Source organism: Silvimonas terrae (genome assembly GCF_014202765.1).
In the GTDB taxonomy this organism is placed as follows: domain Bacteria; phylum Pseudomonadota; class Gammaproteobacteria; order Burkholderiales; family Chitinibacteraceae; genus Silvimonas; species Silvimonas terrae.
The window spans coordinates 260,146-490,831 of the sequence record NZ_JACHHN010000001.1 but is presented as its reverse complement, the minus strand read 5'-3'; the positions used below and the strand labels follow the sequence as shown (position 1 = coordinate 490,831).

Below are 230,686 nucleotides of genomic sequence, written 5' to 3'. Positions count from 1 at the left end.
TACGGCCAGACGCTTTGAAGATGCGGCCCCAGGTGTCTTCGGTATCACCCAGCACTTTGGCCACAAAGACCTTGCCCGGATCGTTCGGATTGACCGGGCGCGCGGGCACCTGCTGCTGTTGCACTTGCGGCGCTCCGCCGCCAGACAGTTGCGAGATCAATCCCAGCATTTCCAGCGGGCTTTTACCAAACAACATGCCCACCACCACTACGGCCACAATCCCGCCTACACCCAGCCGCAATCCGCCGCCGCCAAAACCACCACCCCCGCCGCCGCTACTGCTCTCGCGGTCTTCCACGTTGTTGCTTTCGCGCATGTCATTCCAGCGCATGATGGGTCACTCCTGTGCGATTGTTGAATGTTCTGTTGGCTGGAGCATAGTCGCCGCCAGACGCCCTGGCGATAGCGCTGCGGCGGAAAACAGGCGGACGGCCACCATGCTCGAAAGCCTTGATAGCGGCACGTGCAGGCAAACTGCTAGCATGCCGGCTCGTTCAAGAGGTGTTCTCATGCTTTCCGGCCGCGGTGTCGTTCTTTCTGCCAGTGCTTCCATCATTTTTGCCGCGCTGGGTTGGTATTCCACGCTGCTGCGTCCGCTGGACGGCATGGCCATTGTGGCCTGGCGCATTATCTGGACCGTACCGGCCATGGTGATGGCGCTGATATTGCTGGGGCAGACAGGCCGCTTCAAAGCGCTGGTGGGCCGCGTCAAGCGTGAACCGCGCCTGTGGTGGGTCGTGCCGCTGGCCGCGTTCCTGATGTTTATCCAGCAATGGATATTCATGTGGGCGCCCCAGGTAGGCCGCTTGATGGAAGTCTCGCTGGGATATTTTCTGTTGCCGCTGGTGATGGTACTGATCGGCTTTGTGTTCTATCACGAACGCCCCAGCCGGCTGCAATGGCTGGCCGTGGCTTTTGCCATTGTCGGCGTACTGCATGAACTGTGGCTGACCCGCGCTTTCTCCTGGGTCACGCTGGTGACCGCCGTCGGCTACCCGCCGTACCTGATGCTGCGCCGCTGGATCAAGCTGGACCCGGTCGCCGGTTTTTTGCTGGAAGTGCTGTGCATTGTGCCGTTTGTAGCGTGGTATCTGCTGACGCACACCGACGCCACCCAGGCGCTGGTCACCAAACCGGCATTGTGGGGCATGTTGCCGTTGCTGGGCATCATGACCGCCAGCGCGTTTGCCTTTTACCTGGCCGCCAGCAAGCTGCTACCGATGGGCGTGCTGGGGATTCTGGGTTATGTGGAACCAGTGCTGCTGTTCTTTATTTCCATCCTGTTTCTGGGTGAGCCCTTCACCATGGCCGGTCTGGGCACGTATGTGCCGATCTGGATCGCGGTGTTGCTGACGTGCGGGCATAGTGCGTTAACGCTGGGACGGCAGCGGAACGCCGTTTGAGGTGGGAAAGTCGTAGGGTGGATTCGGAGCGGTAGCGACAATCCACCATTGCGATGTTTGGGGGTTAGCGCCTTGCGACGCGAGTAGCCTTTGCTGGCCAGTGCCACTTCGTAGCCCGGATGAAGGCCCCAGGCCGGGAATCCGGGGTGGCGGACCTGGTTCATATTGTTGTGGGTGATAGCGCCTGACGGCACGGGGTTGAAAGGCATTTCATACCCGGGGAGCCGGGCCCACGTTACTTTCTTTGCTTCGCCACCTCGGCGGACCCCTCCGTCAGTCGGAGCCTAAGGTCTCCCTCCGCTCCTTCGGCGCTTGGCTTTAATGGGGGAGGAGAACCAAAAGCAACCCCAACAGCAACAACCCCCATACCACTGACTCGTCATTCCGGCCTTGAGCCGGAATCCAGCTGCAATATCCGCAAGGATGCAGCCGTCAACTCGCCCCCTCCACTTCCTCATTCCCGACCTCGGCGGCCCCTCTTGGCCGGAATCTAGCAGCACCCTTGGCACTCCACCACTACAAAACCACCACCCCGCCGCCCACCCCGTAATCCCGTCACATCCGTGATGGCATGAACAAACCATCGTGCCAAACTACCGGCATTGCCCCCCGGACTCTCCCTCATGCGCCCGCTCCTGCTTTGTCTCTCCCTGGTCTGTGCCGCCGTCGCCCACGCCGATCAGCGTTACAGTTGGGATTGCCGCGACAGCCAGCACAAGCCGCCACCAGGCAAGACCATTGCCGCGCTGCTGGCACCTGGCCAGCGCCATTTCATCCTCGGTGAAGACGGCCCAACCCGGCAGTTGATTGGCGTTAAACAGGCCGGTGTATGCAGTACCGCCACACTGATTGTGGGCGGCACGCGTTACGACTGTGTTCCGGCCCGGCCAGTGGATGGTCAGGGGCGTCCGGGCGCGCTGGTCAAACGTGCGGATTGCGATGCTGCGGGCCAATAAGCACAGGCAGTCTTTGGTACACTGACCCCCATTCCCGCCCCATACCAGAGCCTGCCCGACCCTCTCATGACCGAACAGATCACCCCTGGTTTGCTGGTGCTGCATGGCAACCGGCTGGAAGACCTGCGTACCACCGTCTTTAGCTGGCTCACCGCCCACCCGCTGGCGCCGCTGGAAGAAGAAATCCTGCTGGTGCAGAGCAATAGCATTGCAGAGTGGCTCAAGCTGTGTCTGGCGCAAGAGACGGGGATCAGTGCGGCGGCATCGGTGCAATTGCCGTCGCAATTTCTGTGGCGTACTTACCGGCAGATGTTGGGCCCCATCGCCGTACCGCAGGTCTCGCCGCTGGATAAATCCCCGCTGGCGTGGCGCTTGATGCGTATTTTGCCCACGCATCTCTCCGCCCCGCATTTCGCACCGCTACAACAGTTTTTGCAGGACAACGATGCCGGACGCCTGTGGCAACTGGCGCAAAAGCTGGCGGACTTGTACGACCAGTATCAGGTCTATCGGGCAGACTGGCTGACCGACTGGGCCGCCGGGCATGATCAATTACGCCGGGCCGATGGCAGCATGGCGCCACTGCAGGAAGACCAGCGCTGGCAAAGCGCCCTGTGGCGTGCGCTGTTGGCTGATGTGCCGGAAAACCTGCGCCACACCAGCCGGGACGCGATTCATACCCGTTTTTTGCAAGCGGTGGCGCAGCGCGCGGCGCCCAACGCGGCCTTGCCGCGCCGCGTGGTGTTGTTTGGCGTGTCCGCCCTGCCCATGCAGACCCTGCAAGCACTGGCCGCGCTGGCAGAGCGCTGCCAGGTGATTCTGGCCGTGCCCAATCCGTGCCAGTACCACTGGGCCGATATCATTGATGGCCGCGAGTTGCTGCGCGCCGCGCGCCGTCGGCATGCCCTGCGGGGCGGCGTGGATTTGTCGCGCTATCAACTGTCTGAAATGCATGTGCAAAGCAACCCGCTGCTGGCAGCCTGGGGCCGGCAAGGGCGGGATTTTGTCCGCATGCTTGATGAATTTGACGATGCCCTGGCCGCACAGCAGCGTTTCCCCGATACACGCATCGACTTGTTCGATGATAGCGAAGGGCAAACCCTGCTGGCCCAGGTGCAAGCGCGTATCCGTGATCTGCAAGCACCGGATGGCGCACAAACGCCAGTGGCCCAAACTGATCGATCCATCGTCTTTCACGTTGCGCACAGCGCGCAGCGGGAAGTGGAAATCCTGCACGACCAGCTGCTGGACCTGTTTAACGAGCCCGCCAGCACCCCGCCGCTGACCCCGCGCGATATCGTGGTGATGGTGCCGGATATCGAAACCTTTGCCCCGGCGATTGAGGCCGTGTTCGGGCAATACGAACGCAGTGATGCGCGCTTTATTCCCTGGCTGATTGCCGACCAGAAAAACCGCGGTATCAACCCGCTGATGAAAGCGCTGGAATGGCTGTTGCGGCTGCCCGAACAACGCTGCCGGCTGTCCGAAGTACGTGACCTGTTTGATGTCCCCGCGCTGGCCCGCCGGTTTGGCGTGGCAGAGGCTGATCTGGAACGTCTGGCGCAATGGAGTGTGGGTGCGGGCGTGCGCTGGGGCTTATCAGGCGAGCAGCGCGCGCAACTGGGTCTGTCGGCCGTGGGTGAGCAGAACTCCTGGCTGTTTGGTTTGCGCCGCATGTTGCTGGGCTTTGCCAGCGGTGACGACGCCCCGTTTGCCGGGATCGAACCCTACCCGGAGGTCGGTGGGCTGGATGCAGCCATTGCCGGCTCGCTGGCCGCGCTGGTAGAGCAACTGATCCACTGGAGCGCCACCTTGCTGCAACCGCGCACGCCGGCCGAGTGGAGCGAAGCCGGCCGCGCCTTGCTGGCGGCGTTTTTTGAATCTGCCAATGACAGCGAGCGGCTGACGCTGATCGCTATCGACACCGCCTTGCAGCGCTGGCTGCATGCTTGCGAACTGGCCGGTTATACCGATCCTGTCGCCCTGCCGGTGTTGCGCGAAGCCTGGTTGTCCCAGGTCGACGAACCCACCCTGGACAAACGTTTTCTGGCCGGTGGCGTCACCTTTTGTACACTGCTGCCCATGCGCGCCATTCCTTTCCAGGTGGTGTGCCTGCTGGGTATGAATGATGGCGATTATCCACGCCAGAACCAGCGCGCCGACTTTGACCTGCTGGCCCTGCCCGGCCAGTACCGGCCGGGGGATCGCTCCCGCCGCGATGACGACCGCTACCTGATGCTGGAAGCCTTGCTGGCCACACGCCGTACCCTCTATATCAGTTGGGCCGGCCACAGCCCGCGCGACAACAGCGAGCAACCGGCCTCCGTGCTGGTGTCCCAGTTCCGGGACTATCTGGCCGCCAACTGGCAGGCCGGGGTGCTGGACCGCCTGACCACGCACCACCCGCTACAACCCTTTAGCCGGCGCTATTTTGAAGGCGGCAACTTGCACACCTGGGTACGGGAATGGCGCGACGCCCATCAGCAATCTGTTGCAACAGCCCCGCCACCGGCCGTCGTAGCAGCAGAAGCACCCGGCCACGTCACGCTTTCTTTGCTGCGCCAGTTTCTGGCCAACCCGGTCAAAGTGTTCTTCCAGGAACAACTGAAAGTACGCTTTGCCGATCTGGCGCTGGTTGAAGACAACGAAGAACCCTTTGTGCTTGATGGTCTGCAAACCTGGCAAATGGTGGCGCAGTGGCTGGATCAGGCGCACGCGCAGCCCGACCCGGCAGCACTGGTCCATGCCGCCGTGCGCGCCAGCCGCAGCGGCGAATTGCCCATTGGCCCCATGGGGGAACGCACCCAGGCGGCCCTGCTGGCGCAGGTTGAACCCATGTGGCAACGCTGGTTAAGCCTGATGGCGCACTGGCCGGATGATGCGCCCAGGGTACGCCTTGCAGCCAGCCACGCCGGGGCCCTGCTGGAAGACTGGCTGGATGGCTTGCATCAGCGGGCCGGGGACACCGCCTGGCTGATGCTCAACCCGGGTAATCTGACCAGCAAAGGCAAGGTGCGCGCCGATAAACTGCTGCTGCCGTGGTTGCGCCAACTGGTCACGGCGGCCAGCGATATCCGCATGACGGGCATTATTGTTGCGCGCGATGCCGTGCTCACGCTGGCACAGCCCGATGCCGCCACAGCCCGCGAGACACTTGAAACCCTGCTGGCGGCCTGGGCCGAAGGCATGCGCCGGCCGCTGCCCTTTGCCGTGGCCACCGCGCTGGCGGCGCTGGCCGACAACGGCAAGCCGGCGGATGTGTATGAAGGCACCGGCCCGCTGGGCCTCACGCCAGAATCAGCCGAGCCGTGCCTTGCCCGCACCTGGCCGGACTTTGCTGTGCTGAGCGCGGATGGCGAGTTCCAGCATTACGCCGAAACCCTGTTTGCGCCTCTGGCTCACTGGGCCAACGAACACATCAAGGTCGAGCCCTGGGGTAGCGCTGACGAGGAGGCCGAACATGCCTGATGCCAATCGCCTGCAGGCTATTTCTTTCCCGCTGTATGGCAGCCGTTTGATTGAGGCCAGTGCAGGTACGGGCAAAACCTGGACCATCGCCGCGCTGTATATCCGGCTGATTCTGGGACACGGCGGCGACAATGCCTTTGCCCACGCGCTCTTGCCGGCGCAGATCCTGGTCATGACCTTTACCCGGGCCGCAACGCGTGAACTGTCTGACCGCATCCGCGCCCGGCTGCTGCATGCGGCGCATTGTTTCCGCGGTGAGGCACAACCGGCCGCTAGCGACACATTTTTGTGCGATGTGTTGGCCAGTTATGAAGATGAGCCGACCCGGAACGAAGCAGCGCACCGCCTGGCCATGGCGGCAGATGCCATGGATGACGCTGCCGTTTTCACCATCGACGCCTGGTGCCAGCGCATGCTGCGCGAGCATGCGTTTGACAGCGGCAACCTGTTCAACGAAACCCTGCTGCAAAATGAAGATGAACTGCGGCTGGATGCCACGCGCGATTACTGGCGCAAACATGTTTACCAACTGGATGCCGCCTGCGTCGACGCCATTCTGGACCTCGCCCCTACGCCAGACCGACTGGCGCGGCGGCTGAGCGATCTGCTGCGGCTGGATGAACGCCCGGCAGCCCAGCCCCGGTTCTTTGAAGCGCTGGCCAGCCAACTGGCCCGGCTGGCTGAACTGGAAAACGCCGCCCGCGCCGCCTGGCTGGCCGACGATGCGCACCTTGCCCAGGTGTGGGAAGACGCGTTCAACAGTGACTGGCTGCAAAAACCCAAATACAACCACGCCAGTAGCCCCTTCGCGCAGCGCCTGCAAGCCATCCGCAACTGGGCTGGCGGGGGTGCGGCCACCAGCAAGATGCTGGAAACGTGGTTGCCCAACATGGTGCCCACGCCAGAACACTTCAAGAAAACCACGACCGCAGAACAGCGCGCCCGGCTGGATCACCCCTGGCAAGACCACCTGCTGCGCTGGCTAGAGGCGCGCAATGCGCTACCCGCTTTGCGCTCCGGCCTGTTGCTCCATGCGGCGGACTGGGTGGCACGCCGCATGAGCCAGCTGAAAAAACAGGCGGGCGTGTACAGCTTTGCTGACATGCTGCAGCGGCTGGATACAGCCCTGGCCGGCCCCAACGGTGACACGCTGCGCGAACGCATCCTGGCGCAATACCCGGTCGCCTTGATTGATGAATTCCAGGACACTTCGCCGCGCCAGTACCGCATTTTCGACCGGCTTTACCGCGCCGCCGATAACAACCCGGCCCAGGCGCTGCTGCTGATTGGCGATCCCAAGCAATCCATTTACGGCTTTCGCGGCGCGGATATCCACAGCTATTTAGCGGCTCGGCGCGCTACGGCCGGACGGCATTATGTGCTCGATACCAATTACCGCTCCACCAAAGGCCTGGTGCGGGGCGTGAACCGCCTGTTTGAGTACGCAGAACACAGTTTTGAACAAGGTGCGTTCCGCTTCCGGGTGGGGGCGGATAACCCGCTGCCGTTTGAATCCGTCCAGGCTGCCGGCCGGTCGGAACAACTGCAACGCAGCACCGGCCCCGTACCACCGGTCACGCTGTGGCACGGCAATAGCAAACTGACGGGCAAGGAATATCAGCAGCACTTTGCCGCCCTGTGCGCTGAAGAAATCGTCACCCTGCTGAACGATGCCCACGCCGGATTTGTTGCGCCAGAACGCACACGCCGGCTGGAACCGGCCGACATCGCCGTGCTGGTCCGCTCCGGTAAAGAAGCCGCCGTGGTACGGCGTGCCTTGCAGCAGCGTGGCGTTGCCAGCGTTTATCTGTCTGATTCTGATTCCGTATTTGATAGCGCCGAAGCCGCCGACCTGCAGCGCTGGCTGATGGCCGTGGCGGACCCGCTGGATAGCCATCTGGCCCGCGCCGCATGGGCAACTGCACTGGCAGACCTGGACCTGGCTACGCTCACGCAGCTCGCCACCGCCGATGTCGCGTGGGAACTGCGGCTGGAAACCCTGAAAAACCTGCGCCAGCGCTGGCGTCGTTACGGCGTGCTGGCCATGGTGCGCGAACTGCTGCACACACTCTCACTCCCGGCGCGTTTGCTGGTAGCCCCGGGGGGGGAGCGCCGGCTGACCAATCTGTTGCATCTGGCAGAACTGCTGCAACACGCCAGCCAGCAACTGGAAGGTGAACAGGCGTTGATCCGCTGGCTGGCCGAACAAATCACTGGCACGCGTGAGGCCGGTGATGAAAAGATCGTGCGGCTGGAAAGTGATGCGGACCTCGTCAAGGTGGTCACTGTCCATAAATCCAAAGGGCTGGAATATGCCCTCGTCTTCATGCCCTTTGCCTGCACCTGGTTTGAAGGTAAAGACCAGACCGTGATCCGCTATCTGGATCAGACCGGTCAGACCCAACTGGATTTCGACCAAGGGACACAAGCCGTCAGCGCCGCTGGCATCGCCCGCTTGCAGGAAGACTTGCGCCTGTTTTACGTGGCAGCTACCCGCGCCCGCCATGCCCTCTGGCTGGGAGTCAGTGAATTCACCATTCAACGCAGCAGCAAGCTGCAAAAAAGCGCCATTGGCTATTTGCTCAGTGCAGGAGAAGGCTTGACCGAGGCGACGCTGCTGGACGCGCTGACCCGGCTCAAGGGCGAAAGTGCGGATATCGAGTTGCAGGCCATTAGCCTGGAACACTGCCCCATCACGCCCATGACAACGCGTGACCTTGCTGTGCCGCTGGTTGAAATGCCCCCCTACCGGGGCGAGATTGACACCCGCTGGCAGATTGCCAGTTTCTCTGGCCTGATCCGCGACATGCAGCACGCCGCGCTGCCGGCCCCGGAAACCGCGCGTGATGAAACCCTGCAAGAATCGGCAGAGCCCGCCACCAGCACCAGCACAGCGGTCGCCGCCGACAAGGCACCGTGGCACCAGTTTCCGCGCGGGGCACTGCCCGGCACGCTATTGCATGACCAACTGGAATGGCTGGCGCGCGAAGGCTTTGCGCTCGTCATCCAGCGCCCGGACGATTTTGCCGACCGGCTGGGCCGCCGCTGCGAGCGTCTGGGCTGGGCCAACCGTAAAACGGAAGTCATTCACTGGTTGAGTGAACTGGCGCAAACCCCGTTGCAACCGATCGCGACACCGCTCACGGCGCTGCACCATATCCTGCCGGAAATGGAGTTCTGGTTCCCTAACGAGCAGATTTCCAGCGCCACCATCGACGCGCTTTGCAGCCAGCATCTACTGGGCGGCCAACCGCGCCCACACCTGGCCGAGCGCGAATTGCGCGGCATGATCAAGGGCTATTGTGATCTGGTGTTTGAACACGACGGGCGCTACTGGATTCTGGATTACAAATCCAACGCGCTGGGTGCCGGCGACGCCGATTACACCCTGGACGCGCTGGAACGCGCCATGGCCGCGCATCGTTACGACGTGCAAGCCGCGCTCTACCTGCTGGCTCTGCACCGGCTGCTCCGTCAACGCCTGGGCGCGCGCTACAACCCGGCCACGCAACTGGGCGGCGCCATTTACCTGTTCATGCGCGGCCTCAAAGGGCCCCAGCAAGGCTGCTACGTGGTGCCCGCCAATCTGACCCTGCTGCAACAACTGGATGACACCATGCGGGAGCCGCAAACATGATACGGCGCGTCGATACCCACAGCGGTGATCTGTTTGCAGACGCTCCCCTACTGGATCGCGCCAGCCTGTTTGCACTGCTGGCGCAATGGACCGAGGCCGGCTGGCTGCGCCAGCTTGATGGGGCCTTTGCGCGCTTTCTGGCCGATCTGGACCCGCAAGCCAGCCCGGCCACCCTGATCGCGGCCACCCTGCTGGCGCATATGGAAGGCCGCGGCCATAGCTGTCTGCTGCTCGACGAACTGGCAAGCGATCCCGCCACGCTGCTGGCCTGGCCCGTCGCCGCACTCAACGCCTGGCAAGCCCTCGCCCCGGCCCTGCCGCACACCGCCAAAGACTGGCAGGCAGAACTGGCCCGCAGCCCGGTGGTGACACAGGATGCCACTCATGACACCGCGCCACTGATCCTGGCGGGCCATCGCCTCTATCTGCGCCGTTATTTCCGCTACGAGCACAATGTGGCAAACGCCGTCCAGTTACGCACCACCCCTGCCGCCGCGACAGAAGCCCCCGTGCGCGCCTGGCTGGACCGGCTGTTTGTCGCGACCGCAGACAGCGAGCCCGACTGGCAAAAAGCCGCCTGCGCCATTGGTACACGCGGCCAGCTTGCCATTGTGACGGGCGGCCCTGGCACCGGTAAAACCTACACCGTAGCGCGCTTGCTGGCCTTGTTGCTGGCCACCGCAGACAACCCGGACACCTTGCGGGTGGCCCTGGCCGCCCCCACCGGCAAGGCTGCCGCACGCCTCAAACAATCCATCGACGGCGCCTTGCAAGAGCTGCAACAAAAAGTGGGGGACGACCTGCCACTGACGGCCTTTGCCGAACGTGTGGGTGCCGCGCGCACGCTGCATAGCCTGTTGGGCGCCCGCCCGGACACACGCAAGTTTCGTTATCACGCTGGCAACCCGCTGGAAGTGGATGTGCTGATTGTGGATGAAGCGTCGATGATCCATCTGGAAATGATGGCCGCCTTGCTCGACGCCCTGCCCGCCAGCGCACGGCTGATTTTGCTGGGCGACAAAGATCAGTTGGCTTCGGTCGAAGCCGGCGCGGTGCTGGGCGATCTATGCCGTGATGCAGAAACCGGCCGCTATACCGCCGATACGGCCGGTTTTGTCGCCCGCACCACCGGCCAGCAGTTGCCAGAACGGTATCTGGGCGACGGCAACGCGCTGGCGCAACAGACGGTCATGCTGCGCGTAAGCCGGCGCTTTGGCGGCCCCATCGGCCAGTTGGCGCTGGCCGTGAACCGGGGCGACACCCAGAGCGCATTCACGGTGCTGACCGCCACTGACGCCGCCGTGCAATGGCGTAACCACGCCAGCCCGCAAGAAGTGGTGAGCCTGGCCTTGGGGGGCCGCGCTGGTGCAGCGGGTGGCTATAGCAGCTATCTGGAGATCATCAAAAGCCGCCCGCGTGACCCGGATGGCTATGAGGATTGGGTGCGCACCGTGCTCACCGCCTTTGAGCGTTTCCGCATTCTGTGCGCCGTGCGCGATGGGGACTGGGGTGTCACGGGCCTGAACAAGGCTATTGAAACGGCATTGGCCGCGCAGGACTGGCTGCCGCGCAACCGGGGCGAGTGGTATGTAGGCCGCCCGGTGATGATCACCCGCAATGATCCAGGCATGCAGGTGTACAACGGCGATATCGGCATCACCCTGCCCGATCCGCAAACCCAGGCGTTGCGTGTGTATTTTCTGGATGGGCAAGAGATACGCAAAGTGCTGGCCAGCCGCCTGGCGGACGTCGAAACGGCCTTCGCCATGACAGTACATAAATCCCAGGGGTCGGAATTCGAACACACCGTACTGGCCCTGCCCGCAGATGCCAGCCAGATCCTGACCCGGGAACTGGTCTACACCGGCATCACCCGCGCCCGCACGCATTTCACGCTGGTCACCGCCAGCCAGCAAGGGTTCGAGCAAGCACTGGCCCGCCGCACACGCCGGGCCAGCGGCTTGTATGAACGGCTCACCGGTATCTGACCAGCCCCCCGGCAGTGGTCTTGGTTGCCGTGACCACCCCGGATTCCCGCTCCGCTTCATCCGGGCTACGTGTGGTGATGCCGAAAAAGCATGACTCGTAGCCCGGATGGAGCCGAAGGCGGGAATCCGGGGTGGCGATGTCCGCAAGAACGGCATTCTGGTGCTGGAATAATGCGTGGGACGGCGGGCATCAATATTGCAAATGGCGCAAACCCGGATTGCCGCTACCCCGCTGCAACGGCCATCCGTCGCGTTCGGTCACTTGATGGGCCCCCCCCAAGGGGCGCGGCTTCATCCGGGCTTCTGTCAGTTTCTGGTCTGCCGCATCATCGGCTCCAGCGACTGTTCCAGGTCGCACACCGAGCGGCGGCAAGCCACGAAGCGGATATTGTTTTGCGTGGCCAGTTGCCGGTAATTGCGCATGACGTTGTGGCCCATGAAATCGGTAAACAGAATGATCAAATCCGCCCCGCGCGCGCTGGTCGGTTTGCGTTGATGCGAGGCATCCCGCCCGGTCAGATGCGCGGTGATGCGGATGCCGTAGCGATCCAGCAATTGCGGTATGTTGCCGAGGCGATCTGCCCCGATCAGATAAGCATTCATGTGCTCCCCTTGCCCGCCCGATGGGTGTAGGCGTGTGGTCAAGGTAGCACTGGCCATTAAATAACAACAAAGAATATTAAATTAGGTTTTTATAACCAATTTTTATTCGTAGAGTGTGAGTGCCGGTATGCCGGTTGCAACCTCTTTTTTTTGCATACCACCACATCGTCATTCCGGCCCTGAGCCGGAATCCAGGTGTAAACGTTTGTGCCGAAGGCACTGCAAATGGTTTTTCGTGGTTTGCCAAGGTAAGCCCACCTACGGCGGGCGGGCTGGATTCCGGCTCAAGGCCGGAATGACGAAGTAATGGGATGCAGAACGCTCATTCTTGCAAACCGACGGTATGCGTGGCTGGGTTGCTTTTGACTTGCCTTCCCTTCGGCAGCATCCGTAGCCCGGATGAAGCGAAGCGGGAATCCGGGGTGGCGATATGGGCAAGAATGGTTTTTTGTTGCTGGCGTGGAAAACAAAAAGCAGGACATCAATCAATATTGCATTCGGCGCAACCGCAGATTCCCGCCTGCCCCGCTGCTGCTGCCATTCGCAACGTGTAACGGCTTTGCGGGGGCACCCGCCAAGGGGCGTGCTCCATCCGGGCTACGGCGTGGTTTCAGTTACCGGATTCCCTCCCCACAAAAACCATCACCCCAACAACCCCGCCGCCACATTAATCGACAATCCCAACACACTCATATTGAACAAAAAGGCCAGCACCGACTGCGCCAGCACGGTCTTGCGGGTGCGGCTGTCGCCCACCGCCACATCGGCCGTCTGGCAGGCTACGGCAATGGTGAAAGAGAAATACAGAAAATCCCAATACGTCGGCTCTGGCGGCTTGTCCGGGAACAACAGCGGTTTACAGGGGCCGTCTTCAGCGGTGTAAAACAGGTGCGCGTAATGAATGGCGAACGAGGTCGGCAACATCAGCCAGGCCCCCGCCAGCGTGATCCCGGTGAACCCGATGTGGGCCAGTTGATGAATACCGGATGTCCCCTTGGCCGAAGCCAGTTCCACCAGAATGGTCGCCAGGCTGACCACACACCCGACACACACCAGCGCCAGGACAATTTCCGCATTTTCATCCTGCGCCAAAGCAATCCGCCGGATCTGCGCGGGCTGGGCCCGGATCATCAGCCACCACACCATCAAGAGGTAGGCCCATACGGCCAGGTTCCAGCAGGCCAGCCCCCGGCCTGCCAGCGAGCCGTGCAGCGGCAGGACAAAAAAGCTGACCAGGCCCAGGGCCAAGGCCAGCGCCAGCCGTGGGCGGGCGGTCATGAAAGTGGGTAACGCGCGCATGGCCTCGTCTTTGGGTTCAATGAACCGGATAGAACAAAGGCCGGAAAGACCGGCCCTGAAGTGGTTGATCAGTCGTCTTCGCTGACGTCGTAAAACACACCTTCATGCTTGTCGAACGCCGCGCCGACCGGGGCATCCAGAAACTCGACGATGCTGGGGTCGCAATTGGCGACCAGGTTGATGTCGACCAGATTGAAGTGTTTGGGATTATCCAGGTAGCGGTCATCTTCTGCGCCACTGAAAAAGCGCCAGCCGCTGTCTTCGGCGTCTTCTGGCTCTTCGCGCACCATGTAGCCGACGGGTTGGCCGTCCACCACGATCAGATCAGTCACCATGCACAGGCCTTTTTCAGTCGCCAGTGCTTGCAGTTTGTGGGTATCGATTGCGTATTGTTTTTGCATGATGGTGCTCACGGGTAAAGCATGAGCATACCCGGTTCCCGCCCGCATCGTCAGCCACGGCTGGAGGGCAGTTTCTGCAGGTAGTCCAGATGGGCCTTGAGCACGGGCAAAGTCTGCCTGGCCAGCGCCACCACCTGAGGATCGCTGCCGTTGGCGACTTCTTGCGACCACGCCACCACGGCATCCTGACTGGCTTTGGTCTGGATCTTGATCCATTCAGCCTCGAATTTGTCACCCTGCAAACCGTAGAGGTGTTCCATATCCTGCTGCTGGGCAGCATCCGGGGCGGAGGCGTCCTGGCGTTGTTTTTGTTGCGCCAGGGTTTTGAGTTTCAGGCTGATCACACCATGATCTTCAAACAGTTTGCTTGCCAGTGTTTTGATCGCGGGCGCCAGGGCTTGCTGCATGGCCATGCGTGCCAGGTCTTGCCCGGTGATGGCGGTGCGCTGTGCTTCTGCCAGAAAAGAAGCATCCTGCTGCGAGAGCTTGGCCTGTGGAGCTGCAGCGGCCGGCGCATTATTGGTCGATTGTGGCGCGGCGCCAGGCTGACTTTGCGCCGCATCGGCCAGCATGGTGGCGGCCATCAACGACAGTGCCAGTGCCGGCGTCAGCAGAAATTCACTGGCGTAAGCGTGCACGTCATGGCGCAAGCGCTGCGCATTATTCAGCAAGTTGAGTTGCGGTCTGGCATTGGGCATGCGGCTAGCTCCCCAACTGCACGCGGATACGCCCACCAAAGTACGGCGTATCACGCTGGGGTTCATCGGGGGCGCGCGGCGGTTCCTTGATCGGGCCAGGATTGTCATCTGGCGGGAACGGGTCATGCACCGGTTGCGGTGCAAACGGACGATCTGGCGGCACCGGCAATGGTGGAATCTGCTCTGGCGGCTTGGGCTGCGGGAAATCCGGATCGCCCGGCTCCGGCTCAGGGTATGGCGGCTGGCCAGGTACGGCCGGCGGCATGGCCTGGGGCGTGATCAGCCAGCGGCTCGCCGGCGCGGCGGTGGGTTGCACTGACAACATGATGATCTCCGGCGGTTAAGCATGATTTCATCATGGCCGTAAAAGCGGGATATCACTGTCAGCCAGCACCCGATAGCGACGTGAGACTAGCCCGCGTTACCCGCCAGCGCGGCATCGACCGCGTGCGGCGCAAATACGGCATCAGCCACCAGATGCACGCAGCCGGTCAGCGCGGCTTCATCGGCCAGCTGGCTGCCCAGGATCTGCAGATTGCGGGTCGCCAACGGCAGAGAGCGGCGGTAAACCATCTCCCGCACGCCTGCCAGCAAGTGATCTTGCGAATCCGCCAGGGCACCACCCAGCACCACCAGCGACGGGTTCAACAGGCTGACGGCCTGCGCCAGCGCCTCGCCCAGCAAGCGGCCAGATTGCAGCAACAAGGCCACCACTTCTGCGTCCCCCTGCCGGGCCAGCGCAGCGACATCCTGCGCCAGGTGGACGGGATAACCACGGGACTCCAGTTGCCGGGTAAGCGACCAGCCGGCGGCATAGGCTTCCAGGCAACCTGCATTACCGCAACGGCATAGCGGCAATTGGCCACCGCCGGCTGAACCGGCGTGGCCCATGAACAGATGCCCCAGATCGCCCGCGCCGCCTTGCGCGCCACGTTGCGGCCGGCCATCCATGATCAGGCCCGCGCCAATGCCGGTGCCGATCGTCACATACATCATGTGTGCTACATCCGGCCACACCACCCGGTGTTCACCCAGTGCCATCAGGTTGACGTCTTTATCCACGCGCACCGGGCAGTTGAAATACGGCGCAAAAAAATCCGGCACCACCACGCCATCCCAGCCGGTCATGATTGGCGGACGCACCACGCGACCCTGGGCAAACTCCACCGGGCCGGGCACCCCAATGCCGATGCCTTTGACCTCGCTGCGCGTGCGATCGGCTGCGGCCAGCAAGCCGTCGAACTGTTGCAATACCAGGTCCAGCGTGACCACGGGGCCGGCGGCAATGTCGTTCTGCGCACTGCTGCTGGCCAGAGTATTGCCATGCATATCCGCCAGCGCCAGGCGCATTTTCTCTGCGCCTATGTCGGCCAGCAGCATTACCCCAAACGCCGGGTTGATACGCAATGAGGCTTGCGGGCGCCCCCCGGTTGAGGCCGCACTGCCGCCCTGCTCCAGATACCCCGCAGCAATCAGCGTGTCCAGCCGCTGGCCCACGGTAGAGCGCGACAACCCCGTCACCTGCATGATGCGCGCCCGCGTGGTGGCCACGCCGCTGCGGATCAGCGCAAGAATGGCGCCGCTGCTATCAGCGGCTGGCAAGACAGGAGTGGTTGCGTCGTTCATGGAAAGCCTGTTGGTGATTGTGCGCATTTAACGCCGGATCAGGCGTTGGCGACAAGTTTCCCACATCCTCAAATTACTTTTGTATTTTTTTTACGCAAAAGTTGTTTTTTCAAAATCAAAAGGTGTAGCATGCGCTCCATGCACTACCAACCAACAACCCATGAACCCGCTGACGAGCTAGCGCTGCAGCTCGTCAACGGGTTCTGAACAGGAGCAACACCATGAATCCCCTTGGCATCCACGCACTGGTCTGGGCGGGCGACGTATCGCCGGAATCGGTCAACAAAATCATCAGCAGCAGTAAACAAGCTGGTTTTGATCTGATCGAATTCTCTTTGCACGAACCCAAGCCGCTGGATTTTGGCTACACGCGTGAGTTGTTGAAGGAACATGCCATCAAACCGGCGTTCTCTCGTGGCCTGGCCTTCAATGCCGACGTCTCCAGCGATGATCCAGCCGTGGTGGCGCGTGGTGTCGCGCTGTTGACCGAAGCCATCAACATCACCCAACAACTGGGCGGCGATTACTTTGGTGGCGTGCCCTACAGCGCACTGGGCAAGTACAACCACCCGATCACCGCCCAAGGCCGCAAGCACGTGGTGGAAACCCTGCGTCGTATCTCGGGCGAGGCTGCCGACAAGGGTGTGAAGATTGGGCTGGAAGTGGTCAACCGTTATGAAAGCAACGTCATCAACACCGCCCGCCAGGCGCTGGAATTGATTGACGAAGTGGGCACCGGCAACCTGTGTGTCCACCTGGACACTTACCACATGAACATCGAAGAAGTGGACTTTGTCCGCCCGGTGCTCGAATGTGGCGACAAGCTGGGTTATGTGCATATTGGCGAAAGCCACCGTGGCTACCTGGGTTCCGGCACGGTTGATTTCACCGCGTTTTTCCACGCGCTGGCGCAGATTGGCTACACCGGCCCGATCACGTTCGAGAGCTTCTCTTCCACCGTGGTGGCAGAAGGTCTTTCCAATGATCTGGCGGTCTGGCGCAATTTGTGGAATAACGGCATGGACCTGGCTACCCACGCTCACGCCTTTATCAGCGCGCAAGCCAAGGGCGCAGGTCTGGGCGTTACGGATCGCCCGTACTGATCACCACCCCGGCGGGGTTGGCGCGTCGTTGCCTCGGTCAGGCTACGCGCGCTGCCACCCCGGTCGGGTCTGTTTTACCGTGCCAACTGGACTCAGGAACAAACCTCGCTATGGTTCCCGATATTTATCTGCAACGCGCGCAGGCCTTGCTGCAAAGCGGTCAGCGCAAAATCCTGGGCATTGCCGGGCCACCGGGCTCGGGCAAATCAACCGTCGCTGAGGCCCTGGCCAAAGCACTGGGTCCGCGTGCCATGGTGGTGCCTATGGATGGCTATCATCTGGCGAACGTTGAACTGGCCCGCCTCGGGCGCGCCAGCCGCAAAGGCGCACCCGATACGTTTGACGTATGGGGTTATGTGTCTTTGCTGGCGCGGATCAAGCACGCCAGGCCGGGCGAAACCGTCTACGCCCCGGTGTTCCGGCGCGAGATTGAAGAACCGATTGCCGGCGCCATCCCCGTTAGCCCGGATATCCCGCTGATCATCACTGAAGGCAATTATCTGTTGCTGGAAGACGCCGGCTGGAACAACGTGCGCCCCTTGCTGGATGAAGCCTGGTACGTCGGTGTGGATGACGACTTGCGCCGCCAGCGTCTGGTGGCACGCCACATGTTCTTTGGGCGTACGGAACAAGCCGCCAAAGACTGGGTGATGAATACGGATGAACCCAACGCCGTGCGCATTGCCGCCAGCCAGGCGCGCGCCGATCTGGTGGTCAACTGGCCTGAGATCACCGGCTGATCCGTAGCGCCTGCCAAGCTTGAACCCCGACCCCGGATGACCCCATCCGGGGCGGGCCCGCTGGCCCGCGCGTGCGCCATTGCAACATCCTGCGCGCAATATTCCCCTCACTTCTCCTGCCAACGTAATATCCGGAAAAAACAACAACCGCATAATCCAGCGTTTTGCTGCTTGATGACCTTTTGTGTTGACCGGGGATGATATGCGTTTCGCTTTGCCTTTGTTGTGTGCCAGTTTGCTGGGATTTTCCGCCGTGGTTGCCGCCGCCGATACCCTGCACGGCATTACCGAAGATGGTCGCAAGGTATTACTTGCACCCAATGGCACCTGGACGTTTGATAACAGCACCGCCAGCGCTGCGTCGGTTGCGCCGGGCGGCTCACCCTATATCCCGATGGTGAAAAAATTCAGCGTCAACTATGACGTGAATAGCTGGAACCAGAGCCCGCCCAAAGATGGCGAATCGGCAACCAAACGCATGTTCATGCACAAGACGCTGCCGTTGTATGCCGTGGTGATTTCCGATCAGATTCCGGCCAATAACGCCAGCATGCGTGAGGTCATCCTGCATAACGTGCAGAGTGCAGGTGCCACGCCCACCATCATTCTGGAAAAGAAACCCGTAATCAACGGCAAAGAGGCCGGCATGATCCGCTTTGTGGCCAGCCTGAAGGGGCTGGATTTTGTCTTTAACACCAATTACTACGGCGATGACAGCGGCAACATTCAGGTGACTTGCTATACCGGCCAGTCGTTGTTTTACAAGTACGAAGCCGAATGCCAGAAGTTTATTGACGGGCTGACTATCAAATAACCGGCCACCCCGTAGCCCGGATGAAGGCCGGTAGGCCGGGGTGGCGGTGTTGGCAAGGATGGTATTGCGCGGTGGGTGCGGGTTTTCAGCCGGGGGGAGCGATATGGCAAGCGTTGCAACCCCGGATTCCCGGCCTGGAGGGCCTTCATCCGGGCTACACGGACCTGCGGCGGCCTCTGGATTCCGGCGCAGGGCCGGACTGAGGAGTCAGCAGCGTAGACCGGGGCAATGAACTCCTGGCATTCGCGGCAACACCATCTACCATGACCGTGTCCCGTATTGCCTGCATCTGGAGCACGTCATGCCACATATCACCGGTAAATTCAGCGTCCACATTACCCGCCTGGAACCCGCAGAGCCCGTCGCCAGCGCCGCGCTGGGCCGCATGGGGCTGGAAAAACAGTTTGCAGGCGCGCTCACCGCGACAAGCCAGGGGCAGATGCTCAGTGCGGCAACGACCACGCCAGGCTCGGCCGGTTATGTCGCTATGGAGAAAGTCACCGGCACGCTAGAGGGCAAGCAAGGCAGCTTCATGTTGCAGCATGCGGGCACCATGAATCGCGGTACGCCCACCCTCACGGTGACCGTGGTGCCAGACTCGGGCTCGGGCGAACTGACCGGCCTGGTGGGGCGCATGGGCATCCGTATTGAAGAGGGTGTGCATTTCTATGACTTCAGCTACACCCTGCCGGGCGAAGAATGAGGTCAGCGGCTTTGCAACAAGTCCTGAATACCGCGCGGGGAGAGCACTTTATCCACGCCCAGCGCGATACCGCCCACCAGCCCGGCATCCCGACCCAGTTGCGAGTTCTCGATCGACAGCCGCCGGGTGGCCAGCGGTAAGGCACGGCGATACACCACGGCGCGGATGCCGGCCAGCAAATCGTCACTCATCAATGCCATTTTGCCGCCCAGAATGATCGAGGCCGGGTTGTACATATGCACCAGCATGGCGACGATCTCGCCAATCTCGGCCGCTGCCGTACGCACCAGGCGCACGGCATGCGGGTCGCCACTGGTAATCAGCGCGGCCAGTTCGGCCGTGGTCTGCACCACCGTGCCTTTCTGATCCTGCAATTGCCGCATGATGGCACTGGCCGAGGCAATGGCCTCAATACAGCCAATATTGCCGCAGCGGCAAATCACATCGTCATGCAAAGGCACACGGATATGCCCGATATCCCCCGCCGCCCCGTCCGCCCCCCGATGCAGTTCACCGTCTTTGGTGACAATGCCGCAGCCGATCCCGCTGGCCACCTTGATAAACAGCAGAGGAGACTGGGACCCCGGGCGGGACCGGGCCTCGCCCAGCGCCATCAGATTGACGTCGTTATCCACCATGACCGGCACACCCATACGGCGGCGCACCCAATCGGCCACGGCAAAGCCATCCCAGCCGGGCATGATGGGCGGGCGCACCGGCATGCCGCGTTCAAAATCCACCGGGCTGGGAATGCCGATCACCACACAGCGGATGGGCCGATCCCGCGCGGTGGAGCTTTGCAGCAGCTTTTCAAAGCGTTCCACGATCTCGCTCAGGAGTAACTCCGGGCCGATCGTCAGATCCGGCATAAAGGCTTCTTCCGCCAGCCGGTGCGCGCCCAGGTCCGCCACCACCAGACGGCCATGGGTGACGCCGATATCCGCCACCAGGATCACGCCGGCCTTCATGTTCAGCGACAAACCGGTAGAAGGACGGCCACGGCCGGTGTAGTTGCCCCGCTGCTCACTAACAAGATTGCAGTCCAGCAAGGGCTGTAAATACTCCGCCACGGTGGAGCGCGCCATGCCGGTCATGCGGGCCATGTCGGCACGGCTGATGCCGTTATCCACAGCAATCAAGCGGGCCATCTGACTCTGGATTTCGTACTGCCCCAAACGGAACGGAACATCGTCCGAGGCCCGGGAAACGGCGTTGTGCATGCTGATCTCATACATAAAAGTACTTACGTCGGAATGTGGTTTAAATCGAGCATAAGAGTGATTTTGTATGCTTTCAAGCGCAATTACATACCGATAGTGAAAATCATTGTGTCGAAAATCGACATAAATAATACAAAATTTGCGCTGTAGTAGTGCAGATGAATACTACATCGCACCAAAGAGAGCACCAGACGGAGAGTGTCGTGAATAAAGCATTGGGCATTGCGATTATCGGTACGGGCATGATTGGTGCAGTACACCGTCGTGCAGCAGCATTAAGTGGTGGCGTATTACGTGGCGTCGTCGCCTCCAGCCCGGAACGCACCCGCGCTGTAGCCCATGAATGGCAATGCGAAGCCTATGCTGATGCAGATGCCGTGTTTGCCGACAAGGCCATTGATGTCGTGCATATCTGTACCCCCAATGCCACGCACCACGATCTGGCACGCCGCGCCCTCCTGGCCGGCAAACACGTGATTTGCGAAAAGCCGCTGGCCACCTCGCTGGCGAATGCCACGGAACTGGCCACCCTGGCGCGCGATACCGGTCTGGTGACGGCCGTCCCGTTTGTCTATCGCTATCACCCCATGGTGCGTGAAGCCCGCGCCCGTATTGCCGCAGGTGAACTGGGCGCGTTGAATCTGATTCACGGCAATTATCTGCAAGACTGGCTGTTGGGCGCCAACGACACCAACTGGCGGGTCGACGCGGTAAAAGGCGGGGCCTCCCGCGCGTTTGCCGATATCGGCTCGCACTGGTGCGATCTGATGGAATGGGTCACGGGTGAGCGCTTTGTCGAAACGGTCAGTTCGCTGCGCACCGTGCTGGCCGAGCGCCCCGCCGCCACCCGCGCCACGTTCTCGGGTTCGGCTGACGCCAATGAGGCAAAAATGACCGTTACCACCGAGGACATCGCCGGCGCCTTGTTGCGGACCAACCAGGGCACGCTGGCCACGCTGACCATCAGTCAGGTCTCTGCCGGGCGCAAAAATCATCTGTGGTTTGAAATCGACGGTATGAAAGAAAGCCTGACGTTTAACCAGGAAGAACCGGAACGCCTGTGGGTAGGCCAGCGCGATGCCATGCAGTTGTTCGTGAAAGACCCGTCGCAAGGCTCGGCCGAACAACGCCGCCTTGCCACCCTGCCCGCCGGCCACGCCCAGGGTTATGCCGATTGTTTTGAGGCCTTTGTGGCCGACACCTATTCGCAAATTCGTGGGGAGCCCCGTGAAGGTCTGCCAACCTTCGCTGACGGTGCGCGCTCTGCGCAGATTGTCGAGGCCATTCTGGCTTCGGCAAAACAACGGGCCTGGACGTCCATCCCGGCTTGATGCAGTGCGGCGGCTGCAGCCTTCCTGTCCGGCTTGTAGAACGCTTTGAACGATGACTTGTGCAGTGAAATACCACTTTCAACATCACCTATTCCGTTTATGAAATGCGAATGCCGCGAAGACAAGGCGAAGACAGTGCGGGTAGCTCGGCAAGCCACAGTCGACAAAGGCAGTCGCGTTTCAGAAATGGAATCATAAAAAGACGCTTGATCGCGTCGAGGAGTCTTCCATGAACATCAAGCAACTGACCCTGGCTATCGCTGGCGCCGCCGCATTCACTCTGGGCCCGGTGCAGTCCGCCTTTGCCGCCGATTACGCCGTGGTACTGAAAACCCTGGCCAGCCCCTACTGGGTCGCCATGCGCGACGGCGTGCTGGCCGAAGCCAAAAAACAAGGCGTGCAAGTGGATATCTTTGCCGCCAACTCTGAAGACGACATCACCGGTCAACAGCGTCTGCTGGAAGACGTGGTGAACAAGAACTACAAGGCGATTGGCGTCGCGCCGATCTCGCCGGTGAACGTGGTGCAAGCCATCTCCGCGGCCAACAAAAAAGGCATCTATGTTGTGAACATGGATGAAAAGGTCGACATGAGCCAGCTCAAGGCCGCTGGCGGCAGCGTGGTGGCGTTTCTGGCCACCGACAACCTGGCGCTGGGCGAGAAAGCCGGCAAGTACATTGTCAGCAAACTGGGTAGCGCCGGCGGCAAGGTCGCCATTATTGAAGGCAAGGCCGGCAATTCGTCCGGTGATGCCCGCCGCGATGGCGTGAAAAAGGCATTCGCCACCGCCCCGAACGTGAAAGTTGTGGCCAGCCTGCCGGCCGACTGGGATCGCTCCCGCGCGCTGGATGTGGCGACCAACATTCTGCAACGCAATCCGGATCTGAAGGCCATCTACGCCGCCAATGACACCATGGCGCTGGGCGCTGTCCAGGCGGTGAAGAACGCCGGCAAGCTGGGCAAGGTGCTGGTGATGGGGACGGACGGCGTGCCGGAAGCCATTGACTCGGTCAAACGCGGCGAATTGACCGCCACCGCCGCGCAAGACACCGCCACCCTGGGGGCCAAGTCGCTGGATATCCTGGTGCAAAGCGTGAAGAACAAACCCGCCATCAAGCCGGATAACACCCCGCAGTTTGTCGCGATCGATTCGAAGATTGTAACCAAGGAGTGAGGTGTAAGGCGTGAGGTGTGAGGAGGAAAAGCAGGTGCCCCAGGCGCGATGCTTTCCTCCCCGGTTTTACACCTCACCCCTCACTCCTCACCCCTCACAGGAAACACCCATGAGTACGCTTGTCGCAGTACGTAACGTGGTCAAACGCTTCCCCGGCACGGTGGCCCTGCAAGACGTCAGTTTTGATATCAACGCTGGCGAAGTGCATGCCCTGTTGGGGGAAAACGGCGCCGGCAAGTCCACGCTGATGAAAATTCTCAGCGGGATTTACGAGCCCACCTCCGGCACCATCGAACTGGCCGACGCCAGTTACGAGCGCTTGACCCCGGCGATTTCCAAGGCCTTTGGCATCCGGTTGATCTATCAGGAACTCTCGGTGATTGATCACCTGAGCATTGAAGAGAACCTGTTTGTCGGCAGCCTGCCCACCCGCCGCAAGTTTGGCGTGTCCGTGGTCGATAGCGCCCGCATCCGGCAGACCGCGTTGTCTGTGCTGGCGCGCGTGGGCCTCAAACGCCATCCGGCCACGCTGGTCAGCGATTTGTCGATCTCGGAAAAGCAGCAGGTGGAAATCGCCAAAGCACTGGCCAGCGATGCCCGCATCATCATCATGGATGAGCCGACCTCTTCGCTCACGGATGAAGAAGTGCATCATCTGTTTGCCGTGATCCGCGAACTCAAGAGTCAGGGCATCGGCATTGTGTATATCTCGCACAAGCTCAAAGAGATTCCCATCATTGCCGACCGGGTTTCGGTCCTGAAAGACGGCCGTTATGTCGGCACGTTTGATGCCAAAACCACGCCGCCGCAAAAGCTGGTGGCCTCTATGGTCGGCCGGGAAATCGAACACGCCCGCCCGGATGGCGCGCGCGTCGATCAAGACCAGGTGGTGTTTGCCGTCGAGCACCTTTCCTCCCGCGATGGCCGCGTGAAGGATGTGAGCTTTGAATTGCACAAGGGCGAGATTCTGGGCTTTGCCGGGCTGATTGGCTCTGGCCGCAGCGAGTTGATGGAAGTGATCTTTGGCGCACGGGCGCGCTCGGCAGGCCAGATTGAACTCAATGGCAAAGTGGTCTCCATCCCCTCCCCGTATCACGCCGTGAAAGCCGGGCTGGCGTTTGTGACAGAAGACCGCCGCAACACCGGGTTTTTCCACAATTTCTCGATTGCCGAGAACATTTCCATCCTGCCGTTTGTGAAAAACACGCGTCATCAAGTGTCGCTGGAACGGCTGGATTTTGCCGAGGAAAAAGCCTTCGGCGCGCAATACAAAGACAAGCTGCGCATTCGTTGTTCATCGCCGCAGCAGAACATCACCGAGTTGTCTGGTGGTAACCAGCAAAAGGCCATCATCGCCAAATGGCTGGCGGCCGAGAGTGATCTCTTTATTTTTGACGAACCCACCCGCGGGATCGATATCGGCGCCAAGACCGAGATTTACCAGATCATGCGGCAACTGGCCGACGCCGGTAAGGGCATCTTGATGGTGTCTTCCGAGCTACCGGAACTGTTGTCCGTGTGCGACCGCATTGCCGTCTACAAGGAAGGCAGCATTGCCGCCGTCTTGCCCAATAGCGAGGCGACGGAGGAAAACATCATGCATATCGCAACGGCTTGATTCCGGATCAGAAACAGAATCGCATTCGTTAAGAGATCTCAAGCAGCAAGCCCATCCACAGGGGCAGTATGAATATGGAGAAAGACGATATGACAACGCAAGCCAATGCCGCCACGCTGACTGCGGGCACTGAGCAAAAGGCAAAGCTGGGCCTTGGAACAATCTGGCAAAAGTACGGCACGCTGGGCATTCTGATCGTGCTGGTACTCATTTCCAGCGCACTGAGTCCGCAGTACTTTCTGACGCGTGACAACCTGGTCCAGGTGCTGTTGCAAAGCTCGGTGATGACTCTGCTGGCTTGCGGCGTGTTCTTTACCATCCTGATTGCCGGGATCGACCTCTCTGTGGGCTCCATGCTGGCGCTGACCGGCATGGTCTCGGCCCAGTTGATGGTGGCCGGCATGCCATTCTGGCTGGCGATCTTGCTGGGCGGCGTATTACTGGGTGCCATGCTGGGCGCGATCAACGGCCTGTTGGTGAACGTGACGCAACTGCACCCCTTCATCATCACTCTGGGCACCATGGCCATTTATCGCGGCCTGACGTTGATCATCTCTGATGCGCGTTCGGTATTCGGCTTTGACCCACGCTTCTCTGACATTGTGGCGGGCCACATTCTGGGCGTGCCGGTGCCGGTGCTGATCGCCGTGGTGGTCTCTGGTTTTCTGTATTTCCTGGCACGCTTTACCAAGCTGGGCCGCAATATCTACGCCCTGGGCGGCAACGCGCAAGCGGCATGGTTCTCTGGCATCAACATCAAACTGCATACGCTGATGGTGTTCATCATCTCTGGCGTCTGTGCCGGCGTGGCTGGTGTGGTCACCGTGGCGCGCACCGGCGCGGCGGAGCCCAATGCCGGTACCGGGTTTGAAACCTTTGCCATTGCCTCGGCCATTATCGGTGGCACCAGTTTCTTTGGCGGCCGTGGCGCGGTCACCGGCGTGGTCGTTGGCGGTCTGATCATTGGGGTGATCAACAACATCCTCAACATCATGAATGTGCAGTCTTACTACCAGCAGATTGTGATGGGTGCGCTGATCATTGGTGCCGTCACCGCAGACAAGCTGTTCGGTCGCAAGAAGTAAGCCGCTTTCCTCCTCAGGCTGTTGTCTTACCGGGCTGGCGGTGCCGCCAGCCCGCTTTTTTTGTGGAACTCATCATGGCAATCAAAGCCGTTGTTTTCGATCTGGGTGGCGTGCTGTTCGATTGGGATGCCGAATACGTCTACCGCGAACTGATCCCGGACGAGACCGAGCGCAAACACTTTCTGGGTCATGTCTGCAATGGCGCCTGGCGCTTGCGGCAAGACGCCGGCCAAAGCCTGCAAGACGGTACGGAAGAACTGGCGGCCAGCCACCCACAGTACGAGTTATTGATCCGCCTGTTTTATCAGCGCTGGCCAGACATGCTCAAAGGCACCCTGGCCGATGGTATGGCTATTTTTGACGGTCTGCGCGCCGCGGGGATTCCGGTCTACGCCCTGACCAACTGGGCCGCCGAAACCTGGCCGTATGCGCTCACGCACTACCCGTTTTTGCAAGGCTTCCGCCGCATTGTGGTATCCGGCCAGGAAGGCATGGCCAAACCGGCTTTGCCGCTGTACCAGCTCACCCATGAGCGCATTGCCATGGATCTGCGTGATATCACGCCGCAAGAAATCGCCTTCATCGACGATACCCGGATCAACGCCGAAGCCGCCACACGCTTTGGCTGGCAAGGCATCCATCACACTGCGGCAGCGCAAACCGCCCAGCACCTGCGCACCCTGGGCCTGCCCCTGTAACCCGCTCATCCAGTACAACAAACGAATACAACAAACGTCCGGCCACCGGATCAAGGAGTTCGATATGTCTGACAAAACCATCCTGCTTGTCCCCTCCCCACGCCAGGTGGCGGATATTTTTGACGCGGACGATCTGGCCCGCCTGAAAGCGCTGGGCAATCTGGTGATCCAGAACGATGCCGCCGCGCTCACCGATGCCCAGTTCAACGACCTGGCGCCCAATGTTGAGATCATCATCGGCCAGATCGACCTGCCGCGTGCCCGGCTGGAACGCGCACCGCACCTGCGCGCCATCATCAATGTCGAAGGCAACTTCTTGCCCAATATCGATTACGACTACGCCATGAGCCGGGGCATTCGTGTGCTGAACGTCAGCCCGGTGTTTGCCGAACCCGTGGCGGAAGCCGCGCTGGGCATGGCCATTGATCTGGCGCGTGGCATCAGCCGTTCTGACCGGTATTTCCGCAATAACACGGAAAAATACGGTCTGGACGCCAACCGCGATGCGTACTCGCTGCATCGGCAGAACATCGGCTTTATCGGCTTTGGTGATCTGGGCCGCGCCATCGTGCCGCTGCTGGCCCCGTTCAACCCCACCATCCGCGCGTTCGACCCGTGGTTGCCGGCGGATTACATTGCCAGTTTTGGCTGCCAGGCTGCGTCGCTGGACGAAGTATTGCAACAGTCGCAAATCACCTTTGTAGTGGCCGGTGTGACCTCGCAAAACCAGGGCTTCCTGGGGGCGGATGCCTTTGCCAGCATGCCCAAGGGTGCATCGCTGATCCTGGTCAGCCGCGCCGGTGTGGTGGACTTTGAAGCCATGCTGGACGCCGCCGAAAGCGGCCATATCCGCGTGGCGACCGACGTCTTCCCGCAAGAACCGGTGCCAGCCGATCACCGCGCCCGTCGTGGTGACAATGTGCTGTTATCGCCGCATCAAGCCGGGGCAATGGACGAAGCGTTGCGCCAGATTGGCAAACGCACGGTAGCCGATGCCGAGTTGATTGCGCGCGGCCTGCCGCCGATCATGTGCAAGGTGGCACAGCCGGAGACGGTGGCGATGTTTCGGAGCAAGCCGGTGAGCAAGAGTTGATGTCGGAATGCACCGTCATTCCGGCCTTGAGCCGGAATCCAGTCTGGAGCCGGGACGGCTCCGTTCTCTGGCGAGAACCATAACGGTTATTAGCGCCTTCGGCGCGGGGTTGAAAAGCATTTTGATACCCGCGGTGGCCGGCATCCAGAACAACCGCGCCATCAGGCGCAAAAAAAACATCGCCAAAACAGGACACTCCAGTGATCAACAGCCACCGACAACTGATCCAGACCCCCTTCCACGGCTGGCAAGCCTGGCTCCTGGAGCAAGGCCCGCTCAAGCTACATGTCGTGCCGCAAATCGGCGGCCGCCTGATGGGCATCAGCGTCAAGGATGTCCAACTGGCGTATATCAACCCCGCCCTGACCGGCCAGTTGCCGGACTTCAGTCCAGCAGGCTGGGCCGCGCTGTGTGTGGATTGGGATTTCCCGCTCTGGGGCGGCGGCAAAACGTGGATTGCGCCAGAAACACAGTGGCCGCAAGGCAAACCGCATCGGGAGCTCGATAGCGGCAACTGGCAAGTGACGAAAACCTGGCTGGACGACGCCAGCATGGGCATCGAAATGCAAAGCCCTATCGACAGCATCAGCGGTCTGCAACTGACCCGGCGCATCACCCTGCCGGCTGGCGGCAGTACGTGGCGCATCGATCATGCCATGGTCAATATGGGCGAACAGACCCTGCATTGCGGGCTATGGGATGTGCTGATGATGCTGCGCCCCGCCACGGTCTCCGTTCCGCGCTCGGCCAGTGCTAACCATGAGCGCGGTGGCGTACACCTGATGCCGGACAAAGGTCCGGTAGCCGATTTGTGGCGACATGGCGTCTTGCTGCCGGCGGATCATCGCACCGAGGTCGTCTGCGATGAAGCCTTGCAATTCAAAGTGGGCTTTGACAGCGACAATGGCGAAATCTGGGCCGATATCAGCCTGCCACAAGGCAACTTCTGTTATCAGCGCAATTCTGTCATTCCGGCGCACGCCAGTTGGGCGCATGGTCACCCGCTGGAAGTCTTCAACGCCGCACACGCGCCATACCTGGAAATTGAAACGCACGCCCCGCTGGCACACCTGAACCCCGGCGAGCGCGCGGACTACACCATTGAGGAAGCTGCATGGGCAATCTGAACAACTGGACCATCGACTGGGCCTGGGGCGAAGCCACAGTCCAGGCACTGGGTGGCATGCTGGCCCCGGTGACGTTTGAACTGGATAACGGCCAGCGCATTCAGCCCATGCAAATCGCGCCCTGGGGCGAGACCCCCGACCCGCAATGGCCCGGTGTCTTGCGCCAGTTACGCGGCGAATGGCCCTGTGTGCCGTTCGGCATGTCTCACGCGCCCCAACACACGGACCCCACCTGGCCCAAAGCCGACGACGCCAACCCGCACGATCACGGCTATGGTGCCAATCATGAATGGCAACTGGTACAACAGACCTCGGACGCCCTCACCGTCGCCATCAACTACCCGGCCGGCGACCCCGTTGCCCGGCTGGAGCGCGAAATCCGCCCCGACCCGGACAGCCCAGCGCTGACGGTAACGTTGACCATCCACGTGCGCCAGCCCATCCGCCTGCCTGTGGCCTTGCACCCCACTTTTGCTGTGCCGCACAGTGGCCTGGAAGTGATCGCCTGCCCGGTGGAAAGCGTACACACCTATCCGCAACCGACCGAAGCCGGCGTGTCCCGCCTGCTGCCGGATCACAGCGCCAGCAGCATCACCGCCCTGCCCGCCACGACTGGCAAGCTGGACATCACGCATCTACCGCTTCCGTTTGCCACGGAAGAACTACTGCAACTGCGTGGCTGCAAACCCCCGTTTGTATTGCGTTATCCTGGCTGGAAAGCACAAGTGGAACTCGATTGGGATACCAGCCAGTTACCCGATGCCCTCTTGTGGATCAGCAACGGCGGCCGCGCTTTTGCGCCGTGGTCCGGCCGGCATTACGCCCTGGGTGTGGAACCGCTGAACAGTTTCTTTGACCTGGCACGCGTGCTGACGCCGCCGTCCTCGCATCCGCTGGCGGATCGGGCTGGTTTGCTGATTCACCCGGGGCAACCGGCGATGATCCGGTATACGTTGCGGGCTTCGGGTTTGTGATGGGGTTTTAGCGCCAAGGCTCCAAATCCACCCTGCACCGCGAGCATCCACAACAATATTAACCAAGCCCGCCACCCCGGATTCCCAGCCCGATGGGCCTCCATCCGGGCTACACAGTGGCAACGACCAGCAAAGCCCACCCGCGCCCCACAAAATAAAACGGACACCTCCCGGTGCCCGTTTCTTTTGTAGTTACCCCGTCGCCGCACAGGCGACACAGCAATCACTTCTGCGCCGTCAGCGCCTCAATCTCATCCATCGCCTTGTTCATCCGGCGAATCACCGCGCGGTAAGGCTCCGGCGAAGCCAGATCAACCCCTGCCCGTTTCACGATCTGGTACGGATCAGCTGACCCGCCAGACTTGAGCATGGTGAAGTAGCGATCCCGCAAGGCCAGATCACCCTTCTCGATGCCCTCCGCAAAATACGCGGCCGCGCTGATGGACGTGGCGTACTGGTACACATAGAAATCGTTGTAGAAGTGAGAAACAAACTCCCACTCCGAACCATACAGATCGTCAATGTGCATCACGCCGTCAGCATCACCCTGGTAGCGCTTCAGCAGGTCCAGATAAATCTTGCTGAAGTCGGAACCCGCCAGCGCCTTGTCTTGTTCCAGCGCTTCATGAGACTTGAATTCAAACTCGGCAAACATGGCCTGACGGAAGAAAGTGGCGCGCAATAGTTCCAGTTCCTGGTTCAGCGCAAAGACTTTCTCTGCCTTGGTGGTGGCGTGGGTGGCCACGTAATCGGCCAGCAGCATCTCGTTGGTGGTCGACGGAATCTCCGCCACGAAGATGGAGTAATCCGCCGTCGGGAACGGTTGTGCCTTGTTCGCCAGCACCGAGTGCATGGCATGACCCCACTCATGCGCTACGGTGGACATGCTTTCGTAGTCGCCGTTGAAGGTCATCAGCACAAACGGGTGCACGTCATACGCCACGCCGTTCATGTACGCACCAGACTGCTTGCCGCGTTGCGGTTGGGCGTGCATCCAGCTCTGACCAAACGAGGTCGCCAGCGTGTTCACGTAATCCTGCCCCAGCGGTGCCACGGCCTTGAGCGTGGTGGCTTCGGCCTGTGCCAGGGTGTAACGCGGTGACTTGGTGGTCAACGGCACATACACATCCGGGTAACCGGCTTGCTTGAGCCCCAACAGGCGCGTGCGCAGCTTGAGGTAACGATGCAGCGTCGGCAGGCCGGCGTTGGTCTCGGCGATCAGCGTTTTGTAGACGGTATCCGGCGTGTTCTCATTGGCCAGCTTCATATCCAGCACGCTGGGGTAATGACGGGCGTTGGCTTTGAAGATTTCCCCGCGGATGTGCGCGGCGTAGCTGGCCCCCAGCGTGCGTTCATACGCCTTGAACACGGTCCAGAATGCCTTGAATACCTGCTGGCGTACCTTGGGGTCGGTATCGGCCCGCAGCAAAACATAGGTTTCTTGATCCAGCGTGTACGTCTTGCCGCGCACGGTGATCTTGGGGAACGGCAGATCGGCATTGGTCAGCAGGTCGAACACATTGCGCGTACCCTCCAGCGGCCGCTGGGCAGCGGCCAGCAGCGCTTCTGACTGGGCATCGAGCGTATGCGGAGTCAGGCGCAGAGCCGTCTGGATAAAATAGGAGAACTGCCCCAGCGCCGGCTCTTGCTTGAGCCAGGCCGTGATCTTGTCCGCACCCATGGCGGCAATCTCCGGATTGATGAACGAGGCGGCCTCATCAAGCTGGGCATCGACCGAATACGCCTGTTGCGCGCGCGATTGGGCAGCGTCATCCTGGGTATTGGCATCGGCTTGCAGGCTGGCGTAGACCTCCATGCGCCACATGCGACGGCGCAGGTCGAACATCTCTTGCAGGGCAGCGGCCAGGCTTTGCGGGTCTTTGCCCAGCGTGCCCTGGCGGGCCTTAAGCTTGGGGAATTCGGCCAAAATGGCCAGGCGTTCCGCATCCCATGCGGCGGTTGTCGGGTACAGCCCGGTCAAATCCCACACAGCGGGTGGGTTGGTTGGGGCGGCGACAGCGGAGGTAGTGGTTTGTGCAGTGGTCGTGGCAGCGGACAACAACGCCACAGCCAGCGTGGCGGCAAGAACGGTCAATTTCATGAGCGGACTCTTGATAAGGGTCAGGGACTTGCAGCAACACCGGGTGACGGTGCCGTGCGGCAAAAAAACCCGTCGATTCTGCCAGAGCCCGCACCGCTACACGCATCCGCCCTTCATGTGTGTGTCATATATGCTGCCAGCCGGTGGAATAAAACCGCCCCTTGCCCCGTTGCATGGTCACGCCCTGGCAAAGCCTGGCCTCATCTGCCAGGCTGCTTGAGCAGACAATAACAGAGCCGTCCGCTGCGCAAACCCGCTGGTGTGCCTATCCGGTAGCGCCAGTCTTGCCACCTTGATTTGAGGACACGGGCCATGACCCCGACAACATCTCGTTTTCCCCGCCCGCTAACGATTGCGCTGTTATCCGGCGTGCTAGCCATGCTGGCCGGCTGCGCCTCGGTAACCGGAACCAGTACCCAGTACGTCGGCGCACCGCGCCCTGCCGCTACTGCGCCGGACAGTGTGCAGATTTTGCGCGCTGAACCCACACGGCCGTTTGATCGCCTGGGCGAGATCAATATCGAAGCATCGACAGAACCCGCCCCGCCAGTCGAGGAGATTGAAGCCAGGGTGCGTTCTGAAGGTGCAAAACTGGGCGCAGATGCCGTGGTGGTGGTGCTGGACCGGATCGAGCCTACAGGGGTCTGGGTTTCCGGCCCGTGGTGGGGGCGTAGCGTGGACACCATTACCGGCCGCAAGCTGATCGGGGTGGCGATCAAGTACAAATGAGCTGTGCCAGGTGGTGGGCGTTTTTAAAAACCACACCGTGCAACAGCCGCTTGTTTGTGCGCAGGCCCCCGTAGCCCGGATGAAGGGCCGCCGGGCCGGGAATCCGGGGTGGCATTGATGACAGGTTCTGCCCAACATAGCCCCTGGATTCCCGCTTTGCTTCATCCGGCCCACGACACTTTCCTGACCACGCTCTGCCCGTGTACCACGCCGCGCTGGCACGCCCCTGCCGCCGCACGTAAAATCACCCCCACCCCGCCCCTTTCCCCACAAGGCCCTCGCCGCGCATGCGGATACTGCACACCTCAGACTGGCATCTTGGTCAGCATTTCATGGGCAAGACGCGCCAGGCAGAACACCACGCCCTGATCAACTGGTTGCTGGCGCAGGTCACTGAGCACCAGATCGACGCTGTGCTGATTGCCGGCGATATCTTCGATACCGGCGCACCGCCCAGCTATGCCCGCGAGTTGTACAGCAGCCTGATTGTGCGTCTGCATGATCTGGGTGCGCATCTGGTGATCCTGGCGGGCAACCATGATTCCGTCGCCACCCTGGCCGAAAGCAAAACCCTGCTGGCACGCCTCGGCACCAGCGTTATTCCCGGCGTGGCGGAGGATCTGGATGAACAAGTCATCCTGCTGCATCAGCGCAATGGGCAACCGGGTGCGCTGTTGTGCGCCATTCCGTACATTCGCCCGCGTGAAGTGCTGCAAAGCCAGCCGGGCCAGAGTGCGGATGAAAAGCAGCAAAATCTGCAAGAGGCCATCCACACGCTTTACCAGACCACCTGGCAACGGGCTCAAGCCCAATGCCAGGCACTTGGCGGCCATTTGCCGATCGTGGCCACCGGGCATCTGGCCGTGGTGGGCGCCAGCGCCAGTGAATCGGTACGGGAAATCTATGTCGGCAGCCTGAAGGCTTACCCGGCCGATGCCTTCCCACCGGCCGATTACATTGCGCTGGGCCATATTCACCGGCCGCAGGATTGCGGTCAGCCGCACATTCGCTACTGCGGCTCCCCCATTGCCTTGAGCTTTGACGAGGCCAACCAGGCCAAACAAATGCTGCTGGTCGAACTGGATGACACCGGTCTGCACCAGATCACGCCATTGGCCATTCCCTGTTTTCAGCCTCTGGCCAGCGTGCGCGGCAATCTGGCCGACCTGCCTGGCGCCATTGCCAAAGCCGCAGTGGCCGGCAGCGTAGCCACCCCGGTGTGGCTGGAAGTCGTTATCAGCGCTGACGATTACCTGAGCGACCTGCAAATCCGGGTTGACGAAATCTGTGCCGGGTTACCCGTCGAAGTCTTGCGCTTGCGCCGGGAACGCAAGGAGGCCAGCGCCGCCTTGCACAGCGAGGCCAAAGAAACGCTGGACGAACTCAGCCCGGATGACGTGTTTGCCCAACGCATGGCAGCAGAAACGCTGGCCGATGATTTGCAAGACAAACTCAAGGCCCGTTACCGCCAGGTGGTGGCAGAACTGACGGAGCCTGGCGTATGAAAATCCTCACGCTACGGCTCAAGAACCTCAATTCGCTCAAAGGCGAGTTCAAGATCGACTTCACAGCAGCGCCGTTTCACCATAACGGCCTGTTTGCCATTACCGGCCCGACCGGTGCCGGCAAGACCACGCTGCTGGATGCCCTGTGCCTGGCGCTGTATCACCAGACGCCACGAATGGAAGTCATCTCCGCCAAGACCAATGAGGTGATGACCCGCCACACTGCAGATTGTCTGGCGGAAGTGGAATTTGAAGTCAAAGGCAAACGCTACCGCGCGTTCTGGAGCCAGCGCCGCTCCCGCGACAAGGTTGATGGTGCCCTGCAAGCGCCCGTGGTGGAACTGGCCGATGGCGAGGGCAACATCCTGGCGACCCGCATCAACGACAAACTGCGGCTGACCGAGTCCATCACCGGGCTGGATTTTGGCCGCTTTACCAAATCCATGTTGCTGGCCCAGGGCGGGTTTGCCGCCTTTTTACAGGCCGATGCCAACGAGCGGGCTGCGTTGCTGGAGCAACTGACCGGAACCGAGGTCTACGGCTTGATCTCGCAGCGGGTGTTTGAGCACACGCGAGACGCCAGAAGCGCGCTGGAACAACTCAAGGCGCGCGCAGAGGGCGTGGAACTGTTCAGCGACGCCGACCGCGCGCAATTGACCGAACAGACCGCCTATCTCGCCAACCAGGAACAGGCGCTCAACCAGCAACGGGACCAGATTCACAATCAGCGCCAATGGCTGGATCAGGTACATCAAGCCAGCCAGCAACAAAGCAGCGCCCACCAGGCACAGCAGGATGCCGAAACCGCCCTGTACGATGCCCGCACGGATCTGGCCCGCCTGGCCGCCGCCGAACCCGCGCTCAAACTGCGGCCAATACACCTTGCCTTGCTGGCCGCCGGCCAGACCCTGGCGCAAACCCGCCAGGCGCTGCAGGCCGCGCAGGCCGCGCACGCAGACGCAGAAGCGGAGCAGCATGGCTGGTGCTGGCACGCTCTGCAGTGCGCCAACCAGCTGGTTCACGCGCATGAGGCGGCCCTCCTGGCGGTCGAACACCAGCAGGCCACGCTCACCGCAGCGCAGGCGGCACACTCCAATCACGCCCAACTGGCAGCCCATCTGGCCGGCTGGCGGGCGCAATTTGGCAGCGTGGATAGCCTGCAGCAGGAACTCGCGGCACTGAACCAGCGCCAGGCACGCTACGTCGGCACCCTGAACGCTCTGCAACAGGAACTGCAACAACGTCATACCGAATTGCAAAACGGGCAGACCGAACAGGCCAGCCAGACGAGCGCCTTGCAACAAACCCAGGCGCAAATCACCGACTTGCTGGCCGGGCAGACGGAACCCTTGCTGCGCCAGCAATGGCAGCAACTGGAAACACAACGCACGCAGCTGGACAACCTGGAGCAACTGGGTAAGCGCCGTGCCACGCTGATGGTGGAATCCGGCCGGCTGCAAACGGCGCAAACCCAGCGTGATACGCAAACCGCCAGTCTGAGCGCGCAACGCGACGCCTTGCGGGTGCGCTTCTCTGAAGTGAAACAACAGGTTGCCGACAAGCAAAAACTGCTGGAACAAGAACAACGCATTCAAGACCTGACCGCCTTGCGCGCGCAATTGCAAGCGGGCGAGGCTTGCCCGCTGTGCGGCGCCACGGAACACCCGGCCATTGCCCACTACAACGCGCTGGATGCCTCCGTCACGCGTCAGGCACTGGCCGCCAAACAGGCAGAACAAGAACAGATTGAAGAACAAGGTCGCAAACTCTCCACCGAACTGGCCACGCAGGCAGAACGCAGCAACCAGACCCTGGCGCGTCTGACCGCCATTGGCGAAGAAACCCGCCAGATCGACATGGACTGGCAACGCAGCGCCGCCCGGTTTGATCCCGCCCCTACCGACCCAACCGCCCTGCCCACGCTCAAGATTGAACTAACCCGCCAGCTGGAGCAGATGGGAACCCGCCTGGGCCAGCTTGATACACTGAACGTGCGTTTGGCCCGGCAGCGCGAGGCCCTCGCCCGCCAGGCAGAAAGCACGCAGACGCTGGCACAACACATTGCAGCCCTGGAGCAGCGTGTACTGAACGGCCAGACCCAGGTGGCGGATACCCAGGCTAGCCTCGATACCTTGCTGGTGCGCCTCGGCAACGCCCAGAACACCCTGGCCGAACAACTGGCCACGTTGGACTACACCGTCCCGGCACCGACTGATACCCCCCACTGGCTGGCCGCCCGGGAAGCTGAATCCCGCCAATGGCAAGAAACCAGCACCCGTCTGCAAACGCTGGAACGGGAACAACTGGCCGCACACAACCAGCTGCAAGCCGCAACGCAAGAAGCGGCGCAATGGCAGCAACGCTGGAACGCCAGTCAGCAACCCACCCCAGCCACACTGGCCGATGCCGCAGACCCACAAGCCCAACTGGCCCAAGCCAGCAGCCAACTGGCAATAGCCCGCCAGCGTGCCGATACACTGACCGGACAGATCAGCACGTTGGCCGCCCAGCAAACAGCGCAGACCCAGTCAGAGATACAAGCCGGGCAGGATTGGCAGAACGCGCTGGCGACCAGCCCGTTTGCCGATGAGCCCGCCTGGCAAAACGCGTTACTGGATGAAGCCACCCACCAGCGTCTGCACGCACTCAAACTGCAACTGGACAAAAACCTGACCGAAGCAGCGGCGCTCTACACCAACGCCGCCCGCCACCTGGCCCAACTGACCGCTACCCCGCAAACCACGCTGAACCAGGAAGAACTGGAAAACCAGTGGCAAGCCACGCTGGCCCAGATCAAAACCCTGGCGCAGCAGCAAGGTGAAATCCAGGCCCGGTTGCAGGGAGACAGCCAGCGTCGCCAGAACCAGCAAGCGTTGTTTGAACAGATCAGCGCACAACAAACGGACTATGACCTCTGGCAGCATCTGAACAGCCTGATTGGCTCTGCCGATGGCGCACGCTATCGGCGCTTTGCCCAGGGTCTGACGCTGGATCACTTGATCCATCTGGCGAACCGGCAACTGACGCGCCTGCATGGGCGTTATCAATTAGTGCGCAAAACCGGGGGCGAACTGGAAATGGCCATTATCGACAGCTGGCAAGCCGACGTGGTGCGCGATACCCGCACGCTGTCTGGCGGCGAGAGCTTTCTGGTCAGTCTGGCCCTGGCGCTAGCGCTCTCTGACCTGGTGAGCCACAAGACCTCCATCGACTCGCTCTTTCTGGATGAAGGCTTTGGCACGCTGGATGGCGAAACCCTGGATATGGCGCTGGATGCACTCGATAGTCTGAACGCCACCGGCAAGATGATCGGGGTGATCAGCCACGTGGAAGCGCTCAAGGAGCGTATTCCGGTGCAGATTCGCATTGGCAAGGGCCACGGCTTTGGTTATTCCGGGATTGAGACCGGTTCATACCGGCGCTGAGGCCATCGAAACAAGTCAAAGCGCGGTTATATAATCGTCATATCGCTCTTGGCCTGAGGCGCAACATGCCGCACACCAACCCAGCTGCGCCCAATAAACAATTGTCGCCACACATTTTGCCGACAGCCTGCACCATGATCGGCGTGTGCACTACGCTGATTGGTCTCGTCAAAGTGGCGGAGGGGCATATCGGCCCCAGCCAGGTGGATGAATACACCTCGCTGGACATGTTGCTGTTTCTCGCCAGCGCCCTGCTGTCGTACTGCTCCATCCGCCGTGCGGAAACATCACGGTTGGGCGCCCGGCTGGAACGCTGGGCAGATCACTGTTTTATCGCCGGCCTGGTCGGCTTGTCCCTGATCGCCCTGTTTTTTGCCTACGAACTCATCTGACATCCCTCAGGACGCCCGCGCCCGGTACGGGGCCTGCTGCGCGACAACCCGCTTTTTCACCCCTTTGATCTCATCAAGCATGGTGGTCAGTTGACTGATCGCGTCCTGCTCATCAGGCGTGAGTTTTGTGGGGTCCAGGTGATGAATCAGCACCTGTAATACGTCTCCCATGCGCCCCAGTTGTTTGCCGTAACTGGCGACGTCCTCCAGTACCGTCGCTTCAACTTCGGGGTTGGATGAATTACCCAGATTGATATTCACTAGCCCAAACTGGCTGCCCATCACGTGAAAATAGGCCGTCCACGGGTTGATCGCCTGCGTTACCGCGCCCGAGAGTGGCAAATTAAAAGTGGCCATGCGGATCTCCTGGTTTCTTGTAAAACACCCAAACTGATCCAACATAGCCAGTTACCTTGCTGGCTGTACCCATTTACCACTGGCGACAAGCCAGGCGGCAGTGCCATGTATCTCCGGTCAACTTCACGCGGGCCGGTTCGTTATTTTGCATTGCCTCACCTTTCTACAAAGCGATCGCCATGAAGTCTGTTCTAGCCTGTCTGCCCATGCTGTTGCTCAGCGTTCTTTGTCACGCCGCCGACAGCGACGCGCCAGTGATCCGGGCCGGAGACAGCTGGCGCTATCAGGATGTCGCAGAGAGTACCGCAGGCACAACGCAGGGTATCCGGCAGATCACCGTCACCCGCGTGGCAGATGGCCATATTGAATACACCTTGCAGCAAGGCGGCACACCGCAATCGCGAACCGTGCAAACCGACTGGAGCCGGGTTCATACCTTCAATGGCCAGGACCGGGTTATTGACCGGCCTTTTCTGTTTCCGCTGGAAAACGGCAAAACCTGGGAACTCCATTCTGCCGGGCCGGTTTCGGACAGTGGCAAAGTGACCGAAGTGCGGGACGAGCAATATGCGGTGAATGGCGTAGAAATGGTCAATGTCGCCGCCGGCCGCTTCAAAACCATCCGGGTAGAAGCCCAGGCCCAATGGACGACTGAACCAGGACACATCCGCAGTCACAGCACTCGCACCCTGTGGTATGCACCAGATGCCAAGCGCTGGGTCAAGGCGGAAGAAACCGTCTACGACGCCAATGGCATGCAGCGCCAGCATGTGACAGAAGAACTGCAATCGCTGCAACTGGCACCGTAAAACCGCAATACGCCCCAACAAAAAGCCGCCCATAAGGGCGGCTTTTTCATGACCACTTTACGCCGGCTCAGGCCTCTTCCAGCGCCAGCACCGGTTGCGCAGTGTGTTCATCCCAGCGCAGGGATAGCGGAAAAGAATAACCCGTAGCCCGGATGGAGCCGAAGACGGGAATCCGGGGTTGTGTCGTTTGCACTATCGATGCCCCGTCATTCTGCGCATCACACCCATACCGGCAAACCGTTCTTGCCGGCGTCGCCACCCCGGATTCTCGCTACGCTTCATCCGGGCTACATGTTTGGCGATAGCGGAAAAGAATAACCCGTAGCCCGGATGGAGCCGAAGGCGGGGATCCGGGGTTGTGTCGTTTGCAATATCGATGCCCCGTCATTCTGCGCATCACACCCATACCGGAAAACCGTTCTTGCCGGCATCGCCACCCCGGATTCTCGCTACGCTTCATCCGGGCTACGTGTTTGGCGATAGCGGAAAAGAATAACCCGTAGCCCGGATGGAGCCAAAGACGGGAATCCGGGGTTGTGCCGTTTGCAATATCGACGTCCCGCCATTCTGCGCATCACACTCACGCCGGAAAACCGTTCTTGCCGGCGTCGCCACCCCGGATTCTCGCTACGCTTCATCCGGGCTACATGTTTGGCGATAGCGGAAAAGAATAACCCGTAGCCCGGATGGAGCCGAAGGCGGGAATCCGGGGTTGCGCCATTTGCAATATCGACGTCCCGCCATTTTGCGCATCACACCCATACCGGAAAACCGTTCTTACCAGCATCGCCACCCCGGATTCTCGCTACGCTTCATCCGGGCTACGGTATTTCGGCTCTTCATTGACTTGATCCATCACGCGTGTTCTTTTGCCCGATTATGCTCGGTGAATGGTCAAATATCGACGCATTCAATTAGCAGGCGGGACGTATTTCTTTACCGCGACATTGCATGACAGGCGTGCGAATACCCTGACCGCCCATATTGATGCGTTAAGAAACGCATTGCGGCAAACACAAGAACACCGGCCATTTGACATTGATGCTGTGGTTGTCCTTCCGGACCATATACACACTATCTGGACATTGCCTGAAGCAGATGCGGATTACAGCGGCCGCTGGCGTATGTTCAAGTCACTATTCGTACGTAATCTCACCAGGAATCCAGTTGGATCTGAATCACCGACTCAGGTCTGGCAGGCCCGGTTTTGGGAGCATTTAATCCGGGACAATCTGGACTTTCAAAACCATATTGATTATGTCCATTTCAACCCGGTCAAACATGGCCATGTAAAGCGGGTTTGTGATTGGCCCTGGTCGTCGTTTCATAGATATGTGAAACAGGGCATATTGCCGATCGATTGGGCGGGAAGCGGCGTTTCAGATCATTGCGTGCGATATGGCGAGTGATCAAGGATGACTCGTAGCCCGGATGGAGCCGAAGGCGGGAATCCGGGGTTGCGCCGTTTGCAATATCGATGCCCCGCCATTTCAAACATCACACTCGCACCGGAATAGCGTTCTTGTTCATATCCCCACCCCGGATTCTCACTACGCTTCATCCGGGCTACGACACCGGAAAAGAATAACCCGTAGCCCGGATGGAGCCGAAGGCGGGAATCCGGGATTGCGCCGTTTGCAATATCGATGCCCCGCCATTCCAAGCATCACACTCGCACCGGAATAGCGTTCTTGTTCATATCCCCACCCCGGATTCTCGCTGCGCTTCATCCGGGCTACTGGACTGCTGTGCTGAAAAAGAAAAAGCCGCATAAAGCGGCTTTTTCTGTCAAACACCAACCATCAATCCCAGCTCAACGCCCCACCCGTTTGATATTCGGTCACGCGGGTTTCGAAGAAGTTCTTTTCCTTCTTCAGGTCGATCATTTCGCTCATCCACGGGAACGGGTTGTTCACGCCGGGGAACATGGCTTCCAGGCCAATTTGTTGCAGGCGGCGGTTGGCGATAAAGCGCAGGTATTCCTTGAACTGGGCGGCGTTCAGGCCCAGTACGCCGCGCGGCATGGTGTCTTCGGCGTAGGCGTATTCCAGTTCAACGGCTTTCTTGAAGAGTTCGTAGATTTCGTTCTTGAATTCTTCGGTCCACAGTTGCGGGTTTTCTTGCTTGATGGTGTTGATCAGGTCAATGCCGAAATTGCAGTGCATGGACTCGTCACGCAGGATGTACTGGTACTGTTCTGCGGCACCGGTCATTTTGTTCTGGCGGCCCAGCGCCAGGATTTGCACAAAGCCGACATAGAAGAACAGGCCTTCCATGATGCAGGCAAAGACAATGATGGAGCGCAGCAGTTGCTGGTCGGTCAGTTGCGTGCCGGTTTTGAATTCCGGGTCGGTCAGTACGTTGATGAACGGGATCAGGAATTCATCTTTGTCGCGGATGGATTTCACTTCCTGGTAGGCGTTGAAGACTTCGCCTTCGTCCAGGCCCAGGCTTTCCACAATGTATTGGTAGGCGTGGGTGTGAATGGCTTCGTCAAACGCCTGGCGCAGCAGGAACTGGCGGCATTCCGGGCTGGTGATCTGGCGATAGGTGCCCAGCACGATGTTGTTGGCAGCCAGCGAGTCGGCGGTGACAAAGAAACCCAGGTTGCGCTTGACCAGACGGCGCTCGTCTTCGGTCAGGCCGTTGGGGCTCTTCCACAGTTCGATGTCGCGCTGCATGTTCACTTCTTGCGGCATCCAGTGGTTGGCACACTGGGCCAGATATTTTTCCCATGCCCACTTGTGCTTGAACGGCACCAGTTGGTTGACATCGGTGGTGCCATTGATTACGCGCTTGTCTGCGGCATTAACACGGTTGCTGGTGGCAGCAGCCGGGGCGGCAGTTGCAGCGGAGGCCGCCGGTTGGGCGCTCTTGGGGGCAATGATGTCATCGTCAAAACTCAGCATGGGTCTGCTTTCCTCTATACCAATCTTCAAAAATATTGCAAAAGGCAGCCGGCAAGCCGGTTGCGCGTCTGGGGCCTGATCAGGTCAGGCCCGTAAAGCGCGCGCCGTTACTGCGCGGGCTGCGCTGTCTGGGTTGCTGCAGCGGGCTGCGGCAATCGAATCTGGATATTGCTGGTATCCGGTACGCCCCACATTGTCTTGATGTGGTTGAAGTCCCGGTTATGTGCATCTTTCAGCGTGGCGGTGGGCTGAAAATTCACGTCTACGTGTACTTCGCCCAGGTAAACCACGTCTCCGGCTTTGACATCAAACCCCTGGTTGAGCGGCAAGCGACCAATGCGCCGGCTCATATCCATGCCTGGATTGCCCCAACGGGTCCAGGTGTCGGTCATGGTGTAATGGCCTGGCACCAGGGTGAGCAGATGTAACTGGCCGGTGGTGTCCGGTATGTCACCCGCATCGCGGATGTAGTTGTTGTTATTGGCAAAAAATTCCTGGCGGCCCCACGGGCCTTCGACCACCACACTGGTGACGGTGGTGTCGTGATCCAGGCTGTTGAAGGTGACGGCCAGAATGCCGTAGGCCTGCCCTGCCGGCGGCACCATCACGCCGTTGGTCGCCAGTTGCGGCCGGGCCGCACAGGCACTCAACAGCCCGAGACAACACAGCAATAGCAAGCGCTTGAACATGGCCGGGCCTCTGGACATACCTGCAACAGGTATTGGACTCTTGTTATGGTGGTTTGTTGCGGCCAACAGCCCGGCCAGACGGCCGGGCTGTTGGGGTCATGCCATTACTGGCAGGCCTCGCACTCTTCAAAGCCAGGATCACCCGGGCGCAGGTAGCATGCGGCGCCTTCGGCTTCCGGCATGGCGGCCACCGGGGCGGCTGCGGTCGGTGCACTTGCAGGAGCTACGCTACCGGCAGCGCTGGCGGCAGAGAGGCCACCATCGACCGGTACGGCGTTCAGTTCGCCGCCACGACCGGTGGATTTTTCTGCGCTGGTTGCAGCCAGGGTACGCAGGTAGTAGGTGGTCTTCAGGCCACGCAGCCAGGCGTGCTTGTACAGTTCATCCAGCTTCTTGCCCGATGCGCCGGCCATGTAAATGTTCAGGCTTTGGGCCTGGTCAATCCACTTCTGGCGGCGGCTGGCGGCTTCGACCAGCCATTTCGGGTCTGTTTCGAACGCGGTGGCGTACTGTTCACGCAGGTCAGCCGGAATACGGTCGATGCGGGAAACCGAACCGTCGAAGTACTTGAGGTCGGAGATCATGACTTCATCCCACAGACCGCGTTCTTTCAGGTCGTGCACCAAGTGTTCGTTGATGACGGTGAACTCGCCAGACAGGTTCGATTTCACGAACAGGTTCTGGTAGGTCGGTTCAATCGAAGCATCTACGCCCACGATGTTGGAGATGGTCGCCGTCGGGGCAATGGCCAGGCAGTTGCTGTTACGCATGCCATAGGTGGCAATGCGCTCACGCAGCGGGGCCCAGTCCAGCTTGTAGCTGCTGTCCACTTCCAGATAACCACCGCGCTCTTCGGCCAGCAAGGCGTTGGAGTCTTGCGGCAGGATGCCACGATCCCACAGGCTGCCCTTGTAGCTTGGATAGGTGCCACGTTCTTGCGCCAGCTCGGTGGAGGCCCAGTAGGCGTGATACGCAATCACTTCCATCGATTCATCAGCAAACTGCACCGCCGCGTCAGATGCGTACGGAATACGCAGCATATGCAGCGCGTCCTGGAACGCCATCAGGCCCATGCCCACCGGGCGGTGCTTGAGGTTGGAGGTACGGGCCTTGCGCACGGCGTAGTAGTTGATGTCGATCACGTTATCGAGCATGCGCATGGCGGTCTTGACCGTGCGACCAATCTTGTCGGCGTCCAGCTTGCCGTCTTTGATGTGGTTGGCCAGGTTCACAGAGCCCAGGTTACATACGGCGATTTCGTTGTCGTTGGTGTTCAGCGTGATTTCTGTGCACAGGTTGGAACTGTGGACAACGCCAACGTGGTTCTGCGGGCTGCGGATGTTGCTCGGGTCCTTGAACGTCACCCATGGGTGGCCGGTTTCGAACAGCATGGTCAGCATCTTGCGCCACAGGGTCAGCGCCGGCAGCTTCTTGGCCACGCGCATTTCGCCACGGGCGGCTTTTTCTTCGTAACGAACGTAGGCTTCTTCAAACTTCTTGCCGTACAGGTCGTGCAGATCCGGCGCTTCCGACGGGCTAAAGAGGGTCCAGTCAGAACCTTCCATGACACGCTTCATGAACAGGTCAGGAATCCAGTTGGCGGTGTTCATGTCGTGGGTACGACGGCGATCATCACCCGTGTTCTTGCGCAGTTCCAGGAATTCTTCAATGTCGGCGTGCCAGGTTTCCAGGTACGCGCAAACCGCGCCCTTGCGCTTGCCACCCTGGTTCACGGCCACGGCGGTATCGTTCACCACCTTGAGGAACGGCACCACGCCTTGCGATTTGCCGTTGGTGCCCTTGATATGGCTGCCCAGCGAGCGCACCGGGGTCCAGTCGTTGCCCAGACCGCCAGCAAACTTGGACAACAGCGCGTTTTCTTTCAGCGCTTCGTAAATGCCATCCAGATCATCGGCCACGGTAGTCAGGTAGCAGCTGGAGAGCTGGCTGCGACGGGTGCCAGAGTTGAACAGTGTCGGGGTGCTGGACATGAAGTCAAACGTCGACAGCACGTTATAGAACTCAATGGCGCGGGCTTCGCGATCTACTTCGTTCAGCGACAAGCCCATGGCGACGCGCATGAAGAACACCTGCGGCAGTTCAATGCGGGTGCCATGCACGTGCAGGAAATAACGGTCGTACAGGGTTTGCAGACCCAGGTAACCAAACTGGTAATCACGCTCGTGCTTGAGCGCAGCGCCCAGGCGGGCCAGGTCGAACTGGGCGAGCTTTTCGTCCAGCAGTTCGTTCTCGATGCCCTTCTTGATCAGTTGCGGGAAGGCTTCGGCATAGCGGGTAGCCATTTCTTCATGGCTGGCTTCTTCGCCCAGCACTTCACGACGCGCCACATCCAGCAACAGACGTGCGGTGACAAAGCTGTAGGCCGGGTCGATTTCAATGCGGCCACGCGCCGCCAGAATGGCGGACTTGTGGACTTCGGCCACCGGCACGCCGTCATACAGGTTCTTCAGCGTTTCAGACAGGATGGTTTCCTGGCTGGTTTCTTTCTCGAAACCCTGGCAGGAAGAAGCGATCAGCGCTTTCAGGCGGGCGACATCCAGCACACGGCGGCTGCCGTCTTCCAGCGTCACATTGACCACAGCGTGTTGTTCAGCGGTGACTTCGTGACTGTCAGTATGAGAAGCACGTTCGGTTTTGCGCTGTTCTCGGTAGAGCACGTAGGCGCGGGCGATGTCATGTTCGCCAGAACGCATCAGGGCCAGTTCAACCTGGTCCTGGATGTCTTCAATATGGATAGCGCCACCTTCGGGCTTGCGACGCATCAGGGCGCTGACCACTTGCTCGGTCAGGGCTTCTACGCGTTCGCGCACAGCAGCACTGGCCGCAGCCTGATTCCCGTGAACAGCGATATACGCCTTGGTCACGGCAACCGTGATCTTGGACGGCGCGAACGGCACCACGCCACCATTGCGGCGGATGGTCTTGTACTGTTCGTAGCGGCTCTGTTCGTTGTTGATCGGGGTATCTACAGCTTCGGTCATGCGGCTTCCTGTGGTGCTATCCAGTGTGGCGTACATTTGGGTGTGTTCCCTCTGGCCTGGTGTTAACGCCACTAACAAAACCCTGCTGGCTGCGTTGCGCTCACTTGCCGTACTCAACGTACTGCCTGCGTTCGCGCGCCTTGCCAGCATTGTTGCACTGGATTTTGTTAGCGGCTCTAAATCTGGCCGCATTTCTTCACAAATCAAGGACTTGGAAAGACAGGCGGCCGAATGTGGATAAATCTGTGTATAAATTGTGAAGAACCACTACATCTTGTGGTCCTTGGGTAGGTTCGGCACAAATACTAGGGGAAGGTGGGCCGCTAGCGCAACCGGAAATAGATGTGATAAAGGCGATGAACGGATCATAAAAATGTCATGTTTCCCGCCAAGCCTTTATTCATGCGGCATAGCGCCTGAGTGAGATTCGTTGCAATTTGAGGACAGGCTGACGAAAGTCACCACATGATGTTGCAAACGGGCATCAGAACCCCTCAAAACCACAATATGTAGTGTTACAGCATGGTGCGGTGCGCCAAAATTTGCACCATTCTCATGCAACCTCCCCAACAGTGGTGTTTCTCCACATTCCACCTGTCCGTCATTGATCCCGCACAAGTTCGCCCTGCCTCGCCCCGCTCACGATGAACTTTGGCCAAAACCCGCAACATTCGTTAATTATCAAATAGTTATCGAACATATTTGCAATAACAGTCAGTTCATCACGCCCCTGGCCAAGGCAAAAGGAGCGTAGCAGTGAAATCCAGAATGTCTTCTCCGCAGCGTTTCCCGGTCGATACGCCCGCTTCGCCCGATCGTCGCCGTTTCATGCAGTGGACCGGCGGCACATTGGGCCTTGGGTTATTGGGCGGTTTGAGTGCTTGCAACAATGGCAATGGTTTTGACTTTGCCGGGTCAGGCGATGAAATCTGGGGCAAGTATGGCGCCGCCGCCCGCATTGTGGCCTCGCTACAAGGGGTCTCACAGACCTCTTTTCCGCAGCGGGACTACGTTGTGGTTGCTTATGGCGCGCAGCCTTGCGGGGTGATCCCGGCCGCCAATCCATACGCCGATCAAAACAAATCGCCCACCAGCAGCGGCGCGGACCAAACCCATGCCGCCAACGCCTTTGATTGCCGTCCGGCGTTTCTGGCCGCCATCAAGGCCTGTAACGCCGCCGGGGGTGGCCGCGTTGTGGTGCCAGCAGGCAACTGGTATTGCGCTGGCCCGATTGAATTGCTGAGCCATGTCAATTTCCACCTGAGTGCCAATACCACGCTCTATTTCAGCCCCAACCCGGCGGATTACGCCAAAGACGGCCCGGTGGATTGTGGCCCCAATGGCAAACTGTATTACAGCCGCTGGCAAGCCAATGATTGCCTGAACTTTGGTGCACCCGTTTATGCCCGCAACCAGACGCATATTGCGCTCACTGGCGAAGGCGCAACCTCAGTCCTGAATGGTCAGGCCATGACGCCCTTTGCCGGTAGCGGCAACAGCAGCACCTGCTGGTGGACATGGAAAGGCAATAACGGTGTCTATGGCTGTACCGGCAGCAGCACGCCCTCTCACGCCTGCGCCAACCCCAATAACGTCGATTTGCGCGTGATTGCGCCGGGCATCAGCGATGCCTTGTACGCGCAACTGACCAATCCGGTGACGCCGTGGCAGCAAGACCAGAATTATCTGCCGGCCTTGTCGGAAGCCGGCGTGCCGGTGGAACAACGTGTTTTCGGGCTGGGCCATTATTTGCGCCCCTGCATGGTGGAGTTCATCCACTGCAGCAATGTGCTGATGGAAAACTATCACCTGAACAACACGCCGTTCTGGCAGCACCACCCCACCTATTGCCAGAACGTGGTGATCCGCGGCGTGCTGATTGACAGTATTGGCCCCAATAACGACGGGTTTGATCCGGATGCCTGCGTCAACGTGCTGTGCGAGAACGTCATATTCAATACCGGGGATGATTGCATTGCCATCAAATCCGGCAAGGATCTGGATACGCAATACGGCGCCGCGCGAGACCATGTGATCCGTAACTGTGTCATGAACAGTGGTCATGGCGGTATTACGCTGGGCAGTGAAATGGGCGGCGGGATCGAACGCATTTACGCCAGCAACCTGCAAATGCTCAATACCTGGTGGGCAACCAATTCGCTCAACATCGCCATCCGCATCAAAACCAACATGAACCGTGGCGGCTATGTGCGGGACTTCTACGTTGATAACGTCACCGTGCCCAATGGCGTGAGCCTGTCAGGCAGCGGCTACGGCAGCGCCATGCTGGCCGGCAGCCCCATTAACAACAGCGTGCCGCTGGGTGTTGCCTCGGCCAGCGGCAGCAATCCGGCAGCATCCCAGGGCGGCATCATCACCTTTGATTGCGATTACCAGCCCTCCAAAGATGCCATCCGCAGCCGCCCTGCCGTGGTGGAGAACGTGCAGATTTCCAACGTGATGGTGAGTAACGTGAGCCTGGATGGCGTCACTGGATCGTGCTTTCAGGCCGTGGTGGCCCAAGGGCCGGTGGCCTACGACTATAACGGCCCGACACCCGCCCCGGCCGTGGCGCCCATCCGCAATGTGGTCATCCGCGATTGCAACTTTGGCACGCCGCTTGCCGCCGGCCCGGCCTCGGACACTACGCCAGGCCCGGTCTACGCATGGCATATGCAAGGGCTGACCTTCAATAACGTGCAGATTGGCGACACGCTCTGGAACACCACGCTCAACGATATCCGCACCGCGTAGCGTGCAGGCAATAAAAAAGGCGGGCATCTGCCCGCCTTTTTTCATACTGAGCAGCAAGTCTCAGTGATGATGGCCATGTTCGCCGTGTACGTGGCCGTGAGCGATTTCTTCATCGCTGGCTTCACGCACATCTGTGACCTTGCCGACAAAGCGGATGGTCACGCCAGCAAACGGGTGGTTGGCATCCACAGTCACTTCGTTGCCGTTGATTTCGGTAACGCGAAACAGCATGACGTCGCCAGTGGCAGGATCGTCAGCTTCGAACATCATGCCGGCTTCCACTTCCATCGGGAACACGTCCTTGGCTTCCTTGCGGACCAGTTCCGGCTCGTATTCGCCAAAGGCGTCGTCCGGGGACATGGTGACGTCAATGGAATCACCCGTGGTCTTGCCGTGCAGGGCTTCTTCCACCAGCGGCAGGATGTTGTCGTAGCCGCCATGCAGGTAAACAATGGGGTGTTCGGTTTTATCGAGCAGCTTGCCCTCGGTATCGAACATCTCATAGTTCAGCGTTACGACCGTGTCTTTGGCGATTTGCATCGGGGTTATCCTAACTGTTTAACGAGTGAAAGTATTTCCGCCGCATGTCCTTTAGGCAGCACGTGGTAGAACGCGTGGCGGATTACGCCCTGCCGGTCAATGACGAAGGTAGAGCGTTCAATGGCGTATTTTACCATGCCGACAGCCGCTGTTTCTCTTAAAACATGGTAAAGCCGGCTGACCTCGCCCTCTGCATCTGACAATAGACCGAATTCAATCCCGTGTTCATCCTGAAATGCCTCATGCGACAGGCAATCATCCAGGCTGACGCCCAGCACCACGGTACCCAGCGATTTGAATGTTTCTGCCCGGTCCGAAAACTCGACCGCTTCTGTAATACCGCCAGGTGAGTGATCTCTGCTAAAGAAATAGAGCACCACATGATGTTGCCCCTGGTAGTCAGATAACCGGATCAGTTGCATCCGGGCATCGTGCAAAGCAAAGTCTGGCGCAATTTCCCCGTTTTTGAGCATGCCGGCTCCTTTGCATGGTGGGATAATGAAGGCCTTGTTTTTCTACTGTTATAGCCAAGTCAATGAACAAACAACTCCTTGGTGGACTGACCGCCGAGCAATTTCTGACCGAATACTGGCAAAAACAGCCATTGCTGATCCGCAATGCCTGGCAGGATTTTCCGGAACTGGTCGATTTGCCGCGGTTGATGAGCCTGGCGCAACAAGATGACGTAGAGTCGCGGCTGATTGAATACCGTGACCAGCGCTGGTCCATGGAACACGGCCCGTTCCGCGCCAGCCGCTTTGAGCGCCTGCCACAAACAGACTGGACGGTGCTGGTACAGAACGTCAATCACCATGTGCCCCACATTGCCGACCTGTTGTACGAGTTCAACTTTCTGCCCTACACGCGCCTGGATGATCTGATGATCTCTTATGCGCCACCTGGCGGCACGGTTGGCCCGCATTACGACTCTTACGATGTGTTTTTGTTGCAAGTGGGCGGCAAAAAACGCTGGCAAATTTCCAGCGACGACGCCGGCAACTTTGTCGAGGATGCGCCTATCCGCGTTTTACGTGACTTCAATCCGGAACAAGAATGGATTCTGGATCACGGCGACATGCTCTACCTGCCCCCCAAATACGCGCACTACGGCGTGGCGCTGGAACCGGGCATGACCTACTCGATCGGATTCAGGGCGCCCACACAACAAGAGATCGTCGGCAAGTTCCTGGAATACCTGCAGGACGAACTGCGCCTGACCGGCATTTACGGTGACCCGGAGCGCACGCCAACGGATCGCCCGGGTGAAATTGACCTCGCGTTTGTCCGCAAGATTGAACACATGCTCACCCAACTGACCTGGACCGAAGGAGACGTGCGCAAGTTTATTGGCCGTTACTTCACCGAGCCCAAAGCGCATGTGTTCTACAATCAGCCGGAAGAGCCGCAAGACTTTGACGAATTTGCGGAACAAGTAGCGCAGCACGGCGTCTACCTCGACCTGAAATCGCAAATGCTGTACGAGGGTGAGCAAGTGTTCATCAATGGCGAAGAGCTGGAGGTCAGCCCTGCGGCCTTGCCAGCCCTGCGCAAACTGGCAGATGCCCGCCGCTTGCCGGCAGCCAGCTATGATGATGACATTCTGGAAGCCCTCTATACCTGCTACGACTACGGGTACCTGCATGCCGGCAAAATTTGATACGTACAAAGACTATCGGGAACAAACCCTCTCGCTGCTGCAAAGCGCCCGCGAGAGCCTGATTTTGTTTGAACACGACTTCAGCGCCTGCGGCCTGAACGAGCGCGCCACCACGCAAGCCATGGCCGATTTGCTGGCCCGCAACCCGGCCGCGCAGATCCGCTTGCTGGCGCGATCGGGCGATTTCATCGCCAGTCAATGCCCTTTGCTGTTGCAATTGGCCAATTTACAAAACCAGAAATTGACCATGCATTTGGCAAATCCGGATATGCCAACGGTGTTGATGCCATTTATTCTGGCCGATATGCAACGATTTGTAAGACGTTGTCACTTTGATTGGGCCAAAGGCGAGACAGACGATGACCCGCAAGAAGCGGCACGTTTGCGTCAAGCCTTTGATCTTGCTTGGGAATGTTCTATACCGTCATCAGATTGGCGCAGGCTTGATTTATAAGGATTTGACGATTGTTGTAAAAATCTCTACGTGTCGCAGTTTGGTGCGCCAGGGACGCTACCCTTTTATTCAAATCGTGCTAGAATTCCGCCCGTCGGTCGTCAGTGATGTAACTGGTTTCCAAATAGCCATCGATCAACGGTCGATAGCCAAACAACTGCTGTATTGAAATTTACTTGTCCAACCCATTCTGCTAAAGGTAAGAAGAATGAAACAGTCTCTGCTCGTTGCTGCCCTGCTGGCCCTGGCCCTCACCGCTTGCGGCAAGAAAGATGAAGCCCCTGCTGCTGACGCTTCCGCTCCGGCTGCTGAAGCTTCCGCTCCGGCCGCTTCCGACGCTGCTGCTGCTCCGGCTTCCGACGCTGCTGCCGCTTCTGACGCTGCTGCTGCTCCGGCTGCTTCCGATGCTGCTGCTTCGGACGCTTCCGCTGCCAAGTAATTCTTGGTGCGCAAGCAAAAAAGCCGACCGCAAGGTCGGCTTTTTGTTTTTCTGACGCCCCAAAGCGTCGCCTCCAGCCTGACGTGACTACGCCGTCATTCACCTGGTCGCCGCGGCCAAAAGCCGGCAGCCGGGATATTGTTTCTGCCAGATATAGCATGAACACACACATCCTCATTCCCCGCTGGATCATCCCGATCGAGCCGCAAGCCACGGTACTGACAGAGCACGCACTGGTGCTTGAAGGCCAGAAGATCAAAGCCCTGCTACCCGTCTCCCAGGCCTTGCAGCAATACCCGGATGCAGAACGCCGCCATTTGCCACAGCACGCCTTGTTACCTGGTCTGATCAACCTGCACGCGCACTCCGCCATGACGCTACTGCGCGGTTATGCGGATGACCTGGCGCTGATGACCTGGCTCAATGACCATATCTGGCCCGCCGAGGGCAAGTTTGTCTCCGACGAATTTGTGTTCGACGGCACACAACTGGCCATCGCTGAAATGATTGCCGGCGGCACCACCTGTGCCAACGACATGTATTTTCATCACGGCGCAGTGGCGCGCGCCGCGTTGGGTAGCGAGTTCCGCATGATGGTGGGTTGTTCCATCCTGGAGTTCCCCACCCCGTACGCCAGCAACGCCGATGAGTACACCCGCAAGGCCATCGCCTGCATGGATGAATACAAGGGCGAGTCTCTGGTGGGATTTACCCTCGCCCCGCACGCGCCGTATACGGTGAGCGACGCCACATTCAGCAACATCGTCATGCTGGCTGACCAGCTCAATGTGGGCATCCATTGCCATATTCATGAAACGCAGGACGAAATCGCCACCAGCCTCAAGGATTACGGAGTGCGCCCGCTGGAACGGCTGGCCCGGCTGGGCTTGCTCAGCAACCAGTTGATTGCCGCACATATGGTGCACACCACCACCGAAGAGATCGGCCTGCTGGCGAAGTACGGCGTCAATATTTCCCACAACCCGGCCTCCAATCTGAAGCTGGCGTCCGGCCTGGCACGGATTGCCGAGCAAGTGGCCGGTGGCATCAACGTGGGTATTGGTACGGACGGCGCCGCCAGCAACAACAAACTGGATATGTTTGCAGAGATGCGCCTGGCTGCCTTGCTGGCCAAAGGCCAGAGCGGCAATCCAGAAGCGCTACCTGCGTGGCAAGCGCTGGAAATGGCAACCCTCAATGGCGCCAGGGCGCTGGGCTGGCAGGACCGCATTGGTAGCCTGGTAGCTGGCAAAGAAGCCGACATGATTGCGGTTGACCTCTCTCAGGTGGGCACGCAGCCGTGCTACGATCCGGTATCCCATCTGGTTTACGCCGCAGATCGCAATCAGGTCAGTCATGTCTGGATTGCCGGTCGAGAAGTCTATACCCAAGGCCATCACGCCAGTCTTGATCATCAGGAAGTGCTCACCCGCGCCCGCCGCTGGCAAGCACGCATGCAAGGATAAACAGCATGACCGAACACCAGGCCCAGCCAGAAAACACGACTGAGAACACCGAACACGTGCTCAATGCCGACGCCACGGAAATCGCCAAGTTTGCCGCCCTGGCCCATAAGTGGTGGGACAAAACCAGCGAATTCAAACCGCTGCATGACATCAACCCGCTGCGACTGGGCTTCATTGATGAATATGCCGGGCTGACCGGCAAGAAAGTGCTGGATGTCGGTTGCGGCGGCGGCATTCTGGCCGAAGGCATGGCCGCCAGCGGCGCACAGGTCACCGGCATTGATCTGGCCGACAAATCGCTCAAGATCGCCAAACTGCATTTGCATGAATCCGGCTTGTCTGTGGAATACCGCAAGGTCCCGGTAGAAGACCTTGCCGCAGAAGCGCCGGCCTCGTTTGACGTCGTCACCTGCATGGAAATGCTGGAACACGTGCCCTCGCCCGCCAGCGTGATTGAAGCCTGCGCGCGCCTGTGCAAACCTGGCGGCTGGGTGTTCTTTTCCACGCTCAATCGCAATGCCAAGAGCTACGCCCTGGCTGTGCTGGGTGCGGAATACATCATGGGCATGCTGCCGCGTGGCACGCACGATTACGCCCGTTTCATCAAACCGTCTGAACTGGGCCGTATGACACGCACCAGCGGGCTGGATACGGTGACACTGACCGGCATGACCTACAACCCGCTCAGCAAGGTCTACAAGCTGGGTGCGGATACCGACGTGAATTACATGGTGGCTTGCCGCAAGCCGTTGTAACCCTCCCCCACATCACTACTCAACGCACAGCCATGACCGAACCCATCCGCGCCGTTTTGTTTGACCTGGACGGCACTCTGGCCGACACCGCATTAGACCTGGGCGCGGCACTCAACCTGCTGCTGGCCGAAGAAGGCCTGCCGCCCCAGCCCTGGCAGGCCATCCGCCCCCTGGCATCCCACGGCGCGCGCGGTTTGATTGGCCTGGGCTTTGGCGTAACGCCGCAACAACAAGACCAGTTCATTGGGCTGCGTGACCGCTTTCTGGCGCACTATGCCCAGCATCTGGCCGATAGCACCGTGCTGTTTGACGGCGTCTCCCCGCTGATTGAGGCCATTGTCAGCCGTGGCTGGCGCTGGGGTATTGTCACCAACAAACCAGCGCGCTTTACCGACCCGCTGGTTGCCCGCCTGCCGCTACCCTTTGCGCCCGGCGTGGTGGTTTCTGGCGATACCGTGGGCGTGCCCAAGCCAGACCCCAAGCCCATGTACCATGCCGCACAGATGCTGGGGGTCGATCCGGCCAACTGTATTTATGTGGGCGATGCCGAGCGTGATATCGAAGCCGGCCGCCGCGTGGGTATGACCACCGTACTGGCTAGCTATGGTTACATCGCGGAATCCGACACGCCCGACGCTTGGGGGGCCGATATCACGATTAATCACCCGCTGGATTTGCTGGCGCATTTGCCCGCGTAATCATGCCAACCTTAAAAAGCCCGGCCGTTGCTCCGGGCTTTTTGTTTTAGCGCACAACCACCCCGTAGCCCGGATGAAGCACGCCCCTCGGTGGGTGCCCCACAAAACCGCTGAATGCTGCGGATGGCAGTTGCAGCGGGGCAGCGAGAATCCGGGGAGGCAACGCGGGCAAGGATGATGTTCCGCCGTTGCCATGCTGCTCAAGATGGCAAGCAACCCCCATTGCATGCGGCGCAACCCCGGATTTCCGGCCGGCGGCTTCCATCCGGGCTACGGGTGCCACAACAAAAAACCCAGGCTTGGCCCTGGGTTTTTTGTTTCAACACTGCACTAGAGCACCTCAGCCATTCACATCCACCACGTACCGCCCCTGATGCTTGCCCGCAAGAATCGTCGCGGCGGCATCAACGCAATCCGCCAGCCCAATCCGGGTGGTCACGGTAGCGAGCGTGGCCGCATCCAGATCCGCAGCCAGGCGCGTCCATGCGGCCAGACGCCTGGCCTTGGGCGCCATCACACTATCAATGCCGCACAAGGTCACGCCGCGCAGAATAAATGGTGCGACAGACGCCGGAAAATCCATCCCCTGCGCCAGACCGCATGCCGCCACCACGCCACCGTAACGGACCTGCGCACACGCATTAGCCAGCGTGTGGCTACCGGCAGAATCCACCACCGCGGCCCAGGTTTCCTTTTGCAGCGGCTTGCCAGCCGCGGCGAAAGCCTGACGATCCAGCACGGCCGTTGCCCCCAGTTGCTTAAGGTAATCGGCCGACGCGGGCTTGCCGGTCAATGCAGTCACTTGATAACCCGCTCTGGCCAGTAAAGACACCGCAAACGAGCCCACGCCGCCGCTCGCCCCGGTGACCAGCACCGGGCCATCTGCCGGCGCCACACCATGCTGCTCCAGCGCTTGCACACACAAAGCTGCGGTATAACCTGCCGTACCCATCGCCATGGCCTGCTCTGGCGTAAACGCAGCAGGCAACGGAATCAGCCAGTCGCCACTGAGCCGAGCCTTCTGGGAAAGACAACCCCAGTGTTTCTCGCCCACGCCCCACCCGTTGAGCACCACCTGGTCACCCGGCTTGAAATCCGGGTGGGACGACGCCGTGACGACACCCGCGCCATCCACGCCGGGCACCATGGGCCACTGCCGCACAATCGGACTAGTGTTGGCAATGGCCAGCGCATCTTTGTAATTGAGCGTGGAAAACGCCACGTCGATATCGACATCGCCCGGCGGCAAGGCGGATGGCTCCAGCCCGCTCACCTTTGCAGAAAAAACGTCGGCGTCCTTGCTCAACAGTAGCGCTTTAAACATGCATCCTCCGGTTTTGCCGTATTGGCCCATGCGCGTGCCTGCACCACAGTAAGTACCCACCGCCACGCGCAGCACGGCAAAGAGTTTGCGCGCCGGCCCTGATTAGCTCAATGTCATTTATGCGCCTGTACAACCCAACCTGACCCGACACCATGAACCTTTATTTGCGTCTGCTCTGGCTGATGCTGTTTGGCCGCCGCCGCAGCGCCTGCCCCACCCTTGGCCCTTGTCGCACACCCTACCAGGTCTACCCCAACGACCTGGACATCTTCCGGCACGTGAACAACGGCCGTTATTTCACCATGCTGGACCTGGCCCGCGTCGATCTGATGCAGCGCTCTGGCCTTGCCGCCAAAGTGGCTGAAGCCGGCTGGTTTCCCGTCGTCGCCATGGAAACCATGCACTTCAGAAAAGCACTCAAACTATGGCAGCGCTTTGAAGTACAAACCGTGGTGGTCGGCTGGGACGACAAATCCATCTACCTGGAACACCGGGTGGAGCGCAAGGGCGAAACCATCGGCATCGCCTATATTCGTGCCCGCTTTCTACGCAAAACCGGGGGTTCTGTGGGTACGCAAGAACTCATGGTGCTGGGCGGCATTACCCACCCCAGCCCGCCGTTGCCAGACTGGCTGGCCAACTGGGGCAACGCCTTGTCAGAAGTGGAATAACGACAAGAACTGACCAGAACGCCCGTTCCAGGTTATACTAATAGTTCTTCATCCGGGGCCGCCATGGTTTCGACGGGGGTTACAAAGCGGACGAGGGCATGCCGGGATCTCAGTCGCCCGTAAAACACTGAACCAAGTTAGTTGCAAACGACGAAACTTACGCCCTAGCTGCTTAACCAGTTAGGCTCTGCGCTACTTCTCCCTTCGGGTAGACCGGGCAACCGGTAGCAGAGTCATATAGAAGGGATCGCACTGCATCGGGTCACTTGATGTAGTGTCAAACCAAGGTGACTCGCCCAAAACAAGCCTGCCGGTCGGCTCGTCAAGGGTTAAATCCAGTTGGCCAGGCTAAGCATGTAGAACTCTTCGTAGAGGACTTTCGGACGTGGGTTCGACTCCCACCGGCTCCACCAAACATTAGTTTCACAGAGTGTCGTGAAACTCCAAGAACCCCAGTAAAGCTTAGCTTTCTGGGGTTTTTTCATGTCATAAGGCACCGCAACGTGCATTGACATCCCACGTCTTTAGGGGCCTAAATAGGGGCCTAACAGTCGCTTCTGGGGCCCCTTTCGTGGAAGGCCCCTAAAACTGAGGCCCCTATGCCGCGCAATACCAAGCCCCTGACCGATACCGAATGCAAGCAAGCCAAAGCCACAGACAAGGAACGTAAATTGTTTGATGGTGGGGGCCTATTCCTGTTGGTTACACCAACGGGCTCAAAGCTCTGGCGCATGAAGTACGCCCGTCCAAATGGCAAAGAAGGGAAATTGTCCTTCGGCGCATACCCAGAGGTTTCTTTGGGCGCAGCTCGCGCGCAACGAGATGCTGCACGATCCTTGCTCGCACAAGGCATTGACCCCGGCATGCAGCGCCAGCAAGAAAAAGAAGCCGCAGCATTTGCAGCGGAAAACTCATTCGAAGCGGTTGCTCGCGCATGGTTTACCAAGTTTATGACTGGTCGTTCCGAGAGCCATCGTGAACGAACCATTAACAGACTGGAATCAGATGTATTCCCGTGGCTTGGCAAACGCCCTGTTTCCGAAATCCGCCCGCAAGAGTTGCTAGCTTGTCTGCGTCGCATTGAGGAGCGAGGTGCAATTGAGACCGCCCATCGCGTTCGTTGGTCCTGCTCCAAGGTTTTCCGTTTTGCCATTGCCTCGGGCCTTGCCGAAAGCGACCCAGCCGATCTGCTCAAAGAGGCATTAACCAGACCAGATCCGAAAACCTTTGCGACAATTACTGATCCGGTGAAGGTTGGCGCCCTGCTCCGCGCCCTGGATGATCTAGAGGCCTCGCCCGTCGTTCGCAGTGCGGCCCGATTGGCACCACTTGTATTCGTGCGCCCGGGCGAGCTTCGTCAGGCTGAATGGGCGGAGATAGATCTAGAAAAAGCTGAGTGGCGCATCCCGGCTAGCAAGATGAAAAGCTGAGCAGTTCACATCGTGCCCCTATCCCGGCAAGCGCTAGACATCTTGCGCGATCTGGAGCCCCTGACCGGTCGCTTCAACTACGTGTTTCCCGGTGAACGTACGCGGGAGCGGCCAATGAGTGAGAACACTGTGAATGCCGCGCTTCGCCGGCTGGGGTATGCCAAAGACGAATTTACCGGTCATGGCTTTCGCAAAACGGCTTCCACATTGCTTAACGAGTCGCACCTTTGGCACCGGGATGCAATCGAACGCCAGCTTGCGCACGGTGAGCGTGATGAAGTACGAGCCGCATACAACTACGCCGAGCATTTGCCCGAGCGAGTAGAAATGATGCAGTGGTGGGCGGACTATCTCGATCAACTAAAGGCAGGTGCACAAGTGATTTCATTTCCACCCCGTGCCGCATAGTTGACTCAGCCAGTCTAACTGCTCCCCTTCGTCAAGGCGGAGGGGACTCAAACAATTGTTCTCCATAGCTATTACCAGCTCATTCTTCCCGCAATAATCCTGAAGTTCTTCACAAACAACTCAAGGAAGCTGCGGCTGTTTTTTGCAACGCCGGCCGCTAAAAGCTCTAAGGCGAATGCCTCCTGTTGAAGCTCCTGCATTAGCATGTGGCCGCCATCACTGCGCCAACCTGCGCGCCCCATCGGCATCCAGGCTAACGGGAGACCAGATCCTGGCATATTCGATCTTGCTGCCTCTTCAAGCGCCGCTTCACTGTTCATCTCAAAGTGTGCCAATGAGCCCATCATTTCAAAGCGCTCAAACAGCAACTCAAAGTTTCCATCTATTCCGACAAAACTCTTCTTCCATTCGGTCATAACGTCCAACAAGTGGTCGCTAAGGGGCGTCTTCCGCCGATCAAACCCCTCCAGGTTTTGCCAGAGCTGTGGATCACTTCCAGACCAGCTCCCGAGGAATAACGTCGACGCAATTGGCTGGGGCTCACGCTGATCCCGCGCCATTGTCATCGAAAATAGCTGATGCAACGCCTTCCAGCGCCCAGCCTTGGTGAGGCCGATTCCATATGCGGTCAAGACAAGAACCACGGGGTATGAGCGAAGGTTGAGAAATACCGTTAACCCGCTCCCAATCTTTCCCGCATGCAAGTACAGCGCCTTCAGAATGTCTGTAACAAGGCGAGTTTCCGAACCATCGCCCCACCTTCCGAGAACACCCGTCATACGAGCAAGGGGCTCGGTCACAGACTCATACGACTGCACCCTAGATCGAAACTCGTCTTGGCTCCAAACACCATTTGGAGTAAACGCCCCCCCATCAAGTTGAGATAGCAGTCGCTCCGTCTCTTGAGCAAACAGTTCATCCAATTGAATCCGATGCTCTGTCTTGGCGAGGTAGCGTTTGGCACTGTTAACCAATAACTCGACGCTCAATGGATTTTGACGCTGACTGTTTTCCAGTGTTTCAACCCGTTGTTGTAACAGTGGGAAAAAGTCATCAGCACTCCTGATTGAGATGAGCTTAGCCTGCCGATGGGCTGCAAGTTCACCTGCGCCAGTACCAAGGGAGCCTCGAGCCGCCCAGTACACTGAATAACGTCGATTAGGTGCCCGCAGGAAAGCAGCGCGCAGTGCGTGGTCCCATTCACCCGACCAACCGCAAATGATCAACCCATGTTCATCGAAAATGCGATCCAACAGCTTGTTGTATGAATCGGAGTAGGCACTCAGTTCCTCGTCAGTGTTCAAAATGCGGGAGTCTTTGTAATCGCCATGCAGCTTTAGTACATAGCATCGGCTATGCGTCAAAGGCTCCGCGCCACTAAGCGAATCAACGGATGATATGACCGTGGGTTCAATACCTTGCTCACGCAAAGCATTTTCCATAAGCCGGTCAAAGTTAGTTGTGATGATGACTCGGATATGCCCCGAACGAACCAATTGTGCAATTGCATGATGCGCCTTGGTGGGGACCTTGCGCCCCTCTTGGCGATCAGTTACATCCGGCTCTATATAGCGATGAAGAATGGCCCGCCTTTCATCTGGCGAATTGGTTAGTTCCTCCAACAGGGTCGAGTAGTTAGGTTCCTGTCCGATTGTTCCCCTGTACCAATCCGCCCAATCCGGTTGCTCTTCGACACCTTGGGCGACAGCGACCCGGCGGACCAGGTCCAAGGTGATCTCCCAACCTGTTGGAATCTCTGCTGCGCGCGATAGCCCTGAACCAAGAAGAACCGCAAAAACACCAGCGTTTTCGTAAACGGAGAAAGCCAGCTGGGTGATTGGATCACCCTTTAAAAGCGTCATTGGTCGTCTACCTTAATCGACATTTCAAGTGTGGTCCGGCCTTGTGCCAGAGGGTCCACCAGTTGCTAGCAGTAAATCGGACATTTCAGCCATTCGGCCCTACCCACGCAGACGGCCGGTATAGGGCGAGAGGCAGACTTTAGGGAGCAAAAATGATGGGTGCAACCCATAGCGCTTAACTCGCTGTTTATCGACACGGGGCCCGACCAGTCTTGCCATATAAGCACCTTTAATCGTCACTGTTACATACAATCTCCATAACAACGATTCCATATAAACAAAATTGGACAGTCATGACTTTCTTCGAACTTGAATCAGCAGATATTAAGTCTCTCAACGACGGCGACCTACGGGAGCTTGTTGCGCGCTTGGTAGAAGCCGAACTGGTTCAACACGGCATCCCGACATCTTGCGTGACCTGGGGCGGAGCTCAAGAAGCTGCGGATGGTGGGCTTGATGTTAGTGTTAAAAGCGCAAACGGCGTTTCCAGTACGAGTTTTGTCCCTCGTGAACGTACCGGTTATCAAGTGAAGAAACACCTGATGGGCAAGACGGCGTGCTTCAAAGAAATGCGAGGGGAAGATACCCCCAAAGCCATCATTGCCGAACTAGCCTCCCAAAGTGGGGCCTATATCATTGTCAGTGGCTATGACGATTGCTCGGATAAAATGCTCTCTGAGCGCTTGGAGGGCATGAAAAATGCCGTATTCCCTCTAACAAACAAAGAGCAGCTGCATCTCGACTTTTACGGCCGTGACCGGCTATGTACATGGCTTAGGCGTCATCCTAGTGTTGCCCTTTGGACTCGTTCCCGTCTCGGCAAACCCTTGACGGGCTGGAGACCATATGAACGGTGGGCAGCAACACCGCCAGATCAAAATGACGATTTTTTGATTGATGACCATCCATGTGTGATCGATACCAGCGATAGTTCCAAAGAACCCCAGCCCATTTTGGCTGGCATTCAACTGGTCAGGACCAGACTGGAAACACCAGGTAGTATCGTGCGTATCACCGGACTTTCCGGTGTCGGCAAAACACGATTTGCCCAGGCCCTTTTTGAGACCAAAATTGGGGATGCCGCGCTTCCACACAGTGAAGCCATCTACGCGGATCTCGGTGAGAACCTAACCCCCACCGCCTCAGAATTAGTCACTTATCTAATCGCCAACGATATCGCTGCTTATCTGGTTCTGGATAACTGCCCACCGGATGTACACCGAACACTTCAGCAACAAGTGGCCGCCAATCAAGCGAAACTACGCCTTCTCACTCTTGAATATGATATTTCTGATGATAAGCCTGAAGAAACAAGGGTGATTCATCTCGAGCCTTCAAGTGAGGCAACGGTTTCCGTACTGCTCCAGAGACGTTTCCCATCCTTAGGACGCGTTAACGCGGATCGAGTCGCCGAATTCGCTGGAGGCAATGCACGAATAAGCCAAGGTTCAACCAGTTTGAGGCGTTTGGCGAGTTCTTCAGGGCCGTGCGCATGCAGCACGTCGTTGATATCTTCGCCTTCCTCCCAGGCTTGCATGTCGACCAACTGGTTGCTGATACCCAGGGCAGTGAGTAGTTCAGACAAACGCCACGCCCCAGCCAAACCCGGTCGCTGGCTGGTCTTGGCGTTGACCGGATCGGTATGGTCTAGCGCGATGACGACCCGTTTCCCCTTGAGGAACGACCAATCAATGCTGCTCACGTTGCCGGCGCCGCGAAGTGCGTATGCACAGGTTCCTGCCGGCAAGCCAGCGGCCTCAATAGACAGTGCGTTGATTGGGCTTTCAACGAGATAAACCGTATGTGCCCGTTTCAGCAGCCGGGCGTCGCTCACCCAGCCCGCGCCGGCACGGTCGCCACAACACTGGGTTTTCACGTTGCCGTTGCGGGCTGGCTCTTCATAGCGTGTATCCGGGGGCCCACGTGGGGGCTTGAGAGACAACGTTGGGATCACTGAAGTTGCTGGCCCCTCCCCAGGTTACCCTCACCGGCCCATGATCCATGGCGGGATGACGTTATGCGCCCTTCCCCAACACTTTTTACACTCTTCAACGACTACAAACAGACTTGGAGCGGTAGAGAGACAAGGCCCACCGGGCCGGCCGGCGTAACCCGCAATGAAAGTTACAGCCCGCTCAAAGCTGCAGTGGCGTAACCGCAAACGAAAACCCCAGCATGCGGTGCATGGCCTGCGTTGACCGTGGGCTGGGGGCGGTGCTCATAAACTGGTATGAGGCGATGCCCGAGGTATTCTGAATGTGTTCAGTCAGCGATGAGACCCGGCGGGCTACCGCTGTGGCAGGGTCAAGCAGTTCGACCTGCGGCCCTGCCAGGTGCTGAATCAAGGGGGACAAAAACGGGTAGTGCGTACACCCCAGCACAATCTGATCTACGCCCGCGTTCAAGAATGGCGTGATTGCCGTGGCGACCAACATTCTGGTCATGTCGCTTTCCAGTTCACCAGCCTCTATTTGTTCGACCAGGCCCACGCCCGGTTGAAGAATGACTTCAACGTCTGCGGCATGGCGTTCAATCAACGCTTTCAGGCGGGCGCTTTCCAGTGTGACCTTGGTGGCCAGCAGACCCACTTTTCTGGTTTTGCTGGCCACCGCAGCGGGTTTGACGGCGGGTTCTACACCCACGACGGGGATGGCCAGGTCTGCGCGCAGGTGGTTCACCGCGACGGCCGTTGCGGTATTGCAGGCCACCACCAGCAGTTCTGCCCCGCTGGCTTGCAGGTGGCGACCAATTCGCAGTGAGCGGTCCACAATCTGATCGTGGTCGCGGCCACCGTAGGGGGCTAGTGCCTGGTCGGCAATATAAGAAATCGATAACTCCGGGCGCAACGCCGACACGGCCCGCCACACCGACAGGCCACCTAGCCCGGAATCAAACATGCCAATCATTCTGAACCTGCACCGACCATGTAAAACCACTGCGCGTTGCTCGCGCCCCTATGCCATCTAATGGCTCGCATTTTGCCACGGTCCTGCAAAGACCATGAACGTAAAAAGAGAGACCGCTGAAATATCCTGGCGACCGACCAGCCATTCAGGGTGTATGCATCCTCATTCTTGAATGGCGCGGTCAACAGGGTGGGCCCGAGCAATAAAAACGACGGCTCCCCTGATACAGCGGAGCCATCGGTTCATGCAAGTGGTGGCGGTTTACCGGACACAACGCTTAAAACAAGGCGGCAATGCCCCGGCAGGCATGGTCCAGATCATCATGGCAAGGCGTCAGCAGGGCGACCACACCACGGGAGGGCAGCGTGATATTCCCCAACTCTTCCAGCAACATCAGCAGCAGGTTTAACGCAGCCTGCGTGGCAAATAGTTGGCCAAGATGGTCTTGAATGACCTCTTCTACGGTTTTATCCAGTTCTTGCAGCAGTTGAAGATTTTGCGAAAGACGTAACCGGCTGGCTTCATCCAGGGTGAGTTGCTGGCTGAGCGCCACGGTTTGTTGCAAGAGCGAACTGCGGCGCAGCAGGGTGAGTTCTGATGAGAAACTGGCGATCATGATTCGCCTCCGCTGTAGTACAGCAAGATGAAGGCGGTGACGGTGAAAATGGTGGAGATGAGTGGATCGAGCGAGATTTGGGCAACGGTCTGGCGCGCGGGTGGCGCGGGCGTGCCTTGAGGTGCATACATGGCTGAACTCCCAAGCGTGGTCTTAGCCTCCGCCAACCCGCTGCTAAACGGGGTGGCGGAACCGGATAGGGTTAGCAGACCGGGCTTGGAAACCGGCAGACCCGAAGGTCTCCCCACCCGGCCCGCCATAAAACATGGGCGTACCAAGTGTGCCGATGGACGCATGATCACACCGAGTGTGATTGCGGCCATCAACCCAAGCTCTGGGCTGCTAAACCCAAGCCGCGCTGTTAAACGCGGCGGAGCCATATTGCCTGGCAGTCGGGATGCTCCACATCGGGTTGATCCGATTCTGGGGCCAGCCTTACACAATCACGCGCATATTTGGCCACAGACAAAAATCGCTGCCTAAGTAAATATGCCGTCGGGCTGGCAGTGCCAAAGAGGCGGACCCCTCGTAGCCCGGATGAAGGCCAAGGGCCAGGAATCCGGGGTGACAATGCGCACCAATCTGCTATTGCCCGCATGGTAACCCCGGATTCTCGCTGCGCTTCATCCGGGCTACGGGCCCTGTAGGGTGGATTCGCGCAGCAATCCACCGTCGGCAAGGTGGATTGTCGCTGCCGCTCCGAATCCACCCTACGCGCTGCCTAAGTAAATATGCCGTCGGGGTGGCAGTGCCAAAGAGGCGGACCCCTCGTAGCCCGGATGAAGGCCAGGGGCCGGGAATCCGGGGTGGCAATGCGCACCAATCTGCTATTGCCCGCATGGCAACCCCGGATTCTCGCTGCGCTTCATCCGGGCTACGGGCCCTGTAGGGTGGATTCGCGCAGCAATCCACCGTGGGCAGGTGGATTGTCGCTGCCGCTCCGAATCCACCCTACGCGCTGCCTAAGTAAATATGCCGTCGGGCTGGCAGTGCCAAAGAGGCGGACCCCTCGTAGCCCGGATGAAGGCCAGGGGCCGGGAATCCGGGGTGGTAATACGCGCAGATGTGCCATTGCCTGGCATGGCAACCCCGGATTCTCGCTACGCTTCATCCGGGCTACGGGCCCTGTAGGGTGGATTCGCGCCGCAATCCACCGGTTACCCCAGCGCTAGTCCGGGTTACCGCCGGGCCGCGTTGAACACCGCCCAGAACGCGCCTTTGGGTTGGCCTTGGGCATCGAACAGCAGCGGCTGGTCATGGTGATCGGCCGGGGCATCCTGATTGAGCCAGGTGCTGGCATCCGTGACGCCCCACCACGTTACGGCGGTGACGTCCGGGTGGTTGTGGATCATGCGCATGATGTCGCCATAGCGGCGGGCTTGCAGGGCCAGCAGGTTCTCGCGGGTGTCGTACAGGCGGTTGTCTTTCCACTTGTACAAGCTCATGTCGATTTCCGTGATCTGGTTTTCCAGGCCCAGCCGGGCAAAGGCGGTCAGGGTTTGGTCGATCTCTTCTACGCGCGGATAAAACACAGAGATGTGCATCTGGTGGCCGATGCCGTTAATGGGTACGCCGCGTGCTTGCAGGCCTTGTACTACGCGGATCAGGCAGCGTTGCTTGGCCGGTTCCGTGGTGGAGTATTCGTTGATGAACAGGCGCGCTGCGGGGTCGGCGGCGTGGGCGTAGCGGAAGGCCTCATCCACGTAATCCGGGCCGACCACCTGGTGCCACTTGTCGTTACGCAGGCAGTCTGCTTGTTTCTCATCAATGATCTCGTTGACGACGTCCCAGACGTATACCTGCCCTTTGTAGTGCCCTACTTCGGTTTCAATATGCCGTTTCAGGCGCGCCAGTACCAGGTTGCGATCTGCGGGCTGGCCGTTCCGGCCTTGCCACATCCAGTCTGGCGTGTGCAGGTGCCAGAGCAGCGTGTGACCGCGAATGGCCATATCGTGGCTTTGGGCAAAACGGACAATGGCGTCGGCCGCTTCAAAATGAAATTCGCCTTCACGCGGTTCGGTCGCCATGGGTTTCATGGCGTTTTCCGCCACGACGCTGCTGAACTGGTTGGCAATCAGCTCACCCTGGCTTTTGATGTTCTTTTCATCCACCGCCGCACCAATCAGCAACTGGCCTTGCCAGGCTTTGGCCAGCGAGGGCGTGGGGATGGCACTGGCAGCCACAGGCGGGGAGACGGCGGGGCCGCTACATGCGGCCAGAATGCAGATGGTGATCGTCAGACCAACGCCGTACAGGCGGCTATGCATGGATTCATCCCTTTGTGTGGCTACTTGGCCAGTTGCGTAAATCTTGCGCGACGGTGGCCAGCGGGCTGGCCCAGTCCCCGGCCGTGGTTTGCTGGATCAGGCGCAATGTGGGGTACCAGGGTGAATCTGTACGCCCGGTCAGCCAGCGCCAGTCCGGGCGGTAATCGGGCAACAGGACCCAGCACGGCTTGCCCATGGCCCCGGCCAGATGGGCGACGGCAGAGTCTACGGTGATGATCAGATCCAGGTTGGCGATCAGCGCGGCGGTATCGTCAAAGTTGTGTAATTGCGGGCCGGCCACGAACAGGGATTGAGGCATCCGGACATGATGTTGTGCCGCCTCGGCCGGACCCTTTTGCAGACTGACAAAGTGAATGCCGGGTGTGCCCAGCAGGGGGGCCAATACATCCAGCGCGGGGATAGAACGATCCCGGTCATTCTCAAACGCCGGGTTGCCTTGCCATACCAGCCCTACTCGCGGGCCCGGGTGGTTTTCCAGACGATCTTGCCATTGGGCGGCTTTGAGTGCGTCGGCAAACAGGTAAGGCACCTGCGCGGGAATGCTATCGAGCCGGGTGCCAAAGTGCAGCGGCAGGCTCATGGGGGGGCACCAGTAATCCCAGCCGGATTGCGGCACGGCTTCGTCGTAGCCGTAGACGTCATCCACGGTAGGCATTCGCGCCAGCAGGGTTTTGAGCGGGGGGTGGCATAACAGGCTGACCCGCTGTGCACCATGGGCTTTGAGCAGCGTGGCGTAGCGGACAAACTGGATCATGTCGCCAAAGCCCGCTTCAAAGCCAATGATGATGGATTTGCCGGCAAGGTCCTCGCCCCGCCAGCGTGCAAAGGTAAAGTAGCGGCCCAGCGGGTCGTCTGAACGCGCTTCACGCGTCTGCCAGCCTTCTTCAAACCGGCCTTGCCGCATGAGGATGTAACTGAGGTTGAACTGCGCGCGGGCGTAATGCGGATCAATCGCCAATGCCCGGCGATAGCAAGCCTCGGCTTCGTCTTCCCGCTTCCGGCACGCCCACAGCACACCCAGGCTGGACCAGGTCGGCGCCGAATGCGCAGAGAGTTCCAGCGCTTGTTTGAAAGCCAGCTCGGCGTCATCAAAGCGTTTGTGATTGAGCAGCAAGACGCCCAGATTCAGGTAAATCTGCGTGTTGGTGGGTTGCAGCGCCAGCGCGCGGCTGTAGCTGCCAATGGCGTCTGCGGTCTCGCCCTTGCGTTCTTGCAACAGCGCCAGGTTGGCCCAGACTTCGGCCAGTTCTGGCGCAATGGCCAGGGCCAGTTTGTAATGCGCCTGCGCGCCGGCCAGGTCGCCCTGCTGTAGCAGGCGGTTGCCTTCTTCAAACTGATGTTGTGCCTCAGGGGGGCAATCAATGGGCATGGCGGTAAGCCGGAAATCCGCGTGATGGTGATGGAGTGTAATGCCAATGCAAGCGGCCCGCGTCATGCAGAATCTGACAGGGTTACAGTGCCAATGCAGAGCTTATATTAAGCACGTGCGCAAGCAATCCCCCCAGCGCATTCTGGAGCATTTGACAGGCCCCGGTGTCCTCCCTGCACCGGGGTATTTTTTTCCCCAATGCAGTCCTGCCGCTTAACGCCGGGTCGGTGTGTCTTCCGGGACTTCCACCGCCATCAGGCCGGCCAGCCAGAAACAGAATGCCGCCACCAGCAAGGCAATCACGCACAGGGTGATGCCCAGTTGCTTACCGTGCCACAAATGCCCCAGCCAGGTGTTGAACCGGGAGACCAGCACGCCAGAGGTGCCGGCAATGCGTTCCAGCTGTGCGGTATATTGACGGCCCTGCATGGCGGCCGTGGCATCGACCGGATCGTCTGCCAGCCAGTAAATCAGCCCGCCACCGAGCACCCCGGAGATCAGGATCAACACGCCAGCCAGACGCATCCTGGCATGGGCGGTCCAGTCTTTACGGGCGGGTTGCGGGACTGGTGGAGGGAAGTCGGGCATGGACATGGCGGTTGGCGGGGTCTGATATCAGTTGTAATCATCAGCATAACGCGTCAGGGGCAAAACCGGGGGACGAAGCGGTGCACGCTTGCCGGTGATTCACCAAACCTGTTGTCACGGATTGCCGGCATCGCTACCCCGGATTCTCGCTTCCCCGCTACTACGGCCATCCCTGTCATTCAGCGGTGGGGGCACCCGCCAAGGGGCGCGCTTCATCCGGGCTACGGCACTGGGCTCCCGCTTCGCAGGAATGCCCCATCCGTAACCGGGATCTGCATCCCAATAAAAAACGGCAGCCAACGCTGCCGTTTTTTCACATCATCAAACCCAACCTCAGCGATTCACCGCTGCCGCCAGACGGCGTGCCCCTTCTGCCGGGGTCATATTGTCGTTGGTCCAGAACTCGGCCACCGCTTCGATCAACGCCTTTTTCTGGTCATCCTGTACCGCCATGTTATGCGCCCAGGATGGCACCAGCGTGTTGCGGCTGGCGGCATTGCTAAAGTCGCGGGAGGATGCGCGGCCGTAGGCGTCCAGCTTGTTGGTATCGACGTCGGTACGGGCCGGGATGCTGCCTTTGTGTTTGTTGTAGGCCAACTGACCTTCGTGGCTGACCAGCAGGCGTACAAAGTCCAGCTGGGCTTTGCGGCGCACCGGGTCATCCTGGCGGAAAAAGGTCAGCGTATCGGCCGCAAAACTGTATTCGCCACCGACCGATGGTGCGGCCCAGAACAGATAGTCTTCACCCGGTTTGCGATTGGCTTCGTCCAGTTCACCTTTGACCCAGTCGCCCATCAATTGCATGGCGGCGCGGCCGTTAATGACGTCGGCCGTGGCCAGGTTCCATTCGCGGCCCACTGAATCGGGCGTGCAATACTTTTTGAGGCGGCGGAAGGTTTCCAGCGCGCGGGCCATTTGCGGGCCGTTTAGCGCACTCGCTTCCAGTTTGCTAAAGGCAGACAGATAGAACTGCGCACCGCACAGACCCAGCACCACAGATTCAAACAGGGTAGCCACTTGCCATTTGACCTCGCTATGCGCCAGCGGGGTAATGCCGGCAGACACCAGCTTGTCGCACACGACAAAGAATTCATCCCAGCTGGTGGGGGCTTGTGTCACGCCCACGCGCTTGACCAGGCTGGCGTTGACCCACAGCACGTTCACCCGCGCCACACCCAGCGGTGCGGCCACGTACTTGCCGTCGGCCTGCATCATTTTGTCCAGCACGGCCGGCAAGATGCGGTTCCAGCCTTGTTCATTGGCCACTTCACCCAGATCGGCCAGGACCCCTTTGCCGGCCCAGTTCTGGATCTTCACCCCGCCAAATGCCGCCGCCGTCGGCAGCTTGCCCTTCTCCACGGCGGCCTTGAGCATGCCGGGCACGTCTTTGCCGCTATGCATGTCGGCCCAGTGGTGGCCCATCTGGTTCAGGCGCAGCTTGATTTCTGCCACGGCGCGGGCGCCGCTGGAGGCAAACCAGCCGTGCAACACTTCGATGTCTTCCAGGCGGAACCGCCCTACCACGCCCATCAAATCACGTGCGCGTTTGTCCAGGCCCTCCAGCGCGCGACGGGCTTGTTGCAGCGCCGAGTCAGATGCCTGGCTCATCACGTTGATCTGTTCGGACGATTGCGCCATGGTGGTGGCGGCAGAAGTCTGTTCTTGCGTGGCGTCGGCAATACCCTGGATGACGTCGGCCATCTGATCCATACGTGCGCCGATCTGCAGCATATGTTCGCGCGCGACATCGGCTTTTTCTACGCTGGCAGACACCTGGCTGGTCGTGCCCGCCATGCTGTCCACGGCCTTGCGGGTTTCTTTGTTGACCGAGTCGATCAGGCTGGCAATTTCCACCGTGGCGTTGGCGGTACGTTCAGCCAGCTTGCGCACTTCATCGGCCACCACGGCAAAACCGCGGCCTTGTTCACCAGCGCGGGCCGCTTCAATGGCGGCATTCAGCGCCAGCAAATTGGTTTGCTCGGCAATGTCTTTGATCACCACCACAATGCTGCCGATCTTCTGGGAGTTCTTGCCCAGATCGGTCATGGTGCTGCCCAGTTGCTGCATGGATTGCGCCATGCTGGAGACTTCGTCCGATACGCGCAACACGGCCTCTGCGCTCTGGCGCGAGAGTTGCGTGGTTTCCTTGACGTTGCCGTCAACATCAGAGGCGTTATCGGCAATGTGGGTGATGCTGACCGTGATTTCTTCCACAGCAGCAGCAGACGCCGCCGCAAAGTCGCTCTGCACGTGGGCGTCTTTCACCAGTTGCGCGGTCACGCCGGTGAGTTCTTTCAGGCCCAGCGAAAGGCTTTCCATATCCCGCTGCACTTCACGGAAGGTGACTTGCAGATCAGACACAAAATGATTGAAGGCGTTGGCAATATCCGCCAGTTCCGGCGCGCCGGAAGCGTCTACGCGGGTATTGAGATCACCCCCTTTTTCCACGAGCGTGGTCAGCGTGGTGCGCAGACGGTGCAGTGGTTTGAGGGTCAGCCCCACAGCAGCCCAGATGCCGCCCAGCACGGCCAGCAAGACCACCACAGTGATACCGGCAATGGCACCGGTACTGGTCAGGCCCAGACCAGCAATCAGGCCCCAGGCGATAAGAAAGCCGGCAACAACAAGGCCGCCGACCCATAGAAGAATGCGGTTCTGGATAGACATATCGGGTTCCAGGTCTCTCTGTTTCCAATCATGACAAGTACATAACTGATGTTTCTTTTTTTATGTACAAACCATATCCGGAACTATCACAAAACACCAACTGATTTTTGATATAAGCAACATAAACTTACTAAATAGTGGGTTTTTTTACCGGTTTTGTTCATCTCTGAAAAATTTGCTTTCAACAATAGAAATTTATTTGCCAGCCGCACAAAAAAACCAGCCAACATTTGTGAGATGAATCCGACTTGCGCCAGGATGCCGCGATACCGATGAGCTCAAGAGCAGAACGAGCTTGATGCAGATCAAGACCCCTCTCCGGCCATGTAATCAGCATATCGAATTGTCATAAGAGAGACACAAGATGCAAACGCTGGTGCAGTGGGACGACAGCCTGTCGGTGGGTATTCAGGAAATCGACGAACAACACAAAGTGCTGGTGAACTTGCTCAACGAGTTATACGAGGCCATCCACCGCCATCAAGGCCGGGTGGCCTCGGTAGACATTCTGGGCCGACTGGCGGACTACACGCGCATCCATTTCACCGTGGAAGAAAGCCTGATGCGCATTCTGGGTTACCCGGATTACGAAGAGCACAAACAGCACCATGAGATCCTGATTTCGGATCTGCATGCGTTCCAGAAACGGGTAGAGGCCGGCGACGCCGTGACGTTTGAATTGCTGCATTTTCTGCGCAACTGGCTCACGCATCACATTCAGGAAGGCGATACCCGCTACGCGTCATTTTTCCTGGAGCGCGGCGCGCAAGCCAGGTGGCAGAAAAAAGGCTGGCTGGACCGTTTCTGGTCTGGCATCACCGGTTAACCGCAGCTGGCTTTTTTGATGACGCCCGCGTCATCGACTTCCAGATTCAACCGGGTCACGTTGTAATCCATGGTGACTGCGTCACCCGGCTTGATCACGCGCAGCACTCTGGCATCTGCTTGCTGGCGAATGGCGTCCAGTTGATCCGGATCAGCCCGCTGCCCGACGCGGGCCTGCACCGCATCTGCATTACAGTGTGCCTGTGGTTCTGGTCCAGCCGGCGCCGCAGCCGGCCCCTTGTTGCTGGTGCAGCCAGACACCACCAGCAACGCCAGGCTGACGATGTAAAACTTGTACATGATCCGCCCCTGCTGACTATCGAATTTCAACATAGCAGAGCAGTCGACAACGCGGGCCCAGCCCACACCCGACATACCGCCCGTCCTGCGCATAGATGGTTTACGGGGTTGGTGTTGGTGTTGAAGTGGCCGTTGCCGTTGCCGTTGCCGTTGCCGTTGCCGTTGCCGTTGCCGTTGCCGTTGCCGTTGCCGTTGAAGTTGAAGTTGAAGTTGAAGTTGAAGTTGAAGTTGTTTTTGACTTTCCTCCCATCAAAGCCAAGCGCCGAAAGAGTGGAGGGAGACCTTGGGCTCCCGACCGACTGAGGGCAGCCCGGAGGGCCGCCACCCCGCTGCAACTGCCATCTGGTACTCCGGTGCCTTTGTGGGGGTACCCACCAAGGGGCAGGCTGGGGTCGCCTTTCTTTTGGTTACTTTTCTTGGGGCCGCCGAGGCTGGCGACGCAAAGAAAAGTAACGTGCTCCGGCCACCGCCGGTATGTAACGCCTTTCAACCCCGCGCCGTCAGGCGCGAACACGCAAACGGTGCAAAGGTGGATTGTCGCTACCGCTCCGAATCCACCCTACCCCTCAACGCCATGTAATCAGGTCCGCCCCCCGGATTCCCGCCTTCGGCTCCATCCGGGCTACAAAGTGGCATCTGCCAGCAAAGGCCGTACTGAAGTCCGGCATCCGCCGAAATGACAAGTCCACCTCCCTCTTCAGACAGATCCAGCTTTCTGCATGTACTTTCAACTGCAATGACCACGTACTACATTAAGAGCCGTGCGCCCAAAGTAGCCATGCCAGTGCCAGGCAGGGGTGCCAACCACAACATAGCGCGCAGGTTCAAGCCTGGCGGGAGACATCACATGAACAAGATCGGGATTAACGGGTTTGGCCGGATTGGTCGGCTGGTATTGCGCCGTATGCTGGAAGTGAAATCGGGGCTGGAAGTCGTGGCGATTAATGATCTGACTTCGCCCAAGGTACTGGCCTACCTGCTGCGCCATGACTCCAACTACGGCGCATTTGGGTGGAGCGTGGATTACACCGAAGACGCGCTGATCGTGAACGGCCAGAAAATTGCCGTGTACGCCGAGAAAGACGCGGCCAATATCCCGTGGGGGAAACTGGACGTGAATGTGGTGGTGGAATGCACAGGTTTTTATACCTCGGAAGAAAAAGCCCAGGCGCACCTGACTGCCGGCGCGCGCAAAGTGCTGGTCTCCGCGCCAGCCGGCAATATGAAAACCATTGTTTACGCCGTGAACGATGACGTCATGACGGCGACGGACAAGTTTATTTCGGTCGCCTCTTGCACCACCAATTGCCTGGCGCCGATGGCCAAAGTGCTGGAAGACAACTTTGGCATCAAGGTCGGCACCATGACCACTGTCCATGCCTACACCGGCACTCAGGCGCTGGTGGACGGCCCGCGCGGCAAAGACTTGCGCGCCAGCCGCGCTGCCGCAGAAAACGTGATCCCGCATACCACCGGTGCGGCCAAGGCAATTGGCCTGGTGATTCCGTCGCTGACTGGCAAACTCAAAGGTCACGCCCAGCGGGTGCCGGTCAAGACCGGTTCGGTCACCGAACTGGTCACCATTCTGGGCAAAAAGGTCAGTGCAGAAGAAATCAACGCGGCCATGAAAGCCGCTGCCAGCGAGTCCTATGGCTATACGGAAGAAGAAATTGTCTCGTCTGACGTGATCGGCAGTACGTTTGGCTCGGTCTTTGATGCGACCCAGACCGAAATCAGCGAAAGCGGCGATCTACAACTGGTGAAAACCGTGGCCTGGTATGACAACGAGCACGGTTTTGTCACGCAGTTGATCCGCACGCTGGAGAAGTTTGTAAAACTGGGTTGAGTCGACGCCCATCCATGACAAAGCCCCGGTATTCACTGGGGCTTTGTCATGGATGGGCGCGCGGCCAAGCCATCAGGCCTCGAACACGGCAAGGATAAGATGCCCCGCGCGGCCATCGTCGACGCAAGCAAAAATGCGCGGTAACGGATGTCCGTTCACCTGGTAATGGGCGGTGACGGCCTGGATGACGGTTTCTACCATCGGCATGGCCAGCGGCCGATGCTTCAGATAGTGCAGATACGGCTCAAATACGTCTTCGGTAAACCGGCTAACCCCCGTCAACTGGACCGAGTGCACCATTTGCAGCGCGCTGCCGGTGCTGGCGATCTCTTGCGGTTTTTCTGCTGCGGTCTTGGCGGCAGCAGGTTGCTCTGGCTCAAGCAGCAATCCGGCGCGCTGGTCTTGCGGCAATGGCCAGTACACACCTTGCCTTGGCAAATTGGCGCGCGCGCCCAGCGATAGCGCTGCATACAGCACGGTCAAGGCAATGGCCGGTTCAGCCCGGAATTTTTTGCGAAACATGCGGAGATTCCTGCGTTCAACGGAGTGGGCCGTGACGACGTGGCCGGTTCACTTCCCGAGGGTGGTCTGATGAGATTCTCAGGCAAATCCTAAAACGCCGGTTGCGAACAAGTACCCCGGCAGAGCGTGGGTTTTACCAGGAATCCAGGGGAACGGTCCTGGCTTGCGTGGGTCGGCGCTATGCTCACAATTGGCTGGGGTACTTTCGAGAATCCGGCGCCCCAGCAGAAAATGTGCAGGGTGCCCAGCACACCATGCAAGCGGCCCGATCGGGCTTTTTCTGCGCATCCCCTCCCCTGCCTACCGGCCGCGATTCCCCAATTGGCGGGCTATCCAGACCTCATTGCAAAAATGTGGGTGCTGGCAAAGATTTGTTTCAGTTGAGAGAAATTCTCAAGCATCCGTAGTTCTTATGGTCTAGCGTAATCAGAGAATGTCTGACAGAAAAAAGACCATATGCTTGATCTTGCCGTCAAATTGCTACAAGAAAATCCCAGCATCGCGTTGTTCCTGGCACTGGCGCTAGGGCACGCCATAGGCTCCATCCGTTTCATGTCCATCCAGTTGGGGGGCGTGTGCGGGACGCTATTGGCTGCCTTGTTGATCGGGCAGATCGGCGTACAGCCAGACGCGGGCGTCAAGAACGTGTTCTTTGCCTTGTTCATCTTTGCGCTGGGCTTTGCCGGCGGCCCGCAGTTCTTTGCCAATCTCAACGCCAAAGGCCTGCGCCTGGGTCTGTTCTCTGCCATCGAAATCGTTGTGGTCCTGGCCCTGGTGCTGGGCGCGACCCACCTCCTGAAACTGGATCAAGGCACGGCATCCGGCTTGATGGCCGGGGCGGCGACAGAATCTGCGGTGGTCGGTACGGCGTCGGATGCGGTGGGCAAACTGGCTTTGCCTGCGGCGCAGATCAAGCAGTTACAGGCCAATGTGGTCACCGCTTATTCGGTCACCTACGTATTTGGACTCATCACCATTGTGGTGATGACCAGCCAGATTTTCCCGCTGTTACTGCGCATGAATGTGGAAGCGGAAGCCAGGCGTCTGTGGGAAAGCATGGGCGGTTCGGTGCAGGATGCCCACGGCAACCAGGCCGCGCCAGAAATGGTGGGCCGCGCATTCCAGGTGACCGAGGCCGTGGGCCTGTCTGTTGACGACGTCGAGAACCGTTTCCCAGGCATTGAGGTGGGCCGGGTCATGCGGGCCGGGCAGATCTTGCCGCTGACGCAAGAACTGGTGTTAAGCCGGGACGATCTGGTGCTGCTGACGGGTCGGCGCGCGGCAGTGCTGGAAGCCGCCGTGGCCATCGGCCCGGAACACGCCGATGTCAGTGCGCTGGATTTTGCCATTGAGACCGTTGAGGTGGTGTTCAACCGGCGGGATCTGGAAGGTTACACACTGGCCCAACTGGTCGAGATGGGACGCAAGTCTGGCGTGAGCGAGGGTGTACACCTCATGGCCATCACCCGGGGCGGGCAACCGATCCCGCCGCTGTTTGAGGTCCATCTGCAATATGGCGACGTCCTGCGGCTGTATGGCTCGCACGAGGATCTGAACCGGCTGGCACCGCGCCTGGGGGCAAGGGTAGATCAGTCAGAGCGCACCGACTTTACCTTTGCCGGCCTTGGCATTGTGCTGGGCATTCTGATTGGCATGTTCAGCGTGCGCTTGTCTGGCGTGGCGTTCTCACTTGGCACTGGCGGCGGTGCCTTGCTGACCGGCCTGGTGTTTGGCTGGTATCAGGCGCGTAACCCGCAAATGGGCAACATCCCCGCTTCTGCGGTGGCACTGATGAAAGACCTGGGGCTGGCCGTGTTCATTGCCTGCGTGGGTCTTTCTTCCGGCCCGCAAGCGCTGACCCTCATCCACAAATACGGTGTGGCCTTGCCGCTGACAGGGGTGCTGATCGCCCTCGTCCCCGCCCTGGTTTCCCTGCTGGTCGGCCGTTATGTCCTCAAGCTGGAAGCGCCGGTGTTGCTGGGCGCCATTGCCGGTCAGCAATGCAGTACGCCGGCATTGAGCGCCGTGGTCAACGTCGCCGGCAATACCACCCCGCTCTTGGGCTACACCATCACCTACGCCATTTCCAATGCACTCCTGCCTTTGATGGGACCACTGATCGTGTTCCTGTCTGGCGCGGTGGGTGCGCACTAGTTGTTCCAGGTTGATCTGATTGTTTCAGTCATTGTTTCAGTCAAGGGAGATAGAAGTGGACTGGTTGCACGATATTTTCAAGCATTCGCCGGAGATCGCGCTGTTCTTCTCATTGGCGGTAGGTTATCGGATCGGCCAGATTCACTTTGGCAAGTTCCAGTTGGGCGGCGTTGCCGGGTCGTTGCTGGTGGCAGTGGTCGTCAGTCAGGTTGGCGTGACGGTTGATCCGGGCGTCAAAGCCGTGCTGTTTGCGCTGTTTATCTATGCGGTGGGCTATGAAAGCGGCCCGAGCTTTTTTTCTTCCCTGGGCAAGCAGTCGATCCGGGAAATCATTCTGGCGGCGGTGTTATCCATTACCGGGCTGATTACGGTGGTGGTCTGCGCCAAGATCTTCTCTCTCGATAAAGGGCTGGCCGCCGGTATTGCGGCAGGCGGGCTCACGCAATCGGCCATTATCGGTACGGCAGGTGACGCCATCACCAAACTGGGGCTGGGGGCGGATGAGGTCAAACGCTTGCAGGCCAATGTGGCCATTGGTTACGCAGTGACCTACGTGTTTGGCTCGTTTGGCGCGATTATCGTCTGCGTGAACATGCTGCCCAAGTTGATGGGGCGCAGCATCCGTGAAGACGCCATTGCGGCAGAGGCATCGCAACAGGCCGGCGTGCATGTACTTGGCCCAGGCCAGTTGGCGGCAGCACCAGCACTGGTTGGGCGTTTGTACCGCATTGGCGCAGCGGCCGGCCGCCAGGTGAACGAGATCGAACAAGCGTCGCAGCCTCCCATCACGCTGGAAAAACTCAAGCGCGATGGCAAGGTGATCGACATCGGTGGCGATACGCTGTTGCAACAGGGCGATATCGTGCTGGTGGTCGGCCGCCGCACTGCGGTGCTGGAGCAAGCGCCCACCCTGGGCTCTGAAATCCAGGGTGAAGAAGGCATGGATCTGGTGGTGCAAGCCCGGGAACTGGTCGTCACCAGCCAGAACCTGATTGGCAAAACCATCCGCGAAATTGCCGAACAGACCTCGCCGGTGGTGCGCCATGGCGTGTATCTGACCGGCGTGTCGCGCATGGGCAAACCCCAGGTACTGGGCCCGGACACCCGGATCGAGCGCGGCGATACAGTGCAGATATACGGTGCAGAGCGCGATATCAACCGCGTCGCCGGGCAGATTGGCTACATGGTGATCCCCAGCGACAAAACGGACTTCGTCTACATGGGCGCGGGCCTGGTCGTCGGTCTGTTGATTGGTTTGCTGGTGGTCAAGCTCGGTTCGATTCCACTCACCCTGGGCAGCGGCGGCGGGGCCTTGTTGTCTGGCCTGTTGTTTGGCTGGTATCGCGCCAAAAAACAAAGCTTCGGGCTGATCCCCAACGGGGCGGTACAACTGCTCAAAGACCTGGGGCTGGCTGGTTTTGTGGTGGTGGTGGGTTTGTCGTCCGGCTTGCAAGCGGTCGAAACCGTGCGCGCGCAGGGCATGTCCATCTTTCTGATCGGCGTGGTGGTCACCATGCTGCCGATGATCCTGACCATGTTGTTCGGGCGCTATGTGCTGCGCTACGACAACGTGGCCGTCTTTGCGGGGGCGCTCTCGGGCTCACGCAGTGCCAACCCGGCGTTTGGTGAAATCCTGACCAAGGCAGAGAACTCGGTCCCGACGGTGCCGTTTGCCATCACCTACGCCCTGGCCAACGTATTTCTGACGCTGTTGGGTCCGCTGATTGTGGCCCTGGTTTGATCAACCGGGCCGGGTGTGCCGGCCCGTTCCTTTGTAAACGATGCAACAGGAGCTGTTTCGATGAGTACCCTCAATTTCGAAGAACTGGCTACCTTGAGTCCGTTTGAGCTCAAGGATGTACTGATGAAGTCCGCATCCAGCAATCGTGAACGCGCCATGCTCAATGCCGGGCGCGGCAACCCGAATTTTCTGGCTACGGTCCCGCGTCACGGGTTCTTCCAGTTTGGCCTGTTTGCCATGACCGAAGCCGAGCGCTCGTTCATCTATATGCCTGAGGGCGTGGGTGGTTTCCCCCATCGCGAAGGTATTGAAGCGCGTTTCGAGATTTTTACCAATACACATGTCGGCACCGAAGGCATCGACTTTCTGAAGTCCTCGGTCTCTTATGTGCGGGATCAGCTAGGGCTGGATGCGGGCGACTTCATTTACGAAATGTGTGAAGCCATCCTGGGTTGTAACTACCCGGTGCCTGATCGCATGCTCAAGCTGACCGAAGAAGTGGTGGCGCATTACATCCACCGCGAAATGGTCGGCACCCACCCCTTCGTTGGCCGCTTTGACATGTACGCGGTAGAAGGCGGCACGGCAGCCATGACCTACCTCTTCAACAGCCTGCGTGAAAACGGCCTGTTGAACCCGGGCGATACCATCGCGCTGGGCATGCCGATCTTTACACCGTATATCGAAATCCCGGAACTGAACGACTACAAGCTGCATGTCGTGACCGTGGATGCTCCGCCAGAAAACAACTGGCAATTCACCAAAAAAGAACTGGATAAACTGCTGGACCCCAAGGTCAAGGCGTTCTTCCTGGTCAACCCCAGCAACCCGCCGTCCGTGCGCATCAGCAATGAAACGCTGGAATACATTGCGGCCATCGTCAAAAAACGCCCTGACCTCATTTTGCTGACCGACGATGTGTACGGCACCTTTGCCGATGACTTTGTCTCTTTGTTTGCGCTGTGCCCGTACAACACCATCCTGGTGTATTCGTTCTCCAAATACTTTGGGGCGACAGGCTGGCGCATGGGCGTGGTGGCGACGCATGAAAACAACGTCTTTGACGAGTTGATCGGCAAACTGCCGGCCGCCAAACTCAAAGAACTGGATGAGCGTTATGGCTCCATCACCACTGAACCCCGCAAACTCAAATTCATTGATCGCCTGGTGGCCGACAGCCGCACAGTGGCGCTGAACCACACTGCGGGTCTTTCCACCCCGGTCCAGGCGCAAATGGCATTGTTCTCGCTCTTTGCCCTGATGGATGAGCCGGAAGCCTACAAGAAGGCCATGAAACGCATTGTTCGGCGTCGCAAGATTGCGCTGTACAAGGAAATTGGCCTGCCAGTACCGCACGATCCGGATTCGATTGACTACTACCATCTGCTGGACTGGGAAACCATCGCCGGCCAGTTGTATGGCAAAGAATTTGTTGATGCCATGCTCCTGCAATTCAAACCCAACGAGTTCTTGCTGCGCCTGGCAGAACAAACCGGCGTGGTGCTGTTGCCAGGCCGGGGCTTTGGCACCACCCACCCGTCCGGCCGCGTCTCGCTGGCCAACTTGAACGAAGTGGATTACGCCCGTATTGGTGCCGCGGTACGCAAGCTGGGCACGCACTACTACGATCTGTACATGGCAGGCAAAGGGGCCAAAAAACCGGCTGCCAAAGCGGCGACGAAAGCCGCCGCGCCGGCAGCCAAAAAGGCCAGCCCGGCCAAACGCAAGTAAGTCTGCGCAAGCCGCAACAACAAAAAGCCCTGACGCTGTTCAGGGCTTTTTTCATGCCTGTTTTTTAGGCCACCACGGGGCCGGAGTTGTTGCAGAGGTTGCCGCCGCCACAAGAAAAAAACCGCCCGACATGGTCGGACGGTTTTCTGGATTGCATCTGCGGCACAACGGCCCTGGCGTTACTGCCCAGGCGAACCAATCGAGGCGGGTTTGGCCGGCTCCGCAAAGCCGCCACGGACCCCCACTGCAGCCTCAACATAGTTGGGCGTCGTGGTCGACACGGTATCCCACACGGCAGAGACTTTGGCATTGCCACCGACGAAGACTGCACCCGCATGGTTGCTTGCGGCGACCAAGGTCGGATCTGCACCCGTCGCTGTCGGGATCAATTTGAGCGTCCCATCGCCTTGCGTGGCGCTGATCGGCGTACCGTAGTTCATCGCTGCAGCGACATTACCGTTGGCGTCATACACGATCACGGCATCACCCTTGCCTAGACCGATCGGGTTGGCTGGATCGTTATTGACGTTCAGCATGGCAACCACCGGAACCGTGTTCGCCAGACCCCAGGTGGTACGGAAGGTGGCTGCATCGGTCACCGGCACGCCAGAGACCACCACCAGATGCTCACCCGGAGCCAGGATCGTGCCGGCTACAAATGCCGCGCTGTTATTGGCATCGGTGACGTCGGCGTGGTTATCGCCCCACTTCCACCCGGTCAGATCAATCGCCGCGCTACCGTAGTTATAGATTTCAAAGAAGTCCTGACCGCCATCGGCGTTGGAGTTCACTTCCGAGATCAACACGGTTGGCGCCGGTGCACCGGCCGCCGCAGTAGTAAAGCTCTCTGTCAGACCGGCAAAGGCGTTGCCATACAGGTCGGTAATCACGCCGCTGGCCAGTTGCACGGTGTAATGCGCGCTATCTTGCAGCGGTGTCGTCAAGGTCACCGTCACCCGGCCACCGTTGAACTTGACCTGCGTTGTATCGTTGACGGAGACGTTGCGGGTATCCGAACCGTTGCTGATCACAATGTTGCCCGTGCCCGCCTGCACCACCTTATTGAACGACATGGAGAAATGACTGCCCGTGATCCCGGTCGCGCCGTTGACCGGTGCGGTGCTGGTCAGGGTCGGCGCGGTCTGGTCAACCGTTCCGATGGTGGTAAACGAGAACGTGGACGGATCAGTGACAGCAGCCGTATTGGTCCCCGCGACGGTCTTGATTGCACCCGCCGGCCAGGTGAGGTGGTAGGTCGTGCCGGCCACCATGTAGAACTTCGGATGCACCTTCATCACGCTGCCATTGAAGGTCACTTGCGCGGGATCTGCGACGGCGATGGTACGCGTATCACCCGCACCGTTGCTCAGGACCAGATTGCCCGTCCCGGCCTGCACTGCCTGGTCAAATGTCAGATAGAGGTTACTGCCAATGCCGACATTGGATGTGCTGGTGGTTGGCTTGAAAATGGTCAGCCCTGGCAGGCTGGGCCCGGCGGCCTGTTCACCCACCGCGTAAATGGTCCCATCCGGCCCCATGGTCACGCCCTCATTCTGAGCGGTGGCGCTCATGTACAGGCTAGATATCAGGTTGCCAGCGCGATCCATCTTGACGATGCGGCCATCCGGCGCGCCAATGATGACGACGTTGTCGTAATCCGGGGCCGTGTTCGGCACGATATTGGAGACCGAGAACACATCGTTGAATGCCGAGAGCCCCGTCTTGGCGGCATCAAACATCACCGGCGGATTGTCGGTGGTCGGCAGGATAGGCGTGCCATCCGAAGCCGTTGCCGAACCGTTGGCAAAATTGATCGCGGCCTGGAAAATGCTGGTCGGCTGCGACTGGCGCACCGCGACATAACCGCCGGTTTTGGTATCGAAAGTCACCCCTTCGATCCCCACGTTACCCACGGTTGTGCCCAGTTTGACGGATTGCACGTCTGCGCGATGCAGCGTGCCTCCTGGCACATAAGTAAACAGATCAACCTGCCGCAGCCGTTCTTCGATCAGCACAAACTTGCCACCACCCACATAGGTGATGCCTTCCGTATCCTGGAAGTCACTGGCGTTGAGGGTCATGGAATCGATGACATGACCGTCCGTCCTGGCGACCTGCACGACCGAGGTAGCACCATCGCCAATCACAAACAGCGAATCGGTATCTTTATCGTAAGTCACGCCAGATGCTTCAGCGTTCAACAGGTTAGTACCGGTACCCACTTGCAGGGCAAAACTGCCGGTCTGCGTATAGTTGTTCAGATCCCACGTGCTTTGCGGGTCGGCAAAGGCAAGCGCAGGGATTTTGCTATCGACAGGCACGCTGCCGTTATCAGCAGGCGCGCTGGTGCTGGTGTTACCACCATCGCTACCGCCGCACGCACCAAGGCTGGCGGCCAGGATCGCCGGGATCAGGAAGTTGAGAGTTTTTTTCACGATGCTCTAGGGGAGTGGGTTGTTTATAAGTCGTCACGACATGATCGACCTGGAGCTTGTTATCCTGGCCAAACCGGCGCGGCTGATCTGCATCTTTACCGGATCAAAACAGTTACTTCCTCGTGGGTCAGTAACGCGCCGCGGATTGTGACAGCGGCAAATGTACGTACCGTGACAATCTGGTTACTTTACGAAGCATTTACATTGGGCAAAGCGGCCCATGCATGTTTCGGCACGGCAAGCTGGGCCCCCGTGAACACCGTGGCAGTCCGACCCTTTGCGCCGCACCCCCCTGCCCTTGCCAGCCATCTTTTGGGTCAGGTTGCCGCTGGACTGGACACCTTCGCGGCCAAGCGCATAGCTACGAAAACGTCGAAATATCCGGCAGCACCAATCACGTTGGCGCAGCGCCAGCCCAAGCCGGGTACGACCTTTGCCGGGTTCAGCCGCAAGATCGGCGTTCTGGAAACAACGCTCTACAACAGGAAGAAGCAATACGCCGGACTTGGGGCATCCGAGGCTTTACCAGTATGCGGCCGGTGGCGGATGAATCGGGACGCAGAAAGGGGGGCATATGGACAGGGAACCGGCCATCACGACCAGACGAGGAAGTGCCGGTGCATCTGGAGCCAGGCAGCCAGTGTGGCGGAAATGACGAGCAGGATTGCGAGCGGGAAGTGAAGCCCGGCCAATTCAACTCAAGCCAAACCCTGCCAGACACGCCACGAACGGCTGAAATGAAAAAAGCCCCGAATCAATCAGGGCTTTTTTCGATAATGCGAGAGGGAGATTCGAACCCCGGCGACAGAATTTAGCCGTATGTGTACCGCTTGAAGCCACTGGAAACAGCGGCTTTTTTCTAGCGGCTTAGCGCTATGTCTAGCTTCTGCGTCACGAAATACACCATGACTTCATCTTTTTACAGCCTGAATATCCACAGTGGCTCTCACTATTTGACCAAGACCGTCTCGGTAGAAACAGGTGAACTCTGTCGACCGTAAAGACATAAGCCAAGCGCCGGCAATTGCTTCAGTGGTACGGTGCTAAACCCTTTTTCCCTCACGAGTGACCCAATTGCGGGCGCTGAACTCCCGTTGGGTTGCTCCGCAAGCAGATTACAACCTAAGAACAGGTAGTCCGCCCGGTCGATGTTAACCGGAAAACGATCCAGCCGGACATGATTCACAAGTAAGGCTATACCCCCTTCCTCAGCCAAGACAAAGCTACCAGCTGGCACCATCGCAATAGCTTCTTTCCTGATTTCATAACCCGTAGGTGCACCTTCTATACGGGATCGGAACATCTGGATTGGTTGAACAAGAAAAGACGGCCCTGGCAAATGACCAACCCCAATTTGCCAACGCGAAATCAGAAAAATACCAACAAACACCAATCCGGCGAGAAAGATTTGCCAAATTTTCTCCCGCTTTTCGATCAACCTGGAAAAACCAATACCCGCAAAAAAAACCACTATTGGAAAATAGTAGCTATGATAATGCGTAAGCCATCCAGTTTTTTCTGCACCACCTATATTGCCGAGCAGATTTGGTGCCATAACAATAATCGGCAATATAACCCAACGCCAATTAATGCAGGCCAAGCCTAGAAAGATCGCATTAACAACCAAAAACGTGATGCCATTTTCAACATAGCCAGGATATCCCAGAAGGACTTTAATGCTTTCAAAGCTGTCTGGCAAAAAGTGCTGATAATAAAAATTGTTAATCCATAACTTCCTGACTAACCATGCGTAAGCAAGCAACATCACGCCAAGCCCGATGAAAAGATGCTTCTGCCGTGAATCGAGTCGCGATTCGGTGCTAAATAATGGCATGATCACTAAAACAAAACCGCCAATCAATGCTGCCCGCTCATTCAACAACGCCACAAACACCGAGACGGCCACTACTTTCAAAGAGTGGTGACCGAAATAGACGACCCAGCACAGTATAAAACCTAGCACCAGAAAAAGGCGATCTGGATAAAACTGCCCTAATACCCCCCCTAAAACAACAGGAGAAACCAGCACCGCCGTTCCAAAAATAACTGCTGGAATGGCCCTCTGGGTCTGACGAAATACCAAGAGTCCACTCATCAGGACAAAACCACCGTAAGCAACTGTCTGGACAGTGACAAGTAATAACGAGCTTGAAAAAAAATATAGAAGTGGGGAAATCAGAAACATTAACCAATACGCATGAAAATGCATCATGTCCCGGGGGGAAACTGGAGCAGGAATTAGTTGCTCCTGCAAAAGCCGAGAATAAGAAATGGAAGCATATCCCCGATCAATGAAATTTTGCGTTGCTGCGAAGACAGCAGAATACCCGCCTTTTCCTGCATGAGCACTTTCAATAACCTGCTCAAATATCGCGGCATCCCCCATACGATCAAACTGTATTGCGTCCTTCCCTAACGCAAAAACAACAACCGAAATAAGGAAGAAAACAAAAATCAGGAGCTTGGTAAAAACTATTTTTTTTGACATAACTTTCATCTAAGACAACCACCCTGTTATATGGAGCCGTACCAAGTAAATACACACACGAAAGACTAGAGGATAGCTTTTCTGGTTCTGGCAGACAAAAGAAGAACACTCGGCCCCCTGGCCCAACCGCCCTTGAGGTGGTTTTTAAGTCCATTGTTTTCGCATATCCAGCGCCAGCCTGCCCGGAAAGAGGTGTACGGCATGCGATGCGCAGCGATATGCTCCGCGATCAGTTCGTTCTGGAAGCGCATCACCGCGTCAGGGTCGGTGAAAATGGTTTGCGTGTTGTTCTGTGCCTTGTAGCCGGTGCCGCCGGCCTGACCCTTCAGCACAAAGGTGCCCTCACCGGAATTGCTCCAGTTGGTCGAGCCTTCGCCCGCCACCTTGCCGTCGGCGACAAAGCCCTTGGTATGACTGATCTGGTGTGTAGCGGACTGGCCGATGACAAAGTGGGTATTGAAGCCTACCGGGTCTTTGGCGGCATCCGAGTCCAACAACTTCTTTTCATGCACGCCGCCGGCCTGCGACTTGTCCAGGGTGATCAGGCAAGTGATTTGAGGGTTATGAACGATGTCCATCACCAAGTCGTTCAGCTCGTCATCGTCATAGCCGAACATGTTCAGGTAGAGCGAGACCGACACCCTGGAAAGCACGTGTTTGAGGATCTCGTGGACGTTGTCACGGCCCACGTAGAACAGATGGAAGTCTTTGGATGCGGTGGGGGAGTACTGGCCTTCCTTGGTGTATTTGGCCAGATCGATCAGGTCAAAGGTCTGCAATGATTCTGCCATTTTCACCACCAGCGGATAGCGTGAACAATCATCCAGACGGTCAATCCAGCAGAAACAAGGCGAATCGCAAAAGCTGCGGCACGCAGAAGTTCACTGGAAGATGGCGCACTTACTTCAAGGCCGTTTTGCATAGTCAACCTCATGAAAAAGCGTTTATAATTCAATCAACTTCTCCCTTCTGGTTCTGCAGAGGGTGGAAACAAGAAAGCCCCGACTGCTCGACACAGTTCGGGGCTTTCGCTTTGTTGGGGAGTATTGCTAGGCAGCAGGCATCACGCCGGTTTGCATGGCCTGCACCAGCCGCTGGGCCCGCGCGCCAACCTGCACAAACCAGGCACTAGCCTGCATGCCATTGGCCGCAGCGGTATAGTCACCGCGTTGCACGGCGGCGAGCGTGTTCTTGAACTGGATCAGCCCATCCACGCCGAGGTTGAATGCCATATTGGTAATTACCCGCTGGCGCACTTCGTCGAGCTTGCGCCACCAAGGCAGCCTGGCATCGAGCCCGGAAAAGATGTCCTGCAGGTCAGTGCTCAGCAGCTGGTTTACCTGGGTGTCATTCAGTGGGTAAGTCCACCCGGGCGGCAGCGGCTTGGCCTGCAAGTTGTGGCCGACTCCGGTAGTGGGGATGCCCTTCGTGTCCAGATATCGGGTGTACTTCACTCCTTCATCGCGGCGCAGCTCGGCAATCATCAGGTTCAGAATCATGGTCAGTCCCCGTGCCGGCGTTCAGTAGCGTGGCGGCGGTCCTGCCACATGGATGTGCGAAGGTCTTCTTTCAGTTCGCCAATCAGCTTGTGAATGTCGTCCTTGAAGTCAGCAAACACTTCTCGCAACTCACTCTTGGCCAGGTAATCCCGAGCCACCTCCACGCGCAACGCTTCATGGTCGGAACGCAACCGCTCATGCTTGTTGTAAAGCGTCACCGCCAGCCAGCCGATGATGGTCAGCAATACGCTGAGCAGCCCGGTGACTGCTGACAGCAGCAATTCCGTTTGGGACATCAGGACTCCAGAAATGAAAAAAGCCCCCAGATGGGGGCTTGTTTTGTTGGGCGTGCGCAGCTTATGCGCGGGGCTTGACGGTGATCTTCTGCAAAAACAGGACTGTCGCCATGATCACCAGGAACGGGATGTACATGTGCTGCCAGTCCACGCCGTCTACGATCTTGTTGCCGGTGATGGTGAAGAGGATCACGTTACTGATCAGCAAATAGAGCAGCACGTTCTGGCCGACCAGGTTCAGATATGTTTTCACTGGCGCCGGGCCGCGCTGGGCGATGAAGCGGCCGAGCCAGTAGTAGGCATAGACAACCGGGATTCCCCACAAAATCCAGGGCGGATAAACAGGAAATCTTGAAGGATGGTACCCGTAAACCCACAGGCCAATAAATATGTTGATCAATGCCAGCGATACACCAAACACCCATTCCGGTATTTTTGGCTCATGCCGAGCAAAATAAGCACCAGCAAGGAAATAGCCAAAAAATGGCAACACAACAAAACCATGCCCGGTGGCCCAAATGTGCGCAATCTCCCAGAGATATTCCGGCAGGAAAGATTGACCCGCGTCTCTTGGAAAAAACGACACCGAGATCAGTACTGCTGACGTGATAAGCAATGGGATATATGAGTTTGTGGCTTTAACAATCAGGCGTTTGCACGCTACTGCCGTCACCAGCAAAAAGGCAAAGGTAATCAAAAACTCTGAGTACCCTGGAATTTTCTGCAGCAATACAACTGACCAGACCAAATCCCCGCCAAATGGCTGTTTTGAATAGAGCAGCAGGAAACAAACGCCGGATATTACGAAGGCGAGATAGCACTTGAAAGCGGTCCAGAACACTGCCGTTACTGGGGTCTTTTCTTTGCCAAGGTACGCGCGCCAGGCGGCAAATCCGAAGAAGAAGTAGAACCCGGGGAACGCGCCAACATTGGTCAGGGTGCAGAAATAGAACTGGAAGAGACTATCGCCATGGCCAAGAAACTGAACGACATGGGTAAACACCATCGATATGGTGAGCAGCCCTTTAGCAAGGTCAATTTCTTCTGATCTTGGCTTTTTTTCTGAAACGATATCCAGCGCGGCTTGGGACTTCATTTAACTCTAACCTTGGCCAATTTCTGATCTTTGTTTTGCCGTTTGCAATGCCCCGGCCCATTCAATTGCCGGGGCATTGTAACTTGATTAGCTAGCCATTGGCGCGGGCAGGTTGGCCTGCATTGATGCTGGGAAGCCGTCGTAATAGCTCTTCCAGAGTGGATCAGACGTGTCCGTTTCGCCTTGATTCGGGTATGCCTCGGCGTCTTGCGGTGCAGCGAAATAGGCAGTGATCTTTGCCTTTGTGCTGTCAGCATACTGAACGTAGATGATCATGCCAGTTCCTTCAGAAGGTGTAGCCGGTGATATTGAGCTGGAAAGCTGGTGTACCAGCGCTCACTGTCGCGATGTAATAGACCGTCTTGGCGACGGACACCATCAACCTGATGATCGAATTTGATGCCGCATACCCCGTTGCCGTTGGAATCTGAGACACAACCCCCCCCAGAGCGTTAGACGTGGTAGCGATCTGCCAAACCGCTATTGCGCCTGCGGATGTGCTGGTCGTGTTGGTGTTCAGCGAAACATTCTTTGCATTGGGCGGAATCGGCAGCGACAGCGAGGTAAACGAACTTTGCGGTGTCGCGGTCGAAAGAGCGGTGACCGAACCAATGGTTACGTCTCGGTCTTGCACTACGCACGCCACGATCTGGCTGCTGGCGTTGGTCGGAACCACCGCAATGAGCGCCGATGCGGTATATCCTGCAGGCATGTTTGCGCCGCCATAGATGGTCGGCAGAGCGGAACTCGTCGCGTTCACCGCCAGCAGCGCAGTGCCGGCCGTGCCATAGATCGCATACAGCCCGACGAAGCCGGAAACCGGCGCACTGCCGGTATCCATGCCGCCGGCGCCAGTCGTTGCCAGGTTCACCGACTTATTGAAATTGGCGAGGCAGTACCGCAGGCCGCCAAGCGCCGTTTCTACGATGATTTCATCAGCGGTGACAGTTGCCGTCGCCGCAGCAGCGGTCTGGTTCAGCACCAAGTTCCTGACCTGGCCCGCGACGCCTGACACCTGCCCGAACTGCACGGCCTGGCTGCTCGCGGTGGCCTGTGCGACTTGCTGCGCGCCGCCAGTGCACTCTGCGAGCACCCAGGAGGTGATGTCTGCACGGTAGACGAACAACGCCCGGCCGCTGGCGACCAGCTCACCGCCCTGCAGCGCTGCATGGGCCGCTCCCACAACAGGGGCCGCGGCGATCACGCCAAGGTTCGGAGTAAAGGTCGTGGCGCCGCTGTTGTTGGCCTTGACCTTCACCCACAGCTCCATGTTGTCGGTCAGGCTGGTGATTGGAATCGGGAAAGTGGCCTGCACAACGTTGGCAGAGCCATTGTCGGTACCAAAGGTCAGGTTGCCACTGATTACCGAGGGCAGCAGTGCGGTAGGCAGGATCGGCGCAGCGACGTACTGGCTGATGTTGCCGGCAACGACCGTACTTTGACCGAACGCCACAGTGACAACCCACACCCCTACCCAGCCGCTGTCAGGCGCAGGTGTAGCCTGGCTGCCAGTCGTGGCCGGCGTGCCCGCTTTGACCTGCAGCGCCACAACCCCCTTGCGGAACGTATTGGACGAGCTGCCGGAGTTGTTCGGGCCAGACCACGGCGTCGCCGGATTGGCAGCGTTGTAGAACTGGATCACCACAGGGCTGTTGCCAGTGGTGGGGTCAATGCTGACATCCTGATCCTGATACTGCGCCTCGATCAGATAATTGATTGACTGGCCGGAAGTGCCTGGCGGCGTAAAGGTGGCCGTGGTGACCGTGTTGAGTTGCACCCCCTGCTTCATGATCTGGTGCGTAGTATCAGCGGGCAGCGTGCCGGCTACCGTCGCCTCCAGCTGGGCCAGCTGGTAAATCTCGCCCGGTCCGATGTTGATGGCCATGGTGGCCGGAGACGTGGGCGCAGCCGCCAGGCCATTGACGGTGGTGCTGGTGCCAAACATGGCAGAGGTCAGTTTTGCCAGCGCGGTCATTGCAAACTGCGCTGCAGCGCTGTCTACCCATTCATAGACTTGGGAGCCGACGTATGTAAGCGGACGATCCATGGTGTTCCCATAAAAAAAGCCCGCTCAATGGCGGGCTGTTGGTTCATGCGTGATGGAAATCAGGGGTGATTCAGAATGGCAACACCCACATTGGTGGCGATTGGCCGGGTCAGGTTAATGGCGTCATAAATGGCCTGATCGCTCACTGACGTTGTTTCGTCCGCCAGGGAGCCGTAATAGCCGTGCGACAGCGGCGTAGAAAACGCCGACCATGCTGCGGCATTCATATAGGCAGCGCCGAGGTTTCCGCCTGATGCCTTGGGCCGGTATGCGGTGATCAGGGCTGAGAACGGCGCCGCAAGCGAACCGAAACGGGCCACGCCGTAGAAGCCAGGCGCGCCTGAGCTGTAGCAGCCGGTGTCTGCCGGGTTCATCGGCTCAAAGATGATCGGCGCGAAGCCGGTCAGGTTCGTCAGTACCTTGACCATTGCCGGCCGCGTAGCCCGCTCCTGCAGCAAGTTCAACTGGATCCGGGTGATATATGCCTGATCCGTCTCATTCAGGTTACGCGGCAGTGTGTTACCGAAGAAATCCGCTGCAAACAGGTCGATCCAGCCACCCGACGAGCTTTGAAGCCGGGTCTGTGCCTGGAAGAAAATCACCATGGCGTAGATCGGCGCATAGACTGCCGCGATACCCGTCATCAGCGCAGTGATGATGGGAGAGTTTGAGCCGAACCAGCCGCGCGGTAGATAGCCCATCAATCTCGACAGGATGTCTTGAGTATCACCTGTCGCCATCAGCTCACCACCACAGATCCGGAGTTGGTCGAAATGACCTGTTGAGCCGATGCGGTCAGGTCGGCAGTCCCGCCATTCAGGGTCACGCTGACCACGCTCGCAACGCCCGGGGAGGCATCAAACGCAATCTGGGTCAGGCGCGAGAAATAAAGCGTTTGCCCCAACTGCAGACTGTTGATATACGCCACGATGGCGGCCTGCACCTGAGCGGCGACAGTGGCATGCACATAGCCGGCAGCAGTGGTGATCGTCATGGCAACCGCTGCTGCCACTACCACCGGGCCGTGAACCCCAAAGCTGGAACCCAGCGGCCGCACAGCGTCAACGGCATTGGCTACCGCGTTGAGCACTGTAGATGATGGGTTACCCGTGCCATCGTTCACCACCACCGTGAAATAGCCATATTGCGGCGTGCCGTTATACTGCTTGTTCTCGGTCAGCTTCACCACGCCCCGAGGCGTGCGCCCCAGCGGCTGGGTGAATGGGTAGGTCATTGTGTCAGTACGCCTGCAGTGGTGTTGTTATACGGGGGAATCACCAGGGTATTCACGCCACTCAGTGTCGGATCACGGAGCCCGTTAGCGTTGGCAATGATCGTCCAGGCCGTCGGGTCGCCATATTCCTTCGAAGCGATGTCGTACAGATTGCCGCCGCTGACGGTGACCGTCCGCACGCTGGAGTTGATCTGGCCGAGGTTGGTCGACATGCGCCCCAATAGTCCCTGCAACTGGGTCAGCGAAGTCTGCAAGTTGGCCGAATCAATGCAACTGGTCAGCGTGGCGATATTGGCTGCAGTGGATGCTGATGGCAGCACGCCACCGGGAACGCCATAACTTGCCAGTGTGTTGTCCACAGTGGCGATCATCGAAGCGACTTGGGTTGCTGCTGCATGCACCGGCAGAAGCACGCTGTTGATCGTGCTTTGCGTGGCATTCACGAACGTGTTGACCTGTCCGACTGCGCTGGAAACCGTCGCCATCAAGCCAGACAGCGTGCTATCGCCAATGCTGCTGCTCAGCGTATTTGCACTGTTCAGATCATCAGTGATCAGCTCGTCAGGGCCCGGGGCCGGCTCTGCAAGAAACGAGAAATCAGAGGTGCGATCAAGCAGCACCTCGCAAATAATCTTGTACGGAATGTGCGCCAGGCGGTAATCAGGAACAAAGCTCCTGATCACCACCGTGTAAAACAGGTCATCCCAGATGAGATCAACCGGCAGGCCGGCTGTCGTCATCTGTTGAATCTGGTCAGCGCGTTGCTTGGCGGTAAACCCGGGTAGCGCAAAAAAGGTACCTGACCATTCCAACGGTGCCGGATCCGGGCCCAAGGCGTCGATAACGCGAACACCACCAGGGAGCTTCTTGATCGCCAGCCGCTGCTCAATCCCATACGGAATTGACTCGGGGATCTCCATGTCCTGAAACACGAAATCGCCGAGTTGGAGAGTCGTCTGGCTCATTTTAGGTACCTTGAATAACTACCATCGCGCAACTGCCAATTCTGGCTGAATTCATTTTTACTTGTCATTCCTACAAAATGTGTGCTCCCTAATCAGGAGTTCAAACATGACTAGTAGTAACAACAAGAAATGGTGGGAAAAGACAGTCGAATACGCTTTCATTCTGATGTTGCACCGAGTAGCACCAGAGAACGCACGCTCATTCTTTGCACCGTTGGATGGTGACGAAGAGCGTGCTGGTGATCTGGTTGGCGCATTCGGTAAAAAGTGGTTTCTTGTAGAGTTCAAGAAAGACGAAGACTCTCTCGGTTCAGAAGCCAAGAAATACACAGACTACGCCACAGCCGCAGCTACACTGCGTGGCTCTGACAGCCATCACTTGCTTGTCTATGGCTATATGACCGAAGACAACAATTTTGCTTTGAGCGCGCTCACCTATTTCTCCCGGGCAGTGCCATTCCAGAAGTGGAAAGAGTTCTTTAATCACGGCACAGATAAAGCCGCGTTTGATAACTATCTGGTCAAGCTGACCGCGTTCAAAAATAAGAACCCACCAGACTCAGGTGGTGGGTTCGGCATGAAGCAACTTCAATCAGTGATCGGGCTGGACAATGACAACAACGTCGTTGAGGTGCATACACTCGAAGACTACGAGCATCATCTGGTGCTCACCCGTCAGTTAACACAACAGCACACAATGACAAGGTCCATTGGCCGCAGCCGCGATAAAGGCATGGACTTCGAAATGTAACCGCAACATGAAGATCAATTTGTTCCTGGCATAGGCACCATCAGATTGCCGTCCAGCGCGCCGCCGCTCATTGCCCGGCCCGTCTGGGCGGCAAGATATGGCGACATGACTTGGGCAACCTTCTTGCCGTCGATGTGCACCGGAACTGTAACCTGAAGCGGGTTTGGCGCTGCTTTGGGCTGCACGTAGCCACTTTTGCGTTCTGCCGCCAAAGCTTCTTCAGCGTCCTTGCTGCCGAACAGGGCTAGACCGCGCGCGATGGTGCGGCCAATGGCGTCCTGGTCCTCGGTTTTCATGTTGTTGTAGATGGCTGTGCCTACCGCATAACCGCCCAAGCCAGCGCCGGTCACCATTGCGGCTGCGCCAAGGCCACCACCCATTGCACCGATCTTCATGATCAGGCTGGAGATATTGGTAAGCGAGCCAGCCAGCGTCAGCAAACCGCCAACGCCACCACCATTCAGCACGGAAACTGCCAGCCCAACAGCCTTAAAGCCAGAAGTCAGCATCATCAACGGCCCTGCCACCATCATCGAAGCGGCGAGGCCAGCAAAACCGAACATCACCGCCTTGATCAAGGTCGGATGCTTTTCCAGTGCGGCACCAAATTCCTGCACCAGCGGCACAAGTGTTTCGAGCGCTTTGACCAGGATCGGCAACGCGGCATCACCCAGGGTCTTCTCAAGGTTGAGCAACTTGGCCCGGAGGTCGATTTCCTTGCCAACCACAGAGTTGGCGCTCTGGTCATACAACTGGTTGACGCCCATTGCACCATGGGCCTGCTTGACGTAGTTCGCCAGCGGTGTGCGGTCCATGTACAACTGGCCGAGAAAGTTGGACGCCGTCCGGTTACTGGTCAACTGGTTCAACTTCATCAACACCTGATTCTGGTTGTTGATGTCTACACCCTTGCTGGCCAGCGCCGGCAGGATGACGTTGTTCAGGTAATCCAGCGGGTTCGCCATCAGCATCTCAGTTTGCTTGAGTGCTTCTGGCTTGATTTTCTTGATGTGCCCAGTAGTGCCGTATTCGATGGAGCCTGGATTCAGGAGGCCATATTTCTGCAGTTGCTCGGCAACCTGCTGCGTCGTGCGCCCGGCAATCAGGTTCTGGTAGGTGCTCATCAGCGCGGTACCGGATCGGTTGCCGCCGCTTTCCTGCATCATGTGCCCTAAGGCAAACATGAAATCTTCATTGATGCCTTTCGAGGCAATACCGCCTGTTTTCATCATTGCCAGGAAGTCGCTGGGCTTCACCTGGCCGCCAGATGCGGCATAGTTCTTCACAAACAGATCCGCGAGGGAGTTCAGTTTGTCCTCGTTGAAATTGCGCATCAGCCCGCGCAATTCCATGACCTTCACCACGTCCATAAACTGGCGTTCAGCCTGGGCTCCATGCCCCTCGCCTTTGCCACCGCTGGACATGTACGTTTCCATGCCGAAACGCATCTTGGCGAGCACTGGCGCCAGATCAAGGGTGTGCTCAACGTTGCCGGTGATGGACTGAGCTTCCGTCATCAACTTCAGCGACTCGGTATAGCTCATACCCTTGGTGGTACGGGCAATCTGTGCGGCTCGGTCGGCAAGATGGTTAGTATTTGCACTACCGAGGTTCAACGCCTTGAGTCGGTTGAGTTGCTGCTCATACTTCACCGCCTCGTTGGTGGCGGCCTTCAGCGCCATGGCCATGCCAAAGCCGGCTCCGGTCACAAGCAGCCCGGTCTTGAATGTACGGGCGATGCCATCCAGCTTTTTTTGCAATTCGGTAGCGGAGTGGTTTGCACTGGTCAGGCGATTTACTACCATGCCCATTACGCCGCTAAACTGGTCCACCAGCTTCAGCTTAACTGCGACTTCATAGGCTTCAAACATGTCCACAATTCCTTTGCGGTACCGCTTCCAGGAGTGGCTGGCCGATAAAACCGGCTGGGTGCAGTACCCTCGCCAGATGCATATCCCGCGCCAGCCGATAGAACGGCTCCGATTCAAATATCAAATGCCGCTATTGCAACGGATTGCCATTCTTCAGCTCAGCATACTTGGCCTCTTTATCGGCCTGTTCTTTCTGGGTTGTGGCATCTTTCTGTGCTACGTCATCGTAGCTTCGCTGTTCAGCTAGACATCACCGTCGTACCCAAGCAGTGCATGAACCGGGGAGCCACCAACCAGGCCGCTGACCATGGCCGCGCCAAGAATGCGTTGTATGCGCTTTTTGTTGTGGAATGCAGCGGGCCCGAGAAAGGGCCGCGGCGGAATGCGGTAAGTGCCAAACTCCTGGTACGCCGCGACAGGCGACTTCGAGCCGATCACCGCCTCGGTGTATCCCACTTCATGCTCGATCGAACGCTGCAGGTCACCTGACCGTAAAAGCGGGTCATTCTCGGTGTATCCCTGTCTTGCCCGATCCTCTTTGGTTGAATCAGATAGCTCGGCCCATGCAGGAAACGGTCCTTCCGCTTCCTGATATTCGCCAATGCGCTGTTTTGCGTCCTTTTCAACGACCACAGCGGCTTTCTCAAGCCCGGCCTGCATGGTGACCATCATGCCAAGCGTGTTTTTGGTGAACACTTCGGCCAGTTCACCTAGACTGGATAGCTGTTTCATGGTGCTTTTGGCTCCTTGAACTGCCAGGCATTCCAGTCAAACTCGCGCCCGCTTTCCAGCTCAGAAAACACGATGCACCATGCCTCGCGCTGGGCATCCGGCATGTCAAAAGCCACCTCGGCGGGAATGCCGTTCCGGATCAACCAAAGACATTCCCTGATGGGCCCGGTGGCTAGTCTTTTACCGCATCCTTGTGTTCATCTTCGGACTTCGGCTGCATCTGAGCCATGCCGTCGATAACCGCAGCCAGGCCATGCTCATCGAGACGCTGGATCAGCGCTTCAATTTGCGGCTTGGTGGAGGGCGTGGCCACCGGCAGACCGTCAATCATCTGGACATAGAAGATCGGCAGCACCATCTGCATGTACACGCGGTTTTCAGCTGAAGCACCCATCGCTTCAACTGCACGGTACTGAGCAAGTACACCCGGCTTTTTCAGGACGATCTGGCGCCCTGCACTATCCGTCACCGTGAGCATTTCTGGCGCCATAGCGGCGGCTGCACCCTGGGACTCTGCGCCAATCTGGATTTGCGGCGTGGTCATCAAGCGATCCTCAGTTTCTGACCGGCCTGGAAGCTGACGCGCTGGGTTACCTTGTTCTGATCGTGCTGTACGCAGCAAGATTCATGAAGGGGTCTGGATAGAGGGCGTCCACTACCGGCGCGCTCCGGACAGGCATGTGTTAATCGACTTGGAGGGATATGAAAAATGGGTAGAGGGGCAACGATACAGTTCCCAGGTGTTGTCGCCCGCGAAAGCAGCATAAGGATCTGGTTCATGTGGAAGGGTTCCCGCCAATGGGAAACCCTGAAGATGGACCCGACCCCGGCGAATCTGAAAAACGCCTCAAAGCTGCGCAACGAGATCAAGACGCTGATCGCCATTGGCCAGTTCGACTATGCCGCGTTCTTTCCGGACAGCAAGATTGCCGAGGAACAGCGACAGGCCAAATCTGGGCCAACATTCCGGGAAGTGGCAACGCGCTGGATGCAAGCAAATTCGCATCTGGCATCGTCCACCCTGGATGATTACCGGAAACGCCTTAATCACCATGTTCTACCGGTGATTGGCGATCAGTTGATTCGCGATATCAAGTACAGCGATCTGGCCGCCCTGCTCGGCAACATTGAATGGGGAAGCATGAAGAGCCGGAACAACACCGCCACCGTCATTCGGCAGCCATTTGACCTGGCTTTCATTGACGGGCTCATTGAAGTCAACCCGGCCGCGCGTTTGAGGAACGTGAAGAGCCAGAAGGAACCGCCTGATCCATTCAACCTGGAAGAGGCAAACCTGATCATCGCAAAGTTTCGGGAGGTGTCACCGCAGCATGCCAATCTGTTCGAGTTCGCTTTCTTTACGGGGATGCGGACATCCGAACTGATGGGACTGTGCTGGGAGGATATTGACTGGAACCTGCATCTTGCCCGGGTGAAGCGGGCCAAGGTCGGTCAGGAGGTGAAGGGGACAAAAACCGGGAACATTCGGGATGTAGAACTGAACAGCCGGGCCCTCGCGGCGCTGCAACGCCAAAGAGAGCAATCGTACCTACGCGGCAAAGAGGTTTTTACCAATCCGAACACCGGTGAAGCCTACAGCTTTCCACAGGTCTTATGGAAGGTCTGGACTCAGGTGATGAAGAAAACCGGCATCAGGTACCGCAAGCCCTACCAGACGCGTCACACCTTCGCGACGCTGAACTTGATGGCTGGGGCAAACCCGATGTGGGTGAGTCGGCAGATGGGGCACACCAGCATGAAAATGCTGTTGGAGGTCTACTCAAGATGGATCGACATGGCAGATCGAAGCAGAGAGAAAAACAAGCTTGAATCGATGCTTTCTGTGCCAAATGTGTGCCAAATAAAAACGGCGCAAGCCTGAGGCCGCGCCGTTCTTGAATTCTGCTGGCGGAGAGAGGGTCCGCCTCGGATAGCTCCAAAAAAGTCCCACGTCAGATTAAATATACCTTTAAAACAATAGCCTACTAGTACTTTATATCTTTCTTCCTCTCAGGAAGCACGGTAGAATCCAACCTACAAATGTGGGTAGAAACGTGGGTTGAAGAGAACATGGCACGTACACTTCATAAACTGACCGCGTTAGCGGTTTCACGCAAAGTTGAGCCGGGATATTACGGCGATGGGGGTGGTCTTTGGCTGCAAGTCAGCAAGTCGGGATCAAAAAGCTGGATTTTTCGTTACACACTTCACGGGCATTCCCGTGCAATGGGGCTTGGCGCCACTCATACCGTTTCGCTGGCCAATGCCCGACAGCACGCTTTGTCCAGCCGGCAACTCCTCCTGCAGGGGATTGATCCCATTGATGCGCATCGAGCCAAGATTAGCGCTAGCCGACTTCAAGCAGCCAGATCACTTACCTTCGATGAATGTGCAGGGGCTTACATTCAAGCGCATAAAGCCAGCTGGAAAAATGCCAAGCATGCCCTTCAGTGGCAAAGCACCTTGAATAGTTATGCAAGTCCTGTTTTCGGGTCTTTATCCGTCGCCGATGTTGACACAATGCTCGTAATGAAATGCCTTGAGACGATCTGGCACGAGAAAGCGGAAACAGCAAGTCGTTTGCGGGGCCGCATCGAATCTGTTCTGGCATGGGCAACCGTCCGAGGATATCGCGAAGGAGAAAATCCAGCTCGCTGGCGCGGTCATTTAGACCAACTGCTGCCATCCCGTGCCAAAATCCAGAAGGTCAATCATCACCCTGCTCTGCCGTTCCGGGAAATAGAACCATTCATCAAATTGCTCCGTCAGCAGGAAAGTATGGCCGCCCAAGCGCTAGAGTTTGCAATTCTGACTGCGGCCCGCACCGGAGAAGTATTAGGCGCCAAATGGGATGAAATTGACGTGGCGATGAACATGTGGACGGTGCCAGCGCATCGCATGAAGGCAGGCAAAGTTCATCGTGTTCCGCTTTGCGAACGAGCCAAAGCCATCCTGTTGGAAGCGAAAAAGCTGCATGGCACTTTCGTCTTTCCCGGCCAAAAGGACGATAAGCCGCTTTCCAACATGGCTTTGCTCATGTTGCTTCGGCGACTAGGGCGTCAGGATTTAACTACTCATGGTTTTCGCTCGACGTTTCGCGATTGGGCGGCAGAGATGACCTCTTACCCACGTGAAGTTGCCGAAATGGCGCTGGCACATACGGTTGGAGACGCCGTGGAAGCAGCGTACCGACGTGGTGATCTTTTCGAAAAACGTACTCGCATGATGTCGGATTGGTGTTCTTTCTGTGAACAACCGATGCCTCAGGGCAACTTGACATCGCTTCGTGTCGGTCTGATCAATGACTAACCAATTCGCAACGGAATTCGTAAGTTTCAGCGACCTCGTACAAATATTGGAAAAAAAGGGGATTTGGGACGATGGGCAAACGCAACAGATCAAAAAGGCACTGTCCAATGCCATCTTGCAAAGCCAGCTCCCTGCTTTCTACGAACAGGTAACCCACCGTTCTCAAAGGATGAGTTACTCATACTCAATAAACATTGAAGTTGATCGAAGGCGCACTCCTGTCAGGGAAGCTATCGCAGCAACGACGGCGATGCGTGAAGTATTTAATGATAAAGACTGTAACCCTAACGTTTTACGAATGATCGTTTTAAGCAAAAGTGAACTTGACGCTTGGTTAAGTGAATACCTGGCTACAGACCATCCACTACCAAAACGCCCGCCACCCGTTACACCGCCAGGATACCTCGGCAGAAATGAGATCACAAAACTGGCCATCAAGGCGGCCTGGGAAATCGAATGCCAAACATCTGACCGCGCGTCTCCGCAAGAGGTGATGCGCCTGCTCTATACATGGGCCGAAGACAAAGTGGAATGCCTTAAAAGTGCGAACCGGGCAAAACGATTAGTGATCTGGCAAACCACAAAATTGGATCTGGCTGAATTTACTCTGGAAGCATGTGGGAAAGCGCTGGTCCGATGGCATGAGAGCCGTGAAGGATAAGACAACAGAAGACAAGAGCACGACATCGGCCCCATTGGGCAGACATTAGTCCCAAGAGGAAAACAGGCTCGTGATTTGGCGGTTGAATCTCTCCGGTCATACAACAACCGGGAGATCCCGCAATGAACCTGAACCTCTTGCAACAATTTGACGACCTGCCAGATTCGGCATTGGTCAGTATCAATACCCTTTCAGCCTATCTTGAGCGTGGTGTTTCCACGATCTGGCGCGACATTAAGACCGACCCGGCTTTCCCTCGTCCCATTCGTTTGTCTGCCCGTTGCACGCGCTTTTCAGTAGGCGCAGTCAGGATTTACTTGTCTCAGAAAGCGGAGAGCAGCGCGACGGGGGCAGCGTAACTATGGCTGCTTATCTTGAGGTCGCACGTATTAATGGGGGTGCAAAAGCGTCCCAAACTCCCCTCAACGCGGCCCGCCATAATCTGCGTTGCATCGCCGCAGAATTGCAGGGCCGCCCCGGCGACCGCATTGATCCTGCCCGCATCCACCTGAACCAGGTGTTGTACGGCCCCGCTACGCCTGAGGAAATCATTGCGCTGATGAACCAGTTCATCCTGGATCAGCGTGCAGAAGTCTGGCGCAAGGATCTGATCCAAATGTTTGAAGTGGTCATCGATCCCAAGCAAGCACTGCTGCGGGCGGACGAGGATCGCTTTTTCAAGGCGGCAATGACGTGGCTGGAAAGCTGGCTGGATTGCCCGATGTTGTCCGCAATTGTGCACCGCGATGAAACCTCGCCTCACGCCCATGTGCTGTTTGTGCCGCTGAGGAATGGGCGCCTGCAGGGCAGCATGGTCATTGGCAACAAACACAAGCTGGCCCGGATGCAGAAGCGCTTCTACGACGAAGTATGCAAGCCTTTCGGTCTTTCTAAACCCGCCACATTCTCGCGTGAGGAGAAGGCACCCCTGGCGGACAGTATCGTCAAGCACGTTACGCGTGCCGGAGTGCTGTCCGCCGATGTCTTGCACCAATTGCGCGTGATGGTCCGGAATGCACCCAACCTGGCCGCGCTGGCAAACGCGTGCGGGCTGGCAGGGGTACATGAACCGGCTTTGGTCGAGGTCGCATTCGGTGAGCCGGAATCAGCAACTTCTATCTTTAGTGTAGGAGTTCAGCCAGCGATGCGGGGGAAGGCGATGAGGCATATCACTCCTCCGGTCACGCTGCAGCTGTCGCCGAAGCGTCCTGGCATCCGTTCCACCGGTTTGCATGCCCCGACCCTGCGCCAGGCAGAAATTGCTTCCGGTATTCCTCCGCCTTGAACCAGCTGGCATGTCAGATGGTGCTTTACCGTATTTCCCCATATCCGAATCAACTTTGATCACCGACCGTGCCAGAAATCCCTGGCATCTTAGAAAGGAACCCATCATGGCCAATCGCCGTGAGAATAAAAAAACTGCCGCTTACAAACAGCAAATGTTGTTTATCCCCGCCGCCGCACTGCTGGTTGGAATCAAGCGGGCGATTCTGGCGGCTGAGGCCACCAGCCGTTATTTCAACGCAGATGCGATGAAGAATCGTCGCGAGGCCGAGCTGTATGCGTATGAGTTTACGAACGCAGTAGATTCGGTCCGCGCCTGGGCTGGCTGCGCTGAAGACATGAACCGTAAGGCAGTGAAACTGGATCGCCACATCATGTTGCTGGGCCATTTGCTGCGGAACACCGCACCGCTGATCAACATGCACACCACCGTGGCGCAGCGCTGCGAATTGCTCAACGTTGCGCTTGCCGAGCGCCCGGCGCTGGATGAATCCGACGGTGTGCTGGAAATCAGCATTACCCACGGGCTGGAAGATTCCATGTTGCGGGGCCAGCCCAGCTTTATGGGCGGCCCCTTGTTTCGCGCACTTCAACTCGCAGCTCTGTATCCGCAGGCGTCATTTCCTGTAGAAGGCGTGACCCTGGATGAATGTCTGGACAAGCTGGCCGAGTTGGTTGCCGACGCGGAACGCAAAATCAACTAGCCGACAGGCAGCGCTGGCGAGTGGGAACTTGGGATTGCTTGCTCCCCTCGCCAGCCCTCTCGACCGGGGTAAACCGGGGTCTGAATCGCGGGTGAGCAACGCAGTAAAACTCAAGGTCGTGGCACGAAACAACCGCAATGGTGTAGGCATTGACGGTGCTCGCAACCAAGTCGGCCGCCCATTTTACAGTAGCAACCGAACATGTTCGATCAGTGGGGCGAACATGTTCGGTACATGTGGTGAATACATCCTCGAATACCCCCTTGGATGCATCCCGTATATACATCCTTCACTGCTGCCAGCGATCCAACATCAGCGCTTTCTGGCTTTCCGTGTAGTAAATCCGTTGTCTCTGCTTCATGTGCCACACTACTCCTGCTTGCGTAGGTTCTAGTGTGTTGCATCGACCGGTTGAATCCACAGCCCAAAGCGGTCGTCCGTACTTCCGCGAATCAACGGCTGCAATGCGACGGATACCTGCCCCTGAGGCACCTCACGAGTTATTCGTTATCGTAAACCTACCCCGTTATTGAGCCGACCTCACAGATCGGTCAGTCACACAGGCAATAACCAGTGCGATATAAAAAAGCCGCTGTAGCGGGCTGTATGAAACGGCAGTGTTTTCTACAAGTGAAAAAGGTGTTTGGACCGGATGTTCTGGGGTTTTTCACCAATCTGGTATTCGATGTGATGCAACGCAAACCGATGCATCACTGTTTCAATTGTGTCCCTTATCGGCTGTTCACCGAGCGGGAAATCGACGATCCGACGAAGCGCTAAATCTTCGGGGAATTCATGCTGGATTACCGCCTCCAGTACTAATGAATCCACTTCGGCGGGGGAGACTGCCGCTCCGAAGTCATAGATAAACGTTTCCTCTTTGTCGCGCATTCTGTAAGTGATGCGAATCGGTTCCATGGTGTCACATGCCTCCGTTACCTGAGGTGCGCTAGGGCTGGGTAGATGACAATAATCGGCATAGAAACTATGAAAGCGGAACTCAAGTCCGGATAGGTGTAACTCCCGATTAGCGGTGATCTCAGGAAGTAAGTTTCAGGACACGCAATGGAGGGTCACACCAAGCGCTCGACGACGCTGCAATCTGAAGTTTGATGAAGGGTGCTGTTATGAAACTGCAATGTTCTCATCGTGGCCGTTGTTGTTGCTATTAAGAATGACAGATTCCGGCAAGGGCGGAGTGCCACACATACACTTAAATCATGTCCCGTATAGCACCTGGCACAATGTTCGTGCTTGAGGTGAGAGCGTTTGATGAAAGCGTCCTGGCGTACTAGAAGGGTTATCCGCCCTTCCGGTATGAACCAGAAATCGGTCGCCCGCGCCGAAGTTCAACTCGGAAGCGTCCATTCATTCCGATGTTCGCTTGCCACTGCTGGGTGAAGCTGGCGCCGGTTGCCTGCGTGACATCTGCATAGAGACCAACGGACTTGCCAAGTTGGGCCGCGACACCAGCACCGTACGACCACCAGGCCGATCCGATGCTTTCAGTAACGGGCGTGCCATTCAGGCGAAATGTCATGTCGCCGTTCAGTTCCTTGATGTAGGAGAGCTTGCCGTACATCTGCACTGGCTTGTCGGAATTGTGGATCTCACGCCCTGCTACAAAACCTAACCGGCCTTGCGTAGAGCTGTCCGCCTCGATATCGCCGTTCAGACCGTTCGACGCGGCAAAGTTGCCTCCACCCTGGCGCAGGTAACTGATTTGAGCTTGGAGCTCGACGAACCAGCCTTCACGACTAATGGCGTCCTGATAAATCCGTTTACCCACTTCCAGCGACAACGAAGCCACGGTGGTGTCCAGATTGCCATTGACCGACGTCAAGGCCGTATCGAGCACCCCGTAGTTTCCGTATGTCCAGCCGTACTTGGCCACCAGATCCACATAGTTACCGTTTCTTCCGATATAGGTCGCATATTCGAGATGGACATGCCACCGTCGTGGATGATTTGCACGGCACTATCTTCAAGCGAGGTATCACTGACTGTGCCGAAGACCTCTTGTTTGGCATTCACACGCAGCGCATTGTCATCGGCGACACCGCCCGCGTTGACCATCTGGGTCGATGTGCCGTACAGGTTGGTGTTGACCGCTGAACCACCCGCTTCGATGGTCTGCGCGGAGGCACCGTACATCATGGTCGTATCAGCACTGCCACCAGCCTGGATTGTCTGTGTGGCATTGTCGGAGAGGGACGTGTAGGCCACAGTGCCGGACACGCTTTGGCTGGCATCGTTGTTCAGCGCATTTCCATTGGCGGTAGCACCCGTCAGGACTGTCTGACTCGCGGAACCGAACGGATTGTTATTGCTGGCCGAGCCGTCCGCTTCGATGATCTGGCTGGCACCGCCATATAAAGTGTTGGCGTTGGCAACGTCGTCTCCATGGACAGTCTGGGTGGCACCGTCGGTGAGCGAGGTATTGTCGGCTGTGCCGAAGACCTCCTGCTGGGAACTACCATTCAAACCAGTCGCATCGGCACGACCACCAGCCTCAAGCATCTGGGTGGCGGTTCCGAACAGATTGCTGTTGCTGGCCGAGCCACCGTCCTTAATCGTCTGGGAAGACCCGTCGTACAGCGTATTGGCTTCGGCGATGCCGCCCGATTCGATGGTCTGTGTAGCCGAATTGGATAGGGTATTCGAACTGGCCTTGCCGCCATCATGGATGGTCTGGCTGGTGTTGTCCGCTAGCGCGGTATTGCTAACGCTGCCGGAAACCTCCTGTTTCGCATACTCGTGCAGCGCATTGCCATCGGCGCTACCGTAGGCGAGGTTTTGTAGCGTTCGGTTACTGGCTACTGAAGGCAGGCGGCTTCGATGACAGGAACGGTAGTGATTCGACCACTGACCAGTTCAATCGATTGTTTACCCACCTGTATGCCGTAGCCCCTAGCATGACCTCCAATGTTTAGATCAGAAAGAACGACCGTAGCAGGCACGACTTTGACGATGACATTGGTGGACTCATGCCGAACCATCAGAATGCCTTCATTGCCGTCATCAACAGTGCCTCCGAAGATGACGGGATTTTTCTTGTTGCCCAGCGGGTTCACCTGCATGTCCGTCCGTGCAGCCTCCCAATCCGGGCCTGCAGAGACAGACCATTCATGGCAGTTTTTGGGTTTTCGTGTTCCGGCCGCCAAATCACGCTTGAGAGCGTCATAAGCGGTATCCACATCCGCGACGCAACGTTTGAAGGTATCACCCGCAGGCCAGAATTCTTCTTTGCAGGCATCCGTTGCGTTGTTTTCAATCATCAGGTCCTGCATATCCCCCATCCGGATCGCAACGGCATTTTCCAGCTTGTTCTGGTACACCTTTTCATTATCGGCCTGCTGCTTTGCCTGTTCTGCTGCAGCCTGTGCTTTCGCCCCACAACCAAATAGATCAATAGCGGGGCACTCGGCACGAGCCATACCAGTCAGCACACTCAGTGTAATAACAATAAATTTGTTCATGCATCATTCCATTTGTTTGTAAGGGGAGCGCTCCGCTATACCGTTTCGACCGAAATAAACAAAACGCACCCATCGTCCCTTGGGTTGGTCAAATAAATCAGCGGCTTGTCGCTTAGGTTTCCCAAACGGTTCGAATACCCCAGGCTTGCAATGCCGACTGGCCATCATCCGGCGATACCGTCCAGCCTTTTTCTGCAAGCCAGTGCGCATATTTCTTGTTGGCCATAAACGCGAAGATGAGGCCGAACAGGCCAAAGGTCACACAGTTGGCGAGGGAGACTGCAAAAAACCAGCCCCACATCCCCCGGAACGCCAAGGGGATGGAACCGAAAAAGAAAATCGTCCATGAAAAGCCGATTTTCACTTCGCGGGTAAGACCATTTTTATGAAATTTGAGGTGCATGATGCTGTCATTCCCTAAGCACATAGATTCGTAAATTGTTCGCTGCACTGGACAAATATCGGTCCCAATAAACCGCTAGACAGATATATCATCATTCTGCCACAAGGGAAGATATTATAACAATCTGCCTTTAAGGCCCTGCCTGAGAGACAATGCAAAACAGACAATGTCCAGATGGACATCGGTCTCGCAATCTATAAAATCAGGAAACAGAAAGGGCTTAAGCTGGACTCGGTGGCAACCGCCGCAGAGACAGATACTGGCTATCTATCCCGTATCGAAAAGGGATCCCGCCAGCCTTCTATTCCTATGCTTGGAAAAATAGCCAGTGCACTGGGATGCCGGGTATCCGAAATTTTTGCGGTGGCGGAAGAAGGCCCGATGTTGCCGGCTTCTGAGCTTGATTTGTCAGAGGAAGCAATCAATGTGGCTGAGCTGCGCAAGGCCCTCCGTGATCTGTCTAAGTCGGAATACTCATTGGTGGTAGATTTTGCGCGGATGCTGGCCAAGCGACGGTAGTCTTGAAGCGCGTTCTTACCTTCTTTCAGGTCAGCGTTGCGCCCCCAACAAAAGAAAAAGCCACAGGATGTCCAGTGGCTTTTTTTGCATACGGCCAAATTGCCGTAAATTGAGGAGATACGGACAAAAACCTGAAGCGGCAACAGACTAGACAACAAGCGCTCTGCAGCTCAGTCTGTGCCGCGCCATGCGTAGTGCGTGTGGGCAAACTCCAGGTTGAAATAAAGGGGGCTCATCTGCATGCACGAGCAGACCATGCCCCTTCTATGGTTCAACCAACGGCCCCCGGCCATTGTTCAAGTTCAGCCGCCGCCGCTTCAAAATCAAGTCTATGCACCGCAGTAGCAAGCACATCAAATCGTTCCGGCTCGATTCGCTGCAGTTGCTCTTCCAATTGCTCAAATAACGTCAGCGCATCAGCGTCGTTGGCTTCAAGCAATCGCCGTAAATTCAATCTTTGCGCCTGTAGTTGCGAATCGCCCACGCTGTTATATGATGCGGGTTTGGCTGTGGCTATCACCAGGGTAGTCAGGTTTTGCAACTCTTGGACATGTCGCATCAGCGCATCCAACTCCATACCCACTAACGTCAGGTCATAAGGATGCCTGGCCAGTTGCTCCGCATCGGCTGCACGCTCCTGCAGGGCTTGTGCTCCTAACGTACCTGCCAATCCCTTGATGGTGTGAAGCGTACGGACCAAAGTTTCCATGTCGCCAGATAGAAGTGCCTGGCGTGCGTCGACCATGGTTTCCAAGTTGTCTTCAGCAAAGCGCTTGAGCATCTTCAGGTAAAAGGCCGCATCACCCCCAACCCGGCGCAAACCGCTTGCGACATCAAGGCCCGGTGCGTGGACTAATTCCAAGGGAATACCGGGAATCGAGCTATCCATTATTGTCTTCGCTGCCTGAACAGCACTCCTCTCTTCGGGCAACCATTTCCAAAGAATCTGCCATAACTCATTAGGTTCAAACGGCTTGGCCAAATGGTCATCCATACCTGCATCCAGGCAACGCTGTCTGTCTTGCGCCATGGCATTGGCACTCAACGCGATAATCGGCAATGTCACCCCCGCCTTGCGAAGAGCAATGCTGGCACTAACGCCATCCATGACTGGCATTTGCATATCCATCAGGATCAGATCGTAGTACTTGGTCTCGACCAGGTCGATGGCCAGCTGGCCATTTTCCGCCACATCCACCGCACAACCGCGATCTTGCAATAGCTCTACAGCCACCTGCTGATTCAGTACATTGTCTTCAGCCAGCAAAATACGGCATTCGTTGAATCTACCGACGGTCGAAGATGCTGAAGCCCCCTTCAGAACATCCGAATCCGTCGAGCCATGGACCAGCCGCTCCAATTCGGCGGCAAGTCGTAATGAGGTCAGTGGTTTTTGCATGGTTGCTACGCACAGTCCGGCCCAAATTCCATTCGCCGGTGCCATTTCACCCGCCGAACGCGTCAGCAGTAGTAATCGTGGCGGGTCGAGATCATCTGAAGAACTGTGATGAAATATCTTCCCGAGCGCATCCATCTCATCAGGGTGCTCTGGCAACGCCGCGATCAAGAAGTCGTACCACCTCTGCCCATCAATCGGCTCGGCCAGACGCTGCACTTCCTCCAATGTGGCGGCGCCATCCGTCGCGATGTGCAAGCGCTTGAGAACAGAGCACATCGCAGCACGCGCACTGGCATTTGGCTCGAAGATCAGGGCAGTCCTTCCAGCTAGTTTTATGCTCGTTTGATCAGATTTATCTGCCTGGGATGTGAATGGCAATTCACACCAGAACCGGCTACCTACACCCGGCTCGCTTTCAAAGCCGCAACGCCCTTCCATTAACTCGGAGAGTTTTTTGCAGATGGCCAGGCCCAATCCGGTACCACCATATTTACGCGTTGTGGATACGTCCGCCTGTTGGAACGGATTGAATAAATGCGCTTGTTGATCCAGCGGAATACCAATGCCAGTGTCCCGCACGCTGAAGGCAAGTACGGCCCGATTACCGATCTGCTGTTGCATCACGATTGACAGGCAAACTTCCCCGCCCTCCGTAAACTTGATCGCATTGTTCAAATAGTTGGCCAGAATCTGTTGCAGTCTTACAGGGTCACCGTACAACACTGTTGGCACATCACTCGCCACATCGAAAACCAGCTCAATGCCCTTGCCGCAGGCCCGCTCTATGACCAAGGCCCCCAAATCATCCAGTAACGGTTCAAGCGCAAATTCAATGCATTCGATCTCGACTTTGCCTGATTCGATTTTGGAGAGATCCAGGATGTCATTCAGAATGGTGAGCAGATGCCTTGCCGAGCCGTTGATCTTCTCGATGTAATCGCGTTGTTGCCGATTCAGGCCGGTCTGTGCAGCCAGATGAGACAACCCCATGATCGCATTCATCGGCGTGCGTATTTCATGACTCATGTTGGCAAGAAAATCGCTCTTGGCCTGTGTCGCTACCTCGGCCTGCTCTTTGGCGGTTTGCAACTCTACGGTGCGGCTGACTACCGTTCGTTCAAGCTGTTCCCGATGCTGCTCGAGCGCGCGGCGTGCCTGTTCTGCATCCTCAGCAAGACTGATTGCGGCCAGGCGGTCGGACAATAACAATGTGTGCTTTGCCCTCGCCTGTGCCCGTGCTTGCGCCAACGCATCACCCTGTGCAGACTGAATGATCCGCATTGTCAGCATATGCTGGATACACTTGAGCGCATCCTGACTGGCAGCCTCACCATTGTGAGCCCAGACGAGCACGTCCCATTCCACACCCTTCCAGCACTCATTGTTTGTTTGCGCATCAGTCAGGTCAGGTACGCCCCAACGTGTGGCGAGGACTCCGGCTGGCGCTGTACCCGTCGTGGCAAATAGCAATTTCCCCGCTGACTCAGAAATACGCATCCCTACGCCCAGAGCATTGCAAAGCGCTTCCAGCATCTTCTGCGTGGCGGGATCGGCCAATACGTGGACACCACCCTCTTTCTCTGTGTGCAAATCCATCTCTTCCGCTCCCACGATGACATCTGGGCCACCGACGCTGTGTTCACCCCGACCGCAGTCACGATCCAAAGCATAGGGGGCGTCCTGACCAGCGCGTTGTGACCAAAGATTGACCTCATCCTTGAGTTCAACAATCCGTTTTTCACGCCCCAGCGCCAAGCGATTGAAGCGTTCGATTTCTTCGATTTTCTTGCGATCAGATACGTCGACCAGAATGCCGATCAAGCCACCAGGTGAGCCATCTTCTTTCTGGAATGTCACTAGGTTATAGAGCATGGAATGTGGCTGACCATCGGCCAACACTAGGGAAATTTCTCTCTCCATCGCACCATGGGTCTGCAGTAATTGCTCTTGTTCATCGCGGAAGGATTCACGCGCGTCGGCTTCGATGTGGTGAGCATCAACCAGACTCAAACCGATGAGTTGTTCACGGCGAATGCCTAATGCCTGCTCATAGGCTTGGTTAAACCCGCGGTAGCGCAGATCCGGGCCTTTGTAAAAGACCGGAAACGGGATCACATCAATCAACATCTGCAAAAACTCTGTATGTTCGCGTTCACGCAGTTCTTGCTGGATGCGTTCTGATGCATCCCGGAATATGATCACCCTCCCGGCGACTACCCCGCCACGCAGGATGGGCGATAGACCAAAATCAATGACTATCGAATGCTCCCGCCGGGTGAACAATGTCCCGGTGCTACCGGTCTTTCCACTACCGCCAGTGTCAAACGCAAGCCTGGACGATTCACCACCTGGCAATGACTCGGGCAGTTTCATCAGGGAATCCAGCTTCTCTCCCAGCAAGAGCAGTTCATCAGTCTCCAGCATCCTTGCCGCAGCCGGATTCGCAAACATGATCCGGCCATCCAGATCGACCCCCAGCACCCCAGAACCGGCAGACTCCAGGATCAGATGATTCAACTCCTGTAATTGGGCACGTTCTGCTTCTTCCAGCCGGCGGCTGGTCACATCCCGTACAGAGGCGCAGACATAGCGTCCACCGTCCCTCAGATCAGGCAGTACAGAAAGACAGATATCCACGGGCAGTTCGGATCCATCTTTGCGCCGCCCCCTGATTTCCACGCCGGGCACGTTCATGGGGCGCGCATTGCCGCTTTCAAAAAAGCCTGCCATTCGCAAATCATGAGTAGCGCGGCTCTTCGTTGGAACAAGCATGCCCATCGACTGCCCGACCAATTCGTGTTTTTCATAGCCAAACATTGCCGCGAGCTGGGCATTTACGAGGACGATCCCACCTTGGTGGTCCACAACCAGCATGCCGTCCGGTGCAGACTCGATAATGCCCCGGAACCAGGCTTCCGTTGCTGCCAATGCCGCTTTCTGCTGGGCCAGTTCCGTACCATGCATTTCAAGGTTTGCTGTAATTTCCAGCAACAAGTCTGCCTGCTCGCGCAGGGCGCCTTCCGATTCGGCTAGTGCAGACGCCTGCTGACGGGTTTCAACCAACAACCCCTGGGTATGTAAAGCGCGCCTGAGCGTTTCCAGGCGAGGCAGCAAGATGAGCGACAGGACTTCAAGGATCCGAAAATCCTCTGAAGTAAATTCCGTCAGCGCGGCTATTTCGATGACGCCATGAGAGCCGTCCTCAAAGGTCATGGGGACGAGTGCGATATAGGCCACGCCCCGCGCCCCCAAGCCCGAGCCGACCGTCAGATAATCTTGGGGCACCGCTTTGATGACGAAGGGCGCAGTCGAATTCTTTACCTCAACAAGCAAGGAGCAGTTTGCCTCTGCAGCGACAACCGCCGCAGAACGGGCTATTCCATAAGTGCCCATTGCTTCCAGAGAGCCCCCTGGTGTCGCCTCCAGATGCAGTACCGCTGCCGGGCTATGCAACAACGGCGCAATCACACCAAGCACGCTATTGGCAAACTCCGGAAGGGTCGCACAATATTGCACGGCATTGGCAATGGCAATCAGACCGGAACGAACTCGCTGTTGCTCAGCGACTTCTGTGCTTTTAAGCCGATAATCGTCCAAAGTGCGGGCCAGTTCACCCACCTCATTATTCCAGGAAGAAAACGGCATCGGCTCAGCGCCCTCCCCGGCCAGGAGCAGCCTTGCTTTGGCAATCAGTTGGGTAAGAGGTAAAATCACGCCCCGCTGATAGAAAAGACAAAAAATCAACAATAGCGACAGCGCATTGAATAAGGTCAATCCAGTCGCCACCTCACTGGCCAATCCTGCGCTGCGGGTGTATTGGTCCACCAAAGGAAGATTTGTCTGTTCCAACCGGGTTTGCACTCGATCCAGCGTTTGCATAATTCCATTCTGACGCAGCAGATATTCGTTCCCCCACAGCAATTCGGAGGCAGACTCTCTATCGCCACGCGCTACTTCAGCCAGAATCTGCTTTTCAAGTTCGACCAGGCTTTCTGACTGCGCCTTTGCCGATTCGATCAGCGCAAACGTCTCGGCGTCCAACTGTAATTGCGCCAGGCGCGTCACAGCCAGATCGCGTTGGCGACCCGACAAGAGTTCCTCCAGGTAATCCCTCGCGAAATTTTTGCCGCCCGTCCCTACATTCCCGCGAACTGCATCGGTGAGTTCGCGGCTTCCATCGCGCAATTGGTGAATTTCGGACAGCGCTGTATATAACCTCGCATGAGCCTCATCCCGACGCTCGTAAAGTCTGGAAGCGTAAATTGCCGTCAATACACTTGATGTGGTAAAAAAAAGAATGATCGCTATAGCGAGTCGATTGGCAAAACGGATACGCATGAAAGTACTCGTAATAATCAAAATCTGACCTGACGAGCACATTGTCTTGAAAACGACATACCCCGCAGAGACAGCAAAAATAAAAAAGGCATCTGTTTCCTGCAGTAGCACAGGCAATACAAATCAAGTTCTATGGCACAAGGCCAATACATCTTTAATCAGAGCAAACCCGGTCCAATCTGGATGCCCTCGATTCAGATAATGCTTGGGTAATAACCGCCATCAGATCCTCCATCGTGGCCCCTTTAGAGACAAAATAAAGTCGGGGTATGGGGCCGAGCTCGCTTTTTGCTTCTTCCAACGGCATGGCAGAGAACACGACTACCGGTGCGGTTATTTTCGCAATTCGCAGACAGCGAATCAGCGCGTAGCCATCCATTTCCGGCAATAACAGATCACAAATAATCAGATCTGGATGCGTTCTGAATATCTTGCAAAGCGCTTCTTTACCATCGCTGGCAACACCACAAACCTTAAGCCCGTCCTGGTCCGAAATGACTTGGGTCAGAATGGTCTGCATCAATGGGTGATCGTCAACAACAAATACATACCGAAAGGGCGATGATGATGATTGGATTGGATACCCATTGGGTGAGGTGACGATAACATTCATGTCAGTCTCTTCTTTCTTGATACTTCAGTTAGATTCAATGATTCCCATCACGCGGGCACGCTCTACCGCATGGCGGCGTGATCCGGCCCCTAATTTTGGAAACATGTTTTTAAGATGCCATTTCACCGTAAACTCAGTGCAATTCAGGGCCTTGGCAATCTGTTTATTGGAAAATCCCTGCAGAAGAAATTGCAGTATTTCGCGTTCTTTCGGCGTTAAAAGCGGCGTAGGCACAATCACCTCGGCAACCACCACTTCACGCCGCATGGACACTGGCTCACGGTCATCGTCTGGAATCTGGCCACGATAAATACCTGCGACTGGCATGACGTCGGTCGAAAAACCAAATTCAACGACCATGACCGCAATCCGTTGCGTTAGCTCTTCCGGGTCGTAGCCAGTCTGTACCAGACATTCGGCCAGTACGCACAATGCAACCAGCTCGTCATGCGGGCGGCGTATGCTGCCCGCCAGGGCCAGGGCAGCTGCGGCTGCCACGCGCGCATTTTCCCAGTCCCGCTCTGCCATGCAGGCATGAGCCTGGGCCAGCGCATACTGCACCTGTAAAAGATCTTCCAGAATGCCGACGCCAGCGAGTTTTGATGCTTTCATTTCCTCTTCAAACTGTCTCAACAGTTCTCTTGCCTTTTCCCGTCCACCATACCGCACACTCAGGTAAGTCAATTCGCGAACGGCAAATACCTGGGCACGTGGCCACTTTCGGGTCCGTCCGAGGTCATACAAGCGTCCGGCCAGATATTCGGCACGCGTAATCTGACCTGCCTGCGCCGCGACGCGGATATAAACCAGAAAGGCTTCCACCAGCGTAGGCGGTGGCGCGTAGCTCTCAATCCCGTTGATCCGGTCTGCGAGCAAAATCCCAGCCTGCTCCAGTTTTCCGGTTTGCCATAGCGCAGCAGCCAGCAGTACCGCCAGCGTCGTCGCAGAGGTATCGTGTCGACCGCGCTCCAGTTCTATGGCGGTTTGCAGGTCGCCAAGCATGGTGATGAGCGTTTGGGTTTGCCCCCGCCAGAGCAGTGAATAGGCAAGGACAAACAAGTAAAGGCGGGATTCGTCGGAATCGTGCGGGCACGAAGTGACATAGCGCATCAATTCCTGCGAATCGAACGGGCAGCCGGAATGAATATCCAGGTAAAGCGTGCTGGCTTGATGAACATACCGAGCGCGCCCCGCATAAACGGGAATCATGTCTGCGTCAAGCAGCGCTAGTCGGGTTTGGGCTGCATGCAAGCAGTCGTTGGTTAGTTCCACCGAAGCATCGAAGACCTCGCGTTCATAAGGGTTGGCACCGCGCTCAAGGATGTCCGGATAGTCCTGATGAACCCATTGATGCACCTGCCGGGACTTGGCAGAAAACGCCAGTGTCTGTGCCATCGCAAACAGCACATCCGGACGAATTGTGCGTACCTTCAGGGCAAGCCGGTCTTTCCAGTACAGCAGAGAACGGATATCGCCTCGCTTGGAGAAGCTGTTAAGCGCTTGTTCGATCCATTTTTCAACCAGATCTGCTTTACCACATAGCTCAGCGAGGTAGACCGCTTCCTCGTACAACCCTTGATCTGCACACCACAATGCCGCTTTGACCTGAATCTGCTTTCGCTGCTCCGGCGCATGCTGATAGTGACTTTGCAGCAAAAATTGCCGTGCCAGTGCATGTACGCTGAACCACTCTCCTTTTGCGTTCCACTCAAGCACCGGCGTCGCTGCCGTGAGTTCAAAGAGCAAAGCAGCCGCATCGGGCACATCTGTCATGGCGGTAGCCATATCAACCGTGAATCGCTCTACCAACGACACGCGCGCCAGAAAACTGATCTGATCCGGCGTCAGCTTTTCGATCAGATGGAATATGAAGTACTGTTCCAAACTATCGCTAGGTTCGCCGCGATCCAACAACGCATGAAATGCACCGGGCTCCAGCGCCATTGAAGCGCATGCCAATTGCACGCCAAGTGGCCACCCTGCGGTGAGCTGGTAGAGCTTTACCGCCGTATCAATGCCGGCCTGGTCCCCAAGCTGGGATTGCATGACTTCCAGTACAGCTGCCGGCTTGAGCTTGAGATTGGTTTGTGTGATTTCGGTATATCGCTCACCTGCCAACAATTCCCGCCAGACCAATTTGTGCTTCGGTCGTGTGCTTAGAAAAATCCGCAGATTGGACGGCGCTTGCTTCAATAGATATTGCAATGAAACTTGGGCCGTGGCTTCGCGCCAGCGGTGAACGTCATCCAGCATCAATGCCACTTCATGGCCTTGATGTTTGATCAACGCAAGAATCCGAGTCAGCGAGGGGATAAACGCCTCCTCATCGACCATATTCATGAAAGTGTCATCGCCAGTGGCTTCAGTGAGCGCCACAGCCAGACACAGTAGAACGCGGATATCTGAATCCAGCTCATCACAGGCAAGCCAGATGACATGAGCGCCGGTGCGCAAGAGTTCAGCGCGCCATTGCGTCAACAGGGTGGTTTTGCCATAACCCGACGACCCCTTGACCACCAGCAGTTGGTGGCGCCCCAATACCGGCCCCAGACAGGAAAGCTCTTCCCGCGTGACCCAGACCTTCGAAACCCTGGGGGGAGCGATCTTCAGATGAAGCTCTGGGTACTGCACCGCCACCTCAGTCAATGCCATAACGCTCACGACAGCAGACTCGCGGTCTGTCCGGCCAGCACAATAGCCGACCTGGCCACCGCGGCCGGGCATACGACTGATTTGTCCGCTGGCTGTCCGATTTGACCAGCCAAGTCGTCCATCCACAACGGCAACGCAACCCGTAACGTCGTGGTATTGCACGCATTCGACACTTCAAACGAGATGGAGCCATTCTGTGCCTCGGTCAACAACCGTGCAGAATACGTCCCCAGCCCTGTGCCTTGCGGTTTGCCGGACGTTACATATTTCTCGAAAAAGCGGTCACGGATTTCCGGAGCCACTACCCCCGAGTTTGTGATCGTGATCTCAACGCTGGTTTCAGCAGCACGCACGATCACGGACACCTGAGAGTTTTCCGAGGCAGCCTCACAAGCATTATTCAGGAGGTTGTTGAATACAGAGTAGCAAAGTGTGGGGTCACCCGATACCTGCGGTGCAGGCATACCCATTGGCATATCCGTCTCAACGGTAATGGTCAGGTGCTTTGAATGAAACGTGACCCGCGCCCCCTCTACCATCCGTCGCAAGATCGCCCCCACGCTGACTGGCTGGGGCGCCAAGTTGAAGCGACCCGCCTCGATTTTGTAGAGTTCAGACGATAGGTTGACCGTATCGAGCAAATGCCAGGCGGTCTGTTCAATCGAACTCACTTGTTCAATTTGCCGCCAGCTCAGATTGTCTGCAGCAACAACGTCGCGCAGCAGTCCAACCATCGTCAAAAGCGGTCCCTTCATGTCGTGGTGGACGATGTCCTCCATCGTCTCGCGCAGGCGGTACGTTTCCAGAAGAGTGTCGTAATTGCCTTGCACCAGTTTGCGCAGGCGCACGTACTCCATGAAGTTTTTCACCCGCAACAACAATTGCTCTGGCATCACGGGCTTGGAAATGTAGTCAACCGCTCCCAACTCCCGGCCCTTCAGGCTGGCTTCAGCTGAGTCCATTGCCGTAACAAAAATCACCGGAATATGTGCCGATTGCGGGTGTTGGCGCATTGCTGTCGCGACTTCAAACCCATCCATATCGGGCATCATCACGTCCAGCAGCACCAGGTCCGGCGGAGAGTCAGTCTGGCAAATCATGACTGCTTTGGCGCCGTTACCAGCGAAACGGACACGGTAATCCTGGCTAAATAGCTGGTGAAATACCTTGACGATGCTGGGGCTATCATCCACCACCAGGATGGTAAGGCGGTCGTCGACTTCCGACGTCGTATCAGTTGCCGGCTTAACCACTGACATTACGGCTTCGCTATTGCCCGCTTGCCCGGTTTTGCCGTGATGTTTGCCTCGCGACGCCAGTGCTGTCTGCAAGGCTGACTCCAGCCGGTCAACGGTAAAGGGTTTGACCAGCAGGTCGCTCACTCCCGCAGAAATAGCCTTCTCGATGCGCCCACGATCCAGTTCAGCAGTGACCATGATGAATGGCAGCGTCTGCAATGGCTGATTAGCTCGTATTTTGGCAAGTAAATCCAATCCACTCCTGATCGGTGCATTCCAGTCACAAATCACGACGTCAAACGGTTGCCGCTTGAGCAAGCGAAGCGCCTCGGCGCCATCTTCTGTCATCGCAACATGATCAATGCCGAGTGAACGCAACTGATTTGCGATCACTTCGCGTATTGGGCGGACCTCGTCTACGACCAATACAGCCAGCTCTCTCCATGCCCTACTCATTCCGGAATCCTTTTTCAATCTGCCAGAAAGTACGAGTCTGCATTCGGCTGTTTCCAGTCGAGCACAGCGACGTTCGACCCCTGACCTATTGAATTTTCAGGGAAATTTATCACCCCCTCATTTAACCCCCCCACGTACGCTCATACCCCACCCTTCAAGAGGGGGTCCTTGATTGACTGAGCCAACACCACCCCTGTCATTCACCATGGATAAGCAAATGACAAAGTTTGCTGGCTATTAACTGTTAAAAGCCGCGCCGTTCAAAACATATGTGATGGAAAGTGACGCAGCCGCAGCAAATGGGACAGCGTTCAGGGAACGAAGGGTGGTGTACGAACCCGCCACTCCACGGTGATTAGCTGGTTTGGAGAGAAAAAGAGGGGCAGTACAGGCACAATGCCGAACCACGAAATGGGGGGCATGTATGGCAGGCGAGCGAAGTGGCGAGGCAGGGGGTTTCAGGAATGCCGCGGAGTGCCTCGCCCGGTTGTCAGAGGGCGTCGGCTACCCTACCCAGGCGAGCGGGATGCGTTTGGGTGATATTTACAGCCGCTTGCGGCCCTGAACCAGTGTGGATGGGAAGATTTAGTTCGTGGGTCGGATGTGGAGTGGGGACCGGCGGGGCCCCCTGTTATTCATCAATGGGTATTGAACCAAGGTCTGCCTCCTGCGGCCATCAGATGAAGCTAAATTCGGTTTTTTTCATGAAGTGGCATCTTCCCATCGAGAAGAGATCATGTTCACCTCGATTGGTCCGCCAGGTTTTAAGTTCAGCTCCGTAGAGAGCAGTTGTTCCTGACTCCCTTCCGACCAAGTGCTGTGCCGGGCTGAATGCCCTGGCGGCACGACCTGAATCCAGATAGCGGGCGGGAATATGCCCTTCCACGCTTCTACCATTCCATAGCTCTACCTGCGATGGACTCCAAACATAATCCAGCGCCGTGGAAGGCTGGCTTATTGCGAACGAGCGAATGCTTGAGAATGGTAACCAGTGATAACCCCCTGCCGTCATCAGTTCAAGCGTAGGCCCAAGTCTGGCGTCGGTGTCTGTAATCCACGCAAATTCGCCGATCTGATCTGCGTAGCCATTGTCTTGGGGAATATCAAGAAGGGGTTCGAACTGCGTTGGGGCAGACGTGTCTTTGGCTGGATGCCCAGAGGCGCTATTGGCGCGCAAGAGGCCGGACATCCATCCGGGGGGCTTTAACCCCAAAAATCCCGGATTTCGCTGCCCTTGAAAAACACTTTCCCGAAATGCTTCTGCCAGGATCAGGCCGCGATAAAGCCGGACTTGCCTTCTCTCTGTCGTGTTGGCCAAGTGAGCCCAAACCCGCGCCTGTTCCAGGGCACCCTTCCATTTGGCCGCCAAACAAAGCAATTCAAAATTCTGTTTGTGGACTGCTGCCTTGAGTTGCCCTTGTTGATGAGCCTGAGAAGCCATCGGGAGGGCATCATAAGAAAAATTAGCTTGCTCCCGATGTTCCGACCTTTTTAGAAGGGGATGGGTATATCTGGCGTTCATACTACAGTCCGTAAATAAATAAACCTGAGGAACCAAGCTCACAATGCAATATTTTGATCATCCCGAAAAGACGGGTCGTGCGCCGATTCCCGAGGCAGGACAAATCGGCTTCCATTTATATGGAAATATCTCCATTTACCTTGTCCGCATCTTGTATTTCCCCCTGCTGGCACAGTGCCGGTTCAATAGCCTTGATTGCACGTTTATATCGATAAAAAGTAGCAACAGAAATGCCCAGTTGTTGGGCGATATCCTTGGAGACTACGCCTTCTTGTATTTGTTTAAGCAAATCTTGAACCGCTTTTGTGTTTAGTTTTGGCCGTCGTCCAGACTCTCGTCGCGGGCAATCGGAAGAGATATAATAGCTAGCCCCCGCATCTTGCATTTCTTCCCGCCGACCCATTGCTGGGTGAGCAGCTTCAATATCACGTTTATATCGATAAAAAGTGGCAATTGAGACGCCCATACGGTAAGCAATATCCGAGGAGGGCAAGCCTTCAAGCAAATACCGGGTCATATCTTGAACCGCCTTTGGGTTCAGTTTTGGACGACGCCCGCGCACCCTTCGGGGGTAATTCGAGGGAGAATGCCGAAGTCTGTGCTCGGCCCGCCAGCGCTCGACCATAAGACGGAGGAGCTTTACCTGCCCCAGTTCTTCCCCTGAGGAAATGTCCTCGTCAATAATCTCGAGAATGGCACCTTGATGATCCAGTTGCTCCAGCAAGCTGAGGAGTTGGCTCGCTTTCAGTCTTGAACTGGAAAGACTGCTCATTACCAGCGTATCTCCACAGGTCATTTGAGACAAAGCGCGTTCTAACTGTTTATATGAACGCTCATCTTTATCGTGGACGATCCAGTGACAGAGGTTTATCTGGCTTAGAGTTTCTCGCTCGCACTCTAAATCCTGAGAGCGTGCTGTTCTTAAATAGCCAATTCGCATTGTTGAATTTCCTTCCCACAGTTGTCAGGAGCAGCTTAGCGATTATCGTTCAATCGCTATCAACGTCCCCCCTCGTGAAGGATGGCTTGCGCTGCATATCGACGACGTCAATCTGATCGGCGCAAAAGGAGTAATCCGGCCTGGTACCGTTGCCGTGATCGAGAAGTAAACGCAGCTCTGTTCAAACCGCGAGAGACCTTGTTTCTCCGTAATGGAGTTCAGCTGCAGTAGCAGCAAGGTGAAGACAGCGCCAGGCAGTGTGATAACCCGCTATACCCTGCCCGCCCAAACGTCCCTACCCGACCGTGGCATCCATTTCCCCGACGGCGCTCCGAGGCCCATGTTGTCCAATCAAGGCAAAAAGGGAGGGTAAATGTTGCGTTACAAATTGATGTTGCAGAAGCAAACCTTCAAGGCAGGCATCTACCTCTTCCAGCCACTCGTCGTTCGTGGCTTGCTGACGCCCACCGGCAAGTGCGATTGCATTGGGTAGTCTGCGCCGTAACAGTTCTCGTACCGAGTGCAAGTGAACGACAACTTGATCAAGCTTCTGCGTACAGCGCTGAGAGTACGCCAACGATGTCGATGTTTTGCAGGGGTACTGCGACGTCTGCGGGCGCCCGAAAGCTATGGTTGAGGTATCCATATGGAACCAAATAGAGCCGAAATTGGTAACCATATAAATAGCACCGTGGCATTCGTTCTTCCCCATCCCTGTCGAGGGGGCTAATACGCCTTGGACGCCATCCCCTGCTTTGAACTGAACAGATAGCAGTTCACCATGGCGGCCAGAGAACTCTCATACATTGCACCATCGACAACAGGCACCGGGGAACAAAGAAAATTGAGGTCAGCCATCATTTCTGGGGGCAATGCAGTTATCCATCGGGCCAAGCCAACGAGATAATGAATCTGGATTTATCGGTAGGCCGAGGGTTAAATGCCGCGCTTGCGAGGGTGGCGCCAAGATTCGTCCCAAACATGCTCGTCGGCATGCTCAGAATACAAACTTATGGCACTTCCTCAGTTTGCATATCCATACCGATCCTGCCAAGCATGGCGAAAACACACTCTTCTACGCTTTTGCGGCTGGTATCCAGACGCAAAGCCGGACTCATCGGCGGCTCATAGGGGTCGCTGATGCCAGTGAAATTCTGAATCAGCCCCGCCCGCGCCTTCTCATACAAATGCTTGGGATCACGCGCTTCGCAGACCACCAGTGGCGTTGAAACATAAACCTCCAACCAGCGGCTTTCCCCGATAGCATCTCGAGCTTTTGTCCGGTCTTGCCGATATGGGGAAATCAGTGCCACAACAGCCCATATGCCCCTGTCGTTCAGAGTGTGACAGCGGTTTGCCACCTGACGGACATTTTCGGCCCGCGCTTCCCTGGAAAAACCCAGTTGATTGCCCGCCTCCCGACGCACGATGTCACCATCAAGCAGAACACATGGCACTCCTCTCGCTTCAAGTGCTGCGATCAGCCCTTCAGCCAAAGTAGTCTTCCCGGCTCCGCTCAGTCCAGTTAACCATAACGTGGATGCCTTCGATGTCGTCCGGTGATGTTCATTTTCAGATTCGAACACGCCTACACCACCAGCACATTGCGGGTATTCAGGGAGGGTATTTTCCAGAACGCGCTGTCTGCATAGCGCTTTATAAGATCTGGAGGAACAATCGTTGACCGTTCTGAAAACTCGACTTTGGCACGAACATCGTGCAATCCCGGCGTACCCATCCGGGCATCAAAATCGCAAGCATCGTATTGTGCGTGATCGAAATCATGCATAAAGGGTGTTTCTCCAATAAAACGGTATACGGCCTCCATCGCTCGCCCCGGGTCTCTGGCCAGGGTTTCGTACTGCAAGAGCATCAGCGATACAGAATGCGCGCCGTAATAGGCTTGCTTCAACGCGTTGTAAGCACTGCCAACAAGGCCATCATGTGCGGTCAATGTCTCCGCTCGGGTATAGATTGACCCATCGGTGCGATAACCAAAAAGCCCTGAAGGCTGGAACACATTCCGCTGAACCAGTCGTTCAACACTGTCGAGTATCCAGACAATATCCCGAACGCACGCAATGACCTTGGTACCAGGTAGCAATTCCTGAAGCAAGGCAATGTCCGTACACCAGGAACGATTGGTATCGAAAATGACTTCCGCCGTTTGATCTTCATAAAAAGCAGAGACGACGCGAGTCAGCACACGTTTCCGTTGGTGATCGTCGACCACCCCGGAAAATTCGTTCCGTTTGCTCATTTCACCCAGTAGTGAATGAACCAGCCCAGCAACTGGACTACTCATATCCGCGTGGAACCTGGGATTTTGTCGCAACAGCGCAGCCAGGAGCGTTGAGCCGGACCTTGGCAGACCCGAAATAAAGTGAAACCGATGCGGCGGGTACGGAGCACCGGGAAGGACATCTTGCATCAAAGTCGCCTCGCTGTTCTGAATTGGCCGGTGCAAGTCCAAGCCAGCCATACATGAGTAAACCCGGCGCCCGTTATCGCACGGTATTTCCGCATCAACGACGGGCACTGCAGGGCATTACCATGAATCTCAGTTGTCTGCTTTCAACGGATCTGGACTGTTCATCCCATTCAGATCAGTTTCGCCAGCGCAACACCAAACTGCTCTGGCGCACCCTTGAAGAACACCTCCGCCGCTTTGTCTTTCAACAATTGGCGGCGCAGATCCAGGCGCAGCTTTTCATCTTCGATAAGGCGCAGGGCAGCAGCCACGTACTCGTCCTCATCTTTGGCGATCAGCCAGCCAGGCAGTCCAATTCTGCGAAATAGCGCTTCATCAATATGTTCCAGCACTTCTGGCCCAGTCTTGCAGACACCCACCAAGCCAACTGCGGTGACATCCACAATGCCGTTGGTATTCCCAAACGGGAAGGGATTGGCATACAGATCGCACTCGTTGAGCATAGCCAGATATTCTGCATAGGGCAGATGAGAGTGAATGATTGCGGTTGGAAGGTAGGTCTGGATAAACCGTTGAATTTCCAGGTACATCAAGCCGCGGGAGGATCCCATCAAAAAATGGAACTCAACCGGCTGACTGGCTTCTTGCTGGATGCGGCGAAGTGTGCGCATGAAATTGGGATTGAGCTTCATCCCGGTGGTCGCCACGGCAATACGCAGAGTTTCCGGTGCCACGCGTAACTTAGGCTCGATGTCTATCGCCAGTGTCGACGGGACAAACGGCATCGCCTCTTTTGGCAGGGCCAACAGTTTCTCGCTGAAGCATGCCGGATCACCCACCCAATCTTCCGGCAACACAAAATAATCAATGAAAGGGGATTTGGAGGTAGCAGGATGCCCGTATGAAACCACTTGCACAGGGGCAAGACGCAGGTTGGTCAGGAAGATACTTGAGGGGAACATGCCAAATGCCGGGTAATAAACCAGGTCAGGTCGCAAGGTCTCCGCCAATTCCCTGACAAAAGGTACCGCTTCGCCCTGCACTTCCCTGAATTCGTCAAATACTTCACGTCCCAAATCGTCAATAAGATCCTTCATGCCCACGCCGACGATCTTGAACTTTTCCCGCGCGGCACGAAGCGAAGCAGAATGCGTTCGATAAATCGAATGTGCCCCCGAGAACCATTCAAGCACCACCAGCATGACTGGCTTCTCACCCTTGGGCTTCTTTTTGGGCTTGAATTCAATATCGGTAATGTTCTGTTCAAGCAGCTTTTTGCGTACCAAACGATTGATCGGTGCCTTGATGGCATGGCGGTCAGCACCGTCTGCGTAACTGCAATGCATATATATATCGTGCAAAATCTGCACCGGCAGCACGTTCAGATCTTCAATTTCATCCAGCTTGGCAGCAAGCCAGGGCAGCAAGATTTCCCGCTTGTGGTGTGCTGAAGGCATCCCAAGAAAACGCGGAGACAGTAGCGAACACGCAAGCGATGCGGCCAGATATTTGTTGAACGCCCACATCGCGTCCATATCGAGCGGGATTTCCGAATTCGGCGTGTACAGAACGCAGAATTTGAGTACATGCTCATGGCGGATCTGTACGCTCTCTGCACCTGGGCCGTTCAGGTTCAAAGCGCGTAGAATATGATCGGCGTTGCCGAACGTGCTGGCTGCGAACAGTGTCGAAATCCACCGATGCAGGAACAACAACCTGCGCGCGCCTTCGCCCGACAGATAAAAGTTCGGATCGGAAAACAGCGCAGACAATGCACTGCAAATTCGATTGATGATGTGTGGGTCAACATCCAGACCCGCACGCGGCGCTGTCATCCTCGCCTCAAAATACATGTCCAGCGCGCCATAATTTCGGTCAAGCATGTGCAGAAAGCGCATGAACTCGCCCATGGCTGCTTCATGTTCCCGCGCATAAGCCAGCGCTTCAAATCGTTCCAGCGAAAATGCCAGCTCCCCGGCGTTCCCATTTGTTGTTTCTGCGGGCTGTGCGGCACCGTCTGTGCCAGCAATATCTTTATCTACCGCGTCCGTCATGATTTTCCTGTTCAATTCCTGAGATCCATCACTGTTGCCTTTCGGGCCAGACAATGTGGATAAATGGGCGCCATACCAAGGGGCACGGCCAAACTACACTCGCGGCCTGATTGACCGGAAAGGGAGGCGTCCTTGTCAGAACTCCTCCCTGTGTGGCGCTCCTTGTTTACCCTTTGGTCAACTTGATCCCGGTCGAGACTTTTTTCCATCTCATATTGGGCGCCGTATCACGCTGGCAATCTTTCAACATCGGCATCTCCCCTGGCACCTTGTTCGCAAGCCCGGCTTGCTTCAAATCCCCAGCCTGCAACTGGCTGTTGCCAATAAAGCACGCCAGTGAGGAAGGTTCGACATTCATCACGCCCACTTGGTGGGGTGCTTCCTCTTTTGCCGACGGATCCGCAGTAATTGTGAACTCACCGGGAACGAAGTTTTTCAGGTCGTAGTTGCGATTAGCGGCCAGGCTACCAATGCCAATGTTGTATGACCCGACACCTTCACCCACCACGCGCTCGAGATTGCCGGTCAGCGTGTTTTCTACCGTGTCATTCAGCGCTACGTTCACAAGATTGCCATCAGCGTCGTAGCTCTTCACGGTGCTGTTGACCAGATCGCTGGTGGTGTATGCAAGCGTTGGATCATCCGTGCCAAAGACCTTGCTGGCATTTGAAGCATTGACTGTCAGTGCGGCTGGGGTGATCACCTCGTTCGCACCCGCTGTATTGATTGTCAATGCGTAGTTGCTGTTGGCGGCTAGGCTACCGTTGGTGATCGCGTAGTGGCCCACGTTTTCCCCCGACTGGCGGCCCAGATTGCCCGTCAGCGTAGTGCCTACGGTGTCATTCAGCGCGACGTTCACCCGCGTACCGTCAGCGGCATAGCTGTTTACCGTGCCATTAACCAGACCACTGGTGGTATAGGCCAGTGTTGGATCATCCGTCCCGTAGGTCTTGGTGACGTTCGAAGCATTGACCGTCAGATTGGCCGTTGTGATCGTTTCGCTGGAGCCGACGGTATTGATCATCAGCGCGTAGTTGCCATTCGACGCCAGACTGCCATTCGTGATTGCGTAGCTACCTACGCCCTCGCCCGACTGGCGACCCAGATTACCGGTCAGCACAGTGGCAGTCGTGTCTGCCAGCGCCACATCCACCTGGTGACCGTCAGCGGCATAGCTCTTCACCGTGCCATTCACCAAACCTGTCGCGGTGAACGCCAACTCCGAATCATCCGTGCCGTACGTCTTGCTGGCGTTCGAAGCGTCGACGGTCAGCGCCGCGGCAGTAATGACCTCATTGACGCCCGCTGTATTGACGGTCAGCGCGTAGTTGCTGTTGGCAGCCAGGCTACCTTGCGTGATTGCATGGTTGCCCACGCCCTCACCCGCCTCGCGACCCAGATTGCCGGTCAGTGTGGAACCTTCTGTGTCATTCAGCGCGACATTCACCAAGGCCCCGTCGGCGCCATAGCTCTTCACCGTACCGTTTACCAAACCGCTGGTGGTGTATGCCAGCGCCTCATCATCGCTGCCGTAAACCTTGGTGGCATTTGCGGCATCCACCACCAGATTGGCTTCGGTGATGGTTTCGCTGGTGCCTGCCGTATTGATCGTCAACGCATAGTTGCTGTTGGCGGCAAGGCTGCCATTGGTGATCGCATAGTTGCCTACGCCTTCACCCGCCTGGCGGCCCAGATTGCCAGTCAGCGCGGTAGCGGTTGTGTCGTTCAGCACCACGTTGACCAGGTTACCGCTGGCATCAAGACTCTTCACCGTGCCGTTCACCAGACCACTGGTGGTGTACGCCAGTGTCTGATCATCCGTGCCATAGGTCTTGCTGGTGTTCGACGCATCGACAGTCAGAGCGGCGGCGTTGATTGTTTCGTTGGCGCCAGCCGTGTTGACCGTCAAGGTGTAGTTGCTGTTGGAAGCCAGGCTACCTTGTGTGATTGCATGGTTGCCCACGCCTTCGCCCGCCTGGCGCCCCAGGTTACCGGTGAGCGTGGTGCCCACTGTGTCGTTCAGCACCACGTTGATCAGGTTGCCGCTGGCATCCAGGCTCTTCACGGTGCCGTTCACCAGACCGCTGGTGGTATATGCCAGAGCCTGGTCATTGGTACCGTAGATCTTGCCGACACTGGATGCAATGACAGTCAGATTTGCGGCGGTAATGGTTTCGAACACATTCGTGGTATTGATGATCAGGTTATAAGCACTGGACCCATTACCCGTCAGCCCGATACTGCCGTTGGTTACTGCATAACGACCCACCGCTTCACCCGACTCGCGACCCAGATTACCGATCACCGAGGTGGCTGATGCGTCACTCATATTCACGGTGGTCAACGCACCGCTGGAATCCCAACTATTGACCGAGCCAAGAACCAGGCCGCTGACCGTGTAGTTCAACGTCGGATCATCCGTGCCGTACACTTTGGTGGCATTCTCCGCTGCCACCGTCACCGTCAGGTTGGCCTTTGTAATCGTTTCGTTGGCACCATTGGTGTGGATTGTCAGCGCGTAGTTGCTGTTGGCGGCAAGACTGCCATTGGTGATTGCATAGTTACCTACGTCCTCACCCGATTGGCGACCCAGGTTGCCGGTGAGCGTTGTGCCGACCGTATCGGCCAGTGCCACGTTGACCAGGTTGCCTGACGCATCGCGGCTCTTCACGGTGCCGTTGACCAGACCGCTAGTGGTATAGGCCAGCGTCGGGTCATCGCTACCGTAGGTCTTGGAGACATTGGCGGCATCCACGGTCAGATTTGCTTTCGTGATCGTCTCTTTGGCACCGGTGGTATTGATCGTCAGCGCATAGTTGCCGTTTGACGCCAGGCTGCCGTTGGTGATGGCGTAGTTGCCCACACCTTCGCCCGCCTGACGACCCAGACTGCCGGTCAGCGCGGTAGCGGCCGTGTCGGCCAGTGCCACATTGACCAGATTGCCGGACGCATCGCGGCTCTTCACCGTGCCGTTGACCAAACCTGAGGTCGTATAGGCCAGCGCCTGGTCGTCACTACCGTAAACCTTGGTGGCATTGGCGGCGTCCACCGCCAGATTGGCTTTGGTGATGGTCTCGCTGGTGCCTGCCGTGTTGATTGTCAACGCATAGTTGCTGTTGGCGGCGAGGCTGCCGTTGGTGATCGCGTAGTTACCCACACCTTCACCCGCCTGGCGACCGAGGTTGCCGGTCAGTGCGGTAGCGGCTGTATCAGCCAGTGCCACGTTGACCAGGTTGCCGGACGCATCACGGCTCTTCACCGTGCCGTTGATCAAGCCACTGGTGGTATACGCCAGTGTCGGATCATCCGTGCCGTAGGTCTTGCTGGCATTCGAAGAGTTCACCGTCAGCGCAGCAGCGGTAATCGTCTCGTTGGCACCGGCAGTGTTAACGGTCAGCGCATAGTTGCTGTTGGCCGCAAGGCTACCTTGCGTGATCGAATGGTTGCCCACGCCCTCACCCACCTGGCGACCCAGATTGCCCGTCAACGCAGAAGCCGCTGTGTCGTTCAGCACTACATTGCCCAGGTTGCCGCTGGCATCCAGGCTCTTCACCGTGCCGTTGACCAAACCCGAGGCCGTATACGCCAGCGTCGGATCGTCACTGCCGTAGACCTTGCTGGCATTGGCGGCATCCACAACCAGATTGGCTTTGGTGATGGTTTCGCTGATGCCTGCCGTGTTGATCGTCAACGCGTAGTTGTTGTTGGCGGCAAGGCTGCCATTGGTGATGGCGTAGTTGCCCACACCTTCACCGGCCTGACGACCCAGGTTGCCGGTCAGCGCGGTAGCGGCCGTGTCGGCCAGTGCCACATTGACCAGATTGCCGGACGCATCGCGGCTCTTCACCGTGCCGTTGACCAAACCTGAGGTCGTATAGGCCAGCGCCTGGTCGTCACTACCGTAAACCTTGGTGGCATTGGCGGCGTCTACGACCAGATTGGCTTTGGTAATGGTCTCGCTGATGCCTGCCGTGTTGATCGTCAACGCATAGTTGCTGTTGGCAGCAAGGCTACCGTTGGTAATGGCGTAGTTACCCACACCTTCACCCGCCTGGCGACCGAGGTTGCCGGTCAGTGCGGTAGCGGCTGTATCAGCCAGTGCCACGTTGACCAGGTTGCCGGACGCATCACGGCTCTTCACCGTGCCGTTGATCAAGCCACTGGTGGTATACGCCAGTGTCGGATCATCCGTGCCGTAGGTCTTGCTGGCGTTCGAAGAGTTCACCGTCAGCGCAGCCGCAGTAATCGTCTCGTTGGCACCGGCAGTGTTAACGGTCAGCGCATAGTTGCTGTTGGCTGCCAGGCTACCTTGCGTGATCGCATGGTTGCCCACGCCCTCACCCACCTGGCGACCCAGATTGCCCGTCAACGCAGAAGCCGCTGTGTCGTTCAGCGCAACATTGCCCAGGTTGCCACTGGCATCCAGACTCTTCACTGTGCCGTTGACCAAACCTGAGGCCGTATACGCCAGCGTCGGATCGTCACTGCCGTAGACCTTGCTGGCATTGGCGGCATCCACCACCAGATTGGCTTTGGTGATGGTTTCGCTGGTGCCTGCCGTGTTGATCGTCAATGCGTAGTTGTTGTTGGCGGCAAGGCTGCCATTGGTGATCGCGTAGTTGCCCACACCTTCACCGGCCTGACGACCCAGGTTGCCGGTCAGCGCGGTAGCGGCCGTGTCGGCCAGTGCCACGTTGACCAGGTTACCGCTGGCATCCAGGCTCTTCACAGTGCTGTTCACCAAGCCACTTGTGGCATAGGCCAGTGCGTGGTCATCGCTGCCGTAAACCTTGGTGGCATTGGCGGCGTCCACCACCAGATTGGCTTTGGTGATGGTCTCGCTGATGCCTGCCTTGTTGATCGTCAACGCGTAATTGCTGTTGGCAGCGAGGCTGCCGTTGGTAATGGCGTAGTTGCCCACGCCCTCACCGGCCTGGCGACCCAGGTTACCGGTCAGTGTGCTCCCCACTGTATCGTTCAGCGCCACGTTGGTCAGATTGCCGCTGGCATCAAGACTCTTCACCGTGCCGTTCACCAGACCGCTGGTGGTGTACGCCAGAGCATGATCGTCCGTGCCATAAGTCTTGCTGGTGTTCGAGGCGTTTACCGTCAGTGTGGCGGCGTTGATTGTTTCGTTGGCACCAGCCGTGTTGACCGTCAACGCGTAGTTGCTGTTGGCGGCCAGGCTACCTTGCGTGATTGCATGGTTGCCCACGCTCTCGCCCGCCTGGCGCCCCAGGTTACCGGTCAGCGTGGTGCCCACTGTATCGTTCAGGCCCACGTTGACCAGGTTACCGCTGGCATCCAGACTCTTCACCGTACCGTTTACCAGACCTGTTGTCGTATAAGCCAGCGCCTGATCATCCGTGCCATAGGTCTTGCCGGCGTTCGAGGCATTCACGGTCAGTGTGGCCGCAGTGATGGTCTCGCTGGTACCCATAGTGTGGATCGTCAACGCATAGTTGCCGTTTGACGCCAGGCTGCCGTTGGTGATGGCGTAGTTGCCCACGCCTTCACCGGCCTGGCGACCCAGGTTGCCGGTCAGTGCGGTAGCGGCTGTATCAGCCAGCGCCACATTGACCAGGTTGCCGGATGCATCGCGGCTCTTCACCGTGCCGTTTGCCAGACCGCTGGTGGTAAACGCCAGCGCCTGATCGTCACTGCCATAAACCTTTGTGGCATTGGCTGCATCCACCACCAGATTGGCTTTGGTGATGGTCTCGCGGGAACCCGCCGTGTTGACCGTCAACGTGTAGTTGCTGTTGGCGGCAAGGCTGCCGTTGGTAATGGCGTAGTTGCCCACCCCTTCACCAGCCTGGCGACCCAGACTGCCGGTCAGTGCGGTAGCGGCCGTATCGGCCAGTGCCATATTAACCAGGTTGCCGCTGGCATCCAGGCTCTTCACCGTGGCGTTGACCAGACCGCTGGTGGTATACGCCAGTGTCGGATCATCCGTGCCGTAGGTCTTGCTGGCATTCGAAGCATTCACCGTCAATGCAGCAGCGGTGATCGTCTCGTGGGCACCGGCCGTGTTGACGGTCAGCGCATAGTTGCTGTTGGCGGCCAGGCTACCCTGCGTGATCGCATGGTTGCCCACGCCCTCCCCCGCCTGGCGACCCAGATTGCCGGTGAGCGTGGTGCCGACCGTATCGGCCAGTGCCACATCGACCAGGTTGCCGGATGCATCGCGGCTCTTCACCGTGCCATTCACCAAACCGCTGGTGGTGTACGCCAGGGTCTGGTCGTCCGTGCCGTAAGTCTTGCTGACATTCGAAACATTCACCGTCAGGGCTGCAGCGGTAATCGTTTCGTTGGCGCCAGTCGTGTTGATGGTCAACAGATAATTGCTACTGGAGTTACCGCTCGCCAGGCCCAGGCTGCCATTGGTGATCGCGTAGTTGCCCACGCCTTCCCCGGTCTGGCGACCAAGGTTGCCGGTCAGCGCAGTGGCCACTGTATCGGCCAGCGCCACATTCACAAGGGTCCCGTTGGCGTCATAGCTCTTCACCGTGCCACTGATCAACCCGCTGGTGGTGTAGTTCAGCGTCGGATCATCCGCCCCGTAGGTCTTGCTGGCATTGGATGCGGTCACCGTCAGGTTGGCCGCAGCAATCGTCTCATTGGCACCGGCGGCATTGAGCACGACTGCGTAGTTGCTGTTCGAGAAATTCAGGCTACCCAGTGTGATGGCGTAGGTGCCGACATTTTCGCCCGACTGGCGCCCCAGATTACCCCCCATCGCGCCGGAACCTGCATCGTTGACCGATACATTGACCAGGTTGCCGTTCGCGTCGTAACTCTGGACCGTGGTATTGATCACGCCTGCGGTCGTGTATTGCAGCACCTGGTCATTGCTGCCGTAAATCTTGCTTGTGCTTTCCGGCGACACCGTCACCGTCAGGTTCGCCTGAGTAATGGTCTCGTGAGCGCCCGTGGTGTTGATTGTCATGACATAGTCTGTGTCCGAAGACAGCAAACTCCCGTGGGAGATGGCGTAACTGCCCACGCCCTCACCGGCCTGGCGACCCAGGTTGCCGCTCAGCTGCAACGAGCTGACGGTGTCATTACCTTGCAAGCCGGCCACGTTATAGCTCAGCATCGGGTCGCTCGTCCCGTAGGTCTTGCTCTGGTTATTGGCCGTCAACGTCAAGGTGGCGGCAGTAATCGTGCCGCTGGCATTGACATAGTTCACCGTGTAATCAGAAATGTAGCCACCACCCGCAACCGAAGCGTTGGTCAGGTTTCTGGCCACCAGTGTAGATTGGCCCGCGCCAAGTACATGCGCACTGGCGAATACCTCAGCCGCACTCCCTGCAAGGCTGTCATTGCCGACAAAGCCGCTCACGTTGGCCGTCACATTCGACAATGCAGTGCCGTCATACACCTTGCTGTCGCCTGCGGCCTTCACCGTCAGGGTGGCCGGTGTAATGTTCACGGTCAGGCCGTCGAACGCCACATTGCCGTAACCACTGACACAAGAGCCAAGCGTCGCTGCCGTCACCGCCGCAGAGGTGGGCTGCACGTTGACCGACCAGCAGCCTGCATGGGCGCTTGCCGCCGTGCCGTTCCCCACGCCGCCATCAAAATTGAAGGTGTAGGAGTCGCCATCGAATACGGTCGTATGCGAGCCCGGCGAAAGCACTACCGCCACCCTGCTCGAACCGTCATAAATCTTGTCGGCCACTGAGGTGCCATTCGCCAGGGGCAATACCGGCTCCACGCGGTACATCAAGTTGAGGCCAAAATTAGCATTCGGGTTAACCGTGCTCGTGTTGCTGCCAAAGACCTTGTTATACAGCGTGCCGTTCGCCACCAGCGTCTGGAGCGTTGCCGAATTAGCATTGCCCGAATAAATTGCCACGGTCTTGCCAATACCCACGGTTGCCCGCAGGGAGCCCGGAGTGGTCAGGATCACATCGCCAGCGGCGTCGACGCCACTGGCCTGGCCCAGCACACCACCCTGACCCGCCGCCAGCGTAATGTTGCCGTTGCTTGCAGTCAGATTGCCACTCAGTGTCAGATTGCCCTGCTGGGTGGTGAGGGCGATACCCGCGTTGGCACTCACGTTGGCGGTCACCGTCATGCCATTGGCAGCCGATGCGGTCAGGGTGCTGTTGGCGCCCGTCAGGCTGACGGGCTGGGTCAGGCTCAAGGTGCCGTTCGCAATCGTCAGGTTCGCCGACCCCGTGCCCGTCAGACCCTTCAACGTCGTGTTGCTCACGGTATTGAAGACCAGATTGCTGTTGTCCGTGATCGCGCCGGTGCCGCTCCAGTTGCCGGCGCTGCCATTGCCTACCTGCAGGGTGCCATTACTGATCGTGGTGGTTCCCGCCAGGCCGATATTGCCCGTGAGCGTCGTGGTCCCATTGCCTGACTGCGTCAGGCTACCGGTGCCGACAATGTCGCTGCTCGTGCTGAAGTTGGTCGCCGTATTGAAAACCAGCGAGCCGTTATCGGTCACCTGACTGCTGACGCTCGGCCCGTTGCCACCGTTGATCTGCAGGGTTCCGCTACCGATCGTCGTCGTGCCCGTGTAGTTGTTGGTCCCCGTCATGAAAACGGTGCCGCCCGTTTGCAGGTTGCCGGTACCGGAAATGTTGCTGTACGCATTGATGTTGGTCAGGCCGAGCGTGACGCCATCAGCCACACTCACAGCGCCGCCGAGCTGGATTCTGGAACTGCCGCTTCCCCCTATGGCGCCGTTCGCCGCCCCATTGATGACATTACTGAGACCGAACGTGATCCCACCACCCCAAGTGCTTGCCTGCTGGGCGATCAAATTACCACCCAACAGGGTGATCGTCCCGCTGCCCAAATTACCCGCATTTTTGTAATAGCCGCTACCCGCGACCAGGCTCACCGTGCCGCACGCGATCGTAGTGCCCCCGCTGAAGGCCTTGCCGCCACCGACAGAGAGAACGCCCGTCCCCACTTTGGTGAGGCCAACCTTGCCCGCGCCATCCTGAATGGCGCCGGAAAAGTCCGAGTTGGCGTTACTGCTGCCCACGGTCAGCATGCTCGCCAAAGTGCTACTGTCGGTGATCGTGCCGCCCCGGCTACTGACGCCATAGGAGCTAGCTGACGTACCATCGAGCAGCGTGGCCACCGCCACGTTGTTGCCGTGCAGGTCCAGCGTGCCACCATTCATACTGACGCAGTTGATATTCAAGCCGCTGGCGTTGGCGATGAGGGAGCCGTTCAAACTGACATTGCCCAGGGTGGTCCCTGCCGCATCCACGATCAGCGTACCGTTAGTCAAGACATTGACGGACGAGCTTGCATTTATCGCCGTATTGGATGTCAGGTCCAGGGTTGCGCCCGCCAAAACGGAGGTCGGGCCAGTATTGGTATTCGTGTTACTCATAACCAGCGTGTGGTTACCCAGCGCTGTCAAGCCCAGCGCGCCTTGCCTGGTGTCGCCCACAACAAACGGCAAGGTGTAGTTACCGTTCGAGGTGTCGATACCGAAGGCCGCGCCGGCTGCGAAACCACCGGACGATGTATTCAGACCGGCCAGCAGCGTCGTCATGTCGGATGCGGAGAACCCCGTGCCATAAGTGCCGTTACCCGCCATCACGGCAAGCGTGGCACCGTTGGAGACCAACACCCGATTGCCGTTCCACTGCGAGGTATCACCGCCAAAGAGCGCGCTGGTGGTGGCGAAATCCAGCGTGCCACACTGCACCAACACCTGCCCCAGCATGGTGATGTTGCCCGCCAGGATGGTCATGCCGGTACCCGACTGAACGAGATCGCCGGTGCCGGTGTAGTTGTAGTTGAAAACGGTTGTATTGCTCTGTGTAAACCTTAGCGTGGAGTTGTTGACCAGCAGCGATGTATTGCCAAAGTTGCCACCCAGCGTGCCGCAGTTGATGGTGGTTACACCGCTATAGGTATTGGCACCCGTAATGTTCTCGTTACCCGTACCCACCTTGGTGATGGATAGCACCCCGCCGCCACCGGCAGGGCCATTCTTGATAACCCCGGTAAAGTTTTGGCCGGTATTGTCTGCACCCAGGGTGAGCGTCGCGTTAGCGCCATTATCTGTGACGGTGCCGCTGCCCTGCAGCGAGCCAATGGTCGCATTCGCTCCTTGTACATCGTAGGTGGTACCGGCAAACAGATTCACGCTGGTATTGGCCAGTGCATTACCACTTGAACTCAGGGTGGTGCCGTTGACCACAATAGTCTGACCGGTATAGGTATTGGCACCCGTGACGGTGAGTCTCTTACCGCCATCGGCGACGAGGACGAACTTGCCCTGCGCCGTGTCGGTCAACACCTGACTGAGGGTGTAGTTGCCATTGGCGGTGTCGATGCCGAAATAGCTGCCATTTGCCAAGCCGCCACTGGCGGCGCTCAGGTTACCAACCAGCTGGGCGATGTCACTGTCGGTGAATCCGGTACCGAGAGTGCCGTTGCCCGGGCGCACTTCCAGCCCGGTACCGTTAGCCACATGGATATTGGCCGCGGTCCATGCGGCGGTGTTGCCACCATACAGCGCACTCTCTGTCGCGATATCCAGGTAGCCGGTAATCACCGCAGTGGTCCCCGTGTAGGTGTTATTCCCAGAGAGAATGATCCTGCCACCGCTCCCCTCATCCGCCGTCAGCGAACCGTTACCAGAAATGTTGTTGGTAAACGTCACCGACGCGCTGGGGGTATTCCAGAAATACAGGTTGCCATTGTCGGTCACGTTTCCGTTGCCGAGCTGACCACTGCCGTAGAGCACCAACTGAGCGCCAGCGTTGATCGTGGTGCCCCCGCTGTAGGTGTTGTTGCCGCCAAATTGCTGCTGCTGGGTGCCGGTTTTGACCACCGACAGCGTGCCCGTGCCGTCCTTGATCACACCAGTGAAAGCAGCGGTACTGCCACCCGACGCATTGAGTGTCAGTGAGGCGTTGGCGCCGTTGTTCAATACCCAGCCACTGCCGCTGAGGTTCGCAGCGGTCAGGTTGTACCCGTTGACATCCAGGCCGCCATTAACCGCCAGAGTACCGGCGTTCGAGCTAAGCGCGTTTGCCGAGCCCACTGTCAGCCATTTTCCGGAATTGACGGTGGTGGTGCCGGTATACGTATTATTGCCGGTGAGTGTGAGATTGGCGCCCGCTTGTAGCACTTGGCCCGCGCCACTGATGGTGGTCGCGACTGTAGCGGGAGAATTCAGGTTGAATATGATACCGCTGTTGTCAATGATCTGGGACGTACCGGTCAGACCGGCGCCATTCACTTGAAGCCAGGCACCGTTGATTGTGGTGGTGCCGGTGTAGTTGGTGACACCGGTCAGAATGGTGCTGCCACTCCCGCCCCTGATCAGATCGCCTGTGCCGCTGATGGCATTGGCGAAGGTCAGATTTGTGTTGCTGCTGAAATTCAGCGTGCCATAGTCCATGACTGCGCCTGTACCCAGCCCACCGGCCAATGCACCCGACCCCACTTGCAAGACGGTACCGGCATTGATGGTATTAGTGCCCGTGTAGGTGTTGCAGGCCGTCAGTACTGTGTTGCCGCTGCCGGATGTCGTCAGGCTGGCCGCGCCGCTGATCACGCCGTTGACCGTGTTTAGCCCGGTCGAGTTGAACAGCAGACCACCGCTCGCGTTGAGCGTGCCATTGAGCGTGGTCGCCGCCGAGCCATTGACTGTCATGTTGCCGACGGTGATCGCGCCCGTGGTGGAAATGGTTCCATCATTGAAGGTCAGGTTGCCGGCAGTGATCGCCTGACTGTCGGTGACCGTGCCGGCATGGTTGAACAGCACATTACCGGTAGTGTTGATGGCTGCATTGAAGTTGAGGCTGCCCGCACCACCATTGCCCACCTGGAGCGTGCCACCGGTGCCGGTGATGCCGGATGTCAATGTGACGTTACCGCCAAAGATGGCGGTGCCGGCGCTCTGATTGATACGCGCGATGGACACATTTTGCGCAAACAGTGTACTACCCGCTCCCTGTTGCTTGATATCACCATTGCCGGTAATGGTGCCGGCCACCGTCGTGTTACCGGACTGGTTGAACACAAGATGGCTGTTGTCCGTCACCCCTCCCGAACCAAGGCGTCCCCCAGTTTCCACCTGGAGCGTCCCACCGGTGATCACCGTGCTGCCGCTATAGGTATTGGCCCCCGACAGGGATGTTGTGCCCGACCCAACTTGCGCAACTGAACCAGTACCACTGATCACATTCGCGACTTGCAACGGACCTGACACGTTAAACATCAGGTTGCCGTTGTCGACAACCGCGCCCGCCCCCAGCGCCCCCAATGCGCTGCCGTTACCCACGATCAGCGTTGTGGTGGCACCTGTGATCGTTGTACTGCCCGCGTAGGTATTGGTGCCGAGCAGGGTAAAGTTGCCACCGCCGCTGACCGTCAGACCGCCACTGCCGGTGATATTGCCGCCAATGACAGACCCCAGGCTCGATGCGTTCAGATTCAGGCCGCCGTCGACGCCATACTGGCCCTTCAGTTGCAGTTCATACGCATTGAGCGTCAGGGCGCCACCGGAATGGCTGGTGATGTTGACGGTGGGATCGTCATAAGTCAGATTGCTGGCCGTCAGCGTGACGTTGCTGGTCGCCAGTTCGGCCATGATCTGGCCGTCTGTGATCGAACTGTTCACCGTGACGCAGGCCCCGTTGACGCCGCCGCTGGTGTTGCCTCCGGCCGCACCATGGGTGATCTGGATGTTCAGCGGATCCAGCAGCAAAGTGCCCCATGTACCCTGCGTGGCACGTGTATCCACTGAATTGACCGGGTTGAACACCAGCGTATTGGCGCTGGAGGTTTCCACCATGCCGCCATTACCGCCCAACTGCCCACCACGCGCAGCGATACTGCCGCCAAAGGTGGTCTGGTCGTTTGACCACAGCACCACCGTACCGCCATTGCCCGTCTGTATCGCCGAGGCATCAATGCTGGAAGCGCCATCCATGGAGACGGTGGCTGCCCTTTGCGTATCTGCCGCGCCATGCAAAGCCCCGCCGACCAGCACCGCGCCCCCACCGTTTGCGCCGGTCGCGTCGATCTGGGCACCACTCAGGCGAATATCCTGGCCAGTGACCGTCACATGGCCACCGGAACCTGTAGTGCCTGCGGCATTGATATGCACACCAGCAAGATCGACCATGCCTTGCGTGCCGCCCTGGATGGTGACATCACCTCCCTGGTCGCCGGACACATCTATCACGCCAGAGAGATTGATGACATTATTCAGGAGTGTGTTTGTGCCATTGGCGGTCAGCAGTAGGCGACCACCCTGAGCGTTGATCATCCCGGTGTTCTGGATGTTTGCATTGGCGCTGGCAGCATCCAGCGTCAGGCCGACCATCTGGCCATTGGATAATACGAGTGTCGCTTGGTCCCCGGCAGCCAGCGCCACCGTACCGTGCGGTGCAGTGAGAACGCCGTCATTGCGAACCTGGTCGCCGACCAGGGCGATCCATCCGCCCGGCGCAACCGAGAGATTGCCCTCGTTCACGATCAAGCCATCGTTTGCGCCATTGCCTTTGAGCAGCAACTGCGCGCTACCTTTGGCCATGAAGTTGGCTGGATCAATGTCTTTGGTGGTGGCCAGGAAGGAACCCGCGTTGACCACAGCGCCTTTGCCGAAGATCACCCCTTGCGGGTTGACAATGTAGACTTGGCCGTTGGCCGTCAACGTACCGAGAATCTGACTGGAACCGTTGGTTCCGACCACCCGGTTCAGTACGGAAGCGGAACTGGAAGGCTGAACGAACTGGACACTTTTACCGGTGCCTACATCGAAACTGTTCCAGTTGATGGCTGCATGCTGCGAACCCTGATTGATCACCATCCGGTTGGTATTGGGGGTCTGAATGGTGGCGGAACCGCCAACGACCACCCCGCCTTGCGGCAAGCCTGCGGCAAATGCCTCCAGCGGCAATGCCACACCCAGTATGAGCGCTGCGACAATCTTGAGCCTGCTCAGAGGCGTGCGCCAATACTGCGCATTTGCAACGGATGCACACCCACCGGGTTCCCCGGCGCCTTTCCCTTTGACCTGGGAAGTTGCGTGTTCACCGACGGCCATCAGCATGGCGCGCTTGCGGTTGAATACCAAGCGATATCGATTTTTGTTCATGAGATAACTCTTTAATGTCTGGTGATTCCGCCAGGCAGCCAGCAGAAACGTTTGGAATACCCGGAGGGTGATGACCGCGCGAGGGTCAGAACTTCATGCTGACCGAACCCAGGAAGCGGTTCTGCGCGCTACCGGGGTGATTGACGGAATCCGGGCTGTCGCCAAAACGGCGGGACCATGCGACGTTGGCCGAGTAGCCATGTGGCGATACGTAATCAGCGGCGATACCCCAACCGGCAATTTTGCGGTGATTCCCCAAGGTCGGATCGCTGTAGCCATCCATGGTCTGCCAATTGGAATACTCCCTCTTGTTGACCACGCCGCTCGCGTAATCCACCAAAGGTCCGACAGATAATTGGTCGCCATTGGGCATGGGAATGCTGCGACGCAAATCAAAGCTCACCACCGCACCGCTATCGAACGACCCTTCATCTGGCCGGTATGCACGCACGCCGTTCTGGCCGCCAATTGCCAGTTTTTGCGAAGAGTCCAGGTTGCTGGTGGCGTACTGCAGTTGCAGATTTGCAAGCAGGTACCAGTCGCTGCTGTTCAGCTTGAGCTTACCCAGCCCGTTCAGATTGAACTTGTTGAAGCCGCCAAGTTGTCCAGTGACGTCCTGGGCCCCCTGAAGGTCCTGAGCGACAGCACCAGCCATCCAGGCGAGCGAACCACTCCAATAGCTTTGATCCAGATAAATCGGGCGATCGCCTGCGTTTCCGGCAATGGTCACCCGCCCTGCACCGATTTCACGGGTTGCGAATGCCTGCATGCCATTGACTTCCTGTCGGGAGCGGGTGTCCAGGCCATCGCCGGACAAAGTCCAGTTGCGATCCAGTTCACGAACCAGCGGATAGCTGAGCCCCACATTCACGGTATCGGCATTGCCGCTGGAGTTCACTTCGGGCACCGAATACATCGTGTGGCTGTAGCCCGCTTGGGCACGCAAACCCTGGTGATTCACGGGTACAGAAACTGCCAGCGAACCCGCTCGCTCACGACGATTGGTCACCAGCCCTGCGGCCTGGATAACGTCACCTTCATGAAACAGGTTGGTGAGCGTGACACCCGCGTTGAACTCGCCCACGCCGGTTGCCGGGTTACCGTAACTATCCAGGCCGACATACCCGCCTACCAGTGGACGATTGCTCTCTACGTTGATGCCTACCGAAGTCTGACCCACCCCGACGCCCTGGGGGCTCAAGGTGGTCTGATTCAGGTGCACCCCAGGCAGATCCTGCAGCAGCAGTTGTGCACGCTCCAGCCGCGCAGAGGTCAGCGTGCATTGGTCGCCCACCCCATTTGGGCATAGAGCCCCGGTGGCGATCTTTCTGAGTTCGTCATCCGCCACGCGCGAAGTGTTACTGAGCGAGATGGCCCCTACTTTGCCCTCGAATACCGTGAAGTGCAGTTGGCCAGTCTGCAAAAAGGTCTGACGATCCCGGGGCGCAACCACAACCTGGCCAACGACATAACCCGCAGCACGCAAGGCCTGGGTCAATTCGTCACACAGGGCATCGATTGCGGCGGCATCAATGGAGCTGCGCATACGGGGCTCAATATGAGTGTTGAGCAAACGCTGTGTGGTTTGGTATGAAACGCCCTCCCAACTGACACCGGCCAACTGGCTGGACGGTTCGCCCTTTGCGTAGGTTAGAGGCGCCATGGCGAGGAACGCGCAAAAAGATACCCCCCACATTGAGCGCTTCACCGCAAATCTGGAGGGTGAACGCTTCGTAGCGCGTTTATTCAACTGCAACATTTTTGATAATTCCACAAATTTAGAAATGGGGGGTGCGGCGCTTTGACCACAATCGGGGGCGGCACACTTGATGCACAACCCAAGAACCCTGAAATGTCGATTGCCAAGTATTTGTCTAAAGCAACCAATAACTTACGCAATCATTCCCCACCACTACCGCCCCCTCCCCGCCCCCAAGGAGGGGGTGGCATAGGTAATTTTTCACAAATTTGTGGCAAAGCATGGCTCTACTATCGCCCGCTGGCTGCCAAGCCAGAGGGATGCCGGAAACTCGAAAGGCGTAAAATTCAAGGATCGTTGAGGAAAAATTTCTGGTCGGGAAATGAGGTAAATCGCGCGCGGAAAGCTGGGCAAAGGGCAAGCGGAACCGGCAATGAGAGCTTGGGCTAGCTCCAGGAAATAATGCAAAAATCGTCCAGACACACTCAATGAGTACGGAGCGACCCTACCCCGCCCCGACCCGGTCACCCCAACCAACGCAGTTGGCGTGGGTGTGCCTGAGGGCCTTACCCGCTCACCGGTCAGATGTGGTTAGCGCAGGTGTCGGGGAGACAAAGGCCGCCGGAGGATACCCATGCCGCCAGCGTGGCACCGGATCAACACCCTGCCAAAGAGCAATAAATTCGACTCACTGAAAGACCGATATAAGCGGCAGCGAACAGGCCTATGACGACCATGAACGCCCAAAACAATACTTTACTCATTTAAAGAAACTCCAATTCTCTGATGACTCCAGCAGATTCTTCAAATTGCGCGCGGAGTCCATCATGACACCTTTAGGAATATTTGTTTTATTGAGTTTTTGAATTAACCCAGAAAAAACAATATCTCCTATTGGAAAATAAAAATTAATTACAGATTAATATCGGGAAAAAGCCCATTATTGCTTTCTCATGAACCCCATTACTTATTGGGTGCGCCCCAATCGTCTGGACTAACATCCACCATGCAGCAAGCCATATATGGACAGGCTGAATGAGGTTCAAATGGGGCGCTCATATTCAATGAAAAGCATGTGCATGCATTCCCGATTACCCCCTCTTGAAGCAGGGTTAGAATCAGCGGGTTTAGCAAAGCGATTTAAAGATCAACCCCTTGAGGCCGGGCGCCCTCGTGAAAAGCTCATGCGTTAGATGTGAGAAATCACACGAGTGTTAATGTTACAACCTTCAAGAGGATGCCCACACTAACACCCCAAATCCGTTGAGTGCCCCCTCTTCTGGAGCGGGCCCCCTTCATCAAGATCAAGGCATGATGAGCAAACCAATGCACCGACTTTCAAGAGCGCTGACTATAACGGCCAGTTTGACCCACCTTGGCCGATGGCGAGCCCTATTCAGGAACCAGACCAAGCTCGATGGTTTTTCAGAATGAATGTACGTGTGGTTCGCAAATAACTAAACATTCATACAGTCACGCCAAAAATATGATCGAGTAAGATGGAAATGACCAAAAACGGAACACGCTGGTTCAACAGCATTAGTAACTTCACCCAAAAAGGCAAAGAATTTCCAGTGCCGGCGAACTCACTGACAACAAAAGCATATTTCCAAAACTTCATTCAAGACGAAGATAAACGGACTTTCAATAAAGCTGGCCAGTTGCTTCAAAAAACGGAATCTTCTTTGGAAGGGCTTGCGTTAATGGAAGGCCTTGCCCAGAAAGGTATCGGCAAAGCCGCATACAACACTGCGGTAGCTTATCTACGCGGCATCGGCCATGATGAGGAAGGCACAAAAAGCGTGCATTTCATGTTGATGGCAGCTGAAGCCGGAGTTGCGCGCGCATTTTATCCCGCAGGCGTAATGCTTTATCATGCCACGGATGCAAATACACAAGGTGTTGACGGGCTCCTCCCACAACATATGCGCAGATATCTAGCGGCAGCGTGGCACTGGCGGGCGGGTCTGGTGGATGACAAGCGTGTCTTTAAAGCCAACAGCCAGATTCTTTTCGGCTCTATCCTGTTCAAATGCATTGGTTGCGTTCGGTGGCATTGAATAAAAAATACTTTCAGCATAAGACGAGTGGGTCTTCTTAGCTTCTTCCAGCACAACCCCCTGTTCGCCACCTCCTCACGAGTCTCCCGGAAAAGCCCGGCCAGATACCGCCCTCCCCGAGCCCCTTGAGTTTTGCCCATGCTTTTTCGGGGTATTCGGGGCATTGGCAAAAGAGATGTATGCGATGCCCAGCAAGTGAAAGGCCGGTGTTGCAGTGGTGGTTCCAGATGGGATGCGGGCCAAGGGTACGTCACCATGCCCGCCCCGCAGGAGGGGGACTGAGATTGCTGGCCCGTGGGATGCTTCGTTTGGCTGGTGGCCTCCACCAGCTGGCAACAACTTGACTGCCCGTGGGTTTCATCTTCAACACCAGACCTGTATTCAGGCTGGTGTTTTTTTATATGTGCCTCAAATAACGGCCCAGACGACCGCGCCACGGTTTAGTAGCACATCGCTTCAGAGGCCGGGATTGGCCGAATTGAACTTGAGCCCACAATAAGCGAAATCATGGCAAACATGGTTGAGATGTCCGTCCTGTTAACTGAGCTTGAAAAGTTGGTGCGGGAGGCTATCAACGCAACCATTCACGAAATCGGCAGATCTGTAGGCGCCAGGTACAAGACCACCGCTTCAGGGTGAGTCCAGATGGGATGCGGGTCTAAGGCAAGTCATCATCACACCTACCCCCCAAGAGGGGCACATAGCCTGCCGGTTTGTAGGATGCTTCGTATAACTGGCGACCGACGCCAGTTGCAATCTCTGACCGTGCGTTTCATTTTGAACACCAGACCTGTATTCAGGCTGGTGTTTTTTTATATCTGCCTCACGGCATTGCCCCCAGTCAAACCCTGAAACCACGGCCGAGCACCCAAAAATCTTGTGTATCCAAAAAACGGCTGTAGGTTACATAGGTGTTTTTTTCCCTGCCTCGTACATTCGCAGCCAATCGTACTGGCAAGACCGCTGGATCACCTGCCTGCGCGAATCGTCCTTGGGGCACATCAATGCAAACAGCTGATTTCAGTCGGTCAGATTCGGTGCAAAACGACCCATGAGCTCGCCGCGTACCGTCATCAGGTCGATCTGGTCGTTCGGGCTGCTGAACGCCGCCACGACCTACACCGGTAGCACGACCCTTGCGGCTGGCACCTTCGCCACAGGAGCTGCTGGCATTTTCAGCCGGGATTTCGCCTTCACGGTGCAGCCCGCCGTCATCTTGGATCGTCAGGGTTTTGATCAGACGCTCACCAGTCTTACAAATTCGGGCCTGGTGCGCACCGGCGGCTCAGCGGAGGCCCTGTTGACAACGACGAACTATATTGGCCGGGGTGGCACACTCGCCATCGACACCTATCTTGCAGCCGACAATTCGCCGTCGGACAAGGTGGTGATCAACGGGGGCATCGCGACCGGTACCACCACGCTGACCGTGCGCAATGCCGGCGGCTCGGGCATTCTGACGACGGCGGATGGTATCTGGGTCATTCAAACGAAGAATGGTGGCACGACGGCGACGGAAGCTTTTATGCTTGGCGGAGAGGCACGCGGGGGAGCCCTGGATTATCGCCTGTTCTGAGGTGGTGTTTCCGGCAACTCGCCCGAAGACTAGTTTCTGCGCTCCGATTTCGTTGTTGGACCTCAGCCACGGACCAAGGCACCCCACCAGACGAAATCCTGCCGCCCGAACCGTCGTCCGGCCAGCTTCTACCTGGCCTGTATCCGATCATCGGTGCGGGAATTGCCACCTACAGTGTACTGCAACCGATCGCTCGGCAGATGGGAACGACCATGCTGGGGACAATGCACGAACGCATAGGTGACGCGCTGATGGAGGCGGATGGAGGCGTCGGCACTCCTGGCTGGCTGGGCACGCATGTTCGGCCAGCAGATCGACAACCGTGACGAGACCTTCGCTGACGCACGTGTCGAAGGCACGATGCTCGGTTTCCAGGCTGGCGTCGATCTGTGGCGCGGCAGCTTCCTGCCCGGCCATCACGACGCCGCGGGTGTCTATTTTGCCTATGGCAACAGTCATGCCGATGTGGACGGACTGGTCACCAACGCGGCGGCCACTGGCTATGTACTCGGCCAGACCGGCTCACTGAATCTCACCGGGTATTCCGGCGGCGCCTATTGGACCCACTATGGTCCCGCCGGATGTTATGTCGATGCCGTGCCGCGGGGTACTTACTACGATGGCTCCGCTGCTACGCAGTTCGCCCGGCTGCCAGTCTCTGGCACAGGGATTGTGACTTCCCTGGAAGTGGGCTATCCGGTGCCGTTGCCTCTCGGCGCTGCCTTCGTGCTGGAGCCGCAGGCTCCGTTGATCTGGCAGCATGTCGGACTGAACGAAGCCAATGACGGGCTGGGACCGGTCGACCCGGGCTCGACCTCCGGCGTAAGCGGCCGGTTGGGAGGACGCGGTCAGTGGACGATCGAGCGCGCCAACGGACAGGTATGGCAGCCGTACGTACGCGCAAACGTGTGGCGGGACTTGGGGGCCCAGGCGTCTACTGCGCATTCCGCATTCGACCAAGTGCCGCTGATCGAACGGACAACGCGTATGGACGTCGCCGCCGGAGTCAGGGCACAGCTCAATACCCGAATGACGCTTTACGATCAGTTCGGCTACCAGTTCGCGGTCAGTTCGTCTGAGGGTGGTAGCCGTAAAGGGGTTTGGGGAAACATCGGACTAAGATATTCCTGGTGAAACCAGCTGCATATCCGGCACAAAACCAATTCAAGCTGCCCCGGGAAGTGCCGGATCACCCGTAGCTGCCATCTTGTGGTTCTCGCTGTATGTGGTCCGTGGCTGCATTGATACAGAGCTTGGGAAAGACACATCTGATCAAAGTCACCTCACTGTTCTGAATTGGACTGAGCAAGTCCGGGCCAGCAATCCATAGCCAATGCCTGCGCCCGTAATCCAGTCAGTATTCGCCGATTTGCCATGCTCTGAAACGCGGCCACCAAAATAAAACGTGGGTAGATACGTGGGTAGAGCAAGCGTTAAAAGAAAAAAGCCCTGAATAATCAGGGCTTTTTTCGATAATGCTGGCGGAGAGAGGGGGATTCGAACCCCCGATAGGCTATTAACCTATACACGCTTTCCAGGCGTGCGACTTAAACCACTCATCCATCTCTCCGCAGAGGAGGCCGAACTATACTTTATCCCGCCAAAATTGCCAAGCCTGATTGCCAACAAAACGCATAAACCTTTATTTGCATGTGATTTGTGCTTGTTGTCAAAGCCGGTTTTTGCAGGTCGCACGCAAGCAGAGAGGCCGATACAATGGGCCTCTTTGTGTCCTGCGTCAGCGCGGGGCCGTTGATGATCTGCCAAGCAGGGAAGCCAGAGCGTGAGCCAGTTCGAGCGTCTGACCATTGATGACATTGCCCGTCTTGCCAAAGTATCCCGCACCACGGCCAGCATGGTGCTCAATGGTTATGCGGAGCGTTACCGGATATCCAAAGCGACGGTGGAGCGCGTATTGCAGGTGGCGGCAGAGCATCATTTCAGCCCGTCCCAATCGGCCCGGGCCTTGCGCTCGCGGCGTAGCCACACTATTGGATTGGTGATTCCGGACCTGACCAACTCGGCGCATTCCGCGCTGGCGCAAGCGGTGGAGACGCAGTGTCGTGAACGCGGTTATCAGATGATGATGGTGACCAGCGATGAAGACCCGACGCTGGAAACCGAGTGTATTGCGCATCTGGTGGCGCGCCAGGTGGATGGCGTGATTGTGGTGCCCTGCGCAACTGATCCGCAGCATTATCAAAAATGGCTTAAACGGCTGCCACTGGTGTTTGTGGATCGCACGGTAGAAGGCCTGGCGGTGCCGTCCGTGATTACCGATGCCACGGGCATTGTGGCGGACCTGATTGGCGAGGCGCTGGCCGCAGGCGCGCGGGAGGTGGTGTACTTTGGTGGTCAGCCAGATGTATCGGCCAGCAGGGATCGGCTGGCGGGTTATGCGCAGGCGCTGGCAGCGCATGATCTGCCCCTGCGCAACGAGCTGGTTTTCCAGCGCGACTATCAGCGTGATTCCGGCTATCTCATGATGCAACAATGGTTTGCCGCACATGGCCGTTATCCGGAGGTGCTGTTTGTCGGGGCCATTACCTTGCTGGAAGGCGTTCTGGCGTTTTTGAACCAGCAGCATCAACTGACCCAGGCACCAGCGCGCTTGCTGACGTTTGATGATCATCAACTACTCGATTGTTTGCCTTTGTCGATTGATGCCATCGTGCAGGACAGCACGGCGCTCGCGCGCGAGAGCCTTAGCCGTGTGCTGGGCTTGCTGGAAGGCGTGTCGGATGCCGGCAGCACCCGTGTGGCGGCGCGTATCCACTACCGTAGCCCGCGCACCGTGTAACGGCGCCGACAGACCCCTGATGCCAGGCAGCGCTACACTGCCATATCAATCGAAGTAGACGTGGACAAGACAGCATGCCTTTTCATCTGACCTACCCGAAGGTTGTCGCACTGGGTGGCGGCACCGGCCTTTCTTCCTTGTTGCGTGGCTTAAAACATTTTCCGGTCGATATCTCTGCCATCGTGACTGTGGCGGATGACGGCGGCTCTTCCGGTATTTTGAACCGCGAACTCAAAGTGCCGCCGCCCGGCGACATCCGCAACGTGCTGGTGGCACTGAGCGAGGCAGAAGGCATTTTCCGGGACCTGCTGCAGTACCGTTTCCAAAGTGATGAAGGGGGTCATTATCTGGATGGCCACTCCTTGGGCAATTTGCTGATCGTGGCCATGTTCAGCCTGACCCACGGCAACTTTGTCGAGGCGGTAGAGAACATTGGCAAGGTGCTCAATATCAAGGGCCGGGTTTTTCCGGCCTGCCCGCACGCCACGGTGCTGCACGCCCAATTGCAGGATGGCCGCGTGGTCAAGGGTGAGTCACAACTGGCGTTTCAGGGTTCGCGCATCCAGCGTGTGTTTTTCGATCAGGACGTCCATGCCGAACCACAGGCCGTCAAAGCCATCGAGAACGCCGATGTGATCGTACTTGGGCCAGGCAGCGTGTTTACCAGCGTCTTGCCCAATCTGTTGTTGCCGGAAATTGCCGCCGCCATTAACGCCAACACCCGCGCCGAGAAGGTCTACATCTGCAATTTGATGACGGAACATGGCGAGACGGATGGCATGACGGCAGCGCAGCACGTGCAGGCGATTCTGGATCATGGCATTGACCGGATCAGCAAGGTCATTCTGAACGAAGACAACCTGCCCTCAGACGTACTCGGGCGTTACGCCGCAGAAGACGCACAGCCGGTGATCAATGATTTTGACGTGCTACAACGCATGGGGGTGGAGGCGATTTCTGCGCACATTGCCAACCTGAGCGATGGTACTGCGCGGCATGATCCGATCAAGCTGGCCGCCGCCCTGTACGGCATTGCCTTGGGTAGCGTGTAAAGTCGTTGTTCTTATCCCGCCTGGCGGCAAAACCAACAGATGTGTCAGGTTTAATCAAGCCTGAATCGATTTTTGCCATGACCACAGCATATAATCGCCGCGATGAAGCCAAGCCTTGATGGGCGCCCTGCCCGGCTTGCACTTCAGATTCCACCCTCGCCCTCGCGGCGTTTTGCCTTCAGGATCAATATGATGAATAAATCCCTGGTCTGTGGTGCGCTGCTCGCCACTTTTGCCGCTGGCGCGCAAGCCGCCGGTTGCGGCAAGCCGCGCAACGCGTTTGATACTGTTTACTGTGCCGGCAATCTGTTCTCGCAAACCGACAAATCGCTGAATCAGACCTACTCTGAACTGCGCAAGCAACTGACGCCGGATCAGCAGAATACGCTCAAGCAAGGCCAACTGGCCTGGATCAAGAATCGGGACGCCAAGTGCAGCCGCGAAGAAGGCGAGATGTACTTTGTAAACCTGGATTGCGCCATCAGCATGTCGCAAGAACGTGTGGATTTCCTGAAAGAACGTCAGCGCGAGTGCAGCAGCACCGGCTGCGAGGCCAGCAAGCTGGGCCAGTAATCAACCAGCTTGCGGTGGCAACAAAAAAGGCAGCTTGCGCTGCCTTTTTTGTTGCGGGGCCAATCAACCCACAGAGACCGGAATCTTGCCGATCTTTGCCTGCCATTCTTTCGGGGCCACGGCGTGGACTGAGGTCCCGTTACTGTCTACCGCCACCGTGACCGGCATATCCACCACGTCAAACTCATAGATGGCTTCCATCCCCAGGTCTGCAAACGCTACCACGCGGCTGTGCTTGATGGCTTTGGAGACCAGATATGCCGCACCACCCACCGCCATCAGATAAACTGCCTTGTTGTCCTTGATGGCTTCTACCGCTGTCGGGCCGCGCTCGGCCTTGCCGACCATACCCAGCAGACCGGTGGTTTCCAGCATCTGGCGGGTGAACTTGTCCATGCGGGTAGCGGTGGTCGGGCCCGCCGGGCCAACGACTTCATCGCGGACCGGATCAACCGGGCCAACGTAATAAATGAAGCGGTTGGTGAAGTCGACCGGCAACTGCTCGCCCTTGTTCAGCATGTCGATCATGCGTTTGTGTGCGGCATCGCGGCCGGTCAGGAGCTTACCGTTCAGCAACAAGGTCTGGCCTGGCTGCCAGGTAGCGACTTCGGCCGGCGTGACGTTGTTCAGATCCACGCGCACAGCGGCTGCGGACGGGGTCCAGGTCACATCTGGCCAGTCTTCCAGCTTGGGCGCTTCCAGTTGCGCGGCGCCGGAGCCATCCAGCACAAAATGCACGTGCCGGGTCGCTGCGCAGTTGGGGATCATGGCCACGGGCAGGCTGGCGGCGTGGGTTGGGTAATCCTTGATCTTGACGTCCAGCACGGTCGCCAGGCCGCCCAGGCCCTGCGCACCAATACCCAGCGCGTTGACCTTTTCGTACAGTTCCAGGCGCAGTTCTTCCACGCGGTTTTGCGGGCCACGGGCAATCAGTTCATGGATATCGATTTCTTCCATGAGCGATTCCTTGGCCATCAGCATGGCTTTTTCCGCAGTACCACCAATGCCGATCCCCAACATGCCCGGCGGACACCAGCCCGCGCCCATCAGCGGCACGGTCTTGATCACCCAGTCGACAATCGAATCGGAGGGGTTGAGCATGACAAATTTGGACTTGTTCTCGGAACCTCCGCCCTTCGCGGCAATGTCCACCTCAATGGTATCGCCGGGCACGATCTCGTAATGAATCACCGCCGGGGTATTGTCTTTGGTGTTCTTGCGAGCGCCTGCCGGGTCCATCAGGATGGAGGCGCGCAGTTTGTTATCCGGATGCAGATACGCGCGGCGCACGCCTTCATTGATCATGTCCGTGACACCCATCGTCGCGCCGGCCCACTGCACATTCATGCCGACGCGCACAAAACAGGTAACGATGCCGGTATCCTGGCAAATGGGGCGATGCCCTTCGGCGCACATGCGGCTATTGGTCAGAATCTGGGCAATGGCGTCTTTGGCCGCCGGGCTTTCTTCACGCTCATAAGCTTCACCGAGCGCCTTGATATAGTCGGCGGGATGGTAATAGCTGATGTACTGCAAAGCGTCCGCGACGCTTTCGATCAGGTCGTCCTGGCGGATGACGGTCATGACGTACTCCGTGATGCAGGCAAAAGTCAGAAAGGGCCGATTTTACCCTGGCGCGTGTAGTCATGCCCAAGCGGGTTACACGTATACCGCTGAACACACTATCCCATCAGCAAAACACCTGATGAGTCAGTCACTTGGGCTGTTGTGACACAAATACTTCATGTTGTACCGACAGAATGACCAAACGGTCGGTAGTGTAATCATCTAGACGAAATAATCGTGCGTTAAGATAGCGCATCGGGCGGCGGCGTGCCGCGCTCCACAAGTGGATAACAACAATGAATATCAACGTAGAACGTGGTTCGGGCATTGCGTTGTGGCGACAAATTGAAGAGACACTGGCGGCGGAGATCTCCCGCAAGGTACTGCGTGAACGCCTGCCCAATGAAACCGATCTGGCCAGCCGTTTTGGCGTCAATCGCCACACCGTGCGCCGCGCCGTACAAGCGCTGGAAGCGCGTGGTCTGGTGCGGATCGAGCAAGGTCGGGGTACGTTTGTCCAAGAAGAGTTCATCGACTACAAACTGGGCAAGCGCAGCCGGTTTTCGCACAGCCTGGAAAAACAGCAACTGGCTGGCACCAGCCAGGTACAGCGCTCCCGCGAGGTGGTGCCGCGGGATGAAGTCTGCGCCATGCTGGGCGTTGCCAACGGCACGCCCGCACTGCAAGTGGACGCACTGGATGTGGTGGATGGCCGGGTCATTGGCGTGTGTACCCAGTATTTTCCGCTGCCGCGTTTTCGCGGTTTTGACGCGACCTACAAGCACCATGGTTCGGTTGCAACCGCGCTGGGAGACATCGGCATCACGGAATACAGCCGCAAACTGAGCCGGGTCAGTACCCGCCTGCCTGAGGCCGAATGCGCCCAGCAACTGGGCCAGCCGAAAACCCAACCCATTCTGTTTGTGGAAAGCGTTTATATCGATGGTGCCGGCCTGCCCATTGAATACGGCATTACCCGCTTTGCCGGCGACGCCGTGCAACTCTTGTTCGAACCGGAAGCTGTTTGATGCCACTGCGTCGTGAAGTCGAGCAATACATTGCCACGCACCCCCGTTTTGCCCCTGCCGGGCTGACACGCTTGACCATCCTGGGTTTTGATCTGGGCTGGCTGGAGCCCGCAACCGTGGCTTTTCTGACCGCGCACAGCCCGCTGTTCGTGCGGCAAGGCGAACGGGTGGTGTTGCAGGCACAAACAGGTGCAGCGGCAGAGCAAGCCCTGACCGGGGCCGCCATCGCCATGCGAGCGGCAGGCCTGATCAAGGGCTGGCGGAATGAGCTTTACACCGTACTCACCCCACGCAGCGACGGCACGCCGGATTTCTCCCGCCCCCTGTTCCAGCTTGAGCGCGGCGCCTTCCGCCGGTTTGGGCTGTTGAGCCTGGCGGTACATATCAACGGCTGGCGTGACGACCAGCAGCTATGGATCGGGCAACGTGCCGCCAGCAAGGCGGTTGATCCGGGCCGGCTGGATAACCTGGCTGCCGGCGGCATGTCAGCAGGCGAGGACGCCCGCGCCTGCGCGATCCGCGAGTTGTGGGAAGAAGCTGGCCTCCCGGCCATCCTTGCGGAACAGGCCGTCGCCGCCGGGGAAATCCGCACCACCCGCAACGAGGTGGATGGCACCCACGATGAAATCCTCTACTGCTACGACCTGGCAGTGCCTGCTGACTTTACGCCGCGCAATACCGATGGTGAAGTCGCCGGGTTTATTGCACTGGGTGTGGATGAACTGGTTGCCCGCCTGCCACAACTAACCTGGGATGCCGGCCTGGTGACCGGGGATTTTTTACTGCGCAAGGGATGGGTTTAGGGCATCTGGCAGAGTGAGTGGCACCGGCCATGCACGCGCCGCCTTCCCACGACTTCATCGTTCCCGCAGAAACGGAAAATTTGCCTCGGAGCCTCGTAGCCCGGATGGAGCGCTAGCGGGAATCCGGGGTGGCAATACCGGCAAGCATGGCCCGTTACGCGTCCCGCCAACTCGTCATTCCCGCGCAGGCGGGAATCCAGCTGCAATGCTTGCCTGGACCATAGACATCTCTCTTTCTACTGACTCATCATTCCGGCGAACGCCGGAATCCAGTGGGGGCCGCGACGGCCCCGTTCTCTGGCGAGAACCACTTCTGTTAGCGCCTTTCGGCGCAGGTGTGAAAAACAATTGATACCGGCGGTGGCCGGAGCACGTCACTTTCTTTGGGGCCACCTCGGCGACCCCAAAGAAAGTCCCCTTCGAGGATAAATAAGCAAAGAAAGGCGACCCCAGCCTGCCCCTTGGTGGGTGCCAACACAAAGACGTTGGTGTACCAGATGACAGTAACAGCGGGGTGGCGGCCCTCCGGGCTTCCCTCAGTCAGGCCGGAGCCTAAGGTCTCCAGCCCTCCTTTGGCGCCTGGCTTTGATGGGGAAGGAACGTCAAAAACAACGACAACCCCAAAACCCAACTGCAACTGCAACTGCAACTGCAACTGCAACTGCAACTGCAACTGCAACTGCAACTGCAACTGCAACTGCAACTGCAAAAACCATCGTGTGCGCAGTTCCTTCTATCATTCCAACTTCTCAATTTCCTTCCACCCGCACCCCAAGGTTGCACCATAAGGTGCAACCGCAATTGTCCATTGGTTGCACCCATCTTATGCTGCGCGCAAAATCCTTTGGTATTTTTGCCAAACCGCCCTTTCAGGAAGCGCAGCATGAGCACCACAACCCTTGGCGTCAAACTTGATGAAACCACGCGTGAACGGCTGAAACAGGCTGCGCTCAAGCTGGAGCGTACGCCCCACTGGCTGATCAAACAGGCCATTTTCAATACGCTGGAACAGATCGAGCGCGGTCAACCTTTGGTCACCAGCCAGGTTACCGATGAAACTACATCTGCCGCTGCCGAGGTTGCACCAGAGCAACACCTGCCGGTGCAACCGTTTCTTGAGTTCGCCCAGAGTGTACAACCGCAGTCGGTGTTACGTGCGGCGATCACGGCGGCGTATCGCCGGCCGGAACCGGAATGTCTGCCCGCCTTGCTGGAACAAGCCCGTTTGCCACAAGCAACGGCAGAGTACGCCCAGCAACTGGCACGCAAGCTGGCGGCGACACTGCGGGAGCAGCAAGTAGGCACCGGGCGGGACGGGTTGGTACAAGGGTTGATCCAGGAGTTCAGCCTGAACTCGCAGGAAGGCGTGGCATTGATGTGTCTGGCCGAGGCGTTGTTACGCATTCCGGACAAGGCCACGCGTGACGCGCTGATTCGCGACAAGATTGCGCGCGGCAACTGGTATTCCCACGTCGGCCAGAGCCCGTCTTTGTTTGTGAATGCCGCTACCTGGGGCTTGTTGCTGACCGGCAAGCTGGTCACCACCCATACCGAATCGGGTTTATCCAGCGCGCTGACCCGCATTATTGGCAAGGGCGGCGAGCCGCTGGTGCGCAAGGGCGTGGACATGGCCATGCGCCTGATGGGCGAGCAGTTTGTGACCGGCGAGACGATCTCCGAAGCCCTCGCCAACGCCCGCAAGTTTGAAGCCGAGGGGTTTCGCTACTCCTACGACATGCTTGGCGAAGCCGCCATGACCGAGGCCGATGCCCAGCGCTATCTGGCCTCTTACGAGCAAGCCATCCGCGCCATTGGCCGCGCCGCCCAGGGGCGTGGCATTTACGAAGGCCCCGGCATCTCGATCAAGCTTTCTGCCTTGCACCCGCGTTACAGCCGTGCGCAGTACGAGCGCGTGCACAGTGAGCTTTATCCGCGCCTGAAATCTTTGGCGGTGCTGGCACGCCAGTTTGATATCGGCATTAACATCGATGCAGAAGAAGCCGACCGCCTGGAAATCTCGCTCGACCTGCTCGAAAGACTGTGTTTCGAGCCAGATCTGGCCGGCTGGAACGGCATTGGCTTTGTGGTGCAGGCGTATCAAAAGCGCTGCCCGTATGTGCTGGATTATCTGATTGATCTGGCCCGCCGCAGCCGCCACCGCCTGATGATCCGGCTGGTGAAAGGCGCGTATTGGGATAGCGAAATCAAACGCGCCCAGGTCGATGGGCTGGAGGGTTATCCGGTCTACACCCGCAAGGTGTATACGGATGTGTCTTACCTGGCGTGCGCACGCAAATTGCTGGCCGTGCCGGAGGCCGTTTACCCGCAGTTTGCCACCCACAACGCACACACACTGGCGACGATTTATCACCTTGCCGGTCAGAATTATTACCCCGGCCAGTATGAATTCCAGTGCCTGCATGGCATGGGCGAGCCGTTATACGAACAGGTCGTGGGCAAACTGGCGGACGGCAAGCTCAATCGCCCTTGCCGCATCTATGCGCCGGTGGGCACGCACGAAACACTGTTGGCCTACCTGGTACGCCGCCTGCTGGAAAACGGCGCCAATACCTCGTTTGTGAACCGCATTGGCGATGAGACGATCTCGCTGGACGAATTGATTGCCGATCCGGTCAGCGTGGTCGAAGAGATGCATCTCAATGAAGGCGCGCTGGGCCTGCCGCATCCGCGCATTGCCTTGCCGGCACAGTTGTATGGCGCAACGCGCACCAATTCGGCCGGGCTGGACTTGTCCAACGAGCAGCGTCTGGCATCGCTCTCTGCCGCGCTCTTGCACGGTGCGGATGAACCCTGGCGCGCCACACCGCTGATTGAAGGTGTAACGCCGGCCAGCACTGGAGGTGCCGCGCTACTGAACCCGGCCGAGCATCATGACGTGGTTGGCCACGTCATCGAAGCCACGCTGGCCGATGTGGATGCCGCCATGCAAGCTGCCGTGCATGAAGCGCCGGTCTGGCAAGCCACCCCACCAGACCAGCGCGCCATCTTGCTCGAACGCGCCGCCGACTTGATGGAAGGCCGCATGCAGCAATTGATGGGACTGATTGTGCGTGAAGCCGGCAAATCTTTGCCCAATGCGATTGCAGAAGTTCGCGAAGCCGTGGACTTCTTGCGCTATTACGCCGCCCAGGTCCGCACTCATTTCAGCAACGACACGCACCGCCCACTGGGCCCGGTGGTATGTATCAGCCCGTGGAATTTCCCGTTAGCCATTTTCACCGGGCAGGTCAGTGCTGCCCTGGCGGCAGGCAACACGGTGCTGGCCAAACCCGCCGAGCAAACGCCGCTGATTGCCGCACAAGCGGTGGCTATTTTGCATGAGGCAGGCATCCCGGCCGGGGCCGTACAGTTGCTGCCCGGCCAGGGCGAAACCGTGGGCGCAGCGCTGGTGAACGACGCCCGCACCCGCGGCGTGATGTTTACCGGATCGACCCAGGTAGCGCGCATTTTGCAGCGCAGCCTCTCCGGCCGGCTGAGCGCCAGTGGTGCGCCGATTCCGCTGATTGCGGAAACCGGCGGCCAGAACGCCATGATTGTTGATTCCTCCGCCCTCACCGAACAAGTGGTAGCCGATGTGCTGGCCTCCGCTTTTGACAGCGCCGGCCAGCGCTGCTCTGCCCTGCGGGTGTTGTGCTTGCAGGAAGACATTGCCGACCGGGTGCTGAACATGCTCAAAGGTGGCATGCAGGAACTGGTGGTCGGCAATCCAGACCGGCTGGCGACCGACGTAGGCCCGGTGATTGATGCCGAAGCCCAGGCCAGCATTCAGAATCATATCGACACACTCTACGGCAAGGGCCGCAAGGTTTATCAGGCCGGCGAACCAGAAGCAGGCCGTTACGGCACGTTTATTGCGCCCACATTGATTGAACTGGACAGCATTGCCGAACTGGAACGCGAGGTCTTCGGCCCGGTATTGCACGTGGTGCGCTGGCAACGCACCGCAGACAACGCCGGGCTGGATCAGCTACTGGAGCAGATCAACGCCACCGGTTACGGCCTGACGATGGGTGTACACACCCGCATCGACGAAACCATTGCCCACATCGTGGCCCGTGCCCAGGTGGGCAACTTGTACGTTAACCGCAACGTAGTTGGCGCAGTGGTTGGTGTGCAACCCTTTGGGGGAGAGGGCCTGTCTGGCACCGGCCCCAAAGCGGGTGGCCCGCTGTATCTGCACCGTTTGCTGGCGGTTTGCCCGCAAGATGCCCTGCAAAAAACCATTACCCACCAAGCCGACCAAAGCGCGGCCACGCAACGCACCGCACTGCTACAGCCCTTTGAAAGTCTGTGGCAATGGGCACGCGAACATCAACCGGCGCTGGCCGCACTGTGCGAGAAACTGGCCGTCGCGACCGTCACCGGTAGCACGCTGACACTGGCGGGCCCCACGGGTGAGCGCAACACCTATGCGCTGCTGCCGCGTGAGACCGTGTTGTGCGTGGCTGGTGCCGAAGATGTACTGCGGCAACTGGCCACCGTCCTTGCCGTCGGTGCGCGGGCCGTGATCGTGCAGCGCGCCGGCATCAAAGAACTGGTCAGCCGTCTGCCCAAAACAGTGAACGAGCGCATTACCCTGGTGGAGGCGACGGCAGATCTGAAAACCCTGGCGTTTGACGCGGTACTGCAGCACGGCGATTCGGACGAATTGCGCGCGCTCAGCCAGGCGCTGGCCGAACGCGACGGCCCGATTGTGGGCGTGCAGGGTTTGCCTGCAGGCGGTGAGGAGTTTGCGCTGGAGCGCCTGTTGATTGAACGGGCGTTGTCGGTGAACACCGCCGCAGCGGGCGGCAATGCCAGTTTGATGACTATTGGGTGATCGAGGTGTGAGGTGTGAGGTGTGAGGTGTGAGGTGTGAGGTGTGAGGTGTGAGGTGTGAGGTGTCCAGATTGTGCGGTCATATCCTCCACCCTGCACACCACCACTTCGTCATTCCGGCGAACGCCGGAATCCAGGTGTAAACCTCCGTGCCGAAGGCACTCAAAATGGTTTATCCGTAGTTTGCCCGGGGCAGCCCACCGACAGTGGGCGCTCTAGATTCCGGGTTTCGCCGGAATGACACTCCAGAGATGAGCGCACCTTTTCAATTTGCTGTACACCGCACACTCTACAATACGCCCATGACCGCCTCCGCCCGCCTCTTCATTGGTCTGACACCCCCACCCGCTGTCCGCCAGCAACTGGCGATGGCGCGTGACCAGGCGCACGTGCAATTCGGTGGCAAACCTGTTCCCGCAGACAATCTGCATCTGACGCTGGCCTTCCTGGGCCAGACGTCGTTGTCTCGTCTGGATGAACTGACCAGGCTGATTGATCAATGCGGTTTTATGGCGATGACGCTGCAACTGGCTGCTATCGGCAGTTTTAGCAGCGCCAAAGTGGTGTGGGCCGGGCTGGCTGAGCGGCATATCGCACTGGATGCGCTGGCAGGAAGGCTGCGACGCGTTTTGCAGCAGCAGGATTTCAGTGTGGACGCGCAAGGCTTCAATGCCCACGTTACGCTGCTGCGCAAGGCGGTGTGCCCGGCACATACGATAACGCCCACCATTATCTGGCGGGCGTCACAGTTGAGTCTGTATGAGTCGCGCTCAACGCCGGCTGGCGTGGAATATCACATTCTGCATCGTCTGCTCAGCCATCAAATGGCGGACTGACCAGAGCCAGCAGGAAAAAATCACGGAAACACAGCGCCCTGCATCGCCAGCACACCGCTCCGGCCGGGGATTTCTGTCATTTCAACGTGATGGTAGGGCAATTTGGTCGGGTCCAGCGTGCCGTACAGATCGCCGCAAGACACCAGTTGATAACCTTGTTCGATCCAGCCCGCCAGCAAGCGCTCAAAGGTGGGCAACAGCTTCATGCCTTCCAGTTCAGCATGCAGGGTAAACACGTGGCCGTAGGGCTGGGTGTCTTCTGTCATGCGCAAGATGTGCTCGTGGACGTTGTCGGCATTCAGGCCATCTACACCCAGGAGTTCATCCAGCGTCGGCAGCGTGCCGGGCAGTTGTACGCAACGCACCAGTTCGCCCTTCACCACCGGCCAGAATGGATGCGTACCGCGCGTATCCGCAGCGTAACGCAGGCCCATGTGTTGCTCGTACCGGTAGGCGTGCTCGTTCATTTGCCAGCCAGCGGCACCGTGCGTGGTGGCGGGCTCGCCAAAAATACTGTTGAAACGCTCTGCCGCCTTGTTCAGTTCCGCGCGGGTCCAGGCTTCATCGGCACCGGCAACGCCATCCTGCCAGCGGATATGGTCCCAGGTATGGATGCCATTTTCAAAACCGGCGGCGGCCACGCTGCGCATCAGTTCTGCACAGCGCTTGCCGATATCCGGCCCTGGCAACAGCGTGCCGTACATCAGGGTTTTGATGCCGTAGTGTTCCACCACCGAGGTGCGGGACACTTTTTTCATGAAACCAGGGCGGAATACGCGCTTGATGGCGCGGCCGGTATGGTCAGGGCCAAGACTCCACAGGAAAGTGGCATTGGCCTTGTGCCGTTGCAGGGCCTCGACAAGGCGCGGTACACCCACGCGCGTGCCCCGGAAGGTATCGACATCAATTTTGAGCGCTAGCAATCGCATAAATCTGGAACGGCTTCGGTAACAAAACGGGTTGAATCAGAATGATCAGAATGATGCGAATGGACTAAGCAAAAAAAACCATCAATGCGTGGCTGCGGCATCCGATGCGGCATCTGCTTTGGCCTTGTGCGCCCGGCGCAGCATTTCCTGCTCCATGGCGGTGAACTGGTGCAGCAACTGGTCACGCGCAGTACCGGTTCCCAGGCTGCCGACCAGTTTAGAGGTCGGCGTCCATTCGGCGTGGTAGCTTACCACGGTCTGGCCGTTCTTTTCGGACAAGGTACTGACACTGGAGAGCGGGCCGGAATCTCCCCCAACGGAATGAGCGCGGATTTCCGTCATGGGCTTGAGTTCCATCTGCCGGATCGAATCGTAAGAGGTGTGGAAGATCCCCAGCGGCACCACGCCCTTTTGCTCCACCTTCATGGTGGTCTCCGTGCGCTCCAGAATCTTGCTACTGCTGAGGTTGGGTATATAGCTGGTCATGTGGTCAAAGTCAGTCAGCACCTGCCAGGCCACCTCCCGCGATACCGCCACGGTAAATTCGCTCTCCAGCGTCACCGTTTCGCCGTTCTTTTCGACATGCGCGGCCACCGGGCTGGCGGCGGTTGTGTCTTGCGCACAGGCTGGCATGCCGGCCAGCAAGGCCAGTACGCCTGAGAGGGAAATCAGAAATCGCATAGTGCTCTCCAGATGCGGTGGGCGCATGGTGCCAGCAAACTCGTGACACCAGCATGACCCGGTTCACGACTTATGGTAGACGGCCAACCTGCGCTTTGCCGCTGTTCCCTGCCACAAGGCGCAGACCTGGGCACGCCGCAAGACATGCCCCGCCCCACCCACAAAGAACAGGAATAAAAAAAGGCCCAAATGGGCCTTTTTCTCAACAACGATGGGGATCAGCTCTCACGCGTGACGCGCCAGACTTCTTCCAGCGCCGTTTCACCACGCTGCACACGGCGCACGCCGTCTTGACGCAGTGTGGACATACCGTGCGCCAACGCATATTCCTTGAGTTGTTGTTCTGGCACCCGCGCGTGGATCATGCCGCGCAGGGTTTCATCGACCTTGAGCAGCTCATAAAGGCCGGTACGGCCCCGATAGCCGGACTCACCACATTCCGGACATCCCACCGGGCGATACAGCACCGGCTTGCCAAGACCTCCAAACGCAGCCAGCTCGTCCGGTTGTGGCTCATCCAGGCGGCGGCAGGCCGGGCACAGTTTGCGCGCCAGCCGCTGCGCCAGAACACCCAGCAAGGAGGACGCCAGCAAGAAGGGCTCAATGCCCATGTCGGTCAAACGGGTGACCGCACTAATGGCATCGTTGGTGTGCAGTGTAGCCAGCACCAGGTGACCGGTGAGCGAGGCCTGCACCGCAATCTGCGCGGTTTCCAGGTCACGGATTTCGCCGATCATGATCACGTCCGGGTCTTGCCGCAAAATGGCGCGCAGGGCGCGGGCAAAACTCATATCGATACGCGGGTTGATTTGGGTCTGACCCACGCCATCCAGATCGTATTCGATCGGGTCTTCAACCGTCATGATGTTGGCGGTTTTGGAATCCATGCGCGAGAGCGCGGCGTAGAGCGTGGTGGTCTTGCCCGAACCGGTCGGCCCCGTAACCAGCACAATGCCGTGCGGTTCGTTCAGCATGGCTTGCAATTGCACCAGCACTTCGCCACCCATACCCAGTTTTTCCAGGTTCAGGCGGCCGGCTGATTTATCCAGCAAACGCAGCACGGCGCGCTCGCCGTGGCCGGTCGGCAAGGTGGAAACCCGGACGTCCACCGGGCGGCCCGCCACCCGCAAGGTGATGCGGCCATCTTGCGGCAGGCGTTTTTCTGCAATATCCAGCCCGGCCATCACCTTGATCCGCGACACCAGCGCAGAGTGCAGCGCGCGCTTGGGCTCCAGAATGTCCCGCAACTGGCCATCGACCCGGAAACGCACCACAGAACGCGTCTCAAACGGCTCCAGATGCAAGTCAGAGGCGTTTTCCCGCAGCGCTTCGGTCAACAAGGCGTTGATCAGGCGAATGATCGGCGCATCGTCTTCGGTTTCCAGCAGGTCTTCGATTTCCGGCAATTCTTGCGCCAGGCGCGACAGATCCAGACTGCCTTCCAGGTCATCGGCCACACTGGACGAGGCACTGCCAGCGTTGCTGAACAGTTCGGACAGGCGCGCTTCATAGGCTTCCTGATCCAGCAGTTCAACATCCAGCGGGCGCCCAGCCACGCGACGCAACTCGTTCAGCGCAGCAAGGTCTGCCCCTTTGCGCATCAACACATGCACCGAGTCTTCATACTGTACGGTGTCGACCACGCCAAAATCGCGGGCGTAGTGATAAGGAACCAGCCGTGCGCTCACTTGGTTTGACCTTGCGTATCAGCGGCCGGGGTACTGGCTGCCGGGGCCACCGGTTGCGTAACTTCCGGCGTCTTGTTGCCGGCACCGCGCAAGTCCTGCACGCCATAACGCGAGGTGGACGGCGTGGTTGGCGTGGTCTTCAGCTCAGGCAGCACGGCCTTGGGCACCGCCGGCAAAGCCGGACCATCAGACATATTGAATTCTTGCTGCACACGGCGCAGGTACTGATAGCGATCAACCGAAAGCGTGTCGGTATCTTTACTGTCGTACAGGATCACCGGGCGCAGGAACACCATCAGATCCGTCTTGGCCCAGTTGCGGCTTTGATAACGGAACAGGCCGCCAATCAGCGGGATATCACCCAGAATCGGCACCTTGTTCATATCGTTGGACGATGAATCCTGCAGCAGGCCACCCAGCACAATGGTCTGGCCGTTATCGACCAGCACCTTGGAATCAATGGTGCGTTTCTTGGTGGCAATACCACCACCGTTGGTGTTCACGGTGGTATCAATGCTGGAGACTTCCTGGTACACCTGCATGGTGATCGAACCGCCTTCCGACACCTGCGGCCGGACCGCCAGGGTGATACCGATATCCTGGCGCGTATAGGTATTGAACGGATTGGTATTGGAACCCGTCGAGGCGGTTTGCCCGGTCAGGATCGGGATGTTCTGGCCGACCAGAATGCGGGCTTCTTCGTTATCCAGCGTCACCAGGTTTGGTGTAGACAACACGTTGGCATCGCCCGTGTTTTCCAGCGCCGACAAAATGACACCAGCCGTGGCAGAGCTATTGACCACGCCCAGGTTAAAACCGGTGGGCGCGCCATTGGTAAACGTGCCGGTGGAAATCCCCGACAAGATACTGGAGATGGGGTTGTTGAGCGTGGCAATACTACCCGCCAGGCCAGACAGCCCCACCACCGATGTGCCCGAACCAGTCAGACCCAACTGCCACTGCACGCCCAACTCATTGAGCTTGGAGGCGTTGACTTCCGCAATGATGGCTTCGACATACACCTGCGCCCGGCGGGCATCGAGTTTGTCGATGACGTCGCGCAGATTGTTATAAATGTTGTCCGGCGCGGTGATGACCATTGCATTGGTCATCGGATCGGCCGTAATCAGCACATTGGCCCCACCCACTTGCACGCTGGTTGAGGTGGGCTGGCTGCTGGTATTGCTGTTGCTGGAAGAAGACGGCGAGGTGGCGCTCATGCCGGACAAGCCGGTACTGCTGGTCGCACTGCTGCTGGTAGAACTGCTGTTACTGCTCAGGCTGGCCGATGAGGCCAGACTGGTGGACTGGTTGCTGCTGTTGCCGGAATCCTGCCCGGTCAAAATGCCCTTGAGCGTGCCTGCCAGCTTGGTGGCCTCTGCGTTGCGCAGATAGACCACATGGATATTGCCGCCCGCAGCGCCCGGCTGGTCCAGCGTATCCACAATGCGTTTGATCTGCTGCGCGGTGGCCTGATTTTCAGAGCGCACCAGCAAAGCATTGCTGCGCACATCCGGCACGACGGTACTGCGGTGAATCCCCTCACCCGGGTTATTAGTGGGTGTCACGCCCTGCATGGAGATTTCCGGCATCAGACGTGCCAGCGTCTGCGCGACATCCAGCGCGGACGCATATTTAAGCTGGATCGGGAAAATATCCGATTGGGCCGGCTGATCAATACTTTCAATAATGCGGTTCAGGCGTCGCACGTTGTCGGCGTAATCGGTAATCACCAGCGTATTACCGGCCGGATAGGCTGCGACCGTATTGTTGGGCGATACCAGTGGCCGCAAGATCGGCACCAGTTGTGTGGCCGACTCATACCGCAGCGGGTACACCTGCGTGACGATCTTGTCGCCAGACAGTTTCATGCCGCGCTGGCCGGTGGTGCTGTAGTTCTGTTTGGCATCGGCCTCAGGCATGACCTTGACCACGCCATTGCTCTCCAGCGCGGTAAAGCCTTGCTGGCGCAAAGCGGACAAGAGAATGGGATAAACCGCATCTTTTGCTACCGGCTCGGACGAGACGATATTGACCGTACCCTTGACGCGCGGGTCGATCACAAAGTTCTTGCCAGTGATCAGGCCGACAGCCTTGATGGTGGATTCAATATCGGCGTTGACGAAATTAAGCGTCACCGAATTGGTGTTATCAGCGGCCTGCAACAACTGGCTAGCAAGCAAACAGGCAATCAGTAGGGGGCGGAAACGAGGTTTCATTGCAATCCGTCAAGGCTGAATCTGGTAATGCATTCGCAGCAGGCTGCCGTGCCGGAGCAGCACAAGCTGAACCTGGGACTGCTGGCTAAATGCGGTATATACGGAGGAAATATCGGTGTTTTGCGTCAGGTTGGCGCCATTGATACTCTTGAGTACGTCCCCGCTTTGCAAGCCCAGCGGGCCGGCAAAAGGTTGCTGGGACGGGTTATCGATCTGGATGCCACCACCCGCTGCGCTGGTGATGCCTTTGGCCCAGTCTGAAATATTGGCACTTTGCATGGCTGCCGCGAGCTGACCACGGGTAAGCGTGCTGGACGGCCCTTCACTGATCGCACCACCAATCGCACCGGCCTGCCCGGCCGGCGGCGGCGGTGGCGCAGCGCCGACTGCCGGCCCGCCAGCAGGTGGCGTTGCCGCAGCGGGGGCACTGGCCCCTTGCAACATCAGTTTTGAAGTCTGGCCATGTTCGTCTAGCTCGACATGATCCCGCTCCACCCGCGCCAGCCTCACACCGGGCCGCAGGTCCTGCCCTACCCGCACAGCGGTCGGGCTGGAGGCATCCAGGCCGGTAAAAATCGCGGCGCTATAACTATCACCGCCTGCAATCACGGCAATCAGCTGTGCCGACAGGGCGCTCTCGCCTGCATCTTGCGTGCCGGAGCCAAACCATGTACGCGCACCCGCCCACTGCATCTGCGCGCTGCGCGGTGCTTCTACGGCAGGCATCAACCGGACTTGCGGTGAATGCGGCGCGAACAACTGCCAGAACAATCCGGCACAAGCCCAGGCCAGCGCGACCACCAATACGATGTCCAGCACACCCACCCAGCGAGACTTGTCTGTTACAGATAATTTTGAAAATTTCACCGGAGCGACTATCTATGTATGTTCTGGTTTTGAACTGGGGCAATTTATACCAAATGCCGCAGGCGCATGACTATACGCGCTGGGCCTCCACATCAGAGCGAGACACTTTATTGCGAGATTTTTACGGTTTTGCTACTTCTCTTCAAAAAAGTGTTTGACAGCCCAAAAGGTGCATGGTTAAATGCGCACCTCTCGACGAGACACGGGTGATTAGCTCAGATGGTAGAGCGTCTGCCTTACACGCAGAATGTCGGCGGTTCGATCCCGTCATCACCCACCAAACCGCTGCGGAGCGGTAGTTCAGTTGGTTAGAATACCGGCCTGTCACGCCGGGGGTCGCGGGTTCGAGTCCCGTCCGCTCCGCCAGCAACACTCTTGTTGCAGCCTTGTTTTTTCTGTAGTTCTGTACTGAATCCAATCCAGCTTTTACCAAAATTTCTTTCCGTTTGCGTAAGAATCCGACTACATGTCGTGGCTATCCGGCAACACTCAGCGGCCAGTTTCGACGCCCGTCGCTTTAATTCTATGGATTGCTTGACCTGACCCGGCTGCTAGCGCAAATTCGTCAGACATTGTCCACCGACCTTGCCCATGCCGCTTGCCTCACGCACTCTGGATAATCGCGCCCGCCCGCTGTCTGTCACCGTAGCCCTGATCGTCAGTGTGGGCGGCATTGCCGCGTTGCACACGTGGGGCGGTGTCACGCCTGGCTTACCCTTGTGGCTTATCGAAGCCTGGCTGGTTGCCGGCAGCGTCGCTCTGGCGCTGCTTGCCACACGCAGCCCGACGCATCGCATCGATGTCGCACTGGAAGCCGAACCTGCCAGCACCGACGTGGCCACGATTCCCATCGCCCATTGCCTGCCCGACCTGGTTTGGCGTATCGATTACGCCAACCGCACGGTCACCTCGCTCAACGAAGCCACAGCGCAATTTCACCCCTCTGCCTGCGACGGCAATGGCCGCTTGTCCGGCTTGTTCCCCGCCCGCGTGTCGCGCCAGTATCTGGAAGCGCTGATTTCTGTGCAGAGCACGCAGGTGCAACAACAATTTGAATACCGCCTGGGCAATGGCAACGAATCCGGCCAGCATGTTTTCGAAGCGCGCCTGCTTCCACTCTCACCGGGCGAATGTCTGGCAGTGATCCGGGATATCACGCAAATGAAGGCCACGGAAGAAGCCCTCTTCCAGCAGCAGTTGTTTGTCCATCAGATTATTGATTCCAGCCCCAACCTGATTTTTGTGCGCGACAAGCATGGCCGCTTCTTGCTGGTGAACCGCGCCACCCAAACCACGCTGGGGCATGAGTTGCTGGTGCAATCACACCTGGCCGCCCATGATCAAGCCATGCCGTTTACCACGGGCGACACCGAAGTGCTGGAGCATGGCGAGACGGTGCGCATTGTCGATCACTGGACACTACCCAATGGTCGCACTCACTGGTTTGATATCACCAAACAACCGCTGGTCCGCGAGGGCGATGTCTATATCTTGTCGATTGCCATCGACATCACCCATGTCAAGGCAGCCGAAGCGTTGATTGCTTCGTCCGACCCGCTCTCTGAAGGCGTGGCCGATGCGTTGCCCGTGCCGTTCATGCTGCTGCGCAAAGGCATCATCGAATTTGTAAACAACCCCTTCTGCGAGCGACTGAACACGCCGCCGACCGACCTGTTAGGCAGGCCGCTGGAAGCCATTACCGCCAACAGCGAGCAACTGCTGGCCGAATCCAGCCCTGGCACGGCGCTGGAGTTCCTTTACCACCGCGACCAGAAAACCCACGCCTGCCGGGTGCAGCAGATTGGTACGGAAGAAAAAACCAGAACCTTGCTGGTGTTGCACTGAGACGTGTGGTGGGCGATGGGCGATGGGCCAGATTTATGCGCACCACCTCGTCCCGCACACCACTACCTCGTCATTCCTGCGAAAGCCGGAATCCAGGTGTAAAAATCTGAGCCAAAGGCACTGCCCATAGTTTTTCCGCGGTTTGCCAAGGCAAGCCCACCTGCGGTGGGCGGGCTGGATTCCGGCTCAAGGCCGGAATGACGAGCCCGGGGGATTCCAGCGCCTCACTCCATCCTCACCAAATGCTAGAATCGTGCGTTTTTGACGCTCTGGTTCTACCCATACATGTCTACCGACCTTCTCGCCCAACTGGGCGAAGAACTCCAGCATTGCCTTGCCCGTGACCGAATCGGCCTGCAACCCAAGTTGCGGGCCGCGCAGCAGCGGGCCGCCCAGGGCAAACCGGTGGACCGCAGCCTGATTGAACTCACGCAGCAAATTCAGGCCAGTAGCCGCAAATACCAGCAACGCGAACAAAACCTGCCGCGCCCCACGTTTGACGATGCCCTGCCCGTCAACCAGAAACGGGATGATATCCGCGAGGCCATTGCGGCCAACCAGGTGGTCATCATCTGTGGCGAAACCGGTTCCGGCAAAACCACCCAGCTACCCAAAATCTGCCTGGAACTGGGCCGGGGCAAATCCGGCCTGATTGGCCACACGCAACCGCGCCGGCTGGCCGCCCGCACGGTGGCCACGCGCATTGCACAAGAACTCAATTCAGAAACCGGCGCCGTGGTCGGCTACAAGGTGCGCTTTGCCGACAAAACGTCCGAGGCCAGCTACATCAAGCTGATGACCGACGGGATTTTGCTGGCTGAAACCCTGAGCGACCCGCTTCTGAGTGCCTATGACACCATCCTGATCGATGAGGCGCACGAACGCAGCCTGAATATCGATTTCTTGCTGGGCTACCTGAAGCAACTGTTACCACAGCGGCCAGACCTGAAAGTCATCGTCACCTCCGCCACCATTGATGCGGACCGCTTTGCCAATCACTTTACCGGCGCGCCGGTGATTGAAGTCTCTGGCCGTACCTATCCGGTAGAAGTGCGTTATCGCCCGTTGCAAGCGCGCGATGAAGATGATGCCGAGATCGAAATGGAAGAAGCCATCGTCAACGCCGTTGAAGAGTTGTGGCGCCACGATGGCACTGGCGACGTGCTGGTGTTTTTGCCCGGCGAGCGCGAAATCCGCGAAACCGCAGAAGAATTCCGCAAAGCCAAAGTGCGGGATGCAGAAGTGTTGCCACTGCTGGCGCGCTTATCCAACGAAGAACAACAACGCATTTTCCGCAGCTCCAACGGTCGCCGCGTGGTCCTGGCCACCAACGTGGCCGAAACTTCGCTGACCGTGCCGGGCATCCGCTATGTGATCGATTCGGGCCAGGCCAGGGTGAACCGGTATTCGCCGCGCGCCAAGGTAGAGCAACTCCTGGTGGAGAAAATCTCCCAGGCGTCGGCCCGGCAGCGCGCCGGCCGTTGCGGTCGGGTCAGTTCCGGCATTTGTGTGCGTCTATATGACGAGGACGACTTCAACAACCGCCCGGCGTTTACCGATCCGGAAATTGTGCGCTCATCCCTTGCCGCCGTGATCTTGCGGATGGCTGCGCTCAAGCTGGGCAAGGTGGATGATTTTCCGTTCCTGGAAGCACCATCGGGCCGGCTGGTGGCAGATGGGTACCAGCAACTGCGTGAACTGGGCGCGGTTGACGAAGAAGACCGGCTCACGCCCGTGGGGCGGCAACTCTCCCGCCTGCCGGTCGACCCCAAGCTGGGCCGCATGTTGCTGGGCGGACACCAGGAAAACTGCCTGAAAGAAATTCTGGTGATTGCCAGCGCCATGAGCCTGCAAGACCCGCGCGAGCGTCCGTTTGATGCGCGGGATGCCGCAGACCGCGCGCAGCAACGCTTTGTCGATGAGAAGTCAGACTTCCAGTCCTATCTCAAGCTCTGGCATTTCTTTGAAGAAGCGCTAGCCAACAAGCAATCCAACCGGCAACTCGTCAACCTGTGCCACGAGCATTTTCTGTCGTATATGCGCCTGCGTGAATGGCGCGATCTGCACCGCCAGCTCACCGATATTGCGGAAGACATGGAATGGCGGCTGAACGACAAACCTGGCACTTACGAGCAAATCCACAAGGCCTTGTTGACCGGTTTGCTGGGCAATATCGGCATGAAACAGCCCGAGGCCGATGAATACCTGGGGGCACGCGGGATCAAGTTCCAGATTTTTCCGGGCTCCGGTCTCAAACGTGCGCGGCCCAAGTGGATTCTGGCCGGCGATCTGGTGGAAACCACCAAGCTGTTCGGGCGCTGCGTGGCTGCCATTGAGCCCGACTGGGTCGAGAAACTGGCACTGCATCTGGTCAGCCGCCAGTACTTTGATCCGCATTGGGAGAAAGAACCGGCGCAAGTGGTGGCCTCTGAGCGGGTCACACTCTATGGTTTGCCCATTGTGGCGCGCCGCCGTGTGAACTATGGCCGCATCAACCCGGTAGAAGCACGCGAGATCTTCATTCGTGAGGCGCTGGTCCGCTTTAATTTCAATACCAAAGCGAAGTTCCAGGAGCACAACTTTGATGTGCTGACCGAGATTGAAGAACTGGAACACAAGGCACGGCGCCAGGATTTCCTGGTGGACGAAGAGGTCTTGTACGCGTTTTTTGACCAGATCATTCCGCCTGGCATTGTGAACGGCGCTGGGTTTGAGGCCTGGCGCAAAGAAGCGGAAATTGCCAACCCGAAACTGCTGTTCCTGGATCGGGAAGAACTAATGCAGCGCGCCGCCGGTATGGTGACGGCCGAGCAATTCCCCACGCACTTCAAACTGGCTGAGGCGCGCCTGCCGCTGTCTTATCGGTTCGAGCCCGGCCACGTGCTGGACGGCATTACGCTGACCTTGCCGCTGCACCAACTCAACCGGGTCAATGCCCACGTGTTCGACTGGCTGGTGCCGGGCATGCTGCGCGAGAAAATCACGCTGCTGATTAAAGCCTTGCCCAAGAGCATCCGGCGCCTGTGCGTGCCGGTGCCGGATTTTGTGACGCGCATGCTGACCGAACTGGATAGCGGCGCCGATCGGGAAGCCCCGCTGTTACCGCAACTGGCCCGCGCTGCAACACGCGGCATCGGCCAGCCGGTATCAGAAGACGACTTTGCCAGCGTAGAACTACCGCTGCACTTGCAGATGAATTTTCGCGTCGTGGACGACGCCAGCCAGGAACTGGCCAGCGGCCGCGATCTGGTGGCCATCCGCGCCCAGTTGGGCGAAGCGGCGCAAATGACCTTTCGCGAAGCGGGCGGCAGCGGCGACGAAGGCGGCAACGAGATCGAGAAAACCGGTATCAACAAATGGGACTTTGGCGACTTGCCGGCCAAACTCACTTTCAAGCGTCAGGGCCGCAATACCACGGGCTACCCGGCACTGGTGGTGGATGAACCGGAAAGCTGCGCGATTTTGCTGTTTGATACCGAGCACGCGGCCGAAGCGGCGCACCGTGAAGGCGTGGTGCATTTGCTGCGGATTGAGCTCAAGGAGCACGTCAAACAGCTGCAAAAGTCCGTCCCCAATTTCCAGCAACTGGCGCTGCAATTGCGCAGTATCGGCAATGCCGACATGCTGCTGGACGATCTGGTGAACTGCATCTGCAACCGTGCTTTCCTGGGTGAAGATGACGCACCACGCACCAAAAAAGCGTTTGATGAGCAAAAGTCCCGTGCCCGCGCGCGCCTGCCATCGGTGCGGGATGCCGCCATCCGCGCGCTGACCGAGGTCGTGGCCGAGTACGGCCCGGTGGCCCAAATCGCCAACAAACCCGGCCAGATCAGCCATGAACTGAAAGACCAATTGAACAAGCTGGTCTTCAACGGCTTTATGGCCGCCACGCCGTGGGAGCAATTGCCGCGGTTGCCGGTTTATCTGAAAGCCATCAAGTTGCGGGTCGACAAACGCACGGCCAACCCGGCACGTGATGCCCAACGCGCCGCAGAAGTGCTGGACTTTGAAGGCAAATGGCGCGCAGAGATTGAAAAATGGCAGCGCGATGGCCGCGACACCGCCAAACTTTTGCCGGTGCGCTGGATGATTGAGGAGTGGCGCATCAGCCTGTTTGCGCAGGAATTGCGCACGCCTTATCCGATCTCACTCAAGCGCTTGAGCAAATTGTGGGAAGAACTGCTGCGACGCTGATCACAGCGGCTCTGTGGTAGGTTCAGGGACGGTAAACGCGGCGCACAAGTGCCGCGTTTAGCTTTCACCACCCTGTGTTTTCCGGATCGTCCTGTGTTCAAACCACTTGTGTTATCGCTATTGCTGATCAGCGCCCCCATCACCGCGCTGGCCAGTGGCTTTGCCATTTTCAGCCCGCTGTCCATCAACCGCATGGCGCAAACCGGCGACACCCCGGTTGCCCGTCAGGTACTGCACGCAGCCGACCTGGCACGCCACCGCAATCCACAGCCGCTGCCCCGCGTGCACACCGAAGGCACCCTGCCGCATCAGGGCATCCGTGACCAGAGCATTGCCGCCGAAGCAGACTGGCCTGCCATCCTGAATCTGGCGCTGGCCTGGAGAATCTCTGGCGATGATGTTTATCTGGTGGCGCTCAGTGGCTATCTGGACGCCTGGTTTCCGCTCTATCACGCCTCGCTCAATCCGATTGATGAGACCAATCTGGATACCGTGATCCTGGCCTACGATCTGACAGCCGACCGACTGCCCAGCGCGACGCGTGCCAATATGGACGACTTTTTGCGGCAACTGGCGACGGGTTATATCGCCCAGGCCAGACTCAAGAAAGATCACGGCAACTGGCAAAGCCACCGGATCAAGCTGGCCACGATGGCTGCCTTTGCCCTGAATGACACGGCACTGATCAATGGGGCGCACAAGGTATTTGAAAAACACCTGGCCAACAACCTGCAGGCCGATGGCAGCGTGTTTGATTTTCATGAGCGCGATGCGTTGCATTATGTGGTCTACGACCTGCAACCCTTGCTGATGGCCACGCTTGCCGCCCAGCGCCATGATCAGAACTGGGTTCAGGACGTCACCCCCGAGGGTGCAACGTTGGGCAAAGCGCTGGACTGGCTGACGCCATATGCCCAAGGGGATGAAACGCATATCGAATACGTGCATTCCACCGTCAAGTTCGACTCCCAGCGGCGCGATGCCGGCGAGCCCGGATTCTCTGGCCCTTGGGACCCGCAAAGCGCAACGCAATTGTTCAACCTGGCCGCCTTGCTGGACCAGCGCTATGCGCCACTCGCAGCGCGGCTGGGGCGGCCGGCGGCGTGGATGGTGTTGGGGCAGTAACGTTGTTGGCGAACTTTCATTCTTATCTATATTGCCATCCCGGATTCTCGCTGGCGCTTCATCCGGGCTACGCGGTGGTTCTTTGCCGGCAAAGGCCACCGGCGGCGGCCTGACTGGATTCCGGCGTTCGCCGGAATGACGAAGTGGTGGGGAAGATAAACCATTCTTGCAGACGGTTTGTGGGGTTGGGGTTGGGGCAGTAATGTTGTTAGCGCACTTTCATTCTTATCTATATTGCCGCCCCGGATTCCCGCTGGCGCTTCATCCGGGCTACGCGGTGGATCTTTGACGGCAAAGGCCACCTGCGGCGGCCTGGCTGGATTCCGGCGTTCGCCGGAATGACGAGGTGGTGGGCAAGATAAACCATGCTTGCAAACAGATGATTTGCGGGGTTGGGGCTGCTTTTGACGTGGCCGTGGCCGTTGTTTTTGACTTGCCTCCCCTTCGGCAGTGCCGAGCACCGCAGCGGGGTCCGGGGTTTCGGTGAGGGGTGTCTGAGCGCAGCGAGTTCCTGCCCCTTGGGGGTACCCCCACAAAGTTGATCATCCCATCGGATGACAGTAGAAGCGGGGCTGGAGCCTGCCGGGCCACGCGAGGAGCGCAGGGAACCCACGTAGTGGGCGCTGTCGTCGGGGTCGCCTTTTCTTTGGTTACTTTCTTTTGGCGAAGCAAAAGAAAGTAACGTGCTCCGGCCACCGCCGGTATCAAATGCTTTTAAAACCTGCGCCAAAGGCGCTAACACGCCACAGCAGCAATGGTGGATTGTCGCTACCGCTCCGAATCCACCCTACGCCCCCCGACAAAAAAAGACCATTACCGTGCCACCGGCCGCGCCGGATCGGCGCACCACTCACTCCAGGACCCGGCATACAAGCGTCCGCCCGCCAGGCCCGCAGCGGCCAGTGCCAGCAAGTTGTGACAGGCCGTCACGCCAGATCCGCACTGGTGCACCACATCAGCGGGCGGGATCGCCCCCAGCACGCCTTGCCATTCTTGTTGCAACTGGTGCGCCTCCTTGAAGCGGCCACCGGGCGCCAGGTTGTGCTGAAAGAAACGGTTGATGGCCCCGGGGATATGCCCGCCAATCGGGTCCATGGTTTCGCCCTCGCCCCGAAAACGCTCCGGGCTGCGGGCATCCACCACCTGAAATGACGACTCGCGCAGATCAGCCTCAACCTCGGCCGCAGTCACGCGCCGTTCCGGGCGCAGGTGCGGTATAAAACTCTTTGATTCAACCGGTCGCACATTGGCCGAGACGCGCTGGCGCGCGCCCTGCCAGGCTTGATACCCGCCATCCAGCACCTGCACATTGTCATGCCCCAGCCAGCCCAGCATCCACCACAGGCGTGCTGCATACATGCCGCCAGAGCCGTCATATGCCACCACATGACTGTCATTGCCGATGCCCACAGCACCCAGGCGCGTGGCAAGCCAGCGCGGATCTGGCAAGGGATGGCGTCCGTTGCTGCCCGTTTTGGGGCCGGAGAGGTCTTCATCCAGATTCAGAAAAACCGCGCCGGGGATATGGTCCAGCGCATACGCCTCCCGACCGGCTTGCGGGTTGGCGAGGTCGTGACGGCAATCGACAATCACAAGGTCGGAGTCAGTCATGCGGGTGGCCAGTTCAGCCACAGTGATCAACGGAGACATCGGACAATACTCCAGCCAGGTTGGGATAGGGGCAGTGTGCCATCAGGCTGGACAATGCCAATGTGGTAACGGGTTGATCACAAGAAAAAGCGCCGGCCCTGCCAGCGCTTTTTCCGGTTGCAGCAATGACAGCTTAGCGCTCTACCGCCAGCGAAACACCCATGCCACCGCCAATACACAGGGTAGCAAGGCCACGCTTGGCATCGCGCCGGATCATTTCATGCAGCAAGGTGACGAGGATACGGCAACCGGAAGCACCAATCGGATGACCCAGCGCAATAGCACCGCCATTGACGTTCACACGGCTCCAGTCCCAGTTCAGCTCACGTGCTACGCCCAGCGCCTGGGCGGCAAAGGCTTCGTTGCCTTCCAGCAGATCAATGCTGTCCAGCGTCCAGCCGGTACGGGCCAGCACGCGGTGCGTGGCGGGGACCGGCCCCATGCCCATGATGCTGGGGTCAACACCTGCGGAAGCGGCAGCGCGAATGGTCGCCAGCGGCTTCAGGCCCAGTTCGTCGGCTTTGGCGCGGGTCATCAGGATGACACCGGCTGCGCCGTCATTGATGCCAGATGCATTACCCGCCGTGACGGTGCCTTCTTTATCGAACGCGGCGCGCAACTTGGAGAGCGACTCCATGGTGGTGTTGGATTTGATGAATTCATCCTGATCAAACACCACGGGATCACCCTTGCGCTGCGGAATGTGCACCGGAATGATTTCATCGGCAAAACGGCCGGCGGCCTGGGCTGCGGCCGCTTTGGTTTGCGAGGCCAGTGCCAGCTCATCTTGTTCGGTGCGGCTGATACCGTACTTTTTGGCGATGTTTTCGGCGGTGATACCCATGTGGTACTGCTTGTAGGCGTCGGTCAGGCCGTCGTACACCATGCTATCGATCAGTTGGGCATTGCCCATACGAAAACCATCGCGGCTGCCCGGCAAAATATGCGGGGCAGCGCTCATGTTTTCCTGGCCGCCCGCAATCACAATCTCGCTCTCGCCCGAAAGGATGGCTTGCACGCCCAGCGCCACGGCTTTCAGACCCGAACCACACACCTGATTAATGGTCAGGCCAGGCACGGCGTCTGGCAGTCCGGCCAGACGCAATGCCTGGCGGGCCGGGTTTTGCCCAAGGCCAGCCGTCAGCACATTGCCCAGGATGACTTCACTGACTTGATCTGCAGCGAGGCCACTGCGTGCCAGCAAGCCCTTGATCACGGTAGCGCCCAGTTCCGGCGCACTGACCTTGGCGAGGCTACCGCCGAAATTGCCAATGGCGGTGCGCCCGGCAGCAACAATCACGATCTCACTCATTGTGTTTCTCCAAACCAGCGTTGCAAGAGTCTGGCCACACCTTGCGGCGGGCCGTGATCGGGGCCGGTTTCTGCGTTGAAGACCGGCGCCCCTGCGTTGGTTCATCCGGCGTGGATGGCCGGATGGGCACAAACAAAGTGTCTTGGTGCCATCAACCAGGCCCGCTGCCACTGGCAGTCAGGTCTGGTTGTGGCGTTTAGTCGCGCTTCTCTTTTACATAACGGCCAGGCGCGGGTTCAATGGGTTTGAACCCGGCTGCGCCCAGCGTTTTACGGGCAGCCACCTTCTTGCCGGTGAACTGCTGCAACCACTCATTCCAGTCTACCCACCAGCTACCCGGCCTGGATTCGGCGTTTTCAAACCAGGCATCCGGCGTAGCGGCCAGTTTCTCGTTCACCCAGTAATTGCGTTTGCCTGCCGCCGGGTGATTGATGGTGCCGGCAATATGGCCCGATGCGCCCAGCACAAAACGGGTCGGCCCACTGAAGATGCGTTGCGTACCCCATGCCGATTTCCACGGCACAATGTGGTCTTCCCGCGCAGCAAACACATAGGTGGGCGTCGTGACCGTGGTCAGGTCAATCGGCACGCCACACAGCGAAAACGAACCGGGGCGGGCCAGGTTGTTTTCCAGATACATATTGCGCAAGAAGAAGGTATGCATCGGCAACGCCAGGTTGGCCGAGTCATTGTTCCAGTACAACAGATCGAACGGCGGCGGTGTTTTACCTTTCAGATAACTGCTGACGACATAGTTCCAGATCAGATCGTTGGCCCGCAGGGACGAGAACGTGCGCGCCAGTTCCTTGCCGGACACCACGCCACCCTTGTCAAGTTGCGCCTCGCGGGAACGGATGAGGTTCCAGTCAATATAGTGCTTGATATCGCCCGGGTCAGAATGATCCAGCATGGAGGTCATCAAGGTGACGGAACGGAACCAGTCCTGATTGCGCGATTGCATGACCGGGATCGACGTCGCCACCAGCCCGCCGCCAATGCAGAACGAAAGCACATTCATCTGCTCACGCCGGCTGATCTTGCGGACCACTTCTGCCGCCTTGATCACGCCGTCGTCGACGTAATCATCCCATTGCAGATGGCCCAGCTCTGGCCCGATGGAGCGCCAGGAAACCAGAAACACCGTGTTGCCCTGTTCCACGCACCAACGCACCATCGAGTTTTCGGCCTGCAAATCCATGATGTAGTACTTGTTCACGCAAGGCGGCACGATCAACAAGGGAACTTCGTTCACCTGAGCGGTCAATGGCGTGTACTGAATCAATTGCAGGATGTCATTTTCAAAGACCACCGCGCCTTCGGTGACGGCCAGATTACGGCCGACCTCGAACAGCGACTCATCCGTCATGGTGATGGTGCCCTTGTTGATGTCATCCAGCAGTCGGCGCATGCCTTCCTGCAAGCTTTCACCCTGGGTCTCGGCCGCCAGCTTCATGACCTCTGGATTGGTGAGCGCAAAATTGGCCGGGCTCATGGCATCCAGATATTGCCGCGTGAAAAACGCGGCTTTTTCACGCAACGTGTCGTCGGTTTGCGCCGAATCGACCACTTGCAACAGATAACGGGAGGTCAACAGATAATTTTGCTTGATCCAGGAAAACAGCGGCGCTTCCCACTCGGGCGAGTTGAAACGGCGATCGCCCTTCTCTGGCTGAACGGCGGCGGCCGGTGCTTTGGCACCAATCAAGCCCAGCCACAGATCAAGTTGTTGCTGATAGTACTCAGCCTGGCGCGCTTGCCATTCGGCCGTATGCGTGGGGACAGTCGCCAGCACTTTGGGTACAAGATGCGGCAACGCGTCATCCACGGTGGGTGCCACCGCGTTGACCCACTGCTGCCACCATTGCTGGCTGGCTTCATTCATTTGCTGGAAAAAACCGTCAAATGGCGTGGCCTGGGACACAATCGATCGCTCCGTCGGGTTGGAATGATGGTCAGGTACTGCCCTGAAGTGACGCACAAAGGTGCGTCAATTATCACAAATGGTGCACCACAACATACATAAATCCCTCACTTGCTGCAAGGTCGGTGAAATCTTTTAAAGTTGCACTTTGCAAGTAGTACGCGACCTCTTGATTTGGCATGACATTTTGCATTTTCTCAATTAGTATTACAGCGTTCTGATAATCATGGCCGCACATTTGGAGATCGTTGATGCGTCCCGCTTTTCCTCTTTTTGTCACGTTGCTGACTGCAGCCACCCTGAGTATTGCTCCGGTCGCCAGCGCAACCACGACTCATAAGCACAAACACACTACCCAATCTGCAAGCAAGAAGACAGCCACGCCCAAGGCGACTGCCAAGACTGCTTCTGCACGCAGCACCACCGTCTATGAAAAAGGCCGGGTCAAGCGCACGGCCATTGCCAATGCCCGTAGCAGCGTTCATGTCACCCGTACGCTGGCGCTATCCAGCTTCACTGCTGACAATCCTGGCCTGCAATCAGCCTCTGTGCTGATCCTGAACGAAAACACCGGTGACGTGGTGTACCAGAAGAACCCGGACGAAATTGCGCCGATTGCTTCGATTACCAAGCTGATGACCGCCATGGTCACGCTGGATGCCCACCTGCCGATGAACGAATACATCACCATCAGCGATGATGATGTTGATACGCTCAAGAACAGTTCGTCACGCCTGCGCGTGGGCACCCGCCTGACCCGCGCGGAAGTCATGTTGCTGGCCCTGATGTCGTCGGAAAACCGCGCGGCCGCAGCGCTCTCGCGCACTTATCCGGGTGGCCGCGACTTGTTTATCCGCAAGATGAACGAGAAAGCCACCGAACTGGGTATGACCCACAGTCATTTCTATGACTCTACCGGTCTGACTCCGCAAAACGTCTCCAGTGCCCGTGATCTGGTATTGATGGTGCGTGCGGCGCGCAAGTATCCGGAGATTCACGAGTTCACCACCTCGTCCCAGTATGAGTTCACCTCCAATCTGAACGGCCGCACTATGGCTTTTCACAACACCAATCCGTTGGTGAAAGAAGAGCAATGGGATATTGGCCTGACCAAGACCGGCTTTACCAATGAAGCCGGCCATTGTCTGGTCATGGAAGCCACTATCAGTGGCACGCCGGTGGTGATTGTCTTGCTGGATTCAACCGGCAAATACACTCGCATTGGCGATGCCAACCGCGTCAAGAAATGGCTGGAAACCAGCCCGGTGGCACTGGCACGGAGCTGATTTCAGCGTGCTGCATTTGAGCTGCCAATAAAAAAGCCCGGTCGATACCGGGCTTTTTTCATATCTGGCCACTGTTGAAGTTCATCAGAAAAAATCAGACAGCCAGGCTTTGAACTGCCCCGACGACATCGCCCCGCTCTGCCGCGCCTGTTCCTGGCCACGTTCAAATACCAGCAAGGTGGGGATACTGCGAATACGCAAACTATTGGCCAGGGTTTGCTCCTGATCGGTATCGACCTTCACAAACGTGGCTTTGCCGGCAAAGTGTTCTGCCGCAGAAACAAACGCTAGCGCAAACGCCTGACAGGGGCCGCACCAGGTCGCCCAGCAATCCACCACCAGCGGTTGTTTAAGTTGTTTACTGAGCACGGCAAACTGCTCCCCGGTCACGGCAAGCGGCGCGCCTGCAAACATTGGCTTGTGGCAGGCACCACAGGCGGGGTTATCGGTGATGCGTTCGTCATCGATGCGGTTCTGGGTATGGCAGTGGGGACAGGCGATTTGCATGAGGCGTCTCTCTTTTTGATCTGTCAGGAGTCGTTGTTTTTGGTGCTGGGCGATACGGGTGATTGCCAAGGATACACCGGTGGGTCATTTGTGCAGAGGTGGGAGTCTGGCGATGGTGGTGGCTATGGTCACTTTCTGCCACGGTGCCACTGACTCGTCATTCCGGCGGAGGCCGGAATCCAGTCCGGCCGCCGCAGGTGGCCTTTGCCAGGTTGGCCGTAGGGTGGATTCGGAGCGGGAGCGACAATCCACCACGGCAATGTATGTTGTTAGCGCCTGCGGCGCGGGTCTTTTAAAAGCATTTGATACCGGCGGTGGCCGGAGCACCTCACTTTCTTTGCCTCGCCACCTCGGCGGCCCCAAAGAAAGTAAGCAAAGAAAGGCGACCCCAGCCCTGCGGCCCTCCGGGCTGCCCTCAGTCGGTCGGGAGCCTGAGGTCTCCCGCCCTCCTTCGGCGCTGGGCTTTAATGGGGGAGAAAGTCAAAAACAACGGCAACGGCAACACCAACACCAACACCAACCGCCACCGCCACCGCCACTGCAACTGCAACTGCCCCCCGCTTTCACAGTATCTCGCGCCCAACAACATTTCCTGGTTTGCGCCAGGCGGGTGTGCCGGTACAATCGCCCACCCAATCAAGTTTACGAGCGCCGCACCATGCTCTGGTTTCGCAATATCCAGATTTACCGCCTTTCCGCCGACCACGCACTCACAGCAGACAGCATCAACGATCTGCTGGCCAAGCGTCCGTTTTTCAGTTGCGGCAGCCAGGACCTGATGACGCAGGGCTGGATTGCCCCGGCTGCGCATATGCCCGAATCGATGGCGTATCCCTATCAGGATACGGTCCTCGTCATGCTCAAGACCGAAGAAAAGCTGCTGCCCGGCTCGGTGATCAAGCAAACCGCAGATTCGCGCGTGCAAGAGATAGAAGCGCGGGAGAACCGCAAGGTGGGCAAGCGCGAGATCAAGGAATTGCGCGAGCGCATTACCGAAGAACTGTTGCCGCGCGCGTTTACCCGTTCGCGCACCACGCGCGCGCTGATTGATCTGGCCAATAATCTGGTGCTGGTCGAAAGCGCCAGCGCTGCCAAAGCAGAAGTCACCCTGTCGTTGCTGCGTGAAGCACTGGGCAGCTTGCCCACGCGTCTGATCCAGACCAACACCACGCCGCAAACCGCCATGACTGTGTGGCTGGAATCAGCCGACGCGGGTCTGTTTGATCTGGGTCAGGATGTAGAACTGCGCGCGCCGGGCGAAGATGGCCCGATTGCCCGCCTGGTCAAACAGCCACTGATGGGCGAGGAAATTGCCCAGCATTTGTCATCCGGCAAGCTGGTGACCAAGATGGCACTGTCCTGGAACGACCGCATTGCGCTGCAACTGACCGACAAGATGGAACTCAAGCGCGTCGCCATGCTGGAGGCCCTGCAAGACGACTTCAAAAATGCCGATGCAGCGGACAAAGCCGCGTTGTTTGATTCCGGTCTGGCCCTCTTTGTTGGCGAAACCCGCGCGCTGGTGCCCGATTTGCTGGAAGCACTGGGCGGTGAACAGCCAGCCTGATCTGCTCCCCCCATTGCCAGAGAAAAAGCCCGCCATTGCGGGCTTTTTTATTTGGGCCGTACAGAACACCATGTGCCCTGTTGCTGTTATGCAAAATGAATTGTTTGTCCAGAATCCAGAACAATCAGACCGACCAGTCGGCTAGAACGCAAAAATACCACTCAAAATCAGGCAATTACCGCACAAACACTGGCCAGGATCGACTATTCGCTTTCATACCATTGCTTTGACAATAATCACAAAAGAAACCTACCATCGGCCACCGACTTTACCATCAACAAGGTTTGCCAATGTCTTCCATCCAAGCACCCGAAGAAAATCTCGGGGTTCTGGTTCGCCAGGTTCGTGACGGTCTGTTTCATCTGTTTGAACGCAAGCTGGCTTCCAGCGGCCTTGAACTGAATCTGAGCCAGTACCTGGTGCTCAAGCGTCTGGCCTACCACGGTGCACAAACGGCAACCGAGCTGGCACGCGCCATTGACCACGATGCGGGCGCCATGACCCGCCTCCTGGACAAGCTGGAAGAGAAAGGCTATCTGCGCCGCCAGCCCCATCAGGAAGACCGTCGTGCTTTACAGATCACCCTGACCGAAGCGGGCCTGGCGCTGTGGACTACCATGCGTAGTTGCGGCGACGACTCGATGGGTCAGGCGCTGGTCGACCTCTCTGCAGAAGAACAAGAAACTTTGATTTCGCTCCTCAAACGTGTCAGGAACAGTCTGGAGAACGCGCAGTGATGAAAAAAACCTTGCGACGGCAAGTATCGTCGCACCCGCTGGTCTTGAGCGCGCTCATGGTGGCGTTGCTGGCAGGCTGTGCCAATCAGGATGGATTAAGTCCACAAGGCAAACTGCTTGATGCCAATACGCTGGCGGGCAAGAACACCCTGGCTGCCGCCAAAGTGGGCAGCGCCTGGCCAGATCAGGTGTGGTGGACCACGCTGGGCGATACCCAGTTGTCCGCGCTGATGGACGAAGCCTTCAAGAACAACCCCAATCTGGACGCCGCTGACGCGCGCACCCGCCTGGCTCTGGCGCAGGCCGGTGCCGCCGACGCCGCGCGCATGCCGCGCCTGGATGCCGCTGCCGCGTACTCGGGCATCCGTATTCCGGGTACCGTGTTGCCGCCGCCCTATGGCGATAGCTACGCCGCGCTGAAGATGGTCTCGCTCAAATTCAGCTATGACTTTGATCTGTGGGGCGGTCAGCGGGCTGCGTGGGAGGCCGCCGTCGGCCAGAGCCGCGCCACCTTGATTGATGCCCAGCAATCACGCATTACGCTGTCTACCAATATTGCCCGCACGTATTCGCAACTGGGTTATGCCTGGCAAATCCAGGACATTGCCAAGGCCGATTTGCAGCGCGCGCAGAACCAGCTCGATCTGGTGCAGCAACGCGTCAGCGCCGGCATTGATAGCCAGGTGCAGCTCAAACAAGCGCAGTCCGCGCTGCCGGCCGCGCGCCAGCAGGTGGAAGCCGCACATCAACAAATTGATGACGGTCAGCTTGCCCTGGCGGCACTGCTGGGCGCAGGCCCGGATCGTGGTCAGCAACTGGCCCGGCCACAAGCCCTGCAACCGGGCGTGCTGGCTTTGCCGGGTGTCTTGCCGGCAGATCTGGTCGGCCGGCGCGCCGATATCGTCGCCGCCCGCTGGCGGGTGGAAAGCGCCAGCAAGGACATCAAGGCTGCGCAGACCAGGTTCTACCCGGATTTCAATCTGACCGCCGCCATTGGCCTTGCCTCGCTCTCTATGGGCAATTTGCCGGAGTGGGAAAGCCGTTACGCCCAACTGGGCCCTGCCCTGACCTTGCCGATCTTTGATGGTGGCCGCCTGCGCGCCAATCTGTCGGCCAAAGATGCGCAATACGATCTGGCGGTGGCGCAGTACAACCAGGCGCTGGTGAACGCCATGCACGAAGTGGCCGCTGAAGTCAGCGCCATTGCATCGCTGAACAAACAAGTGGTCGAGCAGAAAAGCGCCATCCAGACCGTCCAGGAAGCCTATGACCTGGCCACCCAGCGCTACAAGGGCGGCCTTGGTAACTATCTGGACGTGCTGAGCGTGCAACAACAATTGTTGAATGCGCAGATGCGCCTGGCTTCGCTCAATGCACAACAACTGGATGCATCGATTCTGCTGGTACAGGCCCTGGGTGGCGGTTATCGCCCGGACGCAGATACGCCGGCCATTGCCGCCTCCGCCCCGGCTGCCGCGCAGTAAGCGGCCCCCACTGATCAGCAAATTCAAGATACAAGAGATAAGGGATAGACATGAGCACCGAAACCAACGCCGCTGCCGCACCCAGCGCAGAGCGCCCTTCCCGCCGCAAGTTCCTGTTGCGACTGGCCTTGGCCGTATTCATCCTGGCCATGCTGGCCTGGGCGGTCTGGTACTTTATGGTGGGTCGCTGGAATGAAGACACCGACGATGCCTATGTACAAGGCAACGTCGTCCAGATTACCCCGCAGATTCCAGGCACCGTCGTCAGCATTGGCGCGGAAAACGGCTCCCTGGTTAAAGCCGGCCAGACCCTGGTAGAACTGGACCCGAGCGATGCCCACGTCGGCCTGCAACAAGCCAAGGCCAATCTGGCCAGCACCGTGCGTAAAGTGCGTGGCCTCTTTAGCAATGTGAACAGCCTGCAAGCCGAACTGGCCGCCCAGCAAACCGCGCTGGACAAGGCCAAGGCCGACTTCGAGCGCCGTCAGCAACTGGTGAAAACCGGTGCTATCAGTGCTGAAGAACTGGCCCATGCTCGCGATGCCCTGGCTGCCGCACAAAGCACCGTGGCTTCGTCGCAAGGTCAGTTGACGTCCAGCAAGGTCCTGGTAGAAGACACCGTCGTGGCCTCGCACCCGGATGTAGAAGCCGCTGCCGCCAAGCTGCGCTCGGCCTATCTGGATGACGTGCGCACCACCATGGTTGCACCGGTATCCGGTTATGTGGCGCAACGTAGCGTGCAACTGGGTCAGCGCATCCAGCCAGGTACGCCGCTGATGGCCGTGGTGCCGCTGGAGCAGGTCTGGGTTGAAGCCAACTTCAAGGAAACCCAGTTGCGTCATATGCGCATTGGTCAGCCGGTGACCCTCAAAGCCGACCTTTACGGCGGTAGCGTGGAATACCACGGCAAGATCGATAGCCTGGGTGTCGGTACGGGCAGCGCGTTCAGCCTGATTCCGGCCCAGAACGCCACCGGCAACTGGATCAAGATTGTGCAGCGCGTACCCGTGCGCATTACGCTGGACGCTGCTGAAGTACAAAAGAACCCGCTGCGCATTGGTTTGTCGATGAGCGCAGATGTCAGCCTGCACGACCAGTCCGGCCCGGCGCTGACGCAAACCGTCGCGACCCACCCGCTGTTCACCACGGACGTCTACAAGCAGCAATTGTCTGCGGCTGACCAACTGATCAAGGACATCATCCACACCAACCTGGCTTCCGGCCAGGGCAAGAAGTAAGGCGGGGTCGCGAGGATGAATCATCCTTCGTTCCGCCCGCCCAATCTGACGCTGGCCACCATCGGTTTGTGTCTGGCCACCTTTATGCAGGTGCTGGACACCACCATTGCCAACGTTTCGCTGCCGACCATTGCCGGTAACCTGGGGGTGAGCTCGGACCAGAGCGCGTGGGTGATCACGTCGTTTGCGGTCAGCAACGCCATTGCGTTGCCGCTCACGGGTTTTCTGGTGCGCCGCTACGGTGAAACCCGTCTGTTTGTGCTGGCCACGCTGTTGTTCTCGCTGGCCTCCTTGCTGTGCGGTGTTGCGCAGAGCATGGGTGTGCTGGTGGGGTTCCGGGCGCTGCAAGGCGCGGTGGCCGGCCCGATGTACCCGATCACCCAGTCACTGTTGATCTCCATCTATCCAGCCAATAAACGAGGACAGGCGCTCGCGTTGCTGGCGATGATCACGGTGGTCGCCCCGATTGCCGGCCCGATTCTGGGCGGCTGGATCACCGACAACTATTCCTGGCCGTGGATTTTCTTTATCAACGTGCCGATCGGGATTTTTGCCTCGTGGGTCGTTGCCAACCAGATGAAGGGCCGCCCGGAAAAACTCGAAAAGCCCAAGATGGACTACGTGGGCCTGATCACGCTGGTGATCGGTGTGGGCGCGCTGCAAGTGCTGCTGGATAAGGGCAATGATCTGGACTGGTTTGAGTCTTCCTTCATTGTCGTGCTGGGCATCATTGCGGCCGTCTCGCTGACCGTGTTCCTGATCTGGGAGATGACGGACAAAGACCCGATTGTGAACTTGCGGCTGTTCCGTCACCGCAACTTTGCCGCCGGAACGGTCACACTCACGCTGGGTTACGCCGGGTTCTTTGGCATGAGCCTGTTGCTGCCACTGTGGCTGCAAACCCAGTTGCACTACACCTCGGTCTGGGCTGGCCTTGCCACTGCGCCGATTGGCGTGCTGCCTGTGGTGCTGACGCCGTTTGTGGGCAAATACGCGCCACGGTTCGATCTGCGCGTGCTGGCCTCGTTCTCGTTCATTGTGCTGGCTGCCACGTCGTTTATGCGGGCTGCCTTCACCATTGACGTGGACTTTGCCTCTGTGGCGCTGGTGCAGTTGCTGATGGGCCTGGGTGTGGCGTTCTACTTCATGCCGGTGCTGTCGATTGTGCTGTCGGACCTGCATCCGCATGAAATCTCGGCGGGTTCTGGTCTGGCGACCTTTCTGCGGACCCTGGGCGGCAGCTTTGCGGCCTCGCTCACCACCTGGATCTGGCAGCACCGCGCCATTGAACATCATGCGCGCCTGACCGAGCATATCTCCGTCTATGACCCCGCTACGCAACACGCCATTACCCAGTTTGGTCAGGGCAGCCTGGCGCGGGCGGCCACGGTCATGGATCAACTGGTGCAAGGGCAAGCATTGATGATGTCGACCATCGACTACTTCAATATGCTTGGCTGGCTGTTCCTGGGGCTGATTGCGGTGGTGTTCTTTGCCAAGCCGCCGTTTGCGCCCAAGGGCGGCGGTGCCAGTGCGGCAGCGGCGGGTGGTCACTGAACATCCCGCTGCTATGCGTTACCCCACAAAGGCCCCTCCGGGGCCTTTGTTTTTGCACTATGCCCACTGCGGAAACACCCAAGACGCGGGGCCGGCAGCGCTCAGGTAAAGTCCTCTTTATCTGCCCACCATGTTGCCCACGCTATGCATATCCGCCCCGTACACATCAGCGACGCCCAGGCCATTTGCGATATCTACAACCACTACGTCATCAATACCGCCATCAGCTTTGAGCAACACCCGGTGACAGCGGAAGACATGGCCAGGCGGATTACCGAGATCAGCAGCCAATACCCGTGGCTGGTTGCCGAAACCGACACGGGCGTGGTGGGTTATGCCTACGCCACCGGTTGGCGCGGTCGTCCAGCCTATCGGCACACCGTAGAGAGCACTATTTATCTGCGCGCTGATACCCTGCGTGGAGGAATAGGCAAACCGCTCTACACCGCGTTGCTTGATGAACTACGTGCACGCCAGTTTCACGCCGTGGTCGGTTGCATTGCGCTCCCCAATCCGGCCAGTGTGGCGTTCCACGAGCGCTGCGGGTTCCGCAAGGTGGCGCACTTCTCTGAAGTAGGCCGCAAGTTTGAGCAATGGCTGGATGCCGGCTTCTGGGAAGTGCGGCTTTAGCCGCCGGTGCGCGCTCTGGCTGCCTCTGTATGCTGCATGCCAGCGGCGGTTGACCAGATTGCCGGTCTCAAATCGATTGCTCACCCCGGCCCAATGTAGTAACGTAACTACATTTATTTATTGCATGGAATCAAAACCATGGCGATCACCACGCTTTCCAGCCGCGAACTCAATCAAGATATCGGGCACGCCAAGAAGGCTGCGCGCAATGGTCCTGTTTTTATTACGGATCGCGGTAAGCCCGCACATGTGTTGCTCAGTTTTGAGGACTATCAAAAGCTGGTCCATCAACGCCGGAACATTGCTGATGCGCTGGCCATGCCAGGTATTGCCGATATCGACTTTGAGCCCCCTCGCGCAGAGATCATTATCCGCCCGGCAGAATTTGAATGATGTACGTGCTTGATACCAATGTGGTCTCCGAGTTGCGTAAAGTCCGGGCTGGCAAGGCAGATGCGGCAGTCAGCAGATGGGTCAACACCGTTGATGCAGCCTCCCTGTTCATCTCTGCGATTACCATCATGGAGCTGCAAACCGGTGTATTGCGGGTAGAGCGCCGTGACCCCAGCCAAGGCGCCCTGTTGCGCACATGGCTTGATCACCATGTCTTGCCAGAGTTCTCGGGACGCGTGCTCCCTATCGATACTGCCGTCGCATTGCGCTGCTCACGGCTGCATGTACCTGATCCCCGTTCGGAACGCGATGCGTTAATCGCCGCGACTGCGCTCGTTCATGGCATGACTGTGGTCACGCGTAACCTTGCAGACTTTGTGCCTACCGGCGTCCCGCTACTCAACCCGTGGAACACCTAACCGCGCCATTTGTGCCAGGCCCACCACCCCGCCGCCGCAGTCAGCGCGGCCACCAGCGAGACCACAATCCAGAAGCCGTTGGCGTGCTGCGCCAGCGGTACGCCGCCGACGTTCATCCCCAGCAAACCGGCGACAATATTGAACGGCAAAGCCAGCACGGTGACGATGGTCAGCATGAACAGGCTGCGGTTGTCCTGTTCATTCATGTGTGAGGCAATTTCTTCCTGCAAGAGCTTGATGCGTTCATGCAGTGCGGTCAGGTCTGACAAGACGGCGCTGAATTCTTCGGTGGACTCACGCAGGTCATCGATATCTTCCTGGGCAATCCATTCTGGCGGCCGGTTCAGCAAACGGAACAGCGCTGCGGGCTCTGGCGCCAGCAGCCGTTGCAACCGGACCAGTACACGGCGCAAGCTACCCAGATTGACGCGGCGACGCTCCAGCCGGTCCGCCAGCAACCGGTCTTCGATGCGGTCCACTTCTTCGGCCGAGTCCCGCACAATTTGCTCCAGCACCCCGGCTTGCAGGCTCAGCAAGCGCACCAGCAATTCCACCGGCGAGCGCATGCGGGCACCGGTACGCACGGCCTCCCGCAGCCGGTCTATCGACCTGAGCGGCCGGCTGCGCGCGCTGACGACCATGCGGCAATCCAGACACAGCCAGAGCGTGGAAATCTCTGCGGCATCAAACGAGAAATCAAACAGCACATCATTGAGCACGGCCTGGAGCGTTTCGCCTTCCAGTTCCACCCGGGAAGAACGCGATGAGGTATTGAGCGCATGCATGAAAGACGCCGGCAATGGCAGGTGGCTCAGCCAGCGTTCTGTGGCGGCCATGGCCACATTGAAGTGCAGCCACACAAAGCCAGGCTGGCGTTCGGGCAGCGCCAGCCACGCCCGGGCATCGTCAGCAGAAATGGCCGTCGCGCCATCCTGGTTGAACAAAAAGCCGCACACCAGCCCCGTTGAATCCGCTCCGTAACTACCCGGCACATTCCGCTCCATCGCCCTGCCCTTATATCTTGTTGGTTGGCTACGCTAACGCGGCTTTGTGACACCTTTGTTGCAGTCTCTTTACTACCCGACGGGGCATTGCCGTTGGCATAACGCAAGCCCATAATCTGACCCCGGCACCTTTTGCATCCAAATCTACAATCACAGCAAAACGGGCGCGCAAAGCGCCCAGGTGGACGGAGGCTTCATGATCGAACATATATTGGCCTGGCATGGACTGGGCTGGCTGTTCTGGGCATTGTGGTGGGCATTTGTGGCGCGTGGCATTCATCAGGCGCAACCGTTGCAACCGCCGTTATCCCGACTGATCCAGGTCTTGCTGATTTTTTTCGGATTTGTACTGCTTAACCAGTACGACGGCAGTGAGAACCTCTGGGAGCAAAGCCTGTCTTTGCTCTTGCTGATCAGCGGCCTGGCGGGCATGGTGCAATCGCGCCGGGTACTGGGTGCGGCGTTTACGGATCGCAGCGGTCAACTCGATCCGGGTCCCCTGGCCACCTGCGGTATTTACCGGCGCGTGCGGCATCCCTTGTGCACTTTCTTTGTACTGGCCTTTTGCGGCACCGCGCTGGCACATGGCTGGCAAGCGCTGTGGACAACCATTCCGGTACTGGCTGCGTTTGTCTGGAAAGCCCGCCAGGAAGAAAACACCCTGCAGGCGCGTTATGGTACACGCTGGACCGATTACAGCAGTCACACGGCGCGCATGTTGCCGGGTATCTGGTGAACCGGGCGCCAGCGCCCTTTCACCCCCTTCTGTTGCAGGAGTACCGCATGAGTAGCCGTCGTACCTTCCTTTTTAAGACTTTGCCTGCCGCAGGCGTGGCGCTGGCCCTGGGGCGGCATGCATTCGCCGCCGACCCGGAACTGAGCGAGTCTGATCCGGACGCCATCAAACTGGCCTACGCCGCCGATGCCAGCAAGGTCGACAAGACCAAAAACCCGGCGTGGGCGACCGGTCAGCGTTGCGATACCTGTGAACTCTTCAACGCGCCAGACGGCGGCGAGCTGGGTTCCTGTAGTTTGGTCAAAGGCAAACTGGTACGCGCTGCCGGTTGGTGCAACCAGTATGTGCCGTGACCAGACACACTGAACATACGTGCTGAACAGACACAAAAAAAGCAGCCCGCAGGCTGCTTTTTTTTGGCCGGGATACGTCCACCCCACTCCGTCGATCAAAGCCGGTATTGCGCGGTTTCCCGCTCCATATCCTGCGCCAGCCGGCCCAGGTTACGCGCAGCCTCGCTGGTGTTGCCCGCAATGGCGCTGTTTTCGTCGGTCATTTGCGCGATCCGTTCAACCTGCTGCGCAATGTTGGAGCTGGCCTGAGATTGCTCGCGCAGGGCCCCGGAGATATCACTGACCATTTCCACCGTGCGGCCAGCGTGTTCGCCAATCTGCTCAATCACGGAACGGGCCTGGCCGGCTTGTTCTACGCCGGAATGCACCAGTTGCACTGCTTCATTCATGCCGGTCACCGTGCGCTGGGCGCTCTCACCCACGGCAGTAATGATCTGGCTGATTTCCGAGGTGGATTGCGCAGTGCGTTCGGCCAGTTTGCGGACCTCGTCCGCCACCACCGCAAAACCACGCCCCGTTTCGCCTGCCCGGGCGGCCTCAATGGCCGCGTTCAGTGCCAGCAGATTGGTCTGCTCTGCCACATCCCGGATTACCCGCACCACGGATGAAATCTGTTGCGTTTGCTGTTCCAGTTGCGTCAGCCGCTCTGCGGCGACACCCACGCCTTCGGCAATGCGGTTGATCTCGTCTGCGGTGCGGCCAATGATATTGCGGCCTTGCGTCACCAGCTTGCCAGACTCGGTAGAGAGGTTCTGCGCTTCGCTGGCACGGTCAGAGACGTGATTGATACTGACCGTCATTTCTTCAATGGAAGCCGCCATGCTGGCGGTAGCTTCACTTTGCTCGGCAGCGGCACGGGCGACCTGTTCGCTGGCATCCGACAACTGACTGGCAGAACTGGCCACACTGTTGGTGGCGCTCTTCAGTTGCGTCAGGCTGCCCTGCACCTTGTCTTGCAGCTTGTTGAAGGCCCGGATGGTCACGCCCACTTCATCACGCCCGCTGCCAGAGACACGAGTGCGAAAATCAAGCTGCGTTTCCACTGCTTCAATACCATTGCGCATGGCACTGAGCGGCAGGGTCACTGAACGGTAGATCAAGACAGACAAAATGACCGCGCCCAGCAGCACCGCAATACTCAAACCAATCAACATGTAGAGCGCAGAGTGGAATGTCTCTTCAGCGCGATCGCTAGAGCGGGTACCCAGCAGGCTATTGTATTTGGCGTGTTCGGCAAATGCGTTGGTCACTTTAAGCTGATCGTCATAGGAGGACTGCATCAGCGCAATGGCTTCAGGTTCACTGGCCGCTTTGGACAAAGCCAGCATTTTGTTCTGGACGGTTTCGTAATTTGCGTATGCGGCGACGTCGGCATCCAGCAGGGATTTATCCTGATCATCAGAAATCAGCGTCTTGTATTTATCCAGGCCGTCATGCACTTGTTGCGACTGATCCGCAATTTTTTGTTCCAGCTTGGCTTTTTCTTCCGGTGACTTGATCACCAGATGGCGAAATACCGATACCCGCATGCGCTGGTAGTTTTCAGATGCATTGCGAATATCGTTAATGCTGGGAATGATGTCGGTGTTGAGCTCTTCAACCCGGGAATGCATCCGGTCCAGTTGCCAGATACCTGTAAGCAGAATCACCACGAGGCCAGTGATGAACAGGCCGATCAAAAGCAGAAGTCGTTTGCCGATAGACATGATGCGCCAGTACCCTGATTATTATCGAATCGAACGCGAGTCTTTAAAACGCTCGCACTCCCATATATTCAAACATCATAGTGTGGCTCCGGGTAAGCCCACTGGCGCGGAAAGACTTTTCTTGTATTGTCTTTAAAGACTGTATTTGCCTCATTGGCAAGGGCTTGCGCAATCATTTCACCGTTCATTATTCCGATGAACGGTAAATAAATCTGCAAAAGAAAAAGGCACATGAAAGCTTGAATGCTTCCTGTGCCCTTTTTTCAACGACCAGACTTTCATTAACGGAAATAACCCACCGTTAAATAATTAGCTGCGTCAATTATCTCAGCCTTAATTCTTGAAAAGGTCGATCACTTTTTGCCGGTCATTATTATCGTCGGCATTGGGTGAACTGGCATCGGCCTGATCGGGCTCATCGGCATTACCCGCACCCAGATCAATCCCCGCCACAAAACCATTGCCAGGCGTCATATTGTCAAAATACAACTCGCCTTCAATATTGACGACGTTATCCGGCATCGGCATCTGGGATTCAGGCACGCCTTGCAGCGCTTTGCCCATGAACGACACCCACAGCGGCAGTGCCAGTTGCGCGCCAAACTCACGGCTACCCAGAGATTTGGGCTGGTCGTAACCCAGCCAGGTTACCGCGACCAGATTGCGCTGGTAGCCCGCAAACCAGCCATCCACAGCGTCGTTGGTGGTCCCCGTTTTGCCGGCAAGGTCAGAGCGACCCAGCACATTACTGCCCGCGCCGGTGCCGCGTTGTGCCACGGTTTGCAGCAGGCTGTTCATGATGTAGGCATTGCGCGCGTCAATGACACGCGGTGCATCCTTGCCCGCCGCAATCGGCTTGAAGCGGGACAACAGCGTGCCGCGCGCGTCGTGGACTTCGCTGATCAGCCACGGATTGACGCGATAGCCGCCGTTGGCAAACACCGCATAGCCGTTCACTAACTGGATTGGCGTGACCGCACCCGCGCCCAGCGCCATCGGCAGATACGCCGGGTTCTTGGCCGCATCAAAACCAAAGCGGGTGATGTACTGCTGCGCGTAGCCGGTGCCAATAAAATTGAGCGTACGCACCGCAACCAGGTTTTTGGATTTCTGCAAGCCACGACGCAGCGTGATGGGGCCTTCTGGCTCGTCATCATCCTTCGGTGACCAAGGGTCCTGCCCTGGCGAGGTTGGCGCCAGGGTAAACGCCGCATCGTTCACCAGCGTGGCCGGGCCGACGCCTTTTTCCAGCGCCGCCGAGTAGATAAACGGCTTGAAGGTGGAACCCGGCTGGCGCCACGCCTGTGTCACATGGTTGAACTTGCTGCCATCAGCCTCAAAACCGCCGACCAGCGCCTTGATGGCACCGTTATCCGGGGCAATGGCGACCAGTGCGCCTTCAACCTGCGGCAGCTGCGTAACCTGCCAGTTATCTTTGGCATCCTTGCTGATGCGGATGATCGAGCCCGGATGAATACCGTTTTTGGCATTGGGTTTGAGCGCGGAAGCGGCAAACTTGAGGCCGTCGCCACTGATGGTGATCGTCTCACCCGAAGATGGGATTACCGTCACCGACTTGGGACCGGCGGCGGTGACTACCGCGGCAATCAGTTCATCGTTATCCGGGTGCTGGGCCAAAGCATCGTCAATAGCGTCTTGCAGGGCATCCGGATCAACCGGGATCTCGATGTTGCCTTCCGGGCCGCGATAGCCGTGGCGACGATCGTAATCCATCACCCCGGCCCGCACGGCCTTGTAGGCGGCAGTCTGGTCGACCGAGTTCACCGTGGTGTAAACGCTAAAGCCCTTGGTATACGCGTCTTCCTTGTACTGGCCATAGAGCGACTGGCGCACCATTTCCGCAATGTATTCACCATGCACAGCAAACTGGCCGCTGGATGCTTCCACCACGTGCAACGGCGCCTTGACGGCTTCGTCGTACTGTTCTTGCGTGATGTACTTGAGTTCATACATACGCTTGAGGATGTATTCCTGGCGAATCTTGGCGCGCTTGAAGTTCACTACCGGATTGTAGGCAGACGGCGCCTTGGGCAGGCCGGCCAGCATGGCCGCTTCCGGCAGGGTAATGTCTTTGAGGTCTTTGCCAAAGTACACGCGCTCTGCACTGGCAAAGCCATAGGCGCGCTGACCCAGGAAAATCTGGTTCATGTACAACTCAAGAATCTGGTCTTTGCTCAGCGCGGCTTCAATTTTGTACGCCAGCAACATCTCGTAAATCTTGCGGGAGTACGTCTTGTCGCGGGAGAGGAAGAAATTGCGCGCGACCTGCATGGTAATGGTACTGGCGCCTTGCGCCGCCCCTCCGTGCACCAGGTCGGCCACACCTGCGCGGGCAATGCCGACAAAGTCCACACCGCCATGTTCGTAAAAGCGGTAGTCCTCAATGGCCAGCACCGCTTTTTTCATGACATCCGGGATATCCTGGAATTTGACGATGCTGCGACGCTCTTCGCCAAACTCGCCAATCAGCACCTTGTCTTCGGTGTAGACGCGCAGCGGCACCTTGGGCTGGAAGTTGGTCAGTGCATCCAGATCAGGCAGCTTGGGGCCCATCAGCAGCACCACGTAGGCCACGCCCAGTACAACCAGGACGGCAATCGCAGCAATAAAGCCAACGAGGATCAGCAGAATACTGCCGCGCGCACGCTGCGCACTTTTCTTGTTCTGGGCGGGGTTCATGAGGTGATCCGGTCCAACCTTCAGGTACAAAGGCTCAGATGATACCGGTGTCGGGTGCTTGTTGTAATGTCAGCCTTCATTGCGCAATGCGGCAAGCGTACCCACCTGCCCCCTTCAGCACTCAATGGCGCAGCGCTGGCGCGTGTTCCAGACTCAGCCACAGCGCATCTTCATCCTGCTCCGGAAAGGGCCTTTCGACATCTGGCAGCGCCTTGCGGCCTGGCGTCACCCATTCGCGCTGGGCGTACAGGCCGGACATATTGCCCAGCACCGACGCGGCCATCAGCAGATTCAGGGACTGGAATGATTTAGACGGGATACGCATGATGCCCTCCTTGCCGGCGCATGGATGCGACGGCTCACACCAGCATGGCAGCAACCGGATCACCACACGATCAGCCCACGCCGGGTATACCTGTCAGCCTGAGCCGGACACATGCATTTGTCATTATGGTGCGATCAAAGGCAAGGTGCGGGTCTGGCCCGCATCGTAGCCCGGATGGAGGCCGCAGGCCGGGTTGGCGGCATCGGCAAAGCGGCTGATCTTGCTTGTGGGTGCGGTCCCCCACTGCAACTGCCATCTGTGGCATTCAGCCGCTGTGTGGGGGCACCCACCGAGGGATGAAAACAGGCGCCAAAGCGCCTGTTTCAAGGGTGGAAGAGTTATCGGTGTATCAGCATCGTAGCCCGGATGGAGGCCACAGGCCGGGAATCCGGGGTGGCGGCATGGGCAAAAACAAAGCTGCTTCAAGGGTGGAAGAGTTATCGGTATATCAGTTGGTGGTGAGCTTGGCAGCCACATCCCGCAACGCGGTGCGCAAGCCCTCTTCCACCACCGGGTGGTAGAACGGCATGTCCAGCATTTGCGCTATCGTCAGTTGCTGCTGTACCGCCCAGGCCAGCAAGTGAGCGATGTTTTCGGCACGCGGGCCAATCCACTCTGCGCCCAGCAAGCGGCCGGTTTGCCGGTCTGCGTAGACGTGCATCAGCCCCTTGTTGCGCAACATGACGCGGCTGCGGCCCTGGTCTTCAAAGCTCACTTCACCTGTCACAAAACTGCCCGGGATCAGGTCTGCAAAGCGCTTGCCGACCATCGCAATTTGCGGGTCAGAGAACACCACGGCAATCGTGGCACGGCGCAGGCCGGGATTCACCTGCGGCCAGGTGGCCGCGTTGGTACCAGCGGTTTTGCCTTCGTCAGCGGCTTCATGCAGCAGCGGCAAGAAATTATTGGCGTCCCCCGCAATAAAGATGGGTGACGTGCCACATTGGGTGGTATCGGCATTAAAGAGTGGTACGCCGCGTTCATCCAGCGCCAGACCAGTGTTTTCCAGCCCCAGACCACGCACGTTGGGCGTACGGCCAGTGGCCGCCAGCACATAGTCAAAGGTCTCGGTCACGCTCTCGCCATTGGCAACGCGGAAGGTAATGACCGCCTTGTCACCATTGCGCCCCATATGCTCAATCTGCGCATCCGGGTTAAAAGCAAACTCGCTCTGGAACACGCTTTTGGCATAGTCACGCACTTGCGGGTCAGTCAGCGGACCCACGCCGCCACGCACACCAAAGAGGCGTACCTTCACCCCAAGGCGGGACAACGCCTGGCCCAGTTCCAGACCAATGACACCGGGACCAAAGACGGCCACGCTGTGCGGCAGCGTATCCCAGTTGAACACATCGTCATTGACGACCAGACGATCACCAAAGACCTTGAAGGGCTCTGGAATGGCCGGGCTGGAACCGCTGGCGATCACCACGCGGGTGGCCTGGACCAGGGTCTGTTCGCCGCCATCAAACCCCACTTGCAAGGTGGTGTTATCTACAAAACGGGCAAAACCAGCCAGCTTGTGTTCCGCCGGAATGCCGTCCACGCTCTTGACCACAAAACCCACAAAGCGGTCACGCTCGCGCTTGACGCGGTCCATCACTTCGCGACCATCAATGCGGATTTCGCCATCAATGTGTACGCCAAACGCGGCGGTGTGGCGCGCTTCGTGGGCGGCCTCGGCGGCGGCAATCAGCAGTTTGGAGGGCATGCAACCCACGCGGGCGCAGGTGGTACCGTACGGGCCGCCTTCAATCAGCAAAGCGCGTTTGCCATTGGCAATGGCTGCACGGTAAGCGGCAAGGCCCGCGGTGCCAGCACCGATGATTGCAACGTCGGTAGTAATGATCTGATTGGTCATGACGGGCCCCTTGTTTTGATTGACTCACTGATCTGAGTGCGCGATTTCAGCGCGCAGACCACACCGCACGGCGCAAAGTCATGCGCTGTGGTCTGCAAACTGGAAGGGAAAAACGGGCGGTGCGACGACCGCCCGTTCAGAGAGAGACTGACCTGAACAACTTAAGCAGCGACGAACTTCGTCACTTCTTCCGAACCGCCAATCAGCTTGCCGTTCACGAACACTTGCGGCGCGGTCATGGTGCCGGAGATGGCGCCCAGCACCTTGCCACGGACCTTGTTATCCAGCGGCACTTCAACAAAGTCGTAGCCCGCAGCGGTCAGTTGTTCCTTGGCCTTGGCGCAGAAAGAGCAACCTACCTTGGAGAACACCACGACCTGATCCGGCTTTTTGGCAGTCGGGGCAATGTGGTTGAGCATGGTGTCGGCGTCCGACACTTCAAACGGATCGCCTTCTTTTTCCGGCTCGATGAACATCTTTTGCACCACGCCGTCTTTCACCAGCATGGAATAGCGCCAGCTGCGCTTGCCGAAACCCAGGTTGGCCTTGTCAACCAGTTGGCCCATGCCTTCGGTGAACTCACCGTTGCCGTCCGGCACCATCACGATGTTTTGCGCTTCTTGATCCTTGGCCCATTCGTTCATGACAAAGGTATCGTTCACGGACACACACAGAATGCTGTCAACGCCGTGTGCACGGAAAACCGGTGCTAGTTCGTTGTAACGCGGCAGGTGGGTGGAAGAACACGTTGGGGTGAACGCGCCCGGCAGCGAGAACAGCACCACGGTCTTGCCTTTGAACAGATCGTCGGTGGTCACGTTTTTCCATTCGTTGTTTTCACGAACACGGAAAGTGACGTTGGGAACGCGTTGGCCTTCACGAGATTGCATAGTGGTTACTCCGGTCGGTTGTGTTGTTTGATGCGATGGGTGGAGTATGCCGATGCCCGATTGATTGATCCAATTTATTGTTACAAACAAATCGATAGAAAATATCGATCATCAATCAGTCATAGCGTATTGCTATCTACCTATCGCCGCCCCAATTCAATGAACCAGTGTGACAACACGCGCGCCGCCGGAGTGCCAGACATAAGCACACTTGCCGCCGGAACAAAGCGGCTTGTGGCAAGGCGTCCATTCAGCGCTGAATAGAACCAGACGTCCTTGCAGGCAAGGTGGTCAGCCAGGTGAGCAGTGCGGCCAGCACTTCCTGGCGGTAAGGCTCGGGTTCGTTAAAGAGTTCGTGATAAAGCGCCGGGAACTCGTGCAACGTCACCATGCCAGCGGGAGCGGCGGCCGCAAAGTCGCGGCTGCCGGCTGGGTCTACCAGTTCATCATCGCCGGCCACCAGCAACAGCGTGGGCACCGCCAGATCGTGTACCTCTGCCAGGACACGGTTGCCCGTGCCCAGCAGAAAATGCGCCAGCCGGGGCGTCATGCGGGCATGGCGTAACGGGTCAAGCAGGAAGGCCTGCCCTACCGCGGGATCGTGCGAGAGTTTGTGATTGGGAAACTTGCGGCGCATGGGCATGCGCGGCACGGTACGCGCCAGCGCCCAGGCCAGCACATGTAGCGGTTTGCCCAGCCAGGTGCGCAGCGCGGGTGAGCTGAGGATCAATCCGGAGGGTTGCACCCATTGGCCGGTGACCGCCGCCGCCGCAACCAGGCCACCCATGCTGTGACCCAGTAACAAGGGCTTGAAACCCAGTTCCGCTTCATATGCGTTGTACTGCGTACGCAGATCATCCAGCAACATATTGGCGTGCAACAAAGAACCGCGCGCGCCTGGACTGTTGCCGTGACCATAGTGGTCGTAAATGCGCACGGCAAAGCCATGCTGGTTGAACCAGCGCGCAACATGTTCATAACGCCCACCATGCTCGCCCAGACCGTGGGCAATCATGATGGCTTTACGGGCATTGGCCACCGGCCAGTTGTACTGGTAGAGCGTATGTGGGGTCATGCGGTGATTGTAGCCAAACGGCCCCGCTGCACGTAAGCCGGATGAAGCTTGCGCCAACCAGAAAGCCCAGGGCACAACAGATGGCCGTTAGTGCGGAACAGGCGTGAATCCGGGCGAGCCCTATCGGCAAGTTCTTGCGGGCATGGCTGCCCCGGATTCCCGCCAACGGCCATCCGTAGTGTTCAGCCTCGTTGTGGGGGCACCCACCCAGGGGCGCGCTTCATCCGGGCTGCTAACACGCTAACTCAGCAATGGTGGATTGTCGCTACCGCTCCGAATCCACCCTGCAAGTGCACAAGGAATGATAGGGGCGGACATAAAAAAACCCCGGCATCGGCCGGGGTTTTCTTTTGCGGTGAGACTCAGAAACTTAGTGCGCGCTCTGGCCCGCAGTGCCTTCATCCAGCGCACGAATCTGTTCGTCTTCCTTCGCGTGCGCGGCGGCGTTGTGGTCGGCGGCCAGCATCATGTAAATGGCCGGAACCACGTACAAGGTGAACAGCGTACCGATGGCGATACCGGTGGCAATCACCAGACCCATATTAAAGCGGCCCAATGCACCCGCGCCGGAGGACGTAATCAGCGGCATCACGCCCAGCACCATGGCAGCGGTGGTCATCAGAATCGGACGCAGACGGATGCCGGCAGCGTCTTCAATGGCCTTGCGCTTGCCATGACCCAGCTTTTGCTGCTGGTTGGCAAATTCCACAATCAGGATACCGTGCTTGGAAATCAGGCCGATCAGCGTCACCAGACCCACTTCCGAGTAGATATTCAAGCTTGCGCCGCCAATCCCCAAGGATACAAAGATCATCGCACCGCAGATCGACATCGGCACCGACACCATCACGATCAGCGGATCGCGGAAGCTTTCAAACTGCGCCGCGAGTGCCAGGAAAATGATGATCAGCGCAAACACAAAGGTGACGATCAGCGCACTGCTTTCCTGCACAAACTGACGCGACTGGCCGCCGTAATCCACCGTGTAGCCTTGCGGCAGCGTGTCTTTGGCAATGCCCTGCATGGTCTGGATCACCTGACCCACCGTCACACCAGGGAACGGCACGCCGGAAATCGTGGCGGAGTTCATCTGCTGGAAGTGGTTCAGTTGCTGCGGAATCACCGTGGTCTTGACCTTGGCCACCGTCGACAGCGGGATGGTGTCGCCAGTGCCGGTCGTGATGTGGTAATCCAGCAGTTGATCCGGGTTCAGGCGGTCTTCACGACCCACTTGCGGGATGACCTTGTACGAACGGCCAGCCAGGCTGAAGTAGTTCACATAGCCACCACCCAGCGCAGCACCCAGCGAGTCACCCAGGTCTTTCATGGACAGACCCAGTTGCGAGGCCTTGTCGCGGTCAAAGCTGATCTCGGTTTGCGGCTTGTCGTACTTCAAGTCCACGTCCATGTAGATGAACACGCCGCTGGCACGCGCCTTGGCCATCATCTCTTGTGCGACTTCGTTCAACTGCTGGAAGTCGTTGGTCGTGTTGATGACAAACTGCACCGGCAGACCACCACCACCGCCAGGCAGCGGCGGCGGCTGGAAGGCCGCGGCTTGCGTACCGGCAATACCACCCAGTTGTTGCTGGACTTGCGGCTGGATCTTGTCTGCCGTGACCGTGCGTTCATCCCAGGGCTTGAGCACCATACCGCCGATGCTGCTGTTCAAACCGGATACGCCCGTCAACTGGAAGACGTGGTCGGTCTCTTTGAAGCCTTTGAAGATATTGAACACACGCACCGCATCTTGCTGGCTCTGCTTGAGCGAGGCGTTTGGCGCGCCGGTGCTCATGGTGATCACAATCCCCTGGTCTTCCTGCGGAGCAAGTTCGCTCTTGGAGGTGATGAACAGGAAATAGATGCTGACCAGGATGATCAGCGCAAACACGCCCACCACCGGCAGATAGTCCAGCGACCCCTTGAGCGAACGCTCGTAGCGGTTACGCAGACGCTCAAACTGCTTGTCCAGCCACTGCGCCAGCTTTTCCGGATGTTCCGGGTCATGCGGCTTGAGGAAGCGACCGCACATCATCGGTGACAGCGTCAACGCGATGACGGCAGACACGCCCACGGCGCCCGCCAGGGTAAAGGCGAACTCGGTAAACAGCGCGCCAGTCAGGCCACCCATAAAGCCGATCGGGACATACACCGCAATCAGCACCACCGAGATGGCAACGATCGGGCCAGCCAGTTCACGCGCGCCTTTAATGGCGGCCTGGAATGGCGACAATCCTTCTTCAATGTGCCGGTGGACGTTCTCCACCACGATAATCGCATCATCCACCACCAGACCAATCGCCAGCACCAGCGCCAGCAGGGTCAAGAGGTTAATGGTGTAACCGAGTGCCAGCATGATCATGAATGCGCCGATCAGCGACAACGGCATGGCGATCACCGGAATGATCACGGAACGCAGCGAACCCAGGAACAGGAAAATCACCACGGTCACGATCAGCAGCGCTTCGCCCAGCGTCCAGATCACTTCGTGAATGGCGCTGTTCACATACTTGGTGGCGTCATACACGATGGTGCCCTGCAGCCCTTCCGGCAGCTGGCTCTGGATTTCCGGCATGGTCTTGCGGACGTTATCAATCACGGTCAGCAAGTTGGCGTTTGGCGCCACCTTGATCCCGATATACACCGCCTGCACGCCGTCAAAGCCCACCTGGGTGTTGTAGTCTTCCGACCCCAGCGAGACATTGGCCACATCAGACAAGCGCACAATAGCGCCGGCCTTTTGCTTGACGATCAGGTTGTTGAACTCATCCGAAGAATGCAAACCGGTATCGGCCGTCAGGTTCACCGTCACCATATTGCCGTCCGTGCGGCCCACGGCAGAGATGAAGTTGTTGGCCTGCAATGCGGTCGAGACATCCGCCGCGGTCACGCCATAGGCGGCCAGCTTTTTGGGATCGGTCCACACGCGCATGGCAAAGCGGCGCTCACCCAGGATTTCCGCCTGTTGCACCCCATCCACGGCTTGCAGTTTTGGCTGCACCACGCGAATCAGGTAGTCGGTAATCTTGTTCGGCGGCAAGGCCTTGCTATAGAAGCCGATATACATCGAGTCAATGGTGTCACCCACCGAGATCGAGATCACCGGCTGCTGCGAGCCCTGCGGCAACTGGTTCAGGACCGCATTCACCTTGGAGGTGATTTCGGTCAGCGCCTTGTTGCCGTCATAGTTCAGCCGCAGGTTAGCGGTAATGCTGGAGCTACCTTGCGTGCTGGTCGAGGTCACATAATCAATGCCCTCGGCCTGGGCAATGGAGTTCTCCAGCGGCGTGGTGATAAAGCCCGCCACCAGTTCCGGATCAGCGCCGGTATAGGTGGTGGAGATCGTAATCACCGCGTTTTCGGTCTTTGGATACTGCCGGATCGGCAACAGATCCAGCGAACGCAAACCCAGCACCAGAATCAGCAGGGAGAGCGTGGTCGCCAGCACGGGCCGGCGAATGAAAATATCGGTAAAGCGCATCTGGCTAACCTCTGTGTATCTGCAGGCGTGGTACCGGCAGAGAGCCTTTCTGCCCTGGCGACGTGCTTGTGGCACGCCGCCAGGTCTTGCTGGTCAGATCAGGCCGCGGCGTACGCTGCGGCCCATGACATCAGTCCTCGTTACCCACTTGCGGATTGGGGTTGTCCGACGGCGCCTGCTTGTCGTTCACGATAACCGTGCTGCCATTCTTGAGCTTGTGCTGACCGCTGGTGACCACGTAGTCGCCTTCTTTCAGGCCACCCACAATGGACACCTGATCGCCGCGGGTCTGGCCGGCGTTCACGAAGGTTTGCTTGACGGTCAGTTCCTGCTTGCCATCCTTGTCCTTACCCTCGGTGATCAGGTACACCACTTCACCGTACGGGTTGAAGCTCACGGCCGTTTGCGGCAGCGTCAGGTACTTGATCGGCTCCTGGGTAGAGACGTTGACGGTGGCGAACATACCCGCCAGCAAGTCACCCTTGGGGTTGCTAACCGACGCTTCGACCTGGATGTTGCGGGTAGACGGGTCCACCTTGGCATCAATGGCGGTGATCTTGCCGGTATAGGTGGCCTTCGGATTGGCATCGCTCTTGACGTTGATGGTCTGGCCAATCTTCAACTGTTGCAGCGCTTGTTGCGGCACCAGGAAGTCCACCAGGATCGGGTCAACCGTCTGCAGCGTCGCCAGCTTGTCGCCCGGATTGATGTACTGACCCGGGTTGACCGTGCTGATACCCACTTTGCCGGCGAACGGCGCGCGGATCACTTTCTTGGCGATCACGGCCTGTTGCTGAGCCACGAGCGCGTTCTTGCTGTTCAGATCGGCAATGTCGGCATCGACCACGGCTTGTGCCACGGCTTGTGCTTCGAGCTGGCCCTTGTCGCGCTTGAGGGTGGTGGCAGACAGATCCGCCGAGGCCTGCAGCGATTTGAGCTGTGCCACTTCGGTATCGTCATTGAGCTTGACCAGCGGCTGGCCAGCTTTCACGAACGAACCCGATTGCAGCAACACGTCACGCACCTGACCGGCCACTTCGCTAGAGAGATCAACACCGCGCACAGCGCGCAGGGTACCCACGGCGGACAACGTCGGTTGCCATGGCTGCGTACCCACGTGGGTGGCAGTCACGGTGACCGGCGGTGCTTTATTGCCGCTCAGGTACTTCTTGATCATCATTCCCTTGAAGACCTGGAAGCCAAAAATGCCTCCAAAAATCACCCCGACAACAACCAGCATGATAATCATGCGCTTGGTCATACAAATTCTCCCCGAAGGCTTGGGTACTGCGATTACGGATTCTTTCCCGGACGACGGCGCTGTGTGGGCGCCCTCTTCCACCAGTCGTGATCGGGTTTGCTCAGCCCGTCACGTCATATCACGTATTGATTGAGATACTTTTGTGTTCAGCCACCACTAGCCGGTGCACTGGCATTGTTGGCCACAGTCGTTTCGGCCCGGACCGGACCACCCACTGACTGGAACAACGCGGCGGTATCGGTCAGCCGTGCTGCGCTGGCCGTCCACATATTCAATTGGGTTTGCTGGTACTGCAGTTGCGAAATCAGCAACGCCGCAAACGAGGTGCCCCCCAGCTTGAAGCGGGCCTGGGTAAAGTCGAGCGAGCGCTTGGCCGCGTCGGCGGCATCCACCCGCGCTTGCAGCGCGAGCGCATCCTGATCCAGCGCTTGCAAGCTATCCGAGACATTCTTGAAGGCGTTCAGCACCACCTGGCGATACTGCGCCAGTGCCGAATCCAGACCGGCTTCTGCAGCGCGCTTTTGCGCCCGCAAAGCACCGCCGTGGAACAGCGGCTGCGCCAGACCTGCGCCAATGCTCCACAGACCATCGTTGCCAAAGCTGACCGTCTTGAAGCTCTGCGAAGCCAGTCCGGCCGAGCCCGTCAAAGTGATCTTGGGATAGAGATTGGCCGTGGCGACCCCCACTTGCGCGGTCGCGGCATGGACCAGCGCTTCCGACGCCTGGATGTCCGGACGCGCGCGCACCAGCTCGGAAGGCAAGCTCACCGGCAAATTGGTCGGCAAGTGCAGATCTTCCAGCGCCAGGGCCGGCGTGCCGTTGTCCGGCGTACGGCCCAGCAGCACCGCCAGTTGGGTGCGCGCCTGGTTCAGCGATTTATTCAGGTCAGGCAAACTGGCCTTGATGGTCGCAACCTGCGTTTGCTGCGTGGATACGTCGGCCTGTGACACTGCACCCAGTTTGAATTGTTTTTGCAGGATATCGAGCTGCGACTGCTGCAGATCGACCAGCCCCTTGGTCACTTCTACCTGCTTGCGCAGCGACGCTTCGGTGATCGCCGCCGTGACGACATTCGCCGCCAGGGTCAGCCGTGCGGCTTCCAGTTGGTAGCGCTGCGAATCCACCTGGGCTTCGGCGCTTTCCAGCTCGCGCCGGTTGCCGCTAAAGATATCCAGCGTGTACGACACGTTCACCGACGCGTTGTACAAGTTATAAATGTACGAGCCCCCGGTGCCCGAGGTCGCTGCGGAAATCCGGTTACGCGACGCACTCAGGGAACCGTCAACCTGCGGGAAGACAGTTGAACCGTACTGGGCGTTATAGTTTTCCTGAGCCTGACGCAGCGTGGCTTTCAGCTGATCCAGGTTAGGGCTGTGGGCCAGCCCTTCGGCCACCAGCGCGTTGAGTTTGTCCGAACCAAACAAGGCCCACCAGTCGTCTTGCACCTGACCGGCGACAATCTGCTGGGCGTCACCCACCAGGCCCTTGCTGCTGGCAGTTTGTGCCGCCACGGGCACCTGGTTGTAACGCTGGGCTGCCGGGGCGTCCGGCGATTTGAAATCAGGCCCGACCGCACAACCGGCGATCATGGCAACGAGAGGAACGACGAGAAAACGACGAGGCACAACACGCATCATGACAATCCCGAAAGTACGATCAGCCCTGCAGCAGAGCCTGGGTAAAGCCCACAGCCGCAGAGGAACAAAACCGGCAAGCGGCTTGCGCCTGACCGACATTGCGAACGGCGGGCACGCGATCAGCCCGGTAACAAGAACAGCATCATAATCAGTCAGGTGGGGCTCGTCTAGACTGTACCGTCCAGCAAATATATTTTTATTGACTATTTTTTTCGGGATATCACTTGCAATCTGGCGAAATTTCTGTGCAAGCCGATGTAACACCGACGACACCTACCCCGCCTTTTCCTGCCAGAACCCATTAAACACGCGGCCTCAGGAAATCCCTTAGTGGCTTCCCGTCCACATTGGCTCAACAATGGGAAGACCAATTCAAACAATCGTTTTAATATATGTAGTCCCGGCCGCGACCACTACACTTGCGCAAGGCCGGCAAACGCGAGGACTCTGCATGGCCGCCTATCCACATTTGCTGCAACCATTCGACCTGGGTTTTGTCACGCTGCGCAACCGCGTGCTGATGGGCTCCATGCATACCGGGCTGGAAGAACAGCATGACAGTCTGTCGGCACTGGCCGCGTTTTACGCCGAACGCGCCGCTGGCGGCGTGGGCCTGATTGTGACAGGCGGGATCTCCCCCAATGCGGCGGGCCAGATTTACGCCGAAGCCGCCATGCTCAATGACACCGCCGCGGTAGAGCGACACCGCGAAGTCACTCACGCCGTCCATGCCCAGGGCGGCCATATCTGCCTGCAAATCCTGCACGCTGGCCGCTACGGTTATCACCCCGATTGCGTTGGGCCCAGCGCCATTGCCTCGCCTATTTCGGCCTACACACCGCACGCGCTGACCGAACCGGAAATCCACAGCACCATCGCAGACTTTGCCCAAACCGCCAGGCTGGCAAAAGAAGCAGGTTACGACGGCGTGGAAATCATGGGTTCAGAAGGTTATTTGCTGAACCAGTTCTTGAGCCTGCACGCCAATCAGCGTGATGACGACTGGGGTGGCAGTTTCGCCAACCGTATGCGCTTGCCGCTGGCCATCGTCAAAGCCGTGCGTGCTGCGACGGGCAAAAACTTTATCATTATTTTCCGCCTCTCCATGCTGGACCTCGTCAAAGACGGTGGCACGCTGGCCGAGGCCATTGAACTGGCACAAGCGCTGGAAGCTGCCGGTGTCACCATGATCAACACCGGCATTGGCTGGCACGAGGCACGCATCCCGACCATTGCCGCCGCTGTGCCGCGCCAGGCCTTCGGTTGGGTCACCGCCCAAATCCGCCCGCATGTGAAGGTGCCGCTGATTGCCGTCAACCGCATCAACACGCCGGAAATTGGCGAAGCCATTCTGGCCAGCGGTGTGGCCGATATGGTCTCGCTGGCCCGCCCCTTGCTGGCCGATGCAGACTTTGTGAACAAGGCCGCCGCCAACCAGGCGGACGAAATCAACACCTGCATTGCCTGCAATCAAGCGTGCCTGGATCAGGTTTTCCAGGGCCAGCGGGCCAGTTGCCTTGTTAACCCACGCGCCTGCCACGAAACCGAGTGGATCATCAAACCGGTCTCTACCCGCCGCCGCGTCGCTGTCATTGGCGCCGGTCCGGCCGGTTTGTCCTGTGCCACCACGGCTGCCGAACGGGGGCATGACGTGACCCTGTTTGAAGCCGGCGATGCCATTGGCGGCCAGTTCCGTATCGCCAGCCGGATTCCGGGCAAGGAAGAATTCAACGAAACGCTGCGCTATTACGGCAAACGGATCGAGCGCACCGGCGTCAAGGTCAAGCTCAACACCCGCGCCAGCGTGGATGACCTGGCCGGCTTTGACGACGTGGTGATTGCCACCGGCGTACAACCGCGCGAACCCGCCATCCCCGGTATCGACCACCCCAAAGCCGTTCGTTACCCGGACGTGCTGCGCGGCAAGGTGACCGTAGGCCAGCGCGTCGCCATTATCGGCGCGGGTGGCATTGGCGTAGACACCGCCGTGTTCCTGTCTGAACAAGAAGAAACAAGCCATGAAACCGACATTGCCCGTTATCTGGCTGAGTGGGGCATCGACCAGACCATCAGCACACCAGGGGGCCTGACCACTCCGGAAACCCACGCCCCGACCCGCGACATCTGGCTGCTGCAACGCCGCCAGGGCAAACCCGGTGCCGGCCCCGGCAAAACCACCGGCTGGATTCACCGTCTGACGCTGCAGCACCGCAAGGTGAACTTGATCGGGAGCGTGGAATACGTGCGCATTGACGACGCGGGTTTGCATATCCGCGTGAAAAACGAGGAACAATGCCTGCCAGTCGATCACGTGGTGATCTGTGCCGGCCAGGAACCGGTGCGGGAGTTGTTTGACGCGCTGACAGAGCGCGGCGTGAAAGCGCATCTGATTGGCGGTGCGCAGGAAGCGCGGGAGATTGATGCCCGCCGGGCGATTGCCGATGGGATGAAGGTGGCAATGGGGTTGTGATTTTTTTGGGGCTTGCTGCCCTGGTTACCTGCTCTACAAAAGCCTGGCTGGTATGCCGGGCTTTTTGGTTTTGGACTGGTACCGCCACTTGCTGCTGGCGGCTAATAGCGGTTCAGGTTCGAAACCAGCCAAGGTGGATTGTCGCTACCACTCAGAATCCACCCTACCCCCAGAACTACACACCCCGGAGTTGCATAAACCGCACCCTCTGCCCCCTGCCACTTTGACAACCCCAACCGCAAAAGCGCAAAGTTGCGCCTCCACCCCACCACCACAGGAGCACCCAAAGATGCGTACAACTGATCTTGCCCTCCTGTCGGTCAACGCCTGAGCGGGCGCTCACGCTTTATCCTGAAATGAAGTCTTGCCGCTGTTGTCCGCGCCCTGCGCGTATTGACGGCATGCGCTGACAGCCCGCCACGATTTCTTCGCCCTTCTCGGGCATGGCCGACCTGCATTCTTCTCGTTGCTGCGTTTTCATCACGCAGCGTGTGCCTGCGCGCGTCGCCGGCAGACCAGAAACAGGAATGACGGACACCATGTTTGAAGTCACCTTCAACTATCCGCAATTGCAATCCATTGGCCTCAACCAGACCGTGGTCAATCAGCTTTACAGCAACCCCGTCAACGAACCCGCCGCGTTGCTACGGGTCACGGAAATCCAGCGGGATTGCCTGACCGTGCACGATGGCGCAGATGAACACAGCGCCCGCGTGCTCCCCAGACTGGCCGATACGTTACATGCTCGCGCCACGGCCCTTGCGGTGGGAGACTGGGTCATCGTGCAAACCAACGCCCTGGGTGAACGCTGGGTGGCCCAGCTATTGCCGCCGACCAAGCATCTGGCCCGGCGCGCCAACGACGGCCGGCGGCAGCCGCTGGCCAGCAATGTCGATACGGCCTTGCTGGTCATGGGGCTGGATCTGGACTTCAACCCGCGCCGGCTGGAGCGCTATGTGGCATTTACCCGTGCCGCCGGGATTACCGCCGTGGCCGTACTGACCAAGGCCGATATCAGCCCGGATGCCGCAGACAAACTGGCTGAACTACAAGAACGCCTGCCCGCAGATATCCCGGTGCTGGCCCTTAACGGGCTGGACGATGCCACAGGGCAACTGCTGGCGCCGTGGCTGGGCGCCGGGCAAACGCTGGTCCTGCTGGGCAGTAGCGGTGCGGGTAAATCCACCCTCACCAATACGCTCAGCCACGCCACCGGCCAGGCCACCGGTGCGGTGCGATCCGGCGATGGACGCGGCCGGCACACCACCACGGCGCGTTCGCTCCACCGGCTACCCACGGGCGCGTGCATCATCGATACGCCCGGTTTGCGCACCTGGCGGCCCGATACCGACGAGGCCGGCATTAACGCCGGGTTTGACGATATCGACCAACTGGCGGCGCATTGCCGTTTTCGGGATTGCCAGCACCAGGACGAACCCGATTGCGCGGTGCGTGACGCTGTCGCGCCGGATCGGCTGCGCAATTACCACAAGTTGCTGCGGGAAGCGCGGCGCGGCCAGCAAACAGCCCTGGAGCGCAAAACCGAAACCGCGCGCTGGAAAGCCATCGGCAAGGCAGGTGCGGCCCGGGCGCGGGAAAAACGCGGTAGCTAACGCGATACGGGGCGCTGGTCGGGCGCTCCGTTTTTTTGCAGCAATGGCCTGTTGCATCTGGCCAGACTTGATGAATAATCAACAAATGAAAACCAGTACCGAAGAATTGCTGGCGTTTGTCACCGTGGTCGATACCGGATCAATCACCGGGGCCGCCCAGCAACTAGACCAGACCACGTCCGGCATCAGCCGTGCGCTGACCCGCCTTGAACAAAAGTTGTCCACCACCCTGCTCAACCGCACCACGCGGCGGCTGGAACTCACTGAAGAAGGCCGGCTGTTTTTAGCCAATGCGCGCAAGATCATTGCCGCCATCGACGATGCTGAGGAAGAACTGGCGGTGCGCCGCGAACACCCCGCCGGGCGGCTGCGCGTGAATGGCGCGTTCCCGTTCATCCTGCATGTCATCGTGCCGCTGGTGGCCGAGTTCCGGGAGCGTTATCCGGGCATTGCGCTGGAACTGAACGCCAGCGATACCATCATTGATTTGCTGGAACAGCGCACAGACATTGCCATCCGCCACGGACAATTGCAGGACTCTTCATTGCATGCACGGTTTATGGGGCATTCGCGCCTGCGGGTGCTGGCCGCGCCAGGCTATCTGGCCCAGCGCGGCATGCCAGAAGACGTGACCGCGCTGGCACAGCACGCGCTGATTGGCTTTAGCCAGCCCGAATCGCTCAACAACTGGCCACTGCGCCATGCCGATGGCGACGGTTACATCATTAACCCGGCGCTGGTGTGCTCCAGTGGCGAATCCGTGCTGCAACTGGCTGAACATGGCAACGGCATTGCATGCCTGTCTGACTTCATGACAGCCAAGGCCCGGGCCAGCGGGCGGTTGGTCGAAGTCTTGCCGCAAGCCAGCATGGCGACCTACCAGCCCATCCATGCGGTGTATTACCGCAACACGGGCTTATCGGCGCGGATTCGATGTTTTCTGGACTTCCTGGGCGAAAAGTTACCTGGTTTGCTGTGAACCACGCCGCAGCGGCTGGCGCGGGCCAACGGCAGGCCCCGGCCGCCAGGTTAAACTGCCCGGCAAACTCAGCCAGACAAGCCCAAGAGGAAACCATGAAACCCAAAATCCTGCTCGCCGCCGCCGTACTCACCCTTGCGCTGAGCGCCTGCAGCAAGATCACGGCAGAAAATTACGCCAAAATCGATACCGGCATGGCCCGGGCCGATGTGGTGCAAATTCTGGGCGAACCAGACAAGACCGAGAGTAGTTCGCTGCTGGGCATCAGTGGCGAAAACGCCGTGTGGGAATCCCACGGCACCGTCATCACCTTGCGCCTTGTCAACGGTGTGGTGCTGACCAAAGACCTGCAAAAACATTAACTGTCACTACCGGGCGGTGCGGCTTGTCGTTAGGCGCCGCGCCGGTCTAGCCTGAGTCATGCGCTTGCTTCCGGATGACCGGCATGACACCCAACCCTCTCCCCGCAGACCCGCTTAACCAGCCACAGCCACTGGATGACTACAACCTGTTCCTGGCCGATCTGCCCTTGCGGGAGGCATTGGCCGCAGAGTCAGCAGGTCAGGATCACAGCCAGACTCTAACGCGCCTGGGTGCGCGTCTGGGCACACCGGAAACTTTTGCGCTGGGCCGGCAGGCCAACCGCCACGGGCCGGAACTGGTCCGCTATGACGCGGGTGGTCGGCGCATTGATCGGGTGGAGTTCAACCCCGCGTGGCACCAGTTGATGACGGAAGTCACCGCCAGTCGCTTGCACAATGGTTACTGGGCCGACGACAACGCCACAGCCCGCGCCGCGCGTTTCATGCTGCATGCGCAGGTCGAAGCCGGCACGCTGTGCCCCGTGACCATGACCTATGGGGCGATCCCGGTCCTGCAGAACACCTTGCTGCGTGATGGCGCGCCGTGCGCAGACTGGCTCTCGCCCCTGCAATCGCCCTTGTATGACCCGTCCGATGCGCCAGCATCGGCCAAACGCGGCTTGCTGATCGGCATGGGCATGACCGAAAAACAGGGCGGTTCAGACGTTCGGGCCAATACAACCAGGGCGGAGCCCGGTGGCGACGGCATGTACACGCTGAACGGTCACAAGTGGTTTTTTTCGGTGCCGCAAAGTGATGGGCACCTGGTCCTGGCGCAGGCGCCAGGCGGGCTATCCTGCTTTTTGCTGCCCCGCATCCTGCCCGATGGCCGCCGCAACGCAATTGCCCTGGAACGACTCAAAGACAAACTGGGCAACCGCGCCAACGCTAGCGCCGAAGTGGAGTTTCACAACGCGCAAGGCTGGCTGGTTGGCGAGGAAGGCAAAGGCGGCCGCACCATCCTGGAAATGGGTAGCCACACCCGGTTTGATTGTGCGCTGGGCAGCACCGGCCTGATGCGGCGCGCCCTGTCGCTGGCGCTTTACCACGCGCGCCATCGGCACAGCTTTGGTAAAGCCTTGATCGAACATCCTTTGATGGCCTGCGTGCTGGCTGATCTGGCATTGGAGCTGGAAGGCTACACCGCCCTCTTGCTGCGGTTGGCCCACTGGCGGCGCCCGCAAGCCCAGGCCCACGAACAAGCCCTGGCGCGCATTCTGACCCCGGCTGCCAAATACCTGATCTGCAAACGCGGCGCGGGGTTTGTGGTGGAAGCCATGGAGGTGCTGGGCGGGAATGGCTACATCGAAGAGAGCGACTTGCCGCGCCTTTATCGTGAAATGCCGGTCAATGCCATCTGGGAGGGCTCCGGCAACATCATGGCGCTGGATATCATGCGGGCGTTGTCCAAAGAACCAGACACGCGTGATGCGCTGGAAAACTGGCTCGCCCCGCTGTCCCGCGTGCACCCGGCCTTTGCCGTGGCCTTTACCGTGATCCCGCCGCTGCTGGCCACGCCAGAGGAACATCGCATGCGGGATCTTGCCGAGCGGCTGATTCACCTGGCCTGCGCGGCGGTCTTGCTGGAAAACGGCAACGCCGCAGTCGCCGACGCCTGGTGTCACGGCCGCTTGAATGCGACGGCCAGCCAGTATGGGGCGCAGGTGCGGGAGGTAAAGCTGTTGTTGCAGCGCGCGCTGCCGGAAGTGTGAGGTGTGTGCGTCGCTGCCAACCCGTTGCAACCCCCTGTTCACGCCCACCCCCACTTCGTCATTCCGGCGAACGCCGGAATCCAGTCCGCCCGCTGCAGGCGGGCTTATCCCCCGCAAACCACTGTCAACCCATTTTCAGTGCCTTCGGCACACTTGATTACACCTGGATTCCGGCTCAGGATCGGAATGACAAGTTAAGGGGGGCGTACCGGTTTATCCCCCCCCCACTCCCCACCACTCATCCCCCTTTTACCCATGCAGGACAACCCCGGCACAAACGGTGACAAAAACCCGCGTGAGAAAATGACAAGCGTTTAATACACTGCGAAATAGTTTTAATTGTTTCTTTTGAAATTTCTTACCTGCTGCCTCGACCCCAAGCCGGCGTTATTCCGGAATAAGGGCCGGCATAGATCATGCGCGCCCTGACCGCTTTGTATTACAGGCAAAAGCCTGACCTCGCTTCTGCCGCTTTCCTGGTGGTGGCCTTCCTGACCGGCACCGCCGGCGCGCTGCAAGTGCCCACGCTCAGCCTCTTTTTGAGCGGCGAAGTGGGCGTGCGGCCGATTCTGGTCGGCACCTTTTACACCGTCAGCGCCATCATCGGCATTCTGATCAGCCAGTGGCTGGCACATCACTCTGACAAAGGCATCAACCGCCGCATGCTGATTGTCTGGTGCTGTTTACTGGGCATGCTCGGCTGTGTGCTGTTTGCGTTTGATCGCCATTACCTGCTGCTGATTACCGTGGGCGTGGTGCTGGGCAGTTTTGGCGGCACGGGCAACCCGCAAGTCTTTGCCCTGGCGCGCGAGCACGCCGATCACTCCGGCCGTGAAGCGGTCATGTTCAACTCCATCATGCGGGCGCAGATTTCACTGGCCTGGGTGATTGGGCCACCGCTGGCCTTCGCGCTGGCCATCGGTTATGGCTTTCCGGTCATGTATCTGGGTGCTGCCGCCGCTTTTCTGGGCTGTGCGCTGATTGTCTGGAAAGTGCTGCCCGACTTGCCCGCCCGTAAACACCACCCCGCCGCGCATCACGCACGGGTGAGCTGGTGGCGTGATCCGCAGGTGCGTTTGCTGTTCATTGGCTGTACGTTGATGTGGACCTGCAACAGCATGTATTTGATCACCATGCCACTCTACGTCACGCGTGACCTGGGCTTGCCAGAGCGTACCGTCGGCATCTTGATGGGCACGGCCGCAGCGCTGGAAATCCCGGCCATGCTGATTGCGGGTTACTACACCCGCCGTTTTGGCAAACGCAGCATGATGCGCTTTGCCACTGCTGCGGGCGTGTTGTTTTACATCTGCATGACGTTGATTTCCAACGAATACGCCATGATTGCCATGCAGCTATTGAACGCCATTTTCATCGGCATCATTGCCGGGATTGGCATGCTGTATTTTCAGGACGTCATGCCCGGCCAGATTGGCATGGCAACCACCCTGTTTGCCACCAGCACACGGACCGGCTCGATTATCGCCGGGGCCATTGCTGGCGCGGTGGCAGAACTCTGGGGCTATCACGCGGTGTTCTATGTGGCCGTGGTGAGTGTCTGTACCGCGCTGTTCTGTTGTTTCCGCATGAAAGACGTCTGACCCTGACCGACGTGTACTTCAAAAACGGCCCGCCCTGTGCGGGCCGTTTTGTTTTGGTGCTCATACAACGTCATATCGGACATATTGTAAAACGCACAAGCATATCCATTATGAATTGGACGTAAAATCTAAAATATCGTTTGACAACTCGGCAAATAACACCATAAATTTAACAAAAGCCAAAACTTCAAACCTTATTTTATACATTTAGTCCAAATTAACTTATCAGGAGACTGCCGTGCACCCCAATCCAGCCAGCAAGTACCGCGCCTTCAGCCCCATTGCCTTGCCTGATCGCACCTGGCCCAACCAGCGCATTAGCCATCCGCCGGTGTGGATGAGCACCGACCTGCGCGACGGCAACCAGTCCCTGATTGAACCCATGAACGGCGAGAAGAAACTGCGCATGTTCAAAATGCTGGTCGAGATTGGCTTCAAAGAGATCGAGGTCGCCTTCCCTTCCGCCTCGCAAACCGATTACGATTTTGTGCGCAAGCTGATTGAAGAACGGCACGTGCCCGACGACGTCACCATTGAGGTACTGACCCAGTCGCGTGAAGACCTGATCAAACGCAGCGTGGAGTCGCTGGTGGGTTCGCGCCGTGCCATCGTGCATCTGTACAACCCCATCGCCCCGGCATGGCGGCGCATTGTGTTCGATACGGATCGTGAAGGCGTCAAACAACTGGCACTGGCAGGCACGCGACTGGTACGCAAATACACCGGGCAATATCCAGAGACGGACTGGGTCTACCAGTACTCGCCAGAGACTTTCTCCGCCACCGAGCCTGAATTTGCGCTGGAAGTCTGCAACGCGGTGATTGAACTGTGGCAACCGACGCCTGAGCGCAAAATGATCATCAACCTGCCGGCCACGGTGGAGATGTCCACCCCCAACACCTACGCGGACCAGATTGAATGGATGAGCCGCAACCTGGCCCGCCGCGACAGCGTGATCTTGTCGGTCCATCCGCATAACGACCGGGGTACGGCGGTGGCAGCGGCTGAACTGGCCGTGATGGCTGGCGCGGATCGGGTGGAAGGGTGTTTGTTTGGCAATGGCGAGCGCACCGGCAATGTCGATCTGGTGACGCTGGGGCTGAACCTGTACAGCCAGGGCGTGCATCCAGGGCTGGATTTCAGCCAGATCGATACCATCCGGGAAGTGGTGGAGCACTGCAACCAGTTGCCAGTCCACCCGCGCCACCCCTACGCCGGCGATCTGGTGTACACGGCGTTTTCCGGCTCGCATCAGGACGCCATCAAGAAAGGTCTGGCCAAACAAAAGGCGGATGAGTTCTGGGATGTGCCCTACCTGCCCATCGACCCGGCCGATGTGGGCCGCACTTATGACGCAGTGATCCGTGTGAACAGCCAGTCCGGCAAAGGCGGCGTGGCCTTTGTGCTGCAACAGGAATACGGCTTTGAAATGCCCCGGCGTATGCAGATTGAGTTCAGCCGCGCCATCCAGCGCGTGTCCGACGAGACTGGCCGCGAGATCACCAGCGCCGATATTCATGAGGTCTTTACCCAGGAATACCTGCGGGCGGTCGAACCCTGGACTTACTACGCCCACCACTTGCACAGCGCCAAAGCGGGCGGCGTTGCTATCACCGCCGATATCGCCCTGGCAGGTCAGCGCGTGCAATTACACGGCGAAGGCAAAGGCCCGCTGGAAGCCTTTGTCCGCGCGCTGGATGGCAAGGCGCATATTGTCGAATACCACGAGCATTCACTGGGTAAGGGTGAAGACGCCCGCGCCGCGTGTTACGTGGAACTGCGCGTGCCCGATGGCCGCACGCTGTATGGCGTGGGGGTGGATAGCGATATTGTGACGGCCGCCATCAAGGCCGTGCTCAGCGGCTTGAACCGGGCAGCGAAGGTCTGACGGACCCGGGCATGACCCAAAAAAGCCGGGCAAGCCCGGCTTTTTTGTTGCTACGTGCCTGACTAGCACTTGCGATAGTTCAGATGCGTGTCTTCAGACAGCATGTGCCCCATGCGCACCCGCTTGGTTTCCAGGTAGTGGATGTTCTCTTTGTTGGGCACCACTTGATGCACCACCCGCTCCACCACCGGCACACCCGCCGCTTCCAGCGCCGCCAGCTTCTTGGGGTTGTTACTCATCAAGCGCACCGAACGGATACCCAGATCCAGCAAAATTTCTGCAGCGGCATCGTAGCTGCGCGCATCCACCGGCAAGCCTTGCGCGGTGTTGGCGTCGACCGTATCCATGCCCTGATCCTGCAAGGCGTAGGCCTGAATCTTGTGCGCCAGACCGATGCCCCGCCCTTCCTGGCCGCGCAGGTACAGCATGACGCCAGAACCCACCTTGTTGATGCGCTCCAGCGCCATATCCAGTTGTTCACCACAATCACAACGCAGTGAGCCAAACACATCGCCGGTCAGACACTCAGAATGCAGACGCACCAGCACGGCCTCACGATTGGCCACGTCACCCGCCACCAGTGCCACATGTTCTACCCCATCCAGGCGGGAGCGATAGACGTGCGCGGTGAACTCACCATGCTTGGTGGGCAAACGGGAACTGGCGACAAAATCAGCCAGTTTCAGGACCGCTTCAAGCGGCTCGCTGGTCTGGGTATGGGGCATGGGGGATATTCCGCAAGCAGAGTCTGTATTGAAATCACATATCATGATGGAGCCATCATCCGGATATTCAATACCAACCGGCAACAAGCCGCCTCAAATCAGGATTCGTTATATGGATTTACCCGCCCTGCAGCAGCAGCTCAGAGACTTTGTCGCCGCGCGTGACTGGGCCCGTTATCACACCCCCAAGAACCTGGTCATGGCCATGTCAGTGGAAATGGCCGAGCTGGTGGAGCACTTTCAGTGGCTGACGCCGGAAGAGTCTGTGGCGCTGGCGCAAGTCGACGCCAAACGCGATCTGGTCGAGCAGGAAATGGCCGACGTGCTGCTGTATATGCTGCAACTGGCGGACGTGATGAATGTGGATATTGAAGCGGCGATACTGCGCAAGATGAAGCTGAACGCCATCAAGCATCCACCGAAGGTGTGAGGTGTGAGGTGTGAGGTGTGAGGTGTGGCAGATGGTGTGGCCAGTTAACCCTTTCTGCACACCATCAATATCGTCATTCCGGCCTTGAGCCGGAATCCAGGGGACCGCCGAGGGACGCCCGCCGCAGGTGGGCTCTCACCGGCACTCCAACTCAGTGCCTGCGGCACAAACGTTTACACCTGGATTCCGGCTTTCGCCGGAATGACGAGTAAACGGGACGCACGCACCCACGTTCTGGTTCTGACTCAAGACCCACCGCGCAACGCCAGCCTCGTCACTCTATCCGCCCCAAAACAAAAAACCGGCGTTATGCCGGTTTTTTGTTTTGTCACGCATCCGCAGCTCAGTGTTTTTGCTGTTGCAGCAAATCCCGAATCTCGCGCAGCAGTTGCACGTCTTCCGGTGTCGCTGCCGGTGCCGCCGGCGCGGCTTCTTCTGCGCGCTTCATGCTGTTCAAGCCTTTGACCAGCAAGAACACCGCAAATGCCACGATCACAAAGCTGATGGCAATGTTGATGAAATTGCCGTAATTAAGTGTCACTGCACCGGCTTTCTGTGCGGCTTCCAGCGTGGCGTAGGGGCCGGGGGTTTTGTCACTTTCGCGCAGCAAGACATACAGATTGGTGAAGTCAACCTTGCCCAGAATCAGGCCAATCGGCGGCATGATGATGTCTTTGACCAGCGAATCCACAATCTTGCCAAAGGCCGCGCCAATGATCACACCCACGGCCAGATCAACCACATTACCGCGCATGGCAAATTCTTTGAATTCTTTCAACATATGCGCTTACCCTCAAATGAACGTGCAATGAATATGGCACAAAGCCTGCCAGGATGCTGACGGGCTGTCAATGTCGCCCCGTATTATCTGCCGCGCTTGTTACCCGCTTTTTGGCGGGCCAGAAAACAGGTGATTTCTTCCCGATCGTGGTACAGGTGTTTGGCCGTGAGCGTGTAGCGGATATCGGCAGCGCCCAGAATCTGGTCAATCAAGTCAAAACAACGCTCCACCTCGGTCCAGCGCTTCTTCATGGGCAGCTTCAGATTGAACACCGCCATGCGCGCCTGACCATGCGCCAGCCATTGCGCGATCAACTGCGCCACCCGGGCAGGTTGTTCAATCATGTCACACACCAGCCAGTCCACCGGGTTTTGCGGGCGGAACTTGAAGCCGTCGGTGCGCATGTGTTTGACGTTGGGGTGGATGGCCATATCGCCCTTCATGGGGCCGTTATCAATGGCGTATACCTTGATGCCGCGCGTGACCAACTGGTAAGTCCAGCCGCCCGGCGCAGCGCCCAGATCGACACCGGTCATACCGGGCTTGAGCAGGCTTTCGGCATCCGGCACCAGGGTCATGAAGGCTTCAGCCAGTTTCAGGGTAGAGCGGCTGGGTGCTTCGGCCGGCATGCGCACACGCGGAATACCCATGGGCCAGTCACTGGCCGCCAGGTTAGGGTCGACCGAGCAGATCAGCACCCGGTTCATGGATGGGAAAAACAGATGCAGCCGGTAGCGCGCGCTCTCGTCAATCAGATTGTTTTCTTGCAGCGCCTTGCGGGCAATATCGCCAAAACGGCGGCAAAAACCGGAGAGCGGTTTGCCTTCGTCCGAATCTGGATGCTCCAGCCAGACGTCATTGAACGCCGGCGTCTTGCCCGCCTTGAGCGCATCCACAATCGGGGTAAGACGGTCTTTGTCGCCCAATTGAACATCGGCCAGCACATAGAGCATCTGCCGGGCAAAGATCAATTCTTTGGCGGCGGGCGGGTTCGGGTCAGCCTCGCCGCCCTTACCTGGCTTGAACAAGGCAAAGCCAGGCGCGGTTTCCCAACCGCCGGTTTGACCGGAGCGGGCTTCCCACTCCTGACGGCAGTCATTTTCGAAACCGGCCCGGCAATAAAACAGCAGTGCGTGACGCATAGGAACCTGAGGCAAATCAATCAAAGACGCAGGATACCTGACTTGGCCTGGTTCCCAAAAACTCAGGCTACCGCTTGCAGGGGTGCTGCTGCCGTTTTGCTGGCGCGCAGACGCAAGAAATACACGCAATAAAACGCATCCAGCAGGGTCGCACCCGCGCACAACACCAGCAGGAAGACGTCTTTGGGGTAATGCATGACCATGAAGACCGACACCAGCAAGGTACCCAGACTACGCAACCAGGTAATGGTCCAGGCATATCCGACCGTGGAGGGTTGCTGCACCAGCAAAATCAGGCAAAGCACGCTGATAATGAACTGGCAGACATAAGCCGAGCGCGCACCAATGGGCGAATCGATGCCAGAAAGCGTCATGCCCCAGTACACGGCAATGAAGAACACCACGGTCGCGCAGACCACGGCGTTGTAATGGCGCTTGAAAAAGTCTGAGGTGAATTGCTCACGACCCAGTTTGAGCACCTGATGAAAGATAAACAGGTCAAACACCAGCCAGGCCCGATACGTCCACACCAGGAACACGCCCATATCGGTATGCAGCGGCACACCCCAGACAAACTCCCACGCCAGGTTACTGGCGGCGGCCAGTACGGCCATTTCCACCACGCGGTTGCGGTGGGCCTGCAGTAACACATAGGCGTAGGCCACAACCCACAGCAAACAACCAGCCGCGAAAACGGCCAGTTGCGGCATGGTGTAGATACTGCCGTCGATACTGACGGTGTTGAACAGGGCGGACGGGTCGTTTGCGCCGCTGGCGATGGCAATCATGATGCGCTCCGTGATGTGTATTTTATTAGTGGTCATACGCGCGCCTGATGGCGCGATGCCTGTTGCCAGGCGGTCTTTCGTTAGAACATCTTTTCTTGCGGCAGGCGCTGCTTGATGCGGCAGTCGGCAACTGCAGGCGGCGCGCTCCCTGGTTCGTCATTCCTGCGGAAGCGCGAATCCAGTACGGCCACCGCAGGTGGCCCTTTGCGATCCACCGTAGGGTGGATTCGGAGCGGTAGCGACAATCCACCAACTGCAGGCTTAAAACCTTGAACCGCTGTTAGCGCCTGACGGCGCGGTTGTTTTTGATACCGGCGGTGGCCGGAGCACCCTGATTTGCAGTACACATTTATCGTGCAACTTGCTTCGCCACCTCGGCGGCCCCAAAGAAAGCAGGCAAAGAAAGGCGACCCCAGCCTGCCCCTTGGTGGGTACCCCCACAAAGATGCCGGCATAGCAGATGACAGTTGCAGCGGGGTGGCGGCCCTCCGGGCTGCCCTCGGTTGGTCGGGAGCCCAAAGTCTCCCTCCACGCCCTCGGCGCTGGGCTTTAACGGGGAGGGAAAATCAAAAGCACCCCCAACCCCAACCCCAACATCAACATCAACATCAACATCAAAGCCTGGCGGTTATACGCCGGGCTTGTTTCATCCTGTTTTACGGCTGTATTTCCACATGCACTTGGGCCGGTGCGGGGCGGGTTACCGGGTGCAGCGGGGTATCCGGAATGCGGAACGGCGTCCCAGGGTCTGCGCTGGCCCAGTGTTTTTGCAGTCCTTCCATCAACACCTGGCTGTAGGCTTCAACAAAGCTTTGGGCGGTGTGGGAGCTATTTGCCAGTTTGCGTTTGATGCGGAACACCCAGCGCATCAGGTCAATCGCCCAGCTCCACCAGTGGGATTCTTGCAGTCCCAGGTATCCAGCAGATTGACGGCCCAGCAGCACGGCCATCAGGTCTGGCACAAGGCCGTGGGCGATTTCTGGTAATTGGGATTGCAAAAACTGCACGTGCGCCTGGGCTAGCTTGGCGCCTGCGGGGGACGGGCCAAAGTTGCGGCGTTCCAGCGCTTTCCAGAATTCGCGGGCGCTGGGGACGTCGTCGGGCATGGCGTTGGGGATAATGCCCAGCACCGTGCCGATGGTTTTCCACAGGTACAACTGGTCTTCTTCATCGTCTTTGCTCACGTCCACACCCAGGGTGCGCAGGCCTTCTACCGCCACGGTAGAGAACGCCAGCATGGTGCCGGCCAGTTCTTCCTGGTTGATCGGCATGCCCCATTGCTCGGGCCAGGCGGTTTGCGGCCAGCCGCGGGTGGCAAGGGCGAAATGGCGGATAGCGGCGTGCATCAGCCGTACTTTGCGGATGGTCAGCAACCCTTTGCCGCCGGCATCCAGACCACCCGGCTCGGCACTATTCAGAATAAAGCGCAGTGTTTCGGAGGCACGGCGTTCAAAACGGTTGGTCAACTGGCCGGTGGCGGCCAGCACTTGTGCCCCACCCTGCTTGCCGGCGTAGAGCACCGGCAGCGAGCGGCACATCAGGCTGACGCCAAACTGCAATCCGAAACGGGTAAAAAACTGCTGGGCGCGATGGATGCGGGCCATATCGACATCCGGCGGCAAGGTGCAGGTGGCATCCAGATAAGCCACCAGCGGCGCGGGCGTGTCGGCCGGCCAGGGTTGGTCCGTGTCCAGCCGGGCCAGTACGGCGTTGGCAGAAGCAACATCGCCGTGGGCAATCAGATGCCGGATACAATCGTCCGCCAAGGGGTCGGCAGTACGCTTGAATTCATCCAGCAGAGGGTTACTCCAGACTTGCATGACGATCCAATCCTGACGGGCTTTTAAAGCGCCAGATCATAGTTCCACTGTAAAAAAATAACAGCAGCGACATGGTTATGCGATGTAACCTGGCAACAAAAGAGACAAAAACGGGTGCTTTCGCATCACTTTCAGGACGAACGCGCGCGCGCTGGCGACAAATGCGTCGTTTGGCGTGATACTGCGCGACGGGCTGCTATAAATGCCAAAGTCATATCCAGACCCAGTCTTACATCATCAGCAGTCAGTCACACTGACAAAGCGCCGGACAGCGGGACATTCAAACAAAATGAGCACAAGGCCAGCACGCGGCGCCGGGACAAGCCGCATCGCCGCGTATCTGCTATTGCAGATGCTCTGCCTGCTTGTCTTTGCTTTGGGCGCTGCGCCAGCCGGCGCGATGAATGTCGATGCGGCCACCAACGGGGTTGAACTGGATGGCGAGCTGAAAATCTGGCGAGACCCTACGCGCTCCGCCAGCATCGATGAAGCTGACAAAGCTGCCAGTACCGGAAAATTTCATTCTCCCCATGGCCTGATGCGCTCACGAGGCTATAGCCGCGACGCCTGGTGGTTCCGTTTTGTGGTGCATAACGATAGCCCGCAAACCATCTATAGCCTGATCGAATATACCGATGGCCTGATTGGTAGTGTCACCTTGTATACGCGCCCGCTGGGCAGCAACGGGCCGTGGCAGCTACAGGCATTCAGAAACAGCCAGGGAGAAGAAAACCGCCCGCTCTCCACCATCCGCCCGGTGTTCCGCGAGCCACTGGCTGGTTTCCAGAGCAAAGAAGTCATGCTGCAGGTGGTGTTCAACGGCCACGACGATATCGCCGGTCCCATTTATTCGGATTTGCGTTTGTGGGGCGAGCAACCGTTTTTCCGCGCCAACAATCACGAGATGTTCCTCCTGGGGGGCATGATCGGCATCATGCTGCTGGTGGCGTTTGGCGCTATCACCGGCTTTGCCGCGACGCGGGACAAAGCGTTCCTGTATTACGGGCTCAACCTCGTGATGCTGACGATATCGTTCCACAGCGCCACCGGGGTCTGGCCCTTGTTGCTGTGGCACGGCTATTTCAGTTTCAAATTGCTGTTCTTTTGTAGCGGTATCTACTTTATTTGTGCGGCCCAGTTTGTGCGGCATTACCTGCAAGTCTCGCGGTTTTCGCCCTGGCTGGATCGCGCACTGCTGTGTATTGTCGCCATTGGCGCCGTCAGCAGCGTGGCGGCGTTGCTCGACCGCGAACAGTTCGCGCTGGAAGCGCTCAATATCGGCGGCATTGGTTTTCTGATCTACATTGCGGCCAGTATCGCGGCCATCCGCAATCGCGTGCCGGGCGCCAAGCTGTTTCTGGCGGCCTGGGCCACCTATTCGGTCTCGCTCACCGTCACCTGGGGCTTGCGGGACTACGGCCTGATTGAACATGACGCGTTCAGTTACCGCTTTATCTTTATCGGCATCATCATCGAGATCATGCTGTTCAGCGTGGCGATGGCACTGCGGGTGCGCGAACTGCGCCGCCGCAAAGAGGCCGCAGAATCCGCTTACCGCCTGCATCTGATTGCCGAGGCTGAGCGGCTGGAATCTTTGGTGGCGCAGCGCACCGCAGAACTGGAAACCGCGCGCAGTCAGGCAGAAACCGCCAATCACGCCAAGACCACCTTCCTGGCGCATGTCAGCCACGAAATCCGTACGCCACTCACCGCCATTCTGGGTTACGTGGAGCGCCTGTCAGACGAGCGCGACCTGAACCCGCATCAGGCGCAATGGCTCTCGCACATTGGCGATAGCAGTGAATATCTGTTGAGCCTGATCGGCAATGTACTGGATGTGAGCAAGCTGGAAGCCGGCCACATCAAACTGTACGAAACGCCCATGTCGATGGCGGCGCTGGTGCGACAACTGCACGGTCTGTTTCACGAACAAGCCGCCCGCAAGGGCGTGGCCTTTGAAATCATCGCCCCGGATCAGGGCTGGTTCCGGCTGGATGCCGGCAAGTGGCGGCAGATTCTGGTCAACCTGGTGGGCAACGCCATCAAGCTGACGGAAGAAGGCAAGGTCGCCATACACCTGGCGCATGAAGCGCGTGCCGGCCAGGGACACTGGCTGGTGGCCAAGGTGATCGACACCGGCCCGGGTATCGCCACCAAAGATATCGAAATGATTTTTGCCCCGTTTGAACAGGCCGCAGCGGGCCGCCGGGTGGGCGGCGCGGGCCTGGGCTTGTCCATCTGCCGGGACTTCACTCACTTGATGGGCGGGCATATTGAACTGGACAGCACGCCAGGTCAGGGCGCGACCTTTACCGTCAATGTGCCGGTCACGCCGGCCCAACCGGTCCATGAATCCGGCCACCAGGATTGGCAAGGTGTATTGAGCGGCCGCACGGTGCTGATTGCAGAAGACCAGCCGCTGAACCGGGACCTCTTGAGCGATATTCTGCTGCGTGCGGGCGCCAACGTCATCAGCGCGGAAGACGGGATTGAGGCCATGGGCATCTGGCGCGCCAACGAGCGCATCGACATCATTCTGGCGGACTTCCACATGCCGTTCATGAACGGCGTGCGTCTGGCGCAAAGCCTGCGCAAACTGGGTTACAAAGGCCAGTATCTGCTGGTCAGCGCCGGTCACTCGCCCGATGCCGAACACCTCGCCGCCAGCGGTGTGGACGGCTGGGTCACCAAACCTTTTACCCGCGACCAGTTACTCCGCGCCTTGATGGAAAAAAACCCTGCCCCACTGCAAACCCAGCTCCCCGCCACGCTGGAAGAAGCCGCCGCAGCCATGGGTTACACGCTGGAAAAGGCCATCCCCTTTGCCCAGCGCGGTCTGGACCGGATTACCGTGCTGCTGCAAACCCTGGCAGACGAAGAAACCTTGCAAGATCGTAGCCGGCACGCCCACAGCGCCAAGGGCATTGCGGGCCAGATCGGCATGCTCAAACTGATGCGTGCGCTGGAAGCGCTGGAACAAACGCCAGAGGCCATGCAACTGGCAGTGGCCCAGCTGGAACTGGCCGCAGCATGTGCCATTGTGTTGCGCCGTGCCCGTCAGCTGGCTGCGGAACCGCTGAACGACGGGGCAGGCTGACCCGGTCGGGGCCTTGTGATCCACGCAACACCCTGCCGGTATCGAATGTTGTCTGCGACAACTTGTTGCTATGCTGGGCGTGCTTCAGCCAGCAGACCCGTTTTGAACGGGTTGATGTAAACAAGTTATTGCAACGGTGGTACAGCCATGGGTGTCTCTTTGTTGTCGGCGCGTTACTGGATGCTGGGGGCCGGCATTCTGGCCGGACTAACGTTGAGCCTCCCCGCTCGCGCCACCCCGCTGGGCAGTTGCCTCGGTTACAAGCCGCAAGACAAGGTGGTGATTGTCGAAGCCACCGATGTTGGCATGCAGCCCGATATCGATGCCGCCGCGTTTGAACTCATCGACAGCGGCAGCATCCAGACGGTGGCTTTGCTGCCCACCGGCAACAATTTTAGCAGCGCCGCCCAGCGCGCTATATCCCTCAAGATGACCGTCGGTATCACCCTGGCGCTGACCAACGAGAATCAGGACAAGCTGCCGTGGCGTGGCGTCTTGCCGCGTACCAGCGTGCCCTCGCTCTACAACAGCCGTGGCAATCTGTGGCGCACGCCGGCAGAACTGGCCCAACACGCTACCGAAATTGATGTCCGTCTGGAACTGGCGGCACAAATCGCCAAAGCGCGCGATTCCGGAGTCAGCATCAGTCACCTGGAACCCCGCAGCGCATTCTGGCGTGCCAGCCCCATGCTCACCCGGGTATATCTGGAACTGGCCCGGCAAAGCGGTTACGCCATGATCACCACGCTGGGCGACATGCCGCTGGATCGCCAACAGGCGCTGAACCGCAACGGCCAGCGCGCCGGCATCATCACCCCGGACACGGCCAGCAGCTTGCCCGCCGGCAGTCTGACCGAACGCGGGGACGAATACGCCGCATTGCTGCGGCGCATGCCCGCCGGCATCAACGTGTTGTTCATCCGACCGGCTTTGGGCACCCCCGCCGCCAAAGCCACCCTGGCTGATCTGGCGCTGCGTCAGGCCGATTACGCCGCCTGGAGTGATGCGGATTTACAAAAGTCGGCCCTGCGTGACCGCATCCGTTTCTCTGGTTTCGGTTCCTTGCAACTATTGCAAGACAAGGTCAACAACGATACTGATGAATGCCTGATGCAGGCTTTTAATCAGTAGCTTATCTTCGTTTTTCACTGCGCCTTTACATACCACGCCCTGAAATCATGACAGATAGGGTTTGCCTGAAAACAAATTCAAGCAAGCAATCTTGCGTGACTCCATCAAGTGCTGATTTTCTGACCTATATATAAATGCAAACACATTCCATCCCGCTCCGGGTGGAACAGTTTAATACCGCGCTTTTATATAAATCAGCCAGGCGAAGCTGCAATCCGGCTTGTTATCAGACAAAGAACAACGCCGTACCAGCTCTTCGTCAAAGAGGGGATATCCGTGTTTTCCGGTCGCGTGCTGCCTGCTTGCATTCCACTTGCTCTTGCCCTTTCTGTTGCCCTTTCTGGCTGCGATAAAAAAGCAGCCGCGCCCCAACAACCTCCGCCCAAAGTCTCGGTCATGCAAATCCAGCCGCATGACATTGAAACCACATTTGAAATCGTCGGCCAGACTGCGGGCTACCGGCAAATTGAGGTGCGCGCGCGGGTAGAAGGCATTTTGCTCAAGCGCGAATACACGGAAGGCAAGCCGGTCAAAGCCGGCCAGTTGATGTTCCAGATCGATCCGGCGACCTACAAGGCCGCGCTGGATCAAGCTGTGGGTGTCGAAGCTCAGGCTAAAGCCGCCCTGGATAAAGCCACCGCCGACCGCGACCGGATCATCCCGCTGTACAAGGAAAACGCGGTCTCCCGCAAAGATTACGACGACGCCATGTCCGCGTATGACTCTGCCATTGCCAATCTGGCATCGGCCAAAGCCAAGACGGAAGAGGCCCGCATCAACCTGGGCTACACCAGCGTGGTCGCTCCGATTGATGGCATGGCCAGCAAGCTCAATTTCTCTGAAGGCAGTTTGGTGTCACCCTCCGCGAATGGCGGTTTGCTGACCACCATCAACCAGCTCGACCCTTTGTACGCCAATTTCTCTTACTCGGAATCAGACAAGCTGCTGCTGCAACAGCAAGCACAGCGTGGCGAGGTCGTGCTCCCTGCGGGCCAGCGTTTCCCGGTCAAGCTGCGGCTGGCCGACGGCACCCTGTACGACCGCTCCGGCACCATCGATTTTTCTGACAGCAAGGTGGATACCACCACCGGCACCATCAGCGCGCGCGCCATCATCCCCAACCCGCAAGGCAAATTGCTGCCTGGCCAGTTTGTACGGGTATTGGTGGGCGGCATCATCCACAAAAATGCACTGCTGATTCCGCAGCGCGCCGTTGTCCAGATTCAGGCAGATAAAGCGGTACTGGTCGTCAATGACAAGAACGTGGTCGAGCCGCGTGTCGTCCAGTTGGGTGACACCTATGGCACCAATGTACTGGTCGCCAGCGGCATGAAAGGCGGTGAACGCATTGTCGTGGAAGGCGTGCTCAAGGCGCGGCCTGGCTCCCCGGTTGATCCGGTGACCGCCAGCGACGTGGCCGCCGCCGATGCCCCCGCCGCGGTTGCCCACACCAACGACGCCCAGTAAGGAGCGGTCATGTTCTCAAAGTTCTTTATTGAACGGCCGGTCTTTGCCAGCGTCATTTCCATCATCATTGTGCTGGCGGGTCTGGTCTCGATGAAGGCGTTGCCGATCGAGCAATATCCGCAGATCGTGCCGCCAGTTGTCACCGTCACCGCTAACTACCCGGGCGCCTCTCCACAGGTGATTGCAGAAACCGTTGCCGCCCCGATCGAGCAGCAGGTCAACGGTGTCGAAAGCATGCTGTACATGCAATCGTCGGCGGCCTCCAACGGTGCCATGACGTTGAACGTCTACTTTGCCATTGGTACTGACCCCGACCAGGCCACCATCAACACCAATAACCGCGTGCAAGCGGCCATGGCGCAGTTGCCGCAGGAAGTACAACGGCAAGGCGTGACGGTGAAGAAAAAATCCACGTCCATCCTGGCCTTTGTGACGCTGGATTCCACCAACGGCGCGCAAGATGCGCTGTTCCTGTCCAACTACGCCACGCTTAACGTCGTAGATGAAATCAAGCGGATTCCCGGCATTGGTGATGTCTCCATCATCGGTAGCGGCGATTACGCCATGCGCGTGTGGTTGCGGCCAGACAAGGTGGCGCAGTTGGGGCTGACCCCGACGGATGTGCAGAACGCCATTTCCGAACAGAACCAGCAGTTTTCTGCCGGCAAGATTGGTGCCGAACCGAGCGACCCCGCACGCCCGCAGGAATTTACCTATACCGCGACAGCCAAAGGTCGTTTGTCGACGGTGAAAGAGTTTGAAGACATCATCGTCCGCGCCAATCCGGATGGCTCGCAAACCCGCGTCAAAGATATTGCGCGGGTGGAGTTGAGTTCCAACGCCTATGACGTGGTGGCCAAACACAACGGCAAACCTACCGTCGGGATTGCGCTGTACTTGCAGCCTGGCGCCAACGCGCTGAAAACGATCGAAGCCGTGCGCGCCAAGATGGAAGAACTCAAGGTGCGCTTTCCGCATGGCATGACATATGGCATTCCGTATGACACCACCACCTTCGTGAAGATTTCGGTCGAAGAAGTGGTTCATACCCTGTTTGAAGCCATCTTGCTGGTGTTTGTGGTGGTCTATGTATTCCTGCAGAACGCCCGCGCCACGCTGATTCCCTGCCTGGCCGTACCGGTGTCCTTGATCGGGACCTTTGCCGGCATGGAGGCGCTGGGATTCTCCATCAACCTCTTGACCCTGTTCGGGATGGTGCTGGCGATCGGTATCGTCGTGGATGACGCGATCGTGGTGCTGGAAAACGTTGAGCGGATCATGAGCACCGAGCGGCTTTCGCCCAAGGATGCGGCCATCAAGGCGATGGAAGAAGTATCCGGGCCGGTGGTAGCCATTGTGCTGGTGCTCTGCTCCGTGTTCCTGCCGGTGGCCTTTATGGGCGGCATGACAGGCGTGATGTACAAACAGTTTGCGGTGACCATTGCGGTTTCGGTGGTGATCTCCGGCCTCGTTGCGCTGACCCTCACCCCTGCCCTGTGCGCGTTGATCCTTAAACCCACACATCATGAGCCCAACCGTTTCTTCCGCGCCTTCAACAGCGGTTTTGACAAGATGACGAGCAAGTACGTGGGCGGTGTTGCGTTCCTCAATCGCCGCGTCGGGATTGCGTTTCTCATCTTCGGGGCCATGATCGTCAGCCTGTTGCTGCTGTTCAAGACCGTCCCCGGGGGTCTGGTGCCGGATGAGGATCAAGGCTATCTCATGGTCATCCCGATCATGCCGGATGCCGCCTCGTTGAGCCGGACCGAAGCCGTGACCGCGCAACTTGATGCGGCCATGACCAAAAACAAAAATGTGGCGGAGACACTGACCTTCTCCGGCTTTGACTTGCTTTCCAGCACCTATCGCTCCAATGGCGCAGCGGCATTCGTCACCCTGGCAGACTGGAAAGATCGCCAGGGCGAAGGTGAGGATTCTTTCTCGCTGGCGCACAAGGTCATGATTGCGGGCTCGCGGATTCGCGATGCCGTGGTGCTGGCGTTCAACCCGCCCCCCATTACCGGCATGTCCACCACCGGGGGTCTGGAAGCGTATATCCAGAGCCGTGGTACGACAGACCCGGCGGCGATTCAACAAGCCATCCAGTCTTATCTGGAAGCCGCCAAAAAGCGTCCGGAGTTCTCTGCGGTGAGCACCACCTACCGTGCCACGGTACCGCAAGTATTCTTTGATCTGGACCGCGACAAAGCCAAAACGCTGGGCGTGCCCGTCAATCAGGTTTTCAACACGATTGCCGCGACGTTTGGTGCGCAGTACGTCAACGACTTCAACATCTTTGGCCGCACCTACAAGGTACAACTGCAATCGGATGCCGCCTTCCGTTCTTCGGCGGACGATATGCGCAACGTCTATGTCCGTTCTGCCAGCGGACAGATGATCCCGCTCTCCGCCATGGTCACGGTCAAACCGGTGGTAGGTCCGGAACTGGTGGAGCGCTTCAATGTGTTCTCTGCCGGCAAGGTCATGCTGACCCCGGCGGCGGGGTACTCCACCGGCCAGGCCATTGCGGCGGCAGAAGAAGTGGCCGAATCAGTCCTGACCAGTGACTTCACGCTGACCTGGATGGGCAGTGCCTACCAGGAAAAGCTGGCTGGTGGCACCTCCGCGCAAGCGTTCATCTTCGGGATCATCATGGTGTTCCTGATCCTGGCCGCGCAGTACGAACGCTGGACCTTGCCGATCGCGGTCGTGACCGCCGTGCCATTTGGCTTGTTTGGTGCTCTGCTGGCCGTGTGGCTGGTGGGCTTGAACAACGATGTTTACTTCCAGATTGGCCTTGTGACACTGATCGGCCTGGCGGCGAAAAACGCCATCCTGATTGTGGAATTCGCGGTAGAAAAACACCACGAGGGATTGTCATTGTATGACGCGGCCATTGAGGCTTCCCGCCTGCGCTTCCGGCCTATCGTCATGACCTCGCTGGCGTTCATTCTGGGTTGCGTACCGCTGGTGACCTCCAGCGGTGCGGGCTCGGCCAGCCGCCATTCCATCGGTACTGGCGTGATCGGCGGCATGCTGGCCGCCACCTGCATTGCCACCTTCTTTGTGCCGCTGTTTTTCCGCCTGATCATGGGCTTGGGCAGCAAGAAAGCCAAAAAGGAAGACCCACCAGCACCAGCCCTGGAACATCAGGGGGTTGATCATGAATAAGCCAACCACATTGTTTGTAACCCCGCGCCGCGCGCTGATCGCAGCCTTGCTTGCCCTCACCCTGCCCGGCTGCGCTTTTATGCAGCCCGACAAGACTGCGCCGGCCACAGAATTGCCCGCCGCAGAGCGTATGCAAAGTGATGCCGGCTGGATCGACAATCACTGGTGGGACCAGTTTGGCGATCCGCTGCTGGCGCAATTGATCCAGACCGCACGCACCAACAACCAGAATCTGGCCCAGGCCGTGGCGCGGGTTGATCAGGCCCGCGCTGTGGTGGGGATCAATTCTTCGGCGCAATTTCCGCAGCTTGATCTGCAAGGTGCCGGCGCCAAACAAAAGGTCTCCGGCAAAGGGCCGCAAGCTACGCTGGGTACGTATACCGACTATCAACTGGCCGCTGCAGCCAGTTGGGAGCTGGATATCTGGGGCCGTCTGGCCAATCTGACCGAAGGCGCACGCCGTGATTTGATGGCCGCCGAGTACAACCGGGATGCCGTGTCGCTGGCGCTGGATGCCGAAGTGGCACAAACGTACTTCAACTTGATCGCACTGGATGGCCAGTTGCAGATTGCACGCGACACCATTCAGTCCCGCGTGGAAAGCTACGACCTGCAAACCAAGCGTTTCAAGGGCGGCTTGATCTCCGAGCTGGATGTCCGCCAGTCAGAAGCCGAGTTGAATACCGCCCAGGCCGCAGAACCCAACCTGGTGGGCGAGATTGCGCAGACTGAATCTGCACTGGCGGTATTACTGGGTGAAACGCCGCAGCAGATTATCGAAACCCTGCCCGAGCGCGGCAAACGCATTGACGAGATTGGCCATCCACCCGTCATCCCCTCTGGTTTGCCGTCAGACCTGTTGCTGCGCCGGCCGGATATCCAGCAGGCAGAAGCCACGCTGATCGGGGCACGGGCACGGGTGGAAGCCGCCCGGGCGGCGTATTTCCCCACCATCAGCCTGACCGGGCTGGCGGGGGTGGAAAGCCTGGCGTTTGGTGATCTCTTCACCGGGGCCGCCAAGACCTGGTCCTTTGCCGGCAACCTGGGCATGCCCTTGTTCAATGGCGGGCTGACCGCCGCGCAGGTTGATCAGGCGCGTGGCATAGAACGGGAAGCACTGGCGGTCTATCGGGGTACGGTGCAAAGCGCCTTTGGTGATGTACGCGCCGCGCTGGTGGTAAATGACCAGGCGGCCAAAGCCACAGAAGCGCTGCGCAACAAAGTCCAGGCCCTGACCCGGCAATTGCGCCTGGCAAACCTGCGCTATGACAACGGGTATTCCAGCTATCTGGACGTGCTCGATACCGAGCGCAATCTGTTTGATGCGCGCTTGTCCTTAGTCCAGGCGCAACTGGCAGAACTCAATGATCGGGTGTCCCTGTACAAGGCAGTGGGCGGGGGCTGGCGTCTGGCCGCAGACCAAAGCGCCAGTGCTGCGCAAAAAACCACAAACTGATCTTTGCCAAGCGCAAACACCAGCCATCCAGTCTGGTGTTTGCGCCTCCAGACAGACGGCCCGCAGCCTGACAAACTGCGGGCCGTTTCATTTATCCGCCGCACCAGCACGGTGCAAAACACGACACCAACGCGGTGCTCCCCGCTTGGCCAGCGCCGCATTTTTCCGCCAGGTTGGGGCCCCGCACAGGGCTGAGCAACTACGGGCACGCATCCTGCTTGGGCCTGCAAGGCAAGCCAGGACCGGGTTTGCGCTGTTTGCACCCATTCTGTGAACTCGGCCCCACACCGCGTCGCAGCAAGTTTGCGTGGCGGCTTGGGAATATGTCACAAATGCAAAACTAAAGACTTGACTGTAAGGGAAAGCAGCAGGTGTCCGCTAAAAACCACCGCGGGTAAGGTTGATCGGAGCAACTGTTATGGTTGATTTCATAGCTGACTGCACCCTTTGCAACCACCGTGGGAATGCCAGGCCAAGCCTGCCACAAACCAGGACGGGCATTCTGGCCAGCGGGCGCCATCAGCGCCTGATCCACTGGTTCGCCAGTCATGAACAAAGCAGTCATCAGAGGATGAAGCAACGTGGATATTTTTCTGCAACAGATCATCAATGGTCTGGTGATCGGCAGCATTTATGCGCTAATCGCGCTGGGTTACACAATGGTGTACGGCATTATGCAACTGATCAATTTTGCCCACGGCGAAATTGTCATGTTCGGCGCCATGGTCACCATTACCTGCATTAACGTCCTGGTTGGCCACAACATTCATCTGCCCGGGCCATTGATGTTGCTGGCCGGTCTGGTCATGGCCATTCCGGTGTCCATGCTGCTGGGGTTTGCGGTAGAGCGGATTGCCTATCGCCCCTTGCGCCGCGCACCGCGGCTGGCGCCACTCATTACCGCCATTGGCGTATCCATTGTGCTGCAACAAGTCGCCAGCCTGATCTGGGGCCGCAGCTACCGGCCGTTTCCGGAAATCCTGCCGCAAACCGTGCATGACTTTCATGGTGCAGCGATTACCGATCTGCAAGTGGCCATCATCATCCTGGCCGTTGTGCTCATGGGTGGTCTGTTTTTCATGATCGAAAAAACCCGCCTGGGCCGGGCCATGCGCGCCACGGCACAAAACCCGGAAGTGGCCGGGCTGATGGGCGTCAACATCAACAACATTATTTCCATGACCTTCATTACCGGTTCTGCGCTGGGCGCAGTAGCGGGCGTGATGGTAGCTGCCAACTATGATCAGGCCCATCCGTATATGGGCTTTCTGATTGGCCTGAAAGCCTTTACCGCCGCAGTGCTGGGTGGCATTGGCAATCTGCAGGGCGCGGTGCTGGGTGGTATTACGCTGGGGATTATCGAGAGCCTGGGTTCGGGCTATCTGGGTGATCTGACTGGTGGGTTCCTGGGTAGCAATTACAAGGACATCTTTGCCTTCCTGGTGCTGATCCTGGTGCTGGTGTTCCGCCCGTCCGGCCTGTTGGGCGAACGTGTAGCAGAGCGCGCGTGATCATGCCCCTGTATACGAACATATCAAAGACAGCATGGCTCCCGGCAAAGCCGGGCGCAAACGGGCCGTGGCATGGCAACATGCGCACACCCTTGTTTCAATCCGGCTCCCCCCGCCCTCGCCGCCGCGAGGGAGCCTCGTTACACTCGCAGGGGTAAACCTGATGCCCGTTGTTTTTCTGAAAACCCGCCGTCAGCGCCAGATTGGTCTGTTCATCTTTGCGGGCATTCTGCTGGTCTTGCCCTGGGTGCTGGGCGCCGGCTTTGAAAGCGGCAAGTCCTGGATCCGGGCGGTGGACTTTGCGCTGCTGTACATCATGCTGGCGCTGGGCCTGAACATTGTGGTGGGCTTTGCCGGCTTGCTGGATCTGGGTTATATCGCCTTTTACGCCGTGGGCGCGTATTGCTATGCCATTTTCAACTCGCCGCAATTGCAGGCCGTGATGCCACTGTGGCTGCAACACCCACCCTTTTTGATCATGGTGGTGTTGTGCGCGCTGGTGGCCTGCGTGTTCGGGATTTTGCTGGGCACGCCCACCCTGAAACTGCGTGGCGATTATCTGGCGATTGTGACGCTGGGTTTTGGCGAGATTGTGCGTATTTTCATGAACAACCTGGACCGGCCCATCAACATTACCAATGGTCCGCAAGGCATCAACAATATTGATCCGGTGCATCTGGCCGGGTACAACTTCGGCAAACCGATCTACTGGATGGGCCTGAAGTTCGAGATGGTCCACACCTACTACTACCTGATTCTGGCGTTCTGCTGCCTGATCATCTTTGTGACCCAACGCCTGCAGTATTCCCGCATTGGCCGCGCCTGGGTGGCCATCCGTGAAGATGAAATTGCCGCCAACGCCATGGGCATCAACACCCGCAATGTCAAACTGCTGGCCTTTGCCATGGGTGCGTCGTTTGGCGGTGTTTCCGGCGCACTGTTTGCCAGCTTCCAGGGGTTTGTCAGTCCGGAGTCCTTCGTGTTGATGGAATCCATCATGGTGCTGTGCATGGTGGTGCTGGGGGGTATGGGCAATATCCCGGGCGTGATTCTGGGGGCGATTCTGGTCTCCATCGTGCCGGAAATCCTGCGGGACGTGATCAACCCCTTGCAAGAGGGCCTGTTCGGTCGCCGCATTGTTGATCCGGAAAACCTGCGCATGCTGCTGTTTGGTCTGGCCATGATCATCATCATGCTGCTGCGCCCGGAAGGCTTGTGGCCTTCACGCCG

172 protein-coding genes, 3 tRNA genes, 1 other RNA gene and 1 pseudogene (2 of these 177 running past the window's edge) are annotated in these 230,686 nt (G+C 58.3%); 89 read left to right on the top strand and 88 right to left on the bottom strand.

Translation table 11 applies throughout. The annotated features are described in order from the left end of the window. Positions 1–331: the 5' end (the start) of a KPN_02809 family neutral zinc metallopeptidase gene (gene ypfJ, locus HNQ50_RS01955; RefSeq protein ID WP_184097000.1), read on the bottom strand. The gene continues 557 nt to the left of window position 1, outside the view; the window shows 331 of its 888 coding nt (coding positions 1–331); its start codon is at positions 329–331; its stop codon lies beyond the left edge, outside the window. Positions 332–509: 178 nt separating this feature from the next. On the opposite strand from ypfJ, the gene rarD reads away from it, so the two are divergent. From rarD to recD, 5 genes are all read left to right on the top strand, one after another. After that, positions 510–1,403: an EamA family transporter RarD gene (gene rarD, locus HNQ50_RS01950; RefSeq protein ID WP_221302951.1), complete on the top strand. Its 894-nt coding sequence runs from the start codon at positions 510–512 to the stop codon at positions 1,401–1,403. Positions 1,404–2,026: 623 nt separating this feature from the next. Continuing rightward, positions 2,027–2,359 carry a hypothetical protein gene (locus HNQ50_RS01945; protein WP_184096996.1) on the top strand — a complete coding sequence of 111 codons (333 nt, stop codon included), beginning with the start codon at positions 2,027–2,029 and terminating at the stop codon, positions 2,357–2,359. 66 nt (positions 2,360–2,425) lie between these two features. Continuing rightward, entirely contained in the window at positions 2,426–5,827 is a 3,402-nt protein-coding gene (recC, locus tag HNQ50_RS01940) for an exodeoxyribonuclease V subunit gamma (RefSeq protein ID WP_184096994.1), read from the top strand. Next, positions 5,820–9,464 carry an exodeoxyribonuclease V subunit beta gene (gene recB / locus HNQ50_RS01935; protein WP_184096992.1) on the top strand — a complete coding sequence of 1,215 codons (3,645 nt, stop codon included), beginning with the start codon at positions 5,820–5,822 and terminating at the stop codon, positions 9,462–9,464. Before recC ends, recB begins: the two co-directional genes overlap by 8 nt. Next, positions 9,461–11,452 carry an exodeoxyribonuclease V subunit alpha gene (recD, locus tag HNQ50_RS01930; protein ID WP_184096990.1) on the top strand — a complete coding sequence of 664 codons (1,992 nt, stop codon included), beginning with the start codon at positions 9,461–9,463 and terminating at the stop codon, positions 11,450–11,452. Before recB ends, recD begins: the two co-directional genes overlap by 4 nt. A 306-nt stretch (positions 11,453–11,758) precedes the next feature. Here the strand turns inward: recD and HNQ50_RS01925 are convergent, their stop codons facing one another. The 6 genes from HNQ50_RS01925 to HNQ50_RS01900 all read right to left on the bottom strand — a co-directional run bounded on the left by HNQ50_RS01925 (position 11,759) and on the right by HNQ50_RS01900 (position 16,079). Then, positions 11,759–12,055, bottom strand: a complete 297-nt coding sequence (locus HNQ50_RS01925) for a DUF2325 domain-containing protein (RefSeq protein WP_184096988.1) — start codon at positions 12,053–12,055, stop codon at positions 11,759–11,761. Between the two features lie 642 nt (positions 12,056–12,697). Beyond that, positions 12,698–13,354 carry a DUF1345 domain-containing protein gene (locus HNQ50_RS01920; protein ID WP_184096986.1) on the bottom strand — a complete coding sequence of 219 codons (657 nt, stop codon included), beginning with the start codon at positions 13,352–13,354 and terminating at the stop codon, positions 12,698–12,700. A gap of 68 nt (positions 13,355–13,422) precedes the next feature. Further along, on the bottom strand, positions 13,423–13,755 hold the full coding sequence (locus tag HNQ50_RS01915; protein WP_184096984.1) for a DUF2185 domain-containing protein: 333 nt from the start codon (positions 13,753–13,755) through the stop codon (positions 13,423–13,425). Positions 13,756–13,805: 50 nt separating this feature from the next. Further along, positions 13,806–14,453 carry a DUF4142 domain-containing protein gene (locus tag HNQ50_RS01910; protein WP_184096982.1) on the bottom strand — a complete coding sequence of 216 codons (648 nt, stop codon included), beginning with the start codon at positions 14,451–14,453 and terminating at the stop codon, positions 13,806–13,808. 4 nt (positions 14,454–14,457) lie between these two features. After that, positions 14,458–14,778, bottom strand: a complete 321-nt coding sequence (locus HNQ50_RS01905; protein ID WP_184096980.1) for a hypothetical protein — start codon at positions 14,776–14,778, stop codon at positions 14,458–14,460. Positions 14,779–14,864: 86 nt separating this feature from the next. Continuing rightward, positions 14,865–16,079, bottom strand: a complete 1,215-nt coding sequence (locus HNQ50_RS01900) for an ROK family transcriptional regulator (RefSeq protein WP_184096978.1) — start codon at positions 16,077–16,079, stop codon at positions 14,865–14,867. Between the two features lie 221 nt (positions 16,080–16,300). Here HNQ50_RS01900 and HNQ50_RS01895 point away from each other — a divergent pair, with 221 nt between their 5' ends. The 4 genes from HNQ50_RS01895 to HNQ50_RS01880 all read left to right on the top strand — a co-directional run bounded on the left by HNQ50_RS01895 (position 16,301) and on the right by HNQ50_RS01880 (position 19,439). After that, on the top strand, positions 16,301–17,182 hold the full coding sequence (locus tag HNQ50_RS01895; protein WP_184096976.1) for a sugar phosphate isomerase/epimerase family protein: 882 nt from the start codon (positions 16,301–16,303) through the stop codon (positions 17,180–17,182). Positions 17,183–17,292: 110 nt separating this feature from the next. Continuing rightward, positions 17,293–17,922 (top strand): nucleoside/nucleotide kinase family protein, encoded by a 630-nt coding sequence (locus HNQ50_RS01890; protein WP_184096975.1) that lies wholly within the window; start codon positions 17,293–17,295, stop codon positions 17,920–17,922. A gap of 202 nt (positions 17,923–18,124) precedes the next feature. Continuing rightward, the gene (locus HNQ50_RS01885; RefSeq protein WP_184096973.1) at positions 18,125–18,736 is read left to right on the top strand and encodes a hypothetical protein; all 612 of its coding nucleotides are present in this window, start codon (positions 18,125–18,127) and stop codon (positions 18,734–18,736) included. A 301-nt stretch (positions 18,737–19,037) separates the two neighbouring features. Next, entirely contained in the window at positions 19,038–19,439 is a 402-nt protein-coding gene (locus tag HNQ50_RS01880; RefSeq protein WP_184096971.1) for a DUF3224 domain-containing protein, read from the top strand. Positions 19,440–19,441: 2 nt separating this feature from the next. Here HNQ50_RS01880 and HNQ50_RS01875 read toward each other — a convergent pair whose 3' ends face one another. Continuing rightward, on the bottom strand, positions 19,442–20,659 hold the full coding sequence (locus HNQ50_RS01875; protein ID WP_184096969.1) for an ROK family transcriptional regulator: 1,218 nt from the start codon (positions 20,657–20,659) through the stop codon (positions 19,442–19,444). Positions 20,660–20,862: 203 nt separating this feature from the next. On the opposite strand from HNQ50_RS01875, the gene HNQ50_RS01870 reads away from it, so the two are divergent. The 8 genes from HNQ50_RS01870 to HNQ50_RS01835 all read left to right on the top strand — a co-directional run bounded on the left by HNQ50_RS01870 (position 20,863) and on the right by HNQ50_RS01835 (position 29,759). Continuing rightward, entirely contained in the window at positions 20,863–21,990 is a 1,128-nt protein-coding gene (locus HNQ50_RS01870) for a Gfo/Idh/MocA family protein (protein WP_221302950.1), read from the top strand. A 229-nt stretch (positions 21,991–22,219) separates the two neighbouring features. After that, positions 22,220–23,164, top strand: coding sequence for a D-allose transporter substrate-binding protein (gene alsB, locus HNQ50_RS01865; RefSeq protein WP_184096966.1), 945 nt, complete (start codon positions 22,220–22,222; stop codon positions 23,162–23,164). A 109-nt stretch (positions 23,165–23,273) separates the two neighbouring features. Next, a complete protein-coding gene (locus tag HNQ50_RS01860) occupies positions 23,274–24,782 on the top strand; it encodes a sugar ABC transporter ATP-binding protein (RefSeq protein WP_184096964.1) in 1,509 nt (502 codons plus the stop codon). 89 nt (positions 24,783–24,871) lie between these two features. Beyond that, positions 24,872–25,867, top strand: coding sequence for a D-allose ABC transporter permease (gene alsC / locus HNQ50_RS01855; protein ID WP_184096962.1), 996 nt, complete (start codon positions 24,872–24,874; stop codon positions 25,865–25,867). A gap of 74 nt (positions 25,868–25,941) precedes the next feature. Beyond that, the gene (locus tag HNQ50_RS01850) at positions 25,942–26,565 is read left to right on the top strand and encodes an HAD family hydrolase (protein ID WP_184096960.1); all 624 of its coding nucleotides are present in this window, start codon (positions 25,942–25,944) and stop codon (positions 26,563–26,565) included. Positions 26,566–26,629: 64 nt separating this feature from the next. Further along, positions 26,630–27,658: a hydroxyacid dehydrogenase gene (locus HNQ50_RS01845; protein WP_184096958.1), complete on the top strand. Its 1,029-nt coding sequence runs from the start codon at positions 26,630–26,632 to the stop codon at positions 27,656–27,658. A 200-nt stretch (positions 27,659–27,858) separates the two neighbouring features. Beyond that, positions 27,859–28,785: a hypothetical protein gene (locus HNQ50_RS01840; protein WP_184096956.1), complete on the top strand. Its 927-nt coding sequence runs from the start codon at positions 27,859–27,861 to the stop codon at positions 28,783–28,785. Then, positions 28,773–29,759, top strand: coding sequence for an aldose epimerase family protein (locus HNQ50_RS01835; RefSeq protein ID WP_184096954.1), 987 nt, complete (start codon positions 28,773–28,775; stop codon positions 29,757–29,759). The genes HNQ50_RS01840 and HNQ50_RS01835 overlap by 13 nt, the downstream gene beginning before the upstream one ends. Positions 29,760–29,982: 223 nt before the next feature. Here HNQ50_RS01835 and pepF read toward each other — a convergent pair whose 3' ends face one another. Further along, positions 29,983–31,860: an oligoendopeptidase F gene (gene pepF / locus HNQ50_RS01830; protein WP_184096952.1), complete on the bottom strand. Its 1,878-nt coding sequence runs from the start codon at positions 31,858–31,860 to the stop codon at positions 29,983–29,985. A 312-nt stretch (positions 31,861–32,172) separates the two neighbouring features. Between pepF and HNQ50_RS01825 the strand changes: the two genes are divergently transcribed. The 4 genes from HNQ50_RS01825 (at position 32,173) to HNQ50_RS01810 (ending at position 37,911) form a co-directional block, all read left to right on the top strand. After that, a complete protein-coding gene (locus HNQ50_RS01825) occupies positions 32,173–32,589 on the top strand; it encodes a hypothetical protein (RefSeq protein WP_184096950.1) in 417 nt (138 codons plus the stop codon). Between the two features lie 287 nt (positions 32,590–32,876). After that, on the top strand, positions 32,877–34,094 hold the full coding sequence (gene sbcD, locus HNQ50_RS01820; RefSeq protein ID WP_184096948.1) for an exonuclease subunit SbcD: 1,218 nt from the start codon (positions 32,877–32,879) through the stop codon (positions 34,092–34,094). Next, a complete protein-coding gene (locus HNQ50_RS01815; protein ID WP_184096946.1) occupies positions 34,091–37,519 on the top strand; it encodes an AAA family ATPase in 3,429 nt (1,142 codons plus the stop codon). Before sbcD ends, HNQ50_RS01815 begins: the two co-directional genes overlap by 4 nt. Positions 37,520–37,584: 65 nt before the next feature. After that, entirely contained in the window at positions 37,585–37,911 is a 327-nt protein-coding gene (locus tag HNQ50_RS01810) for a hypothetical protein (protein ID WP_184096944.1), read from the top strand. Positions 37,912–37,917: 6 nt separating this feature from the next. On the opposite strand, the gene HNQ50_RS01805 is transcribed toward HNQ50_RS01810, so the two are convergent. Beyond that, complete coding sequence (locus tag HNQ50_RS01805) at positions 37,918–38,268, bottom strand: hypothetical protein (protein ID WP_184096942.1); 351 nt, start codon at positions 38,266–38,268, stop codon at positions 37,918–37,920. 179 nt (positions 38,269–38,447) lie between these two features. Between HNQ50_RS01805 and HNQ50_RS01800 the strand changes: the two genes are divergently transcribed. Further along, positions 38,448–39,077 carry a DUF3108 domain-containing protein gene (locus HNQ50_RS01800; protein ID WP_184096940.1) on the top strand — a complete coding sequence of 210 codons (630 nt, stop codon included), beginning with the start codon at positions 38,448–38,450 and terminating at the stop codon, positions 39,075–39,077. 67 nt (positions 39,078–39,144) lie between these two features. On the opposite strand, the gene HNQ50_RS22280 is transcribed toward HNQ50_RS01800, so the two are convergent. Next, complete coding sequence (locus HNQ50_RS22280) at positions 39,145–39,270, bottom strand: hypothetical protein (RefSeq protein WP_281386108.1); 126 nt, start codon at positions 39,268–39,270, stop codon at positions 39,145–39,147. A 697-nt stretch (positions 39,271–39,967) separates the two neighbouring features. Between HNQ50_RS22280 and HNQ50_RS01795 the strand changes: the two genes are divergently transcribed. After that, positions 39,968–40,486, top strand: coding sequence for an REP-associated tyrosine transposase (locus HNQ50_RS01795; RefSeq protein WP_184096938.1), 519 nt, complete (start codon positions 39,968–39,970; stop codon positions 40,484–40,486). A 393-nt stretch (positions 40,487–40,879) separates the two neighbouring features. Here HNQ50_RS01795 and HNQ50_RS01790 read toward each other — a convergent pair whose 3' ends face one another. The 3 genes from HNQ50_RS01790 to HNQ50_RS01780 all read right to left on the bottom strand — a co-directional run bounded on the left by HNQ50_RS01790 (position 40,880) and on the right by HNQ50_RS01780 (position 45,677). Beyond that, the gene (locus HNQ50_RS01790; protein ID WP_184096936.1) at positions 40,880–41,986 is read right to left on the bottom strand and encodes a ribonucleotide-diphosphate reductase subunit beta; all 1,107 of its coding nucleotides are present in this window, start codon (positions 41,984–41,986) and stop codon (positions 40,880–40,882) included. 107 nt (positions 41,987–42,093) lie between these two features. Then, positions 42,094–42,693, bottom strand: a complete 600-nt coding sequence (locus HNQ50_RS01785) for a hypothetical protein (RefSeq protein WP_184096934.1) — start codon at positions 42,691–42,693, stop codon at positions 42,094–42,096. Between the two features lie 86 nt (positions 42,694–42,779). Further along, positions 42,780–45,677, bottom strand: a complete 2,898-nt coding sequence (locus tag HNQ50_RS01780; protein ID WP_221302949.1) for a ribonucleoside-diphosphate reductase subunit alpha — start codon at positions 45,675–45,677, stop codon at positions 42,780–42,782. A 768-nt stretch (positions 45,678–46,445) separates the two neighbouring features. On the opposite strand from HNQ50_RS01780, the gene HNQ50_RS01775 reads away from it, so the two are divergent. Continuing rightward, positions 46,446–48,431 carry a glycoside hydrolase family 28 protein gene (locus HNQ50_RS01775; RefSeq protein ID WP_184096930.1) on the top strand — a complete coding sequence of 662 codons (1,986 nt, stop codon included), beginning with the start codon at positions 46,446–46,448 and terminating at the stop codon, positions 48,429–48,431. A 60-nt stretch (positions 48,432–48,491) separates the two neighbouring features. Here the strand turns inward: HNQ50_RS01775 and HNQ50_RS01770 are convergent, their stop codons facing one another. Together HNQ50_RS01770 and HNQ50_RS01765 are read right to left on the bottom strand one after the other, a co-directional pair. Continuing rightward, positions 48,492–48,971: an FKBP-type peptidyl-prolyl cis-trans isomerase gene (locus HNQ50_RS01770; RefSeq protein WP_184096928.1), complete on the bottom strand. Its 480-nt coding sequence runs from the start codon at positions 48,969–48,971 to the stop codon at positions 48,492–48,494. Positions 48,972–48,976: 5 nt separating this feature from the next. Next, complete coding sequence (locus tag HNQ50_RS01765) at positions 48,977–49,444, bottom strand: peroxiredoxin (protein WP_184096926.1); 468 nt, start codon at positions 49,442–49,444, stop codon at positions 48,977–48,979. A 62-nt stretch (positions 49,445–49,506) separates the two neighbouring features. On the opposite strand from HNQ50_RS01765, the gene HNQ50_RS01760 reads away from it, so the two are divergent. The 6 genes from HNQ50_RS01760 (at position 49,507) to HNQ50_RS01735 (ending at position 54,440) form a co-directional block, all read left to right on the top strand. Continuing rightward, complete coding sequence (locus tag HNQ50_RS01760; protein WP_184096924.1) at positions 49,507–50,628, top strand: cupin domain-containing protein; 1,122 nt, start codon at positions 49,507–49,509, stop codon at positions 50,626–50,628. Continuing rightward, positions 50,558–51,082, top strand: coding sequence for a DUF7931 domain-containing protein (locus HNQ50_RS01755; protein ID WP_184096922.1), 525 nt, complete (start codon positions 50,558–50,560; stop codon positions 51,080–51,082). The genes HNQ50_RS01760 and HNQ50_RS01755 overlap by 71 nt, the downstream gene beginning before the upstream one ends. A gap of 272 nt (positions 51,083–51,354) precedes the next feature. Continuing rightward, the gene (locus tag HNQ50_RS01750) at positions 51,355–51,576 is read left to right on the top strand and encodes a hypothetical protein (RefSeq protein ID WP_184096920.1); all 222 of its coding nucleotides are present in this window, start codon (positions 51,355–51,357) and stop codon (positions 51,574–51,576) included. Between the two features lie 103 nt (positions 51,577–51,679). After that, positions 51,680–52,987: a TRZ/ATZ family hydrolase gene (locus tag HNQ50_RS01745; RefSeq protein WP_184096918.1), complete on the top strand. Its 1,308-nt coding sequence runs from the start codon at positions 51,680–51,682 to the stop codon at positions 52,985–52,987. Positions 52,988–52,992: 5 nt separating this feature from the next. Further along, positions 52,993–53,742, top strand: coding sequence for a bifunctional 2-polyprenyl-6-hydroxyphenol methylase/3-demethylubiquinol 3-O-methyltransferase UbiG (gene ubiG, locus HNQ50_RS01740; protein WP_184096916.1), 750 nt, complete (start codon positions 52,993–52,995; stop codon positions 53,740–53,742). A 32-nt stretch (positions 53,743–53,774) separates the two neighbouring features. Beyond that, positions 53,775–54,440, top strand: coding sequence for an HAD family hydrolase (locus HNQ50_RS01735; RefSeq protein ID WP_184096914.1), 666 nt, complete (start codon positions 53,775–53,777; stop codon positions 54,438–54,440). A 340-nt stretch (positions 54,441–54,780) separates the two neighbouring features. On the opposite strand, the gene acuI is transcribed toward HNQ50_RS01735, so the two are convergent. Continuing rightward, positions 54,781–55,764 carry an acrylyl-CoA reductase (NADPH) gene (gene acuI, locus HNQ50_RS01730; RefSeq protein ID WP_184096912.1) on the bottom strand — a complete coding sequence of 328 codons (984 nt, stop codon included), beginning with the start codon at positions 55,762–55,764 and terminating at the stop codon, positions 54,781–54,783. 152 nt (positions 55,765–55,916) lie between these two features. Between acuI and HNQ50_RS01725 the strand changes: the two genes are divergently transcribed. From HNQ50_RS01725 to HNQ50_RS21865, 4 genes are all read left to right on the top strand, one after another. Continuing rightward, positions 55,917–56,435, top strand: coding sequence for an acyl-CoA thioesterase (locus HNQ50_RS01725; RefSeq protein WP_184096910.1), 519 nt, complete (start codon positions 55,917–55,919; stop codon positions 56,433–56,435). A 54-nt stretch (positions 56,436–56,489) separates the two neighbouring features. After that, positions 56,490–56,848, top strand: a transfer-messenger RNA (tmRNA) gene (gene ssrA / locus HNQ50_RS01720). 186 nt (positions 56,849–57,034) lie between these two features. Further along, positions 57,035–57,865: a tyrosine-type recombinase/integrase gene (locus HNQ50_RS01715; RefSeq protein WP_221302948.1), complete on the top strand. Its 831-nt coding sequence runs from the start codon at positions 57,035–57,037 to the stop codon at positions 57,863–57,865. A 12-nt stretch (positions 57,866–57,877) separates the two neighbouring features. Further along, positions 57,878–58,273 (top strand): tyrosine-type recombinase/integrase, encoded by a 396-nt coding sequence (locus tag HNQ50_RS21865; protein ID WP_221302947.1) that lies wholly within the window; start codon positions 57,878–57,880, stop codon positions 58,271–58,273. A 71-nt stretch (positions 58,274–58,344) separates the two neighbouring features. Here HNQ50_RS21865 and HNQ50_RS01710 read toward each other — a convergent pair whose 3' ends face one another. From HNQ50_RS01710 to HNQ50_RS01675, 9 genes are all read right to left on the bottom strand, one after another. Beyond that, positions 58,345–60,135 carry an SIR2 family protein gene (locus tag HNQ50_RS01710; protein ID WP_184096908.1) on the bottom strand — a complete coding sequence of 597 codons (1,791 nt, stop codon included), beginning with the start codon at positions 60,133–60,135 and terminating at the stop codon, positions 58,345–58,347. A gap of 1,321 nt (positions 60,136–61,456) precedes the next feature. Then, a complete protein-coding gene (locus HNQ50_RS01705; protein ID WP_308419124.1) occupies positions 61,457–61,969 on the bottom strand; it encodes a toprim domain-containing protein in 513 nt (170 codons plus the stop codon). Positions 61,970–62,270: 301 nt separating this feature from the next. Continuing rightward, on the bottom strand, positions 62,271–63,032 hold the full coding sequence (gene murI / locus HNQ50_RS01700) for a glutamate racemase (protein WP_184096904.1): 762 nt from the start codon (positions 63,030–63,032) through the stop codon (positions 62,271–62,273). Positions 63,033–63,318: 286 nt separating this feature from the next. After that, complete coding sequence (locus HNQ50_RS01695) at positions 63,319–63,657, bottom strand: DUF1484 family protein (protein WP_184096902.1); 339 nt, start codon at positions 63,655–63,657, stop codon at positions 63,319–63,321. Next, complete coding sequence (locus HNQ50_RS22275; RefSeq protein WP_281386106.1) at positions 63,654–63,788, bottom strand: hypothetical protein; 135 nt, start codon at positions 63,786–63,788, stop codon at positions 63,654–63,656. Before HNQ50_RS22275 ends, HNQ50_RS01695 begins: the two co-directional genes overlap by 4 nt. 1,047 nt (positions 63,789–64,835) lie before the next feature. Continuing rightward, positions 64,836–65,924, bottom strand: a complete 1,089-nt coding sequence (locus HNQ50_RS01690; RefSeq protein WP_184096900.1) for an endo-1,4-beta-xylanase — start codon at positions 65,922–65,924, stop codon at positions 64,836–64,838. Between the two features lie 4 nt (positions 65,925–65,928). Beyond that, positions 65,929–67,314 (bottom strand): tetratricopeptide repeat-containing glycosyltransferase family protein, encoded by a 1,386-nt coding sequence (locus HNQ50_RS01685; RefSeq protein ID WP_184096898.1) that lies wholly within the window; start codon positions 67,312–67,314, stop codon positions 65,929–65,931. Positions 67,315–67,527: 213 nt separating this feature from the next. Further along, the gene (locus HNQ50_RS01680) at positions 67,528–67,902 is read right to left on the bottom strand and encodes a hypothetical protein (RefSeq protein ID WP_184096896.1); all 375 of its coding nucleotides are present in this window, start codon (positions 67,900–67,902) and stop codon (positions 67,528–67,530) included. A gap of 333 nt (positions 67,903–68,235) precedes the next feature. Then, the gene (locus HNQ50_RS01675) at positions 68,236–70,569 is read right to left on the bottom strand and encodes an extracellular solute-binding protein (protein ID WP_184096894.1); all 2,334 of its coding nucleotides are present in this window, start codon (positions 70,567–70,569) and stop codon (positions 68,236–68,238) included. A 364-nt stretch (positions 70,570–70,933) separates the two neighbouring features. On the opposite strand from HNQ50_RS01675, the gene HNQ50_RS01670 reads away from it, so the two are divergent. Further along, complete coding sequence (locus HNQ50_RS01670) at positions 70,934–71,395, top strand: bacteriohemerythrin (RefSeq protein ID WP_184096892.1); 462 nt, start codon at positions 70,934–70,936, stop codon at positions 71,393–71,395. On the opposite strand, the gene HNQ50_RS01665 is transcribed toward HNQ50_RS01670, so the two are convergent. Continuing rightward, positions 71,392–71,694, bottom strand: a complete 303-nt coding sequence (locus HNQ50_RS01665) for an I78 family peptidase inhibitor (RefSeq protein ID WP_184096890.1) — start codon at positions 71,692–71,694, stop codon at positions 71,392–71,394. The genes HNQ50_RS01670 and HNQ50_RS01665 overlap by 4 nt on opposite strands. Positions 71,695–72,541: 847 nt before the next feature. On the opposite strand from HNQ50_RS01665, the gene gap reads away from it, so the two are divergent. Next, a complete protein-coding gene (gap, locus tag HNQ50_RS01660; RefSeq protein ID WP_184096888.1) occupies positions 72,542–73,540 on the top strand; it encodes a type I glyceraldehyde-3-phosphate dehydrogenase in 999 nt (332 codons plus the stop codon). 72 nt (positions 73,541–73,612) lie between these two features. Here the strand turns inward: gap and HNQ50_RS01655 are convergent, their stop codons facing one another. Beyond that, entirely contained in the window at positions 73,613–74,062 is a 450-nt protein-coding gene (locus HNQ50_RS01655) for a POTRA domain-containing protein (protein WP_184096886.1), read from the bottom strand. 456 nt (positions 74,063–74,518) lie between these two features. Here HNQ50_RS01655 and aspT (HNQ50_RS01650) point away from each other — a divergent pair, with 456 nt between their 5' ends. From aspT (HNQ50_RS01650) to HNQ50_RS01640, 3 genes are read left to right on the top strand one after another with little or no spacing between them, the layout of a single operon-like run. Continuing rightward, positions 74,519–76,216: an aspartate-alanine antiporter gene (gene aspT, locus HNQ50_RS01650; RefSeq protein ID WP_184096884.1), complete on the top strand. Its 1,698-nt coding sequence runs from the start codon at positions 74,519–74,521 to the stop codon at positions 76,214–76,216. A 55-nt stretch (positions 76,217–76,271) separates the two neighbouring features. After that, positions 76,272–77,957, top strand: a complete 1,686-nt coding sequence (gene aspT / locus HNQ50_RS01645) for an aspartate-alanine antiporter (protein ID WP_184096882.1) — start codon at positions 76,272–76,274, stop codon at positions 77,955–77,957. Between the two features lie 60 nt (positions 77,958–78,017). Beyond that, positions 78,018–79,688 (top strand): bifunctional aspartate transaminase/aspartate 4-decarboxylase, encoded by a 1,671-nt coding sequence (locus tag HNQ50_RS01640; RefSeq protein WP_184096880.1) that lies wholly within the window; start codon positions 78,018–78,020, stop codon positions 79,686–79,688. Positions 79,689–79,867: 179 nt separating this feature from the next. Here the strand turns inward: HNQ50_RS01640 and HNQ50_RS01635 are convergent, their stop codons facing one another. The 12 genes from HNQ50_RS01635 to HNQ50_RS01580 all read right to left on the bottom strand — a co-directional run bounded on the left by HNQ50_RS01635 (position 79,868) and on the right by HNQ50_RS01580 (position 91,748). Next, a complete protein-coding gene (locus tag HNQ50_RS01635; RefSeq protein ID WP_221302945.1) occupies positions 79,868–82,123 on the bottom strand; it encodes an SdiA-regulated domain-containing protein in 2,256 nt (751 codons plus the stop codon). Between the two features lie 949 nt (positions 82,124–83,072). Continuing rightward, the gene (locus HNQ50_RS01630) at positions 83,073–84,620 is read right to left on the bottom strand and encodes a DUF2079 domain-containing protein (protein ID WP_184096878.1); all 1,548 of its coding nucleotides are present in this window, start codon (positions 84,618–84,620) and stop codon (positions 83,073–83,075) included. A gap of 56 nt (positions 84,621–84,676) precedes the next feature. Next, the gene (locus HNQ50_RS01625) at positions 84,677–85,402 is read right to left on the bottom strand and encodes a phospholipase D-like domain-containing protein (protein WP_184096876.1); all 726 of its coding nucleotides are present in this window, start codon (positions 85,400–85,402) and stop codon (positions 84,677–84,679) included. Positions 85,403–85,404: 2 nt separating this feature from the next. Beyond that, positions 85,405–85,566 (bottom strand): hypothetical protein, encoded by a 162-nt coding sequence (locus HNQ50_RS01620; RefSeq protein WP_184097955.1) that lies wholly within the window; start codon positions 85,564–85,566, stop codon positions 85,405–85,407. Between the two features lie 94 nt (positions 85,567–85,660). Continuing rightward, a complete protein-coding gene (locus HNQ50_RS01615; RefSeq protein ID WP_184096874.1) occupies positions 85,661–86,110 on the bottom strand; it encodes a glycoside hydrolase family protein in 450 nt (149 codons plus the stop codon). Between the two features lie 2 nt (positions 86,111–86,112). Beyond that, on the bottom strand, positions 86,113–86,406 hold the full coding sequence (locus tag HNQ50_RS01610) for a hypothetical protein (RefSeq protein WP_184096872.1): 294 nt from the start codon (positions 86,404–86,406) through the stop codon (positions 86,113–86,115). Positions 86,407–86,467: 61 nt separating this feature from the next. Then, a complete protein-coding gene (locus HNQ50_RS01605; protein ID WP_184096870.1) occupies positions 86,468–87,502 on the bottom strand; it encodes a hypothetical protein in 1,035 nt (344 codons plus the stop codon). Positions 87,503–87,589: 87 nt separating this feature from the next. After that, positions 87,590–87,778, bottom strand: coding sequence for a hypothetical protein (locus HNQ50_RS01600; RefSeq protein ID WP_184096868.1), 189 nt, complete (start codon positions 87,776–87,778; stop codon positions 87,590–87,592). A 10-nt stretch (positions 87,779–87,788) separates the two neighbouring features. Next, entirely contained in the window at positions 87,789–89,549 is a 1,761-nt protein-coding gene (locus HNQ50_RS21860) for a hypothetical protein (RefSeq protein WP_221302944.1), read from the bottom strand. Positions 89,550–89,608: 59 nt separating this feature from the next. Then, complete coding sequence (locus HNQ50_RS01590; RefSeq protein WP_184096866.1) at positions 89,609–90,289, bottom strand: UCP028438 family phage-derived protein; 681 nt, start codon at positions 90,287–90,289, stop codon at positions 89,609–89,611. Then, positions 90,289–90,783, bottom strand: a complete 495-nt coding sequence (locus HNQ50_RS01585; RefSeq protein WP_221302943.1) for a baseplate J/gp47 family protein — start codon at positions 90,781–90,783, stop codon at positions 90,289–90,291. The genes HNQ50_RS01590 and HNQ50_RS01585 overlap by 1 nt, the downstream gene beginning before the upstream one ends. Continuing rightward, positions 90,780–91,748, bottom strand: a complete 969-nt coding sequence (locus HNQ50_RS01580) for a LysM peptidoglycan-binding domain-containing protein (RefSeq protein WP_184096864.1) — start codon at positions 91,746–91,748, stop codon at positions 90,780–90,782. Before HNQ50_RS01580 ends, HNQ50_RS01585 begins: the two co-directional genes overlap by 4 nt. Before the next feature lie 106 nt (positions 91,749–91,854). Between HNQ50_RS01580 and HNQ50_RS01575 the strand changes: the two genes are divergently transcribed. Further along, positions 91,855–92,499: a hypothetical protein gene (locus HNQ50_RS01575; protein WP_184096862.1), complete on the top strand. Its 645-nt coding sequence runs from the start codon at positions 91,855–91,857 to the stop codon at positions 92,497–92,499. Positions 92,500–92,513: 14 nt separating this feature from the next. Here HNQ50_RS01575 and HNQ50_RS01570 read toward each other — a convergent pair whose 3' ends face one another. Next, positions 92,514–94,370, bottom strand: coding sequence for a phage tail tape measure protein (locus HNQ50_RS01570; RefSeq protein ID WP_184096860.1), 1,857 nt, complete (start codon positions 94,368–94,370; stop codon positions 92,514–92,516). Here HNQ50_RS01570 and HNQ50_RS01565 point away from each other — a divergent pair. Then, positions 94,369–94,617, top strand: a complete 249-nt coding sequence (locus tag HNQ50_RS01565; protein WP_184096858.1) for a hypothetical protein — start codon at positions 94,369–94,371, stop codon at positions 94,615–94,617. The two genes, HNQ50_RS01570 and HNQ50_RS01565, sit on opposite strands and share 2 nt — an antisense overlap. Here the strand turns inward: HNQ50_RS01565 and HNQ50_RS01560 are convergent. From HNQ50_RS01560 to HNQ50_RS01550, 3 genes are read right to left on the bottom strand one after another with little or no spacing between them, the layout of a single operon-like run. Next, positions 94,614–95,102 (bottom strand): HK97-gp10 family putative phage morphogenesis protein, encoded by a 489-nt coding sequence (locus HNQ50_RS01560; protein WP_184096856.1) that lies wholly within the window; start codon positions 95,100–95,102, stop codon positions 94,614–94,616. The genes HNQ50_RS01565 and HNQ50_RS01560 overlap by 4 nt on opposite strands. Further along, positions 95,099–95,245, bottom strand: a complete 147-nt coding sequence (locus tag HNQ50_RS01555; protein ID WP_184096854.1) for a hypothetical protein — start codon at positions 95,243–95,245, stop codon at positions 95,099–95,101. The genes HNQ50_RS01560 and HNQ50_RS01555 overlap by 4 nt, the downstream gene beginning before the upstream one ends. 29 nt (positions 95,246–95,274) lie before the next feature. Next, entirely contained in the window at positions 95,275–95,646 is a 372-nt protein-coding gene (locus HNQ50_RS01550) for a hypothetical protein (RefSeq protein WP_184096852.1), read from the bottom strand. Between the two features lie 165 nt (positions 95,647–95,811). Between HNQ50_RS01550 and HNQ50_RS01545 the strand changes: the two genes are divergently transcribed. The 6 genes from HNQ50_RS01545 to HNQ50_RS01520 all read left to right on the top strand — a co-directional run bounded on the left by HNQ50_RS01545 (position 95,812) and on the right by HNQ50_RS01520 (position 101,060). Beyond that, a complete protein-coding gene (locus HNQ50_RS01545) occupies positions 95,812–96,984 on the top strand; it encodes a tyrosine-type recombinase/integrase (protein ID WP_184096850.1) in 1,173 nt (390 codons plus the stop codon). A 188-nt stretch (positions 96,985–97,172) separates the two neighbouring features. After that, on the top strand, positions 97,173–98,411 hold the full coding sequence (locus HNQ50_RS01540) for a tyrosine-type recombinase/integrase (protein ID WP_184096848.1): 1,239 nt from the start codon (positions 97,173–97,175) through the stop codon (positions 98,409–98,411). After that, the gene (locus HNQ50_RS01535) at positions 98,404–99,072 is read left to right on the top strand and encodes a hypothetical protein (protein ID WP_184096846.1); all 669 of its coding nucleotides are present in this window, start codon (positions 98,404–98,406) and stop codon (positions 99,070–99,072) included. Before HNQ50_RS01540 ends, HNQ50_RS01535 begins: the two co-directional genes overlap by 8 nt. Before the next feature lie 122 nt (positions 99,073–99,194). Further along, positions 99,195–99,431 (top strand): helix-turn-helix transcriptional regulator, encoded by a 237-nt coding sequence (locus tag HNQ50_RS01530; protein WP_184096843.1) that lies wholly within the window; start codon positions 99,195–99,197, stop codon positions 99,429–99,431. A 2-nt stretch (positions 99,432–99,433) separates the two neighbouring features. Further along, positions 99,434–100,357 carry a plasmid recombination protein gene (locus HNQ50_RS01525; RefSeq protein ID WP_184096842.1) on the top strand — a complete coding sequence of 308 codons (924 nt, stop codon included), beginning with the start codon at positions 99,434–99,436 and terminating at the stop codon, positions 100,355–100,357. Positions 100,358–100,367: 10 nt separating this feature from the next. Then, the gene (locus HNQ50_RS01520; RefSeq protein ID WP_184096840.1) at positions 100,368–101,060 is read left to right on the top strand and encodes a hypothetical protein; all 693 of its coding nucleotides are present in this window, start codon (positions 100,368–100,370) and stop codon (positions 101,058–101,060) included. Between the two features lie 624 nt (positions 101,061–101,684). Here HNQ50_RS01520 and HNQ50_RS01515 read toward each other — a convergent pair. The 6 genes and pseudogenes from HNQ50_RS01515 to HNQ50_RS01495 form a co-directional block, all read right to left on the bottom strand. Continuing rightward, complete coding sequence (locus HNQ50_RS01515) at positions 101,685–101,978, bottom strand: hypothetical protein (RefSeq protein WP_184096838.1); 294 nt, start codon at positions 101,976–101,978, stop codon at positions 101,685–101,687. Between the two features lie 382 nt (positions 101,979–102,360). Further along, the gene (locus HNQ50_RS01510) at positions 102,361–102,954 is read right to left on the bottom strand and encodes an autotransporter outer membrane beta-barrel domain-containing protein (RefSeq protein WP_308419123.1); all 594 of its coding nucleotides are present in this window, start codon (positions 102,952–102,954) and stop codon (positions 102,361–102,363) included. Beyond that, positions 102,900–103,580 (bottom strand): hypothetical protein, encoded by a 681-nt coding sequence (locus HNQ50_RS01505; RefSeq protein WP_246428525.1) that lies wholly within the window; start codon positions 103,578–103,580, stop codon positions 102,900–102,902. The genes HNQ50_RS01510 and HNQ50_RS01505 overlap by 55 nt, the downstream gene beginning before the upstream one ends. A gap of 51 nt (positions 103,581–103,631) precedes the next feature. Beyond that, positions 103,632–103,748: pseudogene (locus HNQ50_RS22530) on the bottom strand (hypothetical protein); the annotation flags it as partial. Between the two features lie 128 nt (positions 103,749–103,876). Beyond that, on the bottom strand, positions 103,877–104,539 hold the full coding sequence (locus tag HNQ50_RS01500; RefSeq protein ID WP_184096834.1) for a hypothetical protein: 663 nt from the start codon (positions 104,537–104,539) through the stop codon (positions 103,877–103,879). 112 nt (positions 104,540–104,651) lie between these two features. Continuing rightward, positions 104,652–104,942: an HrgC protein gene (locus HNQ50_RS01495; RefSeq protein WP_184096832.1), complete on the bottom strand. Its 291-nt coding sequence runs from the start codon at positions 104,940–104,942 to the stop codon at positions 104,652–104,654. A 174-nt stretch (positions 104,943–105,116) separates the two neighbouring features. Here HNQ50_RS01495 and HNQ50_RS01490 point away from each other — a divergent pair, with 174 nt between their 5' ends. Then, entirely contained in the window at positions 105,117–105,461 is a 345-nt protein-coding gene (locus tag HNQ50_RS01490; RefSeq protein WP_184096830.1) for a helix-turn-helix domain-containing protein, read from the top strand. A gap of 271 nt (positions 105,462–105,732) precedes the next feature. Here HNQ50_RS01490 and HNQ50_RS01485 read toward each other — a convergent pair whose 3' ends face one another. The 11 genes from HNQ50_RS01485 to HNQ50_RS01435 all read right to left on the bottom strand — a co-directional run bounded on the left by HNQ50_RS01485 (position 105,733) and on the right by HNQ50_RS01435 (position 138,748). Continuing rightward, on the bottom strand, positions 105,733–111,198 hold the full coding sequence (locus tag HNQ50_RS01485; protein ID WP_184096828.1) for a PAS domain S-box protein: 5,466 nt from the start codon (positions 111,196–111,198) through the stop codon (positions 105,733–105,735). 154 nt (positions 111,199–111,352) lie between these two features. Then, positions 111,353–111,811: a response regulator gene (locus tag HNQ50_RS01480; RefSeq protein WP_184096826.1), complete on the bottom strand. Its 459-nt coding sequence runs from the start codon at positions 111,809–111,811 to the stop codon at positions 111,353–111,355. 24 nt (positions 111,812–111,835) lie between these two features. Beyond that, entirely contained in the window at positions 111,836–114,463 is a 2,628-nt protein-coding gene (locus tag HNQ50_RS01475) for a LuxR C-terminal-related transcriptional regulator (protein WP_184096824.1), read from the bottom strand. A 5-nt stretch (positions 114,464–114,468) separates the two neighbouring features. After that, the gene (locus HNQ50_RS01470) at positions 114,469–116,157 is read right to left on the bottom strand and encodes an ATP-binding response regulator (protein ID WP_184096822.1); all 1,689 of its coding nucleotides are present in this window, start codon (positions 116,155–116,157) and stop codon (positions 114,469–114,471) included. A gap of 676 nt (positions 116,158–116,833) precedes the next feature. Continuing rightward, positions 116,834–117,679: a type VI secretion system accessory protein TagJ gene (locus HNQ50_RS01465; RefSeq protein ID WP_184096820.1), complete on the bottom strand. Its 846-nt coding sequence runs from the start codon at positions 117,677–117,679 to the stop codon at positions 116,834–116,836. A 115-nt stretch (positions 117,680–117,794) separates the two neighbouring features. Then, a complete protein-coding gene (locus HNQ50_RS01460) occupies positions 117,795–118,619 on the bottom strand; it encodes a helix-turn-helix domain-containing protein (protein WP_184096818.1) in 825 nt (274 codons plus the stop codon). Between the two features lie 1,010 nt (positions 118,620–119,629). After that, a complete protein-coding gene (gene cysC, locus HNQ50_RS01455; protein ID WP_184096816.1) occupies positions 119,630–120,205 on the bottom strand; it encodes an adenylyl-sulfate kinase in 576 nt (191 codons plus the stop codon). A 2-nt stretch (positions 120,206–120,207) separates the two neighbouring features. After that, positions 120,208–121,050 carry a sulfotransferase gene (locus HNQ50_RS01450; protein WP_184096814.1) on the bottom strand — a complete coding sequence of 281 codons (843 nt, stop codon included), beginning with the start codon at positions 121,048–121,050 and terminating at the stop codon, positions 120,208–120,210. A 170-nt stretch (positions 121,051–121,220) separates the two neighbouring features. Then, the gene (locus HNQ50_RS01445) at positions 121,221–123,104 is read right to left on the bottom strand and encodes a peptide transporter (RefSeq protein WP_184096812.1); all 1,884 of its coding nucleotides are present in this window, start codon (positions 123,102–123,104) and stop codon (positions 121,221–121,223) included. 166 nt (positions 123,105–123,270) lie between these two features. Next, positions 123,271–137,202, bottom strand: a complete 13,932-nt coding sequence (locus tag HNQ50_RS01440) for an MBG domain-containing protein (RefSeq protein ID WP_184096810.1) — start codon at positions 137,200–137,202, stop codon at positions 123,271–123,273. Between the two features lie 85 nt (positions 137,203–137,287). Next, positions 137,288–138,748 carry a ShlB/FhaC/HecB family hemolysin secretion/activation protein gene (locus HNQ50_RS01435; RefSeq protein WP_184096808.1) on the bottom strand — a complete coding sequence of 487 codons (1,461 nt, stop codon included), beginning with the start codon at positions 138,746–138,748 and terminating at the stop codon, positions 137,288–137,290. Positions 138,749–140,400: 1,652 nt separating this feature from the next. Here HNQ50_RS01435 and HNQ50_RS01430 point away from each other — a divergent pair. The 3 genes from HNQ50_RS01430 (at position 140,401) to HNQ50_RS21850 (ending at position 143,671) form a co-directional block, all read left to right on the top strand. Further along, positions 140,401–140,961, top strand: coding sequence for an SEL1-like repeat protein (locus tag HNQ50_RS01430; RefSeq protein ID WP_184096806.1), 561 nt, complete (start codon positions 140,401–140,403; stop codon positions 140,959–140,961). A gap of 1,051 nt (positions 140,962–142,012) precedes the next feature. After that, entirely contained in the window at positions 142,013–142,537 is a 525-nt protein-coding gene (locus HNQ50_RS21855) for an autotransporter outer membrane beta-barrel domain-containing protein (protein WP_221302942.1), read from the top strand. A 297-nt stretch (positions 142,538–142,834) separates the two neighbouring features. After that, on the top strand, positions 142,835–143,671 hold the full coding sequence (locus HNQ50_RS21850) for an autotransporter domain-containing protein (protein WP_221302941.1): 837 nt from the start codon (positions 142,835–142,837) through the stop codon (positions 143,669–143,671). A gap of 345 nt (positions 143,672–144,016) precedes the next feature. Here the strand turns inward: HNQ50_RS21850 and HNQ50_RS01420 are convergent. After that, positions 144,017–144,107, bottom strand: a tRNA-Ser gene (locus HNQ50_RS01420). 213 nt (positions 144,108–144,320) lie between these two features. Between HNQ50_RS01420 and HNQ50_RS01415 the strand changes: the two genes are divergently transcribed. The 3 genes from HNQ50_RS01415 to HNQ50_RS01405 all read left to right on the top strand — a co-directional run bounded on the left by HNQ50_RS01415 (position 144,321) and on the right by HNQ50_RS01405 (position 146,962). Then, positions 144,321–145,337 (top strand): LacI family DNA-binding transcriptional regulator, encoded by a 1,017-nt coding sequence (locus HNQ50_RS01415; RefSeq protein WP_184096804.1) that lies wholly within the window; start codon positions 144,321–144,323, stop codon positions 145,335–145,337. 74 nt (positions 145,338–145,411) lie between these two features. Next, positions 145,412–146,389 (top strand): gluconeogenesis factor YvcK family protein, encoded by a 978-nt coding sequence (locus HNQ50_RS01410; protein ID WP_221302940.1) that lies wholly within the window; start codon positions 145,412–145,414, stop codon positions 146,387–146,389. A gap of 189 nt (positions 146,390–146,578) precedes the next feature. After that, positions 146,579–146,962 carry a lysozyme inhibitor LprI family protein gene (locus HNQ50_RS01405; protein ID WP_184096802.1) on the top strand — a complete coding sequence of 128 codons (384 nt, stop codon included), beginning with the start codon at positions 146,579–146,581 and terminating at the stop codon, positions 146,960–146,962. 63 nt (positions 146,963–147,025) lie between these two features. Here HNQ50_RS01405 and HNQ50_RS01400 read toward each other — a convergent pair whose 3' ends face one another. Beyond that, complete coding sequence (locus tag HNQ50_RS01400) at positions 147,026–148,546, bottom strand: fumarate hydratase (RefSeq protein ID WP_184096800.1); 1,521 nt, start codon at positions 148,544–148,546, stop codon at positions 147,026–147,028. A gap of 278 nt (positions 148,547–148,824) precedes the next feature. On the opposite strand from HNQ50_RS01400, the gene phnF reads away from it, so the two are divergent. Then, positions 148,825–149,556, top strand: coding sequence for a phosphonate metabolism transcriptional regulator PhnF (gene phnF, locus HNQ50_RS01395; RefSeq protein ID WP_184096798.1), 732 nt, complete (start codon positions 148,825–148,827; stop codon positions 149,554–149,556). Then, positions 149,556–150,359, top strand: a complete 804-nt coding sequence (locus HNQ50_RS01390) for an NUDIX hydrolase (protein ID WP_184096796.1) — start codon at positions 149,556–149,558, stop codon at positions 150,357–150,359. The genes phnF and HNQ50_RS01390 overlap by 1 nt, the downstream gene beginning before the upstream one ends. 316 nt (positions 150,360–150,675) lie before the next feature. Here the strand turns inward: HNQ50_RS01390 and HNQ50_RS01385 are convergent, their stop codons facing one another. Beyond that, entirely contained in the window at positions 150,676–151,068 is a 393-nt protein-coding gene (locus tag HNQ50_RS01385; protein WP_184096794.1) for a hypothetical protein, read from the bottom strand. Between the two features lie 174 nt (positions 151,069–151,242). Here HNQ50_RS01385 and putA point away from each other — a divergent pair, with 174 nt between their 5' ends. Together putA and thpR are read left to right on the top strand one after the other, a co-directional pair. Further along, the gene (gene putA, locus HNQ50_RS01380) at positions 151,243–155,199 is read left to right on the top strand and encodes a trifunctional transcriptional regulator/proline dehydrogenase/L-glutamate gamma-semialdehyde dehydrogenase (protein ID WP_184096792.1); all 3,957 of its coding nucleotides are present in this window, start codon (positions 151,243–151,245) and stop codon (positions 155,197–155,199) included. A 250-nt stretch (positions 155,200–155,449) separates the two neighbouring features. Then, entirely contained in the window at positions 155,450–156,034 is a 585-nt protein-coding gene (gene thpR / locus HNQ50_RS01375; protein WP_184096790.1) for an RNA 2',3'-cyclic phosphodiesterase, read from the top strand. 20 nt (positions 156,035–156,054) lie between these two features. Here thpR and HNQ50_RS01370 read toward each other — a convergent pair whose 3' ends face one another. The 5 genes from HNQ50_RS01370 to HNQ50_RS01350 form a co-directional block, all read right to left on the bottom strand. Continuing rightward, positions 156,055–156,963, bottom strand: a complete 909-nt coding sequence (locus tag HNQ50_RS01370) for a polysaccharide deacetylase family protein (RefSeq protein ID WP_184096788.1) — start codon at positions 156,961–156,963, stop codon at positions 156,055–156,057. An 81-nt stretch (positions 156,964–157,044) separates the two neighbouring features. Then, complete coding sequence (locus tag HNQ50_RS01365) at positions 157,045–157,644, bottom strand: SRPBCC family protein (protein ID WP_184096786.1); 600 nt, start codon at positions 157,642–157,644, stop codon at positions 157,045–157,047. A gap of 218 nt (positions 157,645–157,862) precedes the next feature. Beyond that, positions 157,863–159,332 (bottom strand): type II secretion system ATPase GspE, encoded by a 1,470-nt coding sequence (gene gspE / locus HNQ50_RS01360; RefSeq protein ID WP_184096785.1) that lies wholly within the window; start codon positions 159,330–159,332, stop codon positions 157,863–157,865. Continuing rightward, entirely contained in the window at positions 159,329–161,551 is a 2,223-nt protein-coding gene (gene gspD, locus HNQ50_RS01355) for a type II secretion system secretin GspD (protein WP_184096783.1), read from the bottom strand. Before gspD ends, gspE begins: the two co-directional genes overlap by 4 nt. A gap of 9 nt (positions 161,552–161,560) precedes the next feature. Continuing rightward, positions 161,561–162,370, bottom strand: coding sequence for a type II secretion system protein N (locus HNQ50_RS01350; protein WP_184096781.1), 810 nt, complete (start codon positions 162,368–162,370; stop codon positions 161,561–161,563). Between the two features lie 252 nt (positions 162,371–162,622). Here HNQ50_RS01350 and HNQ50_RS01345 point away from each other — a divergent pair. From HNQ50_RS01345 to HNQ50_RS01325, 5 genes are all read left to right on the top strand, one after another. Then, positions 162,623–162,698 (top strand) — tRNA-Val (locus HNQ50_RS01345). A 9-nt stretch (positions 162,699–162,707) separates the two neighbouring features. Beyond that, positions 162,708–162,784: transfer RNA gene (locus tag HNQ50_RS01340), tRNA-Asp, on the top strand. A 225-nt stretch (positions 162,785–163,009) separates the two neighbouring features. Continuing rightward, complete coding sequence (locus HNQ50_RS01335) at positions 163,010–164,263, top strand: PAS domain-containing protein (RefSeq protein ID WP_184096779.1); 1,254 nt, start codon at positions 163,010–163,012, stop codon at positions 164,261–164,263. A gap of 285 nt (positions 164,264–164,548) precedes the next feature. Continuing rightward, complete coding sequence (hrpA, locus tag HNQ50_RS01330) at positions 164,549–168,457, top strand: ATP-dependent RNA helicase HrpA (protein WP_184096777.1); 3,909 nt, start codon at positions 164,549–164,551, stop codon at positions 168,455–168,457. A 93-nt stretch (positions 168,458–168,550) separates the two neighbouring features. After that, on the top strand, positions 168,551–169,582 hold the full coding sequence (locus tag HNQ50_RS01325) for an alginate lyase family protein (protein ID WP_184096775.1): 1,032 nt from the start codon (positions 168,551–168,553) through the stop codon (positions 169,580–169,582). 813 nt (positions 169,583–170,395) lie between these two features. On the opposite strand, the gene HNQ50_RS01320 is transcribed toward HNQ50_RS01325, so the two are convergent. The 3 genes from HNQ50_RS01320 to HNQ50_RS01310 form a co-directional block, all read right to left on the bottom strand. Further along, positions 170,396–171,232, bottom strand: coding sequence for a sulfurtransferase (locus HNQ50_RS01320; RefSeq protein ID WP_184096773.1), 837 nt, complete (start codon positions 171,230–171,232; stop codon positions 170,396–170,398). A 133-nt stretch (positions 171,233–171,365) separates the two neighbouring features. Continuing rightward, the gene (locus HNQ50_RS01315; RefSeq protein WP_184096771.1) at positions 171,366–172,544 is read right to left on the bottom strand and encodes an acetyl-CoA C-acetyltransferase; all 1,179 of its coding nucleotides are present in this window, start codon (positions 172,542–172,544) and stop codon (positions 171,366–171,368) included. Positions 172,545–172,740: 196 nt separating this feature from the next. Beyond that, complete coding sequence (locus tag HNQ50_RS01310; RefSeq protein WP_308419116.1) at positions 172,741–174,465, bottom strand: PHA/PHB synthase family protein; 1,725 nt, start codon at positions 174,463–174,465, stop codon at positions 172,741–172,743. 251 nt (positions 174,466–174,716) lie between these two features. Between HNQ50_RS01310 and pbpG the strand changes: the two genes are divergently transcribed. Next, entirely contained in the window at positions 174,717–175,751 is a 1,035-nt protein-coding gene (gene pbpG, locus HNQ50_RS01305; protein ID WP_184096769.1) for a D-alanyl-D-alanine endopeptidase, read from the top strand. An 84-nt stretch (positions 175,752–175,835) separates the two neighbouring features. Here the strand turns inward: pbpG and trxC are convergent, their stop codons facing one another. After that, a complete protein-coding gene (gene trxC, locus HNQ50_RS01300) occupies positions 175,836–176,258 on the bottom strand; it encodes a thioredoxin TrxC (RefSeq protein ID WP_184096767.1) in 423 nt (140 codons plus the stop codon). Between the two features lie 658 nt (positions 176,259–176,916). On the opposite strand from trxC, the gene HNQ50_RS01295 reads away from it, so the two are divergent. From HNQ50_RS01295 to HNQ50_RS01260, 8 genes are all read left to right on the top strand, one after another. Continuing rightward, positions 176,917–177,825 carry a recombination-associated protein RdgC gene (locus HNQ50_RS01295; RefSeq protein ID WP_184096765.1) on the top strand — a complete coding sequence of 303 codons (909 nt, stop codon included), beginning with the start codon at positions 176,917–176,919 and terminating at the stop codon, positions 177,823–177,825. Between the two features lie 290 nt (positions 177,826–178,115). Next, positions 178,116–178,562 (top strand): MarR family winged helix-turn-helix transcriptional regulator, encoded by a 447-nt coding sequence (locus HNQ50_RS01290; protein ID WP_184096763.1) that lies wholly within the window; start codon positions 178,116–178,118, stop codon positions 178,560–178,562. Next, on the top strand, positions 178,562–180,046 hold the full coding sequence (locus tag HNQ50_RS01285; protein WP_184097878.1) for an efflux transporter outer membrane subunit: 1,485 nt from the start codon (positions 178,562–178,564) through the stop codon (positions 180,044–180,046). The genes HNQ50_RS01290 and HNQ50_RS01285 overlap by 1 nt, the downstream gene beginning before the upstream one ends. A 50-nt stretch (positions 180,047–180,096) precedes the next feature. Then, positions 180,097–181,284 carry an HlyD family secretion protein gene (locus HNQ50_RS01280; RefSeq protein WP_184096762.1) on the top strand — a complete coding sequence of 396 codons (1,188 nt, stop codon included), beginning with the start codon at positions 180,097–180,099 and terminating at the stop codon, positions 181,282–181,284. 15 nt (positions 181,285–181,299) lie between these two features. Further along, entirely contained in the window at positions 181,300–182,841 is a 1,542-nt protein-coding gene (locus HNQ50_RS01275; protein ID WP_184096759.1) for a DHA2 family efflux MFS transporter permease subunit, read from the top strand. A 144-nt stretch (positions 182,842–182,985) separates the two neighbouring features. After that, a complete protein-coding gene (locus HNQ50_RS01270) occupies positions 182,986–183,471 on the top strand; it encodes an arsinothricin resistance N-acetyltransferase ArsN1 family B (RefSeq protein WP_184096757.1) in 486 nt (161 codons plus the stop codon). Between the two features lie 138 nt (positions 183,472–183,609). Continuing rightward, a complete protein-coding gene (locus HNQ50_RS01265) occupies positions 183,610–183,864 on the top strand; it encodes a type II toxin-antitoxin system Phd/YefM family antitoxin (protein ID WP_184096755.1) in 255 nt (84 codons plus the stop codon). Beyond that, positions 183,861–184,283, top strand: coding sequence for a type II toxin-antitoxin system VapC family toxin (locus HNQ50_RS01260; RefSeq protein ID WP_184096753.1), 423 nt, complete (start codon positions 183,861–183,863; stop codon positions 184,281–184,283). The genes HNQ50_RS01265 and HNQ50_RS01260 overlap by 4 nt, the downstream gene beginning before the upstream one ends. Here the strand turns inward: HNQ50_RS01260 and HNQ50_RS01255 are convergent. Continuing rightward, positions 184,280–185,275 (bottom strand): transporter, encoded by a 996-nt coding sequence (locus HNQ50_RS01255; RefSeq protein WP_308419115.1) that lies wholly within the window; start codon positions 185,273–185,275, stop codon positions 184,280–184,282. The two genes, HNQ50_RS01260 and HNQ50_RS01255, sit on opposite strands and share 4 nt — an antisense overlap. Positions 185,276–185,483: 208 nt before the next feature. Between HNQ50_RS01255 and HNQ50_RS01250 the strand changes: the two genes are divergently transcribed. Together HNQ50_RS01250 and HNQ50_RS01245 are read left to right on the top strand one after the other, a co-directional pair. Beyond that, positions 185,484–186,023, top strand: coding sequence for a methyltransferase family protein (locus tag HNQ50_RS01250; RefSeq protein ID WP_184096749.1), 540 nt, complete (start codon positions 185,484–185,486; stop codon positions 186,021–186,023). Positions 186,024–186,070: 47 nt separating this feature from the next. Further along, positions 186,071–186,376 (top strand): high-potential iron-sulfur protein, encoded by a 306-nt coding sequence (locus HNQ50_RS01245; protein WP_184096747.1) that lies wholly within the window; start codon positions 186,071–186,073, stop codon positions 186,374–186,376. A gap of 95 nt (positions 186,377–186,471) precedes the next feature. Here the strand turns inward: HNQ50_RS01245 and HNQ50_RS01240 are convergent, their stop codons facing one another. The 9 genes from HNQ50_RS01240 to HNQ50_RS01200 all read right to left on the bottom strand — a co-directional run bounded on the left by HNQ50_RS01240 (position 186,472) and on the right by HNQ50_RS01200 (position 201,300). Continuing rightward, positions 186,472–188,082, bottom strand: a complete 1,611-nt coding sequence (locus tag HNQ50_RS01240; protein WP_184096745.1) for a methyl-accepting chemotaxis protein — start codon at positions 188,080–188,082, stop codon at positions 186,472–186,474. 333 nt (positions 188,083–188,415) lie between these two features. Further along, positions 188,416–190,782: a penicillin-binding protein 1A gene (locus tag HNQ50_RS01235; protein WP_184096743.1), complete on the bottom strand. Its 2,367-nt coding sequence runs from the start codon at positions 190,780–190,782 to the stop codon at positions 188,416–188,418. Positions 190,783–190,903: 121 nt separating this feature from the next. Then, complete coding sequence (locus HNQ50_RS01230; RefSeq protein ID WP_184096741.1) at positions 190,904–191,107, bottom strand: hypothetical protein; 204 nt, start codon at positions 191,105–191,107, stop codon at positions 190,904–190,906. A gap of 448 nt (positions 191,108–191,555) precedes the next feature. Then, the gene (locus tag HNQ50_RS01225) at positions 191,556–192,968 is read right to left on the bottom strand and encodes a dihydrolipoyl dehydrogenase (protein ID WP_184096739.1); all 1,413 of its coding nucleotides are present in this window, start codon (positions 192,966–192,968) and stop codon (positions 191,556–191,558) included. A 161-nt stretch (positions 192,969–193,129) separates the two neighbouring features. Further along, positions 193,130–193,858, bottom strand: coding sequence for a glutathione peroxidase (locus HNQ50_RS01220; protein WP_184096737.1), 729 nt, complete (start codon positions 193,856–193,858; stop codon positions 193,130–193,132). Positions 193,859–194,108: 250 nt separating this feature from the next. Continuing rightward, a complete protein-coding gene (locus HNQ50_RS01215; protein WP_184096735.1) occupies positions 194,109–194,933 on the bottom strand; it encodes an alpha/beta hydrolase in 825 nt (274 codons plus the stop codon). 370 nt (positions 194,934–195,303) lie between these two features. After that, entirely contained in the window at positions 195,304–198,414 is a 3,111-nt protein-coding gene (locus HNQ50_RS01210) for an efflux RND transporter permease subunit (RefSeq protein ID WP_184096733.1), read from the bottom strand. Positions 198,415–198,544: 130 nt separating this feature from the next. After that, positions 198,545–199,675 (bottom strand): efflux RND transporter periplasmic adaptor subunit, encoded by a 1,131-nt coding sequence (locus tag HNQ50_RS01205; RefSeq protein WP_184096731.1) that lies wholly within the window; start codon positions 199,673–199,675, stop codon positions 198,545–198,547. A gap of 146 nt (positions 199,676–199,821) precedes the next feature. Continuing rightward, entirely contained in the window at positions 199,822–201,300 is a 1,479-nt protein-coding gene (locus tag HNQ50_RS01200; protein ID WP_184096729.1) for an efflux transporter outer membrane subunit, read from the bottom strand. A 463-nt stretch (positions 201,301–201,763) separates the two neighbouring features. On the opposite strand from HNQ50_RS01200, the gene HNQ50_RS01195 reads away from it, so the two are divergent. From HNQ50_RS01195 to leuA, 7 genes are all read left to right on the top strand, one after another. Next, a complete protein-coding gene (locus tag HNQ50_RS01195; RefSeq protein WP_184096727.1) occupies positions 201,764–203,782 on the top strand; it encodes an NADPH-dependent 2,4-dienoyl-CoA reductase in 2,019 nt (672 codons plus the stop codon). Between the two features lie 527 nt (positions 203,783–204,309). Further along, positions 204,310–205,395 carry a ribosome small subunit-dependent GTPase A gene (gene rsgA, locus HNQ50_RS01190; protein ID WP_184096725.1) on the top strand — a complete coding sequence of 362 codons (1,086 nt, stop codon included), beginning with the start codon at positions 204,310–204,312 and terminating at the stop codon, positions 205,393–205,395. Positions 205,396–205,465: 70 nt separating this feature from the next. Beyond that, positions 205,466–206,374, top strand: a complete 909-nt coding sequence (locus HNQ50_RS01185; RefSeq protein WP_246428524.1) for a LysR family transcriptional regulator — start codon at positions 205,466–205,468, stop codon at positions 206,372–206,374. Between the two features lie 95 nt (positions 206,375–206,469). After that, the gene (locus tag HNQ50_RS01180; RefSeq protein ID WP_184096723.1) at positions 206,470–206,736 is read left to right on the top strand and encodes a DUF3862 domain-containing protein; all 267 of its coding nucleotides are present in this window, start codon (positions 206,470–206,472) and stop codon (positions 206,734–206,736) included. 83 nt (positions 206,737–206,819) lie between these two features. Beyond that, positions 206,820–208,448, top strand: coding sequence for an isovaleryl-CoA dehydrogenase (locus tag HNQ50_RS01175; RefSeq protein WP_184096721.1), 1,629 nt, complete (start codon positions 206,820–206,822; stop codon positions 208,446–208,448). 416 nt (positions 208,449–208,864) lie between these two features. Next, complete coding sequence (locus tag HNQ50_RS01170; RefSeq protein WP_184096719.1) at positions 208,865–210,049, top strand: MFS transporter; 1,185 nt, start codon at positions 208,865–208,867, stop codon at positions 210,047–210,049. A 238-nt stretch (positions 210,050–210,287) separates the two neighbouring features. Then, positions 210,288–211,937, top strand: a complete 1,650-nt coding sequence (gene leuA, locus HNQ50_RS01165; protein WP_184096717.1) for a 2-isopropylmalate synthase — start codon at positions 210,288–210,290, stop codon at positions 211,935–211,937. 62 nt (positions 211,938–211,999) lie between these two features. Here the strand turns inward: leuA and ribA are convergent, their stop codons facing one another. Next, entirely contained in the window at positions 212,000–212,662 is a 663-nt protein-coding gene (ribA, locus tag HNQ50_RS01160) for a GTP cyclohydrolase II (protein WP_221302939.1), read from the bottom strand. A gap of 112 nt (positions 212,663–212,774) precedes the next feature. On the opposite strand from ribA, the gene HNQ50_RS01155 reads away from it, so the two are divergent. Continuing rightward, a complete protein-coding gene (locus HNQ50_RS01155) occupies positions 212,775–213,092 on the top strand; it encodes a nucleotide pyrophosphohydrolase (protein WP_184096713.1) in 318 nt (105 codons plus the stop codon). Positions 213,093–213,435: 343 nt separating this feature from the next. Here HNQ50_RS01155 and mscL read toward each other — a convergent pair whose 3' ends face one another. From mscL to HNQ50_RS01135, 4 genes are all read right to left on the bottom strand, one after another. Further along, positions 213,436–213,873 carry a large conductance mechanosensitive channel protein MscL gene (mscL, locus tag HNQ50_RS01150; RefSeq protein WP_184096711.1) on the bottom strand — a complete coding sequence of 146 codons (438 nt, stop codon included), beginning with the start codon at positions 213,871–213,873 and terminating at the stop codon, positions 213,436–213,438. A gap of 83 nt (positions 213,874–213,956) precedes the next feature. Beyond that, positions 213,957–215,015, bottom strand: coding sequence for a 23S rRNA (cytidine(2498)-2'-O)-methyltransferase RlmM (rlmM, locus tag HNQ50_RS01145; RefSeq protein ID WP_184096709.1), 1,059 nt, complete (start codon positions 215,013–215,015; stop codon positions 213,957–213,959). Between the two features lie 62 nt (positions 215,016–215,077). Continuing rightward, positions 215,078–215,839: a transmembrane-type terpene cyclase gene (locus HNQ50_RS01140; protein ID WP_184096707.1), complete on the bottom strand. Its 762-nt coding sequence runs from the start codon at positions 215,837–215,839 to the stop codon at positions 215,078–215,080. Between the two features lie 620 nt (positions 215,840–216,459). Further along, entirely contained in the window at positions 216,460–217,623 is a 1,164-nt protein-coding gene (locus HNQ50_RS01135) for an oxygenase MpaB family protein (RefSeq protein WP_184096705.1), read from the bottom strand. Positions 217,624–217,912: 289 nt separating this feature from the next. Between HNQ50_RS01135 and HNQ50_RS01130 the strand changes: the two genes are divergently transcribed. The 7 genes from HNQ50_RS01130 to HNQ50_RS01100 form a co-directional block, all read left to right on the top strand. Further along, entirely contained in the window at positions 217,913–220,720 is a 2,808-nt protein-coding gene (locus tag HNQ50_RS01130; protein ID WP_184096703.1) for a hybrid sensor histidine kinase/response regulator, read from the top strand. Between the two features lie 147 nt (positions 220,721–220,867). Beyond that, positions 220,868–221,851: a ChbG/HpnK family deacetylase gene (locus HNQ50_RS01125; RefSeq protein ID WP_184096701.1), complete on the top strand. Its 984-nt coding sequence runs from the start codon at positions 220,868–220,870 to the stop codon at positions 221,849–221,851. A gap of 396 nt (positions 221,852–222,247) precedes the next feature. Then, positions 222,248–223,318, top strand: coding sequence for an efflux RND transporter periplasmic adaptor subunit (locus HNQ50_RS01120; RefSeq protein WP_221302938.1), 1,071 nt, complete (start codon positions 222,248–222,250; stop codon positions 223,316–223,318). 9 nt (positions 223,319–223,327) lie between these two features. Beyond that, the gene (locus tag HNQ50_RS01115) at positions 223,328–226,489 is read left to right on the top strand and encodes an efflux RND transporter permease subunit (RefSeq protein WP_184096699.1); all 3,162 of its coding nucleotides are present in this window, start codon (positions 223,328–223,330) and stop codon (positions 226,487–226,489) included. After that, positions 226,482–227,945: an efflux transporter outer membrane subunit gene (locus HNQ50_RS01110; protein ID WP_184096697.1), complete on the top strand. Its 1,464-nt coding sequence runs from the start codon at positions 226,482–226,484 to the stop codon at positions 227,943–227,945. Before HNQ50_RS01115 ends, HNQ50_RS01110 begins: the two co-directional genes overlap by 8 nt. A gap of 581 nt (positions 227,946–228,526) precedes the next feature. Further along, entirely contained in the window at positions 228,527–229,456 is a 930-nt protein-coding gene (locus HNQ50_RS01105; RefSeq protein WP_184096695.1) for a branched-chain amino acid ABC transporter permease, read from the top strand. Between the two features lie 163 nt (positions 229,457–229,619). Next, positions 229,620–230,686, top strand: the 5' portion of a protein-coding gene (locus tag HNQ50_RS01100; protein WP_184096693.1) for a branched-chain amino acid ABC transporter permease. Its footprint extends 85 nt past the window's final position; the window shows 1,067 of its 1,152 coding nt (coding positions 1–1,067); it begins with the start codon at positions 229,620–229,622; its stop codon lies beyond the right edge, outside the window.

What these genes read in the sequence shown, in the direction of transcription:
- rarD (WP_221302951.1), top strand. Translation starts at nt 510, where the DNA reads ATGCTTTCCGGCCGCGGTGTCGTTCTTTCTGCCAGTGCTTCCATCATT.
- HNQ50_RS01945 (WP_184096996.1), top strand. Translation starts at nt 2,027, where the DNA reads ATGCGCCCGCTCCTGCTTTGTCTCTCCCTGGTCTGTGCCGCCGTCGCC.
- recC (WP_184096994.1), top strand. Translation starts at nt 2,426, where the DNA reads ATGACCGAACAGATCACCCCTGGTTTGCTGGTGCTGCATGGCAACCGG.
- recB (WP_184096992.1), top strand. Translation starts at nt 5,820, where the DNA reads ATGCCTGATGCCAATCGCCTGCAGGCTATTTCTTTCCCGCTGTATGGC.
- recD (WP_184096990.1), top strand. Translation starts at nt 9,461, where the DNA reads ATGATACGGCGCGTCGATACCCACAGCGGTGATCTGTTTGCAGACGCT.
- HNQ50_RS01925 (WP_184096988.1), bottom strand. Translation starts at nt 12,055, where the DNA reads ATGAATGCTTATCTGATCGGGGCAGATCGCCTCGGCAACATACCGCAA.
- HNQ50_RS01920 (WP_184096986.1), bottom strand. Translation starts at nt 13,354, where the DNA reads ATGCGCGCGTTACCCACTTTCATGACCGCCCGCCCACGGCTGGCGCTG.
- HNQ50_RS01915 (WP_184096984.1), bottom strand. Translation starts at nt 13,755, where the DNA reads ATGCAAAAACAATACGCAATCGATACCCACAAACTGCAAGCACTGGCG.
- HNQ50_RS01910 (WP_184096982.1), bottom strand. Translation starts at nt 14,453, where the DNA reads ATGCCCAATGCCAGACCGCAACTCAACTTGCTGAATAATGCGCAGCGC.
- HNQ50_RS01905 (WP_184096980.1), bottom strand. Translation starts at nt 14,778, where the DNA reads ATGTTGTCAGTGCAACCCACCGCCGCGCCGGCGAGCCGCTGGCTGATC.
- HNQ50_RS01900 (WP_184096978.1), bottom strand. Translation starts at nt 16,079, where the DNA reads ATGAACGACGCAACCACTCCTGTCTTGCCAGCCGCTGATAGCAGCGGC.
- HNQ50_RS01895 (WP_184096976.1), top strand. Translation starts at nt 16,301, where the DNA reads ATGAATCCCCTTGGCATCCACGCACTGGTCTGGGCGGGCGACGTATCG.
- HNQ50_RS01890 (WP_184096975.1), top strand. Translation starts at nt 17,293, where the DNA reads ATGGTTCCCGATATTTATCTGCAACGCGCGCAGGCCTTGCTGCAAAGC.
- HNQ50_RS01885 (WP_184096973.1), top strand. Translation starts at nt 18,125, where the DNA reads ATGCGTTTCGCTTTGCCTTTGTTGTGTGCCAGTTTGCTGGGATTTTCC.
- HNQ50_RS01880 (WP_184096971.1), top strand. Translation starts at nt 19,038, where the DNA reads ATGCCACATATCACCGGTAAATTCAGCGTCCACATTACCCGCCTGGAA.
- HNQ50_RS01875 (WP_184096969.1), bottom strand. Translation starts at nt 20,659, where the DNA reads ATGCACAACGCCGTTTCCCGGGCCTCGGACGATGTTCCGTTCCGTTTG.
- alsB (WP_184096966.1), top strand. Translation starts at nt 22,220, where the DNA reads ATGAACATCAAGCAACTGACCCTGGCTATCGCTGGCGCCGCCGCATTC.
- HNQ50_RS01860 (WP_184096964.1), top strand. Translation starts at nt 23,274, where the DNA reads ATGAGTACGCTTGTCGCAGTACGTAACGTGGTCAAACGCTTCCCCGGC.
- alsC (WP_184096962.1), top strand. Translation starts at nt 24,872, where the DNA reads ATGACAACGCAAGCCAATGCCGCCACGCTGACTGCGGGCACTGAGCAA.
- HNQ50_RS01850 (WP_184096960.1), top strand. Translation starts at nt 25,942, where the DNA reads ATGGCAATCAAAGCCGTTGTTTTCGATCTGGGTGGCGTGCTGTTCGAT.
- HNQ50_RS01845 (WP_184096958.1), top strand. Translation starts at nt 26,630, where the DNA reads ATGTCTGACAAAACCATCCTGCTTGTCCCCTCCCCACGCCAGGTGGCG.
- HNQ50_RS01835 (WP_184096954.1), top strand. Translation starts at nt 28,773, where the DNA reads ATGGGCAATCTGAACAACTGGACCATCGACTGGGCCTGGGGCGAAGCC.
- pepF (WP_184096952.1), bottom strand. Translation starts at nt 31,860, where the DNA reads ATGAAATTGACCGTTCTTGCCGCCACGCTGGCTGTGGCGTTGTTGTCC.
- HNQ50_RS01825 (WP_184096950.1), top strand. Translation starts at nt 32,173, where the DNA reads ATGACCCCGACAACATCTCGTTTTCCCCGCCCGCTAACGATTGCGCTG.
- sbcD (WP_184096948.1), top strand. Translation starts at nt 32,877, where the DNA reads ATGCGGATACTGCACACCTCAGACTGGCATCTTGGTCAGCATTTCATG.
- HNQ50_RS01815 (WP_184096946.1), top strand. Translation starts at nt 34,091, where the DNA reads ATGAAAATCCTCACGCTACGGCTCAAGAACCTCAATTCGCTCAAAGGC.
- HNQ50_RS01810 (WP_184096944.1), top strand. Translation starts at nt 37,585, where the DNA reads ATGCCGCACACCAACCCAGCTGCGCCCAATAAACAATTGTCGCCACAC.
- HNQ50_RS01805 (WP_184096942.1), bottom strand. Translation starts at nt 38,268, where the DNA reads ATGGCCACTTTTAATTTGCCACTCTCGGGCGCGGTAACGCAGGCGATC.
- HNQ50_RS01800 (WP_184096940.1), top strand. Translation starts at nt 38,448, where the DNA reads ATGAAGTCTGTTCTAGCCTGTCTGCCCATGCTGTTGCTCAGCGTTCTT.
- HNQ50_RS01795 (WP_184096938.1), top strand. Translation starts at nt 39,968, where the DNA reads ATGGTCAAATATCGACGCATTCAATTAGCAGGCGGGACGTATTTCTTT.
- HNQ50_RS01790 (WP_184096936.1), bottom strand. Translation starts at nt 41,986, where the DNA reads ATGCTGAGTTTTGACGATGACATCATTGCCCCCAAGAGCGCCCAACCG.
- HNQ50_RS01785 (WP_184096934.1), bottom strand. Translation starts at nt 42,693, where the DNA reads ATGTCCAGAGGCCCGGCCATGTTCAAGCGCTTGCTATTGCTGTGTTGT.
- HNQ50_RS01780 (WP_221302949.1), bottom strand. Translation starts at nt 45,677, where the DNA reads ATGACCGAAGCTGTAGATACCCCGATCAACAACGAACAGAGCCGCTAC.
- HNQ50_RS01775 (WP_184096930.1), top strand. Translation starts at nt 46,446, where the DNA reads ATGTCTTCTCCGCAGCGTTTCCCGGTCGATACGCCCGCTTCGCCCGAT.
- HNQ50_RS01770 (WP_184096928.1), bottom strand. Translation starts at nt 48,971, where the DNA reads ATGCAAATCGCCAAAGACACGGTCGTAACGCTGAACTATGAGATGTTC.
- HNQ50_RS01765 (WP_184096926.1), bottom strand. Translation starts at nt 49,444, where the DNA reads ATGCTCAAAAACGGGGAAATTGCGCCAGACTTTGCTTTGCACGATGCC.
- HNQ50_RS01760 (WP_184096924.1), top strand. Translation starts at nt 49,507, where the DNA reads ATGAACAAACAACTCCTTGGTGGACTGACCGCCGAGCAATTTCTGACC.
- HNQ50_RS01755 (WP_184096922.1), top strand. Translation starts at nt 50,558, where the DNA reads ATGATGATGACATTCTGGAAGCCCTCTATACCTGCTACGACTACGGGT.
- HNQ50_RS01750 (WP_184096920.1), top strand. Translation starts at nt 51,355, where the DNA reads ATGAAGCCCCTGCTGCTGACGCTTCCGCTCCGGCTGCTGAAGCTTCCG.
- HNQ50_RS01745 (WP_184096918.1), top strand. Translation starts at nt 51,680, where the DNA reads ATGAACACACACATCCTCATTCCCCGCTGGATCATCCCGATCGAGCCG.
- ubiG (WP_184096916.1), top strand. Translation starts at nt 52,993, where the DNA reads ATGACCGAACACCAGGCCCAGCCAGAAAACACGACTGAGAACACCGAA.
- HNQ50_RS01735 (WP_184096914.1), top strand. Translation starts at nt 53,775, where the DNA reads ATGACCGAACCCATCCGCGCCGTTTTGTTTGACCTGGACGGCACTCTG.
- acuI (WP_184096912.1), bottom strand. Translation starts at nt 55,764, where the DNA reads ATGTTTAAAGCGCTACTGTTGAGCAAGGACGCCGACGTTTTTTCTGCA.
- HNQ50_RS01725 (WP_184096910.1), top strand. Translation starts at nt 55,917, where the DNA reads ATGAACCTTTATTTGCGTCTGCTCTGGCTGATGCTGTTTGGCCGCCGC.
- HNQ50_RS01715 (WP_221302948.1), top strand. Translation starts at nt 57,035, where the DNA reads ATGCCGCGCAATACCAAGCCCCTGACCGATACCGAATGCAAGCAAGCC.
- HNQ50_RS01710 (WP_184096908.1), bottom strand. Translation starts at nt 60,135, where the DNA reads ATGACGCTTTTAAAGGGTGATCCAATCACCCAGCTGGCTTTCTCCGTT.
- murI (WP_184096904.1), bottom strand. Translation starts at nt 63,032, where the DNA reads ATGTTTGATTCCGGGCTAGGTGGCCTGTCGGTGTGGCGGGCCGTGTCG.
- HNQ50_RS01695 (WP_184096902.1), bottom strand. Translation starts at nt 63,657, where the DNA reads ATGATCGCCAGTTTCTCATCAGAACTCACCCTGCTGCGCCGCAGTTCG.
- HNQ50_RS22275 (WP_281386106.1), bottom strand. Translation starts at nt 63,788, where the DNA reads ATGTATGCACCTCAAGGCACGCCCGCGCCACCCGCGCGCCAGACCGTT.
- HNQ50_RS01690 (WP_184096900.1), bottom strand. Translation starts at nt 65,924, where the DNA reads ATGCATAGCCGCCTGTACGGCGTTGGTCTGACGATCACCATCTGCATT.
- HNQ50_RS01685 (WP_184096898.1), bottom strand. Translation starts at nt 67,314, where the DNA reads ATGCCCATTGATTGCCCCCCTGAGGCACAACATCAGTTTGAAGAAGGC.
- HNQ50_RS01680 (WP_184096896.1), bottom strand. Translation starts at nt 67,902, where the DNA reads ATGCCCGACTTCCCTCCACCAGTCCCGCAACCCGCCCGTAAAGACTGG.
- HNQ50_RS01675 (WP_184096894.1), bottom strand. Translation starts at nt 70,569, where the DNA reads ATGTCTATCCAGAACCGCATTCTTCTATGGGTCGGCGGCCTTGTTGTT.
- HNQ50_RS01670 (WP_184096892.1), top strand. Translation starts at nt 70,934, where the DNA reads ATGCAAACGCTGGTGCAGTGGGACGACAGCCTGTCGGTGGGTATTCAG.
- HNQ50_RS01665 (WP_184096890.1), bottom strand. Translation starts at nt 71,694, where the DNA reads ATGTACAAGTTTTACATCGTCAGCCTGGCGTTGCTGGTGGTGTCTGGC.
- gap (WP_184096888.1), top strand. Translation starts at nt 72,542, where the DNA reads ATGAACAAGATCGGGATTAACGGGTTTGGCCGGATTGGTCGGCTGGTA.
- HNQ50_RS01655 (WP_184096886.1), bottom strand. Translation starts at nt 74,062, where the DNA reads ATGTTTCGCAAAAAATTCCGGGCTGAACCGGCCATTGCCTTGACCGTG.
- aspT (WP_184096884.1), top strand. Translation starts at nt 74,519, where the DNA reads ATGCTTGATCTTGCCGTCAAATTGCTACAAGAAAATCCCAGCATCGCG.
- HNQ50_RS01640 (WP_184096880.1), top strand. Translation starts at nt 78,018, where the DNA reads ATGAGTACCCTCAATTTCGAAGAACTGGCTACCTTGAGTCCGTTTGAG.
- HNQ50_RS01630 (WP_184096878.1), bottom strand. Translation starts at nt 84,620, where the DNA reads ATGAAAGTTATGTCAAAAAAAATAGTTTTTACCAAGCTCCTGATTTTT.
- HNQ50_RS01625 (WP_184096876.1), bottom strand. Translation starts at nt 85,402, where the DNA reads ATGGCAGAATCATTGCAGACCTTTGACCTGATCGATCTGGCCAAATAC.
- HNQ50_RS01615 (WP_184096874.1), bottom strand. Translation starts at nt 86,110, where the DNA reads ATGATTCTGAACCTGATGATTGCCGAGCTGCGCCGCGATGAAGGAGTG.
- HNQ50_RS01610 (WP_184096872.1), bottom strand. Translation starts at nt 86,406, where the DNA reads ATGTCCCAAACGGAATTGCTGCTGTCAGCAGTCACCGGGCTGCTCAGC.
- HNQ50_RS01605 (WP_184096870.1), bottom strand. Translation starts at nt 87,502, where the DNA reads ATGAAGTCCCAAGCCGCGCTGGATATCGTTTCAGAAAAAAAGCCAAGA.
- HNQ50_RS01600 (WP_184096868.1), bottom strand. Translation starts at nt 87,778, where the DNA reads ATGATCATCTACGTTCAGTATGCTGACAGCACAAAGGCAAAGATCACT.
- HNQ50_RS21860 (WP_221302944.1), bottom strand. Translation starts at nt 89,549, where the DNA reads ATGGATCGTCCGCTTACATACGTCGGCTCCCAAGTCTATGAATGGGTA.
- HNQ50_RS01590 (WP_184096866.1), bottom strand. Translation starts at nt 90,289, where the DNA reads ATGGCGACAGGTGATACTCAAGACATCCTGTCGAGATTGATGGGCTAT.
- HNQ50_RS01585 (WP_221302943.1), bottom strand. Translation starts at nt 90,783, where the DNA reads ATGACCTACCCATTCACCCAGCCGCTGGGGCGCACGCCTCGGGGCGTG.
- HNQ50_RS01580 (WP_184096864.1), bottom strand. Translation starts at nt 91,748, where the DNA reads ATGAGCCAGACGACTCTCCAACTCGGCGATTTCGTGTTTCAGGACATG.
- HNQ50_RS01575 (WP_184096862.1), top strand. Translation starts at nt 91,855, where the DNA reads ATGACTAGTAGTAACAACAAGAAATGGTGGGAAAAGACAGTCGAATAC.
- HNQ50_RS01565 (WP_184096858.1), top strand. Translation starts at nt 94,369, where the DNA reads ATGTCCACAATTCCTTTGCGGTACCGCTTCCAGGAGTGGCTGGCCGAT.
- HNQ50_RS01570 (WP_184096860.1), bottom strand. Translation starts at nt 94,370, where the DNA reads ATGTTTGAAGCCTATGAAGTCGCAGTTAAGCTGAAGCTGGTGGACCAG.
- HNQ50_RS01560 (WP_184096856.1), bottom strand. Translation starts at nt 95,102, where the DNA reads ATGAAACAGCTATCCAGTCTAGGTGAACTGGCCGAAGTGTTCACCAAA.
- HNQ50_RS01550 (WP_184096852.1), bottom strand. Translation starts at nt 95,646, where the DNA reads ATGACCACGCCGCAAATCCAGATTGGCGCAGAGTCCCAGGGTGCAGCC.
- HNQ50_RS01545 (WP_184096850.1), top strand. Translation starts at nt 95,812, where the DNA reads ATGGGTAGAGGGGCAACGATACAGTTCCCAGGTGTTGTCGCCCGCGAA.
- HNQ50_RS01540 (WP_184096848.1), top strand. Translation starts at nt 97,173, where the DNA reads ATGGCACGTACACTTCATAAACTGACCGCGTTAGCGGTTTCACGCAAA.
- HNQ50_RS01535 (WP_184096846.1), top strand. Translation starts at nt 98,404, where the DNA reads ATGACTAACCAATTCGCAACGGAATTCGTAAGTTTCAGCGACCTCGTA.
- HNQ50_RS01530 (WP_184096843.1), top strand. Translation starts at nt 99,195, where the DNA reads ATGAACCTGAACCTCTTGCAACAATTTGACGACCTGCCAGATTCGGCA.
- HNQ50_RS01525 (WP_184096842.1), top strand. Translation starts at nt 99,434, where the DNA reads ATGGCTGCTTATCTTGAGGTCGCACGTATTAATGGGGGTGCAAAAGCG.
- HNQ50_RS01520 (WP_184096840.1), top strand. Translation starts at nt 100,368, where the DNA reads ATGTCAGATGGTGCTTTACCGTATTTCCCCATATCCGAATCAACTTTG.
- HNQ50_RS01515 (WP_184096838.1), bottom strand. Translation starts at nt 101,978, where the DNA reads ATGGAACCGATTCGCATCACTTACAGAATGCGCGACAAAGAGGAAACG.
- HNQ50_RS01505 (WP_246428525.1), bottom strand. Translation starts at nt 103,580, where the DNA reads ATGCTTGAGGCTGGTGGTCGTGCCGATGCGACTGGTTTGAATGGTAGT.
- HNQ50_RS01500 (WP_184096834.1), bottom strand. Translation starts at nt 104,539, where the DNA reads ATGAACAAATTTATTGTTATTACACTGAGTGTGCTGACTGGTATGGCT.
- HNQ50_RS01495 (WP_184096832.1), bottom strand. Translation starts at nt 104,942, where the DNA reads ATGCACCTCAAATTTCATAAAAATGGTCTTACCCGCGAAGTGAAAATC.
- HNQ50_RS01490 (WP_184096830.1), top strand. Translation starts at nt 105,117, where the DNA reads ATGGACATCGGTCTCGCAATCTATAAAATCAGGAAACAGAAAGGGCTT.
- HNQ50_RS01485 (WP_184096828.1), bottom strand. Translation starts at nt 111,198, where the DNA reads ATGCGTATCCGTTTTGCCAATCGACTCGCTATAGCGATCATTCTTTTT.
- HNQ50_RS01480 (WP_184096826.1), bottom strand. Translation starts at nt 111,811, where the DNA reads ATGAATGTTATCGTCACCTCACCCAATGGGTATCCAATCCAATCATCA.
- HNQ50_RS01475 (WP_184096824.1), bottom strand. Translation starts at nt 114,463, where the DNA reads ATGGCATTGACTGAGGTGGCGGTGCAGTACCCAGAGCTTCATCTGAAG.
- HNQ50_RS01470 (WP_184096822.1), bottom strand. Translation starts at nt 116,157, where the DNA reads ATGAGTAGGGCATGGAGAGAGCTGGCTGTATTGGTCGTAGACGAGGTC.
- HNQ50_RS01465 (WP_184096820.1), bottom strand. Translation starts at nt 117,679, where the DNA reads ATGAACGCCAGATATACCCATCCCCTTCTAAAAAGGTCGGAACATCGG.
- HNQ50_RS01460 (WP_184096818.1), bottom strand. Translation starts at nt 118,619, where the DNA reads ATGCGAATTGGCTATTTAAGAACAGCACGCTCTCAGGATTTAGAGTGC.
- HNQ50_RS01450 (WP_184096814.1), bottom strand. Translation starts at nt 121,050, where the DNA reads ATGCAAGATGTCCTTCCCGGTGCTCCGTACCCGCCGCATCGGTTTCAC.
- HNQ50_RS01445 (WP_184096812.1), bottom strand. Translation starts at nt 123,104, where the DNA reads ATGACGGACGCGGTAGATAAAGATATTGCTGGCACAGACGGTGCCGCA.
- HNQ50_RS01440 (WP_184096810.1), bottom strand. Translation starts at nt 137,202, where the DNA reads ATGAACAAAAATCGATATCGCTTGGTATTCAACCGCAAGCGCGCCATG.
- HNQ50_RS01435 (WP_184096808.1), bottom strand. Translation starts at nt 138,748, where the DNA reads ATGCGCAGCTCCATTGATGCCGCCGCAATCGATGCCCTGTGTGACGAA.
- HNQ50_RS01430 (WP_184096806.1), top strand. Translation starts at nt 140,401, where the DNA reads ATGGAAATGACCAAAAACGGAACACGCTGGTTCAACAGCATTAGTAAC.
- HNQ50_RS21855 (WP_221302942.1), top strand. Translation starts at nt 142,013, where the DNA reads ATGAGCTCGCCGCGTACCGTCATCAGGTCGATCTGGTCGTTCGGGCTG.
- HNQ50_RS21850 (WP_221302941.1), top strand. Translation starts at nt 142,835, where the DNA reads ATGTTCGGCCAGCAGATCGACAACCGTGACGAGACCTTCGCTGACGCA.
- HNQ50_RS01410 (WP_221302940.1), top strand. Translation starts at nt 145,412, where the DNA reads ATGCCTTTTCATCTGACCTACCCGAAGGTTGTCGCACTGGGTGGCGGC.
- HNQ50_RS01405 (WP_184096802.1), top strand. Translation starts at nt 146,579, where the DNA reads ATGATGAATAAATCCCTGGTCTGTGGTGCGCTGCTCGCCACTTTTGCC.
- HNQ50_RS01400 (WP_184096800.1), bottom strand. Translation starts at nt 148,546, where the DNA reads ATGACCGTCATCCGCCAGGACGACCTGATCGAAAGCGTCGCGGACGCT.
- phnF (WP_184096798.1), top strand. Translation starts at nt 148,825, where the DNA reads ATGAATATCAACGTAGAACGTGGTTCGGGCATTGCGTTGTGGCGACAA.
- HNQ50_RS01390 (WP_184096796.1), top strand. Translation starts at nt 149,556, where the DNA reads ATGCCACTGCGTCGTGAAGTCGAGCAATACATTGCCACGCACCCCCGT.
- putA (WP_184096792.1), top strand. Translation starts at nt 151,243, where the DNA reads ATGAGCACCACAACCCTTGGCGTCAAACTTGATGAAACCACGCGTGAA.
- thpR (WP_184096790.1), top strand. Translation starts at nt 155,450, where the DNA reads ATGAGCGCACCTTTTCAATTTGCTGTACACCGCACACTCTACAATACG.
- HNQ50_RS01370 (WP_184096788.1), bottom strand. Translation starts at nt 156,963, where the DNA reads ATGCGATTGCTAGCGCTCAAAATTGATGTCGATACCTTCCGGGGCACG.
- HNQ50_RS01365 (WP_184096786.1), bottom strand. Translation starts at nt 157,644, where the DNA reads ATGCGATTTCTGATTTCCCTCTCAGGCGTACTGGCCTTGCTGGCCGGC.
- gspD (WP_184096783.1), bottom strand. Translation starts at nt 161,551, where the DNA reads ATGAAACCTCGTTTCCGCCCCCTACTGATTGCCTGTTTGCTTGCTAGC.
- HNQ50_RS01335 (WP_184096779.1), top strand. Translation starts at nt 163,010, where the DNA reads ATGCCGCTTGCCTCACGCACTCTGGATAATCGCGCCCGCCCGCTGTCT.
- hrpA (WP_184096777.1), top strand. Translation starts at nt 164,549, where the DNA reads ATGTCTACCGACCTTCTCGCCCAACTGGGCGAAGAACTCCAGCATTGC.
- HNQ50_RS01320 (WP_184096773.1), bottom strand. Translation starts at nt 171,232, where the DNA reads ATGTCTCCGTTGATCACTGTGGCTGAACTGGCCACCCGCATGACTGAC.
- HNQ50_RS01315 (WP_184096771.1), bottom strand. Translation starts at nt 172,544, where the DNA reads ATGAGTGAGATCGTGATTGTTGCTGCCGGGCGCACCGCCATTGGCAAT.
- pbpG (WP_184096769.1), top strand. Translation starts at nt 174,717, where the DNA reads ATGCGTCCCGCTTTTCCTCTTTTTGTCACGTTGCTGACTGCAGCCACC.
- trxC (WP_184096767.1), bottom strand. Translation starts at nt 176,258, where the DNA reads ATGCAAATCGCCTGTCCCCACTGCCATACCCAGAACCGCATCGATGAC.
- HNQ50_RS01295 (WP_184096765.1), top strand. Translation starts at nt 176,917, where the DNA reads ATGCTCTGGTTTCGCAATATCCAGATTTACCGCCTTTCCGCCGACCAC.
- HNQ50_RS01290 (WP_184096763.1), top strand. Translation starts at nt 178,116, where the DNA reads ATGTCTTCCATCCAAGCACCCGAAGAAAATCTCGGGGTTCTGGTTCGC.
- HNQ50_RS01285 (WP_184097878.1), top strand. Translation starts at nt 178,562, where the DNA reads ATGAAAAAAACCTTGCGACGGCAAGTATCGTCGCACCCGCTGGTCTTG.
- HNQ50_RS01280 (WP_184096762.1), top strand. Translation starts at nt 180,097, where the DNA reads ATGAGCACCGAAACCAACGCCGCTGCCGCACCCAGCGCAGAGCGCCCT.
- HNQ50_RS01275 (WP_184096759.1), top strand. Translation starts at nt 181,300, where the DNA reads ATGAATCATCCTTCGTTCCGCCCGCCCAATCTGACGCTGGCCACCATC.
- HNQ50_RS01270 (WP_184096757.1), top strand. Translation starts at nt 182,986, where the DNA reads ATGCATATCCGCCCCGTACACATCAGCGACGCCCAGGCCATTTGCGAT.
- HNQ50_RS01265 (WP_184096755.1), top strand. Translation starts at nt 183,610, where the DNA reads ATGGCGATCACCACGCTTTCCAGCCGCGAACTCAATCAAGATATCGGG.
- HNQ50_RS01260 (WP_184096753.1), top strand. Translation starts at nt 183,861, where the DNA reads ATGATGTACGTGCTTGATACCAATGTGGTCTCCGAGTTGCGTAAAGTC.
- HNQ50_RS01250 (WP_184096749.1), top strand. Translation starts at nt 185,484, where the DNA reads ATGATCGAACATATATTGGCCTGGCATGGACTGGGCTGGCTGTTCTGG.
- HNQ50_RS01245 (WP_184096747.1), top strand. Translation starts at nt 186,071, where the DNA reads ATGAGTAGCCGTCGTACCTTCCTTTTTAAGACTTTGCCTGCCGCAGGC.
- HNQ50_RS01240 (WP_184096745.1), bottom strand. Translation starts at nt 188,082, where the DNA reads ATGTCTATCGGCAAACGACTTCTGCTTTTGATCGGCCTGTTCATCACT.
- HNQ50_RS01235 (WP_184096743.1), bottom strand. Translation starts at nt 190,782, where the DNA reads ATGAACCCCGCCCAGAACAAGAAAAGTGCGCAGCGTGCGCGCGGCAGT.
- HNQ50_RS01230 (WP_184096741.1), bottom strand. Translation starts at nt 191,107, where the DNA reads ATGCGTATCCCGTCTAAATCATTCCAGTCCCTGAATCTGCTGATGGCC.
- HNQ50_RS01225 (WP_184096739.1), bottom strand. Translation starts at nt 192,968, where the DNA reads ATGACCAATCAGATCATTACTACCGACGTTGCAATCATCGGTGCTGGC.
- HNQ50_RS01220 (WP_184096737.1), bottom strand. Translation starts at nt 193,858, where the DNA reads ATGCAATCTCGTGAAGGCCAACGCGTTCCCAACGTCACTTTCCGTGTT.
- HNQ50_RS01215 (WP_184096735.1), bottom strand. Translation starts at nt 194,933, where the DNA reads ATGACCCCACATACGCTCTACCAGTACAACTGGCCGGTGGCCAATGCC.
- HNQ50_RS01210 (WP_184096733.1), bottom strand. Translation starts at nt 198,414, where the DNA reads ATGCGCTTTACCGATATTTTCATTCGCCGGCCCGTGCTGGCGACCACG.
- HNQ50_RS01205 (WP_184096731.1), bottom strand. Translation starts at nt 199,675, where the DNA reads ATGACCAAGCGCATGATTATCATGCTGGTTGTTGTCGGGGTGATTTTT.
- HNQ50_RS01195 (WP_184096727.1), top strand. Translation starts at nt 201,764, where the DNA reads ATGGCCGCCTATCCACATTTGCTGCAACCATTCGACCTGGGTTTTGTC.
- rsgA (WP_184096725.1), top strand. Translation starts at nt 204,310, where the DNA reads ATGACGGACACCATGTTTGAAGTCACCTTCAACTATCCGCAATTGCAA.
- HNQ50_RS01185 (WP_246428524.1), top strand. Translation starts at nt 205,466, where the DNA reads ATGAATAATCAACAAATGAAAACCAGTACCGAAGAATTGCTGGCGTTT.
- HNQ50_RS01180 (WP_184096723.1), top strand. Translation starts at nt 206,470, where the DNA reads ATGAAACCCAAAATCCTGCTCGCCGCCGCCGTACTCACCCTTGCGCTG.
- HNQ50_RS01175 (WP_184096721.1), top strand. Translation starts at nt 206,820, where the DNA reads ATGACACCCAACCCTCTCCCCGCAGACCCGCTTAACCAGCCACAGCCA.
- HNQ50_RS01170 (WP_184096719.1), top strand. Translation starts at nt 208,865, where the DNA reads ATGCGCGCCCTGACCGCTTTGTATTACAGGCAAAAGCCTGACCTCGCT.
- ribA (WP_221302939.1), bottom strand. Translation starts at nt 212,662, where the DNA reads ATGCCCCATACCCAGACCAGCGAGCCGCTTGAAGCGGTCCTGAAACTG.
- HNQ50_RS01155 (WP_184096713.1), top strand. Translation starts at nt 212,775, where the DNA reads ATGGATTTACCCGCCCTGCAGCAGCAGCTCAGAGACTTTGTCGCCGCG.
- mscL (WP_184096711.1), bottom strand. Translation starts at nt 213,873, where the DNA reads ATGTTGAAAGAATTCAAAGAATTTGCCATGCGCGGTAATGTGGTTGAT.
- rlmM (WP_184096709.1), bottom strand. Translation starts at nt 215,015, where the DNA reads ATGCGTCACGCACTGCTGTTTTATTGCCGGGCCGGTTTCGAAAATGAC.
- HNQ50_RS01140 (WP_184096707.1), bottom strand. Translation starts at nt 215,839, where the DNA reads ATGACCACTAATAAAATACACATCACGGAGCGCATCATGATTGCCATC.
- HNQ50_RS01135 (WP_184096705.1), bottom strand. Translation starts at nt 217,623, where the DNA reads ATGCAAGTCTGGAGTAACCCTCTGCTGGATGAATTCAAGCGTACTGCC.
- HNQ50_RS01130 (WP_184096703.1), top strand. Translation starts at nt 217,913, where the DNA reads ATGAGCACAAGGCCAGCACGCGGCGCCGGGACAAGCCGCATCGCCGCG.
- HNQ50_RS01125 (WP_184096701.1), top strand. Translation starts at nt 220,868, where the DNA reads ATGGGTGTCTCTTTGTTGTCGGCGCGTTACTGGATGCTGGGGGCCGGC.
- HNQ50_RS01120 (WP_221302938.1), top strand. Translation starts at nt 222,248, where the DNA reads ATGCAAATCCAGCCGCATGACATTGAAACCACATTTGAAATCGTCGGC.
- HNQ50_RS01115 (WP_184096699.1), top strand. Translation starts at nt 223,328, where the DNA reads ATGTTCTCAAAGTTCTTTATTGAACGGCCGGTCTTTGCCAGCGTCATT.
- HNQ50_RS01110 (WP_184096697.1), top strand. Translation starts at nt 226,482, where the DNA reads ATGAATAAGCCAACCACATTGTTTGTAACCCCGCGCCGCGCGCTGATC.